This is a genomic window from Martinezella lusitana, from assembly GCF_010668395.1.
In the GTDB taxonomy this organism is placed as follows: domain Bacteria; phylum Pseudomonadota; class Alphaproteobacteria; order Rhizobiales; family Rhizobiaceae; genus Rhizobium; species Rhizobium lusitanum_A.
In genome coordinates, this window is record NZ_WUEY01000005.1 from 168277 (window position 1) to 398962 (window position 230686).

Below are 230686 nucleotides of genomic sequence, written 5' to 3' on the forward strand. Positions count from 1 at the left end.
CCTTCTCGACGATGGTGCCGAGCATGTTGGCAAGGATCGCGGCGCCCGGCGGCGGCAGGTGGCCAAGCTCGCGCGCCGCCCGCGCCACGATCTTGGGCTGAGCCTTGGCGCCCGCGTAGAAGGCTTGCGCCGCCGCATTGAATTGCGCGTCGACGCGGCCGCCGGCATAGGCGCGGCAGGCGGCAAGAAGGTTGGTCAGGGCTGCATCATTCATTCGGGTCTGTCTCGGAGAATCATGTCTTGGCGGGGATCGATACAACAATTAGGAAAAGGCGCTGCCGGTAAAACGACATTCATATAGCGATATCGGCCGGGCGTTTCAGGCATTTCCGCCGCCTTGGGTTGACTTTGCCGGCCTTTTCCTGTTTATCGCCCGCAATCTGCGACGAGCACAAGCCTCCGAGCCACCGACCGGGACCCATAAAGGTATAAAGAGATCCCGGAGGTCAACACCCGACAGCGCGACGCGCCCTCGGGTGCTTTTTGGCTTTGCGTCTTGTTTTCGTCATGGAAAAGCACGACGTTTTCGGGCGAGGATCCGCACTTATGCGCAAATCCAAAGCTCCAGGCGATCGATAAGGAAGAATTGATGTTTGAAAACCTCCAGGACCGTCTTGGTTCCATTCTGAATGGACTGACAGGCCGCGGCGCGCTTTCGGAAGCCGATGTTTCCGCAGCGCTGCGCGAGGTTCGCCGCGCGCTGCTCGAAGCCGACGTGGCGCTTGATGTCGTTCGCTCCTTTACCGATCGCGTCCGTGAAAAGGCCGTCGGCGCCGAAATCCTGAAGTCGATCAAGCCCGGCCAGATGGTCGTCAAGATCGTGCATGACGAGCTGATCGAAATGCTCGGCGGCGAAGGCGTCGGCATCGACCTCAACGCGCCGGCCCCGGTCGTCGTCATGATGGTCGGCCTGCAGGGCTCCGGCAAGACCACCACGACGGCCAAGATCGCCAATCGCCTGACGAGCCGCGACCGCAAGAAGGTCCTGATGGCGTCGCTCGACACGCGCCGTCCGGCAGCGCAGGAGCAGTTGCGCCAGCTCGGCGTGCAGACGGGCGTCGATACGCTGCCCGTCATCGCCGGCCAGTCGCCGACCGATATTGCCGCCCGCGCCGTGCAGGCCGCCAAGCTCGGCGGCCACGACATCGTCATCCTCGACACCGCCGGCCGCACCCATATCGACGAGCCGCTCATGGTCGAGATGGCTGACATCAAGAAGCGGTCCAATCCGCACGAAATCCTGCTGGTCGCCGACAGCTTGACCGGTCAGGACGCCGTCAACCTCGCCCGCAATTTCGACGAGCGCGTCGGGATCACCGGCCTCGTGCTGACCCGCATGGACGGCGATGGCCGCGGCGGTGCGGCCCTTTCGATGCGCGCCGTCACCGGTAAGCCGATCAAGCTGATCGGTGTCGGCGAAAAGATGGGCGAGCTGGAGGAATTCCATCCCCGCCGTATCGCCGACCGCATCCTCGGCATGGGCGACATCGTCTCGCTGGTCGAGAAGGCCGCTGAGAATATCGACGCCGAGAAGGCTGCCGCCATGGCCGCCAAGATGGCCAAGGGCAAGTTCGACCTGAACGATCTCGCCGATCAGCTCGGCCAGATGCAGAAGATGGGCGGCATGGGCGGCATCATGGGGATGATGCCCGGCATGGCCGGCATGAAGGACAAGATGGCCGCCGCCGGCCTCAACGACAAGCTTTTCGGCCGCCAGCTCGCCATCATCTCCTCGATGACCAAGGCAGAGCGCGCCAATCCGGACCTGCTGAAACATTCCCGCAAGAAGCGCATCGCCGCCGGCTCCGGCACCGACGCCTCCGACATCAACAAGCTTCTAAAGATGCACCGCCAGATGGCGGACATGATGAAGATGATGGGCGGCAAGGGCAAAGGCGGCATGATGAAGCAGCTGATGGGCGGCCTCGCCGGCAAGATGGGCCTCGGCGGCGGCATGGGTGGAATGCCCGACCTGTCGAACATGGATCCCAAGCAGCTCGAAGCCCTGCAGAAGCAGGCCGAAGCCGCGGGCCTCGGCCGTCCCGGCGGCATGCCGGGCCTCGGCGGCGGTGGCGGATTGCCCGGTCTCGGCGGCGCCAAGCTGCCGGGTCTCGGCGGTGGTTTCCCAGGCCTGCCCGGTTTGCCGAAGAAGAAGTGAGAAGGATCGCTGAACCCCATGATTGATCCAGACGTCAAAGCCCAACTGGGCAACTACCGCCAGTCGATCGACAATATCGATGCCGCACTGGTGCACATGCTGGCCGAACGCTTCCGCTGCACGAAGGAAGTGGGCGTGCTGAAGGCCAAGTACGACCTGCCGCCGGCCGATCCGGCGCGCGAAGAATACCAGATCGAACGCCTGCGCCGTCTGGCAAAGGACGCAAATCTGGACCCGGATTTCGCCGAGAAGTTCCTGAACTTCGTCATCAAGGAAGTCATCCGGCATCATGAACAGATCGCTGCCGATCTCAAAGGATAATTCCCGGCAGCATGATCCCGAAAGACGCAGGACGTTTTCGACAGGGATCGTGCGGCACGGGAAAGGCAGCGCGACGTAACCAATACCGCTAAACGAAGCGGTCAAGAAAAGCCTAAGGAGTAGAAATTATGGCACTGAAAATTCGTCTCGCCCGCGGTGGTTCCAAGAAGCGCCCGTACTATCACGTTGTTGTTGCCGACGCTCGCTCGCCGCGCGACGGCCGCTTCCTGGAGACCCTCGGCTCCTGGAACCCGATGCTCGCCAAGGACGACGCCAAGCGCGTTGAACTCAAGGCCGAGCGCATCAAGCATTGGCTCGACCACGGCGCACAGCCGACCGACCGCGTTCTGCGCTTCCTGGCCGAAGCCGGCATTGCCCAGCGCGACGCCAAGAACAACCCGGAAAAAGCAAAGCCGGGCAAGCGCGCTCAGGAACGCGCTGCTGAAAAGGCACAGAAGGCCGCTGACGCAGCTGCTGCTTCCGAGTAATCGGCTCCGCAATCATTGAAAAACGGGCGGCATGGCGACATGGCGCCCGTTTTTTATTTCCCATCCGCGGGTCTTCATCCTATGAGAGAACGCAACGGCAGCCCGCGCGTCACATATGACGCGCAAAGGCCGCTGCAGCACTTTATATCCGCTGCATAATTCCTTAAATCGAATCCGATTTGAGGAATTATGCAGCGATCCCGGCAATCGGCGAAGAGAGCATGACGAAACTGCAAAACCCGGTATTGATGGCCACCATCGGCGCGGCACAGGGCCTCAGAGGCGAAGTGCGGGCCCGCGCCTATACCTCGGACCCCACGGCGCTTGGCGACTACGGCCACCTGCACAGCATGGATGGCCGCAGCTTCGAAGTGCTGGAAATTCGCGAAGCCAAGAACATCGTGGTGGTGCGCTTCCGCGGCGTCAACGACCGCAATGCCGCCGAGGCGCTGAACGGGCTGGAGCTCTACATCGAGCGCGACAACCTGCCGGACGAGGAGCTCGACGAAGACGAGTTCTACTACACCGATCTCGAAGGGCTGGAAGCGGTCGACGACAAGGGCACCAGCTACGGCACGATCAGCGGCATTTATGATTTCGGCGCCGGCGACCTCCTGGAGCTTAAGGGGCCGGGCAAGCGGCCTGTGCTGATTCCCTTTTCGGAAGCCGCCGTGCTTGAAATCGACCTCGAGGGCGGCAAGGTCCTGATCGATCCGCTGGCCGCCGGCCTGATCGACGACCCCGACGACCTCATCGGCAAGCCGCCGAAGCCGGAAAAGCCGCAGGGCAAGACGAAGAAGTGATCCTTATTGGGAAGTGACCGCGCCATGAGCTTCCGGGCCACCATCCTGACCCTCTACCCCGAGATGTTTCCCGGCCATCTCGGAACGTCGCTCGCCGGCAAGGCGATGGAACGCGGGCAATGGTCGCTCGACACCGTGCAGATCCGCGATTTCGCCACCGACCGGCACCGCACCGTCGACGACACGCCCGCTGGCGGCGGCGCCGGCATGGTGCTGAAGCCGGATGTCCTTGCCCGCGCCATCGATCATGCCAGCGAAAACGACAATCGTCCGCGCCTGCTGATGAGCCCGCGCGGCAAGCCGCTGACGCAGAAGCGCGTGCGCGAACTTGCGAACGGCGATGGCGTCATCATCGTCTGCGGCCGCTTCGAAGGCGTCGACCAGCGCGTCATCGACGGCCGTGACCTCGAGGAAGTCTCGATCGGCGACTATATTCTCTCCGGCGGCGAGCCGGCCGCGCTGATCCTGCTCGATGCCATCGTCCGCATCCTGCCCGGCGTCATGGGCAACGATCTTTCCGGTCTGCACGAGAGCTTCGAAGGCGGTCTGCTGGAGCATCCGCACTACACTCGCCCGCAGCTTTGGGAGGATCGCGAGATCCCCGCCGTGCTCACGTCGGGCAACCATGCGGCCATCGCCAAATGGCAACGGGAACAGGCCGAACAGCTGACAAGGGAACGCAGGCCGGATCTTTTGGACAAAATGCCAAAGGCATAGAGGCCGGCTGACTATTTGTCTGCCCGGATCTATTCATTACCTATGTGCTTTTGAAGCGGCCACACTATCTCACCACGCTTTGAGCACGAGTCCTCAGCTTTCGGGGATAGCAGCGCCTCTATTCGTGCAGTTCAACTGATGGATCGATGACGCGGGAGCCAAGAAGCCTATGTCAGAACTCAAGCAGGACGAGCAGCGGACAGACATTCTTTTTCAGCTGACCCCGCAGGATCTGACCTACGCTCTTCGTCTGCATTTTCGCCAGCATCTGAGGAGCAGACCGGGGATCGTTCGCTTTGCCGTGCTCTGGATTCTGGCGATAGTGGCCTATGGGCTTATTACCGCAAGCATTATCGATACAAACGATGCACTTATCTCCATTTTGTCGTTTGCTGTCATCGCGCCCTTGGCGATCGTCGGCATTCCGTTCCTGCTCGTCTATACGCTGGGCGGAAGAACGGCGCGGAAGACCTTTAACGAACAGCGCACGCTGCAGAAGCCCATTCATCTTTCGTGGAATGAGGATGGAGTGCATCTCTGGAGCGATTTTGGCGAAGCACGCATGCATTGGACCGATTTCGTCAAAGCACGGCAGGATGGGCATTGCATCATGTTCTACGAGTCCCAGCGCCTCTACAGAATCATCCCCAAGCGCATTCTGACGGATGAACAAGTTCGGGAGCTGCAGGCTCTGGCGCTCAAGATTCGCGATCATCGCGGTTTTGAATAGCCGTTCAATAGCGCTATAGGATGTGAGATTGCGACCTTGAGGAGGGCGAGGAACATGGTGAGAGACAATACGGCGGGCGCTGAACAGCCGGCATCCGCGTCCCGGCTGATCGACGAGAGAATTCAGGAACTGACCGATTGGCGCGGCAAGACGCTTGCACATGTCCGCGCACTCATCAAACAGGCCGAACCCGAGGTCGTTGAGGAATGGAAGTGGCGCGGTGTTCCGGTGTGGTCGCTTGACGGCATTATCTGCACCGGCGAAACCTATAAAAGCATCGTGAAGCTGACCTTCGCGAAAGGCGCTTCGCTGGAAGACCCTTCCCGTCTGTTCAACTCCAGTCTCGAAGGCAATACGAGACGAGCAATCGATATCAGTGAAAACGAAGAGATCGATGGTGAGGCGTTGAAGGCACTTGTTCGCGCTGCAGCGGCTCTCAATGCAACGGCAAGGAAAAAGCCCAGGAAATCCTGACCCTCGCGCGACAGGAGGCGGCGAACCGCGGAATCACCCCTGCAACACGCCTATACCGCAACAAACGCCACATAATTCGGCCGCAAGGGGTGACAAATGCGCGGCAATAGGGTATGTGCGCGCCCGGCATGGGAAATTTCCCATCAACCACCAAAGAAAAGCAGACGTATCCGCCCCTGCCGTAACAGGCATATATCGCGCGGCGAGACCTTCGGGTCCGACCAAGGATAGATCGTTCGGGCGCTCTGGCTGTTGAAGCAACAACGAGGTTGATACTATGAACATCATTCAGCAGTTGGAAGCCGAACAGGCTGCCAAGATCGAAGCCAAGCGCACTCTTCCCGAATTTTCCGCCGGCGACACCGTTCGCGTCAACGTGAAGGTCACGGAAGGCAACCGCACCCGCGTTCAGGCCTATGAAGGCGTTTGCATCGCCCGCTCCGGCGGCGGCCTGCAGGAAAACTTCACCGTTCGCAAGATCTCCTACGGCGAAGGCGTCGAGCGCGTATTCCCGGTCTACTCCCCGATGATCGAAAGCGTCGAAGTCGTTCGCCGCGGTAAGGTCCGTCGCGCCAAGCTCTACTACCTGCGCGACCTGCGCGGCAAGGCTGCCCGTATCGTCGAGAACACCGGCACCCGCGCCCGCAAGCTGAACGACGCCGAGCGTCAGGCTTTTGCCGATGAAAAGGCACGCATCGAAGCCGAGAAGGTTGCAGCTGCTCAGGCGCTCGCAGCCGAAAAGGCAGCAGCGGAAGCCGCAGAAGCAAAGGCAGCCGCCGAAGCTGCAGCAGCCGCTGCAGCCGAGCCGGCAGCAGAATAAGTTTCGATCCACTCGGATCGCGACAATGGAAGGCGGCCTTCGGGTCGCCTTTTTTGATGGCCGTCATACACGTTCCGGCGAAAAGAATATTTCTCCTTGAGCCGCATGTTTTAGAGTTGCATTCCCATTTTTATGATCGTCGCCGTGGCAATGCCCTTGCCATGAGCTTTCCAAATATGACAGTTTTCCGCCACGCTGGCGTCGGATGATTTCAGGTCGCATCGACCTGAAATCTCAATCCGCGCCGGCATCAAACAGGGGGAGCATGACGTCGTCCGAAAACCGCTCACGCTTTTCGGCATCATGCTCTAATCGGGGAGATTTCCATGGCATTCCGTCGTTCGTTCCTACTGGGCCTCAGCGCCCTCGTGCTTGCACCTTTCGCCACCTTCGCAGCCGACCTGCCTGATCTCAAAGGCAAGACCATCGTCGTCGTCACCGAGAATGCCTATCCGCCGCTGCAGTTCATCGACGCAAAGACGAACAAGGCGATCGGCTGGGAATATGACGCGATGAACGAGATCGCCAAGCGCCTGAACTTCAAGGTCGAGTACCAGAACACCAGCTGGGATGCGATGATCCAGGCCGTTTCCGAAGGCCAGTACAACATCGGCATGACCGGCATCACCATCAAGGAAGACCGCAAGCAGAAGGTCGACTTCTCCGATCCCTACATGCGTTCCGAGCAGTTCATGCTCGTGCGCGGCGACGAGAAGCGCTTCACCGACGCCAAGAGCTTCGCCGCCTTCAAGGACGGCCTGATCGGCGCGCAGCCGGGCACCACCCCCTTCTACACCGCCGTCTACGAAGTCCTCGACGGCAACGAGCAGAACCCGCGCATCAAGACCTTCGAAACCTTCGGCGCGACCGTGCAGGCGCTGAAGACCGGCGACGTCGATCTGGTGCTGACCGACGGCACGGCCGGCAAGGGCTATGTCGATGCCTCCAACGGCGGCCTGAAGCTGATCGGCGGCCCGCTCGGCTCCGAGGATTTCGGCTTCATCTTCCAGAAGGGCTCCGATCTCGTCGCCCCGGTCAACGCCGCGATCGCCAGCCTCAAGGCCGACGGCACGCTCGAAGCTCTGAACAAGAAGTGGTTCCTCGACTACAAGATGGGCCAATGAGCCCCGCAGATCGACATACTGGAAGCCCGCTCTGATGGCACCATTTGCAGGCCCGGGCGGGCACCGCGGCAAGGAAGACTTTCCCTGGTGGTTGGTCGCCCTTGCCATACTCGGCGTCGTCGCGTCCATCGCAATCGCGGCAAACGGCCTCTACGCCCAGATTTTCTCTCTTCTGTTGAATGGTATCGGCGTCACGATCTTCGTGACGCTGGTGGCCTTTACGCTTGCCATGCTGCTCGGCCTTGGGCTTGCGCTGCTTGGCCTGTCGGATTTCCTCGTGCTGCGGCAGGTCGCGCGCTTTTATATCGAGATCGTGCGCGGCATTCCGATGCTCGTGCTGCTCTCCTATGTCGCCTTCGTCGGAACGCCGGCCTTCGTCGCCGTCTATAACGTCATCACCTCGCCGCTGGTCTCCGCCGGCTGGACAAGCCCGCTTGTCACCCGCGACGTGCCCTTCGTCTGGCGCACCATCATCGCCTTAACTATCGGCTATTCGTCCTTCATCGCCGAAATCTTCCGCGCCGGCATCCAGGCGGTCGACCAGGGCCAGATCGAAGCGGCCAAGGCGCTGGGCCTCACCCGCTTCCAGCGCTTCCGGCTCGTCGTCTTTCCGCAGGCGATCCGCGTCATCCTGCCGCCGCTGTCGAACGATTTCATCGCCATGGTGAAGGATAGCTCGCTGGTGTCCGTGCTCGGGGTCGCCGATATCAGCCAGCTCGCAAAGCTCTATTATTCGGCCAATTTCCGCTACTTCGAAACGCTGTCGATCCTCGCCTTCATCTATCTGCTGCTGACGGTCGGCCTGTCGCTGCTGCTGCGGCAGCTGGAATCCTGGATGCGCCGGCGTTCGGGCAGCGATCGCTCCGCCTTCCGCCGCATGGCGTCAGGCCAGCCGCCGGACGCGCAAATGTGATTGGTGCGGCCAAATGCCGACCGTACCGAGACACCCCATCGTCGCCATTGCCGAAGGTTTTGAAAATTGATATGAGCATGGCCATGACTAGGATCATGAGCAAAGACGGGCGTTACGTCACGGCTTTCGTGCTGCAGGACCACAAGCGCCTGCCGGCACGCTTCTTTGCGATGATTTCGGGCGCGCTCAACAGCCGACTTCGCTGATCACACCCGAGGCCGACGGTCCTTATCCGTCTCCCCCCCTTTCGACACCGCCAATATGGATAAGTAGCCATGAGCGCTCCACGCACACTGTACGATAAAATCTGGGACGACCACCTGGTCGATGCCCAGGACGACGGCACCTGTCTTCTCTATATCGACCGCCACCTCGTTCATGAGGTGACGTCGCCGCAGGCATTCGAAGGCCTGCGCATGTCCGGCCGCAAGGTCCACGCCCCGCAGAAGACGCTGGCTGTGGTCGATCACAACGTTCCGACCTCGGCCGACCGCCACCTCGGCATCAAGAACGAGGAAAGCCGCATCCAGGTCGAGCAGCTTGCCAAGAACGCCGCCGAATTCGGCGTGGAATACTACTCCGAAAGCGACAAGCGCCAGGGCATCGTCCACATCATCGGCCCCGAGCAGGGCTTCACCCTGCCCGGCATGACCATCGTCTGCGGCGACAGCCACACCTCCACGCACGGCGCCTTCGGCTCGCTGGCGCATGGTATCGGCACCTCCGAGGTCGAGCATGTGCTCGCCACGCAGACCCTGATCCAGAAGAAGGCGAAGAACATGCTGGTGCAGGTCGACGGCCAGTTGCCGCCGGGCGTCACCGCCAAGGACATCATCCTCGCCATCATCGGCGAAATCGGCACCGCAGGCGGCACCGGCTACGTCATCGAATATGCCGGCGAAGCCATTCGCTCGCTGTCGATGGAAGGCCGCATGACCATCTGCAACATGTCGATCGAGGGCGGCGCCCGCGCCGGCCTGATCGCCCCGGACGAGATCACCTTCGAATACATCAAGGGCAAGCCGCGTGCGCCGAAGGGCGAAGCGCTCGAACAGGCGATCGCCTACTGGAAGACGCTGACGTCTGACGAAGGCGCCCACTATGACCGCATCGTCACGCTCGATGCCGCCAACCTGCCGCCGATCGTCTCCTGGGGCTCCTCGCCGGAAGACGTCGTCTCCATCCAGGGCATCGTTCCGAACCCGGACGACATCCACGACGAGACCAAGCGTACGTCCAAGTGGCGTGCCCTCGACTATATGGGCCTGAAGCCGGGCACCCCGATGACCGAGATCAACATCGATCGCGTCTTCATCGGCTCGTGCACCAACGGCCGCATCGAAGACCTGCGCGCCGTCGCCAAGGTCGTCGAAGGCAAGACCGTTGCCTCCACGGTCGATGCCATGATCGTTCCGGGTTCCGGCCTCGTGAAGGAGCAGGCGGAAGCCGAAGGCCTCGACAAGATCTTCAAGGCTGCCGGCTTCGACTGGCGCGAGCCCGGCTGTTCCATGTGCCTCGCCATGAACGACGACCGCCTGAAGCCCGGCGAACGTTGCGCTTCGACCTCGAACCGCAACTTCGAAGGCCGTCAGGGCTTCAAGGGCCGCACGCACCTGGTCTCGCCGGCCATGGCAGCTGCAGCCGCGATCGCCGGCCACTTCGTCGACATCCGCGAGTGGAACTGATCCACTCGGAAGCATGAATGACAAAGGGCGGCCTCAAGGCCGCCCTTTTTGTTTGTGGATAGGATAATCGCATATCAAATGAGGTCGATGCCCCGCACCCCTTCTCCCCTCGGGGAGAAGGAGCCGACAGGTAGATGAGGGGGATGCCATTCATGCGAAAGCTCAGGAACTTAAGGCGACTACCCCCTCATCCGATCCTTCGGACCACCTTCTCCCCAAGGGGAGAAGGAGTCTGCCCAGCCGGGCCTTGCTGCGCCCTCTGGCTGAGCCAGACGCTGCCGAGCACGACGACGATGCCGAAGATCTGCATCGGGCTCAGCTGCTGGCCAAGCACCGCCCAGCCCAGGATGACGGCCATCGTCGGGCTGAGAAAGCCGAGCGGCGAGACCACCGAGGGCTCGAGCCGCGACAGGCCTCTGAACCAGAGAATATAGGTGAGCGCTGCGCCGATCAGTCCGAGATAGGTGAAGCCGAGAATGTTGGCGCCGGTCAGGTGCGGCAGCGGCGGTTCGAGCAGCAGCGCGGCGGGCAGCAGCAGCACGCCGCCCGCGGTGAGCTGCCATGCCGTAAACGTCAGCGGCGAGACATCAGGCCGCCAGCGCCGGCTGAGCACGGTGCCGGCCGCCATCGAAAAGGCGCCGGCAATGCCGGCGGTGATGCCGATCGGATCGAGCGTCGCCTTCGGCGTGAGGATCAGCAGCGCGACGCCGCCGATACCGGCAACGGCGGCGATAATCGAAAGGCTGCGGATCGGCGATCCCAGCAGCAGCCGCGCCAGCACGAGGACGATCAGCGGCTGGACCGCGCCGACGGTCGCTGCCACGCCGCCGGGCAGCCGGTAGGCCGAAATGAACAGCAGCCACCAGAAGACCGAGAAATTCAGCGCGCCGAGAACAAGCGACTTCAGCCACCAGATCCCGCGTGGCAGCCGCCGCACGATGACGAGCAGCAGCAGCCCGGCTGGCAGGGCGCGCAGCATCGCGACCGTGAGGGGATAGCCGGCCGGCAGCAGTTGCGTCGTCACAAGATAGGTGCTGCCCCAGATCGCCGGCGCGATGGCCGTCAGCAGCAGATCGACATTGCGGTTCATGGCCCAAGCCTCGAATTTATCTTGACCTCAAGATAAACTGAAATCTCTTGACGTCAAGATAAATTCGTGGCGAGGTCCCGGCATGGATCGCATCGACAAAATTCTTGAGCAATGGCGCCGCGAACGGCCGGATCTCGACCCTGTGGCCATGGGCCTCTTCGGGCGCATGCGCAATCTCACGCTCCATCTCTCCCGCGAGATGGAGAAGACCTTCGCCCGCTTCGGCCTGAACGCGGCGAACTTCGACATGCTGGCAACCCTGCGCCGCTCGGGCGAGCCCTATGCCCTCTCGCCCGGCGACCTGATGGATACGATGATGGTGTCGTCGGGCACGATGACCAACCGCATCGACCAGCTGGAGAAGGCAGGCCTCGTCGCCCGCAGCCAGAATCCGAATGACGGCCGCAGCTTTCTGATATCGCTGACGTCGAAAGGCTTCGAGCTCATCGACGCGGCGGTCACGGCGCATGTCGAAACGCAGGCCCGGCTGGTTTCAACTCTTTCGGAAGATGAGCGAACGGCGTTGGACAGCCTGCTCCGCAACTATTTAGCCAGCTTCGAATCTCGCTGACAGGTCGGAACGCCGCTCGGCGCAGACATCGCGGATGCAGCCGCGCAGCCAGCGATGCGCCGGATCGGCGTCCAGCCGGGGATGCCAGAGCAACGAGATCGTCACGTCCGACGTCGGCACCGGCAGGGCGAAACTATGCATCCCGGCCCGCAGGTTGCCGGTATAGCGCTCGGGTACGCTGACGATCAGGTCGGAGGCGCGCGCCAGGGCCAGCGCCGCCGAAAAACTGCCGACGATGGTTACGATCCGCCGCTCGCGCCCCAGCCTTTCCAGAGTCTCGTCGATCTGTCCTTTCCGCAAGCCACGCCGCGAAACGAGAATGTGCTGGCCGGCGGCATAGCGCTCCGGCGTCATCGGCCCCTCGCTCAGCGGGTGGCCGCTGCGTACCACGCCGATGAAACGATCCCGGAACAAGGCCTGCGTTCGCAGCTCCGGGCTGGTGTCGTCGCTAACGACGCCGGTCTCCATATCGATCGTACCGTCGCGTAGCGGCGCACTGTCCTTGTCCAGCTTTTGCGTGAAGTAAAGCCGCACCCCGGGCGCTTGCTCCGCGATGCGAGCGATCAGCCCAGGCCCGAAATTCTCCACGAAGCCCTCGCGGGTGCGTAGTGTGAAGGTCCGGATGAGCTGCGTCAGATCCAATGTCGCGGCGGGCCGCAGGGCCGCTTCCGCGTCCTGAACGAGCTGACCGACACGCGCCCGCAATTCCAAGGCCCGCGGCGTCGGCACGAGCCCGCGCCCGGCCCTGACCAGCAGCGGATCGCCGGTCGTCTCGCGCAGGCGCGCAAGTGCCCGGCTCATGGCCGATGGGCTCAGCCGCAATCGCCGGGCCGCCCGCGCAACACTGCCTTCCGCAAGCAGAGCATTCAGGGTGACGAGCAAGTTGAGATCGGGCGTGGACATGGCGCGATCATAGCACGGTTTTCCCAATACATAGCGTCAAACGCACGAATGAAGTGCAAATGCTGCGCGTTCCGCCATTCCAGCCGAGAAGCTACCTTTCCGCCGGGACCTATCAGACGTCGCCAGAAATGGAGTTCATGTTGAAGCCAGTCATCGAAAAGCCGGACAAGAGCGGGTCCGGACGCATCAAAGCCGCACCCTCGGTCCATTGGGCGCTCGCCAGCCTCTCGCTCTCCATGCTCATGCCTTCGCTCGATACCAGCATCGCCAATGTCGGCCTGCCAACGCTCGCCCAGGCATTCGGCGCCTCCTTCCAGCAGATGCAATGGGTCGTGCTTGCCTATCTGCTGGCCATTACCGCCCTGATCGTCAGCGTCGGGCGGCTGGGCGACATTTTCGGGCGGCGGCGTCTGCTGTTGATCGGAATAGCCCTCTTCACCCTCGCCTCCCTCTTTTGCGGCGTCGCGCCGACGCTCTGGCTTCTGCTCGCAGCGAGAGCCCTGCAAGGTCTCGGTGCCGCCATGATGATGGCGCTGACCGTGGCGATGGTCGGCGAAACCGTGCCGAAGGAGCGGACGGGCAGCGCAATGGGCCTGCTCGGCACCATGTCCGCCATCGGAACCACGCTCGGCCCGTCCCTCGGCGGCATCCTGATTGCTTGGTACGGCTGGGAAACCATCTTCCTGGTCAATGTGCCGCTGGGGATCGTCAATTTCCTGCTGGCCGCCCGCTTCCTGCCGGCGGATCGAGCCGACAGGAAAGTCGCGCAGGGACGCCCGGATGCGATCGGCACCTTGCTGCTGGCAATGACGCTGGCCACCTATGCGCTGGCCATGACGACAGGGCATGGCAGCTTCGGCGCGGTAAATATTGGCCTGCTTCTGGCCGCGGCCTTCGGCGCCGCCCTTTTTGCGGTCGCCGAGACGAAAGTGAAATCGCCGCTGCTGCGCCTCTCCATGTTCCGCGATCCCTCGCTAAGCGCGAGCCTTGCCATGAGCACGCTCGTTTCCACCGTCATCATGGCGACGCTCGTGGTCGGCCCCTTTTATCTCTCCCGCGCCCTCGGCTTCGATGCGGCCCATGTCGGCGCCATCATGTCGGCCGGCCCCTTGGTGTCGGCGCTGACAGGCGTGCCGGCCGGCCGCATCGTCGACCGCTTCGGCGCTCATCGTATGGCCGCGACAGGTCTTATCGGCATGATTGCAGGCCTGCTGCTGATGGCGGCGCTGCAAGGCAGCTTCGCCGCCGCCGGCTATATCGGCCCGCTGGTCATCGTCACCGCCAGCTACGCGACGTTTCAGGCGGCCAACAACACCACGATCATGTCCAACGTCACGCCTGAGCGGCGCGGCGTCATTTCCGGCATGCTGAGCCTGTCCCGGAATCTCGGGCTGATAACGGGCGCATCCGTCATGGGCGCCGTCTTCACGCTGGGGTCGGGAACGACGGATATCACAACGGCACGACCGGAAGCGATTGCGACTGGCATGCAGATCGCCTTCACGGTCGGCGCCCTGCTGATTGCCGTGACATTGGCGATAGCACTCGCCGGTTTTGCGGGCGCGAAGCGAGCGTCTCTTTCAAAAGGATCGCTCTGATCCGCTCCAGCGTAAAGGCCGGAAGCAGATGCTTCCGGCCTTTCCAAAACTCAATTTCCAAAATCAGAAGCTTGCCGTCACCGGATCCGGGCCGATGCGGCCGCTGGCCGAATCGAGCTTGCCGATCTCGGCCAGGTCGTCGCCGTCGAGCTTGAAATCGAAAACCTTGAAGTTGTCTTCGATGCGGCTCGGCGTGATCGACTTCGGGATGACGATCAGGCCGTTGTCGATGTGCCAGCGGATGATGACCTGCGCCGGCGTGCGGCCATGCTTGGCGGCAACCTTGCCGATGACGGCATTGTCCAGCAGCTTGCCCTGACCGAGCGGGCTCCAGGATTCGGTCTTGATGCCGAGCTTGTCGTGCACCTCGCGCAGCGCCTTCTGCTGGAAAGTCGGATGCAGCTCGATCTGGTTCAGAACCGGCGTCACGCCGGTTTCGCCGATGATGCGGTCCAGATGCTCCTTGGCGAAGTTGGAAACGCCGATCGAGCGGGCGCGGCCTTCTTCCTTCAGACGCACGAAAGCCTTCCACGTATCGAGATAGCAGTTGCGATGCGGCGACGGCCAGTGGATGAGATAGAGATCGATGTAATCCGTGCCGAGGCGCTTCAGGCTTTCGTCGAAAGCCTTCAGCGTGGAATCGAAGCCCTGGTCTTCGTTCCAGAGCTTGGTGGTCAGGAAGATATCCTTGCGGGCGACGCCGGACTGGCGCATGCCTTCGCCGACGCCGTCTTCATTGGCATAAATGGCTGCGGTATCGACATGGCGGTAGCCGGCCTTCAAGGCCGTGCTGACCGCCAAAGGCGCGACGTTTTCCGGCGTCTGCCAGACGCCCAGGCCGACCTGCGGAATGGAATTGCCGTCATTGAAGGTGATTGTCGGTTGCGTGGTCACGATAAGTCTCCAAGGGATGAGATGTGGAGGGAGTGAAGGCGTGATTCAAATCTGGAAGGAATAGGTCCCGGACTGGCCCGCGCGGGCGCGCCGGTCGAAAACCTATATAGTGGAGAATGCTGCGATTTTAACCCCGTAGGATCGGTTCAGACCAGCTGAACGGCCGTTCCCTTGCCCGGGAATGGAAGCAGGCCCGGCATATCGCGAAAGTTGATCGCACCCGGCCCCGCCCTTGTCTTTTCCATTTTCCTCACATGTTTTTGCTTTGCGCGTGATTTCATTTGAAATCATAGCAGTTTCAACCAAACGACCAAGCCTGGGCCGCGTCGCGACTTGCTAAAAATGCAATTTGGCGTAGGACTTAGGAAGGATTAGAACGAGGATCCGAAGGGCATGACTGCACGCACCATTCTCCTGGTGGACGATGACAACGACCTGCGCGAGATGTTGGTCGAGCAATTGTCGCTTTACGAGGAATTCAATGTCCTGCAGGAGGCGACTGCCGGAAAGGGCGTGCAGACCGCGCGCACCGTGCCTGTCGATCTCCTCATCATGGATGTCGGACTGCCTGACATGGACGGCCGCGAAGCCGTGAAGCTGCTGCGCAAGAACGGTTTCAAGGCGCCGATCATCATGCTGACGGGCCATGACACGGATTCCGATACCATTCTCGGTCTCGAAGCCGGGGCGAACGATTATGTGACGAAGCCCTTCCGCTTCGCCGTGTTGCTCGCCCGTATCCGCGCCCAGTTGCGCCAGCACGAGCAGAGCGAGGATGCGACCTTCACTGTGGGACGCTATCTGTTCAAGCCGAGCCAGAAGCTGCTGACCACCGACGACGGCCAGAAGATCCGTCTTACGGAAAAGGAAGCCGCCATCATCCGCTATCTCTATCGCGCCGACCAGAAGGTCGTAACCCGCGATATCCTTCTGGAAGAGGTCTGGGGCTACAATTCCGGCGTGACCACCCACACGCTCGAAACCCACGTCTACCGCCTCCGCCAGAAGATCGAGCGCGATCCCTCCAACGCCGAGATTCTGGTGACGGAAAACGGCGGCTACAAGATCATTCCGTAGGCAATAGATGGCGCTGAACGACGATATCCGACTGCTGTCGCAATTGCCGCTGTTTCACGGCATGGGCGATGAGCCGTTGCGGCTGATCGCCTTCGGCGCCGACCGCCGCCATGTGAACGAGGGCCAGACGCTTTTCAGGGAGAAATCGCCCGCCGAATGCGCCTATGTCGTCACGCGCGGCAGTTTCGAACTCAGCACGATCGATGCCGCCGGGCAAAAACAGCTGGAAGCGGTCGTGCAAGCCGGCACGATGCTCTCGGAACTGGCGATGGTGACGCTGGTGGAGCGGAAATATACGGCCGTGGCAGTCGAAGAGTCCGACGTGATCCGTATCACGCGCGCCCTGTTTCACCGGCTGATCGAGGAATATCCCGATGCCGGCCTGCTGATCCAGAACCGCATCCGAGAAAACTTTGCCACCCTTGCGAGGCAGGCAGCCGCATTGCTCGGCCGCTTTTCCTAGAGCGGTTCCGCGTTTCGTGAAATCGCGGAACCACTCCATCTCTTTGTTTTGATTCTATTCCGGACAGAAAACCGCGGCGGACTTTTCCCGGAATTGCTCCAGGCCGCCATTCCCTCTTAGAGATTGAAATGCGCCACGACCGGCACATGGTCGGACGGGCGATCCCAGCCGCGCGCCGCCTTCAGAATCTCGATCCGCTGCAGGAGCGGGCCGAGGTCGGAGGACGACCAGATATGATCGAGGCGGCGGCCTCGGTCGGCGGCTTCCCAATCCTTGGCGCGATAGCTCCACCATGTATAGAGCTTCTCGTTTGCCGGCACCTGCTGGCGCATCAGGTCGAGCCAGGCGCCGCGCTTCATGACCTCGAGCAACCCGTCGGTCTCGACAGGCGTATGGCTGACGATCTTCAGCAGCTGCTTGTGCGACCAGACGTCATGCTCCAGCGGGGCGATGTTGAGATCGCCGACGAGGATCGCCGAGGTGTTCTGCTCGGCATTCGCGTGCAGATGCTTCATCTCCTCAATGAAATCGAGCTTGTGGCCGAACTTCGGATTGATGGCGCGATCCGGCTCGTCGCCGCCGGCCGGAACATAGAAATTATGCAGGCGGACACGCCGGCCGCCACGCTCGAAGATGGCCGAGATATGCCTGCTGTCGCCGACATTGCAATAATCCTGCCGGTGATCCTCGGTCAGCGGAATGCGCGAGGCGATGGCCACGCCATGATAGCCCTTCTGGCCGTGAATGATGATGTGCTCGTAGCCGAGCGCCCGGAGTGGCGCATAGGGGAACAGCTCGTTCGGAACCTTGGTTTCCTGCAGGCAGAGGATATCCGGCCGGGCCTGCATGACGAACTGCTCGACGATGGGCATGCGCAGCCGCACCGAGTTGATGTTCCAGGTCGCAATCGAAAATCCCATGCTCAAGCCTTTCCCTCAGAGCAATTCCAGGAAAAGTGCGCAGCGGTTTCCCATCCGGAATTGCGTCAAAACAGACAGCCGGAGCGGTTGAGCGATTCTCGCGAAACGCTGCACCACTCCGGTCATACTCAAGGCTTTAGACCGGCTGAGACGGAAAGAAAAGCGCCATTCGGCGCTTGCCCAAGGCCAAAGTACCGGCGGCGATCAGCGGGTATAGTCGATGCGGAAAACACTGTCGTCGAAGGCGACATTGGTCTTCACATTGTTGATGATGACATCCGTCGTCTTGCCCTGGGGGTCGATGACGGTCCATTGGCGCAGATCGTAGGTCTTCGAATCGAAGATCATCGTGATGGTGGAATCGCCGAAGACGGTACGGTTGCCGAGCGTGATCTTGGTGAGATCCGGCTGCGAATCGACATTGCGGACCATGTCGGCGGAGAGGTCGATCTTGTTGGCAAGCAGCAGGCTCAGCGGCGTCTTCGACAGCTGATACATGTTTCTCGTCTGCGTCTGGTCGTTGATGACCTGCACGTTGTTGCCGTCGCAGATCACGCGCATGCGCGACGGCGGATCGTAGTTGAAGCGCATCTTGCCCGGCCGCTGAATGAAGAAAGCGCCGCTCATCTGATCGCCGCGCGGCCCGATCTGCAGGAAGCCGCCCTTCATCGTCTTGATGGACGAGAAATGGTCGGCAATCGCCTGGGCGATGTTGGGATTGAGGGCAGCTGCCTGCGCCTGCGCAAAGGCCGAAACCGGCAGAGCGCCTGCCGCACCGGCCGCGACCACGGCGCCGAGGAAATGCCGGCGGGTCAGGGACAATCGGCTGGACGGCTGCGCATCAAACTTGGTCATCGAATTCTCCTTCATGCTTTGTCCATCGCGCGCAAAGTCGGCGTCTTCATGGCGCAACGGCCCGTGGCCGGTTGTGGGCGGCGATCAAATTTCGCTGAACATAGGCTGGATATACGCCACGGAAAGACCGCTGGCCTCAGCGATCCAGAATGTCCGCCTCGGTGGGAACGAGAATTTCACGCTTGCCGGCATGGTTGGCCGGGCCGATGACGCCTTCCTGCTCCATGCGCTCGATCAGCGACGCGGCGCGGTTGTAGCCGATGCCTAGACGACGCTGGATGTAGGAGGTCGAGGCCTTGCCGTCGCGCAGAACGATCGCAACCGCCTGGTCGTAGGGGTCTTCCGAATCGGAAAGATTGGAGGTGCCCGCCGGACCATGGCCGTCGTCGTCATCCTCGTCGTCATCGGCGGTGATCGCGTCGAGATATTGCGGCGAGCCCTGCGTCTTCAGATAGGCGACGATATCCTCCACCTCGCCGTCGGCGACGAACGGGCCGTGGACGCGCTGGATGCGCCCGCCGCCGGCCATATAGAGCATGTCGCCCATGCCGAGCAGCTGTTCGGCGCCCTGCTCGCCGAGAATGGTGCGGCTGTCGATCTTCGACGTCACCTGGAAGGAGATGCGCGTCGGGAAGTTCGCCTTGATCGTGCCGGTAATGACGTCGACCGACGGGCGCTGCGTCGCCATGATGACATGGATACCGGCTGCACGCGCCATCTGCGCCAGGCGCTGCACCGCGCCTTCGATATCCTTGCCGGCGACCATCATCAGGTCGGCCATTTCGTCGATGATGACGACGATATAGGGCATCGGCTTCAGGTCGAACTCTTCCGTCTCGTAGATCGCCTCGCCGGTCTGGCGGTCGAAGCCGGTCTGCACGGTACGGCTGATTGCCTCGCCCTTGGCGACGGCCTGCTCGACGCGGCTGTTGAAGCCATCGATGTTGCGCACGCCGATCTTGGACATCTTCTTGTAGCGCTCTTCCATCTCGCGGACGGTCCATTTGAGCGCGACGACGGCCTTCTTCGGATCGGTGACGACGGGCGACAGCAGATGCGGAATGCCGTCATAGACCGACAGTTCCAGCATCTTCGGGTCGATCATGATCAGACGGCACTGTTCCGGCGTCATGCGATAGAGCAGCGAGAGGATCATCGTGTTGATGGCGACGGACTTGCCCGAGCCGGTCGTGCCGGCGACGAGCAGATGCGGCATCTTGGCGAGATCGGCAATGACGGGCTCGCCGCCGATGGTCTTGCCGAGCGCCATGGCGAGCTTCGCCTTCGAGGTCTCGAAGTCACGGCTGGCGACGAGTTCGCGCAGGAAGACCGTCTCGCGCGTGGAGTTCGGCAGTTCGATGCCGATGGCATTGCGGCCGGGAACGACGGCGACACGCGCGGCGATCGCGCTCATGGAACGGGCGATATCGTCGGCAAGGCCGATGACACGGGAAGACTTGATACCGGGCGCCGGCTCCAGTTCGTAAAGCGTGACGACCGGGCCGGGGCGGACATGGATGATCTCGCCCTTGACGCCGAAATCCTCGAGCACGCCTTCGAGCATGCGGGCATTCTGCTCCAGCGCGTCGGCCGAAAGCGTGGCATCGCGGGCAACGGCCTTCGGCTCGGCGAGCAGGTGGACGGCCGGGAGCTGGAAACCGTAGGGACGGATGAAGGAGGTCTGCGCCTCGCGCTCGGCCCGCGCGCCCGGCTTCGGGCGCGGCGCGGCCGGAGTGACGCGATGGCCGGCAGCCGCTCCCTTCGACGCGGATGGCGTCAACGGCCAATCTTCGTCCTCGTCGTCAGGCAGGATGCCGGCCGGACGTGGCGGATCGCGATCGTAGACCGAATCCTCGTCCTCATCCTCGTCGTCGCCGAGACTGATCGAGGGGGCGGAAACGACACGGCGGGCAGCGGGGCCGTCCATCGACGGCTCGAGACGATCTCCGCGCGCAACCGGCGTCTTGGCGCGCACAGGCTCGTTCAGCGTACCGAATTCGTCATCGTTGAAATCGTAGGGCGCATCGAAGGCGTGGTCGCGGCGCTTGCGCGGCCCCATGCCGAACAAGCGGCGAAGGCGGGCCTGGGCATTGTACCAGGCGTGCATGACGGCACCGAAGGCCATAAAATTGACGAGGAAACCGCCGCGGTCGTCATCCTCGTCCTCATCGCCCACGCGTCGCGCGCGGCTGCGGGTCTCTTCGTAGTCGCTCTCATCCTCGTCTTCGTCTTCCACGAGGTTTTCGCCGATGATGCCGGAGGCGAAAAGCATGAGCCAGATGGCCGGAACGGCAAGAACCGAACCGATGACCGTGGCGACGGCGCCGCTCGGATAGGTGCCGATGAACAGAGCCGGAAGGCGCAGGAGAAGGTCGCCGACGACACCCCCGATGCCATTCGGGATCGGCCAGGTGGGCGGTGCCGGAAAGCAGGCGATCGAACCGGCTGCGACGATACAACCGCCGATCCAGGCGCCAAGGCGAGACGGCACGCGATGAAGCTTGCGGTTTGTAATCAACGCCAGCGCCCAGGCGGCAACCGGCAGCATCGCCAGCACCGAGGCAAGGCCGAGCGACTGCATCACGATGTCGGCAAAGGCAGCGCCGGGGAACCCGAGCAGATTGGTCGGCGCATTGGCGGTTGCGTAGGAATAGCTGGGGTCCATGACGTTCCAGGTCGCCAGCGCCGCGACGGCGAGCGCCAGCAGGAACAGCATTGCGAAGCCTGTCAGGCCCTTGACCTGACGCCAAACCACACTCGATAGCGATAAGCGGTCGGGGCGACCGCTCAACGCCGCCGAATTGCTTCTGCCCATGATATCCAGCCCCGTTCCTTGTCGATAGCGCAAGCGAATCGGTCTATGCCCACTCGCCGGCAGGTTAGCCCTACCTAATCAGAGGAGGGTTAATGGCGTGTTAACCATGCATTCCAACCTCTCGTGTCGTCCATCTTTGCCGCCGATTGGTACAGCACAAACAAAAAGGGCCCGAACCGGGGTTCGGGCCAAAAGCGGCCTATCTGCAATCAAATAGGACGCGACGGGACGTTCGGCGATGCCGGAGACGCTGCTCCGGCATCGCAAGCTCCAATCAGGAATTGTGGTAGGCGGCTTCGCCGTGGGAAGCGAGGTCGAGACCTTCGCGCTCGGCTTCGACCGTGACGCGCAGGCCGACGATGACGTCGACGATCTTGTAGAGGATCGCCGAACCGATGCCCGACCACAGAAGCGTGATGACAACGGCCTTCAACTGCGACATGACCTGCGTTGCCGTGCCGGCATAGCCAGCCGCGAACGTCGGCGAGCTGTAATCGACGACGCCGGCGCCGCCGAGCGACGGGTTGACCAGGATGCCGGTCATGATGGCGCCGAAGATACCGCCGATGCAGTGTACGCCGAAGACGTCGAGGCTGTCGTCGTAGTTGAACTTGTTCTTAACGACGTCGACGAAGAAGTAGCAAATCGGCGAAACCAGGATGCCGAGGACGATGGATCCCATCGGGCCGGCAAAGCCGGCAGCCGGGGTGACGGCAACGAGACCGGCAACCGCGCCCGAAGCAGCGCCGAGCATCGACGCCTTGCCGCGGGTGAAGGTTTCGACAACGCACCAGGAAAGGGCGGCTGCTGCGGTGGCGACGAAGGTGTTGATCATGGCGAGCGAAGCGCCGCTGCTGGCTTCGAGGTTCGAACCGGCGTTGAAGCCGAACCAGCCGACCCACAGCAGCGAAGCGCCAACCATGGTGAGCGTCATGGAATGCGGGGCCATGATCTCTTTCTTGTAGCCGGTGCGCTTGCCAAGGATGATCGCGCCGACCAGGCCGGCGATACCGGCATTGATGTGAACGACCGTGCCGCCGGCGAAATCAAGCGCGCCGAGGTTGAAGATCATGCCGCCCGGAGCCGTGTAGGAGCTCGGACCGCCCCAGTACCAGACCATGTGAGCCATCGGGAAGTAAACGAAGGTCACCCACAGGAAGACGAAGAGCATGACGGCCGAGAACTTGATGCGCTCGGCAAAAGCACCGACGATCAGGGCCGGCGTGATGCAGGCGAAGGTCATCTGGAAGCAGATATAGGTCAGCTCCGGGATGGCAACGCCCTTGGTGAAGGTCTCGGACAACGAGGAGGTGGTAACGCCGGCGAGGAAGGCCTTGGAGAAGCCGCCGACGAAGCTGTTCAGCGAACCGCCGTCGGTGAAAGCGAGCGAGTAGCCGTAGACGCACCAGATGATCATCACCATGGAGGTGATCATGAAGACCTGCATGAGGACCGACAGCATGTTCTTGGCGCGGACGAGGCCGCCGTAGAACAGTGCGAGGCCCGGAATGGTCATCAGGAGAACCAGAACCGTGGAAACCAGCATCCAGGTATTGTCACCCTTGTCCATGGTCATCGCCGGCGCTGCCGCAGCGACAGCTGGCGCCGCAGCCGGTGTGGCGGTCTGCGCGAAGGCGATCGCCGGCGCAAGCAAGGCCGCAGAAAGCGCGCCCACCCGTGCGAAGGTGGAGGAAAGCTTGGAAAATGACATGCAAATAACTCCCTGATCCGCCGTGTTCTTACAGCGCTTCTGAATCGGTTTCGCCCGTACGGATGCGCACGGCATGGTCAATGGAATAGACAAAGATCTTGCCGTCGCCGATCTGCCCGGTCTTGGCGGCGGATGCGATGGCCTCGACGGCCTTGTCGACGATTTCGGATGCGACCGCGACCTCGATCTTCAGCTTCGGCAGAAAGCTCACGGCGTATTCGGTGCCGCGATAGATCTCGGTATGCCCCTTCTGGCGCCCGTAGCCCTTCACTTCGGTCACGGTCAGGCCCTGGATGCCGACAGCCGTGAGGGCCTCACGGACCTCATCGAGCTTGAACGGCTTGATAATGGCCATCACAATTTTCATCTGGTTTCCCATCCTTTGTTTACCCTCGGCACGGAGCCGACTCTCCTTGCCGCCGACGAGTGTTTCTGCAGCGACTGGGTATACACATTCAAAGGACGTGCCAGATTCGTGACACATTTATAACACATTGAAATATAACGGATTTATTGTGAAGACCCAATAAAACAGCATTTCGCGCCGCAAGAGCAGCACAAATAAAGTGCAAATTTATAAGTTTGCCGTTTATTTAATCATTTGCCTTTTTACGAATCAGGCCTTCCTGCGCCACCGACGCAATCAGAACACCTGATCTCGTAAACAGGCTGCCGCGCGTAAATCCGCGCGCGCCGGAGGCGCTGGGGCTCTCCTGGCTGTAAAGCAGCCAATCGTCGAGCCTGAACGGGCGATGGAACCACATGGCATGGTCGAGGCTCGCCACCTGGACGCCCGGATCCAGAACCGACGTGCCATGCGCGTTCAGGGCAACATCGAGCAGCGTCATGTCCGAGAGATAGGCGAGCACGGCGTTTTGGCAGAGCCGGTTGTCCGGCACCGGTCCGGTCAGTCGGACCCAGATGTTCTGCCGCTGGCTCGGCTGCGATCGGGAGAAATAACTCTCGATCGAGACGGGCCTGATTTCGATCGCCCGCTTGCGCTCCCAGTAGCGGCGCACATTCTCGGGCGCATGGGCGAGGTAGCGCTGCTTGATCTGCTCCTCGTCCATCAGCTCCTCCGGCATCGGCACGCCGGGCATGTCGCCCTGATGGTCGAAGCCGGGCTCGTCGACCTGGAAGGACGCCGTCAGCGCAAAGATCGCCTTGCCGTGCTGGACGGCGAGCACGCGCCGCGTATTGAAGCTGGAACCATCCCGCAGGCGGTCGACCTGATAGAGGATCGGAACCGAGGGATCGCCCGGCAGCATGAAATAGGCATGCAGCGAATGCGCGAACCGATCGCCATCCACGGTCCTTTGCGCGGCCATCAGCGCCTGGCCGATCACCTGCCCGCCGAAGACCCGCTGCCAGCCGACCTGCGGACTGTTGCCGCGAAACAGGTTCATTTCGATCGTTTCCAGATCGAGCGTCGCCAGCACCGTTTCCATCGGGGTGAGCTTCTCGGTCTCTCGCGACATTTTGCTTGAACTCCAATGGTAGGAACCACGAACGGGATGCTCTATATAGAGCAGGACGTGATAGTAGGACACAGGGAAGCGCTATGTTGGACATGCTGGTAGTGGGTGGCGGATATGTGGGTCTTGCCGCCGCGGTCGCCGTCAAGCAGGCAGCGCCTCACCTCGATGTCATGATCGTGGAGGCAGCCCCGGAAACCGCATGGAAGAAGGACATGCGGGCCTCGGCGATCATCGCCGCCGCCTCGAAGATGCTCGGTGTCCTCGGCGTCTGGGACGAAATCGCACCCGAAGCCGAGCCGATCACCCGCATGGTCGTGACCGATTCGCGCACCAGCGATCCCGTGCGTCCGGTCTTCCTCACCTTCGACGGCGAGGTGGCCGAAGGCCAGCCCTTCGCCCATATGGTATCGAACCTGACCATGGTCGGCGCCTTGCGCGGCGCCTGCGAGCGTCTCGGCATCACGATCAGACATGGGCTCAGCGCCACGGACTTCGTCACGGACGACGCCAAGACGACGCTCACCCTCTCCGACGGCAGCACGCTGGAGACGCGGCTCCTGGTCGCCTGCGACGGCGTGCGCTCGAAGCTGCGCGACATGGCAGGCATCAAGACGGTCACCTGGGATTACGGCCAGTCCGGCATCGTCGTGACGGTCGAGCATGAGCGGCCGCATGGCGGCTGTGCCGAGGAGCATTTCCTGCCCTCCGGCCCCTTCGCCATCCTGCCGCTGAAGAACAATCGCTCCTCGCTCGTCTGGACGGAGCGCACCTCCGATGCCGAACGGCTGGTCGCCTCCGACGATCTCCTTTTCGAAGAGGAACTGGAGCGCCGCTTCGGCCACAAGCTCGGCGCGCTGCGCACTGTCGGAGACCGGCGCGCCTTCCCGCTCGGCCTGACGCTTGCCCGCGCCTTCGTCGCACCGCGCTTTGCGCTCGCCGGCGATGCCGCGCACGGCATCCACCCGATCTCCGGCCAGGGCCTCAATCTCGGCTTCAAGGATGTGGCGGCGCTCGCCGAAACCATCGTCGAGGCCGACCGTCTCGGCCTCGACATCGGCTCGATCAACATCCTCAAGCGCTACCAGACCTGGCGGCGCTTCGACACCTTCCGCATGGGGGTGACGACGGACGTGCTGAACCGGCTGTTTTCCAACGACAATACGCCGCTCCGCATCGCCCGCGACTTCGGCTTGGGCCTCGTCGACCGATTGCCAAGCCTCAAATCCTTCTTCATCGGCCAGGCCGCAGGCACGACCGCGAAGGACAATCCGCGCCTGCTCGCCGGCGAGGCGATCTGAACGGAATAGGCCGGAGCGCACTCCTCGATCTCAATCCTCGATACGGCGCGCTTCCGAAATCAGCATGATCGGAATGCCGTCGCGGATCGGGTAGGCAAGCCGTGCCTTCTCCGAAATCAGCTCGTTCTTGTCCCGGTCGTAGCTCAGCCGCCCCTTGGTGAGCGGGCAGACGAGCAGGTCGAGCAGTTTCGGATCGACCTTGCTGACGGTGACATCCATGGGCAAGCTCCTATTGCATCACGGAATCGGTGTCGCCGGAGCCGGCCAGCAGGATCTTGACGATGGCGATGAAGGTTTCGGCGCGCGTTTTCAGGTCCGGCGCCTCCAGAAGAGCCTGCTTCTCGGCGGGATCGAACGGCGCCATGATCGACAGCGAATTGACCAGCATCATATTGTCGGCCCGCTCGACGCTTTCCCAGTCCGCCTCCAGCTTGTTGGCCTCCAGATAGGCGCGAAAGGCAAACAGCAGCGCGCCGCGATCCACCGTATCCTCCTCATGGTGAGACTTGAGGTCGGAGATGAAGGGCGTGATGCGGAACGTGCGGTAGGGCTGGTGGCCGGTGATTTCGTCCATCAGCCGGAAACGGCATATGCCGGTCAGCGCGGCGATATAGCGTCCGTCGCCGGTTTCGGCGATGGAGGTGATACGCCCGAGGCAGCCGACATGGGAGAGATTCGGAGAGTCGGCCGGCTCGGAAAGCGCGGGCTGCACGATGCCGACCAGCCTGTTGCCGGCGATGGCCGCATCGAACATGGCGAGATAGCGCGGCTCGAAGATATTGAGCGGCAGTTGCGCGCCGGGCAGCAGCAGCGCACCGGACAGGGGAAAGACGACCACCGATTCGGGCAGATCGCCCGGCTTCAGATATCTGGCATTACCGACTTGCATCTTTTCCATCCCGCTAGATCACTGCGCTGCCCGCCGCAGTGGGCCGCGCAGGAACGACACACTCGCGCACGCCCCATTCCGCGCCGCGTCGATCGACAATGTGGGCCTGTCTGCCGAAAACACAAGAGCATTTTAGCAGACGCGCCGATACACCGCGCTCACGCTCCCATCCAACGAACGATCGCGCGAAAGGTTTCCCGCGATCGCCATGCCATTAGGAAAACAGGCCCGTTACGAAAACAGAATCGACGAAAGCCTGCGCCGTGCCGCGATGGTGGCCGGGTCCTTCGGTCCCCACACCTCGAAGAATTCCAGCAACTGACGGCGTGCGCCGTCATCGTCGAAGCTGCGATCCTTGCGCATGACCGTCAGGAGATGTTCGGCCGCTTCCTCGCGCTTGCCTTCGACATTGCGGATCTTGGCAAGCTTGATGCGCTGCTCGTGATTGTCGGGATTGATGGCCAGCTCATGCTCGATGGCCACGGGATCGCCGAGCTTGCGGGCCTCGTCGATCTGGTCGAGCTTCTTGACCACGGCCTGGATGCCGGCATCGTTGGCCAGCGTTTCCGGCAGGTCGGCAAGCGCCTCGCGGGCGCGCTGGCTTTGCCCGGCGGCGATCATGCATTCGGCCATGCCGGCAAGCGCCTTGGCATTTTCCGGGTCGGCCTGCAGCACCGCGCCGAAGAGCTCGGCGGCGCCATTGACGTCGCCAGCGGCGAGAAGGCCGCTTGCCTCTTCCAGAACGGCCGCGATCTCGGCTGCCTGATCGTCGGCGCCGCCCGCGGGGCCGCCGAGGCGATCGATGAATTGACGAACCTGGCTTTCCGGAACCGCGCCCATGAAACCGTCGGCCGGCCGGCCGTCGACGAAGGCGATGACGGCCGGGATCGACTGGATGCCGAGCTGACCGGCGATGGACGGATGGTCGTCGATGTTCATTTTGACCAGCTTGACGCGGCCCTGGGCTTCGGTGACGACCTTTTCGAGAACCGGCGTCAGCTGCTTGCACGGACCGCACCAGGGCGCCCAGAAATCGACCAGCACCGGCTGCCTGCGTGATTCCTCGATAACATCCTTGGCGAAGTTGGCCGTCGTCGTGTCCTTGATCGGCGAAGCGCCGCCGGCCGCAGGCGCGGCACCGAAGGATGCCGTGGCCGACATCTGCCCGCCGAAGGAAGCGTTATAGGGATTGTTCGAACCGCTCATGAGTGTCTCCCGCCTGCCGGCATCCTTGATCTTATGAAAAGCATGATTTCCAAACGAGCCCAATAGGGTCGCCTGGCAGCACGCCCGTTGAAATGGTCGGAGCGCTCGGACAATCCGATAGAGAAGCCGCCCGCCATGATCTTAGCGCTAAAATCGTATGTTAGCTCGTCACTTTCAAGACTAGCGGCTGATGACCCGTCGCCTCCATGAAGCGCAGGAGGTCGGCGCTGGCAATCGATGTCGTCGCGTCGTTCGACAGGGGATGGCAATTGACGACGTCATGCGCCATCAGCTCGACATCGAGGACGAAGGTGACATTGTTGGCCGTGTCGTTGATCGCACCGAACGCGGTGACGGAGCCGGGAATGACGCCGAGATATTCCATCAGCTTTTCCGGCTTGCCGAAGGACACCTTGCTGGCCGCGCCGATCAGCGTGTGCACGGTCTTCAGGTCGACCGTCGCGTTTTCCTCGACGGTCAGCAGGAAGAAATTGTCCTTCTTGTCCTTCACGAACAGGTTTTTCGTATGCCCGCCCGGAATCTCGTCGCGCAGCGACACCGATTCGGCGACGGTGAAGACCGGGGCATGATCCTTCGTCGCATGGGTGATGCCGAGCCCATCCAGGAATCGGAAAAGATCGTCGCGGGTTTTCGGGCTGGTCTCGGTCATGACATCTCGCAATGAAAATGGTTCGCCCCTGATACGTCGCCCATAATTTCATTGCAATCTTTCAGGCGAAAAAGCCCGGCATTTCCGGGCTTTCCGGCGGCGGTCGGAAGGAAGATGCAATTTTTCTTCGCGAACTCGTCATTTCCCTGTTGCATTTGAAAAATGGTTAGGCCATATAGCGCCCGTCGCCGCAAGACGACGCCCAGCGGTCCAACACACTACCCCGGATCGCGACGGGAATGAGCGGGTGTAGCTCAGGGGTAGAGCACAACCTTGCCAAGGTTGGGGTCGAGGGTTCGAATCCCTTCGCCCGCTCCAGTTTTCTCAAATATCCATTGGAATAACAGAAGTTACGGCTTCGCCGTAAGGCGCCCTCCCGGGAGGGCGGCGCATTTCTTTCTTCTCATACCTATGCAACCGCGCCACGCGGCCGGGGTCTCAAATCAGTCTCATTTGACGTTCAGGTCTGCCCATCACATCGATCGACGGAACGCGGTATTGGCTCGCATGAAAAGAAAGACGTCCCTGCTGGTTGCGATGCTGTCGCTTCTGCCCGTTCCCGCGCTCGCCCATCCGCATATCTTCATCGACGCCAAGTTCCAGGTCGTCGCGGCGCCGGACGGCTCCATCAGCGAGCTGCGCAACGTCTGGAACTTCGACGAGGTGTTTTCCTCCTCTGTGCTGATGGATTTCGACAAGGGCGACAATCAGACGCTGACGCCGACCGAGCTCAAGGCGGTGGGCAAGACGGTCCGGGATTCGCTTGCGCAATACGGTTACTATACGAACGTCACCAGCAACGGCAAAGCGGTGCCCATGGCCAAGCCGGATGCGATCCAGGCCGATTACAAGGACGGTTCGCTGATCCTCACCTTTTCGCTGAAGCCGGAGCAGAAGACCTTCCTCAAGGGAACCACGATCTTCGGGATCTACGACAAGACGCTCTACACCGCCGTCGATTTCAACACCGACAACGACATGGCCACTTCCGGGTCGGCCTTCGGGCGATGCAAGAGCAAGGTGGTCAGGCCCAATCCCAAGGAAGTCATGGCGGAGAACCAGGCTGCGCTCACCAGCATGTTCTTCAGCGACCCGCAGGGCACGGATTACTCGCTGCTGGTGGCGACACGGCTTGAAGTCCAGTGCTGACCCCACGCAGGGGATCCGTGTAGCCTGACGCCGGGTTCATTCGAAAGGCGTGGCATCGCTTCCTGCCGGACCGTTGCCGTTTCGGGAAAGCGCTATGAAGCGGCGGGCGACGATCCAGCAGCCGAGCGCCCAGGTCGCGCCGGCGCACCAGCCGCCGAGAACATCGGTCGGGTAATGGACGCCGAGATAGATCCGGCTCGCTCCGATCATCAATGTCAGCAGGATGCCGGCCGCGACCGTGAAGATGCGCGTCGAGCGGTGGGGGCGGGTGCCCGAGATCAGCGCGGCAAGGGTCAGATAGGTTACCGCCGATACCATCGCATGACCGCTCGGAAAGCTCAGATCGTGAACCTCGACCAGATGCGGCACGATATCCGGCCGCGGCCGCGCGACACCGATCTTCAGGGCGGCACTTAGCCCCCACCCGCCGAGCACGGAGGCAAGGACGAAGACGGCGATGGCGCGCTGCCGGTCCAGCAGCAGATAGATCGTCACAAGAACCGTCATCAACGCCAGCACGGTCATCCCGCCGAGGCTCGTGATGTCCTTGACCGCATGGGTCAACCATCCCGGCCCGATCGGCACCGAAAGATTTCCAGGCTGGCGAAGCGCCAGCAATATCGCCTCGTCGAAGCCCCTCGTGCTTCCTTCGAGCACCTCTCCCGTCAGGTAGATGAACAGAAGAATTCCACCCGAAAGGGCGGCGAACATCACGAGCAGCAGAGGCTCGTAGCGGTTCAGCCATCCAGGTATGCCCGACTTGCCGAATGGCTGATTCTTCATGCGCCGAAACCCGCTTCTCGTGCTTTCATGCCGCTACTTACACCTTCGGAACCCGAAACGGGACAACGCCTATCTAGGGATAAAATTCGCAGCGTCCAACCGCGACGAAATCCGAAACCGCGCGTTTGAAGCGGCAGGTGCTTCAGGTTCATGACATGTTGTATCTCTATCCTTGCGCGCATTTCCGGCAATCGCCGGCAACGGCGAATGAGGAATATAGTCCGCATCATTGTCGTTGAGAGATCGAATATCGGGGTTGCGACAGATGGACCAAAGGAGTGCCCGCGCCTTGCTTCCGCAAACGGTGCAAAAACCCTTCTGCCGCAAGGCAGGCGCAATGATCGGTCTCAAATTTTCTGCTATTTCTGGAACCTTGAGCTGTGCTAGTAGTGCGGCAAGGGCGATCAGGGACCGGGTGTTGTCAGAGTGTTAAGTGTTGGGACATCTTTTTCCGCCCGGTCGACGCTTGCCGGAATGGGCCTGCTGGCCGTCTCCTTAGCGGCTACGTTTCCCGCATCGTCCAGGGCGGAAGACACCCCCAAATCCTCGTCCGATACATGGGTTGTTACCCTTGGGGCGACCGTGGAGTACGGTCCCAGCTACGAGGGATCGAAGCACCATTCCTTCAGCGCCCTGCCTTCCTTCGATTTGCACCGGCTCGGCGAAGCGCAGGAATACAGCGCTCCCGACGACAATTTCGATTATCAGCTCTTCGATCTCCACGGCCTCGAAGTCGGCCCCGTCGTGGGCCTGCGGGACGACCGCTTCGACCTCAACGACCTGCATCTGCAGAGCCAGCGCAGGGTGCGCTGGAATTTCGATGCCGGTGGCTTTGCCCAGTATTGGCTGATGGAAAATCAGCTGCGGTTTCGCACGGAAGTGCGTCAATCGCTTTGGGGCGGCGATGGCCTGGTCGGCGATCTGGCACTCGACTGGTTTCAGCCCGTCGGCGACAAATGGCTGCTGTCCGCCGGACCTCGCCTGTCGATGGCGAACTCCATCTATATGCGCACCAACTTCGGTATCTCGGAAAACGAGGCTGCGAAACATGGCCATGTCAGCGCCTTCGACGCCGGCGCCGGCGTGAAATCGGTCGGCTTCGCCGTGGCGGCGACCTATACGATCTCGCCTGAATGGAGCATGCAGGTCTACGAGAAATACAACCGCCTGGTGGGCGACGCGGCCGACAGCCCGGTCACCTCGCAGTTCGGCTCACCCGACCAGAACATCATCGGCTTCACGCTGAACAGAACGTTCAACATCAACTTCTGAGGCGCTCCGCGCTTCATTCTCGGCGATGTAGCCGCGCGTCAGCGGGATGACGTCGTTTCGCTTGGTCATCTGGATCTGGAAGACGACGAGATCCTCGTAGCGGAAGGCGGCCTCCGCGGTCGAAAGATAGTATTCCCACATCCGGCAGAAGCGCTCGTCGTAAAGCTTTACCGCGTCGTCCCAGCGCGCCATGAAACGCGCGCGCCAGCTTTCCAGCGTCTTGGCGTAATGCAGCCGCAGCACCTCGACATCGGTAATGGCGAGCCCCGCCGCCTCGATCTCGGGCACGATTTCGGAAAGCGCCGGAATGTAGCCGCCGGGAAAGATGTATTTGTCGAGCCACGGCGTCGTGAAGCCGGGTGTCGCCGAGCAGCCGATGGTGTGCAGCACCATAATGCCGTCATCCTCGAGCAGCTCGGCGCATTTCCGGAAGAAGGTGCGGTAGGATGCCAGCCCGACATGCTCGAACATGCCGACCGAGACGATCCTGTCGAAATGGCCGGTGAGGCTGCGATAGTCCCTCAGCGCGAACTGAACTTCGGCCGGCATCCCCCCGACCTTGTCGGCCACGCGCTTCGAGGCATAGTCGTGCTGCTCCTCGGAGAGGGTGACGCCAAGCACATAGCCGCCGGGCGCATGCTCCGCCATGTGCAGCGCCAGGCCGCCCCAGCCGCAGCCGATGTCGAGAATGCTGTCGTTCGGCTCGATCAGGAGCTTGGCGGCGAGATGCCGTTTCTTGGCAAGCTGCGCGTCTTCCAGCGACTGGCCGGCATGCTCGAAATAAGCGCAGGAATATTGCCGGTCGGGATCGAGGAAAAGCTCATAGAGCCGGCCGTCGAGATCGTAGTGATGGGCGACATTGGCCTTCGATCGAACAGGCAGATTGCGATGGCGGAAAATCCGCAGCCTGGTCCGGGCATGGTCGATGATGCGGGCAATGAGCGGGTGGGTGCTGTTCTGCGCCTCCCGCAGCATCATCGCCACGAAATCGTAGAGCGTGCCACGCTCGACGATGAAACGGCCGTCCATGTAGAGTTCGCCAAGCCGCAGATCGGCATCGATGAGGAACGCCCATTCAGCCCGGTTGTCGGTGAAGCGGACATGAACGGGTTCGCCGGTGCCGTCGCCGAATGTCAGGATGCGGCCGCTCGCCGTCGTCACGGTCAGCGCGCCCCGCGTGACGATGGACGACAGTGCCCGTTTTACGCACCAGTCCGCTAGGCCTGAGAAAAGGACATTGCTTTTGCCGTTGCGGCGATTTTCATCGTGAGAACTGGGCATCATCCATCCTTGCCGGCGCCACTCTGCAGACCGTCACGCTTGGCGTGCCAGTCTCCGTGATCCTCCGTCTCCACATTGGCGCTCGCGATCAGCCAGACACCCGCCAGGATCAATCCGCTGCCGATCACCTGCAGCGCGACGACCCGCTCGCCGAAGACGAACCAGCCCGTCGCGATGATCAGCACGTAGCTGATGCCGGAAAGCGGAAAGGCGCGGCTGAGGTCGAGTTCGGCCAGCACGTTCATCCAGATGAAGAAGCAGGCGACCTCGACGGCGATCGCCGCCAGGATCCAGTATGACGACAGCGCCTGCCAGAGCCATCCTTCCGCGCCGCCGTCGCTCAGCTGCTCCGCCCCGTGCTTGACGAAGAACTGGAACAGGGTGTTCAGCACCGGCACCGCGAGCCAGGAAAAACGCATCGGCATCACGCATCCGCCTCGTCTGTGGAGAACAACGGCGACACCAGCCGCAGCAACTTCTGGAAGAAGGGGTTGCGATGGCGAAAATACATCGCATTGCCCGTCAGCTTGCTGCCGAGACGCACCTTGTTCTCATAATAGGCCTGACCGCTTTGATAGCGGTTGAGACCATGCTCCAGGCAATAGCGCAGGTTGGTAAACCAGCTCAGGAAATAGAGGTTGTAGGGTCGCCCCTTTTCGCCATCCATGCAGAAGAACTTGTCGATGGCGACGTGTTCGTCATGCACGATCAGATTGGCGGCAAGCAGCTTGTCTTCGACGAAGTAGAAGGCGCAGAAGGAACGACCGCGCATGCGGCTGAGAACACCCTGGAAATATGCGGGAGTGAGCTCTTCGAACTGCCATTCGCTGCGGTTGCGGGTGTCGTGATAGAGCGCCATCACCTCCGGCAGGAACTCGCCGAAATCCGTCCTGATTTCCACCCTGACCTGCTCGAAGGATTTCAGCTTGCGGCGCATATCCTTGCGGGTGCCGGATGAAAGCTTGGCGAGATATTCGTCGATCGTCTTGAAATCGATGTCGAGCCACGCCGTCGGGAGCCCGCCGATCGAGGCATAGCCGCGGGCGGCGAACAGATCGCCGAACTCCGCCGAAGCCTGCTCGGGAATATCCTTGAGGCCGACCAGCGCGCAATTCTCCGTGGCGGCGAGCTGTTCGAAGAAGGACAGCAACTCCCCAAGCAACACACTGCGGCGCTCGCCGGACACGTCGGCACGAAAGCCGATTGCCCCCGTCTCGGTGCAGGGCGATCCAAGGCAGGCAAGGCGCAGCTTCAGGAAATTCGGGAAATGGCGCTGCACGCTGCGCACGGACCTGCGCAGGAACCCCTCTTCCAGCGTCGTATCGAGGGCATAGAGGCAGAGAAAGGCCGGCATGGCGGCGCAGACGCGCCCGTCTTCCGTTACGGTGATATAGCGCCATTCGAAACCATCGAGACCAGCCTCCTCGATGGCAAGCAGGCAATCATAGTCCTCGACCTGACCCTGGAAACAGGCGTTCCACGCATCGCGGCCGATGGCGCGAATGCTGAAATGAACCTCGGCCACCGGGTTGCCTGCCGGCATCGGCAGCGCTTTAAGCAGCGGCTGCGACATGGCGGGCCTCGAAGAAATCTGCCGTGAAATCGGCCACCTGGCGATGCTGCCGGTCGACATGGATCATGTGATAGCTGTCCGCGATCCATTTCAGCTCGTGCGGAGCGCCGATATGCTCGGAAATGTAGCGGGCGTGCTTCGGACTGGCGAGATCGTCATCCTCGGCATGCAGGATCAGCGTCGGCGTCTGCATGACCGGCAACATGCCGCGAAGCGTCTTGCCCAGCCGATGCATTTCGACAAGGCCCTTGCCGGGAAATTTCTCCAGGACGCCTTCGCTGGCCATGCCCTCGATCAGCCGACGCATGCGCTCGTCCTTGATGCCGAGCGACGTCGTCTCGCGGAAGCTCAGGCGATCGAGGAAAGGAATGCGCGACAGCCATCCGATCTGCGACGCCAGGAGCGGATAGTAGAAGGGAACGTCCCAGCCGTCGTAGCTGAAGCAGGGAGAGTAGATCGCCACCGCGCCGATCGCCTTCTTCTGCTCGGCCGCCAGCATGGCCAGCTTGCCACCGACACAGATGCCGGCGGCAAAGACCTCCTGCGTTCTCGATGCCAGCAGTTCCGATGCCTCGACGACAGAGCCGAGCCAATCCTCCCAGCGCGTCTGGCGCAGCGTCTTCGCATCGACGCCATGACCGGCCAGCAGCGGCGCATGGATGCTGTAGCCCCTGCGGTTGAGATGCCGGGCCACCAGCTTCATCTCGGCAGGGGCGCCCGTCAGACCATGGATCAGAAGGACGCCTTTGCCGTTTGAGCCCTCCATGAAGAAGCTCAGCTCATCATGTTTCATGAGACAGCTCCGACGGCCGGTTTTCCTTGGCCATAAAGCCAAGCGCATGGCAGGTGCTGATGACATGCGTGCCGTTCTTTTCCTGCTCTTCCTTGATCTGCTCGTGCAGGGACTGGAGCTTCGTCCAGTGCGTACGCGGGCGATAGTGGTGTTCGGCATGGTAGCCGTTGCCGAACCAGAGCCAGTTGTAGAAGGACTTGTGGCTCGACACGCCCCAGGCGATCGGCTCGTCCGGATCGCCGTTCAGATGCTCGTAATAGCCGTTCAGCGACGACAGGCAGTTGCCGATATAGTAGAACGGCACGAAGAACAGCACCGCCTTCCAGTCGTAGATGAGCGCGAGCGCCGCAAGCCCCAGGAAGAAATAGAGCTCGAAACGGCCCCAGGCCGCATCGAAGGGGCGATTGCGGGCGATGGCCTTGTGGATATCGCCGAGGCTGTCGCGGAAGAAGCTCAGGAACGTGTAGGACCAGACGTTTTCCGGCTGGCCGTCATGGCCGTGGCGATAGATCGACAGGAGATCGACGGTCTCGCCCTTCTCGTTGGGACGGTCGCTGTTGCCGGAATGATGGCGCATGTGCACCCAATGATAATAGGTCTGCGAGAAGCCGATCGCGACCGACTCCAGCAGGCTGAAGGCGTAGTTCATCCAACGCGGCTTGAAATAGGGCGTATGGATGAAGTTGTGCGATATGCTGTTGATGTTCCAGGAGATCGAGACGGCATAGAGGCAGCCGAGGACGGCCGAGAGCCAGAGCGGCCGGCTTTCGAAGCCGACGATCAGGTAGACGTCGAAGGCGAGATGGGCGACGGCGGCCAGAACCGGTGCCAGATCCCATCGGGTGTGCGCAAAGATTTTCATAATCCTGTAACTCCCACACAGGCCACGCCGGCGGTGACGAGGAACACGCCGGTTGCATGGCGCAGGTTGATATTTTCCTTGAAGATGACGGCGCCGGCGAACACGATGACGACGTAGCTCAGCGCCATCAGCGGGAAGGCGATGGTCAGGGGGACATGCTCGAGAACGGCCGTCCAGGCGAGAAGCTCGACGGCCCAGAACAGAATGCCGAGCCAGGTGACCGGCTTGGCCAGCGCCGCGAGCAGCGCGTTTTCGCTGGCCGATTGCTTGAAGCAGACCTCGCGGGCGGTTTCCGCGAGCACGCAGAACAGGATGAGCCCAAGCATGGGAAGTGTCAGGCTGCCGGTCATTCCATATACTCCGCGAGAACCTCCAGCAGCGCGTGATTGGCGGCGCTGTTGATGTTCCTCGTCGTTTCCGCGCCCTGGCGCATGCGCGGCTGGTCGATGAAGATCTCCGCGCGCTTCAGGAACTGCGTCCGCAGGCTGCCAGCATAGTTCGGGGTCGAATAATCCCCGATGACATCGGCGCCGATGATGCGGTGACGGCTACCGATTTCGCTGATCAGAGCGAGAAGATAGGGTAGCCGCATGCGGCCCTGATCCCAATTGGTGACGGCATCGTCGGCGGCCAGGACATCCTTGTCGATCGTGACATAGACGGCCTCGGTGCGGATGCGGCTGAGCATCCGGTCGATGAAATTGTCCTCGCCGATCTCCGCGATCGATTTCCGGTGCAGCGCGCCCTTTTCCTGCTGATAGCTGGCGCCATTGCCGTAGTCGGCCAGCACGCGGCTCGGCGGATGTTCGTAAGGGTAAAGCTCCAGCTTGCCGTCCCCGAGCCAGTGCAGGTTCGCTCCCTTGCGCTCCGGGCTGCGAAGATCGCTGCTGCAGACGCCGATCGTGATGACTTTCTGGATATTGGGATTGGCAAGGGCCCTGTTGACCCAGGAGCCACAATGCATGCCGCCGTCGAACTTGACCCAATCGGGATGGTTGTCGAAATGGATCAATGTGGCGGGACCGGGCTGCCGCTCCAGCGCTCCCTCGAGCAGCAATGCCGTGATGTGATGGAAGTCGCCGGACCCCATGAAACACAGCTGCGGATCCTTGCCCGCCGCAGGCCCGTTCCTGACGATTTCCCGGCTGAGATCGTCGAGAGCGCTCTGCTTGCCCCAAAGCCGGACCTGCCGGCCCTCGTTCTTGCCGAAATACTGGTGCGCGCCGGCAAACTTGCAGGCGCGCACGAAATCAGGCTGCAACTCCAATGCGTCGTCGAGATGGAGAAGCAGCAGCTGCACGGTCTTATCTCCGGGCAGCGCGCGTCAGAAGCTGGTCGAGCAGCGCAAGCGCCAGGTCGATCTCTTCGTAGCTGATGAGCAGGTTCGGCGCGAAGGTGATGACGTTCTTGTGGTAGCCGCCGACGTCGAGCACGAGGCCGTAGGTCTTGCCGCCGACCTGCATATCGCCCTTCATGCCTTCGTCGCACATCCAGTCCATCGTCGCCTTGTCGGGCGTGTAGCTGTCGTCCTTGCAGATCTCCATCCGGAGCGCCAGGCCCAGCCCGTCGACTTCGCCGACGATGGCGTGGCGCTTCTCCAGCTGCTTCAGCCCATCGAGGAAGTGGGCGCCCTTGGCCATGACCGACGCGCCGAAATCCTCTTCCTCGAGCATCTTCATCGTCTCGAGCGCCACGGCGGTTCCCATCGGGTTGCTGGCGAAGGTCGAATGCGTGGAGCCGGGCGGGAAGATGGTCGGGTTGATCATCTCTTCGCGGGCCCATACGCCGGACAGCGGATTGAGGCCGTTGGTGATCGCCTTGCCGAAGACCAGCGCATCCGGCGAAACGCCGAAATGCTCGATCGACCAGAGCTTGCCGGTGCGGTAGACGCCCATCTGGATTTCGTCGACGACGAGCAGGATGCCGTGATCGTCCAGCACCTTCTTGAGTTCGACGAAGAAGTTCATCGGCGGAATGACGTAGCCGCCGGTGCCCTGGATCGGCTCGATGTAGAAGGCGGCAAATTCGGACTTGCCGGCCTTCGGATCCCAGACGCCGTTATATTCGCTCTCGAACAGGCGGGCGAACTTCTGCACGCAATGATGCCCGTATTCTTCCTTCGACATGCCCTTCGGGCCGCGGAAATGATAGGGGAACTCGACGAACTGCGCCCGGTCGCCGAAATGGCCATAACGGCGGCGGTAGCGATAGCTCGAGGTGATCGCCGAAGCGCCGAGCGTGCGGCCGTGATAGCCGCCCTCGAAGGCGAACATCAGGCTCTTGCCGCCGGTGTAGTTGCGCACGAGCTTCAACGAATCCTCGACGGCCTGCGAGCCGCCGACGTTGAAGTGGACGCGGCCCTTGTAGCCGAACTTGCGCTCGGCATCCTGGGCGATCAGGGCTGCAAGCTCCACCTTCTCGCGGTGCAGATATTGCGACGCGACCTGCGGCAGGCGGTCGAGCTGGCGATGCGCGGCCTCGTTCAGGCGCTCGTTGCGGTAGCCGAAGTTGACGGCCGAATACCACATCTGCAGATCGAGGAAGGGCGTGCCGGTCCGGTCGTAGACGAAGGAGCCTTCGCATTCCTCGAAGAATTTCGGGTTGGCCGTGTAGTGAACCGTGTCGCCATGGGAGCAATAGGCCTCCTCAAGGGCGCGCAGCTCCTCTTCGGAACGCACGGACTCGGTCTCGCCGCTGAAGGCTTCGGCTACATTCGTTTTCATTCAATGCCTCTCGGTCTGGTTCACGCTGTCTTGAACTGCGGCAGCGCGCGGGGGCGTCGTTCGACGCTCGGGAGAACGGCTTCCATCTTCGGAAGCAGGTCGGAAAAGTCTTCGAAACCGACATAGGGAATGCCGTGTTCCTCGCAGTAGTCGGCAAGCTTGGCCTTCGCGAAAACGAGGTCGACCTTGTCGGAAACGCAGAAGTCGCTGCGGCCGTCGCCGATATAGACCTGCAGGTCGGCGCTATCGACGACGCGGCATTTGCAGACGCCGGCGCCGGATACGCAGCCGGTCGTGGCGAACGGCGGAAACAGCGAATAGGACTCGCGGCCCTGCGCGACGCTGCAAGTCAGCACATTGGCGACGATGGGAAGACCCTCGATGCCGTGGCGTGCCAGAATGCGGCGGATAAAGTAGTCGACGCCATCGCTGACGATGGTGACGGGCAGTTCGCCACGGCTGCAAAAGGACAGGAAGCCTTCGAAACCCGGATCGATCGCTTGCGTGTCGAGAAACCGGTCGAGTTCGGCCCTGCTTGCCTGAATGAGAGCGATCTGCCGGCGCATGCACTCGCCGGAGCCGATCTGCCCCTGCTTCCACAGCTGCTCGATGTCTTCCCACTCTGAGCCGGCGAAACGGGATAGCACCATATCCGTCGCGTCTTCGATGGATATGGTTCCATCAAAATCGCAAAACACCTGCATGCAGCACCCTTTCGCCATATCCTAAGTTGCGTCTAACAACCTCAGATGAGCCGGGCATGAGCGGAAAATGATGCGAAAATGAAAAACGGCGAGACGTTGATTTTAGTTCAAAGGCAATCGCAGATCGACGCGGAGACCGTTGCCCTGACGTGACGAGGAAAGCTCGACCGTCGCCGAAAGACGATCCGCGGTGTCGGCGACAATGGCAAGGCCGAGGCCGGCCCCTTCCGTGTGAAGCGTATTGAGGCGGTAGAACCGCTGGAACACCGCCTCCCGTTCATGGGGTGGAATGCCGGGGCCGCTATCGCTGATCGAAATACGACCAAAACCGTCGTCGGAAGAGACAGAAACCGTGATCTCCCCGCCGACGGGCGTGTACTTGATCGCGTTGTCAAGCAGGTTGGTGACCATCATGCGCAGCAGCGATTCATCGGTCGTGACCTGGATTTTCTCGTCGCCTTCCAGCACCACCTCAAGCTCGCGGCTGGTGATGATATTGCCGAATTCGGCAATGAGCGACGCCACCCAATGATAGAGCGTCACCGACGTCAGATTGAGCGGGTGATGGCTGACCCTTGCCAGCCGCAGCAACTGCTCGATCAGATGGATGGTGCGGTTGTTGCTGGCGACGAGGTCGGCGACGATCGCCTGCCGTTCGTGGTCGCTGTCGCTGTGCTCGAGCATCCGCAGCAAAAGCTTCATGCTTGCCTGCGGCGTGCGCAGCTGATGCGCGGCAAGGTCGGAAAAGCGCCGCTCCAGCGTCAGCGACTGGCCGAGCTTTTCCAGCAGCTGGTTGATCGACCGGCCAAGCGGCAACAGATCGCGCGGCAGCCCTTCGACCGGAATGGCCGAGAGATCGTCGGGCGATCGCGTGCGGATCTGCCGAACCACGCCATGGATCGTGCGCAGGCCGCTGTTGATGCCGAGCCAGATGAGAAAGCCGATGACCGGCACGAGCATCAGCAGCGGAAAGAAGAGATTGAGCAGGATGTTGGAGACGAGCGTTTCGCGAAGCGCGATCTTTTCGCCAAGCTCGATCACGATGGTCGTGTTCGGGATCGGCAGCGAATAGACGCGCCACTCGTCCCCGCCATAGGTCAGGGTGGTGAAGCCGACCTTCTGCTGGGGTACGTCCGAAAGGAAGGCCGTGCTGCTGTAGAAGCGGATGCTGCCATCGACCCAGGCGCGAAACATGTGCGCATCGGCATAATCGTCGGCGTCTTCGTTGAAGGCCAGCTGATTGTCCATGTTGAAGTCGATATCGTCGATCTGCTTGGCCGCGTGGCCAGGCGTCTTTTCCAGAGGTCGGCGCAGCAGGCTCCAGATCACGTTGGCATCGTCGATGAGCTGGGCGTCGTAGATATTGTTGATTTCCCGCGTCGCGCTGTTGAAGGCGAAGGCGGCTATCACGACGATCGTCACGACGACAACCGGCGCGATGCGCAGAAACAGCTTGCGGGTAAGCGTGGAATTGTTCATCGCTCGATCATGTAGCCGACGCCGCGGATCGACTTGATGAAGTCGGTGCCGAGCTTCTTGCGCAGATTGTAGATCGTCACCTCGATCGTGTTGCTTTCGACGGTGTTTTCGGCGTCGTACAGCGCATATTCGATATCGTTCTTCGTCACGTAGCGGCCGCTGCGCTCCATCAACAGCTTCAGCAGATGGAATTCCTTCGCGGTGGTATGCACCTGCGCGCTGCCCTTGCGGGCCACCATGGCGGACGGATCGACCTCGACGTCGCCGCAGCGGATGACGCTTTCGGTCCGGCCGTCGCGCCGGCGGATAAGCGCGCGCAGACGCGCCAGCAGCTCGTCCAGGTCGAAGGGTTTGACCAGATAGTCGTCGGCGCCTTCGTCCAGGCCCTCGACTTTCTGGCGAACCGAATCCATCGCCGTCAGCAGCAGCACGGGCACGGAATTCCCCCGCTGCCGAATACGCCGCAGTACCTCCATGCCACTCAACTGCGGCAGGTTGATATCGAGAACGATCGCCGCGAAATGCGAATGCTCCGCAGCCTCCAGGCCGGATGCGCCGTCGCGCATCCAGTCGACGCCGTAGGCGTGCTTCTCCAGCGCCTTCTTGAGCGATGATCCGAGGATATTGTCGTCTTCAACCAGCAGAACGCGCACGACCGACCTCATTTAGCCGAATTTTCTTGGGCAATGTGAGCCGCAATTGGAACGGCCATGTGGCAAAGCTATGACGGATCATTTCCGCCTGGCAAGAGCGGCTGCTTCCAGCGATTTGCAGACCTTGCCGAAAACGATGCGCAATCCGGTCGCCCACAGACGCTAGCGCAGCTTTTTCATCGATGCTTCCAGCACCTCGAAAATCCTCGCATCGGTCGATTGCGCAACGTTGAAGCGCATGAAGCGCCCGGCCGTATCCGACAGGCTGAAGACATTCCCCGGTGCAAGGACGATCCCTTCGGCGAGGCAAGCCCGGGCGACATCGGCCGCATCCAACCCCTCCGGCAGCCGGCACCAGAGAAACATGCCGGCCTGCGGCTTCAGCCACGGCACGATGCCGATGGCCTCCAGCCGGGCCGACACTTCCGCCATCGCCTTGGCGAGCCGCACGCGCAACGCCTCCACATGCTTGCGATAGCTGCCGTCCTTCAGCGAGAGATAAACGAGCTCGGCCGACAACTGCCCGCAACTGAAACTGCTGGCGACCTTGAGATCGACCAGCCCGTCGATCCAGTCCCGCCTCGCCGCGATGAAGCCGCAGCGCACGGAGGCCGAGAGCGTCTTCGAAAAGCTGCCGATATGGATCACCCGGTCGAGCCCGTCATAGGCGGCAAGGCGCGGCGCCGGAACATCCTCGAGATCGGCGAAAATATCGTCTTCGATGATGATGAGCCCGGACGCATCCGCCAGCTTCAGCAACCGATGCGCCGTCACCGGCGAAAGCACGGCGCCCGACGGATTGTGAATGGCGGAATTGGTGATGTAGAGGCGTGGCTTGTGCCGTTCGAGAGCCTGCCCGAACAGTTCGACATCCGGTCCGGTCGGCGTGAAGGGCACCGAGACGACATTGGCGCGATGCGCCCGCAGGAGCGCATGGAAATTGAAGTAGCAGGGATCGTCCACCAGCACGGTATCGCCGGGCTCAAGCAGGAAGCGGCAGAGAAGGTCGATCGCCTGCGTGCCGGATTCTGTCAGCAGGATCTGGTCCGGCGGCACCGTGATGCCGTGATCGCCAAGGCGCCTGGCAAGCAGCTGGCGCAGCGGCGGCAGGCCGAGCGGCGTTCCGTAATTGGCAAGCGCGCCCATATCCCCCCGCGCCAGCGTTCGCAGCGCCCGGCGCAACGCCGCCTGCGGCAGCCAGGAAGGCGGAAGCCAGCCGCAGCCGGGCTTCAGAACGTCCTCGCCCACCTCCAGCGATTGCCGCGAGATCCACAGCGGGTCGACATTGCGGTCCGAACTGGCCCCGGTCTCGGACAGCGAAAGCGGAGGCAGCGGGCCGCAGACATAGAATCCCGAGCCCGGCCGTGAGCGGATCGTGCCCTCGGCGGCGAGCCGCTCATAGGCCTCGACCACGGTGGAAACCGACACCTGCATGGTCTTTGCGAAGCTGCGCACGGAGGGAAGCCGCGCCCCCGGCATCAGGCTGCGGTTCGCGATGCGATCGGAAACCGCTGTCATCACCGCATCGATACGCGTGCTGCCGGCAATGCCGGCCATCGAAAGATTGTCCATCCGTACTGCCCCCTCAACCACAACAGTTCGCGAAAATTGTACTGCACCGTCTCTGGCTTGGCCAGACAAATACGCCGATACCGCGAGGAGCAAGAAGGAGCATGCGCAATGGACAAGGCAACGACGGGATGGATCTACGGTTTGACGGGAGTTGTGATCTTCAGCGGCTCGCTGCCGGCAACGCGCGTGGCCGTCATGGATTTCGATCCACTGTTCCTGACCGTCGCCCGTGCCGTCATCGCCGGCCTGCTGGGCCTGTGCCTGCTGCTTGCCTTTCGTGAGAAGCGCCCGGCTCGCGGCGACATCACCTCGCTCGCCATCGTCGCCCTCGGCTGCGTCGTCGGCTTTCCTCTGCTGACGGCGCTGGCGCTCAAGCACGTCACGTCAGCCCATTCGATCGTCTTCATCGGCCTGCTGCCGCTGGCAACGGCCATCTTCGGCGTGCTGCGCGGCGGCGAGCGGCCGCGGCCGGCCTTCTGGATATTCTCCGCCATCGGCAGCGCGCTCGTCAGCGGCTATGCCCTTGCGCAGGGCGTATCGGCCTCGCCGGTCGGCGATCTCCTGATGCTCGCCGCCGTGATCGTCTGCGGCCTTGGCTATGCCGAAGGCGCGGTGCTGTCGCGCCGGCTCGGCGGCTGGCAAGTCATCTGCTGGGCGCTGGTCCTGTCCCTGCCCGTTACCATCGCACTCTGCCTCATGACCATGCCGCACAGCATCGACGGCATCGGTCGCCCGGCCTGGCTCGGCCTCACCTACGTCTCGCTCTTCAGCATGCTGATCGGCTTCGTCTTCTGGTATCGCGGACTGGCGCAAGGCGGCATCGCCGCCGTCGGCCAGCTGCAATTCCTGCAGCCCTTCTTCGGCTTCGCACTCGCCGCAGCGCTCCTCAAGGAAAGTGTGAGCTGGTCCATGCTCGTCGTGACGATCGGCGTCGTCGCCTGCGTCGCCGGGGCACGGAAATTCGCGCACTGAGATATCGACCCTGCAGCGCCTTGCCGCTTGACCTTCTAAACCGATCAGTCTATTAAGAACCAATCGGTTTAGAAGGAGCCCATCATGCCGACTTCTCTCGTCCCGCCTTTCACCCGCGACACCGCCATCGCCAAGGTCCGCCTGGCCGAGGATGGCTGGAACAGCCGCGATCCGGAGCGTGTTTCCAAGGTCTATACCGAAGACAGCCAATGGCGGAACCGCGCCGAGTTTCCGCGCGGCCGCAAGGAAATCGTCGAGTTCCTGACGCGCAAATGGGCAAGGGAGCTGGATTACCGGCTGATCAAGGAGCTCTGGGCATTCGACGGCAACCGCATCGCCGTGCGCTTCGCCTATGAATGGCGCGACGACAGCGGCCACTGGTTCCGCTCCTACGGCAATGAAAACTGGGAGTTCGATGCGGACGGACTGATGCAGCGCCGTTTCGCCTCCATCAACGACATGCCGATCAGGCAGGAGGACCGGAAATTCCACTGGCCGCTCGGCCGCCGGCCGGACGATCATCCGGGCCTGTCCGACCTCGGCCTTTGAAATGGTGCGGACCGTCTTCGAAAAGTCCGACGCCATCGCCCTTGTTGCCGAAGTCTTTCGCGAACTTGGCTACGAGGGGGCGTCGATGAGCCACATCACCGCCCGCACGAAACTGTCGAAGGGCAGCCTCTATCACTTCTTTCCCGGCGGCAAGGAGCAGATGGCGGCGGAAATCATGGCCCATATCGACGCCTGGTTCGTGACGGAGATGTTCAAGCCGCTCGAGGACGACGAACCGCGCGCTGCCATTGCCCGCATGTGGCAGACGACGGACAGCTACTTCCGTTCCGGCCTCCGCGTCTGCCTGATCGGCGCCTTTGCGCTCGACGAAACGCGCGATCGCTTCCCCGCCGCTATCCGCGGCTATTTTCATCGCTGGATCGACGCGCTCGCCGGCGCCCTGGTCAAGGCCGGCCTGCCCGGCGCGGAAGCGAAAACGCTGGCCGAGGAGGCCGTCGTCGGCATTCAGGGCGCATTGACACTCGCAAGGGCACTGGGGGACGACGCGATTTTCGGCAGAACTCTGGCAAGGCTGAGCCAGACGGTGGAATCCGCGCTCGGATAACACCGTCAGGCCAACGCGAATCACCGCCGGTCGCTTCGCCGAATATGGCGCAGAAGGATGATTCGCCCGGTTCGGCGGACCGTGAACTGCTGAAAAGCATATGGCGGACACCGGGAATTGACCGCGGGCAGTGCGTAAATCCCTGATCTTAAACAATCCTCCATAAATGCGTGGCAATATTAACCATGTTTGATTTGCAACTATCCAGGCTCTCGTGCTCAGCAGGGAACGGGAGCGCCGAGGAGACGGATAGACGATGCTGCAGCAGGTAAACGAGACCGACGACGCGCTGATCGATCGACTGCAACGTTCGGCGTTTGATTATTTCATGCTCCACACCAATCCGGAAAACGGGCTGGTGGCGGATACGTCCATCAAGACGAGCCATTGCAGCATAGCGGCGGTCGGCTTTGCTCTGTCGAGCTACCCGGTTGCCGTGGAGCGCGGATGGATCAGCCGCGCCGATGCCGCCAAGCGGGTGCTGACGACCCTCGATTTCTTCGCCAACAGCCAACAGGGCACCGAGCGCGGCGCCACCGGCCACCGCGGCTTCTACTATCATTTCCTCTACATGGAGACGGGCAACCGCGCCTGGAACAGCGAGCTTTCGACCATCGATACCGGTCTGCTGCTGATCGGCGTCCTGACGGCGGCCACCTATTTCAACGGTTCCACCCAGGCCGAACGCGACATCCGCAAGCAGGCGAAGTTCCTCTATGAGCGCTGCGACTGGCACTGGGCCCTGAACAAGGGGCAGGCCATCAGCATGGGCTGGAAGCCGGCCAGTGGCTTCCTTCGCTGGCGCTACCAGGGCTATGACGAGGCGATCTTCCTTTACGTGTTGGCGCTGGCCTCGCCCACGCATGCGATCCCATCCTCGAGCTACGAGGCCTTTGCCTCGACCTATACCTGGATGATGTTCAAGGATGAGCCCTTCCTCTATGCCGGGCCGCTGTTCATCCATCTTTTCTCGCATGCCTGGATCGATTTCCGCGACATCCGCGACAAGCATGTGGCCGACAAGGATACCGACTACTTCCGCAACACGCAGACGGCGATCGCGGTGCAGCGCGACTACACGGAGCGCAATCCCGGCCACTTCGTCGGCTATACGAAGGATGTCTGGGGCCTCTCTGCCTGTGACGGCCCGAACCCGACGGGAACGAAGCACAGCCGCCGCCACGCCCCGAAGGTTTTCGGCTATGCCGCCCGCGGCGCTCCGCTCGGCCCGGATGACGGCACCATCGCCCCCTGGGGGCCGCTGTCCTGCCTCGCCTTCGACCGCCAGGCCGCGCTCGACGGCACGAAGGCGCTGCTGGCGACCTATCCGAATCTGCTGCTCGACGGCCGCTTCCCCGGCGGCTTCAACCCGAGCGTCAAAGGCACCGGGCCGGAAGGCTGGGTGGACGATCGCTCGGTCGCCATCGACCAGGGGCTGCTGGTCATGATGATCGAAAACGCCCGCACCGGCATGATCTGGAACCTGATGCGGCAGTCGCCGATCCTTCGCAGCGGCCTGGAACGCGCCGGCTTCACCGGCGGCTGGCTGGACGAAAAGAAGGCAAAACCCGCCATCGCCTGAGCGATGGATCCCGGGGGCCGTCAGGCGTCTCCGTCAACGTCGCAAGAATGTGCCGCCCTTCTCCTCAAACGGGGCGAGGGCTGGGGTGAGGGAACGTGCATGCAAGTGCGGCAGAACGAACTCACCCGGCCATCATCGTCCGCGCCTCAAAGTCTCTCTATCGCCGCAATCACTTCGTCCTCGACCGTGATGCCCTTATTGAGGGCGAGGCGCCGTGCGGTCTGCCCGCGTCGGCCCGGCAGGCGGACATTCGGGTCGCGGGTGATTTCGGCGGCCAGCAAGGCCAGCCGCTGAGCCATTTCGGTGGCACTCGTCGCTACGGGATTGATCGCGATGATCGTGTGGCCAAGTGCCGGCGGCGCACCCTTGTCATCGAAGAGCGACGAGGACTCGAAGGCATAATTGGCGCCGGTGAGGCCCGCCGCCAGAATTTCCACCATGAGAGCGAGCGCCGCCCCTTTCGAATCGCCGGTGGGGATCATCGTGCCGGCCAAGGCCTCCTCGGCATTGGTGGTTGGTCTCCCCTCGCGGTCGAACGCCCAGTCGGCGGGAATGGGCGCTCCCTGCTGCCGCGCGGCCATCACCTTGCCGCGGGCCACCTTGGAAAGAGCCAGATCGATCACGATCGGCTCGTCATCGGGCAGCGGCGCGGCAAAGGCGATCGGGTTGGTGCCGAAAACAGGCGTCTTGCCGCCCCAGGGCGCCATCGCCGCCGGCGCATTGGCGACCATCAGCGCCACAAGCCCCTGATCGGCAAAGCGTTCCACCGTCAGGCCCATGACACCGGCATGATGCGAACGGCTGATGGCGGCGAGTGCAATCCCCTGCTCTCGGGCAATCGCGGGAAGTTCGGCAATGGCGAGGTCGAGCGCGGGATAGGCATAGCCATTGCCGGCATCGATGCGCAGCACGGCCGGAAAGGGCCGGCTCGCCTGCGGCACGGCGAAACCATCGGTCTTGCCCGCCTTGGCCTGCCCGGCATAGGCGGCGACACGCCGCAGCCCGTGACCGCCCTGCCCGGCAGCTTCCGCCGCCACGAGCGCAATCGCCACCGAACGGGCATTCCCGACGCTTACCCTGTTTCGCTGCAGCGCCTCCGCGACCAGCGTCTCGGCTTCGGGAAGCGACAGGTGCATGAGGCAAGACCTTGAAAAAGAACCAGGGAGGACAAAGGTTTCTACGCCTTCCTCCTCCCTATCGCAATGCAGCAAAGCTCGGGTGTCACGCCACGTCGAACTTGACGCCCTGGGCCAGCGGCAGCGTGCGACCGTAATTGATCGTGTTGGTCGCCCGGCGCATATAGGCCTTCCAGGCATCGGATCCCGACTCGCGCCCGCCGCCCGTTTCCTTCTCGCCGCCGAATGCGCCGCCGATCTCGGCACCGGAGGGACCGAGATTGACATTGGCGATGCCGCAATCCGAACCCCGCGCGGAGACGAATGTCTCGGCCTCGCGCATGTCGTTGGTGAAGATCGAGGACGACAGGCCCTGCGGCACGGCATTGTGCAGCGCCAACGCCTGATTGAAGTCGCTGTACTTCATCACATAAAGGATCGGCGCGAAGGTTTCCTGCTCGACCGGACCGGTCTGCTCGGGCATTTCGACCAAGGCCGGACGAACGTAGAAGGCATCGCCAAAGCCGTTTCCAACGCGCTCGCCGCCGGTGATCGTGCCGCCGGCAGCCTTCGCTGCCGCAAGGGCCGACTGCATCCGGTCGAAAGCCTGCCCGTCGATCAGCGGACCGACGAGGGTTCCCGCCTCAAGCGGATTGCCGATCGTCACCGAGCCGTAAGCTTTCTGCAGGCGCGGCACGAGCTGGTCGTAGACGCTGTCGTGAACGAAGAGACGGCGCAGCGTCGTGCAGCGCTGGCCGGCGGTGCCCATTGCGGAAAAGGCGACGCCGCGCAAGGTGAGATCGAGATCGGCCGTCGGGCAGACGATGGCCGCGTTGTTGCCGCCCAGCTCGAGAATGGCGCGGGCGAAACGGCCGGCCAGGCGCGGACCGACCGCGCGACCCATGGCCGTCGATCCGGTCGCCGAAACCAGCGGCACCTGCGGATGATCCACCAGCAGCTCGCCGAGATCGCGGCCGCCGATCAGGAGCGTCGAAAGATTGGCCGGCGCTTCGCCGCCTTCTGCGACATAGCGTTTCAGCGCCTTTTCGAACAGGGCCTGCACGGCAAGCGCCGTCAGCGGCGTCTTTTCCGACGGCTTCCAGATGGTGGAATTGCCGCAGACGATGGCAAGCGCCGCGTTCCACGACCAGACGGCAACGGGGAAATTGAAGGCCGAGATGATGCCGATCGCCCCCAGCGGATGCCAGCTTTCCATCATCCGGTGTTCCGAGCGCTCGGTGGCGATGGTCAGGCCGTAAAGCTGGCGCGACAGCCCTACAGCAAAGTCGCAGATATCGATCATCTCCTGCACTTCGCCGAGGCCCTCGGAGGTAATCTTGCCGACCTCGATGGAGACGAGGCGGCCAAGGGCGGCCTTGCCGGCGCGCAGTTCCTCGCCGAGCAGGCGGACCAGCTCTCCGCGCTTCGGCGCCGGCACGTTGCGCCATGCAAGAAACGCCTCGTGCGCGTTCCCGATCGCAGCCTTCGCCTCGCTCGTCGAATGTTCCCTCAGCCGGCCGATCTCGGCACCGGTCACCGGGGAGGTGACGGCAAGCGTGCCGCCTGTATAGCGATCGGCCGATACGCCGATATCGGTCAATATTGCCTTGGTCTCGGCAGCAAGATCGAGTGTCGTGGTCATGTCGTTTCCTCTTCCCGTAATGCTGATACGGCTTTCTTTTGAATTCTGGCTTCTAAGTTCTGGCGCCAACGAAATGCGCCGCCTGGGCGCCGGCCTCGTACCACATTTCCTTCACCGCCCTGAAGCTCGGCTCGACGATATCGGTCACCGGCAGCGGCAGATCGGCCTCGGAAATCTGCCCGAGGATATGGCCGGCAAGCACCTTGCCGAACACGGTGCCCGGCGCGATGCCGCGGCCGTTATAACCCGAGAAGCCGACGACATTCTCGGCCAGCTTGTGGAAACGCGGCAGCGCGTTGTCGGTCATGCCGATCTTGCCATACCATTCGCATTCGAAGGGAATGTCCCCGAGCTGCGGAAAGAGCTTTCTGAGCGAACGGCGGGCCCAGCTCTTGTGGATTGCAAGACCGGTATTGCGCAGCGCGCCGACACTGCCGAAGACAAGCCGGCCCGCCCGATCCATGCGGAAGGAGGAGAGCACTTCCTTGGTGTCCCACCCACCCTCGCGTCCGGGCAGAACGGATTTGCGCAGATTGTCGCCGAGCGGCACGGTGGCGAAATTGAAATAGGGCAGATGCACCTGTTCCTTTCGCACCTTCTCCCAGGGGCCGGTGCTGTAGGCGTCGGTCGCGACGACGATCCAGTCGGCGCTGACCCTGCCGCCATCGGTCGAAACCACCCACTTCGCCCCGTTTCTTTCCGTCGATATCACCCGGCTGCCGGTATGAACGGCAACGCCCGCCTTCACCACGGCATGGGCAAGGCCGCGTGCATAGGCAAGCGGCTGCAGCGTACCGGCCCGCATGTCGAGCAGCGCGCCCGCATAGGCAGAGCTGCCGATCCGGCGCTCCGTCTCCCGCGCATCGAGCACCGTGACCGGCGCGCCGCGCTTGCTCCATTGCCGCGCCCGCTCCTCGATTTCCTTCAACCCCTCCGGCCCGACGGCGCAATGCAGCGTGCCGTTGCGCTCGAGCTCGCAGGCGATGCCGTGCTTCTCGATCAGCTCCATGACGAGCGTCGGCCCGTTGCCGAGCAGGTCGAGAAGCCGCTCGCCATGAACCGGGCCGAGCTCGCCGGGGAGATCGTCCGGCATCACCCACATGCCGGCATTGATCAGGCCGACATTGCGCCCGGCACCGCCGAAGCCGATTTCGCTGGCCTCGAGCAGCACGACGTTCGTGCCGGCTTCCGCGAGATGCAGCGCCGTCGAAAGGCCGGTATAGCCGCCGCCGACCACCACGACATCGGCAAAAAGCTCGCCGGAAAGCGGCCTGGTTGCCGGCGGCGGTGGGGCGGTCTTTTCCCAAAGACCATGGGAGCGAGGGTCATTCAGCATGAAACCGGTCCGATCGACAGAGGTAATCGCGCCAATCTAGCGCTACGCCGGAAAGTGCGGAAGCGGCAAGAGCGATATCCGGTGGACAGAGAAAAACTTGCATGGCGACCGGGCTTTCGGCCATTATAGAGGAAAGGCCGGCCACCATCGTAGCCGCAGGTAGAACCACGCCACCATCGCGGCTGCGGACAGAAGCAGGACACACTCATGAAGCCCATTTTCGTTCAGCTCCAATGCGCTCCCGGCAAGACCTACGAGGTCGCCGACGCCATCTACCAGACGGAGCTGGTTTCGGAGCTGTATTCCACCAGCGGCGAATATGACCTGCTGATGAAGGTCTACATCGCCGAAGAGCAGGATATCGGCAAATTCATCAACGACCACATCGCCAATATCCCGGGCATCATCCGCTCGCTGACCACCCTGACGTTCCGAGCGTTTTGAGAGGGCGGGACTTCGGGTCTGAGCATCACAATTAAGCCCGCGTTGGTGGGATTGCCCCTCACCCCAACCCTCTCCCCGTTTTGACGGGGAGAGGGAGCTCATTGAATTTTGTGGGCGACACAAAGAGCACGCGGCAATCGCCGGACTGATCCCCTCTCCCCGCGCGCGGGGAGAGGGTTAGGGTGAGGGGCAGCTGCTCAACCCCCCAACATTAACCCTCTTGCTCAAAACTGCCTGGTTTTCTACCCACGGTTAAACGCTTTTTAACCGCCCCGATGATCTGCTTTGCCGACTGATCAACGGGCGGCGCGCTGTAGCGCCGGATTGCGGGCGCGTGGCGCGGCATAGGGATCGAGGGTGGATCGATGACATCGGCGGTTGCGGACATTCAGGCAAACAAGCAGGCCGGGCCGCTGATCGTCCATGTCGTGCGCCAGTTCCTGCCGAACAAGGGCGGCCTGGAAGACGTCGTTGCCAATCTCTGCCGTCAGCTGGTCACCCGTGGCTATCGCGTGCGCGTGGTCACCTGCAACAGCCTGTTTTCCGATCCCGGCCGGGAACTTGCGGAACACGAAACCATCGACGGCATCGAGATCGTCCGCATCCCCTGGTCCGGCTCCAGCCGTTATCCGCTGGCCCCCAAGGTCTTCCGCCATCTGGCCGACGCGGATCTCGTTCATGTCCACGCCGTCGATTTCTTCTTCGACGCGCTCGCATGGGGCAAGCTGATGCATGGGCGCCCCATGGTCGCCACCACGCATGGCGGCTTCTTCCACACCCAGAAATACGCCGCCATCAAGAAGATCTGGTTCAATACCGCAACGCGGCTGTCCGCGCTCGGCTATCATTCGCTCATCTGCTGCAGCCAGTCCGATGCGCGGCTCTTTTCCCGGATCGCCGACAGCCGCGTGCGCCTGATCGAAAACGGCGCCGACGTCGGCAAGTTCTCCAATTGCGCTGCCTTGGAAGCACGCCGCCGCATCGTGACCATCGGCCGCTTCTCGGTCAACAAGCGGCTCGATCATCTGCTTGATGCCATGAAGGTGCTGGCCGCCCGCGATGCCGACTGGCATCTGGATATCATCGGCGCCGAGTCGGACCTCAATCGCGCGACGCTGGAAAAGGAAATCGCCGCCCGCGGCATCGAACGCAATGTCGCGCTGCATGTTTCGATCGACGACTGCGCGATCCGCAACATCATCGCCCGCGCCTCGCTCTTTGCTTCGGCTTCCGAATATGAAGGCTTCGGCCTGGTGGCGATCGAGGCCATGAGCGCCGGCCTGCTGCCGGTGCTGAACACCAACGAAGCCTACAAGGCGATGGCCGAAACCCATCCGGCCCTCATGCTCTCGGATTTCTCCAATCCGGAAGCGGCAGCCGACACACTGACCGCCGCGTTCGAGCGCCTTCAAGCCGATGACCTGACTTTGCGGCAGGAGCTGTTGCGCGACGCCCGCGCTTACGCATGGGACGAGGTCGCGCAGCGCTATATGGACGTCTACGACGAAACGCTGACGCCGAAAGGCAAGTCGCCTCAGCTCCTGCGCCAGCGCGGCCAGGCGGCATAACCTTCGAGAATACCCGTGAGCCAGGCGCGCTTGTAGCGGGCCGCATCGAGGTTGAAGCGCGCCAGCGCCGCCAGCCAGCCGGCGACCGGCCGGAACAGCCGATACCCGACGTAGTAAAAGGGAAAGGCCTGCTTGCGCATCAGCGCGCCGAAGCCGCGTCCGTATTTGCGGGCGCGCTCCACCTGTCGCGGCCCGTATTCGCTGGTGACCTGATCGTGATGGACGATAAGTTCGGGAAAGAACATCGCCCCTTTGCCTGCAGCGAGCGCGCGTAGCAGAAAATCCGCCTCCTCGCCGCTTTGGAAAGGCGATTCCGAGCCTACGCCGAGATCTTCATCGAAACCGCCGATATCGCTCAGTGCCGCACGACGGACAAAGATCCCGTTGGAGTTGCCGCATTTCAGATAGTTCCAGCGGGTGAGTGCAAGCCGTGTCTCGCCCGTCGGGCTGACGGAGGGCATCCCCTCGGCATCGAGCGTGCGGCCCGTGACGATGGCCAGATCCGGATGAGCGGCAAACAGCGCCTCGGCTTTGGCGAGCGTATCCGCCTCGTACCAGCAATCGTCATCGGGAAAGCAGACATACTCGCCTTCGGCGACCGCCATGCCGTTGTTGCGCGCCCGCGAAAGCCCTTTCGGCGAGCGAATGTGGCGGATCGGGAAGGAGGAGGAAAAGCTGCCGATGAGCGCGCGCAACCGGTCGTCCGCGTTCTGGTCGACGACGATCACTTCGAAATCCCTGTAATGTTGCCCGGCCAACGAACGGAATAGCCGCTCCAGCTGATCGAAGCGATCGATCGTGCAGACGATGAGGCTGAACAATGAAACCCTCCGCACAAGCCCCAGGGGCAGCCAATATCAGAGAGAAAGAATATTAGCCGAAGTAAAAAATGAACTTAGGGCAGCATTAAACCCTAAATATTAAGGCATATGAAATAGAGCTGAGGCTATCCCCGCGAAAAGCCGGATCAGTGCGGTAAGTTCCGGCAATTTGAGGAGCAGTCTGTCTTCATGTCGAAGAGCATAATGGCAAATTCGGCCTTGAACGCGGCAGCGGGATTGACCCTGCTCGCGACCGGCTTTGTCTGCTCGATCATCGCGGCGCGCCTGCTCGGCCCGGAGGCCAACGGCATCATCGCCTTCTCCCTGTGGCTGACGACGACGGGCGCGCTCATCGCCGAACTCGGCGCCGGTGTCACGTTGCTGCGCGTCCTGCCGCAATTGAAGGGGCAAGGCTATTCGACCGAGGAACGGCGCGGCTTTGCCGCCTATCTCCTGCAGCCGACGATTCTCGCAACCCTGATCCTGCTCGCCGGCTATGTCGCTTACTATTGGGATGCGGAGCGACTGCACTGGGCCGGCGACGCATCCTACGTCATCACCATTACCGGCGTGTTCTTCGTTCTTCAGTCGCTCGGCGCCTATAGCAAGAACTACCTGATCGGCGAGCAGCAGCTCGGCGCGTTCCTGCGCATTACGGTGACAAGTTCGGTGCTGCAGCTCGCCACCGTCCTCCTGGGAGCCATATTCTTCGGCGTCGGCGGCGCACTGGCCGGCTATGCGATCGGCCAGCTGCCCATGTTCATCGCGACGCTCAGGATCGCGATTGCGCGCAGGAACAGCTGCGGCGTCGGCCTTTCCGCTCTCGTCAGCTCATCGCTCATTCTCTCGATCGAGCTCATCAACAGCTCGATCTTCCTCAATCGCATCGAGCTGCTGTTCCTGCAGCGGTACTGGGGCATCGAAGCGGTCGGCTTCTACGCCGTCGGCCTGTCGCTCGCCAATCTGGCGCTGCAGCTGCCGGTGCAGTTGAGCGGCAGCCTCCTGCCCTATTATTCCGAACAGATGCACGCGCGGGCATCGGACAAGCTGCCGGTGGAAGTCTTTGCCGGCGTGGCACGCAGCATAGCCTATATCACGCTGCCGATGAGCTTCGGCCTTGCGGCGATCGCGCCCGAGCTGGTGGTGACGATCTTCGGCGCGCCCTTCGCTCCGAGCGGAAACATGGTGGCGCTACTGTCGCTGACCGCCGTGCCCTATGTCTTCATGCTGATATGCACACAATATCTCTATTCGCTCGACCGCGTGCGCGAACGCACCGTCATGGGCGGTATCGCCAGCGCCGTCATGGTCGGCGGCTGTCTGATCGCGGTGCCCTTCTACGGCGGAGAAGGTGCCGCGCTGGTCCGCTTTCTGGCCTATACCTCCCTGTGCCTGCTGATGGTACGCCGCATGGAGTTCGAGGGATCGACGCGAGGCATGCTGACCAACCTTGCAAAAGTTACGGTTGCTGCCATTCTGTGCGCGGTTGCAGCCTATGGTTTCACGCAGGCGCTGACCGGTGTCGCTGGTCTTGTGGGCGCCGTCATCGCCGGCGCCTTGGCCTATGGCATCGCGCTCAGATTGCTGAAAGCCGTTCCGGACGAGGATATCGAAGTCCTGCAGAAAGTCGCAACGCGGCTGCCTGCCCGGGCTCATCCAATTGCCACTCAGGCTCTGGCTCTACTGGCGCCACGCCGAATGTGAGGAGATTGTCATGGCTGGTTGGGGAGCCGCCGAGGAACAGAACAAGGGCAAACAGACAAGATCGGCAGCGACACCGGTAACGTTCGCCGGCACGGTCGGCCTGTTTGCGCCGGCCGTTGCTCCCTCGCATGGCACTGCCGTCCTGTTTCTCAGCCCCTGGGGCTTCGAGGAAATGTGCGTCCGCAAGTTCTGGCGGGTTCTGGCGGAAGATCTCGCCGATATCGGCATAGCCAGCCTGCGTTTCGACTATGCCGGCACCGGCGATGCGCTTGATGGTGTTGCCGATGAAGGCAACGGCCTGACGCCGTGGCAGGAAACAGCGCTTGCCGCCGCCGCGAAGCTGAAAGCGCTTTCCGGCTGCGACCGCCTGATCCTCGTCAGCCAGGGCCTGGGCGGAACCATCGCCGCCGCGCTCGCCGAACGCATTCCCGACATCGCCGGCATCGCCTTTCTCGCGCCCGTCATCTCCGGCCGCGCCTATCTGCGCGAACTGACCGTCTGGTCCAAGATGATCGATGAAGGCATGGGTCTCTCGGAGGCGCTGCGCCTGACGGAGGGTGTCACCGTCGCCAGCCTGCGCATGCCGGATGGTGTCGCCGAAGTCGTCAGGAAGCTGAACTTCATGACGCTCGACCGGCTCGACGCACCGAACTGCCTCGTGCTGACGCGACCCGGCCGTCCGGGAGACGCTGATTTCGCACATCACCTCCAGACATTGGGTCCGCATGTCGAGCAGGCTCCATACGAAGGCTACGACGACCTCGTCTCGAACCCCACCGTTGCCGTCATGCCGACGGCAACCGGCCGGAGAATAGTCGAGTGGGTCCGGTCCATCGCCGTCCAGTCCGAGACGGCCGCATTGGCCGTCGCCAAACCGCCGGCCGCGGAACCCCTCGCCGGCGACGGTTTTCGCGAGACGCCCGTCCGCTTCGGCAAGGGCGAGCGCATGTTCGGCATCCTCTGCGAGCCGGAGGGCGACCGCACAGGCGCAACCGCGCTGATACTGACGACCGCCTATGACAGACATGCCGGCTGGGGCCGGATGTCGGTCACCATGGCGCGCTCTCTCGCCCGCGACGGCATCGCCTCGCTGCGTTTCGACACCGCCAATGTCGGGGACAGCCCGCCGCTTTCCGGCGCGCCAGACCAGGTGCTCTATTCCCGCGAACAGCATCAGGATGTCACGGAGGCGCTGGACTTTTTGGAGAGACGAGAGCTGCTGCCGGCCTATCTCGTAGGGCGCTGCAGCGGCGGCTACCTCGCCTTCCAGGCAGCCGTGCGCGACGCACGGTGCGATGGTCTCGTGACCGTCAACCCCTACAGTTTCCATTGGGATGAGAGCCAATCCGTCGACGAGGCGCTGCGTTTCGCTCCCCGCTCGCTGGAAACCTACGGTCGCAAACTCCTGCAGATGGAGACGTTGAAGCGACTCCTCGGCGGCAAGATCGATGCGAAAAACGCCATGCTCAACATGGCCACGGGACTCGGCAGGCGCGGGATGCGGACGAGCCGCCGGCTGCTCGGTGCATTCCCTTTCTTCGCCGCCGCGCAAGGGCCCGTCCTTGGCGGCTTCCGCACGCTTGCGAAACGCGGCGTCGACATGTCGCTGATCTACAGCGCCCATGACATCGGCCTCGATCACCTGCACGACCAATTCGGCGAGAACGGCGCCGGCCTGAAGCACTTTCCGGACATACGCCTGACCATCATTCCCGAAGCGGACCACAATCTGACCCCGCCCTATGCGCGCAAGGTGTATCTCCGGGAGGTCAGGGAGATGGGTTTGAGGCTCGCCAACCGATGATGCCCCGACTCGAAAACCATCGGAAATGTTCGCCATTTCCGATACTTGCTGTATAGTCGCCCAATGAGGCTCCTGATCGTCGAAGACAACCGCGAACTGGCGTCCTGGCTCGGCAAGGCGCTGCGTCAGGCGCAATATGTCGTCGACATCGCCTATGACGGCGAAGATGCCGAGCACATGCTGAAAGTCGCGGCCTATGCCATCGTCATCCTCGATCTGTCGCTGCCGAAAATGGACGGGCTGACGCTGCTGAAGCGTCTGCGCCAGAGCGGCAACAAGGTGCCGGTCATCATCCTCACGGCCAATGCGAGCCTTGACGGCCGTGTCGCCGGGCTCGACAGCGGTGCCGACGATTATCTCGCCAAGCCCTTCGAGATCGCCGAGCTGGAAGCCCGCATCCGTGCCGCCGTGCGGCGCGGCCACGATCATGCGGCCCCCGAGATCGCCGTCGGCGACCTGCTGCTCGACGGCGGGACGCGACAGTTCTACCTGGCGGGCGAGGCGCTGGCGCTGACACCGCGCGAACATGCTGTGCTTGAACATCTGGTCATGAAGGCCGGCACGACCGTCACCAAGGCGACGCTATCGGAAAGCGTCTTCGGCTTCGACGATCTCGCCGATACCAGCGCCATCGAGATCTATGTGCATCGCGTCCGCAAGAAGCTCGAAGGCAGCACCGTGCAAATCGCGACCCTGCGCGGCCTGGGCTACCTGCTTCGCCATGCGCAATGACGAGGTGTCCCCGCCCCAAAGCGTTCTCGGCCGCGCCGTCGGTGCGCTGACGACGAGCCTTCGGGCGCAACTGTTCGCCTGGGTCGTGCTGACCCTCATCGGTGCGATCTGCATCAATCTCTATCTGAGTTTCCGTTCGGCGGACGCCACGGCCAATCTCGTCACCGACCGCACCCTGCTCGCTTCGGCACGCGTCATCGCGGAAGCCGTGCATGTCGATGCCAGCGGCACGGTGCAAATCGACATTCCGCCTGCCGCGCTGGAAATGTTCGACACCGGCTATGGCGACCGCGTCTTCTATCAGGTCGTGACCGCATGGGGGAACCTGGTCGCCGGCTTCCCGGACCTGCCTCGGCCGAAGCGGGACCTCATCGGCGAAGACCGGACGTTCCGCGCTGATGGCGTCCGCGTGCTCATGCTCAGCCATCCCGTGGTCGGCCTCGATCAGGACAGCACGATTTCCGTCGCCGTTGCCGTCACCCACAACAGCCAGTATGCGATGCGCCGCAGGCTGTGGCTGTCGGATTTCACCAAGCAGCTCGCGCTCGTCCTGCTTGCTGGCCTCGTGACCATCATCGGCCTGCAGCGCGGCCTTGCGCCGGTGCTGCGGCTGCGCGACGCCGTGCGCGAACGAGGCCGCGAGCGTCTGGATCCGCTGAACCCGCATATGGTGCAAAGCGAGCTTCGGCCGCTCGTCCATGCCCTCAACGATCATATGGAGCGGGTGCAGAACCAGATGGCGGCGCAACGCCGCTTCGTCTCGAATGCCGCCCATCAGCTGCGCACGCCGCTGGCCCTGATCTCGACGCAGGCAAGCGTTGCTGCCCGCGAAGCCGATAATAGCCGGCGCGACGAAGCGCTGACGGCGCTGCGTTCCAGCACGCGGCAGGTAACCCGGCTCGCCAGCCAGCTTCTGACGCTTTCGCGCGCCGAACCCGGCAGCCGGCGACCGCGAAACGACACGATCGATCTCGCGGAGACTGCCCGGCGAGTGCTGGAAACCCTTGCCGAGGAAGCCCTGCGCCGCAACATCGATCTCGGGCTGGAGGCCGATGAAACGCCGGTGCATATCGAGGGCGACGGCACCATGCTGCGCGAGATGCTGGTCAATCTCGTCGACAACGCCCTGCGCTACACGCAGGCGGGCGGCCGCGTGACGGTCGGCATCGGCCGCGAAGGCGATACGGCTCTGCTATGGGTCGAGGACAATGGACCGGGCATCGCGGAGGCCGAACGCGCCCAGGTGTTCGAACGCTTCTATCGCATAATGGGCACGGAACCGGAAGGCAGCGGCTTGGGGCTCGCCATCGTCCGCGAAGTCGTCGACGGCGCCGGCGGCTCGGTCACGCTCGGCGAAGCGGCCGGCGGCGGCCTGCTGGTCAACGTGCGGCTGCCGGCTGTGTGAGAGCGCGAAGTGCGGTAATTGCAAGATAGTTCCCTCCCGCTCGCGGCAGGGCCGTCGCATATGCGCCGGTCGATGCGGCATATACCTTCTCCCCAAGGGAAGAAAGGGTCTCATTTGCCGATAAAAAAAGGCCGGGCAAGATGCCCGGCCCCCGGCCTTGGGAGGTGCCAGTAAAGTGGCTGCTTAATGCGTGTCGAGGCTCTGCTGCGGACGCCAGCGGGTGATGTGGTTCTCGATGAGGGTCATCACGTATTCGGCGCCGAGCGTCACGACCATCACGAGGATGATTGCGGCGTAGAGGCCGGCTGCGTCATAGGTACCCTTGGCAATCGAAATCAGGTAGCCGATGCCGGCCAGCGAGCCGACGAACTCGCCGACGATCGCCCCGATGATGGCGAACGAGAACGAAACGTGCAGGCTGGCGAAGATCCAGCTCATCGCCGACGGCAGGATGACGTTGCGGGTGACCTGCCAGTTCGAAGCACCGAGAATGCGGGCATTGGCGATCATGTTGCGATCGGCTTCCCGCACGCCCTGGAAGGCGTTGGCGAAGACGACGAAGAACACCATGATGAAGGCGAGCGCCACCTTGGACGGCAGGCCGAGACCCATGATCATCACGAAGATCGGCGCAAGAACGACACGCGGGATCGAGTTGATCGCCTTGATGTAAATCGACAGGATATCGGAAGCCAGCTTGTTGCGGCCGAGAGCGACACCGACGAGAACGCCGGTCACCGAGCCGATGACGAAGCCGATCAGCGCTTCTTCCATGGTGACGCCGAGATGATACCAGAGCGAGCCGCTCTCCGTGCCTTCGGTGATCCACTCCCAGAGGCGCAACGCAATGCCATAGGGGCTGGAATAGAAGAACGGATCGATCCAGTGCAGATCGGACGCGAGCTGCCAGAGGCCGAGGATGGCGGCGAGAATGCCGATCTGCCATGCCAGCACGACGTATTTGCGGCGGGTCAGTGCCTTCAGCGCCGCGGCTTCGATTTCCGCATCCGAGGTGCCGGCGCGGAAGATCGGGGCATTGCCTGCTTCGAGAGCTGTGTTTGCCATGATCAATCCTCCCTTATGCCGCTTCCGCGGCACGGCGATAGCTGGTTTCGACCTCTTCGCGCAGGTCGTCCCAGATCGTCTTGCAATAATCGATGAAGTTCTGCTCGTAGCGGATTTCCGAAACGACGCGCGGGCGCGGCAGGTCGATCGTGTAGACCGACTTCACCGTCGCCGGGCCGGCCGTGAGAACATAGACCTTGTCGGCGAGCGCGACGGCCTCTTCCAGATCGTGCGTCACGAAGACGACGGAGGCCTGGCGTTCCGCCCAGAGCTTCAGAAGCTCTTCATGCATGACCGTGCGGGTCTGCACGTCGAGCGCGGAGAACGGCTCATCCATCAGCAGGATTTCCGGCTCGTTGATGAAGGTCTGCGCCAGCGACACGCGCTTGCGCATGCCGCCCGAGAGCTGATGCGGATAGTGATGCAGGAATTTCGACAGCCCGACGCGGGCGAGCCAGTCTTTGGCGCTTCTTTCCGCCTCGGCCTTCGACTTGCCGCGAAACAGCGGGCCGGCCATGACGTTTTCGATGACGTTCTTCCAGGGAAAAAGCGCATCCGTCTGGAAGGCGAAGCCGACGCGCGGGTCGATGCCGTTGACCGGGCCGCCCATCAGGCGGACTTCGCCGGCGCTCGGCCTGGCAAGTCCGGTGACGAGATTGAGGGTCGTCGACTTGCCGCAGCCCGTCGGGCCGACGACGGCGACGAATTCGCCGCGCTCGACGGTCATGTTGAAATCGCGCAGTGCGGTCAGCGACTTGCCGGTCGGCGATACGAAACGGCGGCTGACATTGATAAGCTCGATCGCCGGCGTCCGGCGTCCATCCTGTTGCATGGTGCTGATCCTGACGCGTGCCTTCAGGGCGTGCACGCAAAGCCCAGTGAACTGCAAAGTCCCTTGAACTGCCGCTTCCGGACCCGGCCGGAAGCGGCGTTATGACTGCTTACTTGACGTTCTTGACGAATTCCGTCGTGTAGGTCTTCGACAGGTCGATCGTCTTGCCCTTGACGTTCTTGGAGAACTCGGAGAGCACGGCGAGAACGGTCTTCGGACCATCTTCCGGCATCACGCCGTCCGGCGTGAACATTTCCTTGCCGGCGTCGAGGGCCTTGATGTAGCCGTCCTTGTCGCCGACGTAGAAATCCTTCGGCATCTTGTCGGCGATTTCGGCGGCGGAGTGCGTGTGGATGAAGCGCATCGTCTTGACGAAAGCGTTCGCAAGCTTCTGGACTTCTTCCTTATGCGCGTCGACCCATGCGGCATCCATGTAGAGCGATGCGGCCGGATAGGTGCCGCCGAGCGCTTCCTCGGTGCCCTTGAGCGTGCGCAGATCGACGAGAACCTTGGCCTCGCCCGTCTTCAGAAGGCGCGAGATCGTCGGTTCCGTGGTCATGCCGGCTTGGATGGCGTCCTGCTGCAGGGCGGCGATGAAGGTCTGGCCGGCGCCGACCGGAACGGGCGTTACGTCAGCCGGGGAAAGACCGGCCTTGGAGGCCATGTAGAGCGTCAGGAAGTTGGTGGACGAACCGAGACCGGTCACGCCGACGCTCTTGCCCTTCAGATCGGCGAAGGACTTGATTTCCGGATGCTTGGCCGAGACCAGCTCCACTTCGCCCGGTGCCTGGCTGAACTGCACGACGGACTTGATGAACTTGCCCTTGGCCTGCAGGTCGACGCAGTGGTCGTAGAAGCCGACAACGCCCTGAACGGCGCCTGCCAGCAGCTGGTTCTCGGCATCGACGCCGGCGGATTCGTTGAGAAGCTCGACCTCGATGCCCTCATCCTTGAAGTAACCGAGGGATTCGGCAAGCTTGGCCGGCAGATAGATCTGCTTCTCGTAACCACCCACCATGATCGAAATCTTGTCGGCGGCATTCGCGGCCGTGGCTGCAAGCGAAGCAGCGGTCATGACGAGGGAAAGGGCTACGGTATGAAAAAGGGCGCGCGATGAACGCATCAATGTCTCCTCCTGTTTGAATAGCTGCGCCATGCGACGCTGCACAAAATGCGCTTCCTCCACGAAGCTCAGCCAACCTAGCGCGGGCAACCTTTCAGTCAGCTTTCAGCGCGCAATCCCGATAACGTGACGGCGCAATTTTATTCCACAGGCGCCGGGGCCATAAATATGGTCGCCGATGTTTCCGCCCAGCAGGATACCAGCCTTGCAACGGGAAGCATCGTTCGATCTTGGCATTTCCCGCATTGCGGTTATCTTAGTGCATGCGCCTTTGCACAGGGGACCGATCCATGAAGACCATTGCCATAGCCTTGCTTCTGACAACGATCGCAACCGCCGGGCCGGCATCGGCAATCTCGCGCTACGAGTCGCTGGGCAAAACCTGCGCTGCCGTGCAGCAACTCGTTGCCGGCGAGCGTGCGGTGATACTGCGCTATCCCGCGCGGCGCGGCGGTCTCGTCCTCTACGATCGTTATGTCGCCGACAGCGGGCAATGCGGCATATCCGGTTATGCCGAGCGCACCTCCGTTCCCACGAAGGACAACCCGCAGTGCCCGGTCTATAATTGCAAGCCGTCTTCCACCTTCAATCCGCATTGACGCGAATCGTCTTTTCTGCGGTTTATGCGTGCGACGGAATTATAAAACATTACAGAAAAAGACCTTTAGTTGAGTCCCACCCATATTTAACGCACATTTTGCGGGCAGATAGAGCAGGCGCCCCTTCCCTTGAAGGGTCACGAGCATGGTGTTGTCCGCCAGCCCCTATTTGACAAGGAGATTGCGCAGTGAGTGCAAAAGTACCGAACCCGATCGATGCCTATGTGGGCTCTCGCGTGCGCACGCGTCGTCTTATGCTTGGCATGAGCCAGGAGCGGCTTGCCGAACAGATCGGCGTGACGTTTCAGCAGGTACAGAAATACGAAAAGGGCACCAATCGCATTGGCGCCAGCCGATTGCAGGCCATAGCCGGCGTGCTGGCGGTTCCGGTTGCCTTCTTCTTCCAGCAGGACACGACCCAGCCCCTGAACACGGACGGCCTCGGCGCGATCAACGGCCTTGAGGACCTGTCGGATTTCCTGACCTCCAAGGAAGGCCTCGGCCTCAACAAGGCCTTCATGAAGATCAACGATCCCAGCGTTCGCCAGTCCGTGCTGATGCTGATCAAGTCGCTGGCAAACGCCTCCGAACCCTTGGCGGACCATGTGCCGCACACGACGAGCTTGTCGGCAAGCCTTCGCAATTGAGATGTCGCCTTCGGGCATGGATGCCGATACGCGTGGCGTCGAGATACTCCGCACGACTCGCCGCGCCGGTCCAGGAGCAAGTGCCTTCGCCTGAAACCGCATGAACACGTCGCGTATTGGGCAGCCCCGCAGGCGCGATGGGCTTGTCATGCCCCTTCGGCCGCTTTTCCGGGCCATTTCGCGCCCTGTAATTGCAAACGCCGAATTTCGTCACAATCAAGCCTCGTGTCACGCTGCATGTCACGCGCCAAGCCAGAAAACATCCGTTACGGTTTGCTCATGTTCTCGGCCGGATACGATTCGTCCGCCGGGAACGGGGGCAATAGAGGGCATGAAATGACAGCAGCACTTCCGATCGGAGCAGCACACCAGGATCCGGACTCGCTCAAGGAACTGGCATCAATCGCTCGGCTCATTACCTATGCACGGCAGAGCGCCAAGAACCTGAATGCGGAATTCCCTGTCTGGTGCCTGGATCTGGCACTTGGGGCCGTGCTGCAGGAAATGTATGCAAACGGCTTGCCGAACCCCTTGTTCGATGAGGGAACGGACACAGCAAACATCGTGGCACACTGAATAGAATGATCCCCACTTTTCCGGGACAGGCAACAATGCCGATATGGCCGGATAGGCCATATCGGCATTGCCTTTCAATCAGCCGGAACTCTCTCGCAACAGTCTATCGGCAGCCTTTGCGCGGCTGAACGCCGGCAGTGAAAATCGCGATGCATTGGCGCAGGTGGCGCAGCCGTGTTTCGCGATCCGGCCAATCGTTCGGATGGCCCGGCTTGGAAATCATCGCACCGAAGATCATGTTCATGAGCATGCGCCCGCCGCTCGCGGCATCGTCGATCTCGATCACCCCGCGCCGCTGCTGCTCGGCAAGCCAGTCGGCCAGAATCCGCTGCGATTGCTGGGCGCCGTGGGTGTGCAGCAGCGTCGCAATCTCGGGAAATCGCTGCGATTCGCTGATGGCGAGATGAATGAAGGCATCGCGCTCCCGCTCCTGCTCTTCATCCATGTCGATCATGAAGATCTGTTCGAGCGCTTCGGCGAAAGGCAGATCCTCTTCGGGATCGCGCGGCAGGGCCAGCATGGATGCGCGATGCTCGGCGATGATCGCCATGAAAAGATCGCTCTTGCTCGGAAACAGCTTGTAGAGGGTCTGCTTCGAAATCCTGCATCGGGCGGCCACGAGATCCATCGTCGTACCGCCGTAGCCAAGCTCATAGAAGGTCGCGCGCGCCTCCTTGACGATCTCGGCTCGGCGAGCGTCGTCATTCACGGTTTTCGGGCGGCCGCGCGGGCGGCGCTTGATGGCCTGGTCGGCCTTGCCTGCTCGTTCTTTTGTCAGCACTTCCGTCTTGACCCCAACAGCCGAATGCGATTGACATTTGAAGCAGTATACATATTTTCTGTACGACTTGGTACTGTAAATAAGGCAACAGGAAATAGCAACGTGCGAAAGCTCGCTCCTCCCACTTCTGCACCCGCATATCCGACGATGTCCGCTCGCCTGTCAGCCGGCCGCGCTTCGATGACCATCGCAGGGCTTGTCGCTGCGGTGATGCTGGCCGGCTGCAACCAGCAGAATACCGCCCAGAACAACGCTCCCGCCGTCAAGACGGAAGTCAGCGCGATGGCGCTGCATCCGCAATCCGTCGCGATCACCGCCGAACTGCCCGGCCGCACCAGCGCCTACCTCGTCGCCGAAGTGCGGCCGCAGGTCGGCGGCATCATCCGCAGCCGCAACTTCAAGGAAGGCAGCGAAGTCAAGGAAGGCGACGTGCTCTACGAGATCGATCCGGCCTCGTATCAGGCATCCTACGACAGCGCGGTCGCTGCCTTGCAGAAGGCGGAAGGTGCCCTGCCGAGCGCCCAGTCGAAAGTGGATCGCTACAAGAGCCTCACGGCGCAGGACGCCGTCAGCAAGCAGAACCTTGATGACGCCGTCTCCACGCTAGCCCAGGCGAACGCCGACATCGCGTCCGCAAAAGCGGCCCTGGAAACAGCGCGGATCAATCTCAACTATACCAAGATGCGCGCACCGATCGCCGGCCGCGTCGACGCTTCCGCGGTCACGGTAGGCGCGCTCGTCACGGCAGACCAGACAACGGCGCTCACCACCATCCGCCAGCTCGATCCGATCAACGTCGACGTCACCCAGTCGAGCACAAACCTGCTGGAGTTCCGCCGCGCCATTACGGAAGGCCGCCTGAAGACCAGCGGCGACAATGTTTCGGTCCATCTGACGCTGGAAGACAACAGCCAGTATAAGGAAACCGGCAAGCTCGAATTCGCGGAAGCCGCCGTTGCCGAAACCGTTGGCACGATTACCGTCCGCGCCGTTTTCCCCAATCCGGACCGCGTGCTGCTGCCCGGCATGTACGTGCGCGCCACCCTCCAGGAAGGCATAGCCGAGAACAGCTTCCTTGTGCCGCAGCGCGCCGTGACGCGCAACACGAAGGGCGAACCGATCGCCATGTTCGTGACGGCCGACAACAAGGTGCAGCAGCGGGTGCTGAAGGTGCAGCGCAGCATCGGCAACAGCTGGCTGGTGAGCGAAGACATCAAGGACGGCGAGCGCGTGATCGTTGAGGGCAGCCAGCGCGTGCGCGACGGCCAGGAGGTCAACGTCTCTCCCGTGACCATCGACGATGCGACCGGCGAGGTTAAACAGGCGACCGCCGACGGCAAGCCTGCGGAACAGGCAGCATTGGAAAAGGCCGACACCAAGAGCGCCTCCTCCGGCGCTCAGAAGTGAGGTAGAGGATGTCCCGTTTTTTCATCGACAGGCCGATCTTTGCCTGGGTCATCGCCATCGTCATCATGCTGGCGGGGGCACTTTCGATCCTCACGCTCTCGATTTCGCAATATCCGCAGATCGCGCCGACCAGCGTGCGCATTAGCGCCACCTATTCCGGTGCCGATGCCGCCACCGTCGAAAACTCGGTGACCAAGGTCATCGAGCAGGGCATGACCGGCATCGACAATCTCGACTACATGACATCGACCTCGACCTCGACCGGCCAGGCTTCGATCACGCTGACCTTCACCAACAAGGCCGATCCCGACGTCGCGCAGATGCAGGTGCAGAACAAGCTGCAGCTCGTCACGGCGCAGCTGCCGCAGGCCGTGCAGAACACCGGCATCATCGTCTCCAAGTCGACGTCGAACTTCCTGATGGTCGTCGGCTTCGTATCCACCGACGGCAAGCTGAACTCCAACGACCTTGCCGACTATATTTCCAGCACGCTCAACGATACGCTGAAGCGCATCGAGGGCGTCGGCGATACGCAGATCTTCGGCGCCGGCTATGCCATGCGCATCTGGGTAGACCCGGACAAGCTCGCCAAGTACCAGCTGATGGTGAGCGACGTCACCAGCGCGATCCAGTCGCAGAACTCGCAGGTTTCTGCCGGCCAGCTCGGCGCGCTGCCGCAGCGCAAGGGTCAGCAGCTCAACGCGACCGTAACGGCCAAGAGCCGCCTGCAGACGCCCGAGCAGTTCGAAAACATCATTCTGAAGAGCCAGTCCGACGGCGCGCTGGTGCGCCTCAACGATGTCGCCACTGTCGAGCTCGGGGCCGATAGCTACACCACGTCGAGCACCTATAACGGCCATCCTTCGGCCGGCCTTGCAGTGATGCTCGCCTCCGGCGCCAACGCCATCAACACGGCGGAGGGAGTAAGGGCGACCATCGACAACCTGAAGCAGACCCTGCCGCCGAATGTCGAGGTGGTCTACCCCTACGACACGACGCCGTTCGTGAAGCTGTCGATCGAAGACGTGGTCAAGACGCTGTTCGAAGCCATCGTGCTCGTCTTCATCGTCATGTTCGTCTTCCTGCAGAACATCCGCGCCACGCTGATCCCGACGCTCGCCGTCCCGGTCGTCCTGCTCGGCACGTTCGGCGTGCTCTCCCTGTTCGGATACTCGATCAATACGTTGACCATGTTCGGCATGGTGCTCGCCATCGGACTTCTGGTCGACGACGCCATCGTCGTCGTCGAAAACGTCGAGCGCGTCATGGAGGAAGAAGGATTGTCGCCGCGCGAGGCGACGATCAAGTCGATGGAGGAAATCACCGGCGCATTGATCGGCATCGCCACGGTCCTTTCGGCCGTTTTCATCCCGATGGCCTTCTTCTCCGGTTCGGTCGGCGTCATCTACCGCCAGTTCTCGGTCACGATCGTCTCGGCGATGGTCCTCTCGGTCATCGTCGCCTTGATCCTGACGCCGGCCCTTTGCGCCACCATCCTCAAGAAGCCCCAGCATGGGTCCAAGGAAAAGGGCGCCTTCGGCTGGTTCAACCGCAACTTCGAGCGGGCGACGCACTACTACCAGCGCGGCATTCACGGGATGATCCGCCTCACCATCGTCTTCCTGCTGGCGTTCGTCGCGATCGGTGGCGCCGTCGGCTACCTGTTCAACCACCTCCCAAGCTCGTTCCTGCCGGACGAGGACCAGGGCATCCTGTTGACGGCCATCCAGCTTCCACCTGGCGCCGCGGATTCCCGAACCTGGGCCGTGCTCGACCAGGTGAAGGACTATTATCTCAATACCGAGAAAGACTATGTGGACGGCGCATTCGCGGTCGCCGGTTTCGGCTTCAGCGGTCAGGGCCAGAACGTCGGTATCGTCTTCGTGAGGTTGAAGGACTTCGAGCAGCGCAAGACACCGCAATCGAAGGCTCAGGCGATTGCCGCCCGCGCCATGGGCGCCTTCTCCAAGATCAAGGACGGCAGTGTTTTCGCGCTTGCCCCGCCGGCGATCCCGGGCTTCGGCAGCTCGAGCGGCTTCGACTTCTTCATCAAGGACATCAACGGTGCCGGCCATGCGGCATTGATCGCAGCCCGCAACCAGCTGCTCGGCGCCGCTGCGAAGAACGCCAAGCTGTTCGGCACTCGCCCGAACGGCCAGGAAGATACGCCGCAATATTCTCTGAACATCGATGAAGAGAAAGCAAGCGCGCTGAACATCCAGCTCTCCGACATCGACGCCACCCTGTCGACCGCATGGGGCGGCACCTACGTCAACGACTTCATCGATCGCGGTCGCGTGAAGAAGGTCTACGTGCAGGCCGACAAGAACTTCCGCATGCAGCCGGAAGATTTCGGCCGCTGGTATGTGCGCAATTCGGATGGCGCCATGGTGCCGTTCTCGGCCTTCTCCAGGGGCGAGTGGAACTATGGCTCGCCGCGCCTGGAACGCTACAACGGCTCGTCGGCCGTCGAAATCCAGGGCGCCGCCGCTCCGGGCGTTTCGTCGGGCGATGCCATGAACGAGATCGACAAGATCATGGCGAGCCTGCCGCCGGGCTTCAGCCACGAATGGACGAGCCTGTCGGCACAGGAAAAGCTCTCCGGCAACCAGGCAAGCCAGCTCTACGCGATCTCGATCCTGGTCGTCTTCCTGGCACTTGCCGCTCTCTACGAGAGCTGGTCGATCCCGCTCGCCGTCATGCTGTCGGTTCCGATCGGCATCTTCGGGGCGCTGCTGGCCGCAACGCTGTTCGGCCAGTCGAACGACGTCTACTTCAAGGTCGGCCTGCTGACGACCATCGGCCTGGCGGCGAAGAACGCCATCCTGATCGTCGAATTCGCCATCGAACAGCAGAATCAGGGCAAGAACCTGATCGACGCGACGCTGGAGGCGGCCCGACAGCGCCTGCGGCCGATCCTGATGACCTCGCTCGCCTTCATCCTCGGCGTTCTGCCGCTGGCGATCGCCAACGGCGCCGGATCGGGCAGCCAGAACTCGATCGGCATCGGCGTCATGGGCGGCATGATCTCGGCCACCGTGCTCGGCGTCTTCTTCATTCCGCTGCTCTTCGTCTCGGTACGCCGGATCTTCAAGGGCAAGATCAGGTCGACGCCGACGCCGGAAGCGGCGGCAACCGACAGCGGCGCCGCCACGCACTAACCACCGATATCCGTCCGCTCCCGGCACCCGCATGCGGACGGCTTCGACCGAAAATCAACCAAAAGGGCTCCCGCCATAACGGGAGCCCTTTTGTTTTGTGATCCAATGAAAAGCAGAAAGCCTTCCGGTGCAGGCACCGTGTGCGATGCTGCCTTTCCGAACGGCGCGGTAAGGGCTTGAAAGCTGCCGCTGTAAGGCGGGCGGGACACGTCGGGCTCACCTCGACGCTTGGAACGCAAATTCCCTTGATCTCCGCCGCCGCGCCGGGAACGATCAATCCCGTTCGAGATCGCGATCCGCGATCGATGGCGAAGACCTCGTCAGCTCGACGCGGCAGGCACCGGCGCCGTGGTCTGCGGCTTCGGCGACCATTTCGCATGCAGCTTGGCAAGCATCAGATAGATGATCGGCGTGGTATAGAGCGTCAGCACCTGCGACACGACAAGTCCGCCGACGATGGTGATGCCGAGCGGGCGGCGCAGCTCCGCGCCGGGGCCGCTGGCGATGATCAACGGAATGGCGCCCATCAGCGCGGCCAGCGTCGTCATCAGGATCGGCCGGAAGCGCTTGAGGCACGCCTGATAGATGGCTTCCTCCGACGACAGGCCGAGCGTGCGCTCGCCCTGCAGCGCGAAGTCCACCATCATGATGCCGTTCTTCTTGACGATGCCGATCAGCAGGATGATGCCGATGAAGGCGATGATCGTCAGCTCCGTGCCGCTGATGACAAGCGCGAGCAGCGCTCCGAGACCGGCCGACGGCAGCGTCGAGATGATCGTCAGCGGATGCGCCAGGCTCTCATAGAGAATGCCGAGAACGATGTAGACCGTCAGCAGCGCCGCCAGAAGCAGCAAGGGCTGGCTGCCGGACGATTGGGTGACGCTCGCCGCATCTCCGGCGAAATCCGCATGCAGCGTGTCGGGCAGATGCATTTCCAGCACCGCCTGCTGGATGGCGTCGTTCGCCGCCTGCAGGGGCGTATTGAGCGCCAGATTGTAGGAAATGGTGACGGACGGATATTGGCCCTGGTGATTGACCACCAGCGGCGCCAGCGTCCGATCGATCGACGCGACGGCACTCAGCGGAACCTGCGTGCCGCCGGAGGCCGGCACATAGAGCTTGGAAATATCGCTGGGATCGAGAGCGTAGGTCGGATCGGCCTCCAGCACAACGCGATACTGGTTGCGCTGCGTGTAGATCGTCGAAATCTGCCGCTGGGCGAAGGCATTGTTCAGGGCCGCATCGATGGATTGAATGCTGACGCCGAGCTGCGAGGCCATGCTCCGGTCGATATTGACGGTCGCCTGCAGGCCGTTCGGCTGCCTGTCGGTCGCAACATCGGTCAGCTCGTGCAGGGCCTGCAGTCGCAGCAGCACCTTTGGCGCCCATTCCACCAGCTCGTCGTAATTCGCGCTCCAGACCGTGAACTGATATTGCGATTGCGACTGGCGCGCACCGGCGCGGATATCGCCGGGCGAAAACAAGAAGGTACTGAGGCCCGGAACGGCCATCAGCTGCTTGCGAAGCCGGTCTATGACCTCGGCTGTCGGCGCACGCTCGGACTCCGGCTTCAGCGAAATATAGAGCTGGCCGCGATTGACGGAACTGGAAAAACCGCCGCCGCCGACGGAGGAGCCGAGGCCGGAAACCGCAGGATCCTTCGAGGCGATATCCGCCGCCTGTTGTTGCAGCTTGACCATGGCCGGATAGGAGATGTCGGTCGCCGCCTGCGTCCCGCCCTGGATGAACCCTGTGTCGTCCTGCGGAATGAAGCCCTTCGGCACCTTGACGTAGAGGTAGCCCGACATCACGACGCAGCCGATGATGACGAGTACGGAGAGCACCCGATGGTGCAGCACCGCTTTCAGCGTACGGCCATAAAAGCCGATGATCGCGCCCAACGTGCCCTCGACAAGGCGGCCGAACGGTCCGGGTCGCGCGTCGATATCGTGCTGACGCAGGCGATGCCCGCAGATCATCGGCGTCAGCGTCAGCGACACCAGTGTCGAAACGACGATGGTGAAACCAAGCGTCAGCGAGAAGGTCTGGAAGAAGCGGCCGACGATGCCGCCCATGAAGAAGAGCGGTATGAACGCGGCAAGCAGGGAGAGGCTAATCGAAATGACCGTGAAGCCGATCTGCTTCGCCCCTTCGAGCGCCGCCCGCATCGGCTTCATGCCGGTTTCCAGATTGGCATAGATGTTCTCGATCATGACGATGGCGTCGTCGACGACGAAGCCGACGGATACGGCCAGCGCCATGAGCGAGAGATTGTCGATCGACAGTCCGAAGAGCCACATCGCCGCGAAGGTTCCGGCAAGCGACAGCGGCACGGTAACGCCGGCGGCAAACGTCGGCGTCGCGCGTCGCAGGAAGACGAAGACCACCGCCATGACGAGGCAGATGGTGGCAAGCAGCGTCCACTGCATGTCGTTGACGCTGGCGTGGATCGTCGTGGTGCGGTCGGAAAGGATGGAAACCTTGACACCGGTGGGAATGAGCCGCTGCAGCTCGGGGATCAGCTCCTTGACGCCATCGACGGTGGCGATGACGTTCGCATCGGCCTGCTTGGTGATATTCAGCAGCACGGCCGGCTTGCCGTCATACCAGGCGTCGGAGCGGCTGTTGCGCACACCCGGCTCGACCGTGGCGATATCGGCAAGGCGAACGGCCGTGCCGTCGCCGCTCTGCACGATGATCTTTCCGTAGTCTTCCGGGGTCCGCAATTGCCCGTTCATGGCAATGGAGAACGCACCGCCGGCTCCGTCGATGGAGCCGAACGGACCGAGCACGTTGGCGTTGACGATCGCGGTGCGGACGGTATCGAGCGAGAGCCCCATGGCCGAAAGCCGGTCGGGATCGAGCCTGACGCGCACCGCCGGCTGGTCGGCGCCGCTGACGGTGACGCCGCCGACGCCGTCCACCTGCGAAATGCGCTGCACGACCACCGTGTCGGCCGCATCATAGATGGCACTCGGTGAGACGTTGTCCGAGGTCAGCGCCAGGATCAGCACGGGCGCCGCCGCCGGATTGATCTTGCGGAAGGACGGTAGCGTCGGCAGATCGCCCGGCAGGTCGGTCGCCGCCGCGTTCAAAGCCGCCTGCACGTCCTGCGCGGCACCATCGACGCTGCGCGAGAGGTCGAACTGGATGATGATGGTGCTCGACCCCAGCGAGCTTACCGACGTCAATTGCGTGACGCCGGCAATGGTGCCGAGATGCCGCTCGAGAGGTGCCGCCACGCTTGCCGCCATGCTGGCGGGATCCGCGCCGGGACGGCTGGACGAAACGACGATCGTCGGCAGATCCACGGTCGGCAGGCTTGCGACGGGCAGGAAACGATAGGCGACGATGCCGAGGATCATCAACCCGATCGCCAGAAGCGTCGTCCCGACAGGGCGTTTGACGAACGGCTCCGAGATGTTCATGTCCCGCCACCCGCCAGTTCGTTCATTTCGGCGCTCGGCGTGCCGGTGGTGCGGCCGACGACCTTGGCGCGCAGACGCTCGAAGGCGAGATAGATCACCGGCGTCGTATAGAGCGTCAGCAGCTGCGAAAGCACGAGGCCGCCGATGATGGTGATGCCGAGCGGAATGCGCAGCTCCGCGCCCGTGCCCTGTGCGAGCGCCAGCGGCAAGGCCCCGAAGAGCGCCGCAAGCGTCGTCATCATGATCGGGCGGAAACGCAGGATCGAGGCCTTGAGAATGGCTTCGCGTGGCTCGAGACCCTCCTTGCGCTCCGCCTCCAGCGCGAAGTCGATCATCATGATCGCGTTCTTCTTGACGATGCCCATCAGCAGCACGATGCCGATCAGCGCGATGATGGACAGATCCTGACCGAACAGCATCAGCGCCAGCAGGGCCCCGACACCGGCCGACGGCAGCGTCGAAAGGATGGTCACGGGATGAACGGCGCTTTCGTAAAGCAGGCCGAGCACGATGTAGATCGTCACCACGGCCGCCAGGATCAGCCAGGGCTCGCCCGCCAGCGACGAGGCAAATTCCTCGGCGTCGCCGGAATATTTGCGCTGGATATTGTCGGGCATGCCGATGTCCTGCTCCGCCGCCTTGATTTCGCTCACGGCATCGCTGAGCGACGCGCCCTTGGCAAGATCGAAGCTGAGCGTCACCGCCGGGAACTGCTCGTCATGGCTGATGACCAGCGGCGCGGTCGTGAAGCTGGCCGACGTGAAGGCGTTGAGCGGCACCTGCGTATCGCTGGCGCCGGCAACATAGAGCTTGTCCAGCGACTTCGGGTCCGACTGATATTGCGGCGCCGCCTCCAGGATGACGCGATACTGGTTGGCCTGGCCGTAGATCGTCGCGATCTGGCGCTGGCCGAAGGCGTCGTTCAGCGTATCGCTGACGGCCTGCATCGACACGCCGAGCCGCGAGGCGGTTTCCCGGTCGACGTTGACGAAGATGCGGCCGCCGCCCATTTCGACCTCGGAGGAGACGTCCATGAGCTTCGGGCTCTGCTGCAGCCGCTGTACCAGCTTCGCGGCCCAATCGACCACCGTCGCCGTATCCGTCCCGGTCAGCGTGTACTGGTAGGGTGCGCGGCTTGCCCGGGTGCTGATCGAGATGTCGCGCACGCTCTGGAAAGTAACGTGAATGCCCGGCAGGCCGGTGACCTCATCGCGCATCCGGTCGATGATCTGATCGGCGGAAACGTTGCGCTCGCTTCGGGGCTTGAGCACGAGGCTGAGGTTGCCGGTGTTCAGCGTCAGATTGCTGGCGCTGGTGCCGATGACCGAAACCACGCCGCTGACATCCGGATCCTTGCGCAGCCGATCGGCCACGGTCGCCTGCACCTGCTTCATCGTTTCGAAGGAAGTCGTCGGTTCGGCCTCGATCACCGCCGTAATCAGGCCCGTGTCTTGCGCCGGCAGGAAGCCCTTGGGAATGACGACATAGAGCGCAATCGTCGCGGCAAGCGTGACGACGGTGACCACGAGCATCAGGCCGCTGCGATCCACTGCCCAGACGAGGCTGCGGCGATAGCCTTCGATCAGCCGTTCCGTCAAGCGGTCGGCGCCGGCCAGGAACCCGCCTTCGCGATCCTTCGGCTTGCGCAGGATGCGCGCGCACATCATCGGCGTGAGCGTCAGCGAAACAAGAGCCGACACCACCACGGCGATGGTGAGCGTCAGCGCGAATTCGCGGAACATGCGCCCGACGATCCCGGTCATGAACAGCAGCGGAATGAACACCGCAACCAGCGAGACGGTGAGCGAAATGATGGTGAATCCGATCTCGCCCGCCCCCTTCAGCGCCGCCTGCATCGGGTTTTCGCCCTCTTCGATATGGCGGGCGATGTTCTCGATCATGACGATGGCGTCGTCGACGACGAAGCCGGTGCCGATCGTCAGGGCCATGAGCGAGAGATTGTCGAGGCTGAAGCCGGCGAACCACATCACGCCGAAGGTCGCGATCAGTGACAGCGGCAGCGCGACGCCGGCAATGAAGGTCGCCGTCATCGTCCGCAGGAACAAGAGGACGACGAGGATGACGAGGCCGATGCTGATGACCAGCGTCCATTGCACGTCATGGATCGAGGCGCGGATGGTCTCCGTGCGGTCGTTGACGATATCGAGGGAAACGCCGGCCGGCATCGCCTGCTTCAGCTTCGGGATCTGCTTCAGCACATTCTCGACCGTCTGGATGACGTTGGCGCCCGGCTGGCGCATGATGTCGAGGATGACGGCGGGCTGCCCCTGATACCAGGCGCCGACGCGGTTGTTCTCCAGCCCTTCGACGACTGTCGCCACGTCCTTCAATTGCACCGGCGCACTGTTGCGATAGGCGACGATGACGGATTTATAGACGTTGGGATCGACGATCTGGTCGTTGGCGGCAAGCGTGAAGCTCTGCTGGGTGCCGTCAAGCGCGCCCTTGGCGCCGGCAACGCTGGCATTGGTGATGGCGGTGCGGATATCCTCGAGCGCGAGGCCATAGGAGGCAAGGCGCGGCAGGTCTACCTGAATGCGGATCGCGGGCTTGACCCCGCCCTGGATGTTGACGTCGCCGACGCCGGACACTTCGCTCAGGCGCTGCGCCATCATCGTGTCGGCGAAATCGCTGAGTTCGCGGATAGAATAGCTGTCGGAGCGTAGAGCGAGCGTCACGATCGGCGTATCGGCCGGGTTCACCTTCGAATAGGTCGGCGGATAGGGAAGCGTGCGCGGCAAGGTCGAGCCGGCCGCGTTGATCGCCGCCTGCACGTCCTGCGCAGCGCCGTCGATATCGCGGCCGAGATCGAACTGCAGCGTGATCTGGCTGATGCCGAAAGCGCTCGACGAGGTCATCGAGGCGAGCGACGGGATCTGGCCGAGGGGGCGCTCCAGCGGCGCCGTCACCAGGGCCGCCATCGTGTCGGGGTCGGCGCCGGGAAGCTGCGTGGTCACCTGGATCGTCGGGAAATCCACCTGCGGCAGCGGCGCGACCGGCAGAAAGAGAAAGCCGAGAATACCGCCCAACAGGACAGCAACCCCGAGAAGCGAGGTGGCGATGGGACGGCCGATGAAGAGCGACGAGACGTTCATTGCTGCTGCGTCGGAGCTGCGGTGGAGTTGCCGGATGCGGAGCCGCCGCTCGTATCTGCCCCCTGCTCGGTGCCGGCGGCATGCTGGCCGCGATGGCCGCCGTTTCCACCCTGACCGTTATGCCGGCGATGGGGACGCTCGCTCGCATTCGCGCTGCCCGAACCGCCATCCTGCGGGTCGTTTTCCGCGATGGGCTGGCCTTGATCGTCCGTCGTCGGCGCATTCGGCGCGGCCTGATCCGGATTGCCCGAGATCTGCACCTTCGATCCGTCCTGAAGCCGCGCAAAGCCTGTCGTCACCACCTTGTCGCCCGGAGATATGCCATCGGCGATGACGGCGAGCGTATCGTCCTGCTGGCGCACCTTCACCGACTTCATCGCAACGGTCTGAGCTTGATTGATGACATAGACGAAGGTGCCGTTCGGTCCGCGCTGCACGGCGGCACTCGGGATGACGGTGACGCCCTTCAGCGTCTCCACGAGCAGACGCGCATTAACGAAGGCGCCGGGCCACAATGCCAGCTTGTCGTTCGGAAAATTCGCCTTCAGCCGCACGGTGCCGGTGGTCGGATCGACCTGGTTGTCGACTACGCCCAGCGCGCCGTTGTCGATCACCGTCTGGCCATCGCTTCCCATGGCCTGGACGGAGAGCGTTCCGGCGCCGCTGGCCGCATTGACGCGGGCGAGCTGCTGCTGCGGAATGGAGAACAGGACGGAGATCGGCTTGATCTGCGACAGCGTCACGATGCCTGTCGCATCCGACGAGCTGACGAGGTTGCCGACGTCGACGTTGCGGATACCCGTGCGCCCGTCGATGGGCGCCTTGATCGTCGTGTAGTCGAGGGTCGCCTGCGCGCTTTCGATGGCCGCCACGTCGACCTGGATCTGCGCCGTATATTGCGCGACGAGCGACATCTGGGTATCGACCTGCTGCTGCGTGCCGGAAGCGCTCTTCACCATGAGCTGGAAGCGGGCAAGGTCACGCTGGGCGCCGGCAAGCAGGGCTTCATCCTGCGCCTTCTTGGCGACCGCCTGGTCACGCTGCGCCTTGTAGACTCCATCGTCGATGCGGGCGATGACATCGCCCTTCCTGATGTCCTGGCCTTCCTCGAAATCGATTTCGACGATCTTGCCGCTGACCTGCGCGCGCACGGTGACGGTGTTGAGCGCCTTCACCGACCCGACGCCATCGATATAGACGGGGACATCCGCCGTCATCGCGTCGGCGGCCAATACGGGAACGGGACCGCTGAACTGCGACATGCTGCGCCGCCGTCCGCCGCCGCCACCCTGGCCCTGGCCGCCACGGCGCTCGCCCTGGGCTTGCTCGCCGGGTGCGGTTGCGCTCTGATAACCGAGCAGCTTCTCCGCCGGCCCAAGCCAGCGATCACGGGTCGCATAGGCGCCGTATCCCACAGCGCCGATCACCGCCAACCACACTACGACCCGAAATGTCCGAGCCATCCATACACCTTCCTTCAAAGCCTTCGGCGATCCACGATCCGCCGCTATTCATTGCGCGACTCTAGCTTGCATCGCACTGCTTAGGAATTTGGTATGGCCATTAAATTTTGTCCATTTTAGCGCCACTTAGCGTAACAAACTGTAACATTGGACGAAAAACCAGGGTTGTGGTTGCAAGGCTTGATGCTTCTGCGCGCACCAGCCGTTGCGGCGCTCAAAGCACGCCCCAGCCGCGATAGCGGCCACGGCCCGTCATTTCGCGCAGGCCGAGTTCGGCCACCAGATTAAGCGCGCCCCTGGACGTGACGCCGACATGCCGCGCGATCATTTTGGCCGAGACGATCGGCCGCGACAGCACGATGTCGATGACCTCCGGCAGGCTGCTGTTCGACCGCCGGTCCTTGAGCCGCAGCTCCATCTGCAGCCTGGCGAGCGAAAGGCGATCCAGCTCCTTCAGGCCTGAATCGGCCGAGAGCGCCATGGCCTCCAGGAAGGCCGCAAGACGCGTCGTGCGGTCCGGCGCGCGCCGCCGGTCATGCCGCACGGCTTTCAGCCCGACATTCAGGCAGAAAAGATGCGAGGTCACCTTGCCCCGGCTGCGCAGATAGGCGCTGGCCAGCAGGCCGCCGAGCCAGTGCTGTCGCCGCAAGGGCTCGATTCGCTCCCAGGCGTCGAACAGCACCGCCGCACCGAGAACCGGCGGCAGCAGATCCGCCTCGCGGATGGTGGAACGCCAGCTTTCCAGCCGCACATCCTCATCCCAATCCTCGTCGCGGATCAGGGCAAGAGGGTCGTCGGCATCGATGGACGCCGGTCGAGGTTCCGGGACGCCGCCGTTGAGGATCTTGTCGGATCGGGCGAGGATGGCGTCGATCTCGGCGAAATCGACACCGAAATTGTCTTCCTCGTCCTCCTCTTCGGGCTCCATGGTCCGGGCCGATGTCGGGCGCGGCGGGATCGCGTCTTCAGCCTCGCCCACGTCGCCGCGCAAGACGGCAAGTCCGGCAGCCTCGAGCCCCCAGGAAGGATCGGCGGTCCAAAGGCGTCGCCGGCTCCGCAGCACGGCATGGGCTATGGTCAGCTCATGCGTGGGCGTGCGCGTATCCATGCGCGCATCGTGCAACACGAGATCCTCCACATGCACCAGTTCGCCGCTGACCCAGAGCGCACCGGCGGCATCGAAAAAATGTCCGCGCTCGCGAAAACCATCCGCCACCGCATGCCGCTGGACACGCTCGTCCAGCCGCGCCAGCATGTCTTCCGCCCTGACGATGGCGGGCAGAAGCGTGGCAAGCGGAAGCGTGGTCAGATCATATCGCATTGGAATCACATCATTGCATCGATCTTACGGAACTTATCACCGCCCTTCGCGGCGAGATAGGAAGGGCACCCTGTGAACTGTGGATGGCAATCATTATTTTCCGCTTGACCTTCCAGTGACAGGAAGGTTCATAAAGCAGTCCGATACCCCCCACCGGGGCAAAGGAGTTCGATATGGCATTGCACGACGAGCAGGATCACAGCCATCACGGCCACGGTCATCACCACCATCACGACACCCAGACGCAGGATGCGGTGATCCGCGATCCCGTCTGCGGCATGACCGTCGATCCCAACGCCGGAAAGCCATCGCTGGACTATCAGGGCCGCAGCTTCCACTTCTGCAGCAACGGCTGCCATGCGAAATTCGAAGCTGCGCCGGAAAATTATCTTTCCGCCAAGGATCCGGTCTGCAGCATGAGCGTAGATCGCGCCACGGCGCGTCATTTTCTGAAACATGAGGGCGAGAAATTCTATTTCTGCTCCGCCGGCTGCAAGGCCAAGTTCGAGACGGATCCATCCGCCTATCTCGACGGCAACCGGCCGGCCCCCAAGCCAGTGCCGAAGGGCACGCTCTATACCTGCCCGATGCATCCCGAAGTCGTCAGCGACCATCCCGGCGATTGCCCGAAATGCGGCATGGCGCTGGAACCCATGGGCGTGCCGGCCGCCGACGAGGGCCCGAATCCGGAGCTTGTCGATTTCACCCGCCGGCTGTGGATCAGCGCCGCCTTGTCGCTGCCGCTGCTTGTCATCAGCATGGGCCCGATGATCGGCCTGCCCATGCGCGACTGGATCGGCGAACCCTTCGCCACATGGGTCGAACTCATCCTCGCGACGCCGGTCGTGCTCTGGGCAGCCCTGCCCTTCTTCCGCCGCGCCTGGAACTCGCTCGTCAACCGCAGCCCCAACATGTGGACGCTGATCGGCCTCGGCGTCGGCGCCGCCTATCTCTATAGCCTCGTTGCCACGCTTGCCCCCGGCCTGTTTCCCATGAGTTTCCGCGGCCATGGCGAAAGCGTGCCGGTCTATTTCGAAGCCGCTTCGGTCATCATCGCGCTGGTCTTCGTCGGTCAGGTCCTGGAATTGAAGGCGCGCGAACGCACCGGCTCGGCCATCCGCGCGCTTCTCGACCTTGCCCCCAAGACGGCACGCCGCATTGGCGCCGATGGCAGCGAGACCGATGTACCCGTCGACGAAATCCAGGCCGGCAACCGGCTGCGCGTACGCCCCGGCGAGCGCGTTCCGGTTGATGGCTCCGTCGTGGAAGGACAATCCACCATCGATGAATCGATGATAACGGGCGAGCCCCTGCCAGTCGAAAAGGCCAGGGGCGATACCTTGACCGGCGGCACGATCAACAAGAACGGCACGCTCGTCATGCAGGCCGAAAAGGTCGGCGCCGACACGACGCTGTCGCGCATCGTCGAGCTTGTCGCCAAGGCGCAGCGCTCGCGCGCGCCGATCCAGACGATGGTCGACCGTGTCTCCGCCGTCTTCGTGCCTGCCGTGGTCGCGGCCGCGGTCGTCGCCTTCGCCGTCTGGGCCTTCGTCGGGCCGGAGCCGCGCCTTGCGCATGCGCTGCTCGCCGCCGTCGCGGTGCTGATCATCGCCTGCCCCTGCGCGCTCGGGCTGGCGACGCCCATGTCGATCATGATCGCCACGGGCCGCGGCGCACAGGAAGGCGTGCTGGTGCGCGACGCCGAGGCGCTGGAACGCTTCGCGAAGGTGGATACGCTGATCGTCGACAAGACCGGCACCCTGACCGAAGGCAAGCCGAACCTCACGGACGTCGTCACGACGACGGGCATAGAGGAGGTGCATCTTCTGTCGCTCGCAGCCAGCCTGGAACGCGGCTCCGAACATCCGCTCGCCGAAGCGATCGTTGCCGGTGCCGAGGAACGCGGCGCAAGCTTCATCGACGTTTCCGGCTTCTCGGCGATCACGGGCAAGGGTGTCGAAGGCCGCGCCGGCGAAACCGCGATCGCCCTCGGCAATGCCGCGATGATGGCTGACCTTGCGGTCGCGACCGATGCCCTGAAGGCCGAGACCGAGCGCCTGCGCGGCGAAGGCAAGACCGTGATGTTCGTCGCCATCGACAACAAGCTCGCCGGCCTTGTCGCCGTCGCCGACCGGATCAAGCCGACCACCGCAGCCGCGATCAAGGCGCTGCACGAGAGCGGCCTGACGATCGTCATGGCGACCGGCGACAATGGCAAGACCGCCGCTGCGGTCGCCAGGCAGCTCGGCATCGACGAGGTGCGCGCCGACATGCTGCCCGAGGGCAAGAAGGCGCTGATCGACGAACTGCAGGCCAAGGGCCATGTCGTCGCCATGGCCGGCGATGGCGTCAACGATGCGCCGGCGCTCGCCGCCGCCGATGTCGGCATCGCCATGGGAACGGGCGCTGACGTCGCCATGGAAAGCGCCGGCATTACGCTGGTGAAGGGCGATCTCAACGGTATCGTCAGGGCACGCCGCCTGTCGGAAGCGACGATCCGCAACATCAAGCAGAACCTTGCCTTCGCCTTCGGCTATAATGCGCTTGGCGTGCCGCTGGCCGCAGGGGTGCTCTATCCGGTCTTCGGCCTGCTGCTGTCGCCGATGATCGCGGCCGCTGCGATGAGCCTGTCCTCGGTCTCGGTCATCGCCAACGCGCTGCGGCTGCGGATCGCGAAATAGGGAGAAGAAGATGAACATCGGCGAAGCATCCGGCCGCTCCGGCCTGCCGGCCAAGACGATCCGCTACTACGAGGATATCGGACTGATCCGGCCCGACCGCAGCGACAACGGTTACCGTGACTATGGCTCCGACGACGTGCACAAGCTGCGCTTTCTCCACCGCTCGCGAAGCCTCGGCTTCTCGGTGGAGGAGTGTCGGCAGCTGCTGGCACTCTATGAAGACAAGAGCCGCGCCAGCGCCGACGTCAAGGACATCGCCGCCACGAAACTCATCGAAATCGACCGCAAGATCCGTGAACTGACGGAGCTGCGCCACACGCTGGAACATCTCGTCCACGCCTGCCACGGCAACGAGCGGCCGGACTGTCCGATCTTGGAGGAGTTGTCGGAGGGGTGAGAATGGACGGCGGTTTGGATGGCTGCATGAAAAATATCCCTCCCCCGTAAGCAGCTGGGCTATCGCATATGGCGCAAGTCGATGCGGCATATACCTTCTCCCCTCGGGGAGAAGGGGGTACGCGACAATAACCTACGATATTTCCCGCAAGCTCACCGTCTGGCACGGTCGTCGCTTCTCCCCCAAGTGGGGAGAAGGCTAGGATGCGGGCCAGTCCACCGATGCCGATGAAACAAGCGCGCCTGAAGCGACGCCTATCCAACCCTCTCCACCGCAATCGCCGTCGCCTCGCCGCCGCCGATGCAGAGTGCTGCGACACCGCGCCTGGCGCCTTGGCGTTCCAGCGCATGCAGCAGCGTCACGATCAGGCGCGCGCCCGTGGCGCCGATCGGGTGGCCGAGGGCGCAGGCGCCGCCGTTGACGTTGAGGCGATCGCGCTCGATGCCGAGGTCCTTTGCCGCCGCCATGGCGACGACGGCGAAGGCCTCGTTGATCTCGAACAGATCGACATCGCCAATCTTCCATCCCGTCTTGTCGAGCACCTTGCGGATCGCCGGGATCGGCGCCGTCGTGTACCAGGCCGGCTCTTGGCTGTGCGTGGCATGGGCCTTGATCTCGGCAAGAATGGGCAAGCCCTCGCGCTCGGCGATCGAGCGGCGCGTCAGGATCAGGGCTGCCGCACCGTCGGCATTGGCGGAAGCGCTGGCGGCCGTGATGGTGCCGTCCTTGCGGAACGCGGGTTTCAGTGTCGGGATCTTTTCCGGCGACACCTTCTGCGGATGCTCGTCCTTGGCAACGGTGACCGGACCGCCCTTGGCCATCACCGAAACCGGCGTGATCTCCGCCTCGAAAGCGCCCGTTTCCAGCGCCTTGCGGGCACGCGACAGGGTCTCGACCGCATAAGTATCCTGATCGTCGCGGCTGAACTGATAGGCCTCGACCGCCATCTCGCCGAAATCGCCCATGGAGCGGCCCTTCTCATAGGCATCCTCCAACCCGTCGAGCATCATATGGTCGAAGATGCGGTCGTGGCCCATGCGATAGCCGCCGCGTGCCTTGGCGAGCAGATAGGGCGCATTCGACATCGACTCCATGCCGCCGGCGACCGCGATGGAGGCCGATCCGGCAAGAATGAGGTCATGCGCCAGCATGGTCGCCTTCATGCCGGAGCCGCAGACCTTGTTGATGGTGGTGGCGCCGACCGCATCCGGCAGGCCGGCCCCGCGCGCAGCCTGCCGTGCCGGCGCCTGTCCCTGCCCCGCAGGCAGGACGCAGCCGAACAGGACCTCGTCCACACTCTCCGCCGAAAGGCCGGCGCGCTCCAGCGCCGCGCGGATGACATGCGCGCCTAGCTCGGGCGCCTGCAGCGAAGCGAGTTCTCCCTGGAAACGGCCAAGCGGCGTGCGCGTGGCGGACACAATCACGACAGGATCGATAGCGGGCATGACAACTCCTCACGGTCAGCGAACGGCATCTTTGAACGCTACTGCTACCACGTTAGATGATGTTCGTCATCTAAATATCACAAAAGATGAGCTCAAGGCCGCAGACGGATCCGATTGCCCTCCCGGCATATACGCCTTAAGGATATCCGCAAAAATTGAAAGGATATTCCATGCCGCTTTACATCAAGGACGACGCCATCGATCGGCTGGCCCGGCGCTATCAGGCCCTGACCAAAGCTCCCACCAAGACCGAGGCGGTGCGACTGGCCTTGCAGAAGGCACTGGATGAAGAACTGACGAAACCGGCCCTTGCCGATGTCGCCGTCGCCTTCTGCCGTAATCTCAAGCAGAAAGCCACTGCCAAGGGCGAGAATGCCGGCACGACGGGAGACGTTTGATGTTTATCGACGCTTCGGTGCTGTCGGCAATGATGACCGACGAAGAGGAGGCGCGCGCCTTCGCCATCCGCATGCAGCCGGCAACGGCGCGAACGACGTCGCCGCTCGCGGTTATGAACGCCGCAATCCTGGTGTCCGCCATTTTGGGATTATCGCCGACCGAGGCCGGCGAAGCTGTCCGCACGTTTCTGCAGCTCATGAACATTCAGCAGCTTGCCGTGCCGCCCCGCGCCGCCGCACTGGCGACCGAGGCTTACGAGCACTACGGCCAAGACAGCCATTCGGCACGCCTCAGCCTTGACGATTGCATAACCTATGCCTGCGCTCGTTATTACCGCCAGCCGCTATTGTCGAAAAGCGACCGGTTCAAGCAGACCGATATCGAGCTGGCCTAGGCCGCCCCGAGTGGGCGAAGCCGGCTCGATACCATCCAGCCGTTACGGGCAAAGCGAGGCCGAGCCTGCGGAGAACGTGTTCGAACGTGCGCCGACGGAGTTGGGGGCAGCGGCGCATTGCAGCCGGGAAATCGAGTCGCCGGCGCGGATCGGGCCGGTCACCGACGGGTCGGTATTGATCGTGCCGTCCGGAAGAATTGCATCCTTCGAATGGTCGACATTGCCGACATCGGCCTGGAACGCCTCGACATTGACGCGCTTGGGATGATGCTTGTGCACCTGCTCCGCCATGGCGGCGCTGGACATGCCGACAACGAGAGCGGAGATAGCGAGGGTTCTAAGCAGCATGGGACTGCCTCCTATGGGAGTTGTTGCGAAATTCATATGGGAACTGGCAAGCCATTTTTACAGCGGCTTGCGTCTCAATATCGTTAAGAGTTTGAAGGTTTTGATCAGGTCTTCACTTTGTGGCGGGACACCTCTGCGCCGGCATCGTGCGGCAGGCTGATAAAACGCAATGCGGAGATGCCACCGATAAGGCCAACGACGAGGAAAGCCCAGCGAAAATCGACAAGCGAGAGCGTTTCACCCCCATGAAACGTACGTGAAAGATTGAGCACCGCGGCCGCCACGGCAACGCCGAGCAACAGCGACACCTGCTGCAGCATGCTCGACAATGTCGAAGCGGAACTGCGCTGTGCGGCATGGATATCGGCAAAGCCGAGCGTATTCAGCGCCGTGAAGTTCATCGATCGCGAAAGGCCGGCAATGAATAGCAGGCAATATATCAGCAGATCCGGCGTGGAAGGCGATAGAAACGCACATGCGGCAATGCTGGCCGACGAGATCAGGCCATTGACGACGAGCACGTCACGGAAGCCGAAGGCTCTCAGCATCTGCGTCGTGATCGCCTTCATGCCGAGATTGCCGGCGAAATAGAAGAGCAGATAGGTGCCGGCGTCGATCGCCGTGCGGCCGAAACCGACCTGGAAGAGCAGCGGAATGAGGAAGGGCGTGGCATTGATCGCGACGCGGCTTGCCGTGCCGGCCGAAAGCGTCGACATGGCGAATGTCTGCACCTTGAAGGCGGAGAGATCGAGCAAGGGCGCATCGACCTTCATGAAATGCCTGGTGGCGACAACCGAGAAAACCACGCCCGCGGCAACGAGCCCGATGCTGGGCGCCAGTCCGGTAGTGCCCTGAACCACGAATTCCAGACCGGCGAGCAGAAACGTCAGCCCGGCAGCCGATTGGAGAAAGCCGATGAAATCCAGCCGCGCGACCTTCTCCTCCCGCTGGTCCGGCACGAAGCGCAGGACGAGACCGAGACCGATGATGCCGATCGGGATGTTGATCAGGAAGTTCCAGTGCCAGCTGAAATAGGTGGTGATGAAGCTGCCGAGCACCGGGCCGATGACGGGAGCGGTCAGCGCCGGCCAGGTGATCATCGACATTGCGTGTACGAGATCGGATTTACGCGCGTTTTTCAGCACGATGATGCGCCCCACCGGCGTCATCAGCGCACTGCCGACGCCCTGGACGGCGCGGGCGATGATGAATTCGGTGAGATTGCCCGACAAACCGCAAAACAGCGATGCCACGGTGAAGATGGTGATCGACGCGAGAAACACCCGCCTTGCGCCGTAGCGATCGCCCGCCCAGCCGGCAAGCGGCACGAAAGCCGCCATGGTCAGCAGGTAGACCGTGATGCCGATGCTCATCGAGACCGGCTCGACACCAAACGTTTTCGCCATCTGCGGCAGCGACGTTGTGACGATGGTGCCGTCGAGAATCTGCATGAAGAAGGAGACGGCGACGACAAGGGCGATGATGCGGGACTGCCGGCCGAAACTTGCTTCGGAAGGCTGATCTGTGGTCCTGGCAACGGTCATGGCATGAAATTTCAGAGAAGGGCGTTAAAGGGGCCGGTACTCCGGCAACAATCATACCATCATTGAATACGCCCATCGCGGCGGCTTGCAAAGCCGCAAAGCCACGTCGGCGCCATCAAATCGGCACGGTGACACAGGAAGTCGCGATCTCTTTCGCGTTTGCAGCCACCGCACGGCCTGGCGGCTCCGTCGTGCCCGAATCAATCGTCCGAGTAGCGCTGCTCCCGCCAGGGGTCGCCATACATGTGATAGCCGTTCTTCTCCCAGAAGCCGACCCTGTCGGCGCCGATGAGCTCGATGCGGCTCAGCCACTTGGCGCTCTTCCAGAAATAGAGATGCGGCACGACCAGGCGCATCGGGCCGCCATGCTCGCCGGCCAGCGGCTTGCCCTCCCAGGCGGTGGCGAGGATCGCGTCTTCGGCTGCGAAATCCGAAAGCGGCAGGTTGGTGGTATAGCCGTCATAGCTGGTCAGCAGCACATGATGGGCCTCGGCCGTCGGCATGGCGAGATCAAGGAGATCACGCGTCGAAACCCCTTCCCAGCGATTGTCGTAGCGCGACCAGGTCGTCACGCAATGGATATCGCTGACGCGGGTGCTCCGTTCGATCGCCTGGAAAGCCGCCCAATCGAGGCTGAGCCGCTTTTCCACGAAGCCGAACACATCAAGCCGCCAACTCGACAGGGAAACTTGTGGCTGCACACCGAGATCGAGCACCGGCCAGTTCTTGACGAGATGCTGCCCCGGCGGCAGCCGCTCGGTCTCGGGCCGGCTGATGCGCCCCGTCAGAAACTTGCCCTCCGCCGCCCAGCGGCGCTTGGAGGTGGTGAGCTTGCTATCGGCTGGGATCGGATCGTCGCTCATGGAGGCATCCTCTGAAACTGCCGCCAATGGAGCTGCACAGAGGCTCGAGTGTCAAGACAATCAATTCAACCCAATTCCAACAAGCTCAAATCAACGCCGGTCTGTTCGACCGGCGCTATTCAGACATCTGCAACATAGCGATGGCCTTCTATCGCGCGCATCGCTTCGGCTGGTTATCCCCGCCTAGCGTAGACGATTGGCCTGAATATCGATCTGAAACAGCTCCGCTTTTCCGGAGACGCTTGTTTCCTGTCCGCCTGCGTCCAGAAGAAGGCAATCCAGTGCCGAAAGCGAAAGCTTGGCGATTTCAGCGTGACCACGATGACAAAGGATAAGGGTCACGCCTCGCCGGGAAGCAAGACTGACAGTTCCGTCAACGGAAACGCGCCGCACGGAATGCGTGAAGCGGCCTCGCCGCGTCATGACGTTGAGATCGGTGATCGTCCCGTCGATCAAAGTGGCCGACGTCGGGGCATCGGCCGCAAAGGGAAGCGGCGCGCTTGCCTGTGTCAGGCGCTCGGGCGCGCGGCCTTCGATGAAGAGGGTCATGCCCTCTCCCTCCAGAATGGATAGTGTGCGATCGATGCCCGGAAAGACCGAAAACGGCCCGTCCGAGGCAACGGTCGCCATGCTGACGCGCCAGTCGAATTCGGCAAGCCCTGCGCCGTCGGGCGAAACGGCGATCTCCACCGTTTCCCCGCCACCGTTTTTCCAGGGCATGCGCTTGTGGTCACTGGCGCGTAGCAGCTTCATCTTAGTTCCCCAGGATAGCCGGCAGGCGCAGGCCCTGCTGCTTTGCCCAGTCGAGGGCGATGTCGTAGCCGGCATCGGCATGACGCATGACGCCGGTTGCCGGGTCGTTCCACAGAACGCGCTCCAGACGGCGGGCCGCATCATCGGTGCCGTCGGCGCAGATGACCATGCCCGAGTGCTGGCTGAAGCCCATGCCGACGCCGCCGCCGTGGTGCAGCGATACCCAGGTCGCGCCCGAGGCGGTGTTGAGCAGCGCGTTCAAGAGCGGCCAGTCGGAAACGGCATCCGAGCCGTCCTTCATGGCTTCGGTTTCGCGGTTCGGCGAAGCGACTGAGCCGGAGTCGAGATGGTCACGGCCGATGACGACGGGCGCCTTCAGCTCGCCGTTCCTGACCATTTCGTTGAAGGCCAGGCCAAGGCGGTGACGATCGCCGAGACCGACCCAGCAAATGCGCGCCGGCAGGCCCTGGAAGGCGATGCGCTCGCGCGCCATGTCCAGCCAGTTGTGCAGGTGGGTGTTGCCGGGGGTGAGTTCCTTCACCTTGGCGTCGGTCTTGTAGATATCCTCCGGATCGCCCGAGAGAGCAGCCCAGCGGAAGGGGCCGATGCCGCGGCAGAACAGCGGACGGATGTAAGCCGGCACGAAGCCCGGGAAAGCGAAGGCGTTTTCAAAGCCTTCGTCCTTGGCGACCTGGCGGATGTTGTTGCCGTAGTCGAGCGTCGGAACGCCGGCGTTCCAGAAGTCGACCATGGCTTCGACATGCACCTTCATCGAGGCGCGGGCGGCAGCCTCGACGGCCTTCGGATCGCTTTCGCGCTTGGCCTTGTGCTCGGCCACCGTCCAACCGGCCGGCAGATAGCCGTTCAGCGGGTCGTGAGCGGAAGTCTGGTCGGTGACGATATCCGGACGTGGACCGCCAGCCTTCATGCGCTTCACCAGTTCGGGGAAGATTTCAGCGGCATTGCCGAGCAGGCCGACAGACTTGGCTTCGCCGGCCTTCGTCCACTTGTCGATCAGGGCAAGCGCTTCGTCGAGCGTCTTTGCCTTTTCATCGACATAGCGGGTGCGCAGGCGGAAATCGATGCGGGTTTCGTCGCTCTCGACGGCGAGGCAGCAGGCGCCGGCCATGACGGCTGCCAGTGGCTGTGCGCCGCCCATGCCGCCAAGGCCGCCGGTCAGGATCCACTTGCCCTTGAGGTTGCCGTCATAATGCTGGCGGCCGGCTTCCACGAAGGTTTCGTAGGTGCCCTGCACGATGCCCTGCGTGCCGATATAGATCCACGAGCCGGCCGTCATCTGGCCGTACATGGCAAGGCCCTTCTTATCCAGCTCGTTGAAGTGATCCCACGTTGCCCAGTGCGGCACGAGGTTCGAGTTGGCGATGAGCACGCGCGGCGCATCCTTATGGGTGCGGAACACGGCGACCGGCTTGCCCGACTGCACGAGCAGCGTCTCGTCTTCGTTGAGCGTCTTCAGCGTCGCGGCGATACGGTCGAAATCGTCCCAGGTGCGGGCGGCGCGGCCGATACCGCCGTAAACGACCAGCTCGTTCGGGTTTTCGGCGACGTCCGGATCGAGGTTGTTCATCAGCATGCGCAGCGGCGCTTCGGTCAACCAGCTCTTGGCGTTGAGTTCCGGGCCGCGGGGTGCGCGGATTTCGCGAATGTTATGGCGTGGGTTGGTCATGTCACATCTCCAAAGAGGGCAGGATGTCGGTTGAAATCGAGGCATTGAGTGCGCCGGAAGCGATCAGCTCGCCGGCGGCTTTCAGGTCGTTTGCCATGTAGCGGTCTTCGTCCAGCGAAGGCACGGCCGCACGGATCGCGGATATGGCGAGCGTCAATTCCGGGCTGGTCGTCAGCGGCGCGCGCAGCTCGACACCCTGGGCAGCCGTCAGCGCCTCGATGCCGATGATGTTGAAGAGGTTTTCGGTCATGCCGAGCAGGCGGCGCGCACCATGGCAGGCCATGGATACGTGGTCCTCCTGATTGGCCGAGGTCGGTGTCGAGTCGACCGAGGCCGGGTGTGACATCTGCTTGTTTTCGGACATCAGCGCAGCCGAGGTCACTTCGGCGATCATCAGGCCGGAATTCAGGCCCGGCTTCTTGGCGAGGAAGGCCGGCAGGCCGTAGCTCAGCGCCGGATCGACGAGCAGCGCGATACGGCGCTGGGCAATTGCGCCGATTTCGCAGACTGCGATGGCGATCTGGTCGGCGGCGAAGGCCACCGGTTCGGCGTGGAAATTACCGCCGGAGACGACGGAATTGTCCGAAAGCACCAGCGGGTTGTCGGTAACGGCGTTGGCTTCGATTTCGAGCGTGCGTCCGACCGAACGCAGGAGGTCGAGGCAGGCGCCGTCCACCTGCGGCTGGCAGCGGATGCAATAGGGATCCTGCACGCGCTCGTCGCCTTCGATATGGCTTTCACGGATCACGGAACCGGCAAGCAGGCCGCGCAGGGCCGATGCGGTATCGATCTGGCCCTGATGGCCGCGCAGCGTGTGAATGTCGGGATGGAACGGTGCCGAAGACCCCATGGCCGCATCCGTCGACATGGCGCCGGTGATAAGGGCTGCCTGAGCGGCGCGATGGGCGCGGAAGAGGCCGGCCAGCGCAAGCCCGGTCGAAACCTGCGTGCCGTTGATCAGCGCCAGCCCTTCCTTGGCGGCAAGCACGACCGGCTTCAGGCCGGCCTTTTCGAGCGCTGCCGCGCCGGAGAGCTGCTCGCCGGCATAGAATGCCTCGCCATGACCCATCATGACGGCGGTCATGTGCGCCAGCGGCGCCAGATCGCCGGACGCGCCGACCGAGCCCTTTTCGGGGATGACCGGCACGACACCCTTTTCAAGCATGGCCTCGATCAGCCGCACCAGCCCCAGCCGCACGCCGGAAGCGCCGCGGCCGAGCGAAACCAGCTTCAGCGACATGATCAGGCGCACGACATTCTCGGGCAGCGGCTGGCCGACGCCGCAGCAATGCGAAAGGATCAGATTGCGCTGAAGGGTGGCGACATCGGCTGCGTCGATCTTGATGGATGCCAGTTTGCCGAAGCCGGTGTTGATGCCGTAGACCGGCGCATTTCCGGCCGCGATTTCGGCGATGCGAGCAGCCGCCTTGGCAATGCCGGCATCGAAGGAAGCATCGAGCCTGGCAGGCTCGCCGGCCCAGTAGATCTCTGCCAACTGCTGCAGCGAAACGGAACCTGGATGGAGAACGATGGTCATCGGTAGAACCTTTTTCCCTTGAAGACATGGGCATGGAGGGGATTGAAGCCGAAGCGGTAGACAAGCTCCGCAAGGCTTTCGACATCCCATATGGCAAAATCAGCCGACTTTCCGGCCTCGAGCGTGCCCGTCTCGGACAGGAGTCCGAGGGCACGCGCGCCTTCGCGCGTCGCGCCGGCGATGCACTCTTCCACGGTCAGGCCGAAGAGCGTCGCGGCCATGTTCATGGTCAGCAGCATCGAAGTCAGCGGCGACGTACCGGGATTGCAATCGGTCGCGACCGCGATCGGCACGCCCGCCTTGCGCAGCGCCTCGACCGGCGGCTTCTGCTTTTCGTGGATGGCATAGAAGGCGCCGGGCAGGAGAACGGCGACGGTGCCGGATGCCGCCATGGCGTTCACGCCATCCTCGTCCAGATATTCGAGATGGTCGGCGGAAAGCGCGCCATAGGAGGCGGCAAGCTTGGTGCCGCCGAGATTGGTGAGCTGCTCCGCATGCAGCTTCACCGGAATGCCGAGCGACTTGGCGAGATCGAAGACGCGAGCAATTTCCGCCGTCGAAAAGGCGATCCCCTCGCAGAAACCGTCGACCGCATCGACAAGCCCTTCCGCGTGCGCCTGTTTCAGGCCGGGCAGCACCACGTCGTTTATATAGTCGCCGTTGCGGCCCTTGTAGTCCGCCGGCGTCGCATGCGCGCCGAGATAGGACGTGACGACGCGAACGGGGCGGATCTCGGCCAGCTTGCGGGCGGCCCGCAGCATCTTGAGTTCGGATTCGACGCTCAGGCCGTAGCCCGACTTCACCTCGACGGTCGTGACGCCTTCGGAAAGCAGCGTGTCGAGGCGCGGCAGCGCGACGGCAACGAGCTCATCCACCGACAGCGCGCGCGTCGCGTTCACGGAGGAGACGATGCCGCCGCCGGCGCGGGCGATCTCTTCATAGCTCGCGCCTTCCAGCCGCATTTCGAATTCACGAGCGCGATTGCCGCCATATATGATATGTGTATGGCAATCCACGAGGCCGGGTGTAACCCAGCGCCCCTCGAGATCGATGCTTTCGGCACCGGCAACATCGGGAAGGTCGGCTTCATTGCCGGCAAAGACGATGCGGCCTTCCCTGGTCAGGATTGCGCCCTTCTCGATCGTGCCGAGCCGGACCTCGCCCTTTTTCAGGGTCGCGAGACGCGCATTGCGCCACACACGGCTGGTAGCCGCGTTTTCCTTGCTATCTTCAGAAAAATTGTTCCCACGCATCAGCTTTACGCCTTTCCTCTCTCGCTCATAATGTATATACATATTCGAAAGGCTGACAAGAGGGATTTTGGACTCTGCGTCCGAAAGAAAAGGGTGAGACCATGACGACACTTCATGCACGCACGGCATTGCTTGGCGACGGATGGCACGAAAATGTGCGATTGACCCTCGAAGGCGGCCGCATCGCCGCCATCGCGACAGGTGTCGCGCCCGAAGGCAGCGACGACAGGCAGGATGTTCTTGTCCCCGCGGTGCCGAACCTGCACAGCCATGCCTTCCAGCACGCCATGGCCGGCCTTGCCGAAGTCCGCGGCCCGGCCAACGACAGCTTCTGGAGCTGGCGCACCGTCATGTACAAGTTCGCCCTGTCGATGAACCCCGATCATGTCGAGGCCGTCGCCGCGCAGCTCTATATGGAGATGCTGGAGGCCGGCTTCTCCCGCGTCGGCGAATTCCACTACCTGCACCACGACAAGGACGGCAGCCCTTACGCCAACATCGCCGAGCTGGCCGAGCGCATCGGCGCCGCCAGCGCCGAAACCGGCATTGCGCTGACGCTGCTGCCCGTTTTCTATGCCCATTCCGGCTTCGGGGGCGCTGCCCCCATCGAAGGCCAGCGGCGCTTCATCAACTCGATCGAAAGCTTCGAGGCGCTGATGGCCGGCTGCCGCACGGTGACGAACCGCCTGCCGGGCGCCGAGCTCGGCATTGCGCCGCACAGCCTGCGCGCCGTCACGCCCGAGGAGCTGGCAAAGCTCGTGCCCATCGCCGGCGACGGACCGATCCATATCCACGTTGCCGAGCAGGTGAAGGAAGTCGAGGACTGCATCGCGTGGTCCGGCGCCCGGCCGGTGCAATGGCTGCTCGATCACGCCCCGGTCGATAGCCGCTGGTGCCTGATCCACGCCACGCACATGACCGAGGATGAAACCCGGCGCATGGCGAGGAGCGGCGCGATCGCCGGCCTCTGCCCGATCACCGAAGCCAATCTCGGCGATGGCGTCTTCCCCGCTCCGCTCTTCCTGGAGGAAGGCGGCCGTTACGGCGTCGGCTCCGATTCCAACATCCTGATTTCGGTCCCGCAGGAGCTGCGGCAACTCGAATATTCGCAACGTCTGGCGCTGCGCGCCCGCAACGTCATCGCCGCCCCTGGCGGGTCGACGGCGCGCATGCTGTTCGACGGCGCCCTGGCGGGCGGCGGCATCGCCCTGAAAGCTCCGGCGGGGCTCGCCGTCGGCAACTATGCCGACATCGTTTCGCTCGATATCAGCGCGGCACCCTACCTTTCCGGCGATCGCATTCTCGATCATTGGACCTTTGCCGGCGGCGTCACGGTCGACGGCGTCTGGACGCTGGGCCAAAAGCAGGTCGCTGGCGGCCGGCATCAGAAGAGAGAGGCGATTTCCGCGCGCTTCCGCAAGGCGATGGCTGAACTCATCGGTTAAAAAGCGCTTTCCCTCCCATCGATTGCCCCCTAAATAACTTGCGGGAAATCCCATGTCTTACACGGAACAGACGGGCGGCATGACGACAGGCAAAGAGGCGACTCTGCATCAGCGTATCCTCAGCGATATCGAGGGCCAGATCGTCTCCGGCGCCTGGCCGCCGGGGCATCGCATTCCGTTCGAAATGGACCTGGCGGAACAATATGACTGCTCGCGCATGACGGTGAACAAGGTGTTGACCCAGCTTGCGCGGGCCGGCCTCATCGAGCGGCGCAAGCGCTCGGGCAGCTTCGTCACCCATCCGCAGGCGCAATCCGCCGTGCTGGAGATCCACGACATCAAGTCGGAGGTCCTGTCGCTCAATCTGCCCTATTCGCACAAGCTGACGAAGCTTGTGAAGCGGAACGGACGGGCCGAGGACGCGCGCAGGCTGCAATATGTCGGCTCGCTTCCGGTGCTGGAGATCACCTGCATTCACTATGCGGGGCCCCGCCCCTTCTGCGTGGAGGATCGCGTCATCAATCTCGATGCCGTGCCGGAGGCCGCGGATGCCGATTTCGCGACATTGCCGCCGGGACCCTGGCTCATCAACCAGGTCCCGTGGAGCACCGCCGAACATCAGATTCGCGCCATCGCCGCAGAAAGCGATGCCGCCGCGAACCTGGATGTCCAGAAGGGCACCGCCTGCCTCGTGGTCGAACGACGCACCTGGAGCGCCGCCGGCCCGATAACCCATGTCCGCCTCACCTATCCGGGCGATCGCCATAGCCTGGTGGCGCGCTTTACGCCATCAAGCTGAAACATGCCGTCGCTATGGCCGCTGCTGAACAGGCTCGGTCTGCATCGGGATAAGGCTGTCGGATTGGCGAAGCGGGTGGTTTGGATTGACGAGCAGAATACTGAGCGCAATCAGAACCAGCGTCAGAATCAACAGGATTCCGATCAATAACGGACGAATCGCGGTCATGTCGTTCCCCAATCTCCCCAGCCCAGCGCAATGCGCGATAGGGAATTCGAGATAACCAGCGCAGTCTACCGGTAAACGTTAAGCAATGCTTGACGTTCCATGAAATAGCCGGCTTTTCCAAGAATTTCTGGCCTCGCTGCTCTCGGCGGCCGTCTCACGCTTGTTTGAATGGCGAATAAGGGAAGCCGCGCATAGGATCGCGGCGCGGATGGCTTCAGGCCCGGCACGCGGCCTGCCATCCATCAGTTCCAAGCTTCGTATCCAAGGCGACCGGCACATCGCGCGGCCGACATTCAAGGGAGACACTGCCCATGCATCGCAAACGTCTGATCGCGGGTGCGCTGACGCTCACCATAGCCATGCTCGCCGCCTCGCAAAGCACTTACGCCGCCGAGCGCGTCAAAGTGCGCGGCACCGTGGAAAGCCTCGATGGCGACACGCTCAAGGTCAAGTCCCGCGACGGCAAGGACGTGACGGTCGCGCTGAAATCCGGCTGGAACGTCGGCGGCGTCGTCCAGGCGGCCGTCGGCGACATCAAGCCCGGCGATTTCGTCGGCATCGCTTCGCAGCCGACCGACAGCGGCATCAACGGCGCCATCGAAGTGGTCATTTTCCCCGTTTCGATGAAGGGAACGGGCGAAGGCGACCGTCCCTGGGATTCCGCGCCGAACGGTTCGATGACCAACGCCACGGTCGCCAACGCCGTGACCTCGGTCAACGGCCCGACCCTGACGCTCACCTACAAGGGTGGCCAGCGCAAGATCAACATTCCGAAGGGCACGCCCGTCGTGACGCTGACGTCGGCGACGAAAGCCGATCTGAAGCCCGGCGCCGGCGTCTTCATCACCGGAGAACGAAATAGCGATTCCACCGTTTCCGCCGACCGCGTCGCCGTCGGCCTCAACGGCACCATGCCGCCGATGTGATCGTCGAGCAGGCCGCTGACGGCTTGGCAGCCTTGAATTCCATCGCCGGGAGTAATACCTTCGCTTAGAGAGTTATTACCGAGGAACGGATGAGCACGACCATAACGGCAAAAGGACAGGTTACGATTCCCAAGGCCGTTCGCGACATGCTTGGGATCGGGCCTGGAAGCCAGGTCGATTTTCGCCGGTTGCCCGATGGCAATATCGTCGTCGTCCCGGTGGATGCGCAAAAGCAGACCAGCCGATTCGCCAAATTCCGTGGTCATGCCGGAAAAGGAATGACCACGGATGAAATCATGGCGTTGACGCGCGGTGACGACTGACGTGATTTTCGTCGATTCCAACATATTGCTGGATATCATTACGAATGATCCTGTGTGGTACGACTGGTCGCTCGCGCAACTCGACGCCGCAAGTCTTCTCGGCCCTTTGTGTATCAATGACGTCGTCTATGCGGAAATTTCCGCGCGCTATGACAGGATCGAAGATCTCGACGACATGCTTGCCGAGACCGGGCTCAGCGTAACGCCGATTCCGCGCGCGGCGCTTTTCCTTGCTGCCAAGGTTTTCGCTCAATACAGGAAATCGGGCGGGACACGCAGTGGCGTCCTGCCCGATTTCTTCATTGGTGCCCATGCGGCCATCAACGGCCTGCCTCTCCTGACGCGCGATACGAGACGCTTCCGGACCTATTTCAGGTCTGTCACGCTCATCAGCCCGCAGGAGAGCTGAGAGAGGACGGAGCAGACAACCCTACTCCGCCGCCTGCGCGTGCGGGCGCTGCTCGATCGCGTCATCCTCGTCGTCTTCCGCCGGCTTCGGCTGCTTCCAGGCGATCAGGCGGTAGAACATCGGGATGAAGAAGGTGGCGATGAAGGTCGCCGCCAGCATGCCGCCGATGACGCCGGTGCCGATGGCATGGCGGCTGGCGGAGCCGGCGCCGCTGCTGATGGCCAGGGGCACGACGCCGAGAATGAAGGCAAGCGAGGTCATCACGATCGGGCGGAAGCGCAGCCGCGCCGCCTCGAGCGCGGCTTCCGCCGCACTCATGCCTTCCTTTCGTTTCAGCACGGCGAACTCGACGATCAGGATGGCGTTCTTCGCCGCCAGGCCGATCAGCGTCACCATGCCGATCTGGAAGTAGACGTCGTTGGTGAGCCCGCGCAGATAGGTGGCAAGCAGCGCGCCGAACAGCGCGAAGGGGATCGCGGTGATGACGGCGAGCGGCAGGCTCCACTTTTCATACTGCGCAGCCAGGATCAGGAACACCATGATGATGCCGAAGACCATTGCCTGCGTGCCGGCGCCGCTGGTCTCCAGTTCCTGATAGGCGGAACCCGTCCAGGCGATCTGGAACCCTTCCGGCAGGGTTTCCGCCGCCACCTGCTGCATGGCCTTGATCGCATCGCCCGACGTATAGCCCGGCGCCGGGTTGCCGGTGATCTTGGCGGCATTGAAGGCATTGTAGCGCTCGAGCTGGTCCGGCCCGATGGTGCGCGTCACCTTGATGAGCGTATCGAGCGGGATCATCTTGCCGCTGTCGGAGCGGACGAAGACTTGGCGCAGATCGTCGGGCGATTCGCGGAACGGCGCTTCCGACTGCAGGTTGACCTGATAGTTGCGGCCATAAAGCGTGAAATCGTTCACGTAGAGGCTGCCGAAGGTCGCCTGCATGGCGTCGAAGACGGAGTTGATCGGCACGCCGAGCGCCTTGGCCTTCTCGCGATCGAGATCGGCGCGGAACTGCGGAACGTTGGTGTCGAGCGTGGTGCGGACACCCGCAAGCTCCGGCCGCTTGGAGGCGGCTGCCACGAGCTTCTGCGCCTGATCGGAAAGCCCCGAGACGCCCTTGCCGCTGCGATCCTGAAGATAGACCTCGAAGCCGCCCGTGGTCGAAAGACCCATGATCGGCGGCGGATTGAAGGCAAGCACCATGGCATCCTTGATGCCCATGTTGGCGCCGATCATCGGGCCGGCGAGATTGCGGGCATCGAGTTCCGGCGTCTTGCGTTCGCTCCAGTCCTTCAGCGTCACGAAGGCAACGCCGGCGCTGCTCTTCAGACCGCCCGACAGAAGGTCGAAACCCGAGACCGCAAAGACGTTTTCGACGCCGGGCAGCTTCTGGGTGTTGACCATCGCCTCGTCCATGACGGCCTGCGTGCGCGTCAGCGACGCGGCCGGCGGCAGGATGGCGATCTGGAATAGCGAACCCTGGTCTTCGTCCGGCACCAGCGATCCCGGCAACGTATAGAAGAGATAGCCCGTCACGCCGAGCAGGCCGGCGACGAGCACGCAGCCGACGATGACGCGCTTCAGGAAGAAGGCGACGCCGGCGGCATAGCCCCGCGTCAACCCGTCGAAGGCCCGGTTGAAGATGCGGAACGGCAGGACCGGTTCATGATGGCCTGGCTTCAGGATCAGCGCGCAGAGCGCCGGCGTCAGCGTCAGCGCCACGATGCCGGACAGGGTGACCGAGATCGCGATGGTGACGGCGAACTGCTTGTACATCTGGCCCGCCAGCCCGCCCATGAAGGAGACCGGAATGAAGACGGCGCAGAGCACGAGCACGATGGCGATGACAGGACCCGTGACCTCGCCCATCGCCTTGATCGCCGCCTTCTTGGGCGACAGCTTCTCCGTCGACATCAGGCGCTCGACGTTTTCGAGCACGACGATGGCGTCGTCGACGACGATACCGATGGCCAGCACCAGGCCGAACAGCGTCAGAAGGTTGATCGAGAAGCCGAGCAGGTACATGCCGGCAAAGGTGCCGACGATCGAGATGGGCACGGCGATGATCGGAATGAGCGTCGCCCGCCAGTTCTGCAGGAAGACGAAAACGACGATGACGACGAGCAGGATCGCTTCGATGAAGGTGTGGATCACCTCCTCGATCGACACCTGGATGAACTTCGTCGTGTCGTAGGGGATCTCATAGGCGACACCCTGCGGGAACGACTTCTGCAGCTCGTCCAGACGCGTCCTGAGCGCCTTCATCGTGTTCAAAGCGTTGGCGCCCGGCTGCAGATAGACGGCGATCGGGATCGCCGGCGTGCCGTTGAGGCTGCTCTGAACCGAATAGCTCTTGGTGCCGAGCTCGATGCGCGCCACGTCCTTCAGCCGCAGCGTTGCGGCATTGGCGGTCGAGCGCAGGATGATTTCGCCGAAGGCATCGACGTCGGGCAGGCGCCCCTGCGTCGTCACGGTATAGGTGAAGGCCTGCGGATTGTTGCTCGGCTGATCGCCGAAACGGCCGGCGGCAAACTGCGAGTTCTGTTCCTGAATGGCCGCCGCGACATCGCTCGGCGTCAGATTGTACTGCGCGAGCTTGTCGGGCCGCAGCCAGATGCGCATCGAATAGTCGATATCGCCGAGCAGGTTGACGTCGCCGACGCCCGGAATGCGCTTGAGATCGTCGACGACGTTGAGCAGCGCATAGTTGCCGACATAGGTGCGGTCATAGCGGCTGTCGGTCGAGTACATGGCGATGAAGCCGAGGATCGACGTCGAGCGCTTGGTGACGACGACGCCAAGGCGCGTCACGTCCTGCGGCAGGGTGGAGACGGCACGCTGCACGCGGTTGTTGACGTTGATCGCAGCCTGGTCCGGATCCGTGCCGAGCGCGAAGGTCACCGTGATCTGCATCGAGCCGCTGTTGGAGTTCGTCGACTGCATGTAGAGCATGTTTTCGACGCCGTTGATCTGCTGCTCGAGCGGCGCGGCGACGGTCTGCGCCACCGTCTCGGCGCTGGCGCCGGGATAGGTCGCGGTGACCACGACCTGCGGCGGCGTCAGCTCCGGATATTGCGCGATCGGCAGGATGCGCAGGCAGACGGCGCCCGCAAGCAGGATGACGATCGAGATCACCGCCGCGAAAACGGGGCGATCGATGAAGAATCTGTTGCCCAACATCAGTTCTGCGCCACCTTTTTCGCGTCCTTGGGCGTTGCGTCCGCAGTCGCCTGTACCGGTGCGCCCGGGCGCACCTTGATGATGCCTTCGGTAATCAGCTTGTCGCCGGCCTTGAGGCCGGAGAGCACCAGCCAGCTGCTGCCGATCTTCTGACCAAGCGTGACCGGATTGACATGCGCCTTGCCGTCCTGGTCGATCGTGTAGACGAACTGACCCTGCGGGCTCTGCATCAGCGCCACTTCGGGGATCGTGATGGCGTTGTCGAGCGAAACGCCCGTCACCTTCGCGCGCACGAACTGGCCCGGCAGCAGGCGGCGGTCGGGATTGTCGACCACGGCGCGGGCCTGCAGCGTACCGGTCGACACGTCGATGGTGGACGAGGTGAAATCGACCATGCCGTCATGATCGTAGGTCGTGCCGTCGCCGAAGGAAATCTTGACGCCGAGATTGGGCGCTTCGCCCTTGGCCTTCTTCATGTCGATCAGCCGGCGCACTTCGGCCGCTTCGGCATCCGAGAAGGAGAAATTGACGTAGACGGGATCGAGCTGCGTGATGCTGGTGAGCAGACCGCTATCGCCCGTCGTGCCGATCAGGCTCCCCTCGGAAACCTGTTCCAGGCTGGTGATGCCGCCGACCGGGGCCGTGACCTGGGTATAGTCGAGATTGAGCTGCGCCGTCTGGACCTGGGCTTGCGCGGCGGCAACCGCCGCTTCCGCCAGCTGCCGGGTCGAAGTCGCATCATCGCGCGCCTTCTGGGTAACGGCGTTCTGGTCGAACAGGGTGATGTTGCGCTTTTCCTCGCGCTGTCCCTGAGCCAACTGAGCCTGGCTTTGCTGCAATTGCGCCTGAGCCTGGGCAAGCGCCGCCTTGTAGGTTGCCGGATCGATGAGGAAGAGCACGTCGCCAGCCTTGACCTCGGCGCCTTCGACAAAGTTTCTTTTCAACAGGATACCGCCCACGCGGGCTCGCACATCGACTTGCCTAAAGGCGGAGATGCGCGCAGCATATTCGTAAGCGAGGGCCACGGTCTGGGGCTTGACGTCGACCACGGTCACCTGTGGCGGCGGCATCTGTCCGGCCTGCTGCGCGAGGGAGGGAGATGCGCAGAAAAAGAGCAGTCCAGCGGCAACGAGACTGTTGCGCAGAAGGGGGGATTTATACGTCGTCATGGGAAAATCACCGCGAGATTCGACATTTTTGTTGCGTCGCAATATACAAACATACATGAATGATTGTAAATATCAAATCGACGTGACTTTTACCTCCGACATCGGAAGCCACATGCCGGCTTCAGATATTATCACGTAAAATCATGTAGATAGACCGAGGCGAAATCCCCCGTTTCGCTCGTGGAAGTTTTTGAGGAGGCGCATGCGCAGAACGAAGGAAGATGCAGCCAAGACCAGGGAGGAAGTCCTCACCGCTGCTGCCGAGATTTTCTATGAGAACGGCGTCAGTGGCTCGAGCCTCGAAAAGATCGCCAAACGCGCCGGCGTAACGCGCGGTGCGATCTACTGGCATTTCAAGGACAAGGCCGAGGTCCTGACCGCGCTGCACAGCGAGATCCGCCTGCCGCAGGAGGCCATCGTCGACTATGCCATCGAGCATGGACACGACGATCCCCTCGGCCTCATCGAGCAAGGCGCCATCGAGGTTCTGCAGATCCTGGCCGAAGACGAACACCAGCAGCGTGTCTTTGCCATCATGATCCTCGGCTGCGAGTTCACGGAGCATCTGACCGACGCGGCCCAGCGGATCGTCACCGCCAATGACGAGATGTTCGGCAAATTGCAGAAGCTGATCGAGATGGCCCATGAGCGCAACACGCTCGGACCGCTATGGACCGTCGATGCCGCCGCCCGCGGCATTCAATGCTCGATGAACGGCCTGCTTGCCGAGTGGCTTCGCTCGGGCAAATCCTTCCCTCTGGTCGATGTCGGCGAGCGGCTCATCCGCGGCCTCGTCGGTTCCATGCGCTGCGGCGACAGCCGATAATTATCCGCCGGCGTGCCGGGTCGCCTCGGCGAGGGAAATGTCCGACTTGATTTCCCGCGTCGACATTGATGTCACGGTGTGACGCACGCCGGGCAGCCGGTTCAGTTCCTGCCGGAGCAGACGATCGAGCGCCGCCATGTCGGTCGCCAGGATATGCAGGAGATAATCGGCCTCGCCCGTGGTGGCGTGACAGCGCCAGATCAGCGGGTGCCGGCGCACGGCGGTTTCGAAAGCGTCGAAGCGCTCCACATCGATCGACACCTGCACGAAGGCTTCCAGCCCGAAGCCAAGGCGGGCCGGGTCGAGAAGCGTCCTGTAACCCCTGATCACCCCCGCTTCCTCCAGCGCCTTCACCCGCTTCCAGCAGGGCGTCTTGCTGAGCCCGACCAGATCGGCAAGCGCCGCAAACGAGATGCGCGCATCGGCCTCCAGCGCGGCAATGATCTTGTGGTCGAGCGCGTCCAATTCCATCGTTCTCTCCAGAGCAGTATTCAGGATCGATCGTACTCTATTTCTCCAATTTTGGATGACAAATAGGAACAATGTTCAAGCCGAAATTTCGTATTCTCGAAAAAGAGCAAACGTGCTTGGCGGCAAGGAGCCGGGATAAAGGGAACGAAGATGCAGAAGGAAGATTATTACGCGCGCATCGAGGCGCCTGAGATGCGCGACTACGGTGTTTATCTGCAATGCGACAAGCTGCTCGCCTGTCAGAAGCCGTTGAGCGGCATGGTCAACGGCGATGAATTGCAGTTTCAGATCGTTCACCAGGTCGAAGAGCTCTGGATGAAGCTCATGGCCTATACGCTGGTCGATGTCATCGACTTCATGGAGAAGCACGAGACGCATCGCGTCGTCACGCTCATGGGCCGCGTGAACCGGATCATGCGCATGATGACGGCCCAGCTCGACCTCCTGGAAACCATGTCGCCAAGGGAATACCAGGAAGTCCGCCTGCAGCTCGGCAATGGCAGCGGCCAGGAATCGCCCGGCTTCAAGTTCCTGCTGCGCATGCCGCCCGACCTCTGGCACGCCTTCAAGGCGCATTATCTCGACGCCCCCGGCCTGACGGTCGCGGACATCTACGATGGGAAATACGATCACGGCGATAGCTATGTGGTTGCCGAAGCGCTGGTGGAATATGACGAGCTGTTCCAGAAATTCCGCGCCAACCACATGTATCTGATCCAGCGCTCCATCGGGCTCGGTTCGAAGTCGCTGAAGGGCCGCCCTGTCGAACTCTTGCAGGCCGGCGCGCGCCATCGCTTCTTCCCCGACCTGTGGGATATCCGCGCCGAGATGACCGATCGCTGGGGCAGCCAGTACGGCGTCGTCCGCGATTCCATTTCCAAGCACGACGCCGCCGAATAGGCGCCGGCCGGAAAACGCCTTCCGCCGCAGCTGAAACGCGGCGGAAGCCCCTTGGCTTATTCAGGCTCAAAGGCAGGCCTGTCATCCGCATCGATGCGGAAAGCGCGACCCGAAGCCCTCGCGATAGAGATCCTCCCGACTTTTCAGCGCCAGCCAACCCGGCCCTCCGGCCGAATATGGCGCTTTCTTTCGAACGGCTCACGCGTTTTGCCTGCTCCGCCTTCCGGCGCGAGGCGCACGGTCGCACTGCGTTCGCCAATGAACAACATGGCTCCTCCCTGCCACAAAGTCTGGAAACCGGGGCATTTCCGTCAACAAAAATGCAAAAACCATGAAATATAGCCTATTGCATAAATCTGTTGCCTGGCATATTTGTTTAGTAACCTCACAGTCCGACCCTCCCCCGGAGCCTGCCGCATGACGCAAATTCAGGAAGCCACGGCGCGACAGCGCGCATGGAAGTTCGCCAGCCCTGACGAGGACGACCGTCCCAGCCTTCCTGAAGTCAACGCCACCGTCATGGTGCCTCACACCGGCAGTTGGATCCGGCGCCTGATCGCCTTCATCGGGCCGGGCTACATGATTTCCGTCGGCTATATGGACCCCGGCAACTGGGCGACCGATCTGGCCGGCGGCGCGCAGTTCGGCTACACGCTTCTCACCGTCATCATGCTGTCGAACCTGATGGCGATCCTGCTGCAGGCGCTGTCGGCCAGGCTCGGCATCGCCACCGGCCGGGATCTTGCCCAGGCCTGTCGCGATCACTATCCGCGGCCGGTCAATCTGGCTCTCTGGCTCGCCTGCGAACTCGCGATCATCGCCTGCGATCTTGCCGAAGTCATCGGCACGGCGATCGCGCTGCAACTCCTGTTCGGAATCCCGCTGATCGGCGGGGCGCTGATCACCGCGCTTGACGCCTTCCTGCTGCTGCTTCTGATGAGCAGGGGCTTTCGCTATCTCGAAGCCTTCGTCATCGCGTTGCTGATCGTCATCGCCACCTGTTTCGCCATCCAGATCGCCGCCGCCGCGCCGCCGGTCGCCGCGATCCTCCACGGCTTCATCCCGTCGCCGGAAATCGTCACCAATCACGCGATGCTCTACATCGCCATGGGCATTATCGGCGCGACCGTCATGCCGCATAACCTCTATTTGCATTCCTCAATCGTGCAGACCCGCGCCTATAAGCGCACAGAGGAAGGCCGCCGCGATGCCATCAAATGGGCGACCGTCGACAGCACCGTCGCCCTGATGCTGGCACTCTTCGTCAACGCCGCCATCCTGATCGTCGCCGCCGCCGCCTTCCACAACAGCGGCCATGCCGATGTCGCCGAAATTGGCCAGGCCTACGAACTGCTGTCACCGCTTCTCGGCCTCGGTATCGCATCCACCTTGTTCGCGGTGGCCTTGCTCGCCTCCGGTCTCAATTCGACCGTGACGGCGACGCTGGCCGGGCAAATCGTGATGGAAGGTTTCCTGCGCCTGCGGATTCCGCACTGGGCGAGACGACTTTTGACCCGCAGCCTCGCAATTATTCCGGTTGTGTTCGTGACTGCCATTTATGGTGAAAAGGGTACTGCCGATCTGCTCGTGCTCAGCCAGGTCGTGCTCTCCATGCAGCTGCCCTTTGCCGTCATTCCCCTGGTCCAGTTTGTGACAAACCGCGAGAAAATGGGCAGTTTCACCGTCTCCAGAAGCATTGCCGTCCTTTCGTGGATCGTTGCGGCAATCATTCTTGTGCTGAACTTCAAGCTGCTCTACGACACCATCTTCGGTTGACGAATCACCCGGAACGCGCGAATCTGCACCTGTGGATGTTCACGGCAATTAACGGCCTCGTAATATTTGCCCAGATTTTGCCATGATTTGCCCTAGTTTGGGCCCACCGCAATCTGCAGGGTTCCTCAATTCATGGCCGAAAGTCCATTGCGCGTTCAATTTCCTGCAGAGGCTGCGATCCAGGCTCGGCCGCATCATGATTTTCATATTCCGTTTCTGCCGCGTTCCGCCCATCTGCGCCATCTGATCGCCATCGGTCTGGCAGGCACCGCCTCCTTCGGTCTTCTGGCAACCGTGCTCTATCCGCTGTTGGCCCATCATACGATCGAGCAGGCCGTGCCGATGCGCACGGCACAGCTGGCGCCGTCGCAGCCGGCAATGCACAAGAGCGAGCGGCTGGCCGCCAAACAGCGTTTCGACGGCGCCCGCTTCGCGCAGGTGGCCGAGAAGATGTCCAGCGGCGAGACCCGCATCTTCACCTATCACCGCACGACGCTGGTCTTCAAATCCGACGAAGCCGGAATGACCCGCGACAGCGCCGGCCCCATCAATGCTTCCTATGCCGGAGAACGTGTGGAAAACCTTGCGTTTTCGCCGCCCTCCCTGTCGGATATCCGTCATGGCATCTATCCGCAGGCAACGCATTATGATGCGGTCCGCCGCTCCCGTTTCCCCGTTCGCGGCGTGCCGCTGAACGTCAGCGTATCCCGGGCGACGACCGGCGAGCAGGGCCGCGAGTTCCGTCGCCTGGTCTCCATGCCGAAGGACAAGCAGGACCTGCAGGATATCCTTGCTTCCGCGGGCCTCAGCAGCGATGCGGGCGACGAGCTGCAGCGCGCGCTGGAGACCGATACCGTTTCTCCCGGCGACAGCCTGGAACTGCTGCTTGAAAAGAAGAGCCCCAACGCCCGCCCGAAGCTGGTCATGGCCCGCTTGAGCGGCGAAAAGACCCCCGAGCGGGTCGTCGCCCGCGACGACGCCAATGGCTTCGTGCCGATGGCAAACGACAGGCTGTTTTCCACGCTCTATAGCGAAAGCCAGGCGGAAGCACCGTCCTCTTCGGAAGTTGCGGCGGTCGATCTCAAGAATGTCGACGACAGCGACGAGACGACGGTCAGCTCCAAGCTCGAAAAAGCCGGCCTGAGCAAGGAGTATGCCGCCCAGCTCATGAAGCTCGCAAAGGCCAAGGGCATTTCGCTGACCAGCGCGGACGATGCACCCGACAGCGTCGACCTGCTCTTCCGCAAGTCGGATGACGGTCGCAACGAACTGATGTTCATCGAATTCCACGCCGACGGCGATACGCACCGCTTCTATCTGCACAAGAACGACGACGAAGGCTCTTCGGAATTCTACGATGAAGGCGGCCACTCGATCGCCAAGTCGCTCGTGCACCGTCCCGTGCCGAACGGCACGCTCGGCGACGGCTTCGCATGGCGCATCCATCCCATTCTCGGCGTGAAGAAGTTCCACAACGGCGTCGATTTCCGCGCCCCGATGGGAAGCCCCATCCAGGCCGCCGGCGACGGCGTCGTCGAGAAGATCTCCTGGGAAACCGGCTACGGCAAATATGTCCGCATTCGCCATGACGGCGGCTACGAGACCACCTATGCCCATATTTCGGCAACGCCATCGGATCTGCGGATCGGCCAGCGTGTCACGCAGGGGCAGGTCATCGCCTATGTCGGCTCGACCGGCTATTCCACCGGCCCGCATCTCTACTACGAGCTGCGCGTCAACGGCCGCTATGAAAACCCGCTGACGGCGCAGTTGCCGGCCGGCACCAACCTGACCGGCAAGTCGCTCGACAGCCTGCGCTCGCAGGTCAGCCACGTCGAGAACATCATGAGCTACCTCGACGTTCCGGCGGTGACACACGACAATCCGACGGCGGCCTTCTCCAGCTTCGATCGCGGGCCGAGCTTGGGACCAAGCTTCGGGCCGAACCATTTCGGCGCTCCCTCGCCATAAGCCTGCCGACGATCCATGCGCATGAGGTCGGCCTGGGCCCATGCGGGCAGCAATGGCGCCTCGTTGGCGAATGCGATATCAATTCTCCGATACATCTGTAGGGACGATATCCCCGATCCCCGCCTGCCATGCAGGCATGAGCCGGATATCGACATGCGGCAATCCGCAGGGAGCAGAAATTGGCGCGCAAGCCGTTGCCGGAACCGAAGGATACGCTGCCGAACGAGAGCCGGCCTCTGCGCGCCGATGCGCGCCGCAATCGTGACACGCTGATCGAGGTCGCGGCTCAGGCCTTCGCCAGCCATGGCACAGATGCCTCCCTGGAAGATATCGCCCGCCGGGCGGATGTCGGGATCGGAACGCTCTACCGCCATTTCCCGAGCAGGGAACATCTGGTGGAGGCGGTCTACCGCCACGAAGTCGAAGCGCTTTGCGAAGCGGCCGGGACGCTTGCCGGCGAACTTGCCCCCGACAAGGCCCTGGAAGAGTGGATGCACCGCTTCGTCGGCTATATCGCCACCAAGCGCGGCATGGCCGACAGCCTGCGCATTCTTCTCAACAGCAATTCCAAGCTCTTTGCCGACAGCAACGGCAGGGTGCCCGTCGCACTTGCAGGCCTGATCGAAAAAGCGGTCGCCGCCGGCTCGATCCGCGCCGATGTCGACAGCACGGATGTGCTGCATGCGTTGTCAGGCACCTACTCCATGCCCAATTCGCCGGAATGGCACGATCGCTCCCGCCGCCTCGTGCGCCTCTTGATGGATGGCCTGCGCTGGCCGGTGCAAAAGGGCTGATAATCCGCGCGGGCCTTCCTATATGTCTTGAAACAGGAACGGTGGAGTTGCCCCAGGCACGGAAACTGCCCGCCCTTTACCTCACCCCAGGAGGCCCATCATGTCGGAAAGAGCAGTCAAGATCCCCGGTCCCGATCACCCCATCACCATCGAGGACAAGCATGCCCATGTCACCGTCTCCGTCGCCGGCAAGATAGTCGCCGACACGCACGACGCGCTGTCGCTCAAGGAGGCGTCCTATCCGGCCGTGCTCTACATTCCCCGCAGGGATGTCCACATGGCGGCGCTGCAGAAGACGAGCCATGAGACCTATTGCCCCTACAAGGGCGAGTGCTCCTATTACAGCATCCCGGCCGGCGGCGAGCGTTCGGTGAACGCGATCTGGAGCTATGAAAATCCCTACGCGTCGGTCAGCCGCATCAAGGATTACATGGCCTTCTACCCGGACCGCGTCGATTCGATCGACATCGTCACCTGAGCGATTCCAGGAAAAATGCGTAACGGCTTTCCGTCCCGGCATTGCGGGACGGCAAAGAGATGGAGCGGCTCGGAGAGCCCGGTTGAACCGTTCTAAAGAGCCAGCCCGCTCGACGCATCGAAGACGTAGACCTGCTCCGGGCTGATGGAGACGTTCAGCGGCTGCCCGTAACGCACCAGCGCCTCGCCGTCGACCACGGCGGTCACCTGATCGCCCGCAAGATCGAACAGCACATGCGTCTGCGCGCCCGTCGGCTCGACCAGAAGGGTCTGGCCGGTGAGCGGCGAGCCATTGCTGCCAAGGCTCAAATGCTCTGGCCGCAGGCCGATCTTCACGCTCTGGCCCGCCTTGACCTTGCGTTCGTCAGCAATGCGGATCGGCGTGCTGTCCTTCAGCCGCACCGCAGGCGCGCCCTCGACGCCATCCACCACGCCGTCGAGGAAATTCATCGCCGGCGAGCCGATGAAGCCGGCGACGAACAGATTGGCAGGCTTGCGGTAGAGCTCGATCGGCGTGCCCTGCTGCTCGATATTGCCCTGATTCAAGACGACGATGCGGTCGGCAAGCGTCATGGCCTCGATCTGGTCGTGGGTCACGTAGATTGAGGTGGTCTGGACCTTCTGATGCAGCGCCTTGATTTCGGAGCGCATCTGCACGCGCAGCTTCGCGTCGAGGTTGGAAAGCGGCTCGTCGAACAGGAAGACGGCGGGATTGCGCACGATGGCGCGGCCCATGGCGACGCGCTGGCGCTGGCCGCCGGAAAGCTGCGCCGGCTTGCGGTCGAGCAGCTTGGTGAGATCGAGCATGCGGGCGGCTTCGTTGACCCGCTGTTCGATGACCTGCTTGGTCTCGCCCGAGAGCTTGAGGTTGAAGCCCATGTTCTGTGCGACCGTCATGTGTGGGTAGAGCGCGTAGGACTGGAAGACCATGGCGATATTGCGCTCGCGCGGCGTCATGGCGTTGACCACCTGCCCGCCGATCGACACGTCGCCGTCGGTGATTTCCTCCAGCCCGGCGATCATCCGCAGCAGCGTGGACTTGCCGCAGCCGGAAGGCCCGACAAGCGCGATGAACTCGCCGTCCTCGATCGCCAGCGAGATATCGTGGATGACCGTGAGCGCCCCATAGGCCTTGTGGATGTTGTGCAGTTCGACGGATGCCATGTTGTTTGCTCCGATGAGAGCAATTCCAGGAAAAGTGCGAAGCGGTTTTCCGTCTGGAATTGCGTCAAAACAAAAAGATGGAGCGGTTCAGGGTTTCCATGAAAGGCTGAACCGCTCCAGGCTCAGGATTTCACGGCGCCGGCGGTGAGGCCGGCGATGATGTGCTTCTGCGCCAGGAAGAAGACGATGATGGTGGGCAGGATGGTGAGCGTGATGAAGGCGAGCACCAGCTCCCATTCCGTGCCGAACTCGCCGCTATAGACCATCATGCCGAGCGGCCAGGGATAGATCGAATCCGAATTCAGCATGATCAGCGGCAGGATGTAGCTGTTCCAGCTGCCGACAAAGGAGATGATGCTGACGGTGGCGATGATCGGGCGCGAGAGCGGCAAGGAGATATGCCAGAAGAAACGGATATAGCCGCAACCGTCGACAAACGCCGCCTGGAACAATTCTTCCGGAAGGTTTCGAAAATAGTTTCTAAAAAGCAGGATGCTCATGCCGAGGCCGAACGCCACCTGCGGCAGCACCACGCCCCAATAGGTGTTGAGCAGGCCGAGATCGCGGATGCGGATGAACAGCGGCAGGATGGCTGTGGCGGCCGGGAACATCAGGCCGATGAGGAAATAGTTGAGCAGAAAGTTCGAGCCGAAGAACTTCACATGCGCGAAGGCGAAGGCCGCCATGGCCGAGACCGACAGCGTCAGGAACACCGTGAGAACGGCGATGATGAGCGAATTCATCATCTGCCGCCAGTAGCGGTCGCCGAACAGGATGCTCGTATAATTCTCGAAATGCCATTCGGCCGGCAATCCAAAGGGATTGGTGCGGAGATCGCCGAGCGTCTTGAAGCCGCCGAGCGCGGTCGTCGCGAGCGGGATCAGCACGATGGCGGCGATGATGGTCAGCGACACATAGAGATAGATCTTCGTGCCGGTGGTCAGTCGAACGGATGAGGCCATATCAGTCATTGCGCATAAATATCCGTTTGTAGCCGAAGGCGAGGGTGACGCAGATCACGAACAGCACGACGCCGACGGCGCTGCCGAGGCCGACCTGCATGCGGGTGACGCCGAAATTGTAGAGGAAGGTCACCATCGTCTGCGTCGAGTTGAACGGGCCGCCGCCGGTGAGCGGCATGATCATGTCGAAGAGCTGCAGCGATCCGACGACGGCGAAGAAGACGGAGAGACGCAGCGTCGAGCCGAGCAGCGGCAGGGTAACGTAGCGGAACTTCTGCCAGCCGGTCGCGCCGTCGATCTCGGCCGCCTCGAGCACGCTCTTGTCCAGCGACTGCATACCGGCGATGAACAGCATCATGTGGAAGCCGAAATATTTCCAGACGATGACGCCAAGCACGGCATACATCGCCAGATCCTTGTCGGCGAGCACATAGGGCGTGGCGGTGCCGAGGAAATGCGCGATCGCGGCAAACAGCCCGTAGTCGCCGTCATAGACGAAGCGCCAGATCAGGCCGGCGGCCACTTCCGCCAGCACATAGGGCAGGAAGAAGATCAGCCGGAAGAGCACGACGCCGCGAATGCGGTTCGCCAGCATCGTCGCGAGCCAGATGGCGAGCGGCACCTGAATGGCAATCGAAACCAGAATGATGAGCGCATTGTTCTTGAGCGACGTCAGGAAGGCACCGTTCTTGAACAGCACCTGGAAATTGCGCAGTCCCACGAATTCCGTCGGCGGGCCATAGCCGTTCCAGCGATAAAGACTGTACCAGGCCGCTTCGCCCATCGGCAGAATGACGAAGATGGTGAAAAGCAGCAGCGCCGGCGGCAGGAACAGCAGGATGACGGGCATGCGGCCGTGCGCCGACGGCGATTTTCGCTTGGCAGTCGGCCTCGCTCTTGCGACGGAAGGCATGGCGGTCGTGGCGCTGACATCGGTCATGGGCGGTCTCGACGATTGAAATTCAAAAGGAAGACTGGCGCCGGCGCAAGAAACGCCGGCGCCGGATGCCGTTAAAGCTGGTCCTGCTCGAAGGCGTCCTGAACCTGCTGCGCGCCATCCTTCGGCGACAACTGGCCGGAGACGATGCCGACGGAAATGTCGTTGACGACGCGGCCGACGGAGGGACCCAGATCCTGGTCGAAGAAGTTCTGATGCCACGTCGAATGCGCCAGCTGGTCGGCGGCTCCACGCATCAGCGGCGACTTGATGCCATCTTCCGCACCGACGGCGACGGGAATGATCAAACCGCCCTGTGCGATGGTGCGCTCATTCTCGGCATTGGTCAGATAGGCGAGGAAATCGAGCGTTTCCGGCGGCGCCTTCTTGGTGACGGCCCAGCCGTTCAGGCCGCCGAGCGTATCCGTCGGAGCGCCCGCGCCGCCGGTCACGGCCGGGAAGGCGAAGCGGCCGATATTGTCGTCTGCCAGGCCCTTGCCATCACCCGAATTGACGCGCTGGGTGGCGACCGTCGTCTCGAAGCTGAGGATCATCGCCGCCTTGCCGTCGCCGAAGACGCCGAGCGTCTGCGGCCAGGTCGCGCCGAGATAGCCGGGCTGGAAGGGATCGAGCTTGCCGAGTTCCGCAAGCTGTTCGCCGGCCTTGATGATGGCCGGGTCGTTGAAGCCGTTGCCCTTGCCGTTCTTGGCGTCGTTGAAGACCTGCTGGCCGCCGTCGCGCATGACGAGATAGCTCCAGTAGAAATGGATCGGCCACTTTTCGCCGCCGCCGCCGGCGATCGGCACGATGCCGGCCGCCTTGATCTTCTTCACCGCAGCCAGATAGTCGTCCCAGGTCTTGATGGCATCGGCATCGACGCCCGCCTTGGCAAACAGGGCCTTGTTATAGAAGAAGGAAACCGTGCCCATCTGATAGGGAACGGCGCTGATCTTGCCGTCGAAGGTCAGGCCCTTGATGGCGGCCTGGTTGTAGCTCTTCTTCCAGGCACCGTCCTTGGCATCCATCGCCGGGGTCAGGTCGAGCAGCGTGCCGGTCTCTTGCTGCTGCTTCAGCACGCCGCCGCCCCAGCTATAGAACAAATCGGGAGCATCGTTCGATTGCAGCAGGGTCGGCAGCTTGGCCTTGAAGGCCTCGTTGGCCAGGAACTGCATCTCGATCTTCGTGCCCGGATGCTTGGCCTCGTACTCGTCGGCGATCTTGCGCCAGATGGCGACATAGGCCGGATTGGCCTCAAGATGCAGCCATTTGACGGTGGTGTCGGCAAAAGCGCTCGTCGCGCCGGCCAGAACAGCCAATCCGGCAGTGGCGGCAATAGCGGCGCTGCGAAGGGCTTTCGCCCCACGTAGATGGATCATGATTTTCTCCTCCCAAGGGAACCAAGAGCCTCAATATTTTTTCCCTTATGCGGAATAATTCAACGGAGCTTTGCTGAAATGTCAACCACCGCCGCTAAATTTTCGGCAGATTGCCGGTAAAACGGCTTGACATTGGGCAATGACCATAGGTTATTTAATTCGCATTCCGTTAAAAATACCAGGCCGCAGCCGAGCGGGTCCGTCATTCGGCATCAGTCTCATGAAAACAGCAGATCCCGAACTTATGCGGGCGATAAACCGCTTCAACGTGCTGGATACGATCCGGCGGGCGGGCTCCATCGCACGTATCGAAATCAGCGACCGCACCCAGCTTTCGACCACCACGGTCTCGGCAATCACGGCATCGCTGCTCGATGACGGCCTGATCCTGGCGCGCACCGAGGGCGACCTGCGCGAGGCGGCGGCCCGGGGCCGGCCCCGCGTCATGCTGGAACTCAATCCGGATGCCGCCCGCGTCGTCGGCGCGAAAATCGCCGCCAACCGCATGGTCTTCGTCGTGACGGACTTTCGCGGCGAGGTTCTTTCCACGCTGACGCTGGCGCTGCGCGTCGACCGGCAGCCGATCGGCGTCATTGCCGACCTGATCGAGGATGGCGTGCGCCGCTGCGTGGTGGACGCCAATCTGGCGCTCGACGAGATCGATTCCGTCTGCCTCGGCCTGCCGGGGGTCATCGAGCATCGCACCGGCCATGTGCGCACCAGCCCGATCTTCCGCGAAAGCGGCGTCGATTTCGCCAAGGAAATGTCCGAACGCCTGGGTGTGACCACCATCGTCGAAAGCGACGCGCACGCGATCACGCTGGCGCATCACTGGTTCGGCAGGGCGAGAGACCTCGACGACATGGTTCTGGTGTCGCTGGAACAGACATTGGGGCTCGGCGTTCTGCACGGGGGCCAGCTGTTTCGCGGCGCCGGCGGCCTTAGCCACAATCTCGGCGATCTCGTGCTCGGCATGGGGCCGCAGGGTACCGTCCGGCTGGCAAGCCTTGCCGGCGAGAGCGCCATTCTCGGCGACCAGCCGAGCGGCCGCTTCGCCGAAGCCATTCGCCTCGGCCGGGGAATGGCCCATGCCAAGACGCTGATTGCCGCCGAAGACAATGCGCTGATCGGCGCTGCGATCCGCGCCGGCGAAGCCTGCGGCATAGCGCTCGCCAATATCGTCACGCTGTTTGCCCCACCGCGCGTCATTCTCGTGGGATCCAGCCTGGCGCTCGGCCAGCCCTTTCTCGACAGCCTTCGGGAAGCCTATTCGCTGGCCATTCCGCCATCGATCAAGGGCGTGACCGAACTCGTGTTCGACCAGTCGACCGACGAGACCTGGGCGCAGGGTGCGGCCGTCGTCGCGCTGCGCGAACTCTACGAATCGCCCTGGGGAACGACGGGACCGGCGCCGGCCCTCTGAGCCCTAAGCAATTCCAGGAAAAGTGCGCAGCGGTTTTCCGGCCGGAATTGTGTCGAAACAACAGGATAGAGCGGCTCAGCGCCTATGCGAAACGCTGAGCCGTTCCAGGACAGACAAAGACAATTCATCTGGAGGACGTTTATGAACAAGGTCGGCATCGGCATAATCGGCTGCGGAAACATTTCCGGCGCCTATCTCACCGCCATGAAATCCTTTCCCATTCTCGACATCAAAGGCGTGGCCGACCTTAATCGCGAGCTCGCCGAGGCAAAGGCCGCCGAATTCGGCCTGAAGGCGGTCGATATCGCGACCCTGCTGGCCGACCCCTCGATCGAGATCATCGTCAACCTGACCATCCCGAAGGCGCATGTCGCCGTCGGCCTGCAGGCGCTGGACGCCGGCAAGCACACCTATTCGGAAAAGCCGCTTGGCATCAATTTCGCCGAGGGCAAGAAACTCGCGGATGCGGCTGCAGCCAAGGGCCTGCGCATCGGCGCGGCACCCGATACCTTCCTCGGCGGCGGCCATCAGACGGCGCGCGCCATCATCGACGAGGGCGCGATCGGCATCCCCGTCGGCGGCACCGCAACCTTCATGTGCCCCGGCCACGAACGCTGGCATCCGAATCCGGTTTTCTACTATGAAGTCGGCGGCGGGCCGATGCTCGACATGGGGCCCTACTACATCACCGATCTCGTCAACCTGCTCGGGCCCGTCTCGCAGGTCGCAGGCTTCGCCGTGACGCCGCGCAAGGAGCGCATCATCACCAGCGAGCCGCGCAACGGCGAGCACATTCCCGTGCATGTGCCGACCCATGTCGCCGGCGTCATGGCCTTTGCCAGCGGCGCCGTCGTGCAGATCGGCATGAGCTTCGATGTCGCCGGCCACAAGCATGTGCCGCTCGAAGTCTACGGCACCGAAGGCACGCTGATCGTGCCCGATCCCAATCGCTTCGGCGGCCCCGTCGAGTTCCTGAAGAAGGGCGGCGAGTTTGCCGAACGCGAGATCACCGCGCCCTATGCCGATGGCAATTACCGCTCGCTCGGCGTTGCCGACCTGGCGCACGCCATCCGCTCGAACCGGCCGCACCGCGCCAATGGCAGCCTCGCGCTGCATGTGCTCGAGGTCATGGAAGCCTTCCAGACGGCCTCCGACGGCGGGCGCACGGTCACCATCACGACGCAAACGGAGCGTCCCGCCCCTCTGTCCGAATCCCTGGTGGACGGGCATATCGGCCGCTAACGACGCATTTTCAGGAGGATTATCATGCGTGAAGCACTTATCGTCTGGGGCGGCTGGAGCGGCCACGAACCGCAGGAATGCGCCCATATCATCCGCGACATGCTGGAGGAGGATGGCTTCAAGGTCTACCTCGAAAACAGCACCGAGGCCTTCGCCGACCCTTCGATCCACGATCTCAGCCTGATCGTGCCGATCGTCACCATGTCGAAGATCGAGAAGGAAGAGGTGAAGAACCTCGCCGCCGCCATCGAAAGCGGTGTCGGCATTGCCGGCTACCATGGCGGCGCGGGCGATTCGTTCCGCGAAAGCGTCGAGTACCAGTTCATCATCGGCGGCCAGTGGGTCGCCCATCCCGGCAACATCATCGACTACACGGTCAACATCACGCGGCCGGACGACCCGATCATGGAGGGGATCACCGATTTCCCCTACACGTCGGAGCAATATTACATGCATGTCGACCCCTCGAACGAGGTGCTAGCCACCACGACCTTCACCGGCGACCATGCCTACTGGATCGACGGCGTCGTCATGCCCGTCGCCTGGAAGCGCAAATACGGCAAGGGTCGCGTCTTCTATTCCTCGCTCGGCCACCAGGCCAAGGAATTCGACGTGCCGCAGATGAAGACCATCTTCCGCCGCGGCGCCAACTGGGCCGCGCGCTGAAAACAAAAGTCTTCGTGCGGCGGGGCATTATCCAGGCCCTGTCAAACAGGCGAAACGCCTCATATCGAAGCCGATTGCCGCCCGCATCTTTCATGATTGCGGGCGGCAATTTGCTTTACGATGACGGCGCAAACTGTCACAGACTTGACACATTCGCTTCGCGCGCAAACTATCCTTACCCGGATCATGATATCGAGACATATCAGAAGCCTTTGATATGCCTTGCGGATTTCAGCAAAAGGAGAACAGCGTGAGAAACGGATATACCGGGCGCCGAGCGCTCGTCGCAGCCATCAGCCTCGCCGCCGCCCTGCCGGCTCTGGCCGCCGATCTGCCGGACGCCATGCCGGACGACAATCTCAACGCCGTTCTCTGGGACCAGACATCGGTCGAGGCGCAGGCCAACGCGCTCGGGGCCTATACGCTCGGCCGCATCCGGCTCGACGAGGCATTGGCGGACAAAAACTGGACGGCAGCCCCTATCGAGCAGACGGGCAATTTCCAGGATTTTCCGCCGGCGATCATCCTCGATGTCGACGACACCATCCTGAACACCTCCCCCTATCAGGCGCGCAACATCACGACGGGCAGCAGCTTCACCGCGGACAGCTGGACGCAATATGTGAATGCCCAGCAGGACAAGCCGATCGCCGGCGCGGTGGAATTCACCCAATACGCCGCCTCGAAAGGCGTGAAGGTCTTCTACGTCACCAACCGCACGGCCGACGAGGAGAAGCCGACCGTCGAGGAATTGAAGCGCTTCGGCTTCCCGATGGGGGACAATGTCGACACATTCCTCAGCGTCAAGGAGCAGCCTGACTGGACCTCCGCCAAGGGCACGCGCCGCGCCTTCATCGCCAAGAACTATCGCATCCTGCTGATGTTCGGCGACAATTTCGGCGATTTCACCGACGATTACAAAGGCACGGTCGAGGAGCGACAGAAGGTCTTCGAAGCCAATATCTCCCATTTCGGCCACGACTGGATCGCCATCGCCAACCCGACCTACGGCTCCTTCGAAAGCGCGCCCTATAAGGGGGACTACAAGCTTCCGCCGGAACAACAGCGTCGCATGAAGCAGGACGCATTGACGCCCTGGGATGGGAAGTAGGAATTTGCACTGCGTTGGAGGAGGGTGCGATACCCTCCTCTGTCGCGAAGTGACGGAGGGGGCCGCTCCTTATGCGGCCACGACACCGATCACCCCTTCTTGAGCTTGGCCTTGCCTTCGTCCACCAGCTTCTGCGCTGCCTGGGCGACCGTGATCTTGCCGAAAGCGAGCTGGTCGGCGACGGGGCGCATGACGTTCTGGTCGAATTCCCCGGAGCCCATCGGCGCCGGCGGCGGATAGTCGCCCACCTGATCCTTCAGCAGCTCGACATATTTTACCGTCAGCTGCTCCACCGGATTGAGCTGCGGCAGGATCGCCTCGCGCACGGCCGGCGACATCGGCACGCCGCGTTCGACGCCGAGGATCTTGCCGGCATCGACGTCGTTGACGAAGAAATCGATGAATTTCGCAGCCGCTTCGCCATTCTTGCTGCTGGCGCCCACGCTCCAAATGAGAGCGGGACGATAATAATGGCCGGAAGGACCGTCCTTCTTCTCGCGCGGCAGCATGGTGACCGCCAGCTTGCTCTTGACCACGAGCTGATAGCCGACGAGCTGGTTGGAATAGGCCATGCCCATCGCCGATTTGCCGAGCGCCAGGCAATTGCTTTCGATGACGTTCTGGTCGAGCGTCTGCACGTCGGGCGGCACCGTGCCGCCGCGTTTGCGCAGGTCTTCCCAATAGGAATACCATTCCTTGGCGTCGTCGACGCCGAAGCCGAGATCGCCTTCCTTCGTATAGAGGCTCTTTCCGCGCTGGCGCATCCAGGCATCGAGCACGTAGTTGTAGCGCGCGCCATAAGGCCCGCCCCAATAGGCCCGCTTGCCGGCGGCCTTGGTCATTTCGACGGCCAGGTCGGCATATTCGGCCCAGGTCGTCGTCGGGCCGGGCGGGGTCAGGCCCGTCTTCTTGAAGATATCCTCGTCATAGAAGAGCGAAAAGGAATTCAGCCCGAGGCCGACGCCATAGAGCTTGTCGTCGATCGTGGTCAGCTTCAGCATGTCCTTGCCGAAAGCATCCACCTTCAGGGTCGAGGGCACGAACTGGTCGAGCGGCAGGCAGGCGCCGCGCTTCGAATAGTCGGAGATCGTGCTCGGCTCCAGCTGGAAAACATCGGCGATGTTCTGGCTTGCCATTCCGGTCGCAAGCTTGGTCCAGTAGCCATCGCCGCTGATGCTTTCGCCGATCACGGAAATATCGGCATTCTTGGCGTGAAACAGCTCCGCGACGGCGACGGTGCGCTTGCCGCGGTCGGGCGAGCCCCACCACATGGCGCGCAGCTGCGTCGCATCGGCGAAGGCCGGCATCGCTCCTCCCGCGAAGGCGAGGCCAGCCGCGGTTCCGGCAGCTCCGATCATGAACGAACGACGATTCATGCGCATGAGATTCCTCCTTCTCTTGCGTTGTCATCCGCGGCGGTCTCCCCGACGCCTCCCGCGGACAAGTCGGCGCGAGGATATGCAACTTGATTGCAGTACGCAATAAAAAATCTCTCTATTGCAAATTTGCGTAATTTTGCATAATTTTGCGATATGAACGACATCCGCTCCAAACGTATCAGGCAGGCCGATATTGCCACCGCAGCCGGCGTCTCCGTCTCCACCGTGTCGCGCGTTCTCACCAACGAGCCCGGCATCAGCGAGACGATCCGCCAGCATATCTTCAAGGTTGCGAGCGACCTCGGCTATCCGCTGAAAACGGCAGCCGAGACGACATCAGGCGGCCTGGCACTGATCGCCAGCGATAGCGTCACGGGCGGCTTGAGCGTCTTCTACGAAGGCATTCTGGAAGGCCTGCGCGCCGGTGCCGCCGAGCGCGGCATGCGCTTCGACATCCGCCTCATCCGCGAGGCGAGAACGGAGCCGGAGGTGGTGAAGGAACATCTACAGGCAGCCGGCGCCGAAGGCCTGTTTCTCGTCGGCATCGATCCCTCAGACGAGCTTCGCCGGTGGCTGGAGACGAGCGGTACGCCCGTCGTGCTCGTCAACGGTACCGATCCGAAGCTGCGCTTCGACGGTGTTTCGCCCTCGAACTTCTTCGGCGCCTATAGTGCAACCCGGCGCCTCATCGACGCCGGCCACCGCCGCATCCTGCATCTGGCCGGCTCGCATCGCCAGACGATCCGCGAACGCATCCGCGGCTTCGAAGCTGCCATCGCTTCCATGGAAGGCGCCGACGGCCGGCTCGTGCCGATGACGTTCGCCGGCAGCTCCAGCCAGGAAGCGCATGACAAGACCGCTGCGATCCTCGCTGAAAAAGGCGGCTTTACCGCCGCCTTCTGCATGAACGATTTCATCGCCGTCGGCGTGCTCGATGCCGTTGCCGAAGCCGGCCTGCGGGTGCCTGAGGATTTCGCCATCGTCGGCTTCGACGATCTGCCCTGCGCCCTGATGACCAATCCCCGGCTGGCGACCATGCGCGTCGACCGCGCGGCCCTGGGGCGTGAAGCCATCGGCCTGATGATCGCCCGCTTCCGCGACCGCGACGCGCCGGCCCGTCACATCTGCCACGGCGTCCAGCCGATCGCCGGCGGCACGCTGCCACCCGAAACCTGAAGCTCAATCCCGCCGCGGAAACGATCGAGAAAGCCGAACCGATGATCTATGACCCCGCAAGCTCCAATCCGCTCGCCGGCAACCCGTTGAAGACCCTCCCGGACATGCGCCGCGCGCTGACCGGCCTGTTCGATCCGCTGCTGCCCTATTTTTCCGAAGGCAATGCCCGCGTTCGCATCGATGCCGCCGGGGCGCATTTCGACCGTGCGGCCGCCGATCTCGAAGGTTTCGCCCGCCCGCTCTGGGGCCTTGCGCCGCTCGGCGCCGGCGGCGGCGAGTTTCATCATTGGGACCGCTATGCCGAAGGTCTCGCCAATGGCGTCGATCCGAGGCATCCGGAATATTGGGGCACGGTCAACGGCCGCGATCAGCGCATGGTCGAGCTTGCCGCGCTCGGCTTCGCACTCGCCCTCGTGCCCGAAAAGATCTGGGAACCGCTCGACCAGCGTGCGCGCGACAACCTGATCGCCTATCTCAAGCATGCGCGCACCTTCGACTACGCCGACAACAACTGGAAATTCTTCCGCATCTTCGTGGATATCTCGCTCGACCGGCTCGGCGCCTCCTTCGACCGCAGCCTGACGGAAAGCTACCTGAACGAACTCGACGGTTTCTACATCGGCGATGGCTGGTATCGTGACGGCGATGTCCGGCGCATCGATCACTACATTCCCTTCGCCATGCATTTCTACGGGCTGATCTATTCCAAGCTCGTCAATGACACCCGTGCCGAGCGCTATCGCGAGCGCGCCGTCCTTTTTGCCAGGGATTTCCGTCATTGGTTCGCGCCCGATGGCGCCACCATCCCCTTCGGCCGCAGCCTGACCTATCGCTTCGCCTGTGCCGGATTCTGGTCGGGGCTCGCCTTTGCCGATGTCGAGGCGCTGCCATGGGGCGAGATCAAGGGCCTGTGCCTCAGGCACCTGCGCTGGTGGGCCGGCAAGCCGATCGCCAATCGCGACGGCACCCTGCCGATCGGCTACGCCTATCCCAACCTGCTGATGTCGGAGAACTACAATTCCGCCGGCTCTCCCTATTGGGCCTTCAAGGCCTTCCTGCCCTTGGCGCTGCCCGAAACGCATCCATTCTGGACAGCCGAAGAAAAGCCGCTGGAAAATGAGCCGGCTATCGTCCCGCAGAAACATCCCGGGATGGTCCTGATGCGCAGCGGGGCCGACGTCGTCGCGCTGTCCTCCGGCCAGGAAAACCAGCAGATGCGTTTCGGCGCGGAGAAATATTCGAAATTCGCCTATTCCGCCCGCTACGGCTTCAGCGTCGAAAGCGACGAGCGCATCTTTGCCGGCGGCGCCTTCGACAGCATGCTCGCCTTCAGCGATGACGGGCTGCACTACCGCGTGCGCGAAACCAACGAGGAGGCCAAGCTTGCCGGCGATACGCTCTACGCCAAATGGTCCCCCTACGCGGACGTGACGGTGGAGACATGGCTCGTGCCGGCCGCGCCCTGGCATATCCGCCTGCACCGGATCAGCACCCCCAGACCATTGCAGACGGCCGAAGGCGGCTTCGCCATCGCACGGCGCGATTTCCAAGCCGACGCGCTCTCGTCCGCCATGAGCGCCGCCTATGCGATCGGCGAGGAGGATTTCAGCGGCATTCTCGATCTCGGCTCGACGATCGAGCGTGAGGGCGTGGCACAAAAAGCGCCGCCGAACACCAACCTGATCGTCTCGAAGACCCTGGTGCCGCAGCTGCGTGGTGGTATTCCCGCGGGCGAGACCATTCTCGTCTCCGCCGTGCTTGCGGAGAAGAATCCATCCGCCGTCGACCATGCCTGGACAAGGCCGCCCGCCCGGCCCGATATCGACGCCCTGCGCGCTCTCGTCCGTGACAAGGGCGTCACCGTCAGCGCCATCGAGGCGCCCGGTCGGCTGCCATGACGCAATCTGTTTCCGGCCGCCCGGCCATCGCCTTTGCCATGCAGCCGTCGCGCACGCGGCATGTTCTGCCGGAGGCGCTGGTCCGGCGCCTCGATACCATCGGCCATGTGCTCGACCGCGCGCCGATGCAGCGTTTCGATGACGATCGCGCCGGTAAGCTCCTTGCCGAAACCGAAATCCTGGTCACGGGCTGGGGCTCGCCGACGATCGACGCCGCCGCGTTGGCGCTGGCGCCGCATCTGAAGCTGGTGGTCCACGCCGCCGGCACGGTGAAGGGCCTGCTCGACGACAGCCTGTTCGATCGCGGCATACTGGTGAGCCATGCCGCACAGGCCAATGCCCGGCCGGTTGCCGAATTCACGCTTGCCGCCATCGTCTTCGCCGGCAAGAAGGTCTTCCAGTTCCGCGAACGTTATGTCGCCGACCGAAACCGCAAGCGGACGATACCGATGCAGGCAGAGGCCATCGGCAATTATCACCGCACCGTCGGCATCATCGGCGCCTCGCGGATCGGCCGGCTGGTGATCGAATTGCTCGCGCCCTTCGACTACCGGATTCTGCTCTATGACCCCATGGTCAGTGACGCCGAGGCCGCCAGGCTGGGTGCCGAGAAGACGGAGCTGGATGCCTTGATGGCATCGGCCGACATCGTCTCGCTGCACGCGCCTTCCCTGCCCGCCACACGGCACATGATCGACGCCCATCGTCTGTCGCTGATGAAGGAAGGAGCAACCTTCATCAACACGGCGCGCGGCGCGCTCGTCGATGAGGCAGCCCTCCTCGCCGTACTGAAGACGGGTCGGATCGATGCGATCATCGACGTCACCGATCCGGAAGTTCCGGAGGCGGCGTCGGCCTTTTACGATCTGCCGAACGTCTTCCTGACACCGCACATTGCCGGCGCTGTCGGGCTGGAGCGCACCCGCCTCGGTGAGATGGCGGTGGACGAAGCCATCCGCTTCATCGAGGGCAAGCCGCTGCTCCACGAAATCCGCCGCGAGGACATGGCGCGCATGGCATGATGCGGCGCAGCAAATCCATGAAAACTCCCCGAAATCGCCTCATTTCGGCACAGGCGAACAACCCGTTTTTAATCATTCCGCGCTAGCAATCTCTTCAGCAAAGAGGTTCTAGTCATGCGTACCCGCGTCCTTTCCATTCTGGCCGTGATGATGCTCGGCGTGCTGGCAGGCTGTGCCACCGCTCCGTCGCGTACCCGCAACATCTGCGCGATCTTCGATCAGCGCGATGGATGGTTCAACAATTGGCAGCGGGCCGCCGACCGCACGCAACGCAGATACGGCGTGCCGGTGCCGATCCTGATGGCGACGATCTACACCGAATCCGGCTTCCGACCACGCGCCCGCCCGCCGCGACGCTATCTGCTCGGCTTCATTCCCTGGAAGCGCCCCACGACCGCCTATGGCTACTCGCAAGCACTCGACGGCACATGGGATAAGTACAAGCGTGAAACGGGCAACTGGACGGCAAGCCGCACCAACTTCTCCGACGCCATCGACTTCGTCGGCTGGTATCACTACCAGACCCACCTGCAGACCGGCATTCCGCTTAACGATTCCTACAATCTCTATCTCGCCTATTATTCAGGCGCCAAAGGCTATCTGCAGGGATCCTGGCGCGGCAACGGGACCGCGCTGGCCGGCGCCCGGCGTTTCAATGGCATGACGAGAATCTATGCGCAGCAGCTGCCGAACTGCAGCTGACCGGCAAGGGGTCGAGACCTATTTTCAGCGCAGCTGCAAGGCCACGGCTCTCTAAGGCCGCGGCTCAAGCAGGTTGAGGCCGCCATCCTCGCCCCAGATATCGGCGATCGACACCTGCTGGCCGGTGCGGCTGCTTTGCAGCGCGGCAATGCCGCATAGCACCGACAGCGCCCCTGCGCGCGAGCCGGCGCGCTGCTTGAGCTCGTCGTTCGGGCCGGAGCGCAGCAGCATGTTGCGCAGCCGGTCGTCGCCGCCATAGTGCCCGCCAGACGAGTGCGGCACCCATATGCGCTCGACATCGCCGAAATTCTTCATGACGACGATCTCGTCGGCCGGCGGCGTCGTCCAGTTCTGCTTTTCATACTGCCTGAGTTCGATACGGCCCTTGTGGCCGTTGAAGGCAATGTGGTGCCCCTCGATCGGCATATACGTATTCAGGGAATAGGAGACGTTGACGCCGCTGCGGTAGCGGATGGAGGCGACCATCGTGTCCGGGATATCGATATCCTCGCGGAAGACACAGGCATCGCGCACATAGCCGTCGACGATGGACGGGTCCTCATACAGGCTTTCGAGCAGCGGCGTCGCGCTGATGTCGAGATAATAGTCGCATTCGCCCTTGTAGCGACAGCTACGACAGCGCTCGCCGCGGAACGGCCCCTTGCGGCCGTAATGCTTGAGATCGGCAAAGGCGGCGACCGTTTCCGGATCGGAATCCAGATACCAGTTCAACAGATCGAAATGATGCGTCGCCTTGTGAACGAAGAGGCTGCCGGAATTTTCGACGAAAGCATGCCAGCGACGGAAGTAGTCGGCGCCGTGGCTGGTGTCGAGATACCAATGGAAGTCGACCGAGGTCACATCCCCGATGACGCCGGAATTGATCAGCTCCTTGATCTTCGCCGGCGTCGGGGCGAAGCGATAGTTGAAGGAAACGTCCAGCCGCCTGCCGGTGCGCGCCTCGGCGTTGAGAATATGCTTGATCTTGTCGACCGTCGTCGTCATCGGCTTCTCGCTGATGACATTGGCGCCGGCCTCCATCGCCTTGACGATGAGATCGTCATGGGTGGAATCGCGCGTGCAGACGATGACGAGATCCGGCTTCTCCACCCGCAGCAGTTCGTCGAAATCGGTGTAAACGGGGACGGAGGCGCCGATATACTCGAGCGCCCGCTTGGCCCGCATGGCGTTGAGATCGCACACTGCCACAAGCTCGACCTCGTCGCTCCAGCGCTCGACCAGATCCTTGCCCCACATGGTCACGCCACGATTGCCGGTGCCGACCAGAGCGTAGCGTTTCTTCGATGACGACTGCATGTCTCCTCCTCCAGAGTCTGCTTTTCCTTCCCCCTCGGGGGAAGGTGCCCAAAGGGCGGATGAGGGGGCAGCACGGCGAACTCGAGGGCAATTTATGGTGCAACGCCCCCTCAAGCCGCGCTACGCGCGACCTTCTCCCCGCCGGGGAGAAGGTGTTACGATGCCTCCATAGCCTTCCAATCCGGCTCCACGGATGAACCAAGACCGACAGCGCCTATAACCGAGCCGATCGCAAGCTGGCCGCCCTCGATCCGCAGCCGCGTACGGCCATTGCTGATGCGATAGAGATCGGAATGCGCCTGCGCGAAGGCCGCCTGCTCCGCCTCCGGCGCGCCGGCCATGCCGTCGACATAATGATGGCCGTTGCGCTCGATGTGCGTCATGCCGATCAGGGAGGCGAGCACCAGATCCTGCTGCACGGCAAGACCTCCCTGTGTCGTCAGATCCTCCGCCGACATGAAATAGGGAACGCCGTCGTCCGCACTCCATTTGGCAACGCGCGCGCGGTTCAAGAGCGAGCGATAGAAACCCTTGCAGGATTTCGAGGAGATGCCGGTATAGCCGAGCCCTCTCGCCGTGACGAAGGCATCGATGTCGGCATCGGATTCGTCTATTTCCACCGGCCTGAAGGCCGCGAGCGCCTTCACGGGCTTCTCGAAGGCATGCGCGCGGGCAATCGGTTGCTCGACGAACAGGATCGAGGCGGCAAATCGCGCCAGCCGCGGCTCTTCCTTCACGCGGGAAAGCAGGTCCGCGACCGCCTCGGCGGACGGGAATTGCTCGTTTCCGTCGAGCGTCACCGAATAGGCGGGCACCTTGGCATCGATGACAGCGGCGACACGGCAGAGGCGATCGATATCGGCCTCGGCCACGCCCGAAACCTTGACCTTGAAAAAGGTCAGGCCATAGGCGTCGATCGCCTCCTCGAAACTCTCCGGCAAGCCGTCGTTCAGACGCTCGGTCGCCGGAATATCGGCGGGCACGATGGCATCGACGAGGCCGACGGTATGACGGGCGGCAAGGCTTGCCGATGGCTCCAATGCCGACAGAAAGGCCGGGAGATCGAAACCCGAGAGATCGCGCGCCGTGGAGGCGTCGATGCCGGGGCGGTTCGCCCGGATCGCCTGCGCAATCGTCAACCCTTCCAGCCGGCAGAGGGCATCGAGGACGGCCCGGTTGGCGAGCGCGAGACCGAACGAAGCCACCAGCCCGTTCAGCTTTTCCGCCGCCGCCCGTGCGTGATGCGGGGTTTCGACGGCGGCATGCAGGCCGAAAGCCGTTCCCGAACCCGCACTCCTCAGCGCATCGAGCGCCAGCGCCAGGGACCGCCGCAGCTGGGTTTCATTGTCGGCGTTGGAAAGCTCGGGCGACTTGTCGAACCATTTCGGCACCATCAGCTCGGCCGCCATCCCCTGCGCCGAGCGTCCCTGCGCATCCTCGATGCGCACGCGCAGAAAAATCTGCCGCGCCTCCCGCAAGGTTGCCGCCCCGAAGCGGAACGGAAGCCGCAGCCTGACCGGACGCTCGAATGCCTCGGCCTCGACAAGCCTGATGTTCAATGGATCGGTCATTGTTTAGGCAGCTCCCGTGATGGTCAGGCAGGTCTGTTCGCATCGGCACCGGCGTCCATGCGGTTCGTTGCAGAAGCGGTTCTTCGAATCTCCAGCCACGCCACATTACAGCCGACGCGCTTCACGATATCTCCTCCTCGCCCTGATTCCCTCCAGAATCAGGAAAAGCAAATGCCTGGTCGCCCAAGAAATGTAACCATATGGTTACAAGATCGCGCGACAACTCCATTCTTGTCAATCGTCTTTTGAAAATTTGTCGAAAGTGCCGCAGGTTGCGTGTTTCGAGGCACCCTACATCCGGATCGAGGCGAGCGTGACGGCGACAATGTGCTCGCCCCAGGCATTGAGCGCCCCCTGGCTCGTCAGCTTGCGCGCAAAAATCGTCGACAGCGTGTGCCGGTTCGACAGATAAAAGAAGCCGAGCGCGGCAATCGTCAGATAGACGGATATCGGATCGACCGCCGGCCGGAAGATGCCGGCAACCTCGCCACGGCGCAGCACCTCCGAAAGCTCGTCGATGAGATGGGAATGCATGACCGAGACCTTTTCGGAGCGGCGCAGATAATGCGCATGATGCAGGTTTTCGGTGGCAAGCAGGCTCAAAAACTCCGGATGCGCGAGGAAATGCCGCCAAGTGAACAAGGCGAGTTCCCGCATTCCCTCCTCCGGATCGCGGCTCGCCAGATCGAGTTGCTTTTCTGCATTGCGAATCGTCGCATAGGTCGCTTCCAGCACGGCGAGATAGAGCCCCTCCTTGTCGCCGAAATAATGGTACAGCATCCGCTTGTTGGTCTGTGCCCGCGCGGCGATCGCATCGACCCGCGCACCGCCGAAGCCGTGCGCGGCGAATTCTTCCGTCGCCGCCTCGAGGATCGTATCCTGGGTGCGTTGCGGATTGCGCGATATCTTCCCCGACCGCGCCTTGATGGCCTTGTCGGCGTCCGTTTCCGCTATATTTTCAGTCCGTTGCTTCGCCCTGACCGCCATGGATGGCCTCCTTCCCGATCGGTGTCTCCCGCGATGGACGTTGCCGATTCCGGCATGCATCGTTTGATTGTGACGCGATTGGCGCTTGACAGCAGTTGTGTTTCTATCCAACTTGTAACCAAATAGTTATATCATGCAAAGCAGTTCGTAAATCATCGGTAAACTGGGGAGGAGACCAGGATGACGTTGACGATCGACCGCCGGCAGATGCTTGCCGGTATTGCAGCGACGGTAGCTTTCAGCAGCATGGGGCTTTCCCGCGCCAAAGCCGCGACCGCGATGCGCCTTCTGTGGTGGGGGTCGAAGGAGCGTAGCGACCGTACCTTTGCAGCAGTAAAGGCCTATCAGGCCAAGAACCCGGATATCGCCATCGCCGGCGAATCCTTCGGCTGGGACAGCTACTGGACGCGCCTTGCCACACAGACCGGCGGCGGCAATGCGCCAGACCTCATCCAGATGGACTACCGCTACATCTTCGAATATGCCCGCCGCAGCGCGCTGCTCGACATGACGCCCTATCTCGGCAAGAGCCTTGCCATCGAGGATTTCGGCCCTGCGAACATCGATTCCGGCAAGGTCGACAATAAAATCTATGGCGTCAGCCTCGGCGTGAATTCGTCGATGGTAGTCGTCAATACCGCAGCCTGGGCGGAAGCCGGCGTGGAACCGCCGCATGACGGCATGACCTGGGAACAGCTCGGCGATGCCGCTGCCAAGCTGACGGCCGCCAAGAAGCGGCGCGGCTTCTATGGCACGGCCGATTCGAGCGGGCTGGAGCCCGCCTTCGAATGCTGGCTGCGCCAGCGCGGCAAGGCGCTCTACACGGCCGACGGCAAGCTGGCTTTCGAGGCCAGGGATGCCGCCGACTGGTTCGATTTCTGGGGCACCCTGCGCAAGAGCGGCGCCTGCGTGCCGGCCGACATGCAGTCGCTCGACCAGCAGACCATCGAAACCAGCATGCTGGTGCAGAAGAAGGCGGCCGTCGATTACGCCCACTCCAACCAGTTCGTCGCCATTCAGGGCCTGGTGAAGGAGAAGCTCGATATCGTCTCCTATCCGACCGCCGGCGCGGACGGCAAGCCGGGCCAGTATCTCAAGCCCTCGATGCTGATGTCGGTTTCGGCCACGTCCCCGAACAAGGATGCCGCCGTCGCCTTCGTCAACTATCTGGTGGAAGACCCGGAAGGCGCCAGGACGCTCGGGGTCGAGCGCGGCGTTCCCGCCTCGCCGAAGATCCGCGATCTGCTGACGCCGGATCTCGATGCCGTCAGCAAGCAGGTCGTCGACTATATCGGCCGATTGACGCCGCATGTCGGCGCATTGCCGCCGTCTCCGCCGAACGGCGCCGGCGAGAATGCGTTCCTGCTGAAGAAGATCGCCGAGGAAGTCGCTTTCGGCAAAACCAGCGCGCAGGACGCTGGCGCGAAGTTCACCGAACAGGCAGCAGCAAACATTACGCGAGGCTGATACCGTGGGTACAAACAGCAAGAGCGTTGCCGGCGGCATGGCCGTCGGTACGCGAGCGCCGTTGCGCGTGGAAACCGTCTATAAGGCGCCGAGCGCGTTCGCGCGCAACGCGCCCGGCTATCTCTTCCTTCTGCCGTGGTTCATCGGCTTCTTCGGGCTGACCCTCGGGCCGGCGATCGCCTCGCTCTATCTGTCCTTCACCGACTACAATCTGCTCCAGTCGCCGAACCTTGTCGGGCTGGACAACTATGTGCGGATCGCGACGGCGGACGATAAATTCCTGTCGTCGATGAAGGTGACGCTGTTCTACGTCGTCTGCTCCGTGCCGCTGAAGCTTGCCTTCGCGCTTCTGGTGGCGCTGCTGCTCAACCGCGGCATTCGCGGCCTGCCGGTCTATCGCGCCATCTTCTACCTGCCGTCGCTGCTCGGCTCCAGCGTCGCGATCGCGGTGCTGTGGCGGCAGATCTTCGATGCCGACGGCATCGTCAATACGCTGCTCTGGTACGCCTTCGGCATCAACGGACCGAGCTGGATCTCCAATCCGGACTATTCGCTCTATACGCTCGTGATCCTCGCCATCTGGCAGTTCGGATCGCCGATGATCATCTTCCTCGCCGGGCTCAGGCAGATCCCGACGGATCTTTACGAAGCCGCCAACCTCGACGGCGCTTCCAAGACCCGGATCTTCTTCAAGATCACCCTGCCGCTTCTGACGCCGGTGATCTTCTTCAACGCCGTGGTTCAGACCATCGACGCCTTCAAGGCTTTCACGCCGGCCTATGTGATTTCCTCCGGCACCGGCGGCCCGATCGATTCGACGCTGTTCTACACGCTCTATCTTTATCAGGAAGCCTTCGGCTACTTCCGCATGGGCTATGCCGCCGCGCTCGCCTGGGTTCTGGTAATCATTATCGCCATCTTCACCACCTTCTCCTTCCTCTCCGCTCGTTATTGGGTCCACTACGATGACTGACGCGAAGCTCACCCATTTTGCCGAGGATATGAAGCCGCCGCGCGAGCGCCCGTGGTTCCTCTCCGTCCTCATCCACGTCGCCCTCGTCGCCGCTTCGATCGTGATGCTCTATCCGCTGCTGTGGATGCTCTCCGGTTCGATCAAGGACCAGAACGAGATCTTCGGCACGGCATCGCTGATCCCGTCGCAATTCGATTTCAGCGCCTATGCGCGCGGCTGGTTCGGCGGCCAGGTCACATTCGGCACCTTCGTCTGGAATTCGGTCGTCATCGCCGTGCTTTCCGTCCTCGGCAACGTCGTCTCCTGCTCGCTGGCCGCCTACGCCTTCGCGCGGCTGAATTTCTGGGGCAAGAATTTCTGGTTCGCGCTGATGCTCGGCACGCTGATGCTGCCCTATCACGTCACGCTGATCCCGCAATATATCCTCTTCCTCAAGCTCGGCTGGGTGAAGACCATGCTGCCGCTCGTCGTGCCGAAATTCCTGGCGGTCGACGCCTTCTTCATCTTCCTGATGGTGCAGTTCTTCCGCGGCATCCCGCGCGAGCTGGACGAGGCGGCGATGATGGACGGCTGCAGCCCGTGGCGCATCTACTGGCGCATCATGCTGCCGCTGTCGCTTCCCGTTCTGGCGACGGCCGCCATCTTCTCCTTCATCTGGACCTGGGACGATTTCTTCGGACCGCTGATCTACCTCTCGGATATCAACACCTACACCGTGCAGCTCGGCCTGCGCTCCTTCGTGGACTCCACCGGAAGTTCCGACTGGAGCAGCCTGTTCGCCATGTCGAGCCTGTCACTGATCCCGGTCTTCCTGATCTTCCTGTTCTTCCAGAGGCTGCTGATCGACGGCATCGCGACCGCCGGCCTCAAACGCTGAGACGAACCGCGCGGTCCCGAACACCCAAGGCTTGGGGCCGCATATTGAGAAACCCATTGAAAGGAATGTCGCATGAGCGCGCTGCGCTTTGCCGCCATCGGCCTCAATCACGATCACATCTACGGCCAGGTCAACGTCATGCTGCGCGCCGGCGCCGAACTCGTCGCCTTCCACGCTATCGAGGATGACCTCGCCACTGTCTTCGCCGGGCGCTTTCCACAGGCGAAACGCGTCGCCGACAAAAGGGAAATTCTCGAGGACAGCTCCATCGCGCTGATCGTCAGCGCCGCCATTTCCAGCGAGCGCGCCGGACTTGCCATCGAGGCCATGCGCCATGGCAAGGACGTGATGCTCGACAAGCCCGGCATGGTGACGCTGGATCAGCTCGCGGACGTGCGCAGAGTGCAGGCCGAGACCAGGCGCATCGTCTCCATTCTCTATTCCGAACATTTCGAGACGGCATCGACCGTCAAGGCCGGCGAGCTGGTGAAGGCCGGCGCCATCGGCAAGGTCATCCACACGACGGGCCTCGGTCCGCACCGGCTGCGCAAGCCGACCCGGCCGGACTGGTTCTTCGACCGCAAGCGCTATGGCGGCATCATCACCGACATCGCCTCGCATCAATGCGAGCAGTTCCTGTTCTTTGCCGGCTCTCTTGAAGCCGAAGTGCTGTCGGCGACGGTGTCCAACCGTGCCAATCCCGACACCCCCGGCCTGCAGGACTATGGCGATTTCCACCTGCGCACGCCCGACGTGACGGGCTATGTCCGCGTCGACTGGTTCACGCCGGACGGTCTTCCGACCTGGGGCGACGGCCGTCTCTTTATCGTCGGCACCGAAGGCACGATCGAGCTGCGCAAATATATCGATGTCGCCGGCCGGCCCGGCACCGATCACCTCTTCCTCACCGACCGCAAGGGCATGCAGCATATCGACTGCACCGGCCTCGACCTGCCCTATGGTCGCCAGCTTGCCGCCGACATAAGAGACCGCACCGAAACGGCGATGGGCCAGGAGCATTGCTTCAAGGCCATGGAACTGGCGCTGAAGGCGCAGGCGCTTGCCGAGGCAACATCGCTCAACAGCATTCAGAGGTAATCCGCATATGTCCGACATCAAGAAAGTCGCGATCATCGGCCTCGGCATCGGCCGTTCACACATAACGGAAGGCTATCTGCCTCACTCTGATCGCTATGAAGTCTCCGTTCTCTGTGATCTTAACGAGGAACGTCTGAACGCGGTCGGCGACGAATTCGGCATCAAGAAGCGCGCCAAGGATTTCTCCGAAGTCCTGAACATGCCCGAAATCGACATCATCGACATCTGCACGCCGCCCGGCTCGCATTTTCAGCTCATCATGCAGGCGCTTTCAGCTGGCAAGCATGTGGTCTGCGAGAAGCCTCTTGTCGGATCGCTCGCCGATATCGATGCCGTGATCGCCGCCGAGAAGACGGCCAAGGGCCAACTGATGCCGATCTTCCAATATCGCTACGGCGACGGCATCCAGAAGGCCAAGCGCATCATCGATGCCGGCATCGCCGGCAAGCCCTATGTCGCGACGTCGGAGACGCATTGGGTGCGCGGCGCCGATTATTACGCGGTTCCCTGGCGCGGCAAATGGGAGACCGAGCTCGGCGGCGTGCTGATGACGCACTCCATTCACCTGCACGACATGCTGACCTATCTGATGGGCCCGATCGCGGGCCTCTTCGGCCGTGTCGCCACTCGCGTCAACGATATCGAAGTCGAGGATTGCGCCAGCGCCAGCCTGCTGATGGAAAACGGCGCGCTCGCCACCATCAGCGCCACGCTCGGCTCGCAGGAGCAGATCAGCCGCCTGCGCCTCTGCTTCGAAAACGTGTTGATCGAGAGCAACCACGAGCCCTACAGCCCCGGCCAGGACCCCTGGAAGATCATCCCCGCCAATGAGGAAATCGGCGCGAAGATCGATGCGCTTCTCTCCGGCTGGACGCCGATCCCAATCCGCTTCAACACGCAGATGAAGCTGTTCCACGAAGCCTTGTTGTCGAATGGGCCGTTGCCGGTGACGACAGCCGATGCCCGCCAGGCGCTGGAACTCGTCACCGCGTTCTACGAATCATCAGAAACACGCGCCGAAGTCCGCTTTCCTGTCGGGCCGGAAAGCGCAAAGTACAAGAGCTGGAGGCCGGCATGAACGTTGCCCCGCGAGCCATCAGGACGAACAAGGAGGAAGCACCCATGGCGACAAGCGTATCGCTGCAGAAGGTCATCAAGCGCTATGGCGAGCTTCAGGTGGTTCACGGGATCGATCTGGAAATCGAGCCGGGGGAATTTACCGTTTTCGTCGGCCCTTCCGGCTGCGGCAAGTCCACGCTGCTGCGCATGATCGCCGGACTTGAGCCGATTTCCGGCGGCGGCCTCTATCTCGACGGCAGCCGCATGAACGATGTTCCCGCCTCCAAGCGCGGCATCGCCATGGTGTTCCAGTCCTATGCGCTCTACCCGCATATGACCGTTTACAAGAACCTCGCCTTCGGCCTCGAAACCGCCGGCATGAAGAAGCAGGACATCCAGCCGCGCGTCGAAAAGGCGGCCGAGGTGCTGCAGATCACCCAGCTGCTGCAACGCAAGCCGAAGCAGCTCTCCGGCGGTCAGCGCCAGCGCGTCGCCATCGGCCGCGCCATCGTGCGCGAGCCCAATATTTTCCTGTTCGACGAGCCGCTTTCGAACCTCGACGCCGAATTGCGCGTGCAGATGCGCGTCGAGATCGCCCGCCTGCACCAGCGGCTCGGCAACACCATGATCTACGTCACCCACGACCAGACCGAAGCCATGACCATGGCCGACAAGATCGTCGTGCTCAACGGCGGCAAGATCGAGCAGGTCGGCGCGCCGCTCGACCTCTACAACAAGCCGAAGAACAAGTTCGTCGCCGGCTTCATCGGCTCGCCGAAAATGAACTTTCTCGATGCGAAGATCGTGGCGTCCGACGATGGCTCCGCCATCATCGACCTCCACGGCCAGACGGTGCGCCTGCCACGCCGGCTCGGCGGCCTCCAGCCCGGAGAAGCCGTGACGCTCGGCGCGCGCCCGGAACACCTGAATGTCGGCGATCGGGGCGTGGCGCTCGGCAGCGCGCATGTCGATCTGGTCGAGCATCTGGGCGGCCAGACGATCCTCTATGCGACGCTGCACGGCGGTCAGACGCTGACGGTCGCATTGGAAGATCAGCAGGCCATCCGCGCCGGCGAGACGGTCGATATCCGCATCGATCCGGAGCGCTGCCACTTGTTCGGTCCGGATGGTGTGACGTTGTAGTTGGGGCTGGCGGTGATTTTGGGGTTATCTCGCTCCTGGCGGGCGAGATAAGTCTTCACACCTCGACGATCCGCCGGCTGCCTATCGTGTGGATCTGGCCGGACGGGATGACATCGGCCGGAACGCCCGGCCGCCGATGCAGGGGAATTCGCCAGCTGCTGCCCGGCGCGAGATGGAACCAGTCATCCTCCGCCCGATAGGATTCCAGATCGATCTGCACCGATTGCGCCAGCCGATCGCTGCTCAGCTCCAGATACCAATCCTCGCCTTCCTGAAGGACCGATGCGGTGATCTCGGCATCATGAAACGCCCTGGTTCGTCCAAGCGGGAAGTAAAAGGCCTGGGCGACCACCGCGCCGGTTGCCGCCGCCGTCAGCCGCGCCACCGTGACATCATGCGACGGCGGGCCGAAGCGGAAGGCGTAGGTCGTGTCGAAGAAGGCGCCGAAAAGATCGGTGCAGGCGATCTTGTGCTTGCCGCGCGCTTCGACCACGAGGTCGCGGCCGCCGCCGACCACGATCTGGCGGCCGTCGCGCAGGCAGGAGACCTCGACCGTCAGGTCGAGCGCCGCATCGCTCTCGTTGATGACATGCACGTCGAGGCCATTGGTGCCCTCGTCCATGAGCAGCACCTGCACCGGCCGAAAGGCCCGGCGCAATGCATACCAGACCGGCTTAGGCTCCCCGGTCGAGTCAATGACGCCCCAGCCGGCGCCGGGAAGCAGGTCCTGCAGCGTCCAGACGAGCGCGCCGCTGCAATCGGAACCGTGGCGCCGCCATTCGGCATAGGTTTCCTCGGCCACTTCGCCGGTCACGGCGCGCGAGAGATTGAGATAAAGATCGGGATCCTCCCGCCGCAACCGGTTGGGCTCGAAGCCGTAGAGCTCCTGAAGATAGTGGTCGCGCACATCCTCGAAATCCCAGGATGCGCCGCGATCCCGCGGCACGCGCTCTTTCCATAGCGGGCTATGAACGGCGGGGACCGGCAGGTATTGGCCCAGCGTGCGCGCCTGCGGCACATGCGCGAAAGCCAGGCTCTCGGCGGCAAAGCGGACATCGGCACGGCGCGCATCGGCAAGCGGCCGCATGTAGGCGCCGACGCCATAATAATGCGTGACGCCGGCGTTCGGCGAAAACGGCATGGCGCCGCCGGAGGGCGAATTGACCACATAGGGCACGTCGGGCCGAAGCGATTGCACCACCGGCGGGATGATCTCCTCGACGATCGGGCTTGACCAGAAGCGCTCGGGCAGGCCCATCATCGCCGCCTGCTGGTGGATCTCGCTGCCGCCGCAAAGGACGGCCAGGGAAGGCGACAGGCGCGTGCGGCCCAGAAGCTGCGAAACCTCCGCCTCGACATGGGCATTGAGGGCTTTGTCGTTCTTCGGATAGTCGAAGTTGGCGAACATGAAATCCTGCCAGACAAGCAGGCCGAGTTCGTCGCAAAGGCGGAAGAATTCCGGCGTCTCATAGGCCATGGTGCCGCCGATGCGGACCATGTTCATGCCGGCCTCGGCCGCCAGCCGCAGCCAGTCTTGGTAATCCTCCCGGCCGCCGGGCAGGCGCACGATGTCGGCCGTTGTCCAGACCGCCCCACGGCAGAAAACCCGCTCGCCGTTGACGATCAGGGTAAAACCCTGCCCATCGCTGCCGCGGTCGATCGACAGTCGGCGAAAGCCCGTTTTCCCGAGCGCATGTTCGATGCCGTCAACGACGAGCGCGACGTCATGGAGGTGCGGCTCGCCATGCGTATGCGGCCACCAGGGCTCGACACCGGGAATTTTCAGGATGGCGGTATAGCGGCCGGGACTATCCCGTTCGAAGGCCTGCTCGACATCGCCGCACCGCAGTACCAGCGCCTCGACATCGCCCTCGATCGAAAGCGAGGCATAGAGCCTGCCCTCGCCGTTTTCGAGCAGATCCGGCCGCAAGGAAAGATCACGAACAACCGGCGCACTCGGCCGCAGAAGCGAAATCGGCCGCCACGGGCCGACGGCCTGAACCTCCGGGCACCAGCCGGGCATATGGCCGAGCAGCGTCGTGCGTACCGTCCGCAGGCCCTGCGGCGTGATCATCTGCGGCCGCCAGCGGGCGCGAGGACCAGGTTCGGAAAGCCTTGGTTCCAACGCGCGGAAGCAGAGCGCCAGCTCGTCGCCGCCAAGCAGGGTGACGGCGACGTCATGAGCTTCGAACATGCTGTCGGAAACGAGGATTTTCTGGCCGTTCAGGAAGACCTCGCAGAGCGTCGCCAATCCTTCCAGCCGCAGGACGGCCTCGCCGGCCTCCGCATCCACCAGACGGCAGATGTACCAGGCATCGCTGTCATGAAGGGGATGAGGCCTGGTCCGGTCGAAACGCCCGGCCCTTTCCAGGGCTTCCGCCACCGTGCCGGGCACAGGCGCCGGGAGGAAGCCCGACGTCAGCGGCACGTCGGAAGGCGCGATGCAGGTGCCGGCCTCCGTCAATACCAGATTCCAACCTTCGCTCAGCCGCATTCCACCGCCGAGATCAGCCAAGCGCCCGCCCATGAGATTTTCCGGGGATGTCCCCGCCCCAATATTGTCAGAAATGACCCAGCCGTATCGCAATCGAACGGAAGCCGGTCAAAGCTTCCGCTCGAGCTCAGCCATCATGGAATCCCATGCATCGGCGGCCGGATCAAGCGCCGTGCGCAATGGCTCAAATTTCTTGCGCGTGATGGCGCGGGCAAGCTGGAACTGCACCGATTTCGCCGGCTCGGAAATCCGTCGTGCTTCCGCCGCTGCTTCGGACAAATCCGCAGTCAGCCAGTCGAAGTGACTGCCGGCAAGTTCGAAATTGGCGCCAAGCTGACGCAGCGTGTTGAAGGCGTATTTGTGGAAGAAGCCGAAAGGCCGTTCGGCAACCGCTTCAACCTGCGCCGGGAAGATCTCTGCAAAGGCGCGGATCGGATTGGCTCGCGGACGGCGGCGGAAATGGAAGGACAGGAGCTGCCGCGCCATCTCGCGGATGGCGGCTTCCGCCGGTGCTTTTTCAGGGAATTTCGCAAATTCCGTGTAGGGCAGGAAGGGCAGGTCCTCGTCCGTCAGATGCAGCTGGAACAGCCCGTCGAAATCCTCGCCCGACAGCTGGAAGAAGCCGCCGTTGTGGAAATAGTCGAGCGTGCGGCCTTCCATGTCGAGCCGGTTGATCGCGACCGTCGTCTTGCCGTGCTCGCGGCGATAGCCGACGCCTTGCGTATCCGGCATGAAGAAGGAATCCATCTCCACCAGGCAGAGCCGGCCGCGGCCGATCTGCTCGGCGACATGGTTCTGCACCTTGTCGTAGATCGCAAGCTCGGTGCAGCGGACGCCGTATAGCGCTTCCAGATCCTCGAGCGGCACCTTGAAGAAGGTGAACTGGTCGCCCTCGAAATCCTGTGTCACCGTGAAACCGAGCATGGCTTCCGGCGGCAGCTTCAGGGTCGAGAGCACCTCGATCCAGAGATCGATATAGCAGTTCGTCTCGGGCCACATGCGCTCGCTGTCGTGCAGCGCATGTGGCTTGTAGGCGGCGGGATCCAGTCCCTGAAACACGGCAGCCATGGAAGCGATCAGCCCCACAGCGCCTTGCGCACGCTCTCGGGCCATTCCTTGACGTCGAGACCGTGGGTGTGGAACAGCGCCAGCGCGATGCGCTCCAGGCCGAAGCCGACGCAGGCCGTGTGCACGACGCTGCCATCGGCGAAGTTCAGGCCCCATTTCGTGCCGAAGGCATCCTGGTGGTAGTTGAAGCTCATGCAGGCGGTCGGCTTGGCGGCGGAGGTGATCGGGATCAGCAGCTCGAACTTCAGGTTCTGGTCACGCTGGTTGTTGGCGAGCATCTTGCCGGCGCGGCCGAAGAACGGGTCGTTGGCGACGTCGATGGTGACATCGAGACCGACGGCCTTCATCATTTCGACGCCACGGTCCATCCAGCTCTGGCGGAAATCGGTCACATGCTTTTCGCTGCCCATGCAGACATATTCGCGCATGCGGAAGAGCTGCTGGCGGGCCGGGTCCTTGGAGGGCTCGTGGCGGAAACAGTAGGACTGCAGGTCGAAGAGCGCGCCGCTTTCCGAAATGGCGCCGCGCTTGGCAACCGTCGGATAGAGCGGATAGCAGGCCGCCGGCGTCAGCACGATATCGGTCGCCTGCTGGTCTTTCGTCCAGTCGTCGCCGACTTCCATGCACTTCAGCAGGCTCATGTGATCGAGCTCGTTGCCGCAGAAGCTGTGCACCGTGCCGGCGAGCTGCGGGAAGCTCTTCATGTAGCCGCTGGTTTCGAAGAAGGCGCGGTTCATGCCCGGCGGAAAGCGGATGGCTTCGGCGCCGTCGGCGCCGCCGAACTGGTCGATCAGCCGCTCGAAGGCGGCGATCACATCTTCGAACTGGCCGCTGCGGCCATAAAGGCCATCAACGCCGGTGTCGATCAGAAGGCCGGATTCGAAAAGACGGTCGAGAAACGAGGTTTGCATATCCATGACGATTACCCCAACAGGCTGGTATCTTGTTTGTGGACGAGCAGCATGGTCGACGTGTTGCCGAGAATGCGGTCATTCGAGATCATTAATTGCGCCGAGTGCGCGTCGCGCAGGTGGCGGCCGAGGCTGTAGGGCGTACCGTTCTTGTAGCCCATGATGCCGCAGATCAGCATGGCGTGGTTGATGATCGGCAGGATCATCTCGGACGATGCGATCTTGACGTTGTTCATCGCCACGGCGAAGGCCATCGAGGAGAGCCTGTCGGCATCCAACTTGGCTTCTTCATAGGCCTTGAGGCCGGCAACCACATTGGATTTGACCATTTGCAGCATGCTCGACGTCTCGGCCAGACGCAGCGCGCCGGGTGGCGGTGCGCCGGGGGATTTGCGGGCGGCGGCGCGCACGAAGGCTTGCGCGCGGGCAACCGCGTCGGCGGCTATGCCGTACCAGACGCCGCTCCAGAGGAGATGCGAGCTTGCCAGCATGGACTGCGCGGCAATTTCGGCAAAAGGCTTCGGCAGGATCTGCACGGCCGGGGCCTTGCCCTTGAACAGGAAGCCGTCCGAGCAGGTTCCGCGCATGCCGAGCGTATTCCACTCGACGGTGCGCTCGATCGTGTATTGATCCTTGAGGAAAACCGTCAGCACCTGATCGGAAGAGGCTGCTTCGGCGTGGCTGCGCGACGTAATCAGGATCGCATCGGCATGAGCGCCGTAGGAGATGACGGTTGCGTCCTTTTCCAGGAAGCAGGTATCACCTTCGACCTTGATGGCGCAGATGCTGTTGCGCAGGTTGCCGCCGATCCCGCCTTCGGTCGTCGCGGAGGCCAGCAGCAGCTGTTCCCGGGCGATGCGGCGCATGAAGTCGCGGTGCCAATCGCTGCCGGCGCCATGCTCGACCAGGCTCGACAGCTTGATGTGATGCATGGCGAAGACCATGGCACTGGCCGCGCAGGTCTGGCCGAGGATCGAGCAGAGCTCGGCAATTTCAGTGATCGACGCACCCTCGCCGCCGAACTCGGCGGGGATCTGGATGGAAAGCAGCTTCTCGGCGCGCATCGCGTCGACAGCTTCGCGTGGGAACCGGCCCTCGACGTCGACGGCATCGGCGTGTTGGCTGGCGATAACGGCGACGCGCGCGGCTCGCACCGCCAGCCCGTCTCCCGAGCCAACCTCAAGCAAAGCGATGGCCGCGCTCATCATGCGACCTTTCGGTTGTCCAGGATCATGCCGACGGTCTTTTCGATCGCGGCGATGCTGGCGAAGGACTTGCGGTTCAACAGGTTATCCGGAAACTCGATGTCGAAGGCTTCCTCGATACCGAGCATCAATTGCACGGAAGCGAAGGAGGAAAGCCCGGTCGCATAGAGATCGGCATCGTTTTCGATCTGGTCGACAGCAACAGGAAGCGCACCGAACTTGGCCAGCAATTCGCGAATCGTCTTGTTCATAGTCTAGTCCCTTCTGGCAATTGTAAGCATAACCACAGTTACGCCGTCTTATCTTTCACCAAGAAGTAACAGGCAAATTAGAACATTCCGCTAAGCGACGTGGTAAATACACGCAACTTATACTTCGTAGAAAATTGCTATATTCAACATTTGTCTGATTGAAATTTACCATATGTAAGCCATCTAACCGATGGTCCGTACGATTATATTATATATATCTAATATTAAGGTGTGGCGATTTTTGGAAAGATGAGGCCTGAAAGAAGGTTAATGCGACAAAATTCGCTGCCACGTTTTATTCGAAAAGACTCATAACAATCAGAGCGTCAGTGAAACTATAAGATCGCCAGAACGGACTTTAATCTTGCGGCGGATAGATGTGCTCGCCGCCGCGATAGTCGGAAATCGAATAGCAGCCCTCGCCCTGTTCCCTTACCGAGCTGCGGCCAATGTCCGCCTTGCCATGGCCGCCGGGGATGTCGAGAATGTAGGTCGGCTGGCAAAGGCCGGAGATGCGGCCGCGCAATGCCGCAACGATGGACCGCCCCTCGGCGATCGTCAGGCGGAAATGGCTGGTGCCTGGCGCGAGGTCCGGATGGTGCAGATAGTAAGGCTTCACCCGTGTTTCGACGAAAGCCTTCATCAGCGCCGCCAGGACGTCCGGATCGTCATTGACGCCCTTCAGCAGAACCGACTGGCTGACGAGCACGATGCCGGCATCGACCAGCCGGGCGCAGGCCGCGCGCGCCTCCTCCGTCAGCTCGCGCGGATGATTGGCATGCAGCGCCACATAGATGGTCTTGCCACTCGCCTTCAACGCCGCAATCAGCGCGGCATCGACCTTCGAGGGATCGACGACGGGAACGCGCGTGTGGAAGCGGACGATCTTCACATGGCCGATATCGGCCAGCTGCCGCAGGATGTCTTCCAGACGCCGCGGCGACAGCACCAGCGGATCGCCGCCGGTCAGGATCACTTCCCAGATTTCCTTGTGGTCGCGGATATAGGCAAAGGCGCCATCCAGCGCATCGCCATCCAGCGTGCCAAGCCCCTGCGGCCCGACCATCTCGCGACGGAAGCAGAAGCGGCAATAAACGGGGCAGACATGCACCGCCTTCAGAAGCACGCGGTCCGGATAGCGATGAACGATACCTTCGACCGGGCTATGCGCGTGATCGCCGATCGGATCGGCACGCTCCTCGGGCGTGACGGTCAATTCGGCCGCATCGGGCACGAATTGCCGGGCAATGGGATCCGAGGGATCGGCAGGGTCGATCAGGCGCATGACGGATGGCGTCAGAGCGACTGCATAACGCTCCGCCACGGCTTCGAGCGCCACCGCCTGATCGGCGTCGATCAGTCCGGTGCGCTCAAGCTCGCCGATAGTCCGGATTGGGCGCATTACATTCATGCGTCATACTCCGCGACCGGCGCCCACAGCACCTGGTCTATGCGAGAGGCCCCGGTTGCCAGCATGACAAGCCGGTCGAAACCGAGCGCAATGCCGCTTGCCTCAGGCATGACGGCAAGCGCCTGCAGAAAATCCTCGTCCAGCGGATAGGTCTCGCCATAGACACGCTGCTTTTCCGCCATCTCGATTTCGAACCGTCGGCGCTGTTCCTTGGCATTGGTGAGCTCGCCGAAGGCATTGGCAAGCTCGACGCCGCAGGCATAGAGCTCGAAGCGCTCGGCAACGCGATGATCCCCGGCCGACGGCCGGGCAAGTGCTGCCTCGGAGACGGGATATTCGTCGAGAATGGTGGCGCGCCCGAAGCCGAGATTCGGCTCGACCTTCTCGACCAGCACCCGGCTGAAAAGATCGGCCCAAACGTCGTCGTCGGCAACCCGTATGCCCGCCTGGCGCATATCCGCCGCCAGACGGTCGCGATCGGTCGACCCGTCGAAACCGATGGACGCGAAGAGGTCGATGCCGGCATAGCGTTCGAAGGCCGCCGCCACGCTGATGCGCTCTGGCGGCAGGAACGGATCCGTTTCCGCGCCGCGAAAGCTGAACTTCTTCGCCCCCACCGTTTCGGCCGCAAGCGCCAGCAATGCCGCACAGTCGGCCATCAGGGCCTCATAGCTCTCTCCCGCCCGATACCATTCCAGCATGGTGAATTCTGGATGATGCAGCGGGCCGCGCTCGCGATTGCGATATACATGGGCAAAGCAGGCAATGCGCTCCTCGCCGGCTGCCAGCAGCTTCTTGCAGGCGAATTCGGGCGACGTGTGCAGATAGAGGGGAAGCACCTTGCCATCGGTCGTCAGCGCCTCGGTCTCGAAGGCGTGCAGATGCGCCTCGTTGCCCGGCGATACCTGCAGCGTCGCCGTATCGACCTCGATGAAGTCGTTCTTCGCAAAGAAGATGCGCAGCGCCGCCTGGATCGCGTTGCGGCCGATGAGGAACGGCCGCCGGTCCGCATGGACATTGCGGGTCCACCAGGGGGACGCTTTGCTCGTCGTTGGCTTCATTCCTAGCTTTCTTCGGGGCGCAGGCCGCGTTGGGGGTGGCAATTTCCATTGATTTAGGGTAGTTGCGCCCCCAAGCAAACAATTGCTGCGTCTCGGAGAGCATTTCGACAGTCCCTCTACGACGCAAAACGCAGCGTTACAAGGAAGTCTTATGGTCAAGGTCATCGCCTCTTCGGTCCGCAAGGGCAACGTTCTCGACGTCGACGGCAAGCTCTACGTCGTTCTCACCGCCGCGAATTTTCATCCGGGCAAGGGTACTCCGGTCACCCAGGTCGACATGCGCCGCATCGTCGACGGCGTGAAGGTGTCCGAGCGCTGGCGCACCACCGAGCAGGTCGAGCGCGCCTTCGTCGAAGACGTGAACTTCCAGTACCTCTATGAAGATGGCGAAGGCTTCCACTTCATGAACCCGGCCACCTACGATCAGGTCGTCGTCGACGTCGAAACCATGGGCGACCAGAAGGCCTATCTCCAGGAAGGCATGACCTGCATCCTGTCGATCCACGAAGGCATTCCGCTGGCCCTCGAACTGCCGCGCCACGTCACGCTCGAGATCACCGAGACCGAGCCGGTCGTCAAGGGCCAGACGGCATCGTCTTCCTATAAGCCCGCCATGCTGTCGAACGGCGTCCGCACCATGGTGCCGCCGCACATCAACGCCGGCACCCGCGTCGTCATCGCAACGGAAGACAATTCCTACGTCGAGCGCGCCAAGGACTGAGCCTCAGCCGCCTTGCTTGCATTGAGAACGCCTCGTCGCCGCGACGGGGCGTTTTGCGTTGTGGAGGAATTGAAGCCACCCCAGAGCCTGGGCAACGCCGGCGAGATCTAACGATCACGTCACGGCGCGTTGGCTTTTTTCTCATCCTTCTGTTCCGCATCGGCGGTTTCGGAAGGCGCGGCCATCTCGATGCCATGCTCCTGCGGGGCCAAAGTCTGCAGATGCAGAACCCGCGGTGACATGGCGTGCATATAGGCATCGGAGCGGCCGATATAGATCATCGTCGCATCCGCGAGCTCCGCCAGCATTGCGCAGGCCTTTGCCTGAACTTCGGCCTCCAGCCCCTCGAAGGCATCGTCAAGGACGATCCATTTCGGCTTCGCCAGCAACAGATGCGCAAAACCGACGGCTTTCTGCTCCTCGGTATCCAGCAGCCGGTCCCAGCGGGCTTGCGTGTCGAGACGGCTCTTCAGACGGCCGAGGCCCACCTTGTCCATGACCGCATCAACGGCGGCATCGTCATAGGCGTCCCCATCGTCCGGGAAACAGATTGCCTCCCTGAGCGTGCCGGTCGGCACATAGGGCGTGTGCGGCACGAACAGCATGTCTTCCATCGGCGGCAGGCTGACCGTTCCGGCGCCGTTGTACCATTGATGCGCCAGCACCTCGAACAGCAATCTCCGGTTCACGCCATGATCGCCGTTGATCATGATGTGCTCGCCGGCATTGATGGTGACCGTGCCCTCGGCGATCCGGAAACCGTTCTCCGTCGCGTCGTCGTTGGTCTTCGTCGATACCTCCAGGTCGGTCCACACCATGGTACCGGGGGCTGCCCTGTCGAAAACGAGGGTATGCGGCATCGGCGTCTTGTCATCCATCTCCGTCAGCGCCTTGCGGAAATCGGTGACGCGCATCAGCGTGGCGCGCCACTCGGCGATCGGGCCGAAATTGGCGACATACCAGCGCAAGGCCGAATTGACCTGGTTGAATGCGCCGACGGCCACCATCAGCTGACCGAAGGTCAGTCCGCCCGAGAAATAGGCGGGGGCGGCGACGAGGATCGGGATGATGAGCACCAGCCAGCCGTAGCCGGCGGAAACCCAGGTGAGATTGGTATTGGCGATGGCAAGCTGACGGATGACGCCAAGCACGGCGGAAATGTCGAGATTGATCCGCCGGCGCTCGTTCTCTTCGCCGCCGGCAATCGTGATCGCCGGCATATGCTCGTTGGCATGCATCAATGCGAAGCGCAGCTCGGCTTCCTTCGAATAGCGATCGGCATTCAGCCGGACGAGACGGCGGCCGACGAACTGGCTGAGGAACGAGGCAGATCCGGCATAGAGGATCGCGGCCCAGACCATGTAGCCGGGGACGGAGAAATTCATGTCCCTGAAATGGAACACCATGCCGCTCGACAGTTCCCAGAGCACGCCGATGAAGCTGAGCAGCAGGATCGTCGCCTGCACCAGCCCGATGGCAAGACCTGTCGTGCTTTCGGCGAGATTGCGGGCATCCTCGTGCAGCCGCTGATCGGGATTGACGCCGATCAGGCCCGAGGAGGCAAGCCGAAGCGCGCGCTTGGCCTGCAGCCATTGGTTTACCAGATCCCTCGCCAGACCCTCGCGCATGTAGAGCGCCGTCATCTGATTGAGCCAGGCCTGGATGACGTTGAGGACCAGAAGCGAGCCGGCGATAATGCCGAAAACGCCGAGCTGGTGGAAGAAGGCGGAGATATCGCGCCGTGCCAGCGAATCGTAGAAAGGAGCGTTCCAGTTGTTCAGCAGCACCTGGACATAGGCGGTGACCAGGATAATCACGAAAAGCGCGACGGTAAGCGAAATGATCTTGATGCGTACCGGCGAATTCCAGAAAGCGGAGAACATCATTCTCAGCCGAAAGAAAAGGCTCAAATCGTACCCGACCTGCTCGTTTCCCTGGATATTCGGCTTAGCTTGCGTTTCAACTGCCATCAGCACTTCCCTGCGACGCACGTCCGTCAGTTAATCATGACCCGCCCTCATGTCCATCCTTCAATAGATCGATGCGATCACGTTCCTATATACACGTTTCACGCCTTGAACCGAATAAGGTCAGCAATTAGCTTGCACCTGAAAGATTGAGAAAGCCTTCCGATGCAATTTCAGGGAACAGCCGATTATATCGCCGACAAGGATCTGATGGTCGCGGTCAATGCCGCCATCCGGCTCGAGCGCCCCCTTCTGGTAAAGGGTGAACCGGGGACTGGCAAGACGGAGCTTGCCCGCCAGGTGGCGGCAGCGCTCGGCCTCGAACTCATCGAATGGAACGTCAAATCGACGACGAAGGCGCAGCAGGGCCTTTACGAATACGATGCCGTTTCGCGCCTGCGCGACAGCCAGCTCGGAGACATCAGAGTTCACGACGTCGGCAACTACATCCGCCAGGGCAAGCTCTGGCAGGCCTTCACCTCGGCGCAGAAATGCGTGCTGCTGATCGACGAGATCGACAAGGCCGACATCGAGTTCCCGAACGATCTGCTGCAGGAACTCGACCGCATGGAATTCCATGTCTACGAAACCGGCGAGACCGTCCGGGCGGCCGTCCGCCCGATCGTCATCATCACGTCCAACAACGAGAAGGAACTGCCGGACGCCTTCCTGCGCCGCTGCTTCTTCCACTACATCCGCTTTCCCGACATGGAGACGCTCGCCCGCATCGTCGAGGTGCACTATCCCGGCATCAAGCAGACGCTCGTGCATGCCGCGCTGACGCAATTCTTCGAAATCCGCGACGTGCCGGGCCTGAAGAAAAAACCCTCGACCTCCGAAGCGCTCGACTGGATCCGCCTGCTTGTCGCCGACGACGTCGATCCCGCCACGCTGCGCGCCGATGCCAAGAACGCACTGCCGAAGCTGCATGGCGCGCTGCTGAAAAACGAGCAGGACGTCCACCTCTTCGAACGGCTGGCCTTCATGGCGCGGGGGCAGGGCAAATAACGGCGATCGGCGCATCTTCCATCCACGGAACTGCACGCGCCCTCCCAAGCGAAAATGAAGTGACCATATCACCCGCCCTCGCCCTTCGAGGCTCCGGCTTTCAGCCTCCGCGCCTCAGGGTGAGGACTGATCTTCTCACCCCCGGCGGCGATACTCCCTCCACCTCACCCTGAGGTGCCTGGGGTTTAAGCGTAAGCGCAAAAGCCAAGGCCTCGAAGGGCGAGGTGGCCTCCGGACCGAATTACCCACAAGCCCATCTTGAACCTCCGCAAACCGCAACCGACATCAGGACGCGGCCGCCAATCCGCCTCCAAGCTTGCCCATTGACCCGCCGGGACAGCAGGTTTATGGATTTCCCCTTGTGGTGATTTGGCCGGCCGGCTTGCAGCCACGTTAAATAAATCGCTAAAGGGCCGCGTGCGGACCGGTAGCGATTCATGATCGCGGCCGGTTTTTTTGTATTTGGTCGAGTGAAACGATGCCCATCAAGATTCCCGATACGCTGCCCGCGTTTGAAACCCTCCAGAGCGAGGGGGTGCGGGTGATGACCGAAACGGTGGCGTTCCGTCAGGATATCCGCCCCCTTCAGATCGGGCTCCTCAACCTCATGCCGAACAAGATCAAGACCGAGGTCCAGATGGCGCGCCTCGTCGGCGCCTCGCCGCTGCAGGTGGAGTTCTCGCTGATACGCATCGGCGGCCACAAGGCCAAGAACACCTCCGAGGAACATCTGCTCTCCTTCTACCAGACCTGGGAAGAAGTGAAGCACCGCAAGTTCGACGGCTTCATCATCACCGGTGCGCCGATCGAGCTGCTCGAATACGAGGACGTGACCTACTGGGACGAAATGCAGCAGATCTTCGAATGGACGACCACCAACGTCCATTCGACGCTCAACGTCTGCTGGGGCGCGATGGCGGCGATCTACCACTTCCACAAGGTGCCGAAATATACGCTGAAGGAAAAGGCGTTCGGCGTCTATCGCCACCAGAACCTGAAACCCTCCTCCGTCTACCTCAACGGCTTTTCCGACGATTTCGCCGTGCCGGTTTCACGTTGGACCGAAGTGAAGCGCGCCGATATCGAGAAGGTGCCCGGCCTGCAGATCCTGATGGATTCGAGCGAAATGGGCGTCTGCCTCGTGCATGAACAGGCCTGTAACCGGCTCTACATGTTCAATCATGTGGAGTATGATTCCACCTCGCTTGCGGACGAATATTTCCGGGATGTGAATGCGGGCGTGCCGATCAAGATGCCGCACAACTACTTCCCGCACAACGACCCGGAAATCGCTCCGCAGAACCGGTGGCGCAGCCACGCGCACCTGTTCTTCGGCAACTGGATCAACGAGATCTACCAGACCACGCCGTATGATGTGGAGGAGATCGGCCAGGAAAGGGCATAGGCTTGTTCATTCCCTTCTTCTTGAAGCTGAAGGAAGCGAAGGTGCCGGTAACGCTCCGGGAATTCCTGTCGCTGCTCGAGGGGATGGAAGAGGGAATTGCCGACTACGACGTCGAGGCCTTCTATTATCTGGCGCGCACGACGCTCATCAAGGACGAGCGCTTCATCGATCGCTTCGATCAGATCTTCGCCGATTACTTTCGCGGCGTCGAGGCGATCGGCGGCAATGCCGACGCGGAAGCGGTCGAGGCGACCGCCATTCCCGAGGAATGGCTGCGCAAGCTCGCCGAGCGGCATCTGACCGAAGAGGAAAGAAGAGAGATCGAGGCGCTCGGCGGCTTCGACAAGCTGATGGAGACGCTGCGGCAACGCCTCGCCGAGCAGAAGGGCCGCCATCAGGGCGGCTCGAAATGGATTGGCACGGCAGGCACTTCGCCCTTCGGCGCCTACGGCTACAATCCGGAAGGCGTGCGCATCGGCCAGGAAACATCGCGCCATCGCCGCGCGGTGAAGGTCTGGGATCGCCGTGACTTCAAGAATCTCGACGACGGCGTCGAGCTCGGCACCCGCAACATCAAGGTAGCGCTGAAGCGCCTGCGCCGCTGGGTGCGCGAGGGGGCCGCCGAGGAGCTGGATCTTTCCGGCACCATCCGCTCCACCGCCGAGCATGGCTATCTCGATGTCCAGACGCGGCCGGAGCGCCGCAACGCCGTCAAGCTCCTGATGTTCTTCGATGTCGGCGGCTCGATGGACGACCATATCCGCGTGGTGGAAGAGCTGTTTTCCGCCGCCCGATCAGAGTTTCGCCACATGGAATATTTCTACTTTCACAACTGCCTCTACGAGGGCGTGTGGAAGGACAATCGCCGCCGGCGCGTCGACATCACCGCAACGACGGACCTGATCCGCACCTTCGGCTCCGACTACCGCGTCGTCTTCGTCGGCGACGCGTCGATGAGCCCCTACGAAATCACTCAGGCCGGCGGCTCGGTGGAGCACTGGAACAAGGAAGCGGGCGAAGCCTGGCTCGCCCGCATGACCGGCCATTTCCGCAAATGCATCTGGATCAACCCCGTGCCGGAGAACTATTGGGGCTATACGACCTCGATCTCGATCATCCGCCGCCTGATGACCGACCGCATGTATCCCCTGACGCTCGGCGGGCTGGAAAAGGCGACAAGGGAATTTTCGCGGTAACATTCGCACCTCCGACCTTACCCTAACCCTATCTGTCGCACACATTGCATGCGTTTGGTGCAGTCTATGAACCATGAGGCAGAGCCTGGGGGCGATAGCAGCCCCATGCCCCGACATTTCGCCATCGGACCGGTTGCGGAACGACGAGAATGGGGGCAGGGTCTGGCCACATATATTCGATAGCCATGGAAGAGCTGATATGACGGAAAGCACTTTGCAACGGGAAGTTTTTGGGACGACGGCCGATGGCGATACCGTCTATCGCGTCAAGATCGTCGGTGGCGGCCTGACGGCGCATATCATGTCGTGGGGCGCAGTCATCCAGGATCTCCGGCTTGACGGCCACGAGCCGGCGCTTCTGCTCGGTTTCGACGATTTCGCCGACTACCCCCTCCATTCCTCCTATTTCGGCGCCACGCCGGGACGCTGCGCCAACCGCATCGGCGGCGGCCGTTTCACGCTGGACGGCAAGCAATACCAGCTCGAACTCAACGAGAAGGGCGTCACGCATCTGCACGGCGGCAAGGACAACACCGCCAAGCGCAACTGGACCATCGTCGAGCACGATACCGACCGCGTCGTCCTGAAGATCGTCGACCCCGACGGCCGAGCCGGCTATCCGGGCAACTGCACCATCCACGCGACCTATCGGGTGCATGGCAACGGCGAACTGACGGTGACCTACGAATCGACCACCGACCAGCCGACGCTCGCCAATGTCTGCCAGCATGCCTATTTCAACCTCGACGGCCGTGACGATGCCCTCGGCCACGACATCATGATCGCCGCCGACCATTATACGCCGACGGATGACAAGCAGGTGCCGACGGGCGAGATCCGCTCGGTCGACGGCACGGTGTTCGATTTCCGCGAGATGACGCCGATGAAGCGCTTCGAGGGCGGCGAGCAGGCTCTCTACGACCACAATTTCTGCCTCTCCGGCGAACGCAGCGCCAAACGCTCCGTCGTGCTCGCCCGCAGCGTCAATTCCGGCGTGTCGCTGGAAGTGCGCACCACCGAGCCCGGCGTGCAGTTCTACACCGGCTTCAAGCTCAACGTGCCGGTTCCCGGCCATGACGGCCGCAAGATCGGCCCGTTCGCCGGCTTCTGCCTGGAAACGCAGGTCTGGCCCGACGCCATCAACCATGAAGGCTTTCCCAATGCCGTGCTCCGCCCGGGCGAGGTATTGCGGCAGGAAACGGATTATATCTTCACCAAGAACTGAGCCGGGCATGTCCGCTCTTCTGAAACTCGGCCGGGCGTTCGTAGCGCCCGGCCGATTCTTTTTCAGCCATGCAGGCAGATTCACCTTGTGAATTGGTTCTAAATAGGTTCTATATAACACTCATGGATAGAACCAGTTTGATCGCCGAATTGAACAATCGCGGCCTTGGCGACGGGACCGGGAGCGGGCCGCTCTACAAGCGCCTGGCACAGGCGCTGACAGGTCTCGTCCAGGAAGGGCTGCTGAAGTCGGGCACGGCTCTGCCGGGCGAGCGGGATCTTGCCGGAGCCCTGCAGATCGGTCGCGTCACCGTGCGAACCGCCTATCGCGACCTGCTGGCTTCGGGCGTCATCGAGGCCCGCCATGGCAGCGGCACCTTCGTCTCGCAGCATGTCGAACGCATCGAGCAGCCGCTCTGGCGCCTCTCCTCCTTTTCGGCCGACATGCGCTCGCGCGGCCGCGAGCCGGCGGCGCGCATCCTGTCGCGCACCGTCAGCGCCCCGGCCCCGGAAGAATCCTTCCTCCTCGGCCTCAGCGTCGATGAACCCGTCCTGCGGCTCGACCGACTGCGCCTTGCCGACGGCCAGCCGCTCGCCATCGAGCGCGCCGTCGTGCCCGTCAAGTTCCTCGGCGAGGATGCCGTATCCCAAGGATCGCTCTACGATGCGCTGGCGGCCAACGGCTTCAAGCCCGTGCGCGCCCAGCAAAGACTGACGGCCGTGACGCTGGACCCGACATCCGCATCGATCCTGACCGTCAAGGCCGGAGCGCCGGCGCTTCTGATCGAGCGCGTCTCTCGCCTCGCAGACCAGCGCGTCGTTGAATATACCCGCTCGCACTATCGCGGCGATGCCTATGATTTCGTTGCCGAATTGAGAATTGGAGATGACCTATGAGCAAGACCCAGTCCCTGATGCTGACGGAGGCCGGCCAATCGCCTGAGGTGGTTGCGACGCTGCTTGAAAAGGAAAAGCCCGCCTTCGCCGAGATCGCGAAGCTCTTCTCCTCGGGCCGTCCGTCGCTGATAACGACCGCAGCGCGCGGCTCGTCCGACCATGCCGCCACCTTCTTCAAATATCTCTTCGAGATATCCTGCGGCATCCCGGTCGCCTCCGTCGGCCCATCGATCGCCTCGGTCTACGGTGCGCCCCTCCATCTGAAGGACGGTATCCACTTCACGGTGTCACAATCCGGCGGCAGCCCTGACATCATCGCGCTGCAGGCCGCTGCCAAGAAAGGCGGCGCAACCACGATCGCCGTCGTCAACGTCACCGACAGCCCGCTTGCCAAGGAAGCGGACATCGTGCTCGGCCTCAACGCCGGCAAGGAACAGAGCGTCGCCGCGACGAAATCCTTCATCGCCTCGGTTGCAGCGCTGGCCGGCGTCACCGCGGCGATTTCTCAGGACAAGGCGCTCGTCGATGGCCTTGCAAAGCTGCCGGAGGCGCTTGCCGCGACCTCGGGCATCGATGGCAAGGCTGCCGAAGACGTGCTCTTCAATGCGTCCTCGCTCTATACCGGCGGCCGCGGCCCCGCCTTCGCCATCGCGCTCGAAGCGGCGCTGAAGGCCAAGGAAACCGCCGGCCTGCACGCCGAAGCCTTCTCGCTGGCCGAACTCATGCACGGCCCGATGCGCCTCGTGCAGCCGGGCTTCCCGATCGTGGCATTCTCGCCCGACGATGCCGCCTTCGCCAACAACGCGCAGGCCCTCGAGCGCCTGCAGAAGCTCGGCGCAACCGCCGTCTCCTTCTCGACCGCGCCGCTCGCAGGCATCAATCTGCGCATGCCGACCACCGGCAACGGCCTGCTCGATCCGCTGGTGTCGCTGCTATGCTACTATCGCCTCATCGAATCGGTGACGCGTCGCAAGGGCTTCGACCCGGACAAGCCGGCTAACCTTCTCAAGGTAACGGAGACCATGTGATGGACTACAAGGTCTTTACCGGCGCCCGCATCTTCGACGGCGACCGTTTTCATGAAGACAGCGCGCTTGTGGTCGGCAACGGCCGCATCCATGCCATCACCGGCGCCAACGATGTGCCCGACAATGCCGAGACCATCCGCCTGAACGGCGGCGTCCTGGCCCCCGGCTTCATCGATGCCCAGGTGAACGGCGGCGGCGGCCGCATGCTGAACGACGAACCATCGCCCGACTCCATGTACATGATTGCCGCCGGGCACCGCCCCTACGGCACGACATCGGTGCTGCCGACGCTGATTACCGATGTCGCTGCAGCGACAATGGCGGCGATCGAAGCGGCGGTCGAGGCCGTGAAGACCAATCGCGGCGTCATCGGCCTGCATCTGGAAGGCCCGCATCTGGCGCCGGCCCGCAAGGGCGCGCACCTCGCCGAGCTGATGCGTCCGGTCGAAGACAGCGACGTCAAGACCTTCATTCGCGCTCGCGAGGCGATCGGCACCTTGTTGATCACCATGGCGGCAGAACAGGTCACCGAGCGCCAGGTGCAGGCGCTGAGCGAAGGTGGCGTCATCATCAGCCTCGGCCACAGCGACTCCACCACCGAAGCCGCGAATGCGCGTTTCGATGCCGGCGCGCGCGGGGTAACCCACCTTTTCAACGCCATGAGCCAGATGGGCCATCGCGCGCCCGGCCTCGTCGGCGCGGCGATCGACCATCCCGCCGCCTGGTGCGGCATCATCGCCGATGGCCATCACGTCGAGCCGACGGCACTGCGGATCGCGCTGCGCGCCAAGCGCGGCGAGGGCCGGCTTTTCTTCGTCACGGATGCCATGTCGCTCGTCGGCACCGACCTTCCGAGCTTCACGCTGAATGGCCGCACGGTCTATCGCACCAAGGGCGGCTATTGCTCCAAGCTGACGCTGGACGACGGCACGCTCGCGGGCTCGGATGTCGATATGATCTCCACGATCCGCTATGGCGTCAATTTCCTTGAGTTGCCGCTGGCCGAAGCCCTGCGCATGGCGACCTCCTATCCCGCCCGCTTCCTGCGGCTTGCCGATCGCGGTCACCTGACGCCGGGAACCCGTGCCGATCTCGTTCACATCAACGACGGCATCGAAGTCACCGAAACCTGGATCTCCGGCCAGCCTTCGGCCTGACACAGCAAGCGAGGAAGCGCGGCATGACCGCAGTCACGGACAGCTATTTCTCCGCCCTCATCGGCCGGCTGGAAACCCTGCGCGAAGCGCTTGCCGAGCCCATGGCCAGGGCTTCGGAAGCCATCTGCGCGGCCGCGCGCGGCGACCGCCGCGTCTACGTCTTCGGCACCGGCCATTCGCATATGCTGGCGGAAGAGGTGCATTATCGCGCCGGCGGCCTTGCCTTCACCATTCCGGTGCTTGTGGGATCCGCCATGCTGCACGAGGGCGCCGTCATCAGCTCGGTCTACGAGCGCACCGAGGGGCTCATCCGCCCGATCTTCGAGCGCTACGGCATGCAGCCGGGCGACGTGCTGATCATCGCCTCCAACTCCGGCGTCAACGCCGCTCCGCTCGAAGCGGCGGACTATGGCCGGGAAATCGGCGCCACGGTCATCGCCATCACGTCGCTTGCCTATTCTGCCGCCATTGCCAACGGACGCAGGAAGCTCGCCGATATCGCCGATATCGTGCTGGATAACGGCCTGCCGCCGGGCGACGCCATGATCGACCTGCCGCGCACCGGCTTGAAGGTCGGCCCGGCATCGACGGCCGTCGGAACGACGGTGCTCAATGCCATATTCGCCGATGTCGCCGCCGAGCTCTGCAAGGATGGCGATCCGCCGGTCTATCTCAGCGCCAACATGCCGGGCGCCAAGGAAATCAACCAGCAGCTGGTCAGGAAATACCGACCGCGCAATCCGCATCTCTGAACGATTGGCGGATTTCCGTCCTTGATTGCGGAAAAGCGGAAAAATGGCGCGGCCGAGCGATTCCCGTGAAACGCTCGGCCGCCTTAGAGCTTTTCCGCTTTTCTTCGAATCGCGAAAACTCTCTATCCCTTTGTTTTCACGCAATTCCGGACGCAAAACCGCGATGCGCTTTTCCTGGAATTGCTCTAGCCGATATCATTGCGCCGCCGCGTCGGTAGCCGAAGGCTCCTGTGTGGCGGCCTCCACCTTCTGGCGCCGCCGGCGCAGGACGACATAGAAGACGGGCGTCAGGAACAGGCCGAACAGCGTCACGCCGAGCATGCCGGAGAAGACGGCCGTGCCGAGCGACTGACGCATTTCCGCGCCCGGACCGGTGGCGATCATCAGCGGCACGACGCCGAAGATGAAGGCGAAAGCCGTCATCAGGATCGGGCGCAGGCGCAGGTGGCTGGCCTCGATCGCCGCTTCCACCGCGCTTTTTCCTTCGAGCTGCGCCTGCCGGGCGAACTCCACGATCAGGATCGCGTTCTTGGCCGCAAGGCCGATCAGCACGATCAGGCCGATCTGCGTCAGGATGTTGTTGTCCATCCCCCTCAAATGCACGCCGATCAACGCCGCCAGAACCGCCAGCGGCACGATGAGGATGATGGCAAGCGGCAGGATCCAGCTTTCATACTGCGCCGACAGCGCCAGGAAGACGAAGATGACCGACAGGGCGAAAATATAGATCGCCGTATTGCCGGTATGCTTCTCCTGATAGGCCAGTTCCGTCCATTCGAACGTCGTGCCCGAAGGCAGCAGGTTCTTTGTCAGGCCCTCCATGACGTCGAGAGCCGTACCGGTGGAGACACCCGGCCCCGGATTGCCCTGGACGGGAACCGAGACATACATGTTGTAGCGCTGCACGAGCGCCGGTCCGGTCGTGTCCCGGATATCGACCAGAGTGCCGAGCGGCACCAGGGCCCCGGTCGCCGAACGCACCTTCAGCGCCAGAATATCCTCCCGCTCCATGCGATATTGCTGGTCGGCCTGCGCCCTCACCTGGTAGACGCGACCGAAAGCATTGAAATCGTTGACGTATGACGTGCCGAGGTTGATCGACAGCGTCTCGAAGATATTCGGAATCGGCACGTTGAGCGCACGCGCCTTGTCGCGGTCGATGGCCAGGAAATATTGCGGGCTGTTGGCGGAGAATGTCGTGAAGACACCGCTGACGCCCTTGTTCTGCGCGGCGGCCCCCATCAGTTGGTAGGCAAGCGGCAGGATGCGGCGCATGTCCGGATTTTCGCGGTCCATGATCTGCATCTTGAAGCCGCCCGAATTGCCGACGCCACGGATCGAGGGCGGCGGAATGGCGATGATGAAGGCCTCCTGAATGCCCTGGAGGCCGCCATAGAGCGACCCGATGATCTTGGTGGCCGTATCGCCGGTTTTAAGCCGCTCCTCGAAAGGCTTGAACGGCGTGAAGATGACGCCGGAGTTCGAGGCATTGGTAAAGGTCGCACCGTTGAAGCCGGCGAAGGCGACCGCATTCGCGATGCCCGGCGTCTTGTCGATGATCTCGGTCGCCCTCTGTATGACGGCATTCGTGCGCGCGAGCGAGGCCCCGTCAGGCAGCTGGACGACGACGATGGCATAGCCCTGGTCCATTGTGGGAACGAAGCCCTGCGGCACGATCCTGCCCATGTACCAGGTGCCGGCCAGCAGCGCGGCAAAAACGAGAAGCGCGCAGGCGAGAGCCGTCCAGGTGGTGACGAGGTGCCGCACGATCCAGGAATAGCCGCCGCTCATGCGCTCGAAACCACGATTGAACCCGTCACCCAGGGCCCGGCCGAAGCGGGCGAAGACGTTGTTGGATTTCTCGTGGCTGTGCGGGCGCAGCACGATCGCGGCAATCGCCGGCGACAGTGTCAGCGAGTTCAGACAGGAAATCGCCGTCGCGACCGAAATCGTCACGGCGAACTGCTTGTAGAACTGCCCGGAAATGCCCGGAATGAAGGCGGTCGGCACGAACACGGCGATGAGCACCAGCGAAATCGCCAGGACGGCCGTGCCCACCTCGTTCATCGTTACATGCGACGCCTCCTTCGGCGTCATGCCGAGCGCGAGATTGCGCTCGACATTCTCCACCACCACGATCGCATCATCGACGACGATGCCGATGGCCAGCACCAGGCCGAACAGTGTCAGCATGTTCAGCGAGAAGCCGAAGGCCAGCAGGAAAGCGAAGGTGCCGATCAGCGAAACCGGGATGGCGATGATCGGGATGATCGCCGTCCGCCACGATTGCAGGAAGACCAGCACGACGATGGCAACCAGTACCGCCGCCTCGAAGATCGTCTTGTAGACCTCGGTGATCGATTCGGAGATGAACTCGGTCGGGTTGTAGATGATGCGATATTCGAGACCCTGCGGAAAATCCTGCGCCAGATCCTGCATGGTCTTCTGGATATCGGCGGCGGCGGCAAGCGCGTTTGTGCCGGGCCGCGCGAAGACGCCGAGCGCGACCGCCGGGTTGCCGTTCAGATAGCTGTTGGTGACATAGTCCTGCGCGCCGAGCTCGATGCGGGCGACATCCTGCAATTGCACGAGACGGCCGTTGTCCGTCGCCTTGACGATGACGTAGCGGAATTGCCGCGCATCGGAAAAACGCCCTTGCGTCGTCACCGTGTATTGGAAGGCATTCGTGCCCGAAACGGGTGGCCCGCCGATCGTGCCGCCGGAGACCTGCACGTTCTGGTCCCGCAGCGCCTGAACGATGTCGCCGGCGGTCATGCCGTAGGCGGCAAGCTTTTGCGGATCGAGCCAGATGCGCAGCGAATATTGCCGCTCGCCGAAGAGCTGCACATCGCCGACGCCGTCGAGGCGGACGAGAATGTCGCGGATTCGCGTGCGGGCGTAATTGGAGATGTAGAGCTGGTCGTAGCGATTGTTCGGCGACAGAAGATGCACGACCATCATCAGGTCGGGCGAGCTCTTGACCGTGGTGATGCCGATGCGGCGGACATCGTCGGGCAGGCGTGGCTCGGCGATGGCGACGCGGTTCTGCACCAGCACCTGCGCCTTGTCGAGATCGGTGCCGAGCTTGAAGGTGATCGTCAGGGCCATCGAGCCGTCGGCGCTGGAATAGGAGGACATGTAGAGCATGTCCTCGACGCCGTTGACTTCCTGCTCGATCGGCGTCGCCACCGTGTCGGCGATGGTCTGCGCGTCGGCGCCCGGATAGGACGTGCGCACCACGATCGTGGGGGGCGCGACTTCGGGATATTGCGCCACCGGCAGCTGGAAATAGGCGATGCCGCCGACGATCAGCAATATGATGGACAGGACCGACGCGAAAATCGGCCGGTCGACGAAGAAGTGGGAAAACCTCATTGGCTCGTCCCCTGTGCATCGGCCTGGGCCGGCGGCTCGTCATCCGTCGCCTGTTGCGGCAGCTCGATCAGCTGCGGCGTCACCTTGACGCCCGGACGGATACGCATCAGCCCGTTGACGACGACCGTCTCGTCGCCGGTCATGCCGTCGCGGATGACGCGATAGCCATAGAGTTTCGGCCCGAGACGCACGGATTTGGGCGTAACGTTGCCCGCGGTGTCGACCGTATAGACCACACGCTGGTTCTGATCCGAGCCGATGGCTTCATCGGGCACCAGGATCGCCTTGTAGCTGTTGGATCCCTGCACCTGGATGCGCCCGAACAGGCCGGGCTGAAGAACGAGATCGGGGTTCGGAAACCTGGCGCGGACGCGGATCGTGCCCGTTTCGTTGTCGACGCGGTTTTCGGCAAAGTCGAGCTTGCCCTTGAACGGCTTCTGCCGCGAATCGGCAATCGTCACGGCCACGTCAAGTCCGCCGCCACCCTGCTGCAGGGCGCTGCCGTTCTTGCGCGCCTCGTCGGCATAGGACAGCAGGCGGCGTTCGTCGACATCGAAGTAGAAATCGATGGGATCGAGCGAGACGATGGTCGTCAGCACCGTCTGGTCGGCCTGCACGAGATTGCCGACCGAGATCAGCCGGCGGTCGATGCGGCCACTGAGCGGCGCGGTGATCCTGGTGAAATCCATGTCGAGATTGGCGCGGTCGACGGTCGCCTGCGCACCCCGCACATTTGCCTGGGCGGAAATCAGATCGCGGCGGCGATCGTCAAGCGTCGATGCCGACTGGCTGCCCGTCGTCGCCAGAGATTCGGCGCGCTTGAACTGCGCATCGGCAAGCGTGAGCGACGATTTCGCCACTTCCAGCGCCGCCGTCGATTCGTTCAGCGTGGTGATGAAGGGCCGCTGGTCGATGACGAAAAGCAGGTCGCCCTGCTTGACCATCGATCCGTCCTTGAAATGGACCTCCTGCAGATAGCCGCCGACCCTTGAGCGCACGGAGACCTCATCGACCGCCTGGAAGCGCCCGATGAATTCGTCGCTGTCGACGACCTCGCGGACGACCGGCTTGGCGACGGTGACGGGTGGGGCCGGCGGAGCGCTCTGCGCCAAGGCCTGAGCACTCGAAAAAGCGGTAGTAAGACAGATGAACAAAACGGCACGCGGCAGCATCGGCATGAAGCCCCCCTCGAAAAACCGCGTACGGCAAGAAGCGCCGTCATCACGGTAAGCGCTCACGAAATTTGCCTGCAACTTTCCGCGAAGGACCTGTCGCCACTTGGCGCAATGCTATCAGGTCACTTCGGACTTTCCCAACATGCGCCACAGGTCTCTTCAACCCGGGTATCATCCGGCCTCAGGGCCGGCACCACGCGCTCATGTATAAACGGTTTATCGAATTCGACAACAGGCAATGAAGCGATAGTGCCCGCAACCGCTTGTTTTTCCTTGCAGAGAAGGAGGCTATCAGGATGAAGCGCAAGGGCTCTCAGCCCTCCAGCTCCTCGCGCAGCATTTCGAGCTCGAGCCACTCCTCTTCCATGCCCACAAGGCTCTCCCGCAGCTTTTCCATCTCCGCCGCAAGACGGTTGAACGTCGCGGGATCCTTGGAGAACAGGTTCGGATCGGCCATCTTCTTCTCGCGGGCGGCAATCTCGGCTTCGGCCTTGGCCATTTCCTTCGGCAGGTTCTCGAGAGCGAATTTCTGCTTGTAGGAAAGCTTGCCCTTGCCCTTCATGCCATCGCCGCCGGAAGCCGCGGCTTCGGCCGACTTTGGCTTCTCGGCCGCCTTTTCCGCCCGCTTGCGCTCCTCTATGGCGCCCTTGCGCTGGGCGAGCATATCGGAATAGCCGCCGGCATATTCGATCCAGCGCCCATCCGGATCTTCCGGATTGGCGGGCGCGATCGTCGAGGTCACGGTGCGGTCGAGGAAATCGCGGTCGTGGCTGACGAGGATGACCGTGCCGGCAAAGCCGGAGACGATTTCCTGCAGCAGGTCCAGCGTCTCGATGTCGAGATCGTTGGTCGGCTCGTCGAGGATCAGGAGATTGGTCGGCCGCGACAGGATACGCGCCAGCATCAGACGGGCACGCTCGCCGCCGGAGAGATTCTTGATCGGCGTACGCGCCTGCTCCGGCTGGAACAGGAATTCCTTCATGTAGCCGGTCACATGCCGCTGCTCGCCGTTGACGAGCAGGTTCTCGCCGCGACCGTCGGTCAGATAGTTGGCGAGCGTATCTTCCGGGTTCAGCTCCTCGCGCTTCTGGTCGAGTGTCGCGATTTCCAGATTGGTGCCGAGCTTCACCGTGCCGCTGTCCGGCTCCAGCTGGCCGGTCAGCATCTTCAGCAGCGTGGTCTTGCCCGCGCCGTTCGGGCCGACGAGACCGATGCAATCGCCGCGATGCACGCGGATCGAGAACGGCGCGACGATGACGCGGTCGTCATAGGCCTTGGTGATCTTGTCCGCCTCGATCACCAGCTTGCCGCTTTCCTGCGCATCGGACGCAGCCGCCTGCACGGTGCCCAGGGCTCCTTTGTGGCCGCGATAACGGGACCGCATGTCCTGCAGTTCGCCGAGCCGGCGCATGTTGCGCTTGCGCCGCGCCGTCACGCCATAGCGCAGCCAGTGCTCCTCGCGCTCGATCTGCTTGCCGAGCTTGTGCTGTTCCAGCTCTTCGGCCTCGAGCACCTGATCGCGCCAGGCTTCGAAATAAGCGAAACCCCGGTCAAGCCGGCGCGAGGTGCCTCGGTCGAGCCAGACGGTCGCGGTCGAGACTTTCTCCAGAAAGCGGCGGTCGTGCGAGATGAGCACCAGCGCGCTGCGGCTCTTCTGCAGCTCGCCTTCCAGCCACTCGATGGTCGGCAGGTCCAGATGGTTCGTGGGTTCGTCGAGCAGCAGGATATCCGGCTCCGGCGCCAGAACGCGCGCAAGTGCGGCACGACGGGCCTCGCCGCCCGAAAGATTGTTCGGGTCTTCTTCGCCGGTCAGGCCGAGATGGGACAGCAGGTAAGTTACCCGGTAAGGGTCGTCGCCTGGGCCAAGGCCGGATTCCGCATAAGCTGCGACCGTCTTATAGCCCGCGAAATCCGGCGCCTGTTCGAGATAGCGCACGGTCGAGGACGGATGGCGGAACACTTCGCCCGACTGCGCCTCGACGAGGCCGGCGGCGATCTTCAAGAGCGTCGATTTGCCCGACCCGTTGCGGCCGACAAGGCAGATCTTGTCGCCCGGCTCCACCTGCAGACCGGCACCGGCGAGCAATGGCGCACCGCCAAAGCTCAGGAAGATGTCGTCGAGTTTCAGAATGGGAGGGGCCAAGATCAGACTCCGGTAAGGTCATAAGGGCGGGCAAGAACGATCGCCCTGCCGCTGCCGAGCGAAAAACGCACATCGCCTTCCGCCACGTTGGAAATGGTGCGCGATGCGCCGAAGGGCAAATGAAAATCACGCAAGGGATATCGGGCATTCTCGATGAAAAGGCCCGTCAGATCGCTGAAGCCAAGGACCGAAAACAGCGAGCCGGCCGGCAGTGCGAGCGTGAGATCGCCCGGCGGAAGCGGCACGGCCTCCTCGTCGCCGGATGTCAGCAACACGTCGAGGCCTTTTTCGGCCAGATGAACGCCATAAAGCAGGTGCTGGATCGCATGATCGGACCGCTCGCCGCCCATGGCGCCCACGAGGATGAGCCTGACGGCGCCGCGCTGGATCGCCTCGGAAACGGCAATCTCGCCATCCGTCGCGGCCTTTGCCGCCGGATAGGGCTGTTTCGGAACATCCGGAAAGGCGTCCTGCAGATCGGCGGGCGTGGAATCGAAATCGCCGACCCAGAGTTCGGGCTCCACCCCGAGAGCGACCGCATGGCGCATGCCGCCATCGGCTGCGATGAAGCGGCTGCCGGCAACAGCGGCGCGCAATCGCTCCGTCAGGCGAAGCTCGCCGCCGAGCAGGATGGTGAAGGTGGTGGACTGGCTCATGGGCCAAGCCCATAGCGCAAAGTCATGTCCCTAGGGAAGAGCGCCATACGCAAGAACGACCGTGCCGGGCGCTCAGTCGTCCGTTTCCTTGAGGCGCGCCTGGAAAACCTGCTCGTAGCCGGTGACGTATCGGTCGAACAGCAGCGAGAAGCTTTCGATTTCCTCCGGCGTCCAATCGGCAAAGATGCTGCCGATGACGGAATATTTCTGCGCCTGGATTTCCGACAGCAGCCTCTGGCCGAGGGCGGTGAGCACCACGACGATACGCCGCGCATCCGCCTGCGACGCCTTGCGGCGCAGGACGCCACGGGCCACCATGTCGGCAACGATGCGGCTTGCCCGCGACGGATCGATGCGGACCATCTCGGCGATCGTCCCGACGGTGACCTCGCCCGTCGCCTCCGCCTGCCTCACCACATCGAGCACGTCGAGATGCGAAAGCTCAAGCCCGGGCGCAACGCTCTGGATGGCGAGCCTGCCAATCATGCGCCGCCCGGTCAGCAGGCGCATGCGCGTCATCGCATGGCCGATGCGCAGAAGATTCTCGTCTTCGGTCGGCGGCTGGGCTTCAACTTCTCGTGTATTCGTCGCGGATGTCATCTTTCCACCATATCAGAGGGAGAAAGGAAATAAAACATGCAAACAGCATTCACTTGTCATTGACAATTATATGCTAATGGCACATATATCTCAAGTATGAAAACCGGGGCGCCCCGCGCATTCGATCGACCGCGCAGCGTTTCGGCCAAGCTCGGATTTCTTGCTCCATGGACATGCAGACAACGTTCGCGCCGCTCGTGGCGGATCATAAACGGCGGCTTATCCTCTTCCTGTTTCTGATGACTGCCATGTTCATGGCGACACTCGACAACCAGATCGTATCGACGGCGCTTCCGACGATCGTCGGCGAGTTCGGGCATCTGGAGCGCTTCGGCTGGATCGGATCCGCCTATCTTCTCTCGCTCTCCGCCGTCATGCCTGTCTACGGCAAGCTCGGCGATCTCTTCGGCCGCAAATATGTGATGATGACGGCAATCGCCATCTTCACCATCGGCTCCGCCGTCTGCGGCCTTGCCGTGTCGATGAATACGCTGATTGCCGCCCGCGTGCTGCAGGGCTTCGGCGGCGGCGGTATCATGGTATCGATCTTCGCCGTCAACGCCGACCTTTTCGAGCCCCGCGAGCGCGCCCGCTACCAGAGCTATTCGAGCCTGGTGCTGATGGCTTCCGGCGCCATCGGCCCCGTACTCGGCGGCACCATGAGCGATCTGTTCGGCTGGCGTTCGATCTTCCTCGTCAACGTGCCGATCGGCTTCGTCGTGCTCGCCGGCCTCGCCTTCATGCTTCCCTATCGCAAGCCGGCCCGCCGCCCGAAGATCGATTACGCCGGCGCCATCGTCCTTGCCTTGACGACGACGAGCATCGTACTTGCCGCCGACGGCACCGAGCTCTTCGGATCGCTGCTGTCGCCGCAATGCCTCGGCATCATCGCCTTTGGCGTGATCTGCGCCGTGACCTGGGTCTTCATCGAGCGTCGTGCGCCGGAACCGATCGTGCCGATGACGCTGTTCCGCAATCCGACATTCGGCCTGCTGCTGGTCATCTCGATCACCAGCGGCGCGGTTGCCATCGGCATGGTCAACTATTTCGCGCTCTTCCTGCAGACGACGACCGGCCTCTCGCCTTCGATGGCCGGGCTGCTGTTCATTCTGCTGACCGGTGGCCTCGTCTGCGGCTCGCTGTCCGCCGGCCGGCTGATCGCGGCAAAAGGGCGCTACAAGCCCTTCGCCGTCGCCAGCGCCGCCTGCAGCACCATCGCATTTGCCTCGCTCGCCTTCGTCCACGCGGGCACGCCCATCGTCTTCATCGGCGGCCTGATGCTCCTGCACGGCATCGGCATCGGCCTGGCACAGCAGGTTCCGGTCATCGGCGTGCAGAATGCGGCCTCGGCCCGCGACGTCGGCGCCGCGACCGGCGCCGTCACGCTGTCGCGCATGGGCGGCGCCTCCATCGCCATCTCCATCTATGGCGCCATCATCGCCGCCAAGCTCGGCAATGTCGGCGTCTCCATAGCCGGCGTCTCCGACATCGAGGAACTGACTCCGAAGATGATGGCCGCATTGCCGGAGGCGACCCGAGAAGCCGTCGCCAACGCCTATGCCAGCGCTTTCAGCCCGCTGTTCATGACAGCCGCTGGCATCTGCCTGCTCGGCCTTCTGACGGCGCTGACGCTGAAGAATGTGCAGCTTCCCGGCGCAACGAAGAAATTCGAAAGCCCGGCCGCCGCGCACGCCGCCGAGTAGCGCCCTCCCGCCTGCAATCGACAAGGGAATCATTTCCCTTGTCATCCCTTCGTCACAAGGCTAAATCTGCCGACGCTCTAACGGGGTGCCTTATGTCCTACCGGACATCTGGCTGAGAGGCTTTGACCGGCCAACCCGCGGAACCTGATCCGGCTAACACCGGCGGAGGGATTAGACGCGTGACGAAATCATAGCGCCCTTTTCCCCTTCAAGACGAAACCAAAAAGGAGGCGCCGTCATGCAAGACCGTTCGCTATTGTCATTCTTCGCCGGCCTGGCCCTTGCCGCCGGAACGACCTTTTTCGCCATGCAGCCTGCTGCAGCGGCCGACAAGACCCTGACCATCTACACCTACGAGAGCTTTACCGCCGATTGGGGTCCGGGCGCCAAGGTCAAGGCCGCCTTCGAAAAGACCTGCGGCTGCACGGTCAATTACGTCAGCGTCACCGACGGCGTGGCGCTGCTCTCCCGCCTCAAGCTGGAGGGTGCGGGCACCAAGGCCGACATCGTTCTCGGCCTCGACACCAATCTTGTCGACGAGGCCAAGGATACCGGCCTCTTCGATGTGAGCGGCGTCGACACGTCGGCCCTCAAGGTTCCCGGCGATTTCAAGGACGACGTCTTCGTGCCCTACGACTACGGCCATTTCGCCGTCATCTACGACAGCCAGACGGTCAAGAATCCGCCTAAGAGCATGAAGGATCTCGTCGAGGGCGATCCCTCGCAGAAAATCGTCATCGAGGATCCGCGCACCTCGACACCGGGACTCGGCCTGCTGCTCTGGGTCAAGTCGATCTATGGCGACAAGGCGGCCGATGCCTGGACGAAACTCAAGGGCCGTATCCTGACGGTAACCCCCGGCTGGTCGGAAGCCTACGACCTTTTCACCAAGGGCGAAGCGCCGATGGTGCTCTCCTACACGACGTCGCCGGCCTATCACATGATCGAGGACAAGACCGACCGCTACCAGGCCGCCGCCTTCTCGGAAGGACATTACATCCAGATCGAGGTCGCCGGCCTCATCAAGGCCTCGCCGGACAAGGAGCTCGCCCGCGATTTCCTGAAGTTCATGGTCTCTCCCGGCTTCCAGGACATCATCCCCACCAGCAACTGGATGATGCCGGTCTCGGCAACCTCCGAGCCGCTGCCGGATGCTTTCAGCAAGCTCGTCGTGCCGACGAAGACCTTTCTGATGAGCCCCGCCGACGTCGACAAGAACCGCAAGGCCTGGATCGATGAATGGCTGACCGCCACCAGCGGCAACTGACGTCCTGACCATGCTGACGGCATCCGAAAGAAGACGCGCCATTTCCGGCGGGGCGTTCAGCCTCGCCGGCATCGTGCTCTTCGTCGGGGTTGCCGTGCTCGTCCTGCTTGCCGCCGGCATCGAGTCCGGCGGCGAAACCACGCTGGCGGATCCCTACCTGCTGCGCGTCCTGCGTTTCACGCTGCTGCAGGCGACGCTTTCGACGCTGCTCTCCGTCGTGCTTGCCATACCGGTGGCCCGCGCATTGGCACGTCAGCCGCGTTTCCCCGGCCGGCTATGGCTCATCCGGCTGATGGCCGTGCCGATGGGCCTGCCGGTGCTGATCGGCGCGCTCGGCCTGCTCGGCATATGGGGCCGGCAGGGGCTGCTCAATCTGGCGCTTGCCGCGATCGGCCTGTCACAACCCGTCAGCATCTATGGCCTTACCGGCATCCTGCTGGCGCACGTCTTCTTCAACATGCCCCTCGCCTGCCGGCTGATGCTGGCCGGGCTGGAGCGCGTGCCGGCGGAATACTGGCTTGTGGCCGGCGGGCTCGGCATGCGGCCCATCTCGGTCTTCCGTTTCATCGAATGGCCTGTCTTGCGGGGCCTCATTCCCGGCATTGCCGGCCTGATCTTCATGCTCTGCGCCACCAGTTTCACGCTGGTCTTGATTCTCGGCGGCGGTCCGGCTGCGACCACGCTTGAAGTGGCAATCTATCAGGCGCTCCGCTTCGATTTCGATCCCGCCCGCGCCGTGATGCTGTCGCTGCTGCAGATCGTCGTCACGGTCGCGATCCTCGGCGCCATGACGCTGTTCCGCTCGCCCGACGATCACGGCCTGACGAGTGGCCGCACACTGCGACGCATCGACGGGCAGATGCCGGCAGCCCGATGGGTCGATGCCGCGCTGCTGTCGGCGGCGGCGCTCTTTCTCGGCCTGCCGCTCGCTTCGGTCGTCGTTGCCGGCCTGGAGGCGAACCTTCCGAAGCTGGCTATCCAGCCGATTTTCCTGCAGGCGGCCGTCACGAGCCTTGCCATCGCCTTCGCCGCCGGGCTTCTCGCTGTCCTGACATCCTTGGCGATTATTCGCGCCCGATCGGTGATATCGGCGGATCGCCGCAAGACAATCAGCTTGCGCGGTCTGGCGATCGCGTTGAGTGGAAGCTCGTCCCTCATCCTGCTCGTCCCGCCGATCGTGCTGGCAACCGGTTGGTTCCTGGCGCTTCGGCCGCTGGGCGATCCCGGCGAATTCGCAGCCGTCCTCATCGTGATCGTCAATGCGCTGATGGCGCTTCCCTTCGTCATCCGCGTCGTCGAGCCGGCCTACGCCGTCCATGTCAGTCGCACCGGGCGGCTGGCGGCCAGCCTCGGCCTTCGCGGGATGTCTCGCCTTCGCCTGATCGATTGGCCGGGTCTGCGCAAACCGTTCTTCACGGCCCTATCCTTTGCCATGGCCCTTTCGCTCGGCGATCTCGGCGCCGTGGCGCTCTTCGGCTCCAGCAGCCTGATGACCTTGCCCTGGCTGGTCTACAGCAAGCTCGGCAGCTACCGCACGAACGACGCCGATGGATATGCCTTGATCCTCGGCCTGGTCTGCCTCCTCCTCACCATTGCCGGGACAGCGGGCCAGGGCACGGGCGACCATGAAAGCAGGCGAAATGACTGACCGCGACGACATGAAGGAACAAGGCATCGCCATGGCCGGCGTCGAGCTGCGCCTCGGCACGCATGATTTCCGCTTTGACTGCGCATTGCCGCAGGGCAGGATCATCGCCGTCGCCGGACCGTCGGGAGCGGGCAAATCGACCTTCCTCAATTTGCTGGCCGGTTTCGAGCAGCCCGATCGCGGCCGGGTGCTGCTGGCGGGACAGGACGTGACAGGCCTGCACCCCGCCGAACGGCCGGTGTCCCTCGTCTTTCAGGACAACAATCTCTTTGCCCATCTCGATCTGTTCACCAACATAGGCCTTGGCATCAGCCCCTCGTTGAAGCTCTCCGCGCAGGACCGTCAAAGGGTTTCCGAAGCACTCGCGCGCGTCGGCCTGCCCGGTTTCGAAAAGCGCAAGCCGGGCACGCTCTCCGGCGGCGAACGGCAGCGTGCCGCCTTCGCCCGCGCGCTGGTGCGCGACAAGCCCATCCTGCTGCTGGACGAACCCTTCGCGGCGCTCGATCCCGGCCTGCGCTCCGGCATGGTCGAACTTCTGAAAACCCTCCATCGCGAGACCGGCAATACCGTGCTGATCGTCTCGCACGATCCGGCCGAGGTACGGCGGCTTGCCGATCATGCCGTCTTCATCGATGGCGGTACGATCAGGCTCGCAGCCCCCGTCGAAACCTTCCTGAAGACAGACGGCATTCCGGCCCTGACCACATTTTTGCAGCATTGAATGCGACGCGGCATCTTGGCGCCGGCTTTGCCTTAATTTCGTCGCGACGGGCGGCTGAAAGTCCTGGGAAATGCTTGCTAAAATACAACGCTGCCACATTTAAACGGAGTCTCGCTATGCAACCGGTGCCCAAATCGGCTACAGCAAGGGGTGGAGACCGTCCGGGTAGATGCGGATCGATGGGGGTGGAAGCAACCTTTATCGGCGCACGACAATGATCGGCCCGGTAACGATCAACCGGATATGGCGCCGAGCCGGCATGGCAGCGAAATGAGTAGGATACAGGTACTGAAGCAGAGCCAGCGAGCAGAACGAAGGAAAAGTGCGACCGTCGCAGCCTATTTGCGCCGCCTTGTCCCTCTCCTTGCCGCCGCGATCATATTGGACAGCTGCCAGACGGTGCTGGACCAATCCTATCAGCCGAGCGTTTCGCCTTCCGCCAACCCGCAAATCGTCTCCGAGGTGCAGAAGAACGATCCGCGTGCACAGATGGGTGCCCGCGAGCATCCGCGCATCCTTGCGAGCTACGGCGGCGAATACAAGGATGCCAAGACCGAGCGGCTGGTTGCCCGCATCGCCGGCGCCCTGACCAGCGTGTCGGAAAATCCGCAGCAATCGTACCGCATCACCATTCTCAATTCGCCCTCGATCAACGCCTTCGCGCTGCCGGGCGGCTATCTCTATGTGACGCGCGGCCTACTGGCGCTTGCCAACGATGCTTCGGAAGTGGCCGCCGTGCTGTCGCACGAAATGGCCCACGTCACCGCCAACCACGGCATCGAACGGCAGAAGCGCGAGGAGGCCGAGGTCATCGCCAGCCGCGTCGTCGCGGAGGTCCTGTCGAGCGATCTGGCCGGCAAGCAGGCGCTCGCCCGCGGCAAGCTGCGCCTTGCCGCCTTCTCGCGCCAGCAGGAATTGCAGGCCGACGAAATCGGCATCCGCACGCTTGGCCAGGCCGGCTACGATCCCTATGCCGCCGCCCGCTTCCTGAATGCCATGGAGGACTACAGCCGCTTCATGTCGGCCAACTCCGACGTGGACCAGAGCCTGGACTTCCTTTCGAGCCATCCGAGCACGCCGCAGCGCATCGACCTCGCCAAGGCGCATGCGCGTGAATTCGGCGAGGAAGGCAAGGTCGGCGACACCGGCCGCGACTATTATCTGAACGGCATCGACGGCCTGCTCTATGGCGACAGCCCCGAGGAAGGCTATGTACGCGGCCAGACCTTCCTGCATGGCGGCCTTGGAATCCGCTTCGACGTGCCGCCCGACTTCCGCATCGACAACAAGGTCGAGGCCGTGATGGCGACCGGACCCGGCGACATCGCCATCCGCTTCGACGGCGTTGCCGACACGGCGAACCAGAACCTGACGAATTATATTTCCAGCGGCTGGGTGACGGGCCTCGATCCCTCGTCGATCAAGTCGATCACCGTCAACGGCATGCCCGCCGCAACCGCGCGCGCTTCCGCCGACCGTTGGGATTTTGATGTGACCGTGATCCGCGACCGCACGCAGATCTTCCGCTTCCTGACGGCCGTGCCAAAGGGCAATATCGCCCAGCTCGATCAGACGGCGAATGTGCTCAGGGCCAGCTTCCGGCATATGACGCCGGACGAGGCTGCGTCGCTGAAGCCGTTGCGCGTTCGCGTCGTCACCGTCAAGCCCGGCGATACCATCACCACGCTTGCGGCTCGCATGATGGGCACGGACCGCAAGCTGGACCTGTTCAAACTGATCAATGCCCTGCCCACCGGCGCAAACATCGCGCCGGGCGACAAGGTCAAGATTATCGCGGAATAACGGTCAGCCCGCCATGTCACAGGCGAGACGGCAAGCCTCGCTCAGGCGTAGCTTGCCATGCGGGGATCCGCATCCACCAGCGCGTTGCGGAGCTTGTCCATCGCGCGGCTTTCGATCTGCCGCACACGCTCCTTGGAAATACCGAGATCGGCCCCGAGCTCCTCGAGCGTCGCTCCGTCTTCGACCAGGCGTCGCGCCTGGATGATCTTCATTTCGCGCTCGTTGAGATGCTTCAAAGCCGAGGCGAGCCAGATGCGGCGGCGCTCGCCGTCGATCATGTCCGAAACCTGTTCGTCCGGAAGCGGCTCGTCGCTGATGAGAAAATCGATCCGTTCCGCGCTTTCGGAATCGCCCGATATCGACGGCGCCTGCAGCGAGGTATCGCTGCTGGAAAGGCGCGCATCCATCGTCTGCACATCGGCAAGGCTGACGCCGAGCGCAACCGCGATTTCCTCATGGATCGACTGGACGGTAACGCTCGAATTGCTGCGCGCGAGCTTGGCGCGCAGGCGGCGAAGATTGAAGAACAGCGCCTTTTGCGCCGAACTCGTACCGCCGCGCACGATCGACCAGTTGCGCAGGATATAATCCTGGATCGAAGCGCGGATCCACCAGCTTGCATAGGTCGAGAAGCGAACCTCCCGTTCCGGCTCGAAGCGGGCAGCCGCCTCCAGCAGTCCCACATAGCCTTCCTGGACGAGATCGCTCATCGGCAATCCGAAATTGCGGAATTTCCCCGCCATGGAGATGACGAGGCGCATATGGGCGGTTGCGATCTGATTGCGGGCACCCCGGTCGTCGTGATCCTTCCAGCGTATGGCAAGATCATGCTCTTCGTCGCGATCGAGATAGGGAGCAGCCATGGCAACTTTGATCATGCGCCGATCTGCAGACATATTCGTCATACGCATCTCCTAGGTTCGGCCTCAAATCGTCTCTATGCCGCGGTCGACGAAAAGGGCAGCAAGCAGCGTTTCCGAACATCGCTGTTCGGATGGAAATCAATGAATGAAATGCAAAACGGAGACCGATACCCGGTTCGCCGGACAATCGATGACTAGTCTAGTTCGATCTCAGCGAACGGATCTGACGATTGAAGCATCTTCAGATCGCCGGGGGGCTTCGGATGAAAACGCATGGGCCGGTCCTCGTGAATGTCAATGAAACGGCCATCCGGACATATCTCCCACAGGAGCGCGCCCACACCGACCGTCAACACGAAGCTTAAACGCGGCAGCACAAAAAAGGTTCCAAAGAAAAAACCCGGCGCGAAGGCCGGGTTTTTTGAAGCGGTATGTGGCGCCTTGGCCTTATGCGGCTTCGTCCTGGGAATCGTCTTCCTCGACAGCCTTGCCGCGCTTCGGACCCTTGTTGAGGTTGGCCTCGACAAGGCGAACAGCTTCGGTTTCCGACATCTTGTTGACGGCGGCAATTTCCCGGGCCATGCGATCGAGCGCAGCTTCGTAAAGCTGGCGTTCGGAATAGGACTGCTCAGGCTGGTTCTCGGCGCGATAAAGATCGCGAACCACTTCCGCGATCGAGATCAGATCGCCTGAATTGATCTTGGCATCGTATTCCTGGGCGCGGCGCGACCACATGGTACGCTTCACGCGGGCCTTGCCCTGCACGACCTTCAGCGCCCGCTCGACGAAATCCGTTTCGGAAAGCTTGCGCATACCAATGCTCATGGCCTTTGCCACCGGCACCTTCAAACGCATCTTGTCTTTCTCGAAATCGATTACGAACAGCTCGAGCTTCATGCCTGCGACTTCTTGTTCTTCGATCGCAGTGATCGTGCCGACGCCGTGGGCCGGATAAACGATCGCTTCGCCAGTCTTGAAGCCATGGCGTGCTGCTGAAGGTTTTTTCTGCTGGGTCGTCATTCTTTTCAAAAACTCCCTGTTACGCGCCCGGTTGGGGCCGGGGGCCGGGTCAGTCAGGCCCGGATGAGACGGACGTACCGTCGGGTCACTTCATCCTGGTCCAGCCAGACTTATGCAAAAAGAAACCATCCATCGCGATCCGGGACCCGACAACACAAAACGTTGATATGTCAAGGAAACCGCGTACGGATTGGTGATTTGCTTTCGTGATGGTTTTGGGCATGCGAAATGCCGCAGTGGATCAGTATGAGGAACCTATCACAAAAATCTGAGGAAATCAATAATTTGCTGCACGCGCGCCAAAAAGGTCACGTTGGCCGCACTGCAGCCCAACGGCAGTGATTCGCTGTCTGCGATATCGACTACACCTTTATCGAAAGCCTGTCACGGCCTTCGATCAATCGCCGGCGCCAGGATTTGTCGAGAAGTATTTCTCGAACTTGCCCTGTTCGCCATCCATCTCCTTGGCCTCCGGCATCGCGTCGCGCTTGACCGTGATGTTCGGCCAGATGGCGGCGTATTCCGCATTGATCTTCAGCCATTTGTCGAGGCCCGGCTCCGTATCGGGCTTGATCGCCTCGGCGGGACATTCCGGCTCGCAGACGCCGCAATCGATGCATTCGTCGGGATGGATGACGAGGAAGTTCTCGCCTTCGTAGAAGCAGTCGACAGGGCAGACTTCCACGCAATCGGTATATTTGCAGCGGATGCAATTGTCAGTCACGACATATGTCATGAAGCACTCCAGGAATGACTCTAGCTTCCGCGGATGCGCAACCTGGAACGTCGCACTTCGCCGCGGAGCCGAACGGGCAAACGGATGCGTCATGCGCAAACGCGCCGTCCAGCTGGTTACCGGCAGGTTGATCGTGAGGTATCGACTTTATCAGCCAATTTCAAGGACAAACAATCTTGAAAACCGCCTGTGACAGGCAGAGTTTTCTAATCGTCGTCGGCGGTGAGGCGATCAATTGCACGACGATCGCGTTTCGTGGGCCTTCCAGTGCCCGGCATCCTCAAAGCCTGCTCGAAAGCGGTGAGGCGTTTTGTCTCATCCGCCGGCGGCGTCAGATCGTCATAAAGCAGCTTCGCTTCCTCGAAAGGCCCCCTGCGCTCGCCGGAGCCGCGCACGACCAGAACGACGTTGCGCCGCTCCAGCGAGAGTTCGATGCGGTCGCCTGCCTTGACGCCATGGCTCGGCTGCACCACTCGCTCGCCATTCACCCGCACGCTGCCGTTCTGCACATAGAGTTGCGCCAGCGAGCGGGATTTCACCATGCGGGCAAAGAACAGCCATTTGTCGATGCGCTGACGCGAACCGGAAAATGGCTGTTTCTCGTCCGTCATTGCTTATTTCTTCATCTGCTCCTTGAGGGCAGCGAGCTTGGCGAAAGGAGAATCCGGATCGATCGGCTTTTCCTTGCGCGGCGGCTTGGCCTCGAAGCGCAACGGCTGCGAAGCGCCGCGATTGTTGCGGTCGTTCCGATCGTTGCGTTCCTGACGCTCGCCCCGCTCACCACGGTTGCCCTGATGCTGCGGACGTCCGCCCTCGCGATTGCCGCGCGGACCCTTGTCGCCACCGCGATTTTCACGACCGTCGCGACGGTCGCGTCCCTCGCGGTTGCCTTCGCCAGCCGCCTGCTCGCCACCGCTGCGGCGATTGCCGCCCTGATGACCGCGACCCTCGCCCTGCTGGCCGCGACGGTCACCATGACCCCGGCCACCCTGACGCTGCTGATGGTCGTTGCGGCCACCCAGACGCCAGAGCAGAACCGGCTTCGGCTCCGTCGGTTCGACAGCCGCATCGGCGGCCACGCTGACCTCCGCAACCGCGGGAGCGGCTTCGGCAGGCGCATCGCCGGCAACTGTCGTTTCCTGTGCAGCCGTTTCCGGGGCAGCGACTTCCGTCTCCTTAGCCGGCTCGTCGGTCGCGGCATCGGCGTCGTCGTGATCGGCCTTTTCAACGGCAGCATCCGCGGCCGGCGCCGGCGCGGCCGCGCTTGCAGTCGCATCCTGCTGCGCGAGGAAGGCTGTCGCCTCTTCGGCCTTCACGGCATCGGCACGATAGCCAAGACCCTTGAGGATCTCTTCCATATCCTCAAGCGTCGCGCCGAGGATGGAGAGCATCGAGGTCGTCGTCGTAAAGCGGCGGCCATCATAGGCGCCCTCGGGGCGCGAAGCCTGGCCGGGCTTCCACTGCAGCAGCGGGCGGATGAGGTCCGCCAGGCGCTCGAGGATATCGATGCGCACCGCGCGCTTGCCGAGGAACCGGAAGCCCGCAAGCTTGTAGAACATGCGCTCATAGCTCGGATCGGTGACGACCGAGGTGCGGCCAGCGGCGAGAACCGGAATGAGATCGCCATAGCCCGGCTTGTCCAGGCCGTCATTCTTCAGGGCCCAGAGCAGCGTGATGAGCTCGGCCGGGGCCGGCTTCAGCAAGGCGGGCACGAAGATATGGTAGGCGCCGAAGCGGATGCCGTAACGGCGCATGGAGGCGCGCGCATCCTGATCCAGCGACTTCACTTCATCGGTGACGTCGCGGCGGAACAGGACACCCAGATTCTCGACCAGCTGGAAAGCCAGCCCCTTGGCCAGCCCCTGCAGATCCTCGGCGCGCGACAGATCGTCGAGCGGCTTCAGGATCGTGCTGATATGATGATTCACGAAGCGCTCGATGCGCGCCGCGACATGATCGCGCGCATTGCCGGTCAACTGCTCGTCGGCGAGCAGGATGACGCGCGGACGCATGATATGATCGCTACCCGACAGGCGCGCAACGGGATCGCCGAGCCAGCGCACGAGACCATCGGCGCTGATCGCAAGATCGCTGTTACCGGCCGCATGCATACGCGCCGCGCGTGCCTCGAACTCCAGCGCAAGCGCCTTCAGCGAGGCAGTCTGGACAGCCTTGGCGTCCGGCCCCTCCGTTCCCGCGATAGGCGTGAACCGGAATCCGGTCAATTGTCCCACATGATGTCCCTCAACGAAGACATCCCCATTCACACTGATTTCAGCTTCCAGCATCGCATTCTCTCTCAGGCGCTTCATGAGCACAGATGTCCTGCGATCAACAAAGCGTTTCGTCAACCTCTCATGTAACGCGTCGGACAATCGATCTTCGATTTCCCGCGTCTTTTCTTGCCAGTGTGTCGGATCGGCAAGCCAGCCGGGCCGGTTCGACACATAGGTCCAAGTCCTTATCTGCGCGATTCGCGCCGAAAGCGTGTCGATCTCGCCATCCGTCCGATCGGCGCGGTGCACCTGTTCGGCAAGGAAGTCCTCTTTTACCGTGCCATAACGCACAAGGTCGGAAAAGAGGGCGGCAATGAGATCGGCATGCTGGGCAGGCGTAATGCGCCGATAGTCGGGAAGCGCACAGGCCTCCCACAATTTCTCAACCCGAGCCGGGCTGCTGGCAAGATCGACTATCTCCAGATCGCGTGACAGATATTCCAATGCCTGCTGGTCTACCGCAGGCAGCGCCCGCGTCAAGCCCTGCACGCGTGGCGCGTCTTCCAAACTTGCACGCAGCGCCGCGATCGAGGCGAAATCCGGATCCTTGCTGCGCCATTGCAGCACTTTCACCATGTCGAACTCATGCCCCTCGATCCGGCGCACCAATTCGTCGTCGAACGGATCCACCTGTCCCGTGACGCCGAAAGTGCCGTCCTTGAGATGACGGCCGGCACGGCCGGCGATCTGGCCGAGCTCGGCGGGATTGAGGTTGCGGAACTGATAACCGTCGAACTTGCGATCCTGGGCAAAGGCGACATGATCGACGTCGAGATTGAGGCCCATGCCGATCGCATCGGTCGCAACCAGGTACTCGACGTCGCCGGCCTGGTAGAGCGCCACCTGCGCGTTGCGGGTGCGCGGGCTCAGCGCGCCGAGGACGACGGCGGCGCCGCCGCGCTGGCGGCGGATGAGCTCCGCGATCGCATAGACCTCGTCGGCGGAAAAGGCGACGATCGCCGTGCGCTGCGGCAGGCGGGTGATCTTTTTCTGGCCGGCATAGAAGAGATGCGACAGTCGCGGCCGTTCAAGGACGGTGATCCCGGGCAGCAGCTGCTCGAGGATAGGCCGCATCGTACCGGCGCCGAGCAGCAGGGTCTCGTCCCGGCCGCGCAGATGCAGGATCCTGTCGGTGAAGATATGCCCGCGCTCCAGGTCGCCGGCAAGCTGCACCTCGTCGATGGCGACAAAGGAGGCGCGCGTCTCGCGCGGCATGGCCTCGACCGTGCAGACGGAGAAGCGCGCATTCGGCGGCGATATCTTTTCCTCGCCAGTCACCAGCGCGACATGCTGAGCCCCGACCTTCTCGACCACGCGCGTATAGACCTCGCGGGCAAGCAGCCGCAACGGCAGGCCGATCACGCCGCTGCCGTGTGCCACCATGCGCTCGATGGCATAATGGGTCTTGCCGGTATTGGTCGGTCCGAGCACCGCGGTCACGCCGCGTCCGCTCAGGATCATAGGCTGCGAAGTCTGAGTCATGGGTCCGTGCATGGGCGAGAAACCGCCGTCTTCCGATCTGCGAGTTCCTCTTGGAGGAAACGAACAGATGACGACCATATGTGACAAAGGCAAGACCTGAATAAAAAAACAGATGCGGCAACAATCGATTTCATAATTGGTCGTCTCAACCACAAGCTACATTTACGCTGCATCCCATACGAGTCCCGGAGATTCCGGAACAGCCTGGGAACGAATCGGCGACGAATCGCTGACTCTTTATAGTTCTTTATTTGTTCACTACAACATATGGATTTTCGCGGAAAGATTTCTACCAGATGCTGAATCGCGTTCCGACGTCTTTTTTGCGGAAATGAGAGTCAAGCAACGAACCCGGAATGCCCGGAAATTTACGTCGCGACATGGTTAATTATTTGTAAAAAATGATAATTTCGGCAAACTGGACGAAGGCGCCAGGAAACAGGCCAAAGCCGGAACGAATCGGCGACGAATCGCGGATTCCACATTATTCCGCTTTTGTTCTCCACAACATCTAGCGTTTTCCGGTCGGATTTTGCCGGACTCCGAATGGTTGAGCCGCGGATTCCGGCCGAATCTGTGATTGCGGCCGGTCTTTTAGCGAGCGGAACTATAATGAATCAACAAATACACCCATAGGATGCATCCGTTAACGCTTCGATCAAAGCCGGAACGAATCGGTGACGAATCGCGGATCGTCGCAGGTATCGTCTTTGTTCACGGCTACATGTCGTATCCCGCCGGGACAGTATCGCTACATGAAGAACAGCACGGGCGCCGGCTTTGATGGCGAGTGCGCGGCAAATTAACCAATCAGGGCAGGAACCACCACTTTTCGGCGATCCCGCCCTCATCTGCGTTGCTCTTCCGGCGCGCGGCCAAGTGCGGCGGAAAGCCCCGATATTAACAAAAGTCCAAACAAGGAACGAATCATCGACGAATCACAGACATTCGGCCTTTCCCGTTTCGTTCACCACAACCCATTGTATTTTAATCATATTTTAACCATAGAAACAGGTCTCGCGTTATTCCCGCCACCGTTGCGCCGCGCTATCGCGTTAACCTTTCGCTGACCATTGAGGCGGCTGCTTACCGGCATTTTTATTTCTTAGCCGGAACAATTGTCGGGGCCGCAAGTTTCTATGAGCAGAATTGAGAAACTCCGCCCATCACTGGGAATAGATTTGAACTGAAGCCGCTGAAACATGACGCTGCATCGAACATGGATGCCGGCGTAGCAGTCAAGCGACGGACATGGAGGAGACATATCATGCTTGGTACGGTATTGCTTGTCATACTGATTCTGCTGCTGGTCGGCGCACTTCCCAACTGGGGTTACAGCCGCGCATGGGGGTACGGTCCATCAGGCGGTCTCGGGCTTGTTCTCGTCATTGTCCTCATTTTGTTGTTGATGGGGCGGATCTGATCCGCAGATTATTGTTCAAACTTCGCAACACCAGGGAGCTAACACTATGAAGAAGATCATCGTCGCGATCGCCCTCGTCGGCGCGTTGGCGTCGTGCACTGCAACGGAAAAAGGCACAGCCATCGGCGCCGGCACCGGCGCCCTGATCGGCGGCGTGGCCACGCATAGCTGGGGCGGGGCGGCTGTCGGCGCCGTGGCCGGCGGCGTCGTCGGCAACCTTATCGGACGCTCGCACGAGCGCCGCGGCTACTGCATCTATCGCGACCGCTACGGTCACCGCTATGAGGCCCGTTGCCGCTAAGACCGGGCTCTTGTGACCGGCCGCAACAGGCGACCGGTCACGACCACCGGCCTCTGGCCCAAATTCGGGAAACACCAGTTTCTGAAAGACGATCCTCTTTCCGCGCTATCCCTCGCGGGGAGCAAGCAGTGTTTTGAGAAAGGACCGGCACCATGGCCGCAATCATCGCAAGCATTGCAGCATTTGTGCTGATCGGAACCACTTTCTACGCGCTCGGATGCGCGATAAGGGCGCGGGACAAGGAGAAGCGGGAGGTGGCGCTAGACGCCGTCATCCTCGAATTCAAGCCGCGACAGAGACAGCAGGCGCATTCAAGACGTGGATGATCGCCGGCTGGCCCGGCAATCCCGTTTGAGACGCAATCGACGAAAAAAGGCTCGGCGCTTCATGGAATCGCCGAGCCTTTCGATTTCTTTGCCTTATGCAATTGCGCACGGAAAACCGCCGCGCGATTTTCCTGGAATTGCCTTAGACGACGAACTGGCCGCCGTTGGCGCTGATCGTCGATCCCGTGATGAAACCGGCATCGTCGCTGGCAAGGAACACCGCCACGCGGGCAATTTCCTCAGGCTCGCCCAGCCGCCCCACGGGGATCTGCGGGATGATGCGTTCGTTCAGCACCTTTTCCGGCACGGCAAGCACCATCTCCGTGCCGATATAGCCGGGGCAGATGGCATTCACGGTAATGTTCTTGGCGGCGCCCTCCTGCGCGAGGGCCTTGGTGAAGCCGAGATCGCCGGCCTTGGCGGCCGAATAGTTCGCCTGCCCCATCTGCCCTTTCTGACCGTTGATCGAGGAGATGTTGATGATGCGGCCGAAGCTGCGGTCGCGCATCCCCTGCCAGACATGATGGGTCATGTTGAACAGGCCGGTAAGGTTGGTGTTGATGACCTCATGCCATTGCTGCGGCGTCATCTTGTGGAACATGGCGTCGCGGGTAATGCCGGCATTGTTGACCAGGATCTCGACATGGCCGAGATCGTGCTCGACCTTGGCGATGCCCTTGCCGCAGGCCTCGTAGTCGGTCACGTCCCACTTATGGACGGAGATACCGGTCACCTCATGGAAAGCCCGGGCCTTTTCGTCGTTGCCGGCATAGGTCGCCGCCACCTTATAGCCCGCATTGTGCAGCGCCATCGAAATGGCCGCGCCGATGCCGCGCGTTCCTCCGGTTACCAATGCCACTCTGCTCATGTGCCACTCCCCTTTGTTGTCGCGGAGACGGGACGCCCGAACATCGGATCGCCCGCCCCGCTTTCACCGCTTCTTCTGGAAAATCCCTTACGAGACGCTTCAGAGCGCCTCGAAGCACATGGCGACACCCATGCCGCCGCCGATGCACAGCGTGGCGAGCCCCTTGCGGGCGCCACGACGCTTCATTTCGAACAGCAGCGTGTTGAGGATGCGGGCGCCGGAGGCGCCGATGGGGTGGCCGATGGCGATCGCGCCACCGTTGACGTTGACGATCGAGGTATCCCAGCCGAGATCCCTGTTGACGGCGCAGGCCTGAGCGGCAAAAGCCTCGTTGGCCTCGACGAGATCGAGGTCGCCGACGGACCAGCCGGCCTTTTCCAGCGCCTTGCGGGAAGCCGGGATCGGCCCGGTGCCCATGATCTGCGGATCGACGCCGGCCGTTGCCCAGGAGACGATACGGGCCAGCGGCTGGATACCCCGGCGCGAGGCTTCCGCCTCGGTCATCAGCAAGGCGGCGGCGGCGCCGTCATTGAGACCGGAAGCATTGGCGGCGGTGACCGTGCCGTCCTTGTCGAAGGCCGGGCGCAGCTTCACCATGCCGTCCAGCGTCGCGCCATGGCGAATATATTCGTCGGCGTCGACCGTCACGTCGCCCTTGCGCGTCTGGATGACGAAAGGAACGATTTCGTCCTTGAACCGGCCTGCTTTCTGCGCGGCTTCCGCCTTGTTCTGGGAGGCAACGGCAAACTGGTCCTGGTCGTCGCGGGAAAGCTGCCACTGCCGCGCGATGTTTTCCGCCGTGATGCCCATGTGATAGCCGTAGAAGGCATCCGTCAGGCCATCCTTGATCATGGTGTCGATCATCTTCATGTCGCCCATCTTAGTGCCGGCGCGAAGGTTTGCGGCATGCGGCGCCATCGACATGGATTCCTGGCCGCCGGCGACGATGATCTTCGCATCGCCGGTCGCGATCTGCTGCAGGCCGAGCGCGACGGCGCGCAGGCCGGAACCGCAAAGCTGATTGACGCTCCACGCGGTCGCTTCCTGCGGAATGCCGGCCTTCATCGCCGCCTGGCGCGCCGGGTTTTGGCCTTCGCCGGCCTGGAGCACCTGGCCGAGGATCACTTCATCGACTTCCTTGGCATCGACACCGGCGCGCTCCAGCACACCCTTGATGGCGGTAGCGCCAAGCTCATGAGCCGGAACGGTCGCAAAGGCCCCGTTGAAGGAGCCGACCGCCGTACGGGCGGCGCTGGCGACGACGATGGATGGATTGCTCATGGATGCCTCCTCACAAGATGAACATGTATATGAGGCGAAACTGTCAAAGCTTTGCGTCCGAGTCAAACAGCAAGAATTCTCGGGGCATAGATTTCACAAGGCTGTCACCGCCTTCAAAAAAATCCAATCAAAGGAAAGGGCTTGCCGCATCGCACAAAGCGATTGTCACCAAGCTTCTTTTGCGTCTACACTCCGAGGTGGAGGAGTTTCCATACAATCAGACGGGGCCAGGAGACTGATAATGGCAAAGAATGAGGGCCAGATCGTAATCAAGAAATACGCCAATCGCCGCCTATACAACACTGGCACCAGCACCTACGTGACGCTGGACGACCTGGCGGAGATGGTCAAGAAGGGTGAGGAGTTTACCGTCCAGGACGCCAAGAGCGGTGAGGATATTACGCATTCTGTCCTGACGCAGATCATTTTCGAACAGGAATCGAAGACCGGCAACACGTTGCTGCCGATTTCATTCCTGCGGCAGCTCATCGGCTATTACGGCGACCAGATGCAGATGGTCGTGCCGAGCTTCCTTGAACACTCGATGCGTTCTTTCACGGAACAACAGACCCAGATGCGCGAGCAGATCAATCGCGCCTTCGGCGAAACGCCTCTCGGCAAGAACCTGCAGTTGCCCATGCAGATGGTCGAGGAACAGGTCCGCCGCAATACGGAAATGTTCCAGCAGGCGATGCAGATGTTCTCGCCCTTCATGAAGCCGCCGGTCAAGGAAGGCCGCAAGGCCGAGGCAAAGGATATCGACGAGCTGAAGGAACAGCTCCGCGCCATGCAGAGCAAACTGGACAGCCTTTGATGCAAGGCAATGTGCTTGTGAATTCGTGGAGAGTTTTCACCCGCCTCTGTCACTAACGTGACATCTCCCCCACAAGGGGGAGATTGTTAATCTCGCAGACTCCTCCCACCTCAAGCGAATATCGAATCCGCGGAAACCGCGGTCTATCGCTTTGGCGATAATGGCCGGCATACCCCAACAATCTCCCCTTGTGGGGGAGAGGTCCCGAAAAGGACAGAGAGGGTATCGGCAGCGCGGCACACGAGCGGCTGCTTCCCCCACAAGCACATGTCGATCAAAACGAAAAAAGGCCGGCAAAGCGCCAGCCTTTTTATTCATGCCATCGAGGCAGCGCTAAAATTATGCGCTTTCCTTCGGCGTCAGAACCTGACGGCCGCGATACATGCCGGTCTTCAGGTCGATGTGGTGCGGGCGGCGCAGTTCGCCGGAGTTCTTGTCTTCGACGTAGGTCGAAGCCTTCAGGGCGTCAGCAGAGCGGCGCATACCGCGCTTGGACGGGCTCGTTTTTCTCTTCGGTACAGCCATTCTCGTTACTCCATGTACGGACGAAACATATCCACGGCCAGCAAGGCGGCCGAAAAAGACATGCATCAATTTCGGAAATTGGGCCGGCTTATACATGGCTTGCCGGGCTTTGACCAGTCCCTTCCAGCATTTTTTGCCCGTAGCGGCGGATTCCCGAATATTCGACCCCGAACGGTGATCAGGCTTCGTCCTCTCCGACGATCCAGGGTTCGTGCAGCGCGGCCTCTTCCCACGCCCTCCAGGCCGGCAGCGCCTTCATGGTCGCCATATATTCCAGCGTGTCGGCCGCAACCGGAATGTCGTATCGCTCCAGACGGCTGACGACAGGTGCAAACATTGCGTCCGCGCCGGAAAACGCGCCGAACAGGAACGGACCGCCGGATCGCGACCGAGCCTCGCGCCAGATGGTTTCGATACGCGCCACATCCGCCATGACGTCTTCGGAGAGATCGAGGCGGCGAACCGGGCGGCGCATGTTCATCGGACAGGCGCTGCGCAGCGCGACGAAACCGGAAAGCATCTCCATGCTATAGGACCGCGCCAGCGAGCGGGCCTGCCGATCGTGGGGCAGAAGCCCGGCATCCGGGAACAGCTCGGCCGCATATTCGATAATGGCGAGCGATTCCCAGACCCTGAAGCCGTCATGGACCAGCATCGGCACCCTGCCTGTCGGCGACACTTCGCGAATGCGCGGATTGCCGCCCGGAAAATCGAAGGGGATCAGAACCTCTTCGAAGGCGATGCCGCACCCCGTAAGCGCGATCCATGGCCGAAACGACCAGGAAGAATAATTCTTGTTGCCGATATAGAGGGTCAGCTTGTCCATGACGCGTGCGTTTCCTTTCTACGTTCGAAACTCGAAGACGAAGAGTTCCTCGAAATGGTTCATGTCGTCGAAGGCGCAGAAGGCCGGCGGCCGCAGCTCGAGAACAGACTGTTCGGCGCGAAGTTCGGCAGCGGCCTCGTCCAGCATTGCCTGCCAGCACGGCAGGGCCTCGTCGGCCAGCCGCTCGATGGCATAGGCAAACGTGATGTGAAACGGATAGGCCTCATGATCGGGGTGGCGATAGCCGAGAAGATCCGCCAGGGCATTGCGCCACTCGCGCATCGTCCTGCGGTCCGCTTCGGTTACACCGTCGACCAGCAGGCCGCTGGGCCGCGCCTTCGTCACGGCGACCTTGAACGGATCGCGCATCGAAAAGGCCTTGAGGCGCTCCCCCATGATCTCCGTCATCTCGTCGATCGGCGTATCGAGCGCCATGTCCGCGGGCCAGTGGGGTCGCGTGCGGCGATACTCGATGATGCCCTGGAACAACGTCATGTGCAGGCTGGAGATGGGCGTGAAGACGAATTGCCTGGCCTCCGGCATGTCGAGATATTTCTGCCGAGCCGTAACGATGGCGCGCTGGGTCTGCGAACCTTCCGCCACATGGCAGACGATCGTGTTGCCCGGTTCATGCAGGAAGACGCCGGAGTGATCGTAGCGCGTGCCGAAATGGCGCGGCGGCTGCGGATGCAGGCTTTTGGCATACTCGAGCAGTTCTGGGGAGAAGGCGTTGAAATCCATGGAGCAGGTCCGATCTTCGTTGGCAGATCACCCGCCCTTACTTCATGGCCAAGAATGCCAGATGACGATCAGCCGGTCGAACGACAAGTTATGATCTCAGTCATAAAGGCATTTGATGTATGCATCCGCATTCCGGGCGCGGCGCTGGATCAGCGAGGCAAGCTGGCCGAGGCCCCGCCCCGGCTTGCTCGCCACCCGATCGATCGGGTTGGGAAGCGAGACGGCAAGAAGGGCTGCCTGACGGGCCGAAAGTTTGGAGGCCGGCACCTTGAAATGGTAGCGCGCCGCCGCCTCGATGCCGTAGATGCCCGGCCCCCATTCGGCGACATTGAGGTAGATTTCCATCATGCGGCGCTTCGACCAGACGAAGGAGGCGGAAACCGCAAGCGGCAGTTCCAGGGTCTTGCGCACGAAGGAGCGGCTGTTCCAGAGAAACAGGTTCTTCACCGTCTGCATCGGGATCGTGCTGCCGCCGCGCGTGGACTTGCCGTGCAGCGTCTCCTGGACGAGCATCCGCATCTCGCCCCAATCGACGCCGCCGTGGTAACAGAATTGCCCGTCCTCGGAGACCATCACCGATTTCACCAGCACCGGCGCGATATTGTCGAGCGGAACCCAGCGCCGGTCATAGCCCTGAAAGGTAACGGCATCGCCGATCATCAGCGTCGAGACAGGGTGGATGAACGGCAGCAGATAGACGAAGATGAAGAAATAAGGCAGCAGCAGGACGCCGATCAGCACGAGGACGATGCGTTGCCAGAGCGGCCTTGTCTTGAAGCGCGCAAGCAGGCCGGACCGTCGCGGCACCTCGGCTTCCTCCTCATTGTCCGTCGATATGTCCAATTGCCTGAGGTCCACGATGGCTCCATCCCGGAACGCCTTGGCTGCAACCGGGAAACGCTCTGCTGTTGCATTCGTCATACCGCCTACACGGAGCGATGACCAGAGTGCGGCGTCATTCCCCACGCGGCTGTTGACAATTCTCGTTGCCAGCAACCGCCTCTCATGCCAAACAGCGGCCATGGACAGCACCCATTCCTCATTCGAACAGCGCCTCAGGGACAACGCCGGCAAGATCGAAGCCATGTTGAACCGGCTTCTCGGCGACACCGCCCTCAGCGACGAGATCGTCCGCCCGGCCCGGCTGCTGCACGCCATGCGTCACGGCGTCCTGAACGGCGGCAAGCGGCTGCGCCCTTTCCTCGTCATGGAATCGGCAGCCCTTCTCGGCGGCGATGCGGAAGCGGCCCTTCGGATCGGCGCCGCGCTCGAATGCGTGCATTGCTACTCGCTCGTCCATGACGACCTGCCCGCCATGGACGACGACGACCTGCGCCGCGGCCAGCCGACGGTGCATATCGCCTTCGACTACGCAACGGCGATCCTGGCAGGCGACAGCCTGCTGACCTATGCCTTCGACATCATCGCCGCCCCCGAAACGGAGCTGCCGGCGGACCGGAAAATGGCGCTCGTTCTGGCGCTGGCGCGGGCAGCCGGCATCGGCGGCATGGCCGGCGGCCAGGCCCTCGACCTTGCGGCGGAGAAAGAGACGCCGGACGAAAGCGGCATCACCACGCTGCAGGCGATGAAGACGGGCGCGCTGATCCGCTTTGCCTGCGAGGCCGGCGCCATCGTCGCCGGCGCCCCCACCGAAGACCGCAAGCGCCTTCGAACGTTCGGCGAAAAGATCGGTCTTGCCTTCCAGCTTGCAGACGATCTTCTCGACCTCACCGCCGATGCCGCCACCATGGGCAAGGCAACCGGCAAGGATGCCGCACGCGGCAAGGGCACGCTGGTCGCCCTGCACGGCCAGGAATGGGCGGAAACAACGCTCGCAAGGCTGGTGAGCGAAGCGGCAGACCTGCTGTCCGTCTATGGCGACAAGGCGACCGTCCTCACGCAAACCGCCCGCTTCGTCGCAAACCGCAGGAACTGACCCCGGTGCATTGGTAGGGCGTTGCCCGACCTCGTGCGAGCCCGAGGCCTCCATGGTCGCAGGTTCGGATGCGGCGAAGGCGCTCCGGCCGCGATAACGGCTCATCCATTCAGCGACGGAATGTCACCATAACAAGAATCCATGCGTTGCCGGGTGATTTCCGCTGCATTTTGTGACACATTCCCATTCCGAAGCTGGCCCGTAGACGCAGAATTGTTCGCGCCGGCCGACGCTTCGGGAAATCTCTCCATGCACGAAACGCTTGCCTACCTGCCGCAGATCCTGCCGGCCTACATCGCTTACATCGTCGCTGTCGTCAGCCCGGGCCCCGCCATCATGGCGATCATCGGCACATCGATGACCCACGGCCGCAAGGCCGGCATGACCCTCTCGCTCGGGATCTTCGGCGGTTCGCTGACCTGGGCCTTCGCCGCCGCAGCCGGCCTTGCCACGCTGCTGCAAACCTATGCCATGGCGCTGGAGCTGCTGAAGATCTTCGGCGGCATCTACCTGCTCTATCTCGCCTACAAGGCGTTTCGCGCCGTGCGGGCCAACGGCGAGATGCCGACCGCGGCCGAAGGCCCGAAAACGCCCGGCTTCAAATCGCTGATCCTGCGCGGCTACGGCATCCACGTCACCAATCCGAAGGCCATCTTCGCCTGGCTCGCCATCATCGCGCTCGGCATGCCGCAGGGCGCGCCGGCTTCCGTGGCGATGCTGATCATCGCCGTCTGCGGCGTGACCGGTTTCGTGGTGTTCATGGGCTATGCGATCCTGTTTTCGACGCCGCATGCGCTGAGGATCTATCGCAATGCCCGCCGTTGGATCGAGGGCGCCATGGCCGGCTTCTACTGCTTCGCCGGCATCAAGCTGCTGACGAGCAATATCTGATCCGGTTCAAGCGGCGGATCACTCCGCCGCGACGCTCTTCTGGCCGAAGCGCTTCTCGATGTAGTCCGTCACCAGCGCCTCGAAATCGGAGGCGATGTTCGGGCCACGCAGCGTCATGGCCTTCTGGCCGTCGATGAAGACCGGCGCGGCCGGCGTTTCGCCGGTGCCGGGCAGGGAAATGCCGATATCGGCATGCTTGCTTTCGCCGGGTCCGTTGACGATGCAGCCCATGACGGCGACGTTCAGCGCCTCGACGCCCGGATATTTCTCGCGCCAGACCGGCATGTTCTTGCGGATGTCGTTCTGGATGTTCTGCGCCAGCTCCTGGAACACGGTCGACGTCGTGCGGCCGCAGCCGGGACAAGCCGCGACGACGGGAATGAATTGACGGAAGCCCATGACCTGCAGCAGCTCCTGCGCCACCTGCACTTCGCGGGTGCGGTCGCCGTTCGGCTCCGGCGTCAAGGAAACGCGGATGGTGTCGCCGATGCCGTGCTGCAGCACATAGCCCATGGCGGCCGACGAGGCGACGATGCCCTTGGAGCCCATGCCGGCCTCGGTCAGGCCCAGATGCAGGGCGTGGTCGGAACGCTCCGACAGCATGGAATAGACGGCGATCAGATCCTGCACCTGGCTGACCTTGGCCGACAGGATGATGCGGTTGCGCGGCAGGCCGATGTCTTCGGCGAGATCGGCCGAGATCAGCGCCGACTGCACGATGGTCTCGCGCGTCACCTGCCGGGCCGACAGCGGCGAGCCCTCGGCGGCATTCTTGTCCATCAGCGCGGTCAGGAGATCCTGGTCGAGCGAGCCCCAGTTGACGCCGATGCGCACCGGCTTGTCGTAGCGGATCGCCATCTCGATGATCTCGGCGAACTGCTTGTCCTTCTTGTCCTTGAAGCCGACATTGCCGGGATTGATGCGGTATTTCGCCAGCGCCTCGGCGCAGGCCGGATGATCGGCGAGCAGCTTGTGGCCGATATAATGGAAATCGCCGATCAGCGGCACGTCCATGCCGAGCCGCAGCAGCCGCTCGCGGATTTTAGGAACGGCGGCAGCGCTCTCGTCGCGGTCGACGGTGATGCGCACCAGCTCCGAGCCGGCTTTGAAAAGGGCCGCCACCTGCGCCACGGTCGAATCGATATCGGCGGTGTCGGTGTTGGTCATGGACTGCACGACGACGGGCGCCCCGCCGCCGACGATCACGCCGCCGACATCGACGGCAACGGAGGAACGGCGCGGTTTCGGGTCGAAATCACTGGCTGACGACATGGAAAGCTCTCGCAGGCCTTTGCAATTGGTGCCTTTCAGGTGGATCACGAAACGGTCGTTGTCAACCGCTCCGGACATCTCTTTTGATCGGACGGGATCTACCCGTTACCGAGCAAAAGCGACGAAATTAATGCTTGCTCTCGCCGATGCCATCAGCGTAGCGCGCCAGGGACGACAAGGCCAGCACGACAAGCAGCAGCACCGGCAGCGCCGTCAGCACCGGCGAGAAGCCGACATGCTCGGCGGCAAAGCCAATTGCGGACGGCGCGACCAGCATGCCGGAATAGCCGAGCGTCGTGACGACCGAAATGCCGATACCGGGCTGCAGCCCGGGAATGTTGCCGGCGGCGGAAAAGGCGATCGGCACCATGTTGGAAATGCCGATGCCGCAGAGCGCGAAGCCGAGGATGGCGATCTCCGCATTCGGCGCCAAAGCTGCCGTCAGCATGCCGACGATGGCAAAGACCGTGCAGACGCGCAGCGTGCGCACGGCACCCAGCCAGTCGCGGACGAAATCGCCGGCAAAGCGCATCGTCGCCATGGTGGCCGAGAAGGCGGCGAAGCCGAAGCCGGAGAGCGCCACCGATGCACCCTTTTCCTGGCCGAGATAGAGCGCGCTCCAATCCAGCACCGCGCCTTCCGGCACCATGCAGAACAGCGCGACGATGCCGAGCAGCCAGGGCAGCGGGATCATCGGCAGCTTTGCCTTCGGCTTGGCTTCGTCGGGATGCGGCTGATCGCCCAGAACCATCGGCCAGGCGACGACCAGAAAAAGAACGGCGAGAACGGTCGACGCCTCGGCATGGCCGAGAACGCCGCAGCGCGAGATCAGCAGCCCGCCGATCGCCGAGCCCAGCAGGCCGCCCAGGCTCCAGAAGGCATGGCAGGAAGACATGATCGCCCGGCGCATGGATTTTTCGACCGAAACGGCATTGGCGTTCATCGCCACGTCCATGGCGCCGATGAAGCCGCCGAAGAGGAACAATACAACGGCCGCGGTCCATACGTTCGGCGCCAGCGTGAGGGCGAGAATCATCGGCAGCAGCAGCACCGCAAAACAGCGCACCACGATGCGCGAGCCGCGCACGGCGATCTGCGCGCCGGCAAGCGGCATCATCACGAGCGACCCGACGCCGAAGACGAGGATCATCAGGCCGAGCTCGAATTTCGTGAGGTGCAGGCGCTCGGCGAACTCCGGAATTTTCGGCGCCCAGCAGCCGACCATGAAGCCGTTGAGCAAGAACAGCAGAGATACGGCCGCGCGCGGTTTTGTGAAAAATCCGCTCCTTCGCGCCTCAAGACCCTCCATTCTCGTCATCTCGTCCATGAAAATTCCTCCAAATCAGCACCGCAGTCTATTTAAATCGATTGAAATCTCAACGATCGAAAAGAGCGGAAACAGTCACATTTCGTCTCTGTCTGTTAAAGCGGAGGCAAAGACGCCACAACCCCGAATAAATAATTCGTGACCGTACGGCATCGGCAAAAACCGCTATTGACGGCGAAAAAGTAGGCTCCTATCCGTTGAGACTTGAAAGATTATTCGGCCGGCCCGCGTCGGGGCCATCCTCTGGTGCTCCCGTGAAAAATTCCATCAGCTATGGCATCCTGCTTACGGTGTTTGCCTACATGCTGTTCACCGCCCACGATTCGGCGGTGAAGCTGCTCGTCGCCTCCATTTCCGTCTGGCAGGTCCTGTTCATACGAAGCTGCACCATCCTTGCCGGCTGCTTCGTCTTCGAAGGACCCTCGCTCGTCCACAAAGTGGCGCGCTCGCCGATCCTCAAGCCGATGATCGTGCGCAGCATCATCATCCTGATCGCGTGGATTTCCTATTATTCGGCAGCCTCCTACCTGCAGCTCGCCGAAGTGACGACGCTCTACTACGCGGCGCCGATCGTCGGCACGATCCTTGCGACCATCGTACTGCGCGAAAAGGTCACCTTCGCCCGCTGGATGGCCGTCGGCGTCGGCTTCTGCGGCGTCGTGATCGCCTCCAATCCGGTGGGCCTGTCGATCTCCTGGCCGGTTTACCTGGCGCTGCAAGCCGCCGTCCTCTGGGCAAGCGGCATGGTGCTCCTGCGCAAGACCGCGCTGCACGAGAAGAGCCATATCCAGATGGCCGTCTCCAACATCATGTTCATCGTCCTGACCGCCGGCATGGCGATTGCCCACTGGCAGACACCGACGCTCTTCCAGATCGTGCTGCTTGCCCTGACCGGCATCATCGCCGGCGCCGGCCAGCTCGCTCTCTTCGAAGGCATGCGCCAGGCCCCGGTCTCCGTATTGGCGCCGTTCGAATATACCTCGCTCGTCTGGGCCTTCCTGCTCGGCTACCTGATCTGGGGCGACATCCCCGGCGCCAACACCTTCATCGGCGCCATCCTGATCCTCAGCGCCGGGTTCATCATCATTATCAGCGAACGGATGAAGCGGCGCACCGCGGCGGCTTGAGGCAGAGCGCTGGACGGTGATTGTCGGTCGCGTTACGTGCCGTCGTTATCGATTGGCCCTGCTCGCGGTTCGATAGCAATTTCCATCCCGGTCGAACGGCAACTTCGCGCCATCAACGGACATAAGGTGTTTGCTCAAGTTCAAGCACATTGCCTTCTGGATCGCGAGCGTAGGCGATCAGATAAACCGTCTCTGGCGTTCCGAAATCGGTAATCTGACCAATCTGGCACCCTCCAGCTTCGATGATGCTGGAAAGGGTGCTGTTGATATCCTCCACCTGAAACGCCAGGTGTCCGTAACCGGGTTCATTTACCCTCGGATGGTTGCGATGATGAGTCACCGAATGCTCATGAATTTCCAGAAAGGGGTGTTCCAGCCCCGGAAATCTAAGCCAGATTGACCGAATTTCCGAGTTTGGAAGTCCATTCCCTTTGGAAACAATTTCACCGGACAATGTTTTCGGTTCACGAAATATATGGCATTTCATGACACTCACATAGAATGCAGCGAGCGCGTCTGCATTACGGGCAACCAAGTTGATGTGAGCAAGTCTCATAGTGTTCGGCATCCTCGTCTCTGAGGGCACGGTAACAGATTTCTTCTACTACTTGGAACGAGTCCGCTTCGGGCCGAAAGCGCAAGTGTCGTTGGTTTGCGAACACAGCGAAGTACAGCGGCGGCGGCCGCTGCGGTCTTGTCTTCATGCCAAAATCACCGCCCCTTCCATTCTTTGAGAAAAATATTCGCAATTGCCCTTTTTTCTCGCAGTTTTCTACGCTTCCGCGATCCAATTTTTCTGCGATGTATGCGACATTGAATGAAACCGCTCCAGGAACGGAAGAAAACGATGAACTGGTTGAAGACTGCCGCTGCTGCCGCGCTTGTACAGGCCGCGCTCCTCCTGCCCGCCCATGCCGGCGATAACCTCAAGGCGATCCAGGCCGCCGGCGTGCTGAAGGTCGGCACGGAAGGCACCTATGCGCCGTTCACCTATCATGACGAGAGCAACAAGCTCACCGGCTTCGACGTCGAGATCGCCGAGGCGATCGCCGCCAAGCTCGGCGTCAAGGCGCAGTTCCTGGAAGGCAAGTGGGACGGCCTGATCGCCGGTCTCGACGCCAACCGCTACGACACCGTCATCAACGAAGTCGGCATCACCGACGCCCGCAAGCAGAAATATGATTTCTCCGATCCCTACATCGCCTCCAAGGCCGTACTGATCGTCAAGGAAAACAACACCGACATCAAGGATTTCCCCGATCTCAAGGGCAAGAAATCCGCACAGTCGCTGACCAGCAACTTCGGCAAGCTCGCCGAGAAGTCTGGCGCCGAGCTCGTCGGCACCGATGGCTTCGACCAGTCGATCCAGCTCGTGCTGACCGGCCGCGCCGACGCCACCATCAACGACAGCCTCTCCTTCCTCGACTTCAAGAAGCACAAGCCCGATGCGCCGGTGAAGATCGTCGCCCAGGAAGCCAATGCCGATTATTCCGCCGTCATCATCCGCAAGGGCGAGCCGGAACTGCTGGCCGCCGTCAACAAGGCGCTGGCCGATATCAAGGCCGACGGCACCTATGACAAGATCTCCAAGAAATATTTCGGACAGGATGTTTCGAAGTAAGAAGGCATAGGCAGAAACGTCAATTTGTGAAAAAGATGCGTCCGGGGTCACTTCCGGACGCATTCTCTTATGGAAAGGCTTCTCCTTGGAGCATTGGTTGCAACTGATGTGGGAGTCACTGGGCACGCTGCTTTGGGCAGGGCTCGTCTTCACCATCCCGCTTACCTTGATTACCTTCGTCCTCGGCCTGTTGCTCGGCCTGCTCACCGCCGTCACGCGCCTGTTCGGGCCGCGGCCGCTGGTGGCCGTTGCGCGCTTCTATGTCTGGGTGATCCGCGGCACGCCGCTGCTGGTGCAGCTCTTCGTCATCTTCTACGGCCTGCCGAGCCTCGGCATCTTGCTGGATGCCTTCCCGGCCGCCGTCATCGGCTTCACGCTCAGCGTCGGCGCCTATACCTCCGAGATCATCCGGGCCGTCATCTCCTCCGTGCCGAAGGGCCAGTGGGAAGCCGCCTATTCGATCGGCATGAACTGGCGCCAGGCCATGAGCCGCACCATCCTGCCGCAGGCGGCGCGCGTGGCCGTGCCGCCGCTGTCGAACACCTTCATCTCGCTCGTCAAGGACACCTCGCTTGCCGCCGCCATCACCGTGCCGGAGCTGTTCCAGGCAGCGCAGCGCATCGTGGCGACGACCTACGAGCCGCTGATCCTCTATATCGAGGCCGCCATCATCTATCTCGTGCTCAGCACGTTCCTTTCAACGCTGCAGGGCTACCTCGAACGCCATTTCGCTCGCTCCGGCGGTACGCTGGAGGCACAGACATGATCGAGCTGTCGCATATCGAAAAACGCTTCGGCGACAATGTCATCCTCAAGGATATCAGCCTCCTCATTCCGGAAGGCACGGTGACAGCGCTTGTGGGACCTTCAGGCGGCGGCAAGAGCACGCTTTTGCGCTGCATCAACCTGCTGGAGATCCCGACCGCCGGAACGATCAGCATCGGCGGAGAGACGGCCACCTTCCTGCCGGGCAAGAAGCCGACCTGGCAGGACATCCAGAAGATCCGCCGCCAGACGGGCATGGTCTTCCAGAATTTCCAGCTCTTCCCGCATCAGACCGCCATCGGCAACGTCATGGAAGGGCTGACGACCGTGCTGCGCTGGCCGCAAGACAAAGCCCGCGCCCGTGCCGTCGAACTGCTGACCAAGGTCGGCATGGCGCACAAGATGGATGCCTGGCCCTCGACGCTGTCAGGCGGCCAGCAGCAGCGCGTCGCCATCGCCCGGGCGCTCGCGCCCTCGCCGCGCGTGCTGCTCTGCGACGAACCGACCTCGGCGCTCGATCCGGAACTGGCGGCCGAAGTGGTCGATGTCCTCGGCAAGCTTGCCAACGAAGGCACGACCATGGTCATGGCGACGCACGACCTGCGCCTTGCCTCGAAGATCGCCAACAATGTGGTGTTCCTCGAGGCCGGCAACATCGTCGAAACCGGCTCCTCGCGCAGCATCTTCGGCTCTCCGGCGCAGGAGCGGACAAGGCAGTTCATCTCGACGCTGAATGCCGGCCATAGCTACGACATATAAGAGGCCCTGCGCCTAAAGCGCAGACAAGCCCGTTTGCCCTGCCGGCGGACCGCGCATTGACGATGCGCGGCTTTCCGTTTAGCTCTTATGCCATGAACACGGCTTTGGTTCTCGCAGTGGTAGGAAGGCGCATGGGCAGGATGGTGTAACCATCCGGCGAAAGCACCCATGCGCGGTAAGCAGGCTCCTGACGGGGCCTTTTTTATTGCCCTCATTCCGGGCGGCACCCGTCAGATCTCCCTCGACTTCCCACCACACGACGGACAAGGCCATGACGCGCACCGAAAGCCGCATCGAACGTTCAACCACGCAAGCAATCGAAGACCCGACGACCGGGACAGCGGCCCGACAACCGCGGCTGGCGACCCTCATCCTGCTTTCTGCCGTTGCCGTGCTGCCGGTCAACATGATCCTGCCGTCGCTGCCGAAGATCGCCGCGGCATTTCACGCCGATTTCGCCCTTGTGAACCTGTCGGTCGCCGGCTTTTCCATCGTCACCGCGTTTCTGGAGGCGATCGGCGGCGCGATATCGGACCGGTTCGGCCGCAGGCCGGTCGTCCTGACGGCGCTCTCCATCTTCATCGTCGCATCGATCGGTTGCGTTCTCGCGCCCGATATCGGCACCTTCCTCGTCTTTCGCTCGATGCAGGCGTGCATCGGGCCGTGCTGCTCCGTCGCTCTCGTCGTCATCAAGGAGACATCGGGGGAACGCGAAGCCGCGAGCAAATTCGGCTATCTCGCCATGGGATGGGCGCTCGCGCCCATGGTCGGCCCGCTGTTCGGCGGGACGTTGGACGAGCTTTTCGGCTGGCGCGCAAGCTTTGTCGTGCTTGCGGTCCTCGGCATTGCCGCCTTGGCTCTGTCCATGCGCGAATTGAAGGGATCGAGAGCGCCGTCGTCTGGGACGGACAGGAACTACCTCGCCTCCTATCGGCTGCTTTTGTGTGCGCCGCGATTCTGGGCCTATGCCCTTTGCATGGCCTGCTCCATGGGAGTGCTCTACATTTTCCTCGGCGGAGCGCCGCTCACTGTCGGCGATGCGCTCGGCGGCTCGAGCGCCAGGCTTGGCTTCTACATGGGCCTGGTTCCCGCCGGCTTCATCCTGGGCAGTTACATGGCCGGCCGCTACGGCGCGCGGATCCCGCTCGGCAGGATACTGGTCGTCGCGCGGCTTCTGACCTGCATCGGGCTCGCCTTCGGCCTCGCCCTGTCGCTATCGGGCATGACGCAGATACTGGCACTCTTCGGCCCCTGCATCTTCATCGGTCTCGGCAACGGCCTGACCATGCCGGCCGCCAACAGCGGCGCGATGTCGGTACGGTCGGATCTCGTCGGCACGGCCGCGGGACTCGCCGCTGCCCTGCGGATCGCAGGCGGCGCGCTCATCGGCTCCATCGCAGGGCTGTTCCTTGCACGGTCGGCAACGATCCACACGCTGTTCGTCCTGATGCTGGTATCGGCGATGCTCGCACTGCTGGCGGCGCTTTGGGCTGCCGTGATCGAGAGGCGGGCATGCTGAGGGGAGGCTTTCGCGCAGCTATTCGATACGCTTGCTCATGTGGACGAGAAAACCGTCCTTGAGCGGTTCTTCGCGATCGATCGCATAGCCATTCCTCAGATAAAGCTGCACATTCTCGGCAAAGCGCTTGTTCGTGTAGAGCCGAAGGTCTCTTACGCCGAGCGAGGCGCCGACCTGCTCGGCATGGGCAAGCAACCTCCTGCCGATGCCCTGGCCCTGATGCCGAGGCGATACGGCAATATTCTCGATCAACAGGTGGTCCGCGCCCGGCACCATCTCGATCAGCGCCACAAGCTCGCCTTCGGCCTCCACGAGGTCAATGCGATGCTTGCGCACGGCCTCGGCATAGTCCGCCATCATCGGCAGCGGTTCGCGACCGATAAGGGGCACCCATTTGCCGTAGGCCTCGCGCGTCAAGGCGCGAATGCCGTCGATATCGGCATTGGTCGCCGCGCGCAGGGAAACCGCTCCCGTCACTCCTCCACCTCCATGGATCCGGCCTTGGCCGCGGCCTGACGAAAAAAAGCGGAATATTTCCATCACGGCCACATGCGAAGGTTCGACCTCCGGCTGGCCCGCGATGGAAAGCTTCCGCATTTTCATTGGCGGCCAGCTTCGCCGGCCGCCTCTCGCATCTCAATTACGCGCCATAGACGACGAGCAGATCCTTGGCATCGATCTGGTCGCCTGCGCGCACGAGCACTTCGGAGATCGTGCCGTCCTTTTCGGCGTGCAGCGCGGTCTCCATCTTCATCGCCTCGATCGAAACCAGCACGTCTCCGGCCTTGATCGCCTGGCCGGGCGAGATGAAGACCGTGGAGATGACGCCCGGCATCGGCGCGCCGACATGGGCGACATTGCCGCTCTCGGCCTTGCGGCGCACCGCGCTGCCGGAAGCGCCATGGGCACGATCCGGCACCTTGATGCGGCGCGGCTGGCCGTTGAGTTCGAAGAACACCGTCACCATGCCCTTGTCGTCGGTCGCCGTCATCGCCTGGTTGACGATGACGAGCGTCTTGCCCTTCTCGATTTCGGCAAACAGCTCGTCGCCTTCCTTCAGCCCGTAGAAATAGGCCGGCGTCGGCAGCACCGAGACGGGGCCGTAGGTGTCGGCCGCCAGCGCATAGTCGGTGAAGACCTTCGGATACATCAGGTAGGAGGCGAATTCGAAATCGTCGACCTGGCGCTCCAGCTTGGTCTCGATCGCCTTGCGCTCGGCATCGAGATCGGCCTCGGCCAGCAACGAGCCGGGACGGACGGTGTAGGGCTTGTCGCCCTTCAGAGCCTTCTTCTGCAGGGCTTGCGGCCATCCGGCGGGCGGCTGGCCGAGATCGCCCTTCAGCATGGAGACGACCGAGTCCGGGAAGGCGATGTCCCTGGCCGGGTTCTCGACGTCGGCAACGGTCAGATCCTGGCTCACCATCATCAGCGCCATGTCGCCGACGACCTTGGAAGACGGCGTCACCTTGACGATATCGCCGAACATCTGGTTGGCATCGGCATAGGCCTGCGCCACCTGATGCCAGCGGGTCTCAAGCCCGAGCGAACGGGCCTGTTCCTTGAGATTGGTGAACTGCCCGCCCGGCATTTCGTGCAGGTAGACTTCCGAAGCCGGTCCCTTGAGATCGCTTTCGAAGGCGGCGTACTGGTGGCGGACCGCTTCCCAGTAGAAGGAGATCCGGCGAATCCATTCGGGATCGAGGCCCGGATCGCGCTCGGAGCCCTTCAGCGCCTCGACGATCGAGCCCAGGCATGGCTGCGAGGTATTGCCCGACAGCGCATCCATCGCCGCATCGACGGCGTCGACACCGGCGTCAACGGCCGCGAGCACGGTGGCGGCCGCGATGCCCGAGGTGTCATGCGTGTGGAAGTGGATCGGCAGGCCCGTCGCCTCACGCAGCGCCTTGAACAGCACCTTGGCCGCGGCCGGCTTCAGCAGCCCGGCCATGTCCTTCAGCGCGATGATATGGGCACCGGCCTTTTCCAGCTCGACGGCAAGATCGGTATAGTATTTCAGATCGTATTTCGGCCGGGCGGAGTTGAGGATATCGCCGGTATAGCAGATCGCCGCCTCGCAGAGCTTGTTCTCCTCGGCGACGGCATCCATCGACACGCGCATGTTCTCGACCCAGTTCAGGCAGTCGAAGACGCGGAACAGATCGACGCCGCCCTTGGCCGCCTGGCGGACGAAGTATTTCACGACGTTGTCGGGATAGTTGGTGTAGCCGACGCCGTTGGCGCCGCGCAAAAGCATCTGCAGCAAAAGGTTCGGCGCAGCTTCGCGGATCAGCGACAGGCGCTCCCACGGGTCTTCGGTGAGGAAGCGCATGGACACGTCGAAGGTAGCGCCGCCCCAGCACTCCAGCGACAGGAGCTGCGGCAGGGCGCGCGCATAGGTGCCGGCCACGCCGGCGATGTCGTGGGTACGCATGCGGGTCGCGAGCAGCGATTGATGCCCGTCGCGCATCGTCGTGTCGGTCATCAGCACGCGCTTCTCGCCGCGCATCCACTCGGCGAATTTCTGCGGACCGAGCTTGTCCAGCAATTGCTTGGTGCCGTCCGGAATGGCGCTGTCGATATAGGGCAGCACAGGGTTGGCGGCCTTGGGCGAGGGCGCGGGACGGCCGCGGGTCTCCGGGTGGCCGTTGACGGTGACATCGGCGAGATAGGTCAGCAGCTTGGTGGCGCGGTCCTGGCGCTTGACCTGCTGGAACAGTTCCGGCGTCGTATCGATAAACCGCGTCGTGTAGCTGTTGTCGCGGAATTTCGGGTGGGTGATGATCGCTTCGAGGAAGGTCAGGTTCGTCGCGACGCCGCGGATGCGGAATTCGCGCAGGGCGCGATACATGCGGGCGATCGCCTCCTGCGGGTTCGGCGCCCAGGCCGTCACCTTCACCAGCAGCGGATCGTAGTAACGGGTGATGATCGCACCGCTGTAGGAGGTGCCGCCGTCGAGACGGATGCCGAAACCGGAAGCCGAGCGATAGGCGGTGATGCGGCCATAGTCGGGGATGAAATTGTGTTCCGGATCCTCGGTGGTGACGCGGCACTGCAGGGCGTGGCCGTTGAGACGGATGTCCTCCTGCTTCGGAACGCCCGATTCCGGCGTGCCGATGGCAAAGCCGTCGAGGATATGGATCTGCGCCTTGACGATATCGATGCCGGTGACGACTTCGGTCACCGTATGCTCAACCTGGATGCGCGGATTGACCTCGATGAAGTAGAATTTGCCGGTATCGGCATCCATCAGATACTCGACGGTGCCGGCGCCGACATAGTTCGTCGCCTTGGCGATCTTCAGCGAATAGGCAGCCAGTTCCTGGCGCTGCGCCTCGCTGAGATAGGGCGCGGGCGCGCGCTCGACGACCTTCTGGTTACGGCGCTGAACCGAACAGTCGCGCTCAAAGAGATGAACGACATTGCCGTGCGTGTCGCCGAGGACCTGGCTTTCGACGTGGCGGGCGCGCTCGACCAGCTTTTCGAGATAGACTTCGTCCTTGCCGAAGGCGGCTTTCGCCTCGCGCTTGGCTTCCGTCACTTCCTTGGCGAGATCGGCCTCGGAGCGGATGGCGCGCATGCCGCGGCCGCCGCCGCCCCAGGAGGCCTTGAGCATGACCGGATAGCCGATTTCCTCGGCCATGCGGGCAACTTCCGCCATATCGTCCGGCAGCGGCTCGGTTGCCGGCACGACGGGCACGCCGACCGAGATCGCCAGATTGCGCGCCGCGACCTTGTTGCCGAGCTGGCGCATCGTGTCGGCCCTCGGGCCGATGAAGATGATGCCGGCGACATCGCAGGCATCGACGAATTCCGGGCTTTCCGACAGCAGGCCGTAGCCCGGATGGATGGCATCGGCACCGGAGAGCTTGGCGACGCGGATGATCTCTTCGATCGACAGATAGCTCTCGATCGGCCCGAGATCGCGGGCAAGGTGCGGCCCGCGGCCGACCTGATAGCTCTCGTCCGCCTTGAAGCGATGCAGCGCCAGTTTGTCTTCCTCGGCCCAGATGGCGACCGTTTTTATCCCAAGCTCGTTAGCGGCGCGGAACACGCGGATAGCGATTTCGGAACGGTTGGCGACCAGGATCTTGGAAATAGGCAATGCGCTCTCCTCACGACATCGAAACGGGCAATGCTGCACCCGCGAAGAGAATTCTTAACTTCTTGTCACAGGAAGTTCAATTTCCCCAGGGCGTCGGACATCAAAATAGTTACCGCTACGGAATAAGTCCGTTTCTGAAAGCGATGGCAACGATGTGCTGCCGGTTCTTGGCCTTCAGCTTGTCCTGGATGCTGTTCATGTACCAGTCGACGGTATGATTGGAGATTGCCAGCAGTCGGCTGATCTCGATCGACGTCATGCCGTCGGCGAGATGGTTCAGCACCTCCATCTCGCGTTTCGTCAGCTTCACATCGGCTTTTCCGGGCTCCTCGAAGGATTGCGCCTCGTCGTTCAGCTCCAGAAGCCGCCAGAAGGCCTTTCTGGCAACCGCATCGAAGAGGGAAAGCTCCGTCGGCGAAAGATCGACCGCCTCGCCGCCGATCGTCATGCTTCCGAGCAGGCCGCTGCGCCCATGGATCGGGAAAATATAGCCATCGACAAGCCCGTTGGCGCGGGCATCCGCCATCATCTGCTCCATCCGCCGCTGGAGCGGGTCTGTCTTCAGCGCCGCGACGGCATCGCGCCAGCGAAAAGGGCGCTGCGCCCGGGTGGCATAGCGCGCGACCGGATCGACCAGCATGTACCGCTTGCGAACGTAGGTCAGCGGCCATTGATCCGGCCACCGTCCCGCGAGCATGAAGTTGGTGACATCGACATTCGGCCGCGTCTGTTTCAAGAGGCCGTAGAAATCGAACTTATAGGAACGGAGCACGAGCTCGAGCTCAGTGACGACATTCCTGGCAAGCTTGCACTCCTCGATGACCACAAGCAATTGTAATAGCGAATGGATATTCACATCTACCCCTCGGCTTTTCAGCCTGACTTATTGGCGGACGAGCATTGTAAACCATGCCCGCTCGGCCCCACAGCGCGCGCTCAATTGCCGGCAACATACTCGGGACGGTACAAAATTGAACGCCCTTAGAGAATTTTTTACCATTCACCCGCGAATGGCGATCTCTGCGTAGCTCGATTAAGAGCGGACAATGCCGCGGCAGGTTCGTCCTCAAATTGTCACATTTCTGCGGCGACCGATAGCACCCTCCTCGTCTCATCGCGCGCGCCGCGCGAAAAATTCCCTTAAGAAAACAGCTGTAGATTCCGTTAATCGCCGGTTCAGGTAGCAATCTGTAGCATCCGAGCATTCCGAAGTTTTGCTGATGCACAGAGGGTGCCAGACGTGTCGCTGTTCAAAGTCTATGCCAGAGCCCTGAAGTATCTTGGCGCGTATCGATACCGCGTATGGATGGTCGTGATCGCGAACATCGCGCTTGCGATGACCACCATCTACGAGCCGGTTCTGTTCGGTCGCATCTTCGACGCCATTGCCAAGAAGGACCCGGTCGCTCCGACCATGATGCTGTGGGCCGGCTTTGCCGTCTTCAGCGCCGTGGCCTTCATCGTGGTGTCGCGCGAGGCCGACCGCCTTGCGCATGGCCGGCGCGCATCCCTGCTCACCGAAGCATTCGGCCGCATCATTTCCATGCCGCTGTCCTGGCATAGCCAGCGCGGCACGGCCAGCGCGCTGAACACGCTGCTGCGCGCCTGCGAAGCGCTGTTCGGCCTGTGGCTGGAGTTCATGCGCAACCACCTGTCGACCGCCGTCGCCCTCGTCATCATGATCCCGACCGCCATGGCCATGGACCTGCGCCTGTCCGCAGTCCTCATCCTGCTCGGCGTCTTCTACTGGTTCATCGGCCGTCTGGTCATGAGCCGCACGAAGGATGGCCAGACCTCGGTCGAAAGCCACTACAACACCGTCTTCTCGCATGTCAGCGACTCGATCAGCAACGTCTCGGTGCTGCACAGCTACAACCGCATCGAAGCGGAAACCAAGGCGCTGAAGTCGTTCACCGAGCGGCTGCTGGCTGCCCAGTACCCGGTTCTCGACTGGTGGGCCCTGGCCGGCGCCCTGAACCGCACGGCCTCGACCGTCGCGATGATGGCGATCCTGATGATCGGCACCGTCCTCGTTCAGGACGGCAGCCTGAGCCTTGGCGCGCTGATCACCTTCATCGCCTTTGCGAACGTGCTGATCGGCCGCCTGGAGCAGCTGCGCAACTTCGCCAACCAGATTTTCGAAGCCCGCGCCAAGCTCGAGGACTTCTACACGCTGGAAGATTCGGTCCGCGACCGCGAAGAGCCGGCCGGCCTCGCCGAAATCAAGGACGTCAAGGGCGAAGTGGAATTCCGCGACGTATCCTTCGGCTTCGCCAACAGCTCGCAGGGCCTGCACGGCATCTCCTTCAAGGTGAAGGCAGGCCAGACCGTCGCCATCGTCGGCCCGACCGGCGCCGGCAAGACGACGCTGGTCAACCTGCTGCAACGTGTCTTCGACCCCCAGAAGGGCCAGATCCTCATCGACGGTCAGGACATCACCAAGGTCACGCGCAAGTCGCTGCGCCGCTACATCGCCACCGTCTTCCAGGACGCAGGCTTGCTGAACCGCTCGATCAGCGACAACATCCGCCTCGGCCGCGAAGGTGCGACCCAGGAAGAAATGATCCGTGCCGCCCAGGCCGCGGCCGCCAACGACTTCATCGAAAACCGTGAAAGCGGCTACGATACCCGCGTCGGCGAGCGTGGCAACAAGCTCTCGGGCGGCGAGCGCCAGCGTATCGCGATTGCCCGCGCCATCCTCAAGGATGCGCCGATCCTCGTGCTCGACGAGGCAACCAGCGCTCTCGACGTGGAAACGGAAAACCGGGTCAAGGCGGCAATCGACAACCTGCGCCAGAACCGCACGACCTTCATCATTGCGCACCGCCTTTCGACGGTACGCGAGGCCGATATCGTCCTCTTCCTCGACAACGGTCGCATCATCGAGAACGGCAGCTTCAACGAGCTCAGCCAGAGCAACGGCCGCTTCGCCGCCCTGCTGCGCGCCAGCGGCATCCTGACGGACGAGGAAGTCCGCAAGGCACACACGACGGAACACGAAGCCGCCTGATTTCGCAAGCGGCCCAAGATCGAAGCCGGGAAAGCACCGCTCTCCCGGCTTTTTGCTGTCAAGGACTTGGGCCTGACAACGCTTGTCAGGCAAGCCCAGCGCGATCGGCAACCCCGTGCCTGGCCCCTTACCCCAACCCTCTCCCCGCAAGCGGGGAGAGGGAGTTTACCGCGCAAAATCAGGACCTTTCTTTGCAGGTGCCGCAAGCACGGAACAGGTCCCCTCTCCCTGTTTCAACGGGGAGAGGGTTAGGGTGAGGGGCAATGCCCGGGAGGAATGCACCCGGAAAACACAGACGAACCAAAAACAAAGAAAGGCCCGGCGGGAAAACCGGGCCTTTCCGCTTTTCTGATCGGAGGTCAATTCGGCTGGATGCCACCAGGAGTTAACATCGGCACCCAACCGGGATCGGATCAGAATTTGCGCTCGAAGCGGAGTACGCCGGCCCACTGGTCGCGGTCGGCGGCATCCCAATTGGTGTAGGAAACTTCCGGCTCGACCAACAGATCCTTGACCGGACGCCAGGCGACATTGGCGGTGGCGGCGAAGATCTTCGAATCGGTATAGGCAACCTGGGCATTGGCCTGCAGCTTCGGGGTCAGCTGATAGCTGGCACCCGTCCAGAAGGCCCAGTCGCCCCAGCCGCAATCCTTGCCGTCGGTCGAGCAGGCGGCACGGTTGCTGTTCAGGTAGGAACCGGCATACTTGTTCAGCTTGTCGCCGTCCGTATTCCAGCCGCCCATCAGGAAGGCTTTGAACGCACCGAAATCGGCGTCGATACGGGCCTTGACGGCACCTTCCTCGACGACGCTGTCATAGCCGCCGATAACGCGGAGGGTCCAGGCACCCGTCTTGTAGCCGGCACCGAGAACAACGTCCGGAGCATAATGGTCACCCTTGCCGGTACGCCATGCGCCGCCGTAGGAAGACGTATCGCCCGAGGAATTGGAATCTTCGAGCGAGATGACGGCCGTGAAGCCATTGCCGGCATCGTATTTGTAGGTGAGCTGGTTCAGTTCCTTGGGGCCGTCATAGATGACGTCGTCGTTGATGACGTTGCCGGCATAGCCCATGAAATAGTTGTATTGCGAGTCGGCCTTGCCGACGAGGAAGCCGCCGAGGCTGATATTGGCCCAGAGCAGCTTGGTGCTGGTGGTGTTGCCGTCGTTCCAGTCCCAGCGGATGACCGTGTTGGTCTTCAGCGGACCGTATTCGGTGTCGGTCGCCGTGTCGACGGCCAGCTCCGCGCGGGTGTGCCACAGCGTACCGTTCTTGCTGCGGGCATTGTAGGCATCGTACCATTCGCCCTCGGTGCGGACGCGGCCACCGACCTTGAGGCAGGTTTCCGTGCCGGGAATAAAGAAATAGCCGGCGCCATAGGCGTCGCAAATGCGAACATATTGAAGCGGTTCCGGCTCGGCAGCCACGATGGCGTCAGCCGCCTGCGCCCCCGTTGCGGCTGCCAGCGCGGCAGCCGAACCGAGAAGAAGACTTCTGATATTCATAGATTACTCCAATCCAGTATAGATTGGGCATGAGTTATCGCGCCGAGAATTCGACGTCCCTACCCCATTCCCCACTTTGACAATCCCCACGAAGGCGCGGCCATCCGTGCGGATGCGCCGGCGACGCGATGCCGGCGCTCCCCGAGCGCCGTCACATCGACCATATAGCAATTAAATTTTGCACAACAAGATTTTGGGCACTTTAATATCTACCGCAACGCAGCGTGATTATTTCGCGTTGCAGAAAAATCACGTCACACTTCCTTCGCGAAAGTGTCACAATAGAAAATTCCAGGAAAATCAAATAATTGAGCCGCATGTCGGCACGCGGCTCGATGGAAGGCTCAACGATGCCTGCCGATATGGAGGGGCAGAGAGATGCGCTCCGCCGGGGCCTTCTGCGCGCGTTGGCCGGCAAGCTGCAGCCGCTTGTGCTCCAGGTGATAGGCATAGAGAAACTGTGCGGCGATGCCGATGACGACATAGATCGCGCCGACGATCGGGCTCTTGTTGGTCACATAGAGCAAGACCTGACCCGCCATGGCCAGGATCGTACCCGCGACGAAGATGCTCAGTGAATGCCGCCCGAGGATCGTCAGCGGATGGTTGGCCGAGCGACGCAGCAGCTGCGACAGCGAGGGGATGCTGATGATCAGATAGGCGAGCGCCAGCACATGCAGCAGCCGCGGCAGCGACAGGAAGGTCTTGTCGAAACCGGTGACGACGGTGGGCAGGCCGAGCATGGCGAGGTAATCGCCAAGGATCCAGAGCTTGTCTGTGACCCAAATGAAGGAGACCAGCACGTAGGCCGAAGCCAGCGCAATCAGCACCGGATGAACGGGAATGCGCCCGCCACGCTTGACATGCATGGTGCCGATGAAGCCGATGACGAACAGGAGCTGCCAGGAGAGCGGATTGAGGAACCAGAACCCCTCCAGCAGTGTCGTATGCGGCGCAATGTAGTAGATGCCGGATACCAGCCACACGCCGACCGAAATCAGCAGCAGAAGCAGGGGGCTTTTCGCCTCCAGCGCCATAATCAGCGGCAACATCAGGAAGAGGGCGCCGTACATCGGCAGGATGTTGTTGTAGCCGATCTGATGCCCGAGCGTCAGCAATGCGGGAATGCCGCGTGCCGGGTCCATCAGCAAAGCGAGGATGTTCACTTCGCAGAGCAGGCCCTTCTGGTGAAAGATCCATGCGCCGGAAATGAACAGCACCAGCGTCACGAAGGTCGTGATCATGTGGGCGTTGTAGAGGGTAAAGGCGCGCTTGACCGCCTTCAGCATCGTTGCCAGCCGGTTGCCGGGAAGAAATTTCGTTCCGTAGGCGAGGCCGACGGAAATGCCGGAGATCAGGACGAACGCCTCGGCTCCATCGGAAAATCCGAAATTCTTCGAGGTAAATTGCTCGAAAATCTGGCCGGGCACATGATTGATGAAGATCATCAGCAAAGCGAGGGCCCTGAGGACATCCAGTCGGGTATCCCGCGGTGCCGCCGGCTTCGGCAAGCCCACCTGCTTCACCGTTGTCGGCTCGATTTTCGCCCTGGAGTTCATGAACATCTCCTGTTCCGACAATCAAATGCAGTCGGGGCCAAAGAGTTCCCTCTTTGGCCCCGATCGCTGACGTAAAACAGTGCAGGAAACGCTACTGTCCGATCGGATGGCCCTCTTCGGGATGGGCGATCGCCCTGTCATTAATCGTGACCGAGTATCCCGTCGCATCGGGCGCTTTTGAGACGGAAATACGGTAATTTCCGCTCGACAGCTCGAGATCCGCCGCGAAGCCATCCCAGTTCGAAGGCAGTGCCGGCTTGACGAAAAGTCGGCCGTTCTTCACGCGGATACCGAGAATGCCTTCGACAGCGACGCGATACAGCCAGCCGGCGGATCCCGTATACCAGGTCCAGCCGCCACGGCCGGTCAATTGTCCTTCGCCGTAAATATCAGCCGCGACCACATAGGGCTCTACACGATAGGTATCGGCCTGATCACGATCGCGTGCATGGTTGACCGGGTTGAGCATGTCGAAGCAATGCCAGGCATCGTCGCCACGATTCATCTCTGCCAGCGCCATGACAACCCAAGTCGCGGCATGGGTATATTGACCGCCATTTTCGCGGACGCCCGGCGGATAGGACTTGATATAGCCCGGATCGCGCGCCGACTTGGCGAAGGGCGGGGTGAAGAGCCGGATGATACGGTTTTCATCGTCCACCAGCTTGTCGAGAACGGCATTCATCGCCTTCTCGCCACGCGCCCTGTCGCCTTCGCCGGAGAGAATGTTCCAGGACTGCGCGATCGAATCGATCTGGCATTCGAAATTCTCGCTGGAGCCGAGCGGGCTGCCGTCGTCGAAGTAGCCGCGACGATAATGGCCGCCGTCCCACCCGGCCGTCTCCAGCGCCTTGCGCAGTTCCGGCAGATGATCCGACCAGCGCTTGACGCGCTCCTTGTCGCCGCGCGCTTCGGCGTAAGGCACGAAGGCGGTGAGCATGCCGGCCAGGAACCAGCCGAGCCAGACGCTCTCGCCACGGCCCTGCACGCCGACGCGGTTCATGCCGTCGTTCCAGTCGCCGCCGAGGATCAGCGGCAGGCCGTTACCGCCCTTGCGCTTGACCGCGAGATCGAGGGCGATGGCCGCGTGCTCGTAGACGCTGACCTTATCCTGCGACACGGTCGGCTGATAGAAGACGTCATGCGTGCCGGGCATCAACGCCGCACCTTCGACGAAGGCAAGCTCCTCGTCGAGGATCGATTTGTCTCCCGTCACCGTGCAATACTGATCGATGGCGTAGGCGAGCCAGACGACATCGTCGGAGATGGACGTACGCACACCGGCGCCGCTGCCCGGCAGCCACCAATGCTGCACGTCGCCCTCGCGGAACTGACGCTGCGCCGCATTGAGGATCTGGTTGCGGGCAAGCTCCGGCTTGTGCATCAGGAAGGCCAGCGTATCCTGCAGCTGGTCGCGGAAGCCGAAGGCACCCGACGACTGATAGAAGGCCGTGCGCGCCATGATGCGGCAACCCAGGCTCTGATACGGCAGCCAGGCATTGATCATGTTGTTCATCGCCTTGTCCGGCGTCGAGATTTTCACATGACCGGTGAAGCCGTTCCAGAACTCCCGGTTCTCCGAAAGCACGGCCTCGAAATCCGCCTTGCGGATCTCGGAAACCAGCGCACGGGCTTCTTCGACCGTGGCGGTATCGCCCATATAGAAGCAGATTTCCTTCTGCTCGCCGGCCGCGATCGTCACATCGAATGCCAGTGCGCCGCAAGGATCACCGTCCAGATCGGCGGAGTTGGAGAGCGCGGCAGCGGCAACGACGGCTTCCGGCATCTGGATCGTGCCGTGGCGGCCGATGAACTCGCGACGGCTTGCCGAGAAGCTCGAATGCGTCTCGCTCGCCGCCATGAAGGCGGTCCGCTTGAAGTAGTCGATGCTGTATGGGTTGTTGGCAAACAGCGCCCCCGTCTCCTCATCCAGCGTCGACAGGATGAAGGGTCTGGTCTTGTTCTGATTGATGCCGAGCACCCATTCCGCATAATTATAGATCCGCAACCGCCGGCTACCGGCGCCGTTGTTGCTGAGCCGCAGGCGGAAGAGCTTGACCGGGCGCTCGCGATCGACAGTCTGCGTCAACTCCAGCGCCACGCCGTCCTCTTCGCTCGAGAACACGGAGTAGCCGAGACCGTGACGGGCCTCGAAACGGACCTTCGCGTTGCGCGACAGGCCGGCATAGGGCGTCATGACCTTGTTGCCGTCGAGATCGGCCACATAGAGCGCCTCCCCCGGACGGTTCACGACCATGTCGTTGGTCCACGGCGTCAGCTGGTAGTCGCGCGAATTGTGGCTCCAGGTGAAACCGCCGCCTTCGGCGGGGACATGGAAGCCGAAGCGCTCGTTCGAGATGACGTTGATCCACGGATGCGGCGTCGACTGGCCACCCGGAAGGCGGACGACATATTCGCGGCCGTCCTTGGAGAAGCCGCCATAGCCGTTCCAGAAATCGAGATCGTCCTGCGCTTCCAGTGCAGCGGCCGCAAAGACCGATTCCTGCAATGCAGCAGGCACGGTGAGGCGATTGACCGGCGCCGGCCCATCGGACTGGGCGGAGGCAAACAGCGTCGCCGCGCGTGCGATCTGGTCCACCAGCTTGCCGTTGCGGGCATGGAAGATCACCCGCGATGCGGCAAGGATCTCCTGGTAGGTCTCGTTCTCGATCAGGTCCTTGCGAACCGAGAAGATGTTCTGCCTGAGACCGTCGCCCTGATTGTGACGGACGTGCTCGACGAGCTTGTCCAGCTCGCGCTGCATGTCCTGAATATGGTCGACGGCGCGTTCGTTGACGATCACCAGATCGGCGTTGATGCCGCGCGAGCGCATATATTCCGCCGCCATCAGCGCTTCCCTGGCGATTTCGAGATCGACGTCGTCGTTGATGCGCAGCGTGAAGATCGGGAAATCGCCCGAGATCGTCACCGGCCAGAGCGCGGACTGCGAATGCAGGCCGGCCTGCACGGTGGCGCCGTCGGCGCGCAGGTGCATGTCTGGATAGACGAGATAGCGTGCGAGTTTCTGGAACGCGGCCGCCTGCTGCGAGGTGACGCCGACATGGCGCATCTGCATCTGCGTACGGGTCCACGCCTGCGTGAGCTCGATCCCGAAAGTATCGGGATTGCGGTAGCGCTCGACGGCCTTGTCGACCTCCTCGCGGTTCGATGCGGCAATGGTCCAGAAGATCACGCTGACCTTCTTGCCCGCAGGAACGCGCACGACGCGGCGCAGCGACAGGCAGGCGTCCATGGTGAAGCCGTCCGTGCCGGAAAGGGTCGCCCCCGGATCGAATGCCGCGGCTTCCGCAAGCGTGCGGCCACGGCCGAGGAACTTGCGGCGATCGGTTTCGAACTCTGTCGGGCGTTCCGATCCGGCATTGTCGACCACCAGATGGGCGACCGACATATCCGGCTCGTTATAGTCGCGCTTGTTGCGCTCGGCACGGATCACGTCGCCGCTATTGCCGATCTCGGTGCGCACGAACATGCGCGTGAAGACCGGGTGACCGGAATCGACGTCGTCGCTGGCAATCGCCGGCTCGAGATAGGAGGTTACTTCGATGAAGCGATCTTCCGCACCCATGTTGAGCAAGGTCACGCGGCGGCCTTCGGCATCATGCTCCGTTGCGACGATGCATTCGACGTCGCTGGTGAGATCGCCGACCGTCTTGCTGTATTCGGCCTTTTCATCGCTAAAGGAGACCTTGGCCTTCTCTCCTTCGATGCTGCGCGGCTCGGCAGTCGCCGACCACCACTGGCCGGAGGCCGTATCGCGCAGGAAGATGAAGGTGCCCCAACGGTCTTCCGTCGGGTCGGCGCGCCAGCGCGAGACCGTCAGGCCGTTCCAGCGCGAATAACCCGCGCCGGTCGCCGTCAGCATGACCGAATAATGGCCGTTGGAAAGGAAGGCGAGCTCGCGATCTTGCGTGGCCGGATCGGCGATCTTGCGGATTTCCGGACGCAGCATGTCTTCCTGGATATTGGCCGGCTGGTCACTCTCGTGCTTGGCGGCCATGACCGGAATATCGCGCGGGGCCTTTTCCTGCAGCAGCAGTTCGGCCGCTTCGATCACCGGATCGGAATGGAAGAGCTCACGCAGGCGGCCGTTGAAGGCGACGTTGGCGATCGCTGCGATCGACATGCCGTGATGGTGCGCATAGTAGTTGTAGACCACAGCGCATTTCTTGCCCTCGGGAACGCGCGTCGGCGTGAAGTCGACGGCATCGTGGAAGCCGTAGACGCCGAGTGCGCCCACCTTGCGCAGCTTCTGCAGATTTTCCAGCGCCGCGGCCGGGCGATACTGGCTGGCCAGGATCGAGGCGTAGGGAGCGATGACGGCATTCTGGCCGAGACCGCGCTTCAGGCCGAGGGAAGGCACGCCGAAATTGGTGTACTGGTAGTGCATGTAGTGGTCGCGGGCGTTGAAAGCCGCTTCCGAAATGCCCCAGGGGATATCGGAGCCCAGGCGCTTGGCGTAGTTCATCTGCTCCTGCACGACCAGATTGTTCGTCTGGTTGAGGATACCGCCCTGCCGCTCCTGCATGACGAGCGGCGGCATCAGATATTCGAACATCGAGCCGGACCAGGAGACCAACGCGCCGCGCGAGCCGACGGGCACGACCTGGCGGCCGAGGCGATACCAGTGCTCGGTCGGCAGATCGCCCTTGGCGATGGCGAAAAGGCTGGTGAGGCGGGCTTCGGAGGCCAAGAGGTCATAGCAGGCGGCGTCGAGCTCGTTGGTCTCGACGCGGAAGCCGATCGAGAGCAGGCGCCGTTCCGGACGATAGAGGAAGGCGTATTCCATGCCGAAGGCGAGATTGCGCATCTCGTCCCGCAGCTTCGCCAGACGCTGGCGCAGCGAATCCACATTGGCGAGGTCGAAGATGCTGTCGGCGATATGGCCTTCGCAGACCTTCACGAGGGATTGCGACCAGGTGAGCACTTCGCCGCTCTGTGTCGACTTGACCTCATGGTCGAGATTTGCCGCCAGCTTCTGGATATCCTGCGCCAGCACCGAGAGGTTGATGACGCGGATGGAGGCGAACTCATGCTCGCGCTTGACGGCGGCAAGCGCGCTCTGGAAACCGGCGATGCGCTCTTCCAGGCGGCGGCGCAGCGGGCGCACCGTCTTGCGGTCGTCCGGGAGCTCGGCAAGCGTTTCGGCGAGAATGCCGGCAACATCGCCGATACCGTCGAGATTGCCCTGCATATGCGCTGATGGTGCTTCCGCCCAGATGCGGCAGGCGGACGAAACGGCGATCAGATGGCCGGCGAAGTTGCCGCTGTCGACTGCCGAGATGTAACGCGCGCCCATCGGCTTCAGCGTGTCCGTGTGATACCAATTGCAAAGGTGCCCGCGGAATTTTTCGAGCTTCGCCACGGTCGCCATGGTCTTTTCCATGCGATCGATGGTTTCCTCGAACGACGTCCAGCCGAAATGACGCGCCGAGATGACGGATAGCAGGTAGACGCCGATATTCGTCGGCGAGGTGCGCGAGGCGACGACGGCATTCGGGGTCTGCTGCACGTTGTCCGGCGGCAGATGGTTCTGCTGTTCGACGACGAAGGTCTCGAAATAGCGCCAGGTGCGGCGGGCAATCTTGCGCAGTTCGAACGAAACGCTTTCCGGCACTTCCAGCCGATCTTCGGTTTCGGCCGACTGGCTGACATACCAGGCGATCGCAGGCGACAGGACCCAGAGCAGCGCAAAGGGGATGCCGACGAAGAAGGCGTTGTCGCCGGAGAGCGACGCGAAGGCCAGAGCCAGCAGTGCCAGCACGGGCGCATGCCACATGACGCGATAGTGACCGAGGATCGTCGTCTGGGCTGCTGCCTGCGCGCTTGCGGCGGTCCGCCATTGCAGCATCAGCTTGCGGCTGACGAAGGCGCGGTAGAGCGAGCGGCCGATGGCATCGGCCATGATGCAGGCACCGTCGGCGATGAAGACGATACGCAGCGCGACCTGCGCGTTGGCGGCGCGAATATCCGTCCACACCGTATAGAGATGGGCGCGGGCGACGATATCGCTGCTGCGCGGAATGATGCCGTTGATGAGAGACAGCGTCGGCGCGACGAACAGGCAGAAGATCAGCAGGATCTGCCAGATCAGGGCAGCGAACGGCCCCATGAAGTACCAGCCGAGGACGGAGGCGAAGAACCAGGCGATCGGCGTCAGCGAGCGGCGCAGATTGTCCATCATCTTCCAGCGGCCGAGACCGGTGACACCGCGCTTCGGATTGAAGAGATAGGGAAGCAACTGCCAGTCGCCGCGGGCCCAGCGATGCTGGCGCGAGACCTCCACTTCGTAGCGGATCGGGAAATCCTCGACCAGTTCGCAATCCGTGACCAGCGCGCAACGCGCCATCGAGCCTTCGAGCAGGTCATGGCTGAGAACGGCGTTTTCGTCGATCTTGCCCTTCAGCGACGCTTCGAAAGCGTCGATATGATAGAGGCCCTTGCCGGTAAACGTGCCTTCCTCGACCAGATCCTGGTAGACGTCGGAAACGGCAAACACATAGGGGTCGAGACCGCGATTGACCGAGAAGACGCGCTGGAACACCGACGCATCCTTGCCCGTGGTCAGCGATGGGGTCACGCGCGGCTGCAGCACGCCGTAGCCACGCACGACGCGCTTGCTTTCGGGGTCGAAGACCGGGCGGTTGATCGGGTGATGCAGCTTGCCGACGAGCTTCGTCACCGTATCGCGCACTAGGCGCGTATCGGAATCGAGCGTCATGACATACTGCACGTCCTTGGGCACGATATTGGCGCCGGGCAGGAAGGTGGTGTCGCGGTCGCCGCGCAAAAGCAGGTTCAGTTCGTGCAGCTTGCCGCGCTTGCGCTCCCAGCCCATCCAGGCGCCTTCGGCCGGATTGTAGAGACGGCGACGATGCAGCAGATAGAAGCGCTGCGTGCCATCCTCATTGTAGCGGGCAGCCAGATTGGCCACTTCGCGGCGGGCATAATCGAGGATTTCCAGATCGCGCTCGCTCTCCTCCTCCTGGCTGTCGGGCCAGTCGCTGAGCAGCGCGTAGTAGATTTCGCCGCCCGGGTTCGCGAGGTAATGGACTTCGAGATTGCGCACGAGTTCGTCGACGCTGTCGCGGTTGCCGATCAGCGTCGGCACGACGACCAGCGTGCGGGCCTCTTCCGGAATGCCATCCTTGAATTCGTAGCCGACCAGACGTGCCGGCGTCAGATACATGGTGACGAAGAAGTTGAAGAGGCCGGTGGCGCCTTCCGACGCCGGCAGCGAGAACATCAGCAGGAGCAGAATGGTCTCGGCCCAGCCCATGCCGGCGTGCAGCATGAAGTAGCCGACGACGACGAGCGCCACGACGGTAAGAAAAAGGACCGGCGCGGCGATCGACAGCCAGTTGAGCTTGCGCCACTGGCGCACGAAAGTCACGGACAGCGGCGCACGATAGCCGATAGCCTTTTCCAGCTTCTGCGTCTGCTGGCCCATGATGTAGTCACCGATATTCGGCTCGCGCGGATCGCTCTCGGCCGATGTCTTGGCCGCTTCGGTCATCGCCATGGCGACCTGGGCGATCTCCATTTCGGTCTTGTCGGACCGGCGGGCAAGCTTTTCGATGCGGCGGCGATAGCTGTTGCGCGAGCCTGGATCGAGCTTGGCGTAGTCGGTCTCGTCCCAGAGCAGCTTGTCGACGGCGCTGACCTCTTCGACCCAGACGGACCAGTCGGTATCATCGATCAGGCGCAGGCTCTTGATGATGTTGCCCATCGTCACGTTGCCCGACGAAAGGCGGTTGTGCTCGGCCATCATGACGCTTTCGGCGTCGGTGCCAGCCTCGGCGAGCCGCTTCTCCAGCCAGGTCACGGCAAGGCCCGACGTATGCGAGCCGTCGCGAAGGCGGTAGAGGAACTGCGTGGCGAAGGTATTGTCCGAGGTATAGGGCTCGAGCGTCTTCAGGAACTCGGCGACCTTGGCATCGTCATTCAGGCGGATCAGCTCGTCGGCGGCGGCATTGGCCTTCTTGCGCGTGATGCGGCTCTGCTCGACGCGGCTCGAAATGCGGCGCAGGTTTTCGACGAGGATGTAGCGCACCAGCGAGGGCACGGCCCAAAGCTCGCCGATCTTCAGCATCTCCACCGACTGGAAGCCCTCGACCAAAGCCAGCAGGCCCTGGTTGGAAACCGTGCTGTGCGTGTGGGCGACGTAGAGCCAGGCCAGCGCCATGGTGCGCGGCATCACCATGCCGCCGATGGTCAGCGTCTGCAGCTGGTCGTAGAACTTCTTCGGAAAATCGCGGCGGACTTCCTGAATGGCCTCTTCGATGATGTAGTGGTTGTCGAGCAGCCATTCGGCCGCCGGCGTGATCGATTCGCCGGCATCGACATCGGCATTGGCCGAGCGATAGACGCGCAGGATCTCTTTCTCGTTCTCCTTGTGCCGGGCGAAGAAATCGAAGGGGGCAAAGCCCGGCAGCTTGGTGCTGGCGCCATTGCGGGCGAAGGTCGCGCCGCATTCCCGTATCTGCTCGTTGGAGAAATACGAAGCGCGGATCGCATCGTTGTGATCGATCTGCTTGGCTTCAGAATCGCGCGGCGTAACGGTGGAGAGATTTTGAGATGTCATGGATTCGGGTTCTGGGTCCAAACAGAGTGAGTGGCATTATCGCCTTTATCGTTTTTGCCCTGCCTGACACAAGAATTCACGCATCTGGACCCTTTTGCTTCGCTTCCCGGCGGGCGAAGGGGGTGAATTCGAAGTGACAGCTTAGAACAAACATATAGAGGCGAAGATTTTCACGGGGCCGGTCTTAGGGATCATGGCGTCTTTGCCATCACCCCCGGTGGGTGTCCGTGAAACTGGATACGCGGCCAAATGGTTCCGGCAGCGATCCGCACACGTCAACGACAATCGATCAAGGTCATGAGGCATTCTCCTTCGGCTGATTGATCCCGTTTCGGAAATTCAGCATGGTTCGGCATATTGAACCCTCAATATCCCGCAGAAGATGAACTTAAACTGAACCCCCTCAAAAGATTCGCGAATTCCTTTCGAAACATCCCTTTTGCGGAGCGATGATCCATCCGAAACGAAGCCACGTGCAAGCGCTCGCATGGGATGCATGCGCCGGCAAAGACGGCCGCGCTCTCATGTCACGCCGTGCGGAAACGGCTATTTTTCAGTCCTGGAAAACGTGCAACGCACAAATCCGAATGGCTTCTTCACGCCGCCAAATCCTGACTGCGCCCAGCCGCCTCCCCGAAAGCCTCTTGTTTGCGTGAAGCTTACTGTTTTCACGCCGTATATGCCATCAGCCCGGCCAAATTTTCTTTGCCCGGCGAAATTCCGCCAACGAAATGGGAGAGGGATTGCCTTGAAGGGATCGCTGACGTTGGAGAGGACGAGCCAAACAGGCTTCCGACCCCCGGCCGGCCAAGCCCGTCACCATCCATATATCAGGAGATCGGCCGCATCGGCCAAGCGATCAGCGGCGGCACGGGATGCCGCCCCGCAAAACATCGTTTTCAGACAACGATGCCGCAAACAATGGCCGCAACGAACAGGAATGCAGCCGAAAACAGAGCGACGTGAACCGCGGTCTGTATCTTGTGCCGCGTCTTGGCGGCACGCTTGGAACCATCGAACTGATTCACATGCGTATTCGAAATACCCAAATTCGCCATGTGTTGCCTCCGTTCGTTTCTTATGTATTTCGCGGGCCAAGCCCAAGACGGATATTCATACATTTCCTATCAATTAGGTAGAGATGAATTTCCGTCCAGAACGCGACCTGAGAAAAATTAAACCACTGGATTTCGGGGACCCGAAAGATCGGCAATGCCAATTCAGCAGAGAATGCGGCGGGCCCAAATCAAGCTGCGCTCGATGGCGCTGGTATCGGCCGTCTGCTCTTCGGCAGGCCCGGCCTGGCGGCGGCAATTGTCTTCGGAAAGAGAGGCGGACCGTGCACCTTCCTGCTTCGCCGGAACCGGCGGATGAAGATAGCCCATGGTCATGCCACCCATGAAAAACATGCCTGCCTCCACTCGCGTGTGACCCATGATCGGGATCACGAAAGTTAACTGCCATTAACGAGATCATGACAGAATTGCGGCAGGTGTCAATAGTCTATACGATTGGTCGTGTTTAGCCGGCCCATTCGTTAACGGGCCGGGAGCGCAAAAGTCGTCCGCTCAGGCGCGGACGAACCCCTTGCTGGCAACCATGAGATTGCGTGTGTAATCTTCCTTGACGTCGCCCGCCGCGAGCTCCCTCGCCGTCAGTCTCTCGACGACTGCGCCGTTGCGCATGACGGCCAGACGCTCGCACATATGGGTGACGACGCCGAGATCGTGGCTCACCATCACGAAGGTCAGATTGCGGTCCTTGCGCACCTGTTCGAGCAGGTTGAGCACCTCGGCCTGCACGGAGGCATCGAGTGCCGAGGTCGGTTCATCGAGCAGCAGGATGGACGGCTCGACGATCAGCGCACGGGCAATGGCGACGCGCTGGCGCTGGCCGCCGGAAAGCTGGTGCGGATAGCGGAAGCGGAAACCGGTGCCGAGGCCGACTTCATCGAGCGCACGGGCAATGCGCGTCTCGGTGTCGCCGATGCCGTGGATCGCCAGCGGCTCCAGCAGCAGCCGGTCGATCGTCTGACGCGGGTGCAGGGAACCGTAAGGATCCTGAAACACCATCTGCACCTGCCGATAGAAGGCCTTGCTGCGTCTTGCTCCCTTCAACTGCTCGCCACCGACGCGGATGGTGCCGTCGGTAACGGGCGCCAGACCCGCCACGGCGCGCAGCAGCGTCGACTTGCCGGAGCCGGACTCGCCGACCAGGCCGAAGGACTCTCCCTTGTCCACGTCGACGCCGACGGCATCGAGCGCATAATAGCCGTCATAGACGACGCTGAGGCCATGAACTGCAAGTGCTGTCGTCATGCCGCCCACTCCGGCTTGCGGTCGAGCACCGGCAGCGGATGCCGGTTCTCGCCGACGACAGGCATGCAATTCAGCAGGCCGCGCGTATACGGATGCTGGGCATTGTTCAATTCGGAAGCCTTGAGCTCTTCCACCACCTTGCCTGCATACATGACGATCACGCGATCGCAGAAGGACGAAACCAGCCGCAGATCGTGCGATACGAAAATCAACCCCATGCCGCGCTCCGAAACGAGCTTGTCCATGATCTTGAGCACATCGAGCTGGACCGTGACGTCGAGCGCCGATGTCGGCTCGTCGGCGATCAGCAGCTCAGGCCCGGCGATCAGCATCATCGCGATCATCACGCGCTGGCCCATGCCGCCGGAAACCTCGTGCGGGTGCAGGTCGTAGACACGGCCGGGATCGCGGATCTGCACGGCCTCCAGCATGGCCAAAGCACGTTCGCGCGCCTCCGCCCTGCCGACCTTCTCATGCGTGCGCAGCGTCTCGGTGATCTGCCGGCCGATGGGCATGACGGGATCGAGCGAGTATTTCGGATCCTGCAGCACCATGGCGATGCGCTTGCCGCGCAGCGACCGGCGTTCCCTGGCCGAGGTCGACAGCAGATCGATGCCGCTGAAATCAAGCCGGTCGGCCGTGACGATGCCATGCGGCGGCGTCAGGCCCATGATGGCGCGGCCGGTCTGCGACTTGCCGGAACCGCTTTCGCCGACGATGCCCAGCCGTTCGCGGCCGAGCGTGAACGACACGCCGCGCACGGCATCGATGACGCCCGTGCGCGTCGGATAGCGAACCTTGAGGTTCTCCACGGTCAAAAGCGTCGTCATTGCCCGCTCTCCTTCGGATCGAGCGCATCGCGCAGGCCGTCGCCGAGCAGGTTGAAACCGAGGCTGACGACGAGGATCGCGATGCCGGGCATGGCCGCCACCCACCACTGGTCGAGATAGTATTTGAAGCCGGTCGCGATCATCACGCCCCATTCGGGCAGCGGCGGCTGCGCGCCGAGCCCCAGGAAGCCGAGGCCGGCGGCCGTCAGGATCACGCCCGCCATGTCGAGCGTGACACGCACGATCACCGAGGAGATGCAGAGCGGCATGACATGACGGAAGATGATCCGCAGCGAAGACGCGCCCATGAGCTGCACGGCGGCGATATAGTCCGAACGCCGCACCGTCATCGTCTCGGCCCGCGCCAGGCGCGCATAGGGCGGCCAGGAGGTGACGGCGATGGCGATGATGGCGTTTTCGATGCCGGCCCCCAGCGCGCCGGCAAAGGCAAGCGCCAGCACCAGCTTCGGAAAGGCCAGGAAGATGTCGGTGACGCGCATCAGGATCGTATCGGTCCAGCCGCCGAGGTACCCGGACACCATGCCGATGATCAGCCCGATCGGCGCCGATATGATCGCCACCAGCACGACGATGTAGAGCGTCCAGCGCGAACCGTAGATGAGGCGGGACAGGATATCGCGCCCGAGGTCGTCGGTGCCGAGAAGGTAGCCCGGCGTGCCGGGCGGCTTCAGATAGGCGTTGGTCAGGTCGCCGATGACAGGCGAATGCGGCGCGATGACATCGGCCAGCGCCGCCACGAGCACGAGCGCGACGATGATCAAAAGCCCGATGACAGCCAGGCGATTGGCGGAGAACTGCCGCCAGGTGACGTAGGCACGCCCCAGTCTGGCCTGCCGGCGCGACTGCGGTCGGTCTGACAGCAGCCAGTCACGCCAGCCGGGTTGGGTGGTCTCAGCCGTCATTTACGTCGGGTCCTTGGGTCGAGGGTCCGATACAGAAGATCGGAAATGAGATTGATGCCGATGAAAACCGTGCCGACGACGATGGTGCCGCCGAGAACGGCGTTCATGTCGGCATTGCGCAGCGAGCTGGTGATATAGAAGCCGATGCCCGGCCAGGAGAACACGATTTCCGTCAGCACGGAGCCTTCAAGCAGACCGGCATAGGAGAGCGCGATCACCGTGATCAGCGGCACGGCGGCGCTGCGCAGGGCATGGCCCCAGATCACCCTCGTCTCCGAAAGCCCCTTGGCGCGGGCCGCGACGATATATTCCTGCCCCAGCTCGTTCAGCATGAAGCTGCGCGTCATGCGGCTGATATAGGCGAGCGAGAAATAGCCGAGCAGCGAGGCCGGCAGGATGATGTGGCGGAAGACGTCCCAGAAGACATCCCACTGGCCCTGCAGCACGCTGTCGAGCAGGAAGAAGCCCGTGATCGGCGTGAAGGTATATTCGAAAGCGATATCGATGCGGCCGGGATAGGCCACCCAGTTCAGCTTCGCATAAAAGATGACGAGCGAAACCATCGCCAACCAGAAAACCGGCACGGAATAGCCGACGAGGCCGACGACACGGACGATCTGGTCGATGAAGCTGTTGCGGCGGACGGCGGCAAGAACACCGAAGGGAACGCCGAACACGGCGCCGATGATCGTGCCGACGGTGGCAAGCTCCATCGTCGCGGGAAAGACGCGCTTGATGTCATCCATGACCGGGTTGGTCGTCAGCACCGAAATGCCGAAATCGCCGCTCAGGGCGCTCAGCAGATAATAGTAGAACTGCAGATAGAGCGGCTGGTCGAGGTGCATCTCGCGCCGCAGACGTTCCAATACCTGCGTCGGCGCGTGATCGCCGGCGATCGCCAACGCCGGATCGATCGGAATGACGCGTCCGATGAAGAAGGTGACGGCCAGAAGGCCGAGATAGGTGGTGACTGCCACGACGAGGAATCGCAGCAGTCCCATAAGAAAAGGAGCGGCACGGCCCTTCTTGGGCCGCACCTGCATTTTCCGTTCAACTGTGCTCAAAAGACCAATCCTACCGGATCATCACTTGGAGATCGGCCAGACGAAGTTGTTGTCGAAGCTCGGGCCAAGCTTGAAGTCCTTCAAGTCCTTGCGATAGCCGGCAACTTCCGTCTGCTGATAGAGAATGATGAACGGGCTTGCGTCCAGGAACTTCTTCTGGATTTCCTGATACATGGCGCCGCGCTTGACCGCATCGCCCTCGAACAGGGCCGCCTTGGCTTCCTTTTCCAGCTCAGGCGAGGTCCAGGTGTTGCGCCAGACGAGCGTCTTGTTGGTGCTGGTGTCGGAATTGTCGTCGTTGGTCGTGAACGTATCGGCGTTGGAATGGGGATCCCAATAATCCGGGCCCCAGTTGCCGAAATAGATGTCGTGGTTGCGGGCGCGGTACTTGGTCAGCTTCTGCTTGCCGTCGCCGGGGATGATCTCCACCTTGATGCCGGCCTGGCCGAGCGTCTGCTGGATCGCGGTCGCAATGCCCGTATCCGGCTCGATGCTGCGCACGTCCATGGTAATCGAGAACCCATCGGGCAGACCTGCCTTGGCGAGCAGTTCCTTGGCCTTGGCGACGTCGAGCTTGAACGGATTTTCATCCAGCGAGCCGAGCATGCCCTTCGGTTCGAAAGTCTGGTGGATCTCGCCGATGCCCTTGATCAGGGTCTTGCCGATGGCGTCGTAGTCGACCAGGTACTTGAATGCCTGCTGCACTTCCGGCTTGGCAAGATTGGCGTTCTTCTGGTTGAGGCTCATGTAGTAGATCGTGCCCTTCGGCGCGCTGGTGGAAGCGAGCTGCGGGTTCTTTTCGACGGCCTCAAGGTCGGTCGGCGAGAGATTGCGGGCAATGTCGATATCGCCGTTCTCAAGCGCCAGGCGCTGTGCGGAGCTTTCCTTCATGAAGCGATAGATGACGCGGTTCAGCTTCGCCTTGTCGCCGTAGTAGTTGTCGTTGCGCTCCAGCACGACGGCTTCGTTGGCGCGCCATTCGCGCAGCTTGAACGGGCCGGAACCGGCAAAACCGGTCTTCAGATAGGCATTGCCGAAGTCGTTGTCGTATTTGTAGTCGGCGGAGGGCGTCACCGGCTTCACATGCTGCAGGACCAGCTTCTTGTCGACCACTTCGGCGACGGTCGCCGTCAGGCAGTTCAGCACGAAGCTTGGCGCGTAGGGCTTGTCGACGGTGAAGCTGAAGGTGTTCGGATCGGTCGCCTTGGCCTTTTCCGTCACGTTGTCGCCGTTGAGGCCGAACTGGGTGAGAATGAAGGCCGGGCTCTTGTCGAGCTTGACGACGCGCTCGAAGGACCATGCGACGTCATCGGCGGTGATCGGGTTGCCGGAGGCAAACTTCAAGCCGGGCTTCAGCTTGAACGTATAGGTCAGGTGATCGTCGGACACCGACCAGCTCTCGGCAATATCGCCCTTGATCTTGGACGTGTCGTCGATGTCGAGGCGAACGAGCAGGCTGTAGGTGTTGCCGGTGATTTCCGCAGCCGACAGCTCATAGGCCTCGGCGGGGTCCATGCTCAGGATGTCGTCGAATGCAAAGCCTTCGACCAGCGTATCCTTGGGCGTCGCAGCATATGCGTTGGGCGCCGCCATCAGCAGAAGCGAGAGAGCCGCGCCGGCGGAAAGCGCGCGGAAACCGCGGTTCATCTTGGTAATCATCATTGTTTTCATTCCCCTCTTAGTAAACTTTACGCAATATCAGGACGCACTTGATCGGCTGCCTTCCTTCCAAGCGGACGCGAGGACGCGAAGCCAGTTCTCCCTGCACAGCTTTACAAGATCGGCTTCACCATAGCCAACGTTCCGAAGGGCGGCAATCAGGTTTTGATTGCCTGCCGCATCGCCGATTTCCTCCGGAATCGTCGCGCCGTCGAAGTCCGATCCAAGGCCGACGCAATCGATGCCGACGCGACCGACCAGATAGTCCACATGCCGCACCATCGCCTCGAGCGGCGTATCGGCATCCGAACGGGCGTCCTCGCGCAGCATCGCCGTCGCATAGTTGAGGCCGACGATGCCGTGGCTCTCCTTGATGGCGTCGAGCTGCTTGTCGGTGAGGTTGCGCGCAACGGGCGTCAGCGCGTGCGCGTTGGAGTGGCTGGCCACCAGCGGCTGGTCCGAGGTCTTGGCCACGTCCCAGAAGCCCTTTTCGGTGATGTGGGCGAGATCGACGACGATACCGAGCCGGTTGCATTCCCGCACCAGCGCGAAGCCGGCCTCCGTCAGACCCGGTCCCGTGTCGGGCGAGCTCGGAAAGGCAAAGGGCACGCCATGGGCAAAGACGTTGTTCCGGCTCCAGACGGGGCCGAGCGAGCGCAAGCCGGCGGCGTAAAAGGTTTCGAGCGCGATGAGATCGGCATCGATCGCTTCGCAGCCTTCCATATGCATCACGGCGGCGAAGATACCCTTTTCGATGCTGTCGCGGATATCAGCGGTGGAGCGGCAGAGCTTCCAGGCGCCGGCACGGTCGAGCCGCAGCGCGATCGCCGCCATGTCAAGCGCGATGTCGAGCGACGGAGCGCGCTCCAGCGGGGCCGCGAGCGGCGTGGCATAGTGACCATTGCTGTCCGGATCGGCAAAGACGAGATCGCCTGACGGGATGTAGATGGCGCAGAGCCCGCCGGCCAGCCCGCCCGCCTTCGCGCGCGGCGCATCGATATGGCCGCTTGACGTCCCGTCCCTGAATTCGGCGATCGGGTCGGCGCCGTCACGCGCGTGATGCCAGAGCCTCAGGAGAACGTCGTTATGACCATCGAATACGGATTGCATCGTCTATCCTGGATGAAGCGCTCGGGAGAGCGAATGGAAAGCGGCAACAATAGAAAAGCTGGCGGAATTCGCCATACCCAAATGAAAAAAATTTGCATTTGCATGGAATGGCATATTCAAACGGAAAAGGCGGGGCCAAACCCCGCCTCTGGAATGTGGTCTGTATCGCTGACGATGCTCGGGCGTTTCAGCGCTTGGCCCGCTTCTTCTGGCGGTAGACGTCGATGGCGACGGCGGCGACGATGATGAAACCCTTGGCGATTTCCTGATAGTAGGCATCGACGTTGAGGAAGGTGAAGCCGGAGATCATGACCCCGAGGATCACGGTGCCGATCACGGTGCCGGCGATGCGTCCGACGCCGCCGGTGAGCGAGGTGCCCCCGATGACGGCCGCCGCAATCGCGTCCAGCTCGTAGTTGACGCCCATGCCGGCCTGCGCCGTCTGCACGCGGGCCGCCGTGATGATGCCGGCGAGACCGGCCAGAAGCCCTGCAATTGCATAGACCTTGACCAGATGCGCCTCGACATTGATGCCCGAAACGCGCGCCGCCTGCACATTGGCGCCGATCGCATAGGTGAACTTGCCGTAGCGCGTGTAGCGCAGCACGACATGGAAGATGACCGCGATGATGAGGAAGACGACGACGGGCCAGATTCCCGAACCGATGAAATTGAACTGATCGGTCAGGCCCGAGATCGGCTGCCCCTTGGTGTAGAGTTTCGACAGGCCGCGGGCCGAAACCATCATCCCGAGCGTGGCGATGAAGGGAGGGATCTTCGTCTTTGTGATCAACTGGCCGTTGACGTAGCCGGCGGCCAGGCCGATCAGCAGGCCGATGCCGATCGGCACGAAGAAGGGCATGTCGGTCAGCGCCGGATAGACGGCCCTCGCCCATGTCGACGACTGTGCGAAGCTCGCGGCGACCATGGCCGTCAGGCCGACGACGGAACCCGAGGACAGGTCGATGCCGCCGGTGATGATGACCTGCGTCACGCCGACCGAGATGATGCCGATGACTGAGACCTGCAGGATCATGATTTTCAGGCGCTGCAGGTTCATCAGGAAGCTCTGCCCGACGAAGATCCAGCCGAGGACTTCACAGAGGAGCGCGATGCCGATCAGCACCAGGAAGATGCCGAGTTCGGGCGGCACACGGCGGCGTCTCGGACGTGTCAGCGGCTGCACCGCCGTCTCCGCAACTTTGGTAACCATGGTTCAATCCTCCCTTGCGATGATTGGCGGCGTCACTGCGCGGCCAGCTCCATCACCTTCACTTGAGTTGCGTCCGCACGATCCAGGAATCCCGTGACCCGCCCTTCATGCATCACCATGATGCGGTCGCTCATGCCGAGCACCTCGGGCATTTCCGACGAGATCATGATGACGGCGACGCCGTTGCGCGCCATTTCGGTGACGAGACGATGAATTTCCGCCTTGGCGCCGACGTCGATGCCGCGCGTCGGTTCGTCCAGGATCAGAATGCGTGGATTGGTGAGCATCCACCGGCCGATCAGCGCCTTCTGCTGATTGCCGCCGGAGAGGTTTTCGATCCGCTCATCGAGGTTCGGCGTCTTGACGCGCAACTTCCTCGCCATTTCCTCGCAGGCCTCTTCGATGGCGCCTTCCTGCACGAAGCCGCCGCGCACGAACTTGTCGTGCAGCACGGCCACCTGCATGTTCTCAAGCACGCTGAGGATGAGAAGACAGCCCGTATCCTTGCGGTCTTCCGTCAGGAAGGCCATGCCGTGACGGATCGCCGCCGCCGGCGAGGAGATTTCCGTCTTCTTGCCGAAGAGCTCGATCGTGCCGGAAGAGGCGGGCGTAACGCCGAAGATGGTCTCGGCGACATTGGATCGACCCGAGCCCACAAGCCCGGCAACGCCGAGAATCTCGCCGGCCCTCACCTCGAAGGACACATTGGAGAAGACACCGTCGAGGCAGAGATCCTTGACGGAGAGCAGGGTTTCGCCGATCGGCACCTCCTCCTTCGGAAACATCTGCGTAATCTCGCGGCCGACCATCATGCGGATGATATCGTCGCGGGTCACATCGGTGGAGGCGTGCGTACCGATGTATTTGCCGTCGCGGAACACCGAAAACTCGTCGGCGATCTCGAACAGCTCGTTCATCTTGTGGGTGATGTAGACGATGCCGATGCCCTGGGCGCGCAGGTCGCGGATAATCTGGAAAAGATGCGCCACCTCGCGCTCGGTCAGGGCCGAGGTCGGCTCGTCCATGATCAGCACGTCGGAATTATAGGACACCGCCTTGGCGATTTCGACCATCTGCCGGCTGGCGACGGAAAGCTCGCGCACCTGGATCTCCGGGTCGAGGGAGATGTTCAGGCGACGGAAAAGTTCTTCGGTCTTGCGGCTCATTTCCGCGTGGTCGACGAAGCCGAAACGGTTCTTCGGTTCGCGCCGGATCCAGATGTTCTCGGCAACCGTCATGAACGGCATCAGGTTAAGTTCCTGATGGATCATCGCGATGCCGTTTTCCAGGGCATCGAGCGGCGACTTCAGCCGGATTTCGACACCCTTGAGGCGCACCTCGCCCTGGTCGGGGATATAGATGCCGGCAAGGATCTTCATCAGCGTCGACTTGCCCGCGCCGTTTTCGCCCATCAGCGCATGCACGGTGCCGCGCTTCAGACGGAAGGAAACGTCGTCGAGGGCCAGAACGCCCGGAAATTCCTTGCGGATGCCTTCCGCGCTCAGCAGATAGGCGGCATTGGGAACGGCGCCGCTGCTGCGCACCGCCGCCATGGTGGATGGGCTCACAACCATTTTTCCCTCCCGGGCAGATCGGATTTCAAAGGGTGCGGGATCAGACGCCCGCACCCGTCGAGCATTGCGTCATCAGTTCTTCTTGACGAAGTCCTTGACGTTGGCCGGCGTCACGAGCTGGAAGGGGATGTAGACCTTCTTCTCGATCTTATCGCCCTTGGCGAGCTTGAGCGCGGCATCGACTGCGCCCTTGCCCTGGCCGGCGGCATCCTGGAACACCGTGACCTTCAGGTCGCCGGCCTGCATGGCGGCAAGCGCGTCCTGCGTCGCATCGACGCCCGCGACGACGATCTTGTCGAGAGGCTTGCCGGCAGCCTTCAGAGCCTGAATGGCGCCGATCGCCATTTCGTCGTTGTTGGAGATCACGGCATCGAATTCGAGGCCGCTGGAGAGCCAGTTGGTCATCAGGTCGGAGCCCTGGGTGCGCTGCCAGTTTGCAGTCTGCTCCTGCACGATCTGGATGCCCTTGCACTCGTCGGTCGCCACCACGTCATGGACGTCCTTGGTGCGCATGCGGGCAGCCTGGTTGGAGAGCTCGCCCATCATGATGACGGCCTTGCCCTTGCCACCCAGCAGCCTGCACACTTCCTTGGCTTCCAGCGTGCCGGATTCCTGCTCGTTGGAGGCAACGAAGGCCTGGTTGTCGGGAAGGCTGTCGACGTTCGCCGGCTCGCGGTTGACGTAGACCAGCGGGATCTTGGCTTCGGCGGCCAGCTTGGAAATGGCAGCCGTCGCGTCGGTATCGACCGGGTTCACGATGATGGCATCGACCTTGGACGCAATGAAGTTCTGGATCTGGCTCTGCTGCTTGGCGATGTCGTTCTGCGCGTCTTCGACCTGCAGCGTCACGCCCTTGTCCTTTGCGTAGTCCTGCATGCCGTTGCGCAGAACGGTCAGAAAGTTGTCGTCGAACAGGGCCATCGAAACGCCGATGGTTTGAGCGTGGGCAGCGGTCGACAGCAGAAGCGCCATTGCAGTGCCAAGGATAAATTTCTTCATGTTTTCCTCCCAGATACGGTGCCCGGCCGCACCCCTCCTGAATGCCGGAGCCCCCAGTCTCAACCGCAGGGCCTTTCATTAATTTGGCCGCCACTCCCATGGTGGCCACATTAAAAACGGAACAAACAAACCGTAAAATTCATTATGCGGAATATTCATTCCATTTTTCACTGCAAAGGTCAACACTAAATTCTGGCCCCCCGCCAGGAGCGGCAAAAGCGAGATTTCGTGCCGCCACTACTGCAAGAAATCGGGATAGAGCCACATAGGGGCGCCCATGTCGATGGAATGGACATTCCATCGACATGGGAATGGAATAGAATGCCAGCGAACAATCGGCCGCACCGCGGCCTGCAACGGAGAACACGCATGCCCTCGATGTACAGTTTCTCGGTCCCCGTCTTTCAACGCGGCCTCCAAAGCCTTTCGGCCTATCTCGACAAGATCGAGGCCCATGCCGCAGAAAAGGGTATCCCGCCCGAGGAACTCGTTTCCGCTCGCCTGATCGACGACATGCTGCCGCTCTCGGGCCAGTTCCAACGCGCCTCCGACAGCGCGAAGCTCGCCATCGTCCGGCTGACCGGCATCGAAGCGCCGCGCTTCGAAGACAACGAAACCACCGTCGCCGAGTTGCGCGAGCGCCTGAAGAAAACGCAGGATTTCCTGGCGACGATTACGCCGGCCACGATGGAAGGCACCGAAACGCGGGAAGTGACGGTGTCGCCCGGCGGCAACAAGACCGTGTTCACGGGCGAGGATTATCTGGCGAAATTCGCGTTGCCGAATTTCTTCTTCCACGTCACCACGGCGCACGCCATCCTGCGCAGCCGTGGCCTGCCGGTCGGCAAGATGACCTATCTCGGATCGTTCGCCTGAGGCAGGATCAGGGCCGGAGCGAAACCGGCCCTTTTTCCGTCAGCTCCGTGTAGGCGAGCGTCTGGTCCAGATGCCGGGCGCGAAGGGAAAGAAGCTTTTCGGCATAGGCAAGCCTGATCGCCGCATAGCCGCCGTCGTCGGCAACGTTGGAAAGCTCCGCCGGATCCTTCGCCAGATCGAAGAGCAGCGGTGGCAGACCGGCGCAATGAACATATTTGAAATGTTCGTCGCGAACGACGGCCAGATTGCAGGCATTGGACCTGAGGCCGAAATGCCGCTCGGGAATACCCTCGGCGATATCCCGGAAATCGAACTCCCAGAAGGCCGCCTCGCGCCAGTTTTCCGGCTCGGAACCGGAGAGGAACGGCAGAAGGCTCTCGCCATCGACATGGTTTTTCGGGGCAATGCCAATCCGGTCGCACAGACTTGGAAAAATATCCGCCGCACTCGTGAAATGCGCCACCTGCCGGCCATGCGTGGCAGGCTGGCCGGGATCGCGAATGACGAGCGGGACATGATAGCTGCCGTCGAAGAAGCCGCCCTTGCCGAGCGTCCAGTGATCGCCCATCATCTCGGCATGGTCCGACGTGAAGACGATCACCGTGTCGTCCCAGGCGCCGGCATCCTTCAACGCCTGCCAGATCCGGCCGAGCTGCGCGTCGACTTCGGCGATCATGCCGTAATAGATGGCGCGGATCGCCGAAAAATCCTCCGACGTCCACTCATTGATCGGGCCTTTGCCGCCATACATGAAACCGCCCTTGCCGATCAGCGGCAGGCCGAAGGCAAGCAGCGGATGCAGCGCCATTTCCGCCGCGCGGTCGGCCGCGCGCGCAAAGGCCGGACCGTCGGCGGCCGAGAACATGCGGTTGTAGGGTTCCGGCACGGAGAAGGGCGGATGCGGCCGCAGGAAGGATACATGCGCAAACCAGGACTGATCCTGCTCGCCGAGCCAGCGGATGAATTCGCCGGCCAGAAAAGCCGTCTGCGTCTCGTCCTTGGAATAAGCGGGCGCATTGCTGGAAATCTCGCCCGGCGCAGCACCGACCGGAATGTGAATGTCGCGGCTAACGGCATCGGCATGGCCGCGCGAGCGCAGCCAGGATAGCCATTGCTTTTCGTGCTCGGGCAGAAGCTGCCGCGCCGTAAAGCCGGGCAAGACGCCTTCATAGGTCGTCAGATGCGGGTCGCGGGGATCCCGGCTGCGCGGGTCGGGCGCCGTATCCGTGTAGCCGAACAGCGTCGGATCATAGCCGGCCCGCCGCGCCGCAAGCGCGGCATTGTCGAAACGCGCATCCAAGGGCGAGCCGTTGCGGCAAACCCGGTGGTTCATCTGGTAGAGGCCGGTATAGAGCGTCGCCCGCGCCGGCGAACACGGTGCCGTGCCGGCATAATGCCGCCGAAACAGCACGCCTTCCCGCGCCAGCGCATCGACGTTCGGCGTCTTGACGCACGCGTGTCCGACGGCGGAGAGACAATCTCCCCGCCATTGATCGGCCGAGATCAACAGGACGTTCGGGCGCTTGCCCCCAACGCCGGAGGCGCGCTCAATGCTGGTTGGATTTGGCATGCCAGTTCCACGCGGATTCGATGATGCGGCTCAGATCGTATTGCGGCGACCAGCCGAGAATATCGCGCGCCTTGTCGTTGTTGGCGACCAGCGTCGTCGAATCGCCCTCGCGGCGGCCGACATACTCGACCGGGAACGGCCGCTTCGACACGGTTTCGATCGTTCCGAGCAGTTCCTTCACCGTCGTGCCTGTCCCGGTGCCGAGATTGAGCGCGACGGATTCGCCGCCATCAAGTAGATATTCGACCGCGCGGACATGGGCGTCGGCGAGATCGAGCACATGGATGTAATCGCGCACGCAGGTGCCGTCGCGCGTGTCATAATCGCTGCCGAAGACCTTGAAGCCCTGGCGGCGGCCCAGCGCCGCCTCGATCGCCAGCGGAATGGCGTGGGTTTCCGGCGTATGCCACTCGCCGATACGCCCTTCGAAATCGGCGCCGGCGGCGTTGAAGTAACGCAGCACCACGGAGCGCAGCCCCTTGTACTGGTCGTAATCGGCAAGCGCCTGTTCGACGATGTATTTCGTGCGGCCGTAGGGGTTGATCGGCACCTGCTGATGGCTCTCGTCGAGCGGCACGCTCTGCGGCAAACCATAGGTCGCGCAGGTGGAGGAAAAGACGAAAGCCTTCACGCCGGCCGCCTGGGCAGCCGAAAGCAGGGTCAGCGTGCCGATGACGTTGTTTTCATAGAATGAGACGGGATCCTTGACCGACTCGCCGACCTCGATCAGCGCGGCGAAATGCAGGATGGCGGCAGGCTTGTGCTTGGCCAGCACCTCGTCGAGGCGTGCCCGATCGCGGATATCGCCTTCCTCCGCCGGACCCCATTTGACGAACTCACGATGGCCGTTGGAGAAATTGTCGTAGACGACGGGCTGAAACCCCTTGTTCGCCAGATCCAGACATGTGTGCGAACCGATATAGCCGGCTCCGCCTACCACAAGCACCGTTTCTCCTGCCATGACCACCCCTTCTCAACCCTGAAATTTGACGCCCGGACGCCTCGGACCAGGCTCGATCCGACGCGTACACTTAGAGAGCTGTAGCCGACTTGCAAGGCTGGAGAAAGGAGCAAGATTGGCAGTATCGGCAATGGACGGAGAGGAAGAAGCTAAGCCGGCTTTGCCTCTGCCTTGGCGGCATGCATCAGAATTCCGGCGAGCGCGAGAACCGGCGGCAGAAGGAAACAGGCCATGCCGACGAACAGGAAAAGCGCGGCAGCCACGCCGCAGCCCAGGGCAAAGCCGCCGACGGCGGCCCCCATGCGGGCAAGCCGCGTCTTCATCGCAGCTTTCTCCTCGGGCTTGGCGCCGCGCAGCAAGTCGGCGATATCGATCATGATCTGCGTCGTCGTTCCCGTCATCATCGTCGTCGGTGGCGTCGAACCGAGATGAATGCGATGCGCCGTCGTCTGGATGGCCATTGCGGCAATCAGCGTCATGCCGGTCAGGATCGCCTGCCAGCCGTCGCCGTCGGCGAAAGGGCCGAAGAGCAAGGCCAGGATCGCCGCAACGACGAGCAGCACGAATTTCAGTGTCAGGATGATCTGCAGCGTCGGCAGATTGCGCCGCGTCAGATCGCCGCCGAGAAGGCGGGCGAAAATGACGACGACGCAGAAAACCGGCAGTGCCAGAAGCTTGGCGACGGCGCCCGAGGTGCCCAGCGCCAACGCTGCGCCGAGCGTCACGAAATTGCCGGTGACATGCGCCGTGAACAGGCCATGCAGGGCGAGAAACCCGGCGGTATCCACATAGCCGCCATTGATGCTCAGAAGGGTGGGCAGGCTCGGCTTCATCGGTTCCTCGCTCACGTCTATCGTCTCCGACCTTATCGCGCAGAACGGCCGTCGATGTCGAGATGTTTGCGCGGCCGCGGGGCGAAACGCCGTTACTCCAGTCGGCCGAGGGACCGGCGCGTATCTCAGACCCAGGTTGTATCCTCTTGCTTAACGGAGTTGTGTTTTGCTAGCTCTCTGTTCGGTGGATGTTGGGGAGTGTCGGTTCATGATTCTCGCGGATTTCTCGCATCTTGCGCGTCGCGTCGGGCACCTCTGTCGGCTCGCGGCCGCGGCGGGACTGGCGCTTGGCGCATTGACGGCGGCGGCGTTGGCCCAAGTGCCGGGAGCGCCGATGCAATTCATGCTCGTCCATGCCGACCCCGGCGGCGGGAACTGCCGGCCCGAGGGCTGCATGGACTGGATCGCGGCCGAAGGCATGATCGATGCGAGGTCGCCGGGAGACCTGCGCAAGCTTCTGGCCAGCATCGGCAACAGGAAACTGCCCGTGATCGTGAATTCGCGGGGCGGAAACGTCGCGGCTGCAATGGAAATGGGTGAGATCATCCGGAAACGCGGCCTGTCCGTCGCCGTGGGCGGCACCAGGCTGCGGTCCTGTCCAAGCGGCCAGCCGCTCTGCGGCGAAGGCTGGCGCGCCGGCGCGAAAGGCGTAGCCTATTCCGCCGGCACCGAATGTCTCTCGGCCTGCCCTTTCATACTGGCAGGCGGGGTCAGGCGCGTCATCAGCCCCTTCGGCATCGTCGGGGTGCATCAGGTCAGGACCACCTACGATCAGGAGCGGATACTCTACCGGATGAAATATCAGGTCGTTAACGGCCGGAAGCACATCATCAGCCGCCAGGAAATCAGCCGCAATTTCGTCGGGCTTTACGACAGTACGAAGCTGTCGAAATCGCTGCGATCGAAGATCCTTGCCTATTTCAAGGAAATGGGCATCGATCGGTCGATCCTGGACATGGCGATGAGCGCCGCACCAAGCTCGATACGGCTCATTCCGAGGGACGAGGCGACAAAGATCGGGCTGATGACCGACCAGGCCACCACCGACGACCTCATAGATGCCGGAGCCTGCGCGGTCGGCCAGCCGTTCTCGGCCTGCGTCGCGCCCGTATCCGCCGACGCAACGGCTCTTCTTGCCAATCCGCCCTTTGCGGACTGGCAAACAAGCCCCGTGCAGGATTTCCTGCCGTCTTTTGCAACGCCGAACACCAGCCAGACCCCGCAAAGCGGCAACTGCGTCCGGCAACAGGCGAATTATTCGCCCCACTGGGATTCAAGCCCGGCGATCTCCTCGGATATTTCCGTGATGCGTTGCCGGAGCTCCGCCTCGGTGCCGTCGTCCACCTCGCCGTCGCCGAAACAATAGCGGGCCCTATGCAGCTCGAGCTTGGCCTCGAGCTCCTCGCGCTTAGTGCGCAGATGTTTGAGATAGCTGTTTCGCATTGCGAACCACGCTTTCGAATAGAATGAGTCTCACCTCATAAATAGGTTTGGCAGCGGAAAGTTTCGATAGGCACCCTACCCATCCGTTCGAGATTGCCGCCATGAACTGCGGCAATGCCCCTAGTTCATACCTGTTGCAAAGACATCGACCGGTCATCACATTGATGCGACCGGCACCTGAAATGATCCCGAACGCGAATATTGGCGCTGACACGCGCCGCGGATTCGGGCTAATTCAGGTGGATTGTTCGAGGTAGATTGTGTTGAACGAAAAAATTGCCGTCATCGGCCTGGGTTATGTGGGCCTGCCAGTCGCGATCGCACTTGCCGAAAAATTCCATGATGTGATCGGTTTCGACATCAAGTCCTCCCGCGTCGCCGCGCTGAAGGCGGGCGAGGACGACACTCGCGAAGTGTCCGCCGAGCGCCTGAAATCGAGCGGCCTGCGCGTCAGCAGCGAGATCGAGGACCTGCGGGACCGCGACATCTTCATCGTTGCCGTGCCGACGCCGATCGACCGGAACCGCCAGCCGGATCTGCGGCCGATGATTTCGGCCTCGCGCACGGTCGGCAAGGTTCTGCGCAAGGGCTCGATCGTCGTTTATGAATCGACCGTCTATCCCGGCGTCACCGAAGAGGTCTGCGGCCCCGTACTGGCCGAGGTTTCCGGTCTGCGGCAGGGCAAGGATTTCCATGTCGGCTATTCGCCGGAGCGCATCAACCCCGGCGACAAGGAACACACCTTCGAGCGCATCGTGAAAGTCGTCGCCGGCGACGACGAGGAAACGCTGGAGAGGATCGCCGCCATCTATGGCGCGGTCGTGCGGGCCGGCATCCATCGCGCCCCCAGCATCAAGGTCGCCGAGGCCGCGAAGGTGATCGAAAACACCCAGCGCGACGTCAATATCGCCCTGATGAACGAGCTTTCGATCATTTTCGAGAAGATGGACATCCGCACGGCCGATGTGCTGCAGGCGGCGCGGACGAAATGGAACTTCCTGCCCTTCACCCCCGGCCTGGTGGGTGGCCACTGCATCGGCGTCGATCCCTATTATCTCACAGCCAAGGCCGAAGAGCTCGGCTACCACCCGGAAGTCATCCTTTCCGGCCGCCGCATCAACGACGGCATGGGCGCCTTCATCGCCCAGAAGCTCATCAAGATGCTGGTCTCGGCGAAGAAGCCGATCAATGGCGCCCGCATCGGCATCTTCGGCCTGACCTTCAAGGAAAA

198 protein-coding genes, 1 tRNA gene and 2 riboswitches (2 of these 201 running past the window's edge) are annotated in these 230686 nt (G+C 62.3%); of the genes, 92 read left to right on the forward strand and 107 right to left on the reverse strand.

Annotation, left to right across the window (positions count from 1 at the left end):
- On the reverse strand, positions 1-214 hold the 5' end (the start) of the coding sequence (locus GR212_RS13615) for a hypothetical protein (RefSeq protein ID WP_163987103.1). It extends 776 nt beyond the left edge of the window; the window shows 214 of its 990 coding nt (coding positions 1-214); it begins with the start codon at positions 212-214; the stop codon falls past the left edge of the window.
- A 375-nt stretch (positions 215-589) separates the two neighbouring features.
- Between GR212_RS13615 and ffh the strand changes: the two genes are divergently transcribed.
- The 12 genes from ffh (at position 590) to leuC (ending at position 10233) form a co-directional block, all read left to right on the forward strand.
- Complete coding sequence (ffh, locus tag GR212_RS13620; protein ID WP_163987104.1) at positions 590-2158, forward strand: signal recognition particle protein; 1569 nt, start codon at positions 590-592, stop codon at positions 2156-2158.
- 18 nt (positions 2159-2176) lie between these two features.
- Positions 2177-2479, forward strand: a complete 303-nt coding sequence (locus tag GR212_RS13625) for a chorismate mutase (RefSeq protein WP_163987105.1) — start codon at positions 2177-2179, stop codon at positions 2477-2479.
- Positions 2480-2607: 128 nt separating this feature from the next.
- A complete protein-coding gene (rpsP, locus tag GR212_RS13630; protein WP_163987106.1) occupies positions 2608-2967 on the forward strand; it encodes a 30S ribosomal protein S16 in 360 nt (119 codons plus the stop codon).
- Positions 2968-3188: 221 nt separating this feature from the next.
- Positions 3189-3770 (forward strand): ribosome maturation factor RimM, encoded by a 582-nt coding sequence (rimM, locus tag GR212_RS13635; RefSeq protein ID WP_163987107.1) that lies wholly within the window; start codon positions 3189-3191, stop codon positions 3768-3770.
- 24 nt (positions 3771-3794) lie between these two features.
- Complete coding sequence (trmD, locus tag GR212_RS13640; protein ID WP_163987108.1) at positions 3795-4487, forward strand: tRNA (guanosine(37)-N1)-methyltransferase TrmD; 693 nt, start codon at positions 3795-3797, stop codon at positions 4485-4487.
- Between the two features lie 169 nt (positions 4488-4656).
- Positions 4657-5217 carry a YcxB family protein gene (locus GR212_RS13645; protein ID WP_163987109.1) on the forward strand — a complete coding sequence of 187 codons (561 nt, stop codon included), beginning with the start codon at positions 4657-4659 and terminating at the stop codon, positions 5215-5217.
- A gap of 54 nt (positions 5218-5271) precedes the next feature.
- Positions 5272-5691 carry a DUF1801 domain-containing protein gene (locus GR212_RS13650; protein ID WP_163987110.1) on the forward strand — a complete coding sequence of 140 codons (420 nt, stop codon included), beginning with the start codon at positions 5272-5274 and terminating at the stop codon, positions 5689-5691.
- A gap of 277 nt (positions 5692-5968) precedes the next feature.
- A complete protein-coding gene (gene rplS, locus GR212_RS13655; RefSeq protein WP_163987111.1) occupies positions 5969-6511 on the forward strand; it encodes a 50S ribosomal protein L19 in 543 nt (180 codons plus the stop codon).
- 326 nt (positions 6512-6837) lie between these two features.
- Positions 6838-7635 carry a basic amino acid ABC transporter substrate-binding protein gene (locus GR212_RS13660; RefSeq protein ID WP_163987112.1) on the forward strand — a complete coding sequence of 266 codons (798 nt, stop codon included), beginning with the start codon at positions 6838-6840 and terminating at the stop codon, positions 7633-7635.
- 34 nt (positions 7636-7669) lie between these two features.
- Entirely contained in the window at positions 7670-8548 is an 879-nt protein-coding gene (locus GR212_RS13665; protein WP_163987113.1) for an amino acid ABC transporter permease, read from the forward strand.
- A 77-nt stretch (positions 8549-8625) separates the two neighbouring features.
- On the forward strand, positions 8626-8754 hold the full coding sequence (locus GR212_RS37525; protein ID WP_281411050.1) for a hypothetical protein: 129 nt from the start codon (positions 8626-8628) through the stop codon (positions 8752-8754).
- A gap of 69 nt (positions 8755-8823) precedes the next feature.
- On the forward strand, positions 8824-10233 hold the full coding sequence (leuC, locus tag GR212_RS13670) for a 3-isopropylmalate dehydratase large subunit (protein ID WP_163987114.1): 1410 nt from the start codon (positions 8824-8826) through the stop codon (positions 10231-10233).
- A 187-nt stretch (positions 10234-10420) separates the two neighbouring features.
- On the opposite strand, the gene GR212_RS13675 is transcribed toward leuC, so the two are convergent.
- Positions 10421-11323: an EamA family transporter gene (locus GR212_RS13675; RefSeq protein WP_163987115.1), complete on the reverse strand. Its 903-nt coding sequence runs from the start codon at positions 11321-11323 to the stop codon at positions 10421-10423.
- An 82-nt stretch (positions 11324-11405) separates the two neighbouring features.
- On the opposite strand from GR212_RS13675, the gene GR212_RS13680 reads away from it, so the two are divergent.
- Positions 11406-11894, forward strand: coding sequence for a MarR family winged helix-turn-helix transcriptional regulator (locus GR212_RS13680; RefSeq protein WP_163987116.1), 489 nt, complete (start codon positions 11406-11408; stop codon positions 11892-11894).
- Here GR212_RS13680 and GR212_RS13685 read toward each other — a convergent pair.
- A complete protein-coding gene (locus tag GR212_RS13685; RefSeq protein ID WP_163987117.1) occupies positions 11871-12797 on the reverse strand; it encodes a LysR family transcriptional regulator in 927 nt (308 codons plus the stop codon). The two genes, GR212_RS13680 and GR212_RS13685, sit on opposite strands and share 24 nt — an antisense overlap.
- A gap of 137 nt (positions 12798-12934) precedes the next feature.
- On the opposite strand from GR212_RS13685, the gene GR212_RS13690 reads away from it, so the two are divergent.
- Positions 12935-14395: an MFS transporter gene (locus GR212_RS13690; RefSeq protein ID WP_204326569.1), complete on the forward strand. Its 1461-nt coding sequence runs from the start codon at positions 12935-12937 to the stop codon at positions 14393-14395.
- Positions 14396-14458: 63 nt separating this feature from the next.
- Here GR212_RS13690 and GR212_RS13695 read toward each other — a convergent pair whose 3' ends face one another.
- The gene (locus GR212_RS13695; protein ID WP_163987119.1) at positions 14459-15289 is read right to left on the reverse strand and encodes an aldo/keto reductase; all 831 of its coding nucleotides are present in this window, start codon (positions 15287-15289) and stop codon (positions 14459-14461) included.
- 393 nt (positions 15290-15682) lie between these two features.
- On the opposite strand from GR212_RS13695, the gene GR212_RS13700 reads away from it, so the two are divergent.
- On the forward strand, positions 15683-16366 hold the full coding sequence (locus GR212_RS13700; RefSeq protein WP_163987120.1) for a response regulator transcription factor: 684 nt from the start codon (positions 15683-15685) through the stop codon (positions 16364-16366).
- Between the two features lie 7 nt (positions 16367-16373).
- Entirely contained in the window at positions 16374-16829 is a 456-nt protein-coding gene (locus tag GR212_RS13705) for a cyclic nucleotide-binding domain-containing protein (protein WP_163987121.1), read from the forward strand.
- A gap of 116 nt (positions 16830-16945) precedes the next feature.
- Here GR212_RS13705 and GR212_RS13710 read toward each other — a convergent pair whose 3' ends face one another.
- The 6 genes from GR212_RS13710 to tesB form a co-directional block, all read right to left on the reverse strand.
- Complete coding sequence (locus tag GR212_RS13710; protein ID WP_163987122.1) at positions 16946-17749, reverse strand: exodeoxyribonuclease III; 804 nt, start codon at positions 17747-17749, stop codon at positions 16946-16948.
- 204 nt (positions 17750-17953) lie between these two features.
- Positions 17954-18604 (reverse strand): outer-membrane lipoprotein carrier protein LolA, encoded by a 651-nt coding sequence (locus GR212_RS13715; protein ID WP_163987123.1) that lies wholly within the window; start codon positions 18602-18604, stop codon positions 17954-17956.
- Between the two features lie 136 nt (positions 18605-18740).
- Positions 18741-21419 (reverse strand): FtsK/SpoIIIE family DNA translocase, encoded by a 2679-nt coding sequence (locus GR212_RS13720; RefSeq protein ID WP_163987124.1) that lies wholly within the window; start codon positions 21417-21419, stop codon positions 18741-18743.
- Positions 21420-21693: 274 nt separating this feature from the next.
- Positions 21694-23130 (reverse strand): ammonium transporter, encoded by a 1437-nt coding sequence (locus GR212_RS13725; protein WP_163987125.1) that lies wholly within the window; start codon positions 23128-23130, stop codon positions 21694-21696.
- Positions 23131-23158: 28 nt separating this feature from the next.
- Positions 23159-23509, reverse strand: coding sequence for a P-II family nitrogen regulator (locus GR212_RS13730; protein WP_034509110.1), 351 nt, complete (start codon positions 23507-23509; stop codon positions 23159-23161).
- Positions 23510-23723: 214 nt separating this feature from the next.
- Positions 23724-24608: an acyl-CoA thioesterase II gene (gene tesB, locus GR212_RS13735; protein ID WP_163987126.1), complete on the reverse strand. Its 885-nt coding sequence runs from the start codon at positions 24606-24608 to the stop codon at positions 23724-23726.
- 83 nt (positions 24609-24691) lie between these two features.
- Between tesB and GR212_RS13740 the strand changes: the two genes are divergently transcribed.
- On the forward strand, positions 24692-25906 hold the full coding sequence (locus GR212_RS13740) for a ubiquinone biosynthesis hydroxylase (RefSeq protein ID WP_163987127.1): 1215 nt from the start codon (positions 24692-24694) through the stop codon (positions 25904-25906).
- A gap of 30 nt (positions 25907-25936) precedes the next feature.
- Here GR212_RS13740 and GR212_RS13745 read toward each other — a convergent pair whose 3' ends face one another.
- The 4 genes from GR212_RS13745 to GR212_RS13760 form a co-directional block, all read right to left on the reverse strand.
- Positions 25937-26125, reverse strand: coding sequence for a Trm112 family protein (locus GR212_RS13745; protein ID WP_163987128.1), 189 nt, complete (start codon positions 26123-26125; stop codon positions 25937-25939).
- Between the two features lie 10 nt (positions 26126-26135).
- Entirely contained in the window at positions 26136-26795 is a 660-nt protein-coding gene (locus GR212_RS13750) for an LON peptidase substrate-binding domain-containing protein (protein WP_163987129.1), read from the reverse strand.
- Between the two features lie 231 nt (positions 26796-27026).
- Positions 27027-28001, reverse strand: a complete 975-nt coding sequence (trxA, locus tag GR212_RS13755) for a thioredoxin (RefSeq protein WP_163987130.1) — start codon at positions 27999-28001, stop codon at positions 27027-27029.
- A gap of 160 nt (positions 28002-28161) precedes the next feature.
- Positions 28162-28671, reverse strand: a complete 510-nt coding sequence (locus GR212_RS13760; protein ID WP_163987131.1) for a prolyl-tRNA synthetase associated domain-containing protein — start codon at positions 28669-28671, stop codon at positions 28162-28164.
- Between the two features lie 243 nt (positions 28672-28914).
- Between GR212_RS13760 and GR212_RS13765 the strand changes: the two genes are divergently transcribed.
- Positions 28915-28989 (forward strand) — tRNA-Gly (locus GR212_RS13765).
- A gap of 189 nt (positions 28990-29178) precedes the next feature.
- The gene (locus GR212_RS13770) at positions 29179-29820 is read left to right on the forward strand and encodes a DUF1007 family protein (RefSeq protein ID WP_163987132.1); all 642 of its coding nucleotides are present in this window, start codon (positions 29179-29181) and stop codon (positions 29818-29820) included.
- A gap of 36 nt (positions 29821-29856) precedes the next feature.
- Here GR212_RS13770 and GR212_RS13775 read toward each other — a convergent pair whose 3' ends face one another.
- The gene (locus tag GR212_RS13775) at positions 29857-30603 is read right to left on the reverse strand and encodes a phosphatase PAP2 family protein (protein ID WP_163987133.1); all 747 of its coding nucleotides are present in this window, start codon (positions 30601-30603) and stop codon (positions 29857-29859) included.
- A 426-nt stretch (positions 30604-31029) separates the two neighbouring features.
- Between GR212_RS13775 and GR212_RS13780 the strand changes: the two genes are divergently transcribed.
- Positions 31030-31875: a MipA/OmpV family protein gene (locus tag GR212_RS13780; protein ID WP_348643465.1), complete on the forward strand. Its 846-nt coding sequence runs from the start codon at positions 31030-31032 to the stop codon at positions 31873-31875.
- Here the strand turns inward: GR212_RS13780 and GR212_RS13785 are convergent.
- The 12 genes from GR212_RS13785 to GR212_RS13840 all read right to left on the reverse strand — a co-directional run bounded on the left by GR212_RS13785 (position 31816) and on the right by GR212_RS13840 (position 43500).
- Complete coding sequence (locus GR212_RS13785; protein ID WP_204326586.1) at positions 31816-33156, reverse strand: SAM-dependent methyltransferase; 1341 nt, start codon at positions 33154-33156, stop codon at positions 31816-31818. The two genes, GR212_RS13780 and GR212_RS13785, sit on opposite strands and share 60 nt — an antisense overlap.
- Positions 33156-33581, reverse strand: a complete 426-nt coding sequence (locus tag GR212_RS13790; protein ID WP_204326570.1) for an EamA family transporter — start codon at positions 33579-33581, stop codon at positions 33156-33158. The genes GR212_RS13785 and GR212_RS13790 overlap by 1 nt, the downstream gene beginning before the upstream one ends.
- The gene (locus GR212_RS13795) at positions 33581-34729 is read right to left on the reverse strand and encodes a GNAT family N-acetyltransferase (protein ID WP_163987135.1); all 1149 of its coding nucleotides are present in this window, start codon (positions 34727-34729) and stop codon (positions 33581-33583) included. Before GR212_RS13795 ends, GR212_RS13790 begins: the two co-directional genes overlap by 1 nt.
- The gene (locus GR212_RS13800) at positions 34710-35522 is read right to left on the reverse strand and encodes an alpha/beta hydrolase (protein WP_163987136.1); all 813 of its coding nucleotides are present in this window, start codon (positions 35520-35522) and stop codon (positions 34710-34712) included. Before GR212_RS13800 ends, GR212_RS13795 begins: the two co-directional genes overlap by 20 nt.
- Positions 35512-36384, reverse strand: a complete 873-nt coding sequence (locus tag GR212_RS13805; RefSeq protein ID WP_163987137.1) for a fatty acid desaturase family protein — start codon at positions 36382-36384, stop codon at positions 35512-35514. The genes GR212_RS13800 and GR212_RS13805 overlap by 11 nt, the downstream gene beginning before the upstream one ends.
- Positions 36381-36734, reverse strand: coding sequence for an EamA family transporter (locus tag GR212_RS13810; RefSeq protein WP_163987138.1), 354 nt, complete (start codon positions 36732-36734; stop codon positions 36381-36383). Before GR212_RS13810 ends, GR212_RS13805 begins: the two co-directional genes overlap by 4 nt.
- A complete protein-coding gene (locus GR212_RS13815) occupies positions 36731-37684 on the reverse strand; it encodes an arginase family protein (protein ID WP_163987139.1) in 954 nt (317 codons plus the stop codon). The genes GR212_RS13810 and GR212_RS13815 overlap by 4 nt, the downstream gene beginning before the upstream one ends.
- Before the next feature lie 4 nt (positions 37685-37688).
- Positions 37689-39107, reverse strand: a complete 1419-nt coding sequence (locus tag GR212_RS13820) for an aspartate aminotransferase family protein (protein WP_163987140.1) — start codon at positions 39105-39107, stop codon at positions 37689-37691.
- A gap of 20 nt (positions 39108-39127) precedes the next feature.
- The gene (locus GR212_RS13825; RefSeq protein ID WP_163987141.1) at positions 39128-39811 is read right to left on the reverse strand and encodes an MtnX-like HAD-IB family phosphatase; all 684 of its coding nucleotides are present in this window, start codon (positions 39809-39811) and stop codon (positions 39128-39130) included.
- A gap of 102 nt (positions 39812-39913) precedes the next feature.
- The gene (locus GR212_RS13830) at positions 39914-41290 is read right to left on the reverse strand and encodes a sensor histidine kinase (RefSeq protein WP_163987142.1); all 1377 of its coding nucleotides are present in this window, start codon (positions 41288-41290) and stop codon (positions 39914-39916) included.
- A complete protein-coding gene (locus GR212_RS13835; RefSeq protein WP_163987365.1) occupies positions 41287-41943 on the reverse strand; it encodes a response regulator in 657 nt (218 codons plus the stop codon). The genes GR212_RS13830 and GR212_RS13835 overlap by 4 nt, the downstream gene beginning before the upstream one ends.
- A gap of 162 nt (positions 41944-42105) precedes the next feature.
- Positions 42106-43500 carry a PLP-dependent aminotransferase family protein gene (locus GR212_RS13840; RefSeq protein WP_163987366.1) on the reverse strand — a complete coding sequence of 465 codons (1395 nt, stop codon included), beginning with the start codon at positions 43498-43500 and terminating at the stop codon, positions 42106-42108.
- 123 nt (positions 43501-43623) lie between these two features.
- On the opposite strand from GR212_RS13840, the gene GR212_RS13845 reads away from it, so the two are divergent.
- From GR212_RS13845 to GR212_RS13860, 4 genes are all read left to right on the forward strand, one after another.
- Positions 43624-44487: a DMT family transporter gene (locus GR212_RS13845; protein ID WP_163987143.1), complete on the forward strand. Its 864-nt coding sequence runs from the start codon at positions 43624-43626 to the stop codon at positions 44485-44487.
- 84 nt (positions 44488-44571) lie between these two features.
- Entirely contained in the window at positions 44572-45036 is a 465-nt protein-coding gene (locus GR212_RS13850; protein WP_163987144.1) for a DUF1348 family protein, read from the forward strand.
- Position 45037: 1 nt separating this feature from the next.
- Entirely contained in the window at positions 45038-45601 is a 564-nt protein-coding gene (locus tag GR212_RS13855; protein WP_163987145.1) for a TetR/AcrR family transcriptional regulator, read from the forward strand.
- 256 nt (positions 45602-45857) lie between these two features.
- Complete coding sequence (locus tag GR212_RS13860; protein WP_163987146.1) at positions 45858-47183, forward strand: glucoamylase family protein; 1326 nt, start codon at positions 45858-45860, stop codon at positions 47181-47183.
- Positions 47184-47329: 146 nt separating this feature from the next.
- Here GR212_RS13860 and GR212_RS13865 read toward each other — a convergent pair whose 3' ends face one another.
- From GR212_RS13865 to GR212_RS13875, 3 genes are all read right to left on the reverse strand, one after another.
- On the reverse strand, positions 47330-48319 hold the full coding sequence (locus GR212_RS13865; RefSeq protein ID WP_163987147.1) for an Ldh family oxidoreductase: 990 nt from the start codon (positions 48317-48319) through the stop codon (positions 47330-47332).
- A gap of 85 nt (positions 48320-48404) precedes the next feature.
- Complete coding sequence (gene amaB, locus GR212_RS13870; RefSeq protein ID WP_163987148.1) at positions 48405-49940, reverse strand: L-piperidine-6-carboxylate dehydrogenase; 1536 nt, start codon at positions 49938-49940, stop codon at positions 48405-48407.
- A 52-nt stretch (positions 49941-49992) separates the two neighbouring features.
- A complete protein-coding gene (locus tag GR212_RS13875) occupies positions 49993-51276 on the reverse strand; it encodes an NAD(P)/FAD-dependent oxidoreductase (RefSeq protein WP_163987149.1) in 1284 nt (427 codons plus the stop codon).
- A 207-nt stretch (positions 51277-51483) separates the two neighbouring features.
- On the opposite strand from GR212_RS13875, the gene GR212_RS13880 reads away from it, so the two are divergent.
- Together GR212_RS13880 and GR212_RS13885 are read left to right on the forward strand one after the other, a co-directional pair.
- A complete protein-coding gene (locus GR212_RS13880; protein WP_004125824.1) occupies positions 51484-51720 on the forward strand; it encodes an Lrp/AsnC ligand binding domain-containing protein in 237 nt (78 codons plus the stop codon).
- Between the two features lie 365 nt (positions 51721-52085).
- The gene (locus tag GR212_RS13885; protein ID WP_163987150.1) at positions 52086-53288 is read left to right on the forward strand and encodes a glycosyltransferase family 4 protein; all 1203 of its coding nucleotides are present in this window, start codon (positions 52086-52088) and stop codon (positions 53286-53288) included.
- Here the strand turns inward: GR212_RS13885 and GR212_RS13890 are convergent.
- Positions 53255-54109, reverse strand: a complete 855-nt coding sequence (locus GR212_RS13890) for a glycosyltransferase family 2 protein (RefSeq protein WP_163987151.1) — start codon at positions 54107-54109, stop codon at positions 53255-53257. The two genes, GR212_RS13885 and GR212_RS13890, sit on opposite strands and share 34 nt — an antisense overlap.
- Before the next feature lie 189 nt (positions 54110-54298).
- Here GR212_RS13890 and GR212_RS13895 point away from each other — a divergent pair, with 189 nt between their 5' ends.
- The 4 genes from GR212_RS13895 (at position 54299) to GR212_RS13910 (ending at position 59754) form a co-directional block, all read left to right on the forward strand.
- The gene (locus GR212_RS13895) at positions 54299-55813 is read left to right on the forward strand and encodes a lipopolysaccharide biosynthesis protein (protein ID WP_163987152.1); all 1515 of its coding nucleotides are present in this window, start codon (positions 54299-54301) and stop codon (positions 55811-55813) included.
- A gap of 10 nt (positions 55814-55823) precedes the next feature.
- The gene (locus GR212_RS13900) at positions 55824-57617 is read left to right on the forward strand and encodes an alpha/beta fold hydrolase (protein WP_163987153.1); all 1794 of its coding nucleotides are present in this window, start codon (positions 55824-55826) and stop codon (positions 57615-57617) included.
- Positions 57618-57680: 63 nt separating this feature from the next.
- On the forward strand, positions 57681-58349 hold the full coding sequence (locus GR212_RS13905; RefSeq protein WP_163987154.1) for a response regulator: 669 nt from the start codon (positions 57681-57683) through the stop codon (positions 58347-58349).
- Positions 58339-59754: a sensor histidine kinase gene (locus tag GR212_RS13910; protein WP_163987155.1), complete on the forward strand. Its 1416-nt coding sequence runs from the start codon at positions 58339-58341 to the stop codon at positions 59752-59754. Before GR212_RS13905 ends, GR212_RS13910 begins: the two co-directional genes overlap by 11 nt.
- A gap of 183 nt (positions 59755-59937) precedes the next feature.
- On the opposite strand, the gene GR212_RS13915 is transcribed toward GR212_RS13910, so the two are convergent.
- The 3 genes from GR212_RS13915 to GR212_RS13925 all read right to left on the reverse strand — a co-directional run bounded on the left by GR212_RS13915 (position 59938) and on the right by GR212_RS13925 (position 62774).
- Positions 59938-60819, reverse strand: coding sequence for an ABC transporter permease (locus GR212_RS13915; RefSeq protein ID WP_163987156.1), 882 nt, complete (start codon positions 60817-60819; stop codon positions 59938-59940).
- A 13-nt stretch (positions 60820-60832) separates the two neighbouring features.
- Positions 60833-61651 (reverse strand): ABC transporter ATP-binding protein, encoded by an 819-nt coding sequence (locus tag GR212_RS13920; RefSeq protein ID WP_163987157.1) that lies wholly within the window; start codon positions 61649-61651, stop codon positions 60833-60835.
- 109 nt (positions 61652-61760) lie between these two features.
- Complete coding sequence (locus GR212_RS13925; RefSeq protein ID WP_163987158.1) at positions 61761-62774, reverse strand: ABC transporter substrate-binding protein; 1014 nt, start codon at positions 62772-62774, stop codon at positions 61761-61763.
- A 290-nt stretch (positions 62775-63064) separates the two neighbouring features.
- On the opposite strand from GR212_RS13925, the gene GR212_RS13930 reads away from it, so the two are divergent.
- The 3 genes from GR212_RS13930 (at position 63065) to GR212_RS13940 (ending at position 64596) form a co-directional block, all read left to right on the forward strand.
- Complete coding sequence (locus tag GR212_RS13930) at positions 63065-63373, forward strand: hypothetical protein (RefSeq protein ID WP_163987159.1); 309 nt, start codon at positions 63065-63067, stop codon at positions 63371-63373.
- 188 nt (positions 63374-63561) lie between these two features.
- Positions 63562-64020, forward strand: coding sequence for a helix-turn-helix domain-containing protein (locus tag GR212_RS13935; protein WP_163987160.1), 459 nt, complete (start codon positions 63562-63564; stop codon positions 64018-64020).
- Positions 64021-64356: 336 nt separating this feature from the next.
- Positions 64357-64596, forward strand: a complete 240-nt coding sequence (locus tag GR212_RS13940; RefSeq protein WP_163987161.1) for a hypothetical protein — start codon at positions 64357-64359, stop codon at positions 64594-64596.
- Positions 64597-64699: 103 nt separating this feature from the next.
- On the opposite strand, the gene GR212_RS13945 is transcribed toward GR212_RS13940, so the two are convergent.
- Positions 64700-65377, reverse strand: coding sequence for a TetR family transcriptional regulator (locus tag GR212_RS13945; RefSeq protein WP_163987162.1), 678 nt, complete (start codon positions 65375-65377; stop codon positions 64700-64702).
- Between the two features lie 147 nt (positions 65378-65524).
- On the opposite strand from GR212_RS13945, the gene GR212_RS13950 reads away from it, so the two are divergent.
- Both GR212_RS13950 and GR212_RS13955 read left to right on the forward strand, forming a co-directional pair.
- Positions 65525-66784 carry an efflux RND transporter periplasmic adaptor subunit gene (locus GR212_RS13950; protein WP_163987163.1) on the forward strand — a complete coding sequence of 420 codons (1260 nt, stop codon included), beginning with the start codon at positions 65525-65527 and terminating at the stop codon, positions 66782-66784.
- Positions 66785-66792: 8 nt separating this feature from the next.
- Positions 66793-69945 carry an efflux RND transporter permease subunit gene (locus GR212_RS13955; protein ID WP_163987164.1) on the forward strand — a complete coding sequence of 1051 codons (3153 nt, stop codon included), beginning with the start codon at positions 66793-66795 and terminating at the stop codon, positions 69943-69945.
- A 320-nt stretch (positions 69946-70265) separates the two neighbouring features.
- Here the strand turns inward: GR212_RS13955 and GR212_RS13960 are convergent, their stop codons facing one another.
- From GR212_RS13960 to GR212_RS13975, 4 genes are all read right to left on the reverse strand, one after another.
- Positions 70266-73373, reverse strand: a complete 3108-nt coding sequence (locus tag GR212_RS13960) for an efflux RND transporter permease subunit (protein ID WP_163987165.1) — start codon at positions 73371-73373, stop codon at positions 70266-70268.
- A complete protein-coding gene (locus tag GR212_RS13965) occupies positions 73370-76489 on the reverse strand; it encodes an efflux RND transporter permease subunit (protein ID WP_163987166.1) in 3120 nt (1039 codons plus the stop codon). The genes GR212_RS13960 and GR212_RS13965 overlap by 4 nt, the downstream gene beginning before the upstream one ends.
- Positions 76486-77952: an efflux RND transporter periplasmic adaptor subunit gene (locus tag GR212_RS13970; protein WP_163987167.1), complete on the reverse strand. Its 1467-nt coding sequence runs from the start codon at positions 77950-77952 to the stop codon at positions 76486-76488. The genes GR212_RS13965 and GR212_RS13970 overlap by 4 nt, the downstream gene beginning before the upstream one ends.
- Before the next feature lie 214 nt (positions 77953-78166).
- Positions 78167-79273 (reverse strand): RHE_PE00001 family protein, encoded by a 1107-nt coding sequence (locus GR212_RS13975; protein ID WP_163987168.1) that lies wholly within the window; start codon positions 79271-79273, stop codon positions 78167-78169.
- 173 nt (positions 79274-79446) lie between these two features.
- Here GR212_RS13975 and GR212_RS13980 point away from each other — a divergent pair, with 173 nt between their 5' ends.
- On the forward strand, positions 79447-81954 hold the full coding sequence (locus tag GR212_RS13980; protein WP_204326572.1) for a heavy metal translocating P-type ATPase: 2508 nt from the start codon (positions 79447-79449) through the stop codon (positions 81952-81954).
- 10 nt (positions 81955-81964) lie between these two features.
- Positions 81965-82351: a Cu(I)-responsive transcriptional regulator gene (gene cueR / locus GR212_RS13985; RefSeq protein ID WP_163987169.1), complete on the forward strand. Its 387-nt coding sequence runs from the start codon at positions 81965-81967 to the stop codon at positions 82349-82351.
- 254 nt (positions 82352-82605) lie between these two features.
- On the opposite strand, the gene GR212_RS13990 is transcribed toward cueR, so the two are convergent.
- Positions 82606-83796 carry an acetyl-CoA C-acyltransferase gene (locus GR212_RS13990; RefSeq protein WP_163987170.1) on the reverse strand — a complete coding sequence of 397 codons (1191 nt, stop codon included), beginning with the start codon at positions 83794-83796 and terminating at the stop codon, positions 82606-82608.
- Positions 83797-83966: 170 nt separating this feature from the next.
- Here GR212_RS13990 and GR212_RS13995 point away from each other — a divergent pair, with 170 nt between their 5' ends.
- Positions 83967-84194 carry a type II toxin-antitoxin system VapB family antitoxin gene (locus GR212_RS13995; RefSeq protein WP_163987171.1) on the forward strand — a complete coding sequence of 76 codons (228 nt, stop codon included), beginning with the start codon at positions 83967-83969 and terminating at the stop codon, positions 84192-84194.
- Positions 84194-84589: a type II toxin-antitoxin system VapC family toxin gene (locus GR212_RS14000; RefSeq protein WP_163987172.1), complete on the forward strand. Its 396-nt coding sequence runs from the start codon at positions 84194-84196 to the stop codon at positions 84587-84589. The genes GR212_RS13995 and GR212_RS14000 overlap by 1 nt, the downstream gene beginning before the upstream one ends.
- Positions 84590-84631: 42 nt before the next feature.
- On the opposite strand, the gene GR212_RS14005 is transcribed toward GR212_RS14000, so the two are convergent.
- The 7 genes from GR212_RS14005 to hutI all read right to left on the reverse strand — a co-directional run bounded on the left by GR212_RS14005 (position 84632) and on the right by hutI (position 92574).
- Positions 84632-84937, reverse strand: coding sequence for a hypothetical protein (locus GR212_RS14005; protein WP_163987173.1), 306 nt, complete (start codon positions 84935-84937; stop codon positions 84632-84634).
- Between the two features lie 104 nt (positions 84938-85041).
- Positions 85042-86481, reverse strand: a complete 1440-nt coding sequence (locus tag GR212_RS14010; RefSeq protein ID WP_163987174.1) for an MFS transporter — start codon at positions 86479-86481, stop codon at positions 85042-85044.
- A 200-nt stretch (positions 86482-86681) separates the two neighbouring features.
- Entirely contained in the window at positions 86682-87344 is a 663-nt protein-coding gene (locus GR212_RS14015; RefSeq protein WP_163987175.1) for a sulfite oxidase-like oxidoreductase, read from the reverse strand.
- 183 nt (positions 87345-87527) lie between these two features.
- Positions 87528-88097, reverse strand: coding sequence for a HutD/Ves family protein (locus GR212_RS14020; protein ID WP_163987176.1), 570 nt, complete (start codon positions 88095-88097; stop codon positions 87528-87530).
- A 1-nt stretch (position 88098) separates the two neighbouring features.
- Positions 88099-89784, reverse strand: a complete 1686-nt coding sequence (gene hutU, locus GR212_RS14025) for a urocanate hydratase (RefSeq protein WP_163987177.1) — start codon at positions 89782-89784, stop codon at positions 88099-88101.
- A gap of 1 nt (position 89785) precedes the next feature.
- Positions 89786-91321 carry a histidine ammonia-lyase gene (gene hutH / locus GR212_RS14030; protein WP_163987178.1) on the reverse strand — a complete coding sequence of 512 codons (1536 nt, stop codon included), beginning with the start codon at positions 91319-91321 and terminating at the stop codon, positions 89786-89788.
- The gene (gene hutI / locus GR212_RS14035) at positions 91318-92574 is read right to left on the reverse strand and encodes an imidazolonepropionase (protein ID WP_163987179.1); all 1257 of its coding nucleotides are present in this window, start codon (positions 92572-92574) and stop codon (positions 91318-91320) included. Before hutI ends, hutH begins: the two co-directional genes overlap by 4 nt.
- Before the next feature lie 101 nt (positions 92575-92675).
- On the opposite strand from hutI, the gene GR212_RS14040 reads away from it, so the two are divergent.
- Both GR212_RS14040 and hutC read left to right on the forward strand, forming a co-directional pair.
- Positions 92676-94019 carry a formimidoylglutamate deiminase gene (locus GR212_RS14040; RefSeq protein WP_163987180.1) on the forward strand — a complete coding sequence of 448 codons (1344 nt, stop codon included), beginning with the start codon at positions 92676-92678 and terminating at the stop codon, positions 94017-94019.
- A 79-nt stretch (positions 94020-94098) separates the two neighbouring features.
- Positions 94099-94818: a histidine utilization repressor gene (gene hutC / locus GR212_RS14045; RefSeq protein ID WP_163987368.1), complete on the forward strand. Its 720-nt coding sequence runs from the start codon at positions 94099-94101 to the stop codon at positions 94816-94818.
- A 12-nt stretch (positions 94819-94830) separates the two neighbouring features.
- On the opposite strand, the gene GR212_RS36820 is transcribed toward hutC, so the two are convergent.
- Positions 94831-94986 carry a hypothetical protein gene (locus GR212_RS36820; protein WP_204326573.1) on the reverse strand — a complete coding sequence of 52 codons (156 nt, stop codon included), beginning with the start codon at positions 94984-94986 and terminating at the stop codon, positions 94831-94833.
- Positions 94987-95297: 311 nt separating this feature from the next.
- On the opposite strand from GR212_RS36820, the gene GR212_RS14050 reads away from it, so the two are divergent.
- From GR212_RS14050 to GR212_RS14060, 3 genes are all read left to right on the forward strand, one after another.
- Positions 95298-95912, forward strand: coding sequence for a hypothetical protein (locus GR212_RS14050; RefSeq protein WP_163987181.1), 615 nt, complete (start codon positions 95298-95300; stop codon positions 95910-95912).
- Between the two features lie 89 nt (positions 95913-96001).
- On the forward strand, positions 96002-96235 hold the full coding sequence (locus GR212_RS14055; protein ID WP_163987182.1) for an AbrB/MazE/SpoVT family DNA-binding domain-containing protein: 234 nt from the start codon (positions 96002-96004) through the stop codon (positions 96233-96235).
- A 1-nt stretch (position 96236) separates the two neighbouring features.
- The gene (locus tag GR212_RS14060) at positions 96237-96644 is read left to right on the forward strand and encodes a PIN domain-containing protein (RefSeq protein ID WP_163987369.1); all 408 of its coding nucleotides are present in this window, start codon (positions 96237-96239) and stop codon (positions 96642-96644) included.
- A gap of 21 nt (positions 96645-96665) precedes the next feature.
- On the opposite strand, the gene GR212_RS14065 is transcribed toward GR212_RS14060, so the two are convergent.
- Together GR212_RS14065 and GR212_RS14070 are read right to left on the reverse strand one after the other, a co-directional pair.
- A complete protein-coding gene (locus GR212_RS14065) occupies positions 96666-99824 on the reverse strand; it encodes an efflux RND transporter permease subunit (RefSeq protein WP_163987183.1) in 3159 nt (1052 codons plus the stop codon).
- On the reverse strand, positions 99824-100993 hold the full coding sequence (locus GR212_RS14070; protein WP_163987184.1) for an efflux RND transporter periplasmic adaptor subunit: 1170 nt from the start codon (positions 100991-100993) through the stop codon (positions 99824-99826). Before GR212_RS14070 ends, GR212_RS14065 begins: the two co-directional genes overlap by 1 nt.
- 202 nt (positions 100994-101195) lie before the next feature.
- Between GR212_RS14070 and GR212_RS14075 the strand changes: the two genes are divergently transcribed.
- On the forward strand, positions 101196-101819 hold the full coding sequence (locus GR212_RS14075) for a TetR family transcriptional regulator (protein WP_163987185.1): 624 nt from the start codon (positions 101196-101198) through the stop codon (positions 101817-101819).
- Here GR212_RS14075 and GR212_RS14080 read toward each other — a convergent pair whose 3' ends face one another.
- Entirely contained in the window at positions 101820-102290 is a 471-nt protein-coding gene (locus GR212_RS14080; RefSeq protein ID WP_163987186.1) for an Lrp/AsnC family transcriptional regulator, read from the reverse strand.
- Between the two features lie 150 nt (positions 102291-102440).
- Between GR212_RS14080 and GR212_RS14085 the strand changes: the two genes are divergently transcribed.
- The 5 genes from GR212_RS14085 to GR212_RS14105 all read left to right on the forward strand — a co-directional run bounded on the left by GR212_RS14085 (position 102441) and on the right by GR212_RS14105 (position 108209).
- Positions 102441-103190, forward strand: a complete 750-nt coding sequence (locus GR212_RS14085) for a tryptophan 2,3-dioxygenase family protein (RefSeq protein ID WP_163987187.1) — start codon at positions 102441-102443, stop codon at positions 103188-103190.
- A 417-nt stretch (positions 103191-103607) separates the two neighbouring features.
- Positions 103608-104966, forward strand: coding sequence for an Nramp family divalent metal transporter (locus GR212_RS14090; protein ID WP_163987188.1), 1359 nt, complete (start codon positions 103608-103610; stop codon positions 104964-104966).
- A gap of 147 nt (positions 104967-105113) precedes the next feature.
- The gene (locus tag GR212_RS14095; RefSeq protein WP_246725755.1) at positions 105114-106937 is read left to right on the forward strand and encodes a M23 family metallopeptidase; all 1824 of its coding nucleotides are present in this window, start codon (positions 105114-105116) and stop codon (positions 106935-106937) included.
- 179 nt (positions 106938-107116) lie between these two features.
- Positions 107117-107731: a TetR/AcrR family transcriptional regulator gene (locus tag GR212_RS14100; protein WP_163987190.1), complete on the forward strand. Its 615-nt coding sequence runs from the start codon at positions 107117-107119 to the stop codon at positions 107729-107731.
- Between the two features lie 100 nt (positions 107732-107831).
- On the forward strand, positions 107832-108209 hold the full coding sequence (locus tag GR212_RS14105) for a DUF427 domain-containing protein (protein WP_163987191.1): 378 nt from the start codon (positions 107832-107834) through the stop codon (positions 108207-108209).
- Positions 108210-108301: 92 nt separating this feature from the next.
- Here the strand turns inward: GR212_RS14105 and GR212_RS14110 are convergent, their stop codons facing one another.
- From GR212_RS14110 to GR212_RS14125, 4 genes are all read right to left on the reverse strand, one after another.
- Positions 108302-109372 (reverse strand): ABC transporter ATP-binding protein, encoded by a 1071-nt coding sequence (locus GR212_RS14110; RefSeq protein WP_163987192.1) that lies wholly within the window; start codon positions 109370-109372, stop codon positions 108302-108304.
- 122 nt (positions 109373-109494) lie between these two features.
- Positions 109495-110343 (reverse strand): carbohydrate ABC transporter permease, encoded by an 849-nt coding sequence (locus tag GR212_RS14115; RefSeq protein ID WP_163987193.1) that lies wholly within the window; start codon positions 110341-110343, stop codon positions 109495-109497.
- Positions 110336-111274: a carbohydrate ABC transporter permease gene (locus GR212_RS14120; protein WP_163987194.1), complete on the reverse strand. Its 939-nt coding sequence runs from the start codon at positions 111272-111274 to the stop codon at positions 110336-110338. Before GR212_RS14120 ends, GR212_RS14115 begins: the two co-directional genes overlap by 8 nt.
- A 71-nt stretch (positions 111275-111345) precedes the next feature.
- The gene (locus tag GR212_RS14125) at positions 111346-112647 is read right to left on the reverse strand and encodes an ABC transporter substrate-binding protein (RefSeq protein WP_163987195.1); all 1302 of its coding nucleotides are present in this window, start codon (positions 112645-112647) and stop codon (positions 111346-111348) included.
- A 220-nt stretch (positions 112648-112867) separates the two neighbouring features.
- Between GR212_RS14125 and GR212_RS14130 the strand changes: the two genes are divergently transcribed.
- From GR212_RS14130 to GR212_RS14145, 4 genes are all read left to right on the forward strand, one after another.
- Complete coding sequence (locus tag GR212_RS14130; protein WP_163987196.1) at positions 112868-114070, forward strand: ROK family transcriptional regulator; 1203 nt, start codon at positions 112868-112870, stop codon at positions 114068-114070.
- Between the two features lie 141 nt (positions 114071-114211).
- Positions 114212-115312: a Gfo/Idh/MocA family protein gene (locus GR212_RS14135; protein ID WP_163987197.1), complete on the forward strand. Its 1101-nt coding sequence runs from the start codon at positions 114212-114214 to the stop codon at positions 115310-115312.
- A 24-nt stretch (positions 115313-115336) separates the two neighbouring features.
- A complete protein-coding gene (locus tag GR212_RS14140) occupies positions 115337-115978 on the forward strand; it encodes a ThuA domain-containing protein (RefSeq protein WP_015341580.1) in 642 nt (213 codons plus the stop codon).
- Positions 115979-116228: 250 nt separating this feature from the next.
- On the forward strand, positions 116229-117089 hold the full coding sequence (locus GR212_RS14145; RefSeq protein WP_163987198.1) for an HAD family acid phosphatase: 861 nt from the start codon (positions 116229-116231) through the stop codon (positions 117087-117089).
- A gap of 89 nt (positions 117090-117178) precedes the next feature.
- On the opposite strand, the gene GR212_RS14150 is transcribed toward GR212_RS14145, so the two are convergent.
- Positions 117179-118471, reverse strand: coding sequence for an ABC transporter substrate-binding protein (locus tag GR212_RS14150; protein WP_163987199.1), 1293 nt, complete (start codon positions 118469-118471; stop codon positions 117179-117181).
- Between the two features lie 150 nt (positions 118472-118621).
- On the opposite strand from GR212_RS14150, the gene GR212_RS14155 reads away from it, so the two are divergent.
- The 4 genes from GR212_RS14155 (at position 118622) to GR212_RS14170 (ending at position 123266) form a co-directional block, all read left to right on the forward strand.
- On the forward strand, positions 118622-119644 hold the full coding sequence (locus GR212_RS14155) for a LacI family DNA-binding transcriptional regulator (RefSeq protein ID WP_163987200.1): 1023 nt from the start codon (positions 118622-118624) through the stop codon (positions 119642-119644).
- A gap of 41 nt (positions 119645-119685) precedes the next feature.
- Complete coding sequence (locus tag GR212_RS14160; RefSeq protein ID WP_163987201.1) at positions 119686-121542, forward strand: DUF2264 domain-containing protein; 1857 nt, start codon at positions 119686-119688, stop codon at positions 121540-121542.
- On the forward strand, positions 121539-122564 hold the full coding sequence (locus GR212_RS14165; RefSeq protein WP_163987202.1) for a hydroxyacid dehydrogenase: 1026 nt from the start codon (positions 121539-121541) through the stop codon (positions 122562-122564). Before GR212_RS14160 ends, GR212_RS14165 begins: the two co-directional genes overlap by 4 nt.
- A gap of 114 nt (positions 122565-122678) precedes the next feature.
- Positions 122679-123266, forward strand: coding sequence for a transglycosylase SLT domain-containing protein (locus tag GR212_RS14170; RefSeq protein ID WP_163987203.1), 588 nt, complete (start codon positions 122679-122681; stop codon positions 123264-123266).
- 51 nt (positions 123267-123317) lie between these two features.
- Here GR212_RS14170 and GR212_RS14175 read toward each other — a convergent pair whose 3' ends face one another.
- The 3 genes from GR212_RS14175 to GR212_RS14185 form a co-directional block, all read right to left on the reverse strand.
- The gene (locus GR212_RS14175; protein WP_163987204.1) at positions 123318-124583 is read right to left on the reverse strand and encodes a Gfo/Idh/MocA family protein; all 1266 of its coding nucleotides are present in this window, start codon (positions 124581-124583) and stop codon (positions 123318-123320) included.
- Positions 124584-124738: 155 nt separating this feature from the next.
- Positions 124739-126154 (reverse strand): mandelate racemase, encoded by a 1416-nt coding sequence (locus GR212_RS14180; protein WP_163987205.1) that lies wholly within the window; start codon positions 126152-126154, stop codon positions 124739-124741.
- A gap of 291 nt (positions 126155-126445) precedes the next feature.
- On the reverse strand, positions 126446-127141 hold the full coding sequence (locus GR212_RS14185; RefSeq protein ID WP_163987206.1) for a TetR/AcrR family transcriptional regulator: 696 nt from the start codon (positions 127139-127141) through the stop codon (positions 126446-126448).
- A 180-nt stretch (positions 127142-127321) separates the two neighbouring features.
- Here GR212_RS14185 and GR212_RS14190 point away from each other — a divergent pair, with 180 nt between their 5' ends.
- The 6 genes from GR212_RS14190 to GR212_RS14215 all read left to right on the forward strand — a co-directional run bounded on the left by GR212_RS14190 (position 127322) and on the right by GR212_RS14215 (position 133758).
- Positions 127322-128608, forward strand: a complete 1287-nt coding sequence (locus GR212_RS14190; protein WP_163987207.1) for an ABC transporter substrate-binding protein — start codon at positions 127322-127324, stop codon at positions 128606-128608.
- Between the two features lie 37 nt (positions 128609-128645).
- Positions 128646-129581, forward strand: a complete 936-nt coding sequence (locus GR212_RS14195) for a carbohydrate ABC transporter permease (RefSeq protein ID WP_204326590.1) — start codon at positions 128646-128648, stop codon at positions 129579-129581.
- Complete coding sequence (locus GR212_RS14200) at positions 129574-130458, forward strand: carbohydrate ABC transporter permease (protein WP_163987209.1); 885 nt, start codon at positions 129574-129576, stop codon at positions 130456-130458. The genes GR212_RS14195 and GR212_RS14200 overlap by 8 nt, the downstream gene beginning before the upstream one ends.
- A gap of 72 nt (positions 130459-130530) precedes the next feature.
- Positions 130531-131556, forward strand: coding sequence for a Gfo/Idh/MocA family protein (locus GR212_RS14205; RefSeq protein WP_163987210.1), 1026 nt, complete (start codon positions 130531-130533; stop codon positions 131554-131556).
- A gap of 7 nt (positions 131557-131563) precedes the next feature.
- Positions 131564-132634 carry a Gfo/Idh/MocA family protein gene (locus tag GR212_RS14210; RefSeq protein ID WP_163987211.1) on the forward strand — a complete coding sequence of 357 codons (1071 nt, stop codon included), beginning with the start codon at positions 131564-131566 and terminating at the stop codon, positions 132632-132634.
- Positions 132635-132678: 44 nt separating this feature from the next.
- Entirely contained in the window at positions 132679-133758 is a 1080-nt protein-coding gene (locus tag GR212_RS14215) for an ABC transporter ATP-binding protein (RefSeq protein WP_163987212.1), read from the forward strand.
- A gap of 55 nt (positions 133759-133813) precedes the next feature.
- On the opposite strand, the gene GR212_RS14220 is transcribed toward GR212_RS14215, so the two are convergent.
- The 7 genes from GR212_RS14220 to epmA form a co-directional block, all read right to left on the reverse strand.
- A complete protein-coding gene (locus tag GR212_RS14220) occupies positions 133814-136285 on the reverse strand; it encodes a glycoside hydrolase family 2 protein (RefSeq protein WP_163987213.1) in 2472 nt (823 codons plus the stop codon).
- A 75-nt stretch (positions 136286-136360) separates the two neighbouring features.
- Positions 136361-137320 (reverse strand): DUF1839 family protein, encoded by a 960-nt coding sequence (locus GR212_RS14225; protein ID WP_163987214.1) that lies wholly within the window; start codon positions 137318-137320, stop codon positions 136361-136363.
- An 8-nt stretch (positions 137321-137328) separates the two neighbouring features.
- Complete coding sequence (locus tag GR212_RS14230) at positions 137329-138237, reverse strand: amino acid--[acyl-carrier-protein] ligase (protein ID WP_163987215.1); 909 nt, start codon at positions 138235-138237, stop codon at positions 137329-137331.
- Between the two features lie 5 nt (positions 138238-138242).
- On the reverse strand, positions 138243-139436 hold the full coding sequence (locus GR212_RS14235; protein ID WP_163987370.1) for an acyl-CoA dehydrogenase family protein: 1194 nt from the start codon (positions 139434-139436) through the stop codon (positions 138243-138245).
- Positions 139436-139687: an acyl carrier protein gene (locus tag GR212_RS14240; protein ID WP_163987216.1), complete on the reverse strand. Its 252-nt coding sequence runs from the start codon at positions 139685-139687 to the stop codon at positions 139436-139438. Before GR212_RS14240 ends, GR212_RS14235 begins: the two co-directional genes overlap by 1 nt.
- Positions 139688-140045: 358 nt before the next feature.
- Entirely contained in the window at positions 140046-141098 is a 1053-nt protein-coding gene (locus tag GR212_RS14245; RefSeq protein ID WP_163987217.1) for a lysine-2,3-aminomutase-like protein, read from the reverse strand.
- Positions 141095-142159: an EF-P lysine aminoacylase EpmA gene (gene epmA, locus GR212_RS14250; RefSeq protein ID WP_163987218.1), complete on the reverse strand. Its 1065-nt coding sequence runs from the start codon at positions 142157-142159 to the stop codon at positions 141095-141097. Before epmA ends, GR212_RS14245 begins: the two co-directional genes overlap by 4 nt.
- 151 nt (positions 142160-142310) lie before the next feature.
- Between epmA and efp the strand changes: the two genes are divergently transcribed.
- Positions 142311-142880 (forward strand): elongation factor P, encoded by a 570-nt coding sequence (gene efp / locus GR212_RS14255; RefSeq protein WP_163987219.1) that lies wholly within the window; start codon positions 142311-142313, stop codon positions 142878-142880.
- A 119-nt stretch (positions 142881-142999) separates the two neighbouring features.
- On the opposite strand, the gene GR212_RS14260 is transcribed toward efp, so the two are convergent.
- Positions 143000-144850, reverse strand: a complete 1851-nt coding sequence (locus tag GR212_RS14260) for an ABC transporter ATP-binding protein/permease (RefSeq protein ID WP_163987220.1) — start codon at positions 144848-144850, stop codon at positions 143000-143002.
- A 162-nt stretch (positions 144851-145012) separates the two neighbouring features.
- Between GR212_RS14260 and GR212_RS14265 the strand changes: the two genes are divergently transcribed.
- The 8 genes from GR212_RS14265 to GR212_RS14300 all read left to right on the forward strand — a co-directional run bounded on the left by GR212_RS14265 (position 145013) and on the right by GR212_RS14300 (position 153514).
- A complete protein-coding gene (locus GR212_RS14265; protein WP_163987221.1) occupies positions 145013-145855 on the forward strand; it encodes an AAA family ATPase in 843 nt (280 codons plus the stop codon).
- 351 nt (positions 145856-146206) lie between these two features.
- Positions 146207-146284, forward strand: a riboswitch (SAM riboswitch).
- 49 nt (positions 146285-146333) lie between these two features.
- On the forward strand, positions 146334-147260 hold the full coding sequence (gene metA / locus GR212_RS14270; protein ID WP_163987222.1) for a homoserine O-acetyltransferase MetA: 927 nt from the start codon (positions 146334-146336) through the stop codon (positions 147258-147260).
- 2 nt (positions 147261-147262) lie between these two features.
- Positions 147263-148456: a vWA domain-containing protein gene (locus GR212_RS14275; RefSeq protein ID WP_163987223.1), complete on the forward strand. Its 1194-nt coding sequence runs from the start codon at positions 147263-147265 to the stop codon at positions 148454-148456.
- 199 nt (positions 148457-148655) lie between these two features.
- Positions 148656-149681, forward strand: a complete 1026-nt coding sequence (locus tag GR212_RS14280; protein WP_163987224.1) for an aldose epimerase family protein — start codon at positions 148656-148658, stop codon at positions 149679-149681.
- A 122-nt stretch (positions 149682-149803) separates the two neighbouring features.
- Positions 149804-150577: a GntR family transcriptional regulator gene (locus tag GR212_RS14285; protein WP_163987225.1), complete on the forward strand. Its 774-nt coding sequence runs from the start codon at positions 149804-149806 to the stop codon at positions 150575-150577.
- Positions 150574-151605, forward strand: coding sequence for an SIS domain-containing protein (locus tag GR212_RS14290; RefSeq protein WP_163987226.1), 1032 nt, complete (start codon positions 150574-150576; stop codon positions 151603-151605). Before GR212_RS14285 ends, GR212_RS14290 begins: the two co-directional genes overlap by 4 nt.
- Entirely contained in the window at positions 151605-152762 is a 1158-nt protein-coding gene (gene nagA, locus GR212_RS14295) for an N-acetylglucosamine-6-phosphate deacetylase (RefSeq protein ID WP_163987227.1), read from the forward strand. Before GR212_RS14290 ends, nagA begins: the two co-directional genes overlap by 1 nt.
- A gap of 23 nt (positions 152763-152785) precedes the next feature.
- Positions 152786-153514 (forward strand): SIS domain-containing protein, encoded by a 729-nt coding sequence (locus GR212_RS14300; RefSeq protein ID WP_163987228.1) that lies wholly within the window; start codon positions 152786-152788, stop codon positions 153512-153514.
- A 195-nt stretch (positions 153515-153709) separates the two neighbouring features.
- On the opposite strand, the gene GR212_RS14305 is transcribed toward GR212_RS14300, so the two are convergent.
- The 5 genes from GR212_RS14305 to GR212_RS14325 form a co-directional block, all read right to left on the reverse strand.
- Positions 153710-156889, reverse strand: a complete 3180-nt coding sequence (locus GR212_RS14305; RefSeq protein WP_163987229.1) for an efflux RND transporter permease subunit — start codon at positions 156887-156889, stop codon at positions 153710-153712.
- Positions 156886-158067 carry an efflux RND transporter periplasmic adaptor subunit gene (locus tag GR212_RS14310; protein ID WP_163987230.1) on the reverse strand — a complete coding sequence of 394 codons (1182 nt, stop codon included), beginning with the start codon at positions 158065-158067 and terminating at the stop codon, positions 156886-156888. Before GR212_RS14310 ends, GR212_RS14305 begins: the two co-directional genes overlap by 4 nt.
- Positions 158068-158377: 310 nt before the next feature.
- Positions 158378-160207 carry an ABC-F family ATP-binding cassette domain-containing protein gene (locus GR212_RS14315; protein WP_163987231.1) on the reverse strand — a complete coding sequence of 610 codons (1830 nt, stop codon included), beginning with the start codon at positions 160205-160207 and terminating at the stop codon, positions 158378-158380.
- A gap of 2 nt (positions 160208-160209) precedes the next feature.
- Positions 160210-160863, reverse strand: coding sequence for a thiamine diphosphokinase (locus GR212_RS14320; RefSeq protein ID WP_163987232.1), 654 nt, complete (start codon positions 160861-160863; stop codon positions 160210-160212).
- Between the two features lie 72 nt (positions 160864-160935).
- The gene (locus tag GR212_RS14325) at positions 160936-161463 is read right to left on the reverse strand and encodes a MarR family winged helix-turn-helix transcriptional regulator (RefSeq protein WP_163987233.1); all 528 of its coding nucleotides are present in this window, start codon (positions 161461-161463) and stop codon (positions 160936-160938) included.
- A gap of 167 nt (positions 161464-161630) precedes the next feature.
- Between GR212_RS14325 and GR212_RS14330 the strand changes: the two genes are divergently transcribed.
- From GR212_RS14330 to GR212_RS14350, 5 genes are all read left to right on the forward strand, one after another.
- Positions 161631-163166 (forward strand): MDR family MFS transporter, encoded by a 1536-nt coding sequence (locus GR212_RS14330; RefSeq protein ID WP_163987234.1) that lies wholly within the window; start codon positions 161631-161633, stop codon positions 163164-163166.
- A gap of 71 nt (positions 163167-163237) precedes the next feature.
- Positions 163238-163354, forward strand: a riboswitch (TPP riboswitch).
- Between the two features lie 119 nt (positions 163355-163473).
- Positions 163474-164433, forward strand: coding sequence for a thiamine ABC transporter substrate binding subunit (gene thiB, locus GR212_RS14335; protein WP_246725769.1), 960 nt, complete (start codon positions 163474-163476; stop codon positions 164431-164433).
- A 10-nt stretch (positions 164434-164443) separates the two neighbouring features.
- On the forward strand, positions 164444-166081 hold the full coding sequence (gene thiP / locus GR212_RS14340; protein ID WP_163987236.1) for a thiamine/thiamine pyrophosphate ABC transporter permease ThiP: 1638 nt from the start codon (positions 164444-164446) through the stop codon (positions 166079-166081).
- Positions 166074-166802: a thiamine ABC transporter ATP-binding protein gene (locus GR212_RS14345; protein WP_163987237.1), complete on the forward strand. Its 729-nt coding sequence runs from the start codon at positions 166074-166076 to the stop codon at positions 166800-166802. The genes thiP and GR212_RS14345 overlap by 8 nt, the downstream gene beginning before the upstream one ends.
- 270 nt (positions 166803-167072) lie before the next feature.
- Entirely contained in the window at positions 167073-168605 is a 1533-nt protein-coding gene (locus tag GR212_RS14350; protein ID WP_163987238.1) for a M48 family metalloprotease, read from the forward strand.
- 41 nt (positions 168606-168646) lie between these two features.
- Here GR212_RS14350 and GR212_RS14355 read toward each other — a convergent pair whose 3' ends face one another.
- The 5 genes from GR212_RS14355 to GR212_RS14375 all read right to left on the reverse strand — a co-directional run bounded on the left by GR212_RS14355 (position 168647) and on the right by GR212_RS14375 (position 174982).
- A complete protein-coding gene (locus GR212_RS14355; RefSeq protein WP_163987239.1) occupies positions 168647-169510 on the reverse strand; it encodes an RNA polymerase factor sigma-32 in 864 nt (287 codons plus the stop codon).
- 405 nt (positions 169511-169915) lie between these two features.
- Positions 169916-170488: a CarD family transcriptional regulator gene (locus GR212_RS14360; RefSeq protein WP_163987240.1), complete on the reverse strand. Its 573-nt coding sequence runs from the start codon at positions 170486-170488 to the stop codon at positions 169916-169918.
- A 397-nt stretch (positions 170489-170885) separates the two neighbouring features.
- Complete coding sequence (gene fdxA / locus GR212_RS14365) at positions 170886-171224, reverse strand: ferredoxin FdxA (RefSeq protein ID WP_163987241.1); 339 nt, start codon at positions 171222-171224, stop codon at positions 170886-170888.
- A 206-nt stretch (positions 171225-171430) separates the two neighbouring features.
- Positions 171431-171835, reverse strand: coding sequence for an RNA-binding S4 domain-containing protein (locus tag GR212_RS14370; RefSeq protein ID WP_163987242.1), 405 nt, complete (start codon positions 171833-171835; stop codon positions 171431-171433).
- A gap of 3 nt (positions 171836-171838) precedes the next feature.
- A complete protein-coding gene (locus GR212_RS14375) occupies positions 171839-174982 on the reverse strand; it encodes a helicase-related protein (RefSeq protein WP_163987243.1) in 3144 nt (1047 codons plus the stop codon).
- 1267 nt (positions 174983-176249) lie between these two features.
- Between GR212_RS14375 and GR212_RS14380 the strand changes: the two genes are divergently transcribed.
- From GR212_RS14380 to GR212_RS36825, 3 genes are all read left to right on the forward strand, one after another.
- A complete protein-coding gene (locus tag GR212_RS14380) occupies positions 176250-176405 on the forward strand; it encodes a DUF3309 family protein (RefSeq protein WP_163987244.1) in 156 nt (51 codons plus the stop codon).
- A gap of 46 nt (positions 176406-176451) precedes the next feature.
- Positions 176452-176706 (forward strand): YMGG-like glycine zipper-containing protein, encoded by a 255-nt coding sequence (locus tag GR212_RS14385; protein WP_112341591.1) that lies wholly within the window; start codon positions 176452-176454, stop codon positions 176704-176706.
- A 152-nt stretch (positions 176707-176858) separates the two neighbouring features.
- On the forward strand, positions 176859-177032 hold the full coding sequence (locus tag GR212_RS36825; protein WP_204326575.1) for a hypothetical protein: 174 nt from the start codon (positions 176859-176861) through the stop codon (positions 177030-177032).
- A 142-nt stretch (positions 177033-177174) separates the two neighbouring features.
- Here the strand turns inward: GR212_RS36825 and phbB are convergent, their stop codons facing one another.
- Both phbB and GR212_RS14395 read right to left on the reverse strand, forming a co-directional pair.
- Entirely contained in the window at positions 177175-177900 is a 726-nt protein-coding gene (gene phbB / locus GR212_RS14390; protein ID WP_163987245.1) for an acetoacetyl-CoA reductase, read from the reverse strand.
- A gap of 99 nt (positions 177901-177999) precedes the next feature.
- Positions 178000-179181: an acetyl-CoA C-acetyltransferase gene (locus tag GR212_RS14395; protein ID WP_163987246.1), complete on the reverse strand. Its 1182-nt coding sequence runs from the start codon at positions 179179-179181 to the stop codon at positions 178000-178002.
- Between the two features lie 241 nt (positions 179182-179422).
- Here GR212_RS14395 and phaR point away from each other — a divergent pair, with 241 nt between their 5' ends.
- Positions 179423-179995, forward strand: a complete 573-nt coding sequence (gene phaR / locus GR212_RS14400; RefSeq protein WP_163987247.1) for a polyhydroxyalkanoate synthesis repressor PhaR — start codon at positions 179423-179425, stop codon at positions 179993-179995.
- Positions 179996-180334: 339 nt separating this feature from the next.
- Here phaR and rpmF read toward each other — a convergent pair whose 3' ends face one another.
- The 4 genes from rpmF to mtgA all read right to left on the reverse strand — a co-directional run bounded on the left by rpmF (position 180335) and on the right by mtgA (position 183008).
- A complete protein-coding gene (rpmF, locus tag GR212_RS14405) occupies positions 180335-180520 on the reverse strand; it encodes a 50S ribosomal protein L32 (protein WP_006724402.1) in 186 nt (61 codons plus the stop codon).
- A gap of 178 nt (positions 180521-180698) precedes the next feature.
- A complete protein-coding gene (locus GR212_RS14410) occupies positions 180699-181346 on the reverse strand; it encodes a glutathione S-transferase family protein (RefSeq protein WP_163987248.1) in 648 nt (215 codons plus the stop codon).
- A gap of 18 nt (positions 181347-181364) precedes the next feature.
- Positions 181365-182087: a DUF1868 domain-containing protein gene (locus GR212_RS14415; RefSeq protein ID WP_163987249.1), complete on the reverse strand. Its 723-nt coding sequence runs from the start codon at positions 182085-182087 to the stop codon at positions 181365-181367.
- Between the two features lie 96 nt (positions 182088-182183).
- Positions 182184-183008, reverse strand: coding sequence for a monofunctional biosynthetic peptidoglycan transglycosylase (mtgA, locus tag GR212_RS14420; protein ID WP_432444365.1), 825 nt, complete (start codon positions 183006-183008; stop codon positions 182184-182186).
- A 100-nt stretch (positions 183009-183108) separates the two neighbouring features.
- Between mtgA and GR212_RS14425 the strand changes: the two genes are divergently transcribed.
- Both GR212_RS14425 and GR212_RS14430 read left to right on the forward strand, forming a co-directional pair.
- On the forward strand, positions 183109-184023 hold the full coding sequence (locus tag GR212_RS14425) for a polyprenyl synthetase family protein (protein ID WP_163987250.1): 915 nt from the start codon (positions 183109-183111) through the stop codon (positions 184021-184023).
- Positions 184024-184272: 249 nt separating this feature from the next.
- The gene (locus GR212_RS14430) at positions 184273-184914 is read left to right on the forward strand and encodes a LysE family translocator (RefSeq protein WP_163987251.1); all 642 of its coding nucleotides are present in this window, start codon (positions 184273-184275) and stop codon (positions 184912-184914) included.
- An 18-nt stretch (positions 184915-184932) separates the two neighbouring features.
- Here GR212_RS14430 and ispG read toward each other — a convergent pair whose 3' ends face one another.
- Positions 184933-186186: a flavodoxin-dependent (E)-4-hydroxy-3-methylbut-2-enyl-diphosphate synthase gene (ispG, locus tag GR212_RS14435; protein WP_163987252.1), complete on the reverse strand. Its 1254-nt coding sequence runs from the start codon at positions 186184-186186 to the stop codon at positions 184933-184935.
- A 127-nt stretch (positions 186187-186313) separates the two neighbouring features.
- Entirely contained in the window at positions 186314-187513 is a 1200-nt protein-coding gene (locus GR212_RS14440; protein WP_163987253.1) for an MFS transporter, read from the reverse strand.
- A gap of 254 nt (positions 187514-187767) precedes the next feature.
- Here GR212_RS14440 and GR212_RS14445 point away from each other — a divergent pair, with 254 nt between their 5' ends.
- A complete protein-coding gene (locus GR212_RS14445) occupies positions 187768-188640 on the forward strand; it encodes an EamA family transporter (protein ID WP_163987254.1) in 873 nt (290 codons plus the stop codon).
- 112 nt (positions 188641-188752) lie between these two features.
- Here GR212_RS14445 and GR212_RS14450 read toward each other — a convergent pair whose 3' ends face one another.
- Positions 188753-189196: a VOC family protein gene (locus GR212_RS14450; protein WP_163987255.1), complete on the reverse strand. Its 444-nt coding sequence runs from the start codon at positions 189194-189196 to the stop codon at positions 188753-188755.
- Positions 189197-189487: 291 nt separating this feature from the next.
- Between GR212_RS14450 and GR212_RS14455 the strand changes: the two genes are divergently transcribed.
- From GR212_RS14455 to GR212_RS14470, 4 genes are all read left to right on the forward strand, one after another.
- Entirely contained in the window at positions 189488-190261 is a 774-nt protein-coding gene (locus GR212_RS14455) for an amino acid ABC transporter substrate-binding protein (RefSeq protein WP_163987256.1), read from the forward strand.
- Positions 190262-190346: 85 nt separating this feature from the next.
- A complete protein-coding gene (locus tag GR212_RS14460; RefSeq protein ID WP_163987257.1) occupies positions 190347-191027 on the forward strand; it encodes an amino acid ABC transporter permease in 681 nt (226 codons plus the stop codon).
- Positions 191024-191785, forward strand: a complete 762-nt coding sequence (locus tag GR212_RS14465) for an amino acid ABC transporter ATP-binding protein (protein WP_163987258.1) — start codon at positions 191024-191026, stop codon at positions 191783-191785. Before GR212_RS14460 ends, GR212_RS14465 begins: the two co-directional genes overlap by 4 nt.
- Before the next feature lie 271 nt (positions 191786-192056).
- Positions 192057-193304 (forward strand): MFS transporter, encoded by a 1248-nt coding sequence (locus GR212_RS14470; RefSeq protein WP_163987259.1) that lies wholly within the window; start codon positions 192057-192059, stop codon positions 193302-193304.
- Between the two features lie 18 nt (positions 193305-193322).
- Here GR212_RS14470 and GR212_RS14475 read toward each other — a convergent pair whose 3' ends face one another.
- The 3 genes from GR212_RS14475 to GR212_RS14485 form a co-directional block, all read right to left on the reverse strand.
- The gene (locus tag GR212_RS14475) at positions 193323-193781 is read right to left on the reverse strand and encodes a GNAT family N-acetyltransferase (RefSeq protein ID WP_348643466.1); all 459 of its coding nucleotides are present in this window, start codon (positions 193779-193781) and stop codon (positions 193323-193325) included.
- A 163-nt stretch (positions 193782-193944) separates the two neighbouring features.
- Entirely contained in the window at positions 193945-197406 is a 3462-nt protein-coding gene (gene pyc / locus GR212_RS14480) for a pyruvate carboxylase (protein WP_163987260.1), read from the reverse strand.
- Positions 197407-197521: 115 nt separating this feature from the next.
- Positions 197522-198262, reverse strand: a complete 741-nt coding sequence (locus tag GR212_RS14485) for an autoinducer binding domain-containing protein (RefSeq protein ID WP_163987261.1) — start codon at positions 198260-198262, stop codon at positions 197522-197524.
- A 384-nt stretch (positions 198263-198646) separates the two neighbouring features.
- On the opposite strand from GR212_RS14485, the gene GR212_RS14490 reads away from it, so the two are divergent.
- Positions 198647-200416: a glucan ABC transporter ATP-binding protein/ permease gene (locus GR212_RS14490; protein ID WP_163987262.1), complete on the forward strand. Its 1770-nt coding sequence runs from the start codon at positions 198647-198649 to the stop codon at positions 200414-200416.
- Positions 200417-200829: 413 nt separating this feature from the next.
- Here GR212_RS14490 and GR212_RS14495 read toward each other — a convergent pair whose 3' ends face one another.
- From GR212_RS14495 to GR212_RS14555, 14 genes are all read right to left on the reverse strand, one after another.
- Positions 200830-201921 carry a porin gene (locus tag GR212_RS14495; RefSeq protein WP_163987263.1) on the reverse strand — a complete coding sequence of 364 codons (1092 nt, stop codon included), beginning with the start codon at positions 201919-201921 and terminating at the stop codon, positions 200830-200832.
- Between the two features lie 344 nt (positions 201922-202265).
- On the reverse strand, positions 202266-203480 hold the full coding sequence (locus GR212_RS14500; RefSeq protein ID WP_163987264.1) for an OpgC family protein: 1215 nt from the start codon (positions 203478-203480) through the stop codon (positions 202266-202268).
- 91 nt (positions 203481-203571) lie between these two features.
- Positions 203572-212082 carry a GH36-type glycosyl hydrolase domain-containing protein gene (locus GR212_RS14505; RefSeq protein WP_163987265.1) on the reverse strand — a complete coding sequence of 2837 codons (8511 nt, stop codon included), beginning with the start codon at positions 212080-212082 and terminating at the stop codon, positions 203572-203574.
- An 899-nt stretch (positions 212083-212981) separates the two neighbouring features.
- On the reverse strand, positions 212982-213140 hold the full coding sequence (locus GR212_RS36830) for a hypothetical protein (RefSeq protein ID WP_204326577.1): 159 nt from the start codon (positions 213138-213140) through the stop codon (positions 212982-212984).
- A 162-nt stretch (positions 213141-213302) separates the two neighbouring features.
- Positions 213303-213491 carry a hypothetical protein gene (locus GR212_RS14510; RefSeq protein WP_163987266.1) on the reverse strand — a complete coding sequence of 63 codons (189 nt, stop codon included), beginning with the start codon at positions 213489-213491 and terminating at the stop codon, positions 213303-213305.
- 159 nt (positions 213492-213650) lie between these two features.
- A complete protein-coding gene (locus tag GR212_RS14515) occupies positions 213651-214400 on the reverse strand; it encodes an ABC transporter ATP-binding protein (RefSeq protein ID WP_163987267.1) in 750 nt (249 codons plus the stop codon).
- Complete coding sequence (locus tag GR212_RS14520) at positions 214397-215230, reverse strand: ABC transporter ATP-binding protein (protein WP_163987268.1); 834 nt, start codon at positions 215228-215230, stop codon at positions 214397-214399. Before GR212_RS14520 ends, GR212_RS14515 begins: the two co-directional genes overlap by 4 nt.
- Positions 215227-216153: an ABC transporter permease gene (locus GR212_RS14525; RefSeq protein ID WP_163987269.1), complete on the reverse strand. Its 927-nt coding sequence runs from the start codon at positions 216151-216153 to the stop codon at positions 215227-215229. The genes GR212_RS14520 and GR212_RS14525 overlap by 4 nt, the downstream gene beginning before the upstream one ends.
- Positions 216150-217217, reverse strand: a complete 1068-nt coding sequence (locus tag GR212_RS14530; RefSeq protein WP_163987270.1) for an ABC transporter permease — start codon at positions 217215-217217, stop codon at positions 216150-216152. Before GR212_RS14530 ends, GR212_RS14525 begins: the two co-directional genes overlap by 4 nt.
- 21 nt (positions 217218-217238) lie before the next feature.
- Positions 217239-218879 carry an ABC transporter substrate-binding protein gene (locus tag GR212_RS14535; protein WP_163987271.1) on the reverse strand — a complete coding sequence of 547 codons (1641 nt, stop codon included), beginning with the start codon at positions 218877-218879 and terminating at the stop codon, positions 217239-217241.
- A gap of 36 nt (positions 218880-218915) precedes the next feature.
- Positions 218916-219986 (reverse strand): dipeptidase, encoded by a 1071-nt coding sequence (locus GR212_RS14540; protein ID WP_163987272.1) that lies wholly within the window; start codon positions 219984-219986, stop codon positions 218916-218918.
- 187 nt (positions 219987-220173) lie between these two features.
- Complete coding sequence (locus tag GR212_RS14545) at positions 220174-221199, reverse strand: ABC transporter permease (RefSeq protein WP_163987273.1); 1026 nt, start codon at positions 221197-221199, stop codon at positions 220174-220176.
- Positions 221200-221231: 32 nt separating this feature from the next.
- A complete protein-coding gene (locus tag GR212_RS14550) occupies positions 221232-222773 on the reverse strand; it encodes a sugar ABC transporter ATP-binding protein (protein ID WP_163987274.1) in 1542 nt (513 codons plus the stop codon).
- Positions 222774-222845: 72 nt separating this feature from the next.
- Complete coding sequence (locus GR212_RS14555; protein WP_163987275.1) at positions 222846-223772, reverse strand: sugar ABC transporter substrate-binding protein; 927 nt, start codon at positions 223770-223772, stop codon at positions 222846-222848.
- 369 nt (positions 223773-224141) lie between these two features.
- Between GR212_RS14555 and GR212_RS14560 the strand changes: the two genes are divergently transcribed.
- Positions 224142-224648, forward strand: coding sequence for a DUF1993 domain-containing protein (locus tag GR212_RS14560; protein ID WP_163987276.1), 507 nt, complete (start codon positions 224142-224144; stop codon positions 224646-224648).
- A 7-nt stretch (positions 224649-224655) separates the two neighbouring features.
- Here the strand turns inward: GR212_RS14560 and GR212_RS14565 are convergent, their stop codons facing one another.
- The 4 genes from GR212_RS14565 to GR212_RS37065 form a co-directional block, all read right to left on the reverse strand.
- Positions 224656-226218 (reverse strand): alkaline phosphatase family protein, encoded by a 1563-nt coding sequence (locus tag GR212_RS14565; protein WP_163987277.1) that lies wholly within the window; start codon positions 226216-226218, stop codon positions 224656-224658.
- Positions 226196-227179, reverse strand: coding sequence for a UDP-glucose 4-epimerase GalE (galE, locus tag GR212_RS14570; protein WP_163987278.1), 984 nt, complete (start codon positions 227177-227179; stop codon positions 226196-226198). Before galE ends, GR212_RS14565 begins: the two co-directional genes overlap by 23 nt.
- A 149-nt stretch (positions 227180-227328) precedes the next feature.
- Entirely contained in the window at positions 227329-228012 is a 684-nt protein-coding gene (locus GR212_RS14575; RefSeq protein ID WP_163987373.1) for a YoaK family protein, read from the reverse strand.
- A 1254-nt stretch (positions 228013-229266) separates the two neighbouring features.
- Positions 229267-229455: a hypothetical protein gene (locus GR212_RS37065; RefSeq protein ID WP_246725756.1), complete on the reverse strand. Its 189-nt coding sequence runs from the start codon at positions 229453-229455 to the stop codon at positions 229267-229269.
- A gap of 260 nt (positions 229456-229715) precedes the next feature.
- Here GR212_RS37065 and GR212_RS14585 point away from each other — a divergent pair, with 260 nt between their 5' ends.
- Positions 229716-230686: the 5' portion of a nucleotide sugar dehydrogenase gene (locus tag GR212_RS14585; RefSeq protein ID WP_163987280.1), read on the forward strand. It continues 316 nt past the right edge of the window; 971 of the gene's 1287 nt are visible here — the first part of the coding sequence; the start codon lies at positions 229716-229718; its stop codon lies off the right edge, out of view.

What these genes read in the sequence shown, in the direction of transcription:
- ffh (WP_163987104.1), top strand. Translation starts at nt 590, where the DNA reads ATGTTTGAAAACCTCCAGGACCGTCTTGGTTCCATTCTGAATGGACTG.
- GR212_RS13625 (WP_163987105.1), top strand. Translation starts at nt 2,177, where the DNA reads ATGATTGATCCAGACGTCAAAGCCCAACTGGGCAACTACCGCCAGTCG.
- rpsP (WP_163987106.1), top strand. Translation starts at nt 2,608, where the DNA reads ATGGCACTGAAAATTCGTCTCGCCCGCGGTGGTTCCAAGAAGCGCCCG.
- rimM (WP_163987107.1), top strand. Translation starts at nt 3,189, where the DNA reads ATGACGAAACTGCAAAACCCGGTATTGATGGCCACCATCGGCGCGGCA.
- trmD (WP_163987108.1), top strand. Translation starts at nt 3,795, where the DNA reads ATGAGCTTCCGGGCCACCATCCTGACCCTCTACCCCGAGATGTTTCCC.
- GR212_RS13645 (WP_163987109.1), top strand. Translation starts at nt 4,657, where the DNA reads ATGTCAGAACTCAAGCAGGACGAGCAGCGGACAGACATTCTTTTTCAG.
- GR212_RS13650 (WP_163987110.1), top strand. Translation starts at nt 5,272, where the DNA reads ATGGTGAGAGACAATACGGCGGGCGCTGAACAGCCGGCATCCGCGTCC.
- rplS (WP_163987111.1), top strand. Translation starts at nt 5,969, where the DNA reads ATGAACATCATTCAGCAGTTGGAAGCCGAACAGGCTGCCAAGATCGAA.
- GR212_RS13660 (WP_163987112.1), top strand. Translation starts at nt 6,838, where the DNA reads ATGGCATTCCGTCGTTCGTTCCTACTGGGCCTCAGCGCCCTCGTGCTT.
- GR212_RS13665 (WP_163987113.1), top strand. Translation starts at nt 7,670, where the DNA reads ATGGCACCATTTGCAGGCCCGGGCGGGCACCGCGGCAAGGAAGACTTT.
- GR212_RS37525 (WP_281411050.1), top strand. Translation starts at nt 8,626, where the DNA reads ATGGCCATGACTAGGATCATGAGCAAAGACGGGCGTTACGTCACGGCT.
- leuC (WP_163987114.1), top strand. Translation starts at nt 8,824, where the DNA reads ATGAGCGCTCCACGCACACTGTACGATAAAATCTGGGACGACCACCTG.
- GR212_RS13675 (WP_163987115.1), bottom strand. Translation starts at nt 11,323, where the DNA reads ATGAACCGCAATGTCGATCTGCTGCTGACGGCCATCGCGCCGGCGATC.
- GR212_RS13680 (WP_163987116.1), top strand. Translation starts at nt 11,406, where the DNA reads ATGGATCGCATCGACAAAATTCTTGAGCAATGGCGCCGCGAACGGCCG.
- GR212_RS13685 (WP_163987117.1), bottom strand. Translation starts at nt 12,797, where the DNA reads ATGTCCACGCCCGATCTCAACTTGCTCGTCACCCTGAATGCTCTGCTT.
- GR212_RS13690 (WP_204326569.1), top strand. Translation starts at nt 12,935, where the DNA reads ATGTTGAAGCCAGTCATCGAAAAGCCGGACAAGAGCGGGTCCGGACGC.
- GR212_RS13700 (WP_163987120.1), top strand. Translation starts at nt 15,683, where the DNA reads ATGACTGCACGCACCATTCTCCTGGTGGACGATGACAACGACCTGCGC.
- GR212_RS13705 (WP_163987121.1), top strand. Translation starts at nt 16,374, where the DNA reads ATGGCGCTGAACGACGATATCCGACTGCTGTCGCAATTGCCGCTGTTT.
- GR212_RS13710 (WP_163987122.1), bottom strand. Translation starts at nt 17,749, where the DNA reads ATGGGATTTTCGATTGCGACCTGGAACATCAACTCGGTGCGGCTGCGC.
- GR212_RS13715 (WP_163987123.1), bottom strand. Translation starts at nt 18,604, where the DNA reads ATGACCAAGTTTGATGCGCAGCCGTCCAGCCGATTGTCCCTGACCCGC.
- GR212_RS13720 (WP_163987124.1), bottom strand. Translation starts at nt 21,419, where the DNA reads ATGGGCAGAAGCAATTCGGCGGCGTTGAGCGGTCGCCCCGACCGCTTA.
- GR212_RS13725 (WP_163987125.1), bottom strand. Translation starts at nt 23,130, where the DNA reads ATGTCATTTTCCAAGCTTTCCTCCACCTTCGCACGGGTGGGCGCGCTT.
- GR212_RS13730 (WP_034509110.1), bottom strand. Translation starts at nt 23,509, where the DNA reads ATGGGAAACCAGATGAAAATTGTGATGGCCATTATCAAGCCGTTCAAG.
- tesB (WP_163987126.1), bottom strand. Translation starts at nt 24,608, where the DNA reads ATGTCGCGAGAGACCGAGAAGCTCACCCCGATGGAAACGGTGCTGGCG.
- GR212_RS13740 (WP_163987127.1), top strand. Translation starts at nt 24,692, where the DNA reads ATGTTGGACATGCTGGTAGTGGGTGGCGGATATGTGGGTCTTGCCGCC.
- GR212_RS13745 (WP_163987128.1), bottom strand. Translation starts at nt 26,125, where the DNA reads ATGGATGTCACCGTCAGCAAGGTCGATCCGAAACTGCTCGACCTGCTC.
- GR212_RS13750 (WP_163987129.1), bottom strand. Translation starts at nt 26,795, where the DNA reads ATGCAAGTCGGTAATGCCAGATATCTGAAGCCGGGCGATCTGCCCGAA.
- trxA (WP_163987130.1), bottom strand. Translation starts at nt 28,001, where the DNA reads ATGAGCGGTTCGAACAATCCCTATAACGCTTCCTTCGGCGGGCAGATG.
- GR212_RS13760 (WP_163987131.1), bottom strand. Translation starts at nt 28,671, where the DNA reads ATGACCGAGACCAGCCCGAAAACCCGCGACGATCTTTTCCGATTCCTG.
- GR212_RS13770 (WP_163987132.1), top strand. Translation starts at nt 29,179, where the DNA reads ATGAAAAGAAAGACGTCCCTGCTGGTTGCGATGCTGTCGCTTCTGCCC.
- GR212_RS13775 (WP_163987133.1), bottom strand. Translation starts at nt 30,603, where the DNA reads ATGAAGAATCAGCCATTCGGCAAGTCGGGCATACCTGGATGGCTGAAC.
- GR212_RS13785 (WP_204326586.1), bottom strand. Translation starts at nt 33,156, where the DNA reads ATGCCCAGTTCTCACGATGAAAATCGCCGCAACGGCAAAAGCAATGTC.
- GR212_RS13790 (WP_204326570.1), bottom strand. Translation starts at nt 33,581, where the DNA reads ATGCCGATGCGTTTTTCCTGGCTCGCGGTGCCGGTGCTGAACACCCTG.
- GR212_RS13795 (WP_163987135.1), bottom strand. Translation starts at nt 34,729, where the DNA reads ATGTCGCAGCCGCTGCTTAAAGCGCTGCCGATGCCGGCAGGCAACCCG.
- GR212_RS13800 (WP_163987136.1), bottom strand. Translation starts at nt 35,522, where the DNA reads ATGAAACATGATGAGCTGAGCTTCTTCATGGAGGGCTCAAACGGCAAA.
- GR212_RS13805 (WP_163987137.1), bottom strand. Translation starts at nt 36,384, where the DNA reads ATGAAAATCTTTGCGCACACCCGATGGGATCTGGCACCGGTTCTGGCC.
- GR212_RS13810 (WP_163987138.1), bottom strand. Translation starts at nt 36,734, where the DNA reads ATGACCGGCAGCCTGACACTTCCCATGCTTGGGCTCATCCTGTTCTGC.
- GR212_RS13820 (WP_163987140.1), bottom strand. Translation starts at nt 39,107, where the DNA reads ATGAAAACGAATGTAGCCGAAGCCTTCAGCGGCGAGACCGAGTCCGTG.
- GR212_RS13825 (WP_163987141.1), bottom strand. Translation starts at nt 39,811, where the DNA reads ATGCAGGTGTTTTGCGATTTTGATGGAACCATATCCATCGAAGACGCG.
- GR212_RS13830 (WP_163987142.1), bottom strand. Translation starts at nt 41,290, where the DNA reads ATGAACAATTCCACGCTTACCCGCAAGCTGTTTCTGCGCATCGCGCCG.
- GR212_RS13840 (WP_163987366.1), bottom strand. Translation starts at nt 43,500, where the DNA reads ATGGCCGGCATTGCCGGCAGCACGCGTATCGATGCGGTGATGACAGCG.
- GR212_RS13845 (WP_163987143.1), top strand. Translation starts at nt 43,624, where the DNA reads ATGGACAAGGCAACGACGGGATGGATCTACGGTTTGACGGGAGTTGTG.
- GR212_RS13850 (WP_163987144.1), top strand. Translation starts at nt 44,572, where the DNA reads ATGCCGACTTCTCTCGTCCCGCCTTTCACCCGCGACACCGCCATCGCC.
- GR212_RS13855 (WP_163987145.1), top strand. Translation starts at nt 45,038, where the DNA reads ATGGTGCGGACCGTCTTCGAAAAGTCCGACGCCATCGCCCTTGTTGCC.
- GR212_RS13860 (WP_163987146.1), top strand. Translation starts at nt 45,858, where the DNA reads ATGCTGCAGCAGGTAAACGAGACCGACGACGCGCTGATCGATCGACTG.
- GR212_RS13865 (WP_163987147.1), bottom strand. Translation starts at nt 48,319, where the DNA reads ATGCACCTGTCGCTTCCCGAAGCCGAGACGCTGGTCGCGGAGGCGCTG.
- amaB (WP_163987148.1), bottom strand. Translation starts at nt 49,940, where the DNA reads ATGACCACGACACTCGATCTTGCTGCCGAGACCAAGGCAATATTGACC.
- GR212_RS13875 (WP_163987149.1), bottom strand. Translation starts at nt 51,276, where the DNA reads ATGCTGAATGACCCTCGCTCCCATGGTCTTTGGGAAAAGACCGCCCCA.
- GR212_RS13880 (WP_004125824.1), top strand. Translation starts at nt 51,484, where the DNA reads ATGAAGCCCATTTTCGTTCAGCTCCAATGCGCTCCCGGCAAGACCTAC.
- GR212_RS13885 (WP_163987150.1), top strand. Translation starts at nt 52,086, where the DNA reads ATGACATCGGCGGTTGCGGACATTCAGGCAAACAAGCAGGCCGGGCCG.
- GR212_RS13895 (WP_163987152.1), top strand. Translation starts at nt 54,299, where the DNA reads ATGTCGAAGAGCATAATGGCAAATTCGGCCTTGAACGCGGCAGCGGGA.
- GR212_RS13900 (WP_163987153.1), top strand. Translation starts at nt 55,824, where the DNA reads ATGGCTGGTTGGGGAGCCGCCGAGGAACAGAACAAGGGCAAACAGACA.
- GR212_RS13905 (WP_163987154.1), top strand. Translation starts at nt 57,681, where the DNA reads ATGAGGCTCCTGATCGTCGAAGACAACCGCGAACTGGCGTCCTGGCTC.
- GR212_RS13910 (WP_163987155.1), top strand. Translation starts at nt 58,339, where the DNA reads ATGCGCAATGACGAGGTGTCCCCGCCCCAAAGCGTTCTCGGCCGCGCC.
- GR212_RS13915 (WP_163987156.1), bottom strand. Translation starts at nt 60,819, where the DNA reads ATGGCAAACACAGCTCTCGAAGCAGGCAATGCCCCGATCTTCCGCGCC.
- GR212_RS13920 (WP_163987157.1), bottom strand. Translation starts at nt 61,651, where the DNA reads ATGCAACAGGATGGACGCCGGACGCCGGCGATCGAGCTTATCAATGTC.
- GR212_RS13925 (WP_163987158.1), bottom strand. Translation starts at nt 62,774, where the DNA reads ATGCGTTCATCGCGCGCCCTTTTTCATACCGTAGCCCTTTCCCTCGTC.
- GR212_RS13930 (WP_163987159.1), top strand. Translation starts at nt 63,065, where the DNA reads ATGAAGACCATTGCCATAGCCTTGCTTCTGACAACGATCGCAACCGCC.
- GR212_RS13940 (WP_163987161.1), top strand. Translation starts at nt 64,357, where the DNA reads ATGACAGCAGCACTTCCGATCGGAGCAGCACACCAGGATCCGGACTCG.
- GR212_RS13950 (WP_163987163.1), top strand. Translation starts at nt 65,525, where the DNA reads ATGTCCGCTCGCCTGTCAGCCGGCCGCGCTTCGATGACCATCGCAGGG.
- GR212_RS13955 (WP_163987164.1), top strand. Translation starts at nt 66,793, where the DNA reads ATGTCCCGTTTTTTCATCGACAGGCCGATCTTTGCCTGGGTCATCGCC.
- GR212_RS13960 (WP_163987165.1), bottom strand. Translation starts at nt 73,373, where the DNA reads ATGAACATCTCGGAGCCGTTCGTCAAACGCCCTGTCGGGACGACGCTT.
- GR212_RS13965 (WP_163987166.1), bottom strand. Translation starts at nt 76,489, where the DNA reads ATGAACGTCTCGTCGCTCTTCATCGGCCGTCCCATCGCCACCTCGCTT.
- GR212_RS13970 (WP_163987167.1), bottom strand. Translation starts at nt 77,952, where the DNA reads ATGGCTCGGACATTTCGGGTCGTAGTGTGGTTGGCGGTGATCGGCGCT.
- GR212_RS13975 (WP_163987168.1), bottom strand. Translation starts at nt 79,273, where the DNA reads ATGCGATATGATCTGACCACGCTTCCGCTTGCCACGCTTCTGCCCGCC.
- GR212_RS13980 (WP_204326572.1), top strand. Translation starts at nt 79,447, where the DNA reads ATGGCATTGCACGACGAGCAGGATCACAGCCATCACGGCCACGGTCAT.
- cueR (WP_163987169.1), top strand. Translation starts at nt 81,965, where the DNA reads ATGAACATCGGCGAAGCATCCGGCCGCTCCGGCCTGCCGGCCAAGACG.
- GR212_RS13990 (WP_163987170.1), bottom strand. Translation starts at nt 83,796, where the DNA reads ATGCCCGCTATCGATCCTGTCGTGATTGTGTCCGCCACGCGCACGCCG.
- GR212_RS13995 (WP_163987171.1), top strand. Translation starts at nt 83,967, where the DNA reads ATGCCGCTTTACATCAAGGACGACGCCATCGATCGGCTGGCCCGGCGC.
- GR212_RS14000 (WP_163987172.1), top strand. Translation starts at nt 84,194, where the DNA reads ATGTTTATCGACGCTTCGGTGCTGTCGGCAATGATGACCGACGAAGAG.
- GR212_RS14005 (WP_163987173.1), bottom strand. Translation starts at nt 84,937, where the DNA reads ATGCTGCTTAGAACCCTCGCTATCTCCGCTCTCGTTGTCGGCATGTCC.
- GR212_RS14010 (WP_163987174.1), bottom strand. Translation starts at nt 86,481, where the DNA reads ATGACCGTTGCCAGGACCACAGATCAGCCTTCCGAAGCAAGTTTCGGC.
- GR212_RS14015 (WP_163987175.1), bottom strand. Translation starts at nt 87,344, where the DNA reads ATGAGCGACGATCCGATCCCAGCCGATAGCAAGCTCACCACCTCCAAG.
- GR212_RS14020 (WP_163987176.1), bottom strand. Translation starts at nt 88,097, where the DNA reads ATGAAGCTGCTACGCGCCAGTGACCACAAGCGCATGCCCTGGAAAAAC.
- hutU (WP_163987177.1), bottom strand. Translation starts at nt 89,784, where the DNA reads ATGACCAACCCACGCCATAACATTCGCGAAATCCGCGCACCCCGCGGC.
- hutH (WP_163987178.1), bottom strand. Translation starts at nt 91,321, where the DNA reads ATGACCATCGTTCTCCATCCAGGTTCCGTTTCGCTGCAGCAGTTGGCA.
- hutI (WP_163987179.1), bottom strand. Translation starts at nt 92,574, where the DNA reads ATGCGTGGGAACAATTTTTCTGAAGATAGCAAGGAAAACGCGGCTACC.
- GR212_RS14040 (WP_163987180.1), top strand. Translation starts at nt 92,676, where the DNA reads ATGACGACACTTCATGCACGCACGGCATTGCTTGGCGACGGATGGCAC.
- hutC (WP_163987368.1), top strand. Translation starts at nt 94,099, where the DNA reads ATGACGACAGGCAAAGAGGCGACTCTGCATCAGCGTATCCTCAGCGAT.
- GR212_RS36820 (WP_204326573.1), bottom strand. Translation starts at nt 94,986, where the DNA reads ATGACCGCGATTCGTCCGTTATTGATCGGAATCCTGTTGATTCTGACG.
- GR212_RS14050 (WP_163987181.1), top strand. Translation starts at nt 95,298, where the DNA reads ATGCATCGCAAACGTCTGATCGCGGGTGCGCTGACGCTCACCATAGCC.
- GR212_RS14055 (WP_163987182.1), top strand. Translation starts at nt 96,002, where the DNA reads ATGAGCACGACCATAACGGCAAAAGGACAGGTTACGATTCCCAAGGCC.
- GR212_RS14065 (WP_163987183.1), bottom strand. Translation starts at nt 99,824, where the DNA reads ATGTTGGGCAACAGATTCTTCATCGATCGCCCCGTTTTCGCGGCGGTG.
- GR212_RS14070 (WP_163987184.1), bottom strand. Translation starts at nt 100,993, where the DNA reads ATGACGACGTATAAATCCCCCCTTCTGCGCAACAGTCTCGTTGCCGCT.
- GR212_RS14075 (WP_163987185.1), top strand. Translation starts at nt 101,196, where the DNA reads ATGCGCAGAACGAAGGAAGATGCAGCCAAGACCAGGGAGGAAGTCCTC.
- GR212_RS14080 (WP_163987186.1), bottom strand. Translation starts at nt 102,290, where the DNA reads ATGGAATTGGACGCGCTCGACCACAAGATCATTGCCGCGCTGGAGGCC.
- GR212_RS14085 (WP_163987187.1), top strand. Translation starts at nt 102,441, where the DNA reads ATGCAGAAGGAAGATTATTACGCGCGCATCGAGGCGCCTGAGATGCGC.
- GR212_RS14090 (WP_163987188.1), top strand. Translation starts at nt 103,608, where the DNA reads ATGACGCAAATTCAGGAAGCCACGGCGCGACAGCGCGCATGGAAGTTC.
- GR212_RS14105 (WP_163987191.1), top strand. Translation starts at nt 107,832, where the DNA reads ATGTCGGAAAGAGCAGTCAAGATCCCCGGTCCCGATCACCCCATCACC.
- GR212_RS14110 (WP_163987192.1), bottom strand. Translation starts at nt 109,372, where the DNA reads ATGGCATCCGTCGAACTGCACAACATCCACAAGGCCTATGGGGCGCTC.
- GR212_RS14115 (WP_163987193.1), bottom strand. Translation starts at nt 110,343, where the DNA reads ATGACTGATATGGCCTCATCCGTTCGACTGACCACCGGCACGAAGATC.
- GR212_RS14120 (WP_163987194.1), bottom strand. Translation starts at nt 111,274, where the DNA reads ATGACCGATGTCAGCGCCACGACCGCCATGCCTTCCGTCGCAAGAGCG.
- GR212_RS14125 (WP_163987195.1), bottom strand. Translation starts at nt 112,647, where the DNA reads ATGATCCATCTACGTGGGGCGAAAGCCCTTCGCAGCGCCGCTATTGCC.
- GR212_RS14130 (WP_163987196.1), top strand. Translation starts at nt 112,868, where the DNA reads ATGAAAACAGCAGATCCCGAACTTATGCGGGCGATAAACCGCTTCAAC.
- GR212_RS14135 (WP_163987197.1), top strand. Translation starts at nt 114,212, where the DNA reads ATGAACAAGGTCGGCATCGGCATAATCGGCTGCGGAAACATTTCCGGC.
- GR212_RS14140 (WP_015341580.1), top strand. Translation starts at nt 115,337, where the DNA reads ATGCGTGAAGCACTTATCGTCTGGGGCGGCTGGAGCGGCCACGAACCG.
- GR212_RS14150 (WP_163987199.1), bottom strand. Translation starts at nt 118,471, where the DNA reads ATGCGCATGAATCGTCGTTCGTTCATGATCGGAGCTGCCGGAACCGCG.
- GR212_RS14155 (WP_163987200.1), top strand. Translation starts at nt 118,622, where the DNA reads ATGAACGACATCCGCTCCAAACGTATCAGGCAGGCCGATATTGCCACC.
- GR212_RS14160 (WP_163987201.1), top strand. Translation starts at nt 119,686, where the DNA reads ATGATCTATGACCCCGCAAGCTCCAATCCGCTCGCCGGCAACCCGTTG.
- GR212_RS14165 (WP_163987202.1), top strand. Translation starts at nt 121,539, where the DNA reads ATGACGCAATCTGTTTCCGGCCGCCCGGCCATCGCCTTTGCCATGCAG.
- GR212_RS14170 (WP_163987203.1), top strand. Translation starts at nt 122,679, where the DNA reads ATGCGTACCCGCGTCCTTTCCATTCTGGCCGTGATGATGCTCGGCGTG.
- GR212_RS14175 (WP_163987204.1), bottom strand. Translation starts at nt 124,583, where the DNA reads ATGCAGTCGTCATCGAAGAAACGCTACGCTCTGGTCGGCACCGGCAAT.
- GR212_RS14180 (WP_163987205.1), bottom strand. Translation starts at nt 126,154, where the DNA reads ATGACCGATCCATTGAACATCAGGCTTGTCGAGGCCGAGGCATTCGAG.
- GR212_RS14185 (WP_163987206.1), bottom strand. Translation starts at nt 127,141, where the DNA reads ATGGCGGTCAGGGCGAAGCAACGGACTGAAAATATAGCGGAAACGGAC.
- GR212_RS14190 (WP_163987207.1), top strand. Translation starts at nt 127,322, where the DNA reads ATGACGTTGACGATCGACCGCCGGCAGATGCTTGCCGGTATTGCAGCG.
- GR212_RS14195 (WP_204326590.1), top strand. Translation starts at nt 128,646, where the DNA reads ATGGCCGTCGGTACGCGAGCGCCGTTGCGCGTGGAAACCGTCTATAAG.
- GR212_RS14200 (WP_163987209.1), top strand. Translation starts at nt 129,574, where the DNA reads ATGACTGACGCGAAGCTCACCCATTTTGCCGAGGATATGAAGCCGCCG.
- GR212_RS14205 (WP_163987210.1), top strand. Translation starts at nt 130,531, where the DNA reads ATGAGCGCGCTGCGCTTTGCCGCCATCGGCCTCAATCACGATCACATC.
- GR212_RS14210 (WP_163987211.1), top strand. Translation starts at nt 131,564, where the DNA reads ATGTCCGACATCAAGAAAGTCGCGATCATCGGCCTCGGCATCGGCCGT.
- GR212_RS14215 (WP_163987212.1), top strand. Translation starts at nt 132,679, where the DNA reads ATGGCGACAAGCGTATCGCTGCAGAAGGTCATCAAGCGCTATGGCGAG.
- GR212_RS14220 (WP_163987213.1), bottom strand. Translation starts at nt 136,285, where the DNA reads ATGGGCGGGCGCTTGGCTGATCTCGGCGGTGGAATGCGGCTGAGCGAA.
- GR212_RS14225 (WP_163987214.1), bottom strand. Translation starts at nt 137,320, where the DNA reads ATGGCTGCCGTGTTTCAGGGACTGGATCCCGCCGCCTACAAGCCACAT.
- GR212_RS14230 (WP_163987215.1), bottom strand. Translation starts at nt 138,237, where the DNA reads ATGGATATGCAAACCTCGTTTCTCGACCGTCTTTTCGAATCCGGCCTT.
- GR212_RS14235 (WP_163987370.1), bottom strand. Translation starts at nt 139,436, where the DNA reads ATGAGCGCGGCCATCGCTTTGCTTGAGGTTGGCTCGGGAGACGGGCTG.
- GR212_RS14240 (WP_163987216.1), bottom strand. Translation starts at nt 139,687, where the DNA reads ATGAACAAGACGATTCGCGAATTGCTGGCCAAGTTCGGTGCGCTTCCT.
- GR212_RS14245 (WP_163987217.1), bottom strand. Translation starts at nt 141,098, where the DNA reads ATGAATGTAATGCGCCCAATCCGGACTATCGGCGAGCTTGAGCGCACC.
- epmA (WP_163987218.1), bottom strand. Translation starts at nt 142,159, where the DNA reads ATGAAGCCAACGACGAGCAAAGCGTCCCCCTGGTGGACCCGCAATGTC.
- efp (WP_163987219.1), top strand. Translation starts at nt 142,311, where the DNA reads ATGGTCAAGGTCATCGCCTCTTCGGTCCGCAAGGGCAACGTTCTCGAC.
- GR212_RS14260 (WP_163987220.1), bottom strand. Translation starts at nt 144,850, where the DNA reads ATGGCAGTTGAAACGCAAGCTAAGCCGAATATCCAGGGAAACGAGCAG.
- GR212_RS14265 (WP_163987221.1), top strand. Translation starts at nt 145,013, where the DNA reads ATGCAATTTCAGGGAACAGCCGATTATATCGCCGACAAGGATCTGATG.
- metA (WP_163987222.1), top strand. Translation starts at nt 146,334, where the DNA reads ATGCCCATCAAGATTCCCGATACGCTGCCCGCGTTTGAAACCCTCCAG.
- GR212_RS14280 (WP_163987224.1), top strand. Translation starts at nt 148,656, where the DNA reads ATGACGGAAAGCACTTTGCAACGGGAAGTTTTTGGGACGACGGCCGAT.
- GR212_RS14285 (WP_163987225.1), top strand. Translation starts at nt 149,804, where the DNA reads ATGGATAGAACCAGTTTGATCGCCGAATTGAACAATCGCGGCCTTGGC.
- GR212_RS14290 (WP_163987226.1), top strand. Translation starts at nt 150,574, where the DNA reads ATGAGCAAGACCCAGTCCCTGATGCTGACGGAGGCCGGCCAATCGCCT.
- nagA (WP_163987227.1), top strand. Translation starts at nt 151,605, where the DNA reads ATGGACTACAAGGTCTTTACCGGCGCCCGCATCTTCGACGGCGACCGT.
- GR212_RS14300 (WP_163987228.1), top strand. Translation starts at nt 152,786, where the DNA reads ATGACCGCAGTCACGGACAGCTATTTCTCCGCCCTCATCGGCCGGCTG.
- GR212_RS14305 (WP_163987229.1), bottom strand. Translation starts at nt 156,889, where the DNA reads ATGAGGTTTTCCCACTTCTTCGTCGACCGGCCGATTTTCGCGTCGGTC.
- GR212_RS14310 (WP_163987230.1), bottom strand. Translation starts at nt 158,067, where the DNA reads ATGCCGATGCTGCCGCGTGCCGTTTTGTTCATCTGTCTTACTACCGCT.
- GR212_RS14320 (WP_163987232.1), bottom strand. Translation starts at nt 160,863, where the DNA reads ATGAGCCAGTCCACCACCTTCACCATCCTGCTCGGCGGCGAGCTTCGC.
- GR212_RS14325 (WP_163987233.1), bottom strand. Translation starts at nt 161,463, where the DNA reads ATGACATCCGCGACGAATACACGAGAAGTTGAAGCCCAGCCGCCGACC.
- GR212_RS14330 (WP_163987234.1), top strand. Translation starts at nt 161,631, where the DNA reads ATGGACATGCAGACAACGTTCGCGCCGCTCGTGGCGGATCATAAACGG.
- thiB (WP_246725769.1), top strand. Translation starts at nt 163,474, where the DNA reads ATGCAGCCTGCTGCAGCGGCCGACAAGACCCTGACCATCTACACCTAC.
- thiP (WP_163987236.1), top strand. Translation starts at nt 164,444, where the DNA reads ATGCTGACGGCATCCGAAAGAAGACGCGCCATTTCCGGCGGGGCGTTC.
- GR212_RS14345 (WP_163987237.1), top strand. Translation starts at nt 166,074, where the DNA reads ATGACTGACCGCGACGACATGAAGGAACAAGGCATCGCCATGGCCGGC.
- GR212_RS14350 (WP_163987238.1), top strand. Translation starts at nt 167,073, where the DNA reads ATGAGTAGGATACAGGTACTGAAGCAGAGCCAGCGAGCAGAACGAAGG.
- GR212_RS14355 (WP_163987239.1), bottom strand. Translation starts at nt 169,510, where the DNA reads ATGACGAATATGTCTGCAGATCGGCGCATGATCAAAGTTGCCATGGCT.
- GR212_RS14360 (WP_163987240.1), bottom strand. Translation starts at nt 170,488, where the DNA reads ATGACGACCCAGCAGAAAAAACCTTCAGCAGCACGCCATGGCTTCAAG.
- fdxA (WP_163987241.1), bottom strand. Translation starts at nt 171,224, where the DNA reads ATGACATATGTCGTGACTGACAATTGCATCCGCTGCAAATATACCGAT.
- GR212_RS14370 (WP_163987242.1), bottom strand. Translation starts at nt 171,835, where the DNA reads ATGACGGACGAGAAACAGCCATTTTCCGGTTCGCGTCAGCGCATCGAC.
- GR212_RS14375 (WP_163987243.1), bottom strand. Translation starts at nt 174,982, where the DNA reads ATGACTCAGACTTCGCAGCCTATGATCCTGAGCGGACGCGGCGTGACC.
- GR212_RS14380 (WP_163987244.1), top strand. Translation starts at nt 176,250, where the DNA reads ATGCTTGGTACGGTATTGCTTGTCATACTGATTCTGCTGCTGGTCGGC.
- GR212_RS14385 (WP_112341591.1), top strand. Translation starts at nt 176,452, where the DNA reads ATGAAGAAGATCATCGTCGCGATCGCCCTCGTCGGCGCGTTGGCGTCG.
- GR212_RS36825 (WP_204326575.1), top strand. Translation starts at nt 176,859, where the DNA reads ATGGCCGCAATCATCGCAAGCATTGCAGCATTTGTGCTGATCGGAACC.
- phbB (WP_163987245.1), bottom strand. Translation starts at nt 177,900, where the DNA reads ATGAGCAGAGTGGCATTGGTAACCGGAGGAACGCGCGGCATCGGCGCG.
- GR212_RS14395 (WP_163987246.1), bottom strand. Translation starts at nt 179,181, where the DNA reads ATGAGCAATCCATCCATCGTCGTCGCCAGCGCCGCCCGTACGGCGGTC.
- phaR (WP_163987247.1), top strand. Translation starts at nt 179,423, where the DNA reads ATGGCAAAGAATGAGGGCCAGATCGTAATCAAGAAATACGCCAATCGC.
- rpmF (WP_006724402.1), bottom strand. Translation starts at nt 180,520, where the DNA reads ATGGCTGTACCGAAGAGAAAAACGAGCCCGTCCAAGCGCGGTATGCGC.
- GR212_RS14410 (WP_163987248.1), bottom strand. Translation starts at nt 181,346, where the DNA reads ATGGACAAGCTGACCCTCTATATCGGCAACAAGAATTATTCTTCCTGG.
- GR212_RS14415 (WP_163987249.1), bottom strand. Translation starts at nt 182,087, where the DNA reads ATGGATTTCAACGCCTTCTCCCCAGAACTGCTCGAGTATGCCAAAAGC.
- mtgA (WP_432444365.1), bottom strand. Translation starts at nt 183,008, where the DNA reads ATGACGAATGCAACAGCAGAGCGTTTCCCGGTTGCAGCCAAGGCGTTC.
- GR212_RS14425 (WP_163987250.1), top strand. Translation starts at nt 183,109, where the DNA reads ATGGACAGCACCCATTCCTCATTCGAACAGCGCCTCAGGGACAACGCC.
- GR212_RS14430 (WP_163987251.1), top strand. Translation starts at nt 184,273, where the DNA reads ATGCACGAAACGCTTGCCTACCTGCCGCAGATCCTGCCGGCCTACATC.
- ispG (WP_163987252.1), bottom strand. Translation starts at nt 186,186, where the DNA reads ATGTCGTCAGCCAGTGATTTCGACCCGAAACCGCGCCGTTCCTCCGTT.
- GR212_RS14440 (WP_163987253.1), bottom strand. Translation starts at nt 187,513, where the DNA reads ATGGACGAGATGACGAGAATGGAGGGTCTTGAGGCGCGAAGGAGCGGA.
- GR212_RS14450 (WP_163987255.1), bottom strand. Translation starts at nt 189,196, where the DNA reads ATGAGACTTGCTCACATCAACTTGGTTGCCCGTAATGCAGACGCGCTC.
- GR212_RS14455 (WP_163987256.1), top strand. Translation starts at nt 189,488, where the DNA reads ATGAACTGGTTGAAGACTGCCGCTGCTGCCGCGCTTGTACAGGCCGCG.
- GR212_RS14465 (WP_163987258.1), top strand. Translation starts at nt 191,024, where the DNA reads ATGATCGAGCTGTCGCATATCGAAAAACGCTTCGGCGACAATGTCATC.
- GR212_RS14470 (WP_163987259.1), top strand. Translation starts at nt 192,057, where the DNA reads ATGACGCGCACCGAAAGCCGCATCGAACGTTCAACCACGCAAGCAATC.
- GR212_RS14495 (WP_163987263.1), bottom strand. Translation starts at nt 201,921, where the DNA reads ATGAATATCAGAAGTCTTCTTCTCGGTTCGGCTGCCGCGCTGGCAGCC.
- GR212_RS14500 (WP_163987264.1), bottom strand. Translation starts at nt 203,480, where the DNA reads ATGAACTCCAGGGCGAAAATCGAGCCGACAACGGTGAAGCAGGTGGGC.
- GR212_RS14505 (WP_163987265.1), bottom strand. Translation starts at nt 212,082, where the DNA reads ATGACATCTCAAAATCTCTCCACCGTTACGCCGCGCGATTCTGAAGCC.
- GR212_RS36830 (WP_204326577.1), bottom strand. Translation starts at nt 213,140, where the DNA reads ATGGCGAATTTGGGTATTTCGAATACGCATGTGAATCAGTTCGATGGT.
- GR212_RS14510 (WP_163987266.1), bottom strand. Translation starts at nt 213,491, where the DNA reads ATGTTTTTCATGGGTGGCATGACCATGGGCTATCTTCATCCGCCGGTT.
- GR212_RS14515 (WP_163987267.1), bottom strand. Translation starts at nt 214,400, where the DNA reads ATGACGACAGCACTTGCAGTTCATGGCCTCAGCGTCGTCTATGACGGC.
- GR212_RS14520 (WP_163987268.1), bottom strand. Translation starts at nt 215,230, where the DNA reads ATGACGACGCTTTTGACCGTGGAGAACCTCAAGGTTCGCTATCCGACG.
- GR212_RS14525 (WP_163987269.1), bottom strand. Translation starts at nt 216,153, where the DNA reads ATGACGGCTGAGACCACCCAACCCGGCTGGCGTGACTGGCTGCTGTCA.
- GR212_RS14535 (WP_163987271.1), bottom strand. Translation starts at nt 218,879, where the DNA reads ATGATGATTACCAAGATGAACCGCGGTTTCCGCGCGCTTTCCGCCGGC.
- GR212_RS14540 (WP_163987272.1), bottom strand. Translation starts at nt 219,986, where the DNA reads ATGCAATCCGTATTCGATGGTCATAACGACGTTCTCCTGAGGCTCTGG.
- GR212_RS14545 (WP_163987273.1), bottom strand. Translation starts at nt 221,199, where the DNA reads ATGGTTACCAAAGTTGCGGAGACGGCGGTGCAGCCGCTGACACGTCCG.
- GR212_RS14550 (WP_163987274.1), bottom strand. Translation starts at nt 222,773, where the DNA reads ATGGTTGTGAGCCCATCCACCATGGCGGCGGTGCGCAGCAGCGGCGCC.
- GR212_RS14555 (WP_163987275.1), bottom strand. Translation starts at nt 223,772, where the DNA reads ATGAAGAAATTTATCCTTGGCACTGCAATGGCGCTTCTGCTGTCGACC.
- GR212_RS14560 (WP_163987276.1), top strand. Translation starts at nt 224,142, where the DNA reads ATGCCCTCGATGTACAGTTTCTCGGTCCCCGTCTTTCAACGCGGCCTC.
- GR212_RS14565 (WP_163987277.1), bottom strand. Translation starts at nt 226,218, where the DNA reads ATGCCAAATCCAACCAGCATTGAGCGCGCCTCCGGCGTTGGGGGCAAG.
- galE (WP_163987278.1), bottom strand. Translation starts at nt 227,179, where the DNA reads ATGGCAGGAGAAACGGTGCTTGTGGTAGGCGGAGCCGGCTATATCGGT.
- GR212_RS14575 (WP_163987373.1), bottom strand. Translation starts at nt 228,012, where the DNA reads ATGAAGCCGAGCCTGCCCACCCTTCTGAGCATCAATGGCGGCTATGTG.
- GR212_RS37065 (WP_246725756.1), bottom strand. Translation starts at nt 229,455, where the DNA reads ATGCGAAACAGCTATCTCAAACATCTGCGCACTAAGCGCGAGGAGCTC.